Below are 229734 nucleotides of genomic sequence, written 5' to 3' on the forward strand. Positions count from 1 at the left end.
CGGCCGGTCGGCGCAGCTCGCCACGCTCACCCAGCGCGAGCGGGAGGTGCTCGGGGTGATGGCGGAGGGCCGTTCGAACGCGGCGATCGCGTCCCGGCTCGTCATCACCGAGAAGGCGGTCAGCAAGCACATCAACAGCATCCTGACCAAGCTCGACCTGCCGCCGTCGGACGACGACCACCGCCGGGTGCTGGCGGTGCTCGCCTACCTGGGCGCCTGACCGGGCAGCGTGGCAAGGCGCCACGCTCCCGGCCCGTCGCCTCGCTCGGTCAGCCGGTGGGAAACGCCGGGTCGAGCGCCGCCCGTCCAGTGTGGACCTCGCCAGCCCGCGCGTACCCGACCTCGACCTCCTCGCCGCCGTCGTGCTCGCGGGTGAACAGCCACAGGTCGGTGCGGCTGAAGATGGGCGCGTCGCCGAGGCGCACGACGATGTCACCCGGCTCGATGCCCGCGCGGGCGGCGAAGGAGTCGTCCGCCACCGTACGCACAAGCGGGCCGGCCAGCACGTCGTCGGCCTCGAGGCCCAGGTCGGAGCGGAACGTAAAGAACCGGTCCAACCGGACGCCGGTGCGCAGGTACAGGTCGAGCGCGGCGAGCGTCTGCGCCCAGCCGAGGCCGACGCCGTCGATCTTCGCCTGCCAGTCGACGCCCTCGCCGAAGCCGGACTGGGTGATGGTGAGCCGCGTGCCCGCCTCCGCCTCCTCGAACGTGACCGTGACCTCGGTCTCCACCGGCAGGATGCCAGCGCCCTCCCGATAGGTCAGCTTCCGCTCGGGATCGACGTCCACGATGTCCCACACCAGCTGCCCGTACTCGTCGGGTGTCCAGGCGATCTGACCGCCCGGCTCGACATTGGCCTTCTCGACCGTGCCGCTCAACCACACCTCGATCAGCTTCGGGTCGGTGAAGGCCTGCCACGCCTTCTCTACCGGCACCGACAGCGTGAATGTCTTCTCGTACTTCGCGAACTCGCTCATTGCTCCTCTTCAGGCTGTGGGTGAACGGCGAGCACCACGCGGTAGGGATCGCCGTCAGGATTGCCGTACTTCTTGAGCAGCGGGCCGACCGCCGCGACGTACTCACTCAGGAAGGCCGCGCGCTGCGCCTCGCCGGCCAGCCGCACCTCCCCTCCACGGCGGCGCTGGCGATCTGCTCCCCGTCGAACGCGGCCCGGTCGAGCAGCTGCGCGGCCGCCCGCTGGAGCCGCTCGCCGGTCGCGACAAGGCTCTCCAGCGCCACCTGGTCGGCGAGCGCCCCGACGCGCCGCGGATCGGTCCAGGCCACCCTCGGCGACACCACGAACGTCGCGGCGACCGCCTGGTAGAGGCTCTCCATCAGGTTGCCGGCGCGCCGCTCACCGACCCGGCGGACCAGGCCGGCCCGCTCCAGCTCCTTGACGTGGTAGTTGACCTTCTGCCGCGGCTGGTCGATGCCGCGGGCGACCACGGCCGCCGACGCGGGGCTGCGCAACGCCGCGAGGATGCGCAGCCGGATCGGGTGGGCGAGGACCTGGAGTGTCTCCAGGTCGGCAACGGACGCCACGGCTTCCATGGACAAGAGTGTTGTCCGGACAGGAATTCTTGTCAAGGCCGACTCGACGGCCGGCGTCCGCGCTCCCTCAGGTGGTCCGGAGGGCGGGGTACGGATGTTCGCGAGCACCATGCCGCTCCTCGGTCTCGCGGGTACGCGCCGCAGGGAGATGCTCACGTCCTGGTCAGGCATCTCGTAGTCGAGCCGGGCCAGCATCGGGAGCAGGGCTCGCAGCAGCGCGACCGTCAGCGTCTCGCCGGGGCAGCGGTGGCCGGTCCGCGGGTCGCCGCCGCCCTGCGGGATCAGCTCGTAGGGGCCGACCCGGCGCTCCAGGAAGCGGCCCGGCGCGAAACCGTACGGGTCCGGCCACAGCCTCGGGTGGTGGTTCTGGCCGTAGATGTCCAGGAGGACGAGCGAGCCGGCCGGGATCCTGTGCTTGTCCCACTCCAGGTCGCGGCTGGCGCGAGCGGCGACGAAGGGGGCGAACGGGTAGAAGCGACGAACCTCGTGCCCGAATGCCTCGGCGTACTCCGGGTCGTCGTCCCGCAGGCGGTCGCGGTGTTCGGGCCAGCGGTGCAGGGCGTGCGCGGCGAACGTGACGAACCAGCACACCGCGACCGTCGGGCGCAGCACGTTGAGCAGTTCGACGGCGGCCACCCGGGCGTCGAGCGGGTCACCCACCGCGTCGGTGTGCTCGGCGATCGCGGCCAGCGCGCTGCCGGCGGGGGCGGGCGCCGTCGTACGGGCGCGGACGATCACGTCGGTGAGCCACGCTTCGCGGCGGGCCCTCGCGCGGCGGGCCTGCCACTGCCGGCGACCCGCCGCAGCGAATCCGTCCACCATGGACACCAGATCGGCGGCGAACGGGTCCACGTCGACCTCTTCCGGACGGAGGCCGGCCCACGGGCCCACCGCGCGGGTCAGCAGCCGCGCCACCTCGTCGAAGAGCACGACGCGGTCGCGGGTAGCCCAGCTCGCGACGGCGGCGTCCCAGGCCTCGGTCGCGAGCCGCTCCAGCAGGCCCACGCCATCCCCGCTCAGCATCGACATGAACATCGCCTTGCGCAGCCGGTGGTCCACTCCGTCCAGGCTCTGTACGCCGCCGCGCCCGAGCAGCGTGTCCTGGACCGGGCCGGGGATGGCGCCGTGGCGGTGCACGTTGCCCTCGGCGTAGAAGAAGCGCGCCGCGTCCGGGCCGCACAGGGCGGTCACCGGCTGCCCGAGCAGGCGGGTCTTGACCACGCCGTCGGTCGTACGGCGACGGCGGTTGGACAGCCAGCCGTACCCCTCCATCAAGAACCCGATCACGCGAGCCGGATGCCCGCCCCACGAGGGGGCAAACTTCCTACTCGAAGATCGTGTCCAGGTGGGCGTCGAGGGCGGCGAGCGCGACATCCGGGCCGTAGTGGCCGCCGAGCAGGTGCACGCCCAAGCCCTCCATCAGCGCGAGCAGGCCCACCGCCGCCAGGTCCGGGTCGATCCCCTCGCGCGGGCCGCCGGCGCGGATCCGGTCGGCGACGAACGCGCGCATCTCGGCGGTGTCGGCGCGGAGCGGGGCGGCGGCTTCGGGGCGCACCGCCGTGTACGCCAGGAACGCCAGCGCCACCCGCCCGTCCGCTCGGCGCGGCTCGTCGACCGGCAGCACCTCGGCCACGATCGTGCGGAGCAGCCGGCGGGGCGTGGGATCGGGGCCGAGCCCGGCGGCGGCAGCGGTCAGCCGCGCCTCGCTCCGCTCCCGCACCACCTCCAGCGCGAACGCCATCATCTCGTCCTTCGTCCGGAAGTAGTGCTGCACCATCCCGGACGTCACACCCGCCTCGGCGGCGACGTGGCGCAGGCTGACCGCCTCCAGCCCGTGCTCGCCCGCGACCCGCAGCAGCGCCTCGGCGATGCGGGTACGGCGCTCGTTGTGGTCCACGACCTTGGGCATGCCTCACATGCTTTCACATTGCGACCGCAACGGCACCCGTGTTACGTTGCGGATGCAACGTAAAAAGGGAGGGTCGATGAGCAGGCTCCGGAAGGTGACCACATACGAGGCGGCTATGTGGCGTGGTCTGTACCGCTGGATCACCCGGCGCCCCCTCAAGCTGGCGCCTGGCGACGTCGCCTTCGGGCACGCGGGCCCGGTCAAGCCGATCTTCGTGGTCTTCATCGTCCTGTCCGCGCTGGAGATCCCGGTCTTCGACCTGATCATCAGCCATCTCGTGCCGTGGCCGGTGGTCCGCTACGTCGCGCTCGCCGCCGGCGTCTACGGCCTGATCTGGATGTTCGGCCTCCTCGGCGCGCTGCTGACGAACCCGCACGTGGTCGGCGACGCCGGCATCCGGATCCGCAACGGCACGTCGGTCGACCTGACGATCCCCTGGGACGCGATCGCCGCGGTCGGCCACCGCTACCGCCCGCTGCCGTCCAGCAAGGCCGTCCAGGTCGAGCGATCGGGCGACCGCGCGGTCCTCAACCTCGGCACCGGCGGCCAGACCAGCGTCGACGTCACCCTCCGCGAGCCGCTGACGCTGCTCCCGGCGGCCGGCCCCGATCCGGTGCACGAGGTCCGCTTCTACGCCGACGACCCGAAGTCCCTGGTCACCCTCGCCCGAGGCACTAGGGTGACGGACCATGGCTGAGCGCAGGCACGGAGCCGTCCCACCGCCCACCGAGTCGGAGGTACGCCACGAGGACTGGGCGTGCGACGACATCTCCGGGCAGGAGCACGCCCGCGTCGCGTTCCACGACGTCGACCTGACCGAGGTGGTCAACCAGGGCGCCGCGTTCACCGAGTGCGTGTTCAGTGACTGCCGCTTCAACGCCTCCGTCCACACGGACGCCGCGTTCGTCAACTGCTCCTTCACCAACTGCTCGTTCTTCGACGCCACCTTCACCGGCTGCAAGCTTGTCGGCAGCGCGTTCGAGAGGTGCTCGTTCGGCCTGCTGAAGGTGACCGGCGGCGACTGGTCGTTCGTGGGGCTGCCCGGCGCCGACCTGAGCAAGTCGCGCATCACGGGCGTACGCATGCGCGAGGCCGACCTCACCGGCGCCAACTGCGCCGACGCCACGCTCAGCCACGCCGACCTCGCCGGCGCGCTACTGCTCCGCACCAACCTGAGCCGCACCGACCTACGCGGCTCCGACCTGTCCACACTGGACCCGATCGCCGCCAACGTACGCGCCGCCATCATCGACCCCGACCAGGCCGCGACGCTCGCGGAGGCGCTCGGCCTGAGCGTCCGCCCCCACTCCCCCACCCGCGACCTAGAACCGCCGGGGTCAAGGTCGGCGGGCCGAAAAGGGGATCATCAAGCGGCGCCGGGTCTGGGAATATCGGCTGGCCAGCCGCCGAGAGGAGCCCCCATGGCCCGACGTCACCTGGTCCGCGCCGCCGTGGGCGTGGCCGCCGCCGCCACCTCGCTTGTGGTCGCCGCACCCGCCACCGCTACGTCGGGCGCCGGCTCGCCCGGGCTCGGCGACCCGTACTTCCCACTGGCCGGCAACGGCGGCTACGACGTGCGGCACTACTCGCTGGACCTCGACTACGTGCGCGCCACCAACTTCCTCGACGCGTCCACCACCATCACCGCGCGGGCCACGCAGGACCTGCGGCGGTTCAACCTCGACCTGCGCGGGTTCACGGTGAGCCGGGTGACGGTCAACCGGCTGCCCGCCACGTTCACCCGCGATGGCCAGGAGCTCGTCGTCACGCCGAGGGTCCCGCTGCGGCGCGGCAAGACGTTCGTGGTGAAGGTGGAGTACAAGGGCGAGCCGACCGAGGTGATCGACCCGGACGGCAGCAGCGAGGGGTGGGTGCCGACGGCCGACGGCGCGTTCGTGGTCAACGAGCCGCAGGGCTCCCCTGGCTGGTACCCGGCGAACGACAACCCGCGCGACAAGGCCACGTACGACATGGCCATCACCGTGCCGAAGGGCATCACCGCGATCGGCAACGGGCGGCTGCTGTCCAAGCGCGACCGCGGCGGCAAGACCACCTGGCGCTGGTACGAGGACTCGCCGATGGCCCCCTACCTCGCCACCGCCACCAACGGCGTCTTCGAGTTGCGGGTCAGCAAGGCGGGCCGCATCCCGCTGTACCACGCGGTCGACCCCGCCGAGGTGGCCGAGGGCGCCTTCGACCGCCTGGCCGCGGAGGCCGAGATCATCGCGTTCTTCTCCGACCTGTACGGGCCGTACCCGTTCAGCAGCGGCGGCGGCGTGGTCGACCACGCGCCCGAGGTGGGGTACGCGCTGGAGTCGCAGACCAAGTCGCAGTACGACAGCACGCCGAGCGCCGGCACGGTGGTGCACGAGATCTCGCACCAGTGGTTCGGCAACTCGGTGAGCCTCACCGTGTGGCCGGACATCTGGCTCAACGAGGGCTTCGCCAGCTTCTCCGAGTGGATCTACGACGAGCGGCACGGCGGCCCGACCGCCCAGGCTTCGTTCGACCAGGTGTACGCGCGGCCGGCGACAAGCTCGATCTGGACCCGGCCACCGACCAATGTGGGCGGTCCGCAGTTCATGTTCAGCGGTACGGTCTACGACCGCGGCGCCGCGACGCTCCAGGCGCTGCGGGTGAAGGTCGGCGACCGGACGTTCTTCCGGATCCTCCGCGAGTGGTACGCCGACAACCGCAACGGCAACGTGACCACCGCCGACTTCGTCCGCCTGGCCGAGAAGCGCAGCGGCCAGCAGCTCGACGCGTTCTTCGACACCTGGCTGTACCAGCCGGCGAAGCCCACCACCTGGTAGCGCCGCGCCCGACGCGGGCGCCCGCACCGGTGCGGGCGCCCGAGCGCTACGGTTGGCGCCGATGGAAGCCACACGGATAAGCGTCGATTTCGGTACGTCGCACACCGTCGCGATGCTGTGGGTGCCCGGGCGGGAGCCGCGACCGCTGATCTTCGACGGCTCGCCGCTGCTGCCGTCCGCCGTCTATGCCATGCCGGACGGCCGGCTGGTGGTCGGCCGCGACGCGTGGCACGCGGGGTCGAGCAACCCGGCCGGGCTGGAGCCACATCCGAAGCGCCACATCGACGAGGACAACCTGCTCCTCGACGGGCGCGAGGTGCCGATGGAGGCGGTGGTCGCGGCGGTGCTGCGGCACGTCTCACTGGAGGCCGACCACGTCGCCGGCGACCACGTCGACACCGCGGTCCTGACCTGCCCCGCCTCCTGGGCCGGTGCCCGCCGGGACCGGCTGGAGGCTGCGGCCCGCACCGTCTTCGGCACGGTCACCCTGGTCGCCGAGCCGGTCGCCGCCGCCCGGCACCACCTGGCCCACACCCCGGTCGCCGGCGCGGGGCACGTCCTCGTGTACGACCTCGGCGCCGGCACGTTCGACGCCTCGGTTCTGGCCTGCCTCCCCGACGGTCGCGTCGAGCTTGTCGCCTCGACCGGCCTCGACGACGCCGGCGGCCTCGACATCGACGCGGCCGTCGTCGACCACCTCGGCGAGACGCTGGCCGCCCGCGACCCCGAGCGCTGGCGCCGCCTCGCCGAGCCCGCCGACCGGTCCGACCAGCGGTCCCGCCGCCAACTGTGGGACAGCGTGCGTACCGCCAAGGAGGTCCTGTCCCGCACGGCGACGACGATCGTCCACATTCCACTGTTCGACGAGGAGCTTCCGCTCGGCCGCGAGCGCCTGGACGAGCTCGCCCGCCCGGTCCTCGACCGTACCGTGGCGCTGTGCCGCGACCTGTCCGCCGCCGCGCGGAGCGGCCCGCTGCTCGGCATCTTCCTGGTCGGCGGGGCGAGCCGCATGCCGCTGGTCCGCACGCTGCTGCACCAGACCCTCGGCGTACCCCCGAGCGCGGTCGACCAGCCGGAGCTCGCGGTCGCCGAGGGAGCGCTGGCCGAGCCGCTGCCCGTACCGACGGAAGCCTGGCCGCCCGTCGCCGTCACGACCCCGATCCCGCTGGCCCGGCGCGGACGCCGCCGCTTGGTCGCGGCCGGCGCGACGGTCGCGGTGCTCGTGGCGGCGGCCGGTGCGGTCTGGATCGGTACCCGCGAGGACCGGCCACCGCCCGGTGACGCCCAGCGCACGCCGACCCCCGTGGCCTCGGTCGGCGGCGCCAGCCCGACGCCGACACCGTCACCGTCAGCGAGCCCGCTCATCGACCCGTGCCTGGTCGGCGTCTGGATCTCGACGAACTACATGATCACCAACTACATCGACGGCATCCGGACTCAGTTCAACGGCAGCGGCGGCACCGTGAAGACCTTCCGGGCGAACGGCACCTTCGTTCACGACTACAACCGCAGCGCGGCCAATACCGCGCGGGTCAGCGGCGACAACTGGCGCCAGCTGACCCGCGGCACCATCACCGGCCGCTTGCGGAGCGTCGGCGGGAAGCTGATCCCCAGCAACACCAAGGCGAGCGGCGAGAACGCGTGGTTCAAGAACGGCCGGCGCGTCGACACCATCAAGATGGGCGCCGACCCGACGCCGTCCAGCTACTTCTGCGAGGCGGAATCCCTCACCGAGTACACCGACGACTACCACGTCGACTTCAAGCGCCAGAGCGGCTGACCGGAGGCTCAGCCGGCGGTGTCACCGATGGCCTGGTCGAGGATCTCCAGGCCGAGCCCGCGAGGCTCAGGTTTGGTAGGCGGCGGCGCAGCCAGCTGGGCAGCCACCAGTTCGCGGGCCGAGCAGCGTCATCAGGGCCGGCACGAGGATCAGGCGGACGACGGTGGCGTCGAGGAGTACGGCGGTGGCCAGGCCGAGGCCGAGCATCCGGGCGAAGGGTGAGGGGTTGGCGACGAAGGCGAGGAACACGGCGGCCATGATGAGCGCGGCTGACGTGATCACGCGTCCGGTGGCCGCGATGCCGCGGCCAATCGAGTCGACGGTATCGCCACTGCTGTCGTACGCCTCGCGGATGCGGGACAGCAGGAACACCTCGTAGTCCATGGAGAGTCCGAAGAGGACGGCGAAGAAGATGGTGGGCAGCGGTGAGGGGACGACGAGTGTCTCCTCCAGGCCGAAGAGGTCCTTGAGCCACCCCCACTGGAAGACGGCGACGACCACGCCGTACGCGGCGCCGATCGACAGCAGGTTCATCAGGACGGCTTTGAGCGGCACGAGGATCGACCGGAACACCAGCATGAGCAGCAGGAACGACGCGCCCAGGATCGCGGCGACGAAGAAGGGCAGCATGCGCCCGAGATGCCGGCTCAGGTCGTCGGTCATGGCGGTCATGCCGGAGACGGAGACGTTGGCGGGGACCAGGCCGCGTACGCGATCGAGCGTCCGGGACGTCGCGGCGTCACCGGGAGCGGTGGTGGTGACGGCGCGAAAGACGACCGCGTCCCCGGCGGGGGATGTCTGGGGTTCGCCGACCGAGGCGATGCCGGGGTCGGCCGCGACGCGCTGGGACAACGCGGGTATGTCGCCGGCGGCGGCGCCAGGGCCGCGTAGGTCCACGACCAGGAGCAGCGGCCCGTTGACCCCCGGGCCGAAGCCCTCCGCCAGCAGGTCGTAGGCGCGCCGGTGGCTGGTGCTGGTCGCGTCGTCGCCGGCGTCGGGAAAGCCGGTCCGCATCGACAGCGCCGGGGCGCTCAGGGTGAGCAGGAGCGCCACGGCCGCGAGGAGGTAGGGCCACGGCCTCCTGGACACCCGGTGGGCCACGCGCCGCCAGGCGGTACCGGACGCACGCCGCTGGCGCAGTGGGAGCGCACCTCGGTCGATGCGGTCGCCCAGCAGCGCGAGCAGGGCGGGAAGGAGTGTCAGGGCGGCGGTGGCGGCGCCGAGCACGACAAGCGCGGTGCTGAGCCCGATCGAGATGAGAAAGCCCATACCGGTCAGCGCGAGCGCCGCCATCGCCACGACGATGGTCCCGCTGGCGAAGACGATGGCGCTACCGGCCGACGCCATGGCATCGGCCAGCGCGGCGGCGTTGTCGCGGGCCGTAGCGCGGTTCTCGCGGTAGCGGGCGGTGATGAACAGGGCGTAGTCGATGCCGACGCCGAGCCCGATCATCGCGGCGATCGTCGGCGCGGCGGTGGACACGTCCATCGCGTTGGCGAGCAGCGTGACACCGCTGACGCCGGCGGCGACCACGAGCAGCGCGAGCACGATCGGGACCAGCGCGGCCACCACCGTCCCGAACGCGACGAGCAGCACGATCAGCGCGGCCACGACACCGGCCGCTTCCGCGCCGGAGGTCGGCGTCTCGGCGTTGATGAACGCCGCGTCGCCACCGAGCTCCGCCGTCACACCGGCTCCGCGGGCCGGCTCCAGGGCCGCGGCGATCGCGTCGAAAGGCCCCGGGCCGAGGTGCGTCGCCGGCGCGTCGAAGGTGATCTCGGCGTACCCGATCCGCCCGTCGCCCGAGACGGTACCGGCGGCGAACGGATCGGCCACCGCGGTGACGTGCTCGGCGGCCGCGATCCGCTCGACCGCGGCGCCGATCGCCGGCCGGTGGCTGTCCAGGCGCTGGCCGTCCGGGACCGCGAACACGGCCAGGGCGGTACCGCCGGCCGCCTCGGGGAACCGCTCCTCGAGCAGTTCCATCGCCTGCTCGCTCTGGCTGCCGGGAGCGACGAAGTCGTCGGCGAACGCACCGCCGGCGGTGCCGGCCAGCGCGATGATGGCGACCGCCGCTAGCACCCAGGCGGCGATCGTGGTCCAGGGGCGGCGGGCACTGGCCGCGCCGACGCGTCGGGTAAACGAGTTCATGGCCGCCATCGTGGGCGGCGCGGGCGGGCCCGGTCTCCCGGCGCCGGACGGTCCGGTCACTCCCCCGCTGGGCGGGACCGCGGGCGCGTTCCCTCCGCCCAGCGGCGGATGACGGCGCGGCGCGCGCTGCCCTACGGTGAGCGACGATGAGCCCGACGCGCAGGTTCCGTGGTCCGTTCGCCCGCTGGCCGCGGGTGTCGGACGCGGTCCTCGCTGCCGTGCTGCTGCTGACGGCGGTGTTCACGACGGAGGGCCCGAACGACTCGTGGGTGCTCCGGTCGATCACCGAGGTACCCCCGGTCGCCCTCGCGGTCTACGTCGTCGCCGGGGCCGTGTTCTACCTGCGCCGCCGCGAGCCGGTCGCCGTGCTCGGCGTAGCGGTCGCCGGCTGGGCGCTCGCCCTCGCGGCCGCGGACTCCAACCTGGGCCTGGTCACGCTCTTCGCGCTGTACAGCGTCGGCCGCTACGCGGCGAACAACCGGCAGGGTCTGGCCGGTGTGGCCGCGGCGATCGCCGTGCTCGTCGTCGACGGCCTCGTGCTGTCCACCCCATGGTCGGCGACCGGCTTCGGCGTCGTGTTCATGTTCGTCGTGTGGTACATCGGACGGCGCCTGCGGCTGCGCGAGGAGCGGGCCGTCCAGCGGCGCCGGCAGAAGGCGGACGAGGCGCGGCGGATCGTCGCCGAGGAGCGCACCCACATCGCACGCGAGCTGCACGATGTGGTGGCCCACCAGGTGAGCATGATGACGGTGCAGGCCGGGGCGGCGCAGGCCGTCGCCGCCGCGGATCCGGAACGCGCCCGCGAGGCGATGGCCGCGGTCGAGCAGGCCGGTCGCCAGGCGCTCGACGAGCTGCGGCACCTGCTGGGCGTGCTGCGCCCCGAGACCGAGCGGGACGGCCTCGGCCCACAGCCCGGACTCGCCGACCTGCCCCGGCTCGTCGCGCAGCTGCGCGCCGCGGGTCTGGAGATCGAGATCACCGACGGCCTGCGGACGCCGGTGCCCATCCGCTTGCAGTTGTCGGCATACCGCATCATCCAGGAGGCGCTCACCAACGTCCTCAAACACTGTGGACCGGGCACCCGCACCGAGGTACACCTGCGCGAGGAGGGAACGGCGATCACCATCGAGGTACTGGACCACGCCCCGCCCGCACCGGCACGGCCGAGGACACCCGGCCACGGGATCATCGGTATGCGGGAGCGGGCGACCCTGCTCGGTGGCAGCCTCGAAACCGGCCCGCGCCCCGAGGGCGGCTTCCGTGTCCTGGCCCGCCTCCCACTCACCGGTGAGCCGGCATGACGGTCAGCGTCGTCATCGCGGACGACCAGGCGTTGGTACGCGGCGGCTTCGCCATGATCCTCGGGGCACACGCCGACATCGAGGTCCTGGCCGAGGCCGGTACCGGCGTGGAGGCGATCGAAGCGGCGCACCGGCACCGTCCGGACGTCGTCCTCATGGACATCCGCATGCCTGAGCTCGACGGCCTTGAAGCGACCGCCCGGATCCTGCGGGACGCCGACTGGCTGGTCCGGATCCTGATCCTCACCACCTTCGACCCGGACGAGTACGTCTATCAGGCGCTCCGCGCCGGTGCCAGCGGCTTCGTGCTCAAGGACATCCCACCGCACGAGCTCGCCACCGCCGTCCGCACGATCGCCGACGGCGGCGCGCTCATCGCCCCCTCGATCACCCGCCGTCTGATCGGCCGCTTCGCCGAACGCCCGGGCGTCAACACCGCGGTCGCCGACCGCCTGCACCGCCTGACCGAGCGTGAGCGCGACATCGTCATCGGCGTCGCGCGCGGCGCCACCAACACCGAGATCGCCGAACAGCTCTACATCGGACCCGCCACAGTGAAGTCACACGTCTCCAGCATTCTCACCAAGCTGGGCCTGCGCGACCGCACCCAGATCGTCGTCTTCGCGTACGAGAGCGCCCTCGTCGCGCCGGGCAGCCACGACATCGGCCACTGACCCGCGCGGGTCCGGCGACCGGTCGGCGGCTCGCCAGCGCTCGCCGAAACCCCGACCTCCACTGCCCGGCCCGCGGGTCAAGCCCGGCAGCGCAGCGCGGACGCCGTCTGGCAGATCGTGGTATCGAAATGCCCCTCTGGGGGCAGTTTGGTACCACGATCTCTCGTATACACCAACCCGACCCCGCACTTCCGACGGCGGTACCGGGGTTGGGTTGGGCTTGGACCGCGGACCTGGCAGCGCGGGTCGGGGATCTCGGCGAGCGCCAGCGAGCCGCCGACCTGCGCGGTGCCCGCGGGAGCATGCGGTCTGCGACTGACGCGGACCGGGGCAATCCCGCTCTTAAGAAATTGAATGTGACCCCGACCCTGAAAGATCTCTAGAGAACGCTCTCCGCCTCGGAGGTTCCCCGCCGCGACGCGCCGAAACAACCGCGGTGGACGTTTGGGACACGAGATTGCGGCCATCTCGTGCGAGACCGGGCGAACCAAAAGGGACGTGGGTGATGTTGGAGGAATCAGCACGGGCTACCGCCGCGACCGCGGCCGTACCCGATCGAGTCGTGTGCCCGGACAGCCTTACCAGGGTACTCGTGACGGCCGCCGCCCGGGCGCTCCACGGCCGCGACTGCGGTGACCTGGGCCGGCGGCCGATGGTCGCGCGCTATGGAGGTGTCCTGCCGTCCGGTGCCCGCCGCGCGGCCGCGCGCAACGCCAGCCAGGCGGCGATACCCGTGGCGGCCACCACCGGCATCGACACCGACGAGGTGGCGCGGTGGATCGTCGGCCAGTACCCGCGGCGGCAGTACCCGGCCGTCGTCATCGGCTCCCCGCACGGCGCCGCCGTGCACCTCGCCGCGGCGGCCGGCGTGCCGTGGCTGCCCTCCAGCTTCGAGATGGCGGTGCAGTGGCCGGACGGCTCGCCGGACGACCCGTCCGCCGCGCTCACCCACGGCGCCTCGATCGCCGCCCGCCTGCTCGCCGCCAACCCGGCCGTCGCCATCCGCCAGGTGCACGATCCCGTGCTCCGCGGCGTGCTCGCCGGCTCCACCGTCTCGCTGCACGCCCGCTGGCAGCACCTGCCGGACCCGTACCGCGAGTTCCTCTCCGCGTACCTCACCCGGGGTGCCGCCGTGATCGTCGTCCGCGACATGCGGACCTGGCCAGTGCTCGACGTCGGCGCCGGGCACACGTTCCAGCTGGGCAGCCCGGCGAGCGGGCTGGACGCGGGCGAGTTCCGCACCGCCGGCCCGCAGCTCTGCCAGGCGCTGCGCTACCTCGACGCGGACCGGGTGAAATGGCGGCCGCCCACCACGTCCTGCCCGGAGCGGTACACCGAGACAGGTGTCGAGGCCGGCTTTGAGGAGAGCGTGCGCTCGTGGGCCCGGGCCCGCCGGCTGCACCTGCACCGCGTGCTCTACGCGGCACCGGAGGCGTTCAGCGCGGCGGTCGCCGACCTGTACCGCCAGTGGCTGCGCGGCGCCGGCAAGACCGGCAACCGGCTCGTGGTGGAGAGCGGGCGGCTGCTCGACCCCACCCAGGTGCTCCGCGCCGGCCTTGTGCCGTACTGGTGCGAGACGCCGGCCAGCCGCGCGGCGAACGCGCTGTGCTGGTGGTTGGCGGGCAGCACCACGTTCAGCTCGATCGACGTGATGGTGGACGGCTTCGGGGTACCGACGGCGTCGACCGCGAACCCGTCGCAGTGGCACGCCGCCGCCCGCTTCGGCGCCCGGCGCGCGCACGTCGACCCGGCCGCCACCAACCTGGGCATGTTTCCGCTGCCGGTACGGCATGCCACCGGCGTACTGCGCGGTCAGGCGGCGGACCTGCCGCCACCGGCCCCGCTGCGGCCGGAGGCGGCGATGGAGGCGATCGGCGAGTGCGCGGCCACGCCCGCGATCCTCGTCTGCTGAGGGGCCGTGACCTCTGACCAGCGGCCCCGTGCGAGCGTGACGTTCCTCGGCAGCGCCACGACCGTGCTGCGGATCGGCGACTTCACCATGCTGACCGACCCCAACTTCCTGCACGCCGGTCAGCGGGCCCACCTGGGGTCCGGGACCTGGACCCGGCGCCGCCTCGACCCGGCGCTCACCATCCCCGAGCTGCCGTCGCTCGACGGGATCGTGCTGTCGTACCTGTACGGCGGCCACTTCGACCGGGTCTCGCGGCACGGGCTGCCGCGGGACCTGACCGTGCTGACCACGCCGGCGGCGGAGCGGCGGCTGCGGCAGTGGGGGTTCCGGGGCGCGATCGGGCTGGGGACGTGGGAGAGCCATGAGTTCGTCCGCGGCGCCCAGCTGCTGCGGGTCACCGCCACACCGGCCCACCACGGCCCGCGCGGGCTGAACCGCCTGCTGCCGCAGACGATGGGCACGATCGTCGAGCTGGAGCAGGACGGGGAGCCGGTGTTCTGCCTCTACATCACCGGCGACACGCGGTACCGGCCGAGCCTCGCCGAGATACCGCTGCGCTACCCGTACGTCGACGCGATGCTGGTGCACCTCGGCGGCGCCCGGGTGCTGGGTGTGGGGCTGACCATGAACGGGCCGGAGGGCGGCCACCTCACCCGGCTGATCCGGCCGGTGGTGGCCGTGCCGATCCACTACGACGACTACCCCCGTTGCGCTCGACGCTGGACGACTACATGCGCGAGGTCGCCCGCTCCGGCTCGCCGACCCGCGTGCTCCCGGTACGCCGCGGCGACACGGCGGAACTGCCGGTCGGCGCCGGGGTCGGATAAAGGTGCCCGACCTGGGTAGGAGACGGACATGAGCGACGAGTACCCGCACCCGCTCTCCGATCCCGAGGCGCTCGGCATCCCCGACGTCGCCGACGACGACTCCACGGCTCGGGACGACGTGCACACCGGTCGGGAGGCCGACGGGCCGGAGCCGGCCGCGATGCCGCTGGACCGCGAGGACTATCCCGACGGGATGGACGAGTTCGGCAACACGGCCGAGGAGCAGCGCGAAGGCGAGTCGCTGGACGACAAGGTCTCCCGCGAGATGGTCGACCCGGCGATGCAGGACACCGACGTGCGCCGCGACGTGCGGCAGTCCCCGATCCAGGTGGAGGCGTTCGACCCGGACCCGCTGACCGACGACATCGACCGGGTGGACGACGAGACCCCGCTCGACGACGCCGACCCGGTGGACCCGCGTACCGACTCGCCCGTGTCGATGTACGACACGGAGGTCGGTCCACGTTCGGTCGGCCGGCTGGTCGAGCCTGACCAGGGCGTACGCGAGGACACCGACGCGACGTCCATCGCACTGGACGCGGGCGCGGCCGGCGGTGCTCCCACGGCCGAGGAGGCGGCGATCCACGAGGTCGAGGAGCCCTGAGCGGTGAGGTTTATCCCACATCTCGTTTGACCCCACCGGGTGCCGGGCAACCACGCCGGCACATGCGGGGGGTTGATTATGGGATGGGTGATGAACGAAAGTCTGCGCTACCCGGCGGGTGACGCCTACGGGGAGCTCGGACTCGCCATCGACCTGGAGGAACACCACGATGTCTGCGTGGCGATCGCGCGCGGCGTCATCGACTTTTGGAGCGTAGGTCCACTCCAGGAGCGGCTCAACGACGCCCTGCTGGCCAACCCTCGGGTCGTACTGGACCTGCGGGATGTGTCTTTCGTGGACTCAACAGGGCTGGGACTGCTGCTCTCGATGCACGACCGGGCCGCGACCGAGGGCGGCTGGCTCCGCCTCGCCGCGCTCAACCCGCTCGTCAAGCGGCTCCTCCAGACGACCGAACTGGACCGCCGCTTCCACGTCTACCCGACGCTCACGGCCGCGACCGCGTCCCTCGGGTAGCGCGCGGGTCACATCAGCTCTTCGGTCTGCTCGTCCACGCGGACCGGGCCGGGTGGCTCACGGCCCTCGTCCTGCCGCTGGTCGCGCACGGCCTGGCGCCGCTGGTCGGTCTCCCGCGCGGCCTGGCGGCGCTGGTCGGTCTCCCGCTCGCTCGGCGGTGGTCGCAAGGTCTCCGCCTCGGCCGGGCTCATCGGGGCCCCCGCCATGTCCTCCTGGGCGCCCCGTTGGACCTTCTTCGCCATCACTTCGCTCCAGACATCTCGGGCATCCAATCGGGCGCATTCCCAAGGCCCGGATGGCGTAAACACCGCCGCGCCCGAGGTCAGTCGCCTGAGGAGCCCGCGCCCAGGCTAGCTTGCCGCGTTGCCTGCGCGCCGGCTCAGTCGCCTGAGTAGCCCCAGAAGTGGATCGACTCGGGGCGGCCGGCGGCGTCGTGCAGGACGGCGCAGCGGCCGGTCCAGCGCGGGCCCGTCAGGTCGTCGAAAAGCGGCATGTGCGCGGTGGTGAGGCGCTCGGTGCCGGCGCAGCTCAGCGCCTCAGCCGCGGTCACCGGCCGCACGCCACCGAACTCCGACGCCGCGCCCTCGGGCAGGACCCGCTGCATGTCCAGGATCGAGTGGGTCCCCTCCTGCTGGACCAGCTCGTCTTCCCAAAGCTCGTCAACGGTCGCCGGGCGGTCGCCGTGGTCGCTCGCCGGCGTGAAGATCTGGCCGCGCGCCCAGTAGTAGTCGCCGTCGGCGAACACCTTCTCCTGGAGCTCGGCCAGCGCGGCCGCGAAGTCCTCCCGATACGGAACCGTGTAGTCCCACACCGACGCGCCCATCGCGCCCTCCCTCTCCCGAAGACAGCAGGACTGTACCGGCTGACACCGACAAACAGTCTCGACCTCGGAACGCGCCGTAATCCTCACGCACCGGACTCAACGCCGGGCGCGATCCGTCATATGTTGATGGGGCTTCCCCTCGCATCGGCGGTGAATGGATGGGCCAGCAACCCGAGCCGACGGCACAGCCGTGGCCGTACTGGATGCTGCGCTTCATCGCCTCGAATGGGGACGAAGAGGCGTACTCGGACCTGGTCTGGTCGGTGGGTGCCGCGCCGCCCTACGGCGGCGTCGCGGTGGACGAGGCCGACGCGGTGTTCGAGCTGCTCCAGGCCTATGTGGGCGAGGGGTGGCGGGCAGCGCCTGCTACGAGCGGGTCTCCGGGTACCTCGGCGGCCGGCCGTACGACAAGCTGGCGCTCGAGGCGTTCCGCATCCACGACCGGATCGCCAGCGACCCCACCGGCTTCCGCAGCGCCGACGTGGCGGCGGGCCGGGTGATCGCCGCGCAGGCCGGCCACGCTGGCCTGGCCATCTATTTCGAGGTACTGGCGGCGGAGATCGCCCTCCGCGACAACCACGTCACGGTGGCAAAGGACGTGCTGCTCGCCGCGCTGCCCCGGCTGACCGCGCTCGCCGCGGCCGACCGGGTGTACGTGGGACAGGCCCGCGTCGCCGCGCAGAACGCCGCCGCCGTGGCCGGCATGAACGGCGACACCGAGCGCGCCCGGATCGCCACCGCGGTGATGGAGGTGCTCAGCGCCGACCCGGCCCTGGCCGCGGCGTACGCGACCGACCTCACCCGTCCCCCCGGCGCGGCACAGGCGGCACCCACGCGGGTCTTCGACGACCTGGCCCGCGAGGCCTCCGACCTGCTGCGCGCCGGCGACGCGAGGGGCGCCCTCGACCGGTTCGTGCGCGCCGAGGTGGCGGCCCGGGCGGAGCGGCAGGAGCCCGGGCTGTGCGCGGTGCTGGGCGAGAAGGCGTACGCGCTGGAGCAGGTCGGCGACCAGCGCGGCGCGATCGACACGTACGACCGGGCGATCGAGCTCTGCCTGCGGTACGGCGACATGTTCAACCTCAGCCGATGGACGGCCGGCCTTGTCGGCCTCCTCGTCACGCGTGGCGACCTCGACGAGGCCGAGCGGATCCTCGCCACGATGCTCGACGCGGCGGCGCGCACCGGCCGGGTGGACCGGCTGGCCATCGCCGAGATGCGCACGGCCGCGTACCTCACCGCCCGGCAGCGGTACCAGGAGGCGGTCGACCGGCTGGCCCTGGCCGCGCGGCACGCCGGCGACGACAAGGCGCTGGCCGGTGTCGTCCGGCGGGACACGCTGGCCACCCACCTCGCCTGGGCCGAGGCGCTGCGGCGGGACAACAGTCGCGGTCCGGCCGAGGCGGCGCTGCGCACGGTGGTACGGCTCGCCGAGGCCACGAACGCCGAGGAGGTCCGGCTCTCGGTCAGAGCACATCTGCTGCTGGCGCAGCTGCACGAGGTCGTCGCGGCACCGCCCCTGGACGTCACCGCAAAACCGTCCGCGGCCCTCTCCGCTGACCCGTCTGGGGATGTCGCGCCTGAACCGTCCCCAGACGCCTCCGCCGAACCGTCCGCGGACGCCTCCGCTGAACCGCCCGCGGACGTTTCGGCTGAATCTGGCGCGGCCGAGCCCGAGGATGGCCCGGCCTCACCGGATGTAGCCGAGGGCGGCTCGGCTGAACCGGGCTCGGCCTCACCGGATGTAGCCGAGGGTGGCTCGGCTGAACCGGGCTCGGCCTCACCGGATGTGGCCGAGGGTGGCTCGGCCTCATTGGATGTAGCCGAGGGTCGCTCGGCTGAACCGGACGCGGCCGAGCCCGAGGGTGATGAGGTGTCCGAGCTGCTCGCGATGCGTCGCGACGACCTGGACGGCGTGCTCGGCGCCTGGGTGGCAGGCGCCGCGGACGGCACGCCGCCGGCTGAGGCGGCCACACCGTTCCTGACGTGGCTGGACGGTGTCCAGGACCGGCTGGACCGGGGCCGGGCCGCCCCGGCACCGGGCACGTCCGCCGGCGGCGCGGCCGGCCTGCTCCACCTCGGCGAACAGGTCGCGGAGGGGCGGCGGCCGTACGTGGCGGCCCGCGACACGACCACCGCGCTCGGCCTCGACCCGGACGTCGCGACCGCAGTCTGCCTGCACGTCGCCCAGGGCGGTGACGGTGTCGTGGCCGGTACGGTGATCCAGCTGGTCGCCGACACGACCACGGACGACCTGCTCGCCGCCCGCCTGTACCGGCTGCTGCTCGCCTTCGTCGAGTCCGCGGACGACGACCAGCGGTTCCTCGACCTGATCGAGGTCGGGCTGGCCCGGCTCGCCGGTGGTGCGGACGAAGCGCTCCGCGCGGAGCTGCTCAACGAGGGCGCGGTGCACCTCGCCCGGCTCGGCCGCGAGGAGGAGTCGCTGCGGTACGCCCGCGAGGCCCGCGAGCTGGCCGGGGAGCACGGCCACGAAGGGCTCGTGCTGGCGGCGGCCGGCACCGAGAACGCCGCGCTGATCGCCCTCGACCGCGGCGCCGAGGCGCTCCCGGTCATGGAACCGGCGAGCAGCGGCGCCGAAGCGCTCATGGAACCCGACACCCCCAACCCGGAGACCAGCGGCGACCCGCTCGCCGTCCCCAACCCAGGCGCCGCGTCCGAGGCCGGCAGCGACGCGTTCGCGGTCGCGGAACCGGCCGCCGCCGAACCCGAGACCCACAGCCACGTGCTCGCCGTCGCGCGTCCGGCCGCCGCCGAACCCGAGGCCTCCCCCGAGCCGGCGCCCGGCCGGGACGCCTTCGCCCCCGTGGACCCGGCCGCCCGCGAGCCGCAGGCCTTCCCCGAGCCAGAGGCCGACGCCGAGACGGCGCAGCCAGAGGCCCACAGCCAACCAGCGCAGCCAAAAACCGACAGCGAGCCACCCCAGCTAGAAGCCGACAGCGAGCCGGCACAGCCAGAGGCCGGCAGCGAGCCGGCACAGCCGGAAGAAACCGGGCTGAGGCGGCTCGAACGCGCCTGGCTGGAGAGCGCGCACCCACCCGCCGGCCTGGCGCTGGCCCGGGCGTACACCCAGGTAGGCCGCCCGCTGGCCGCCCTGACCGTGCTGAACGCCCTGCGCGGCCGCGTAGAGGCGGGCGCGGACGGCGACCTGCGGATCGAGTTCCTGACGGCGGAAGGGCTCGCCCACCGCGCCGGCAACGACACCTCCTCCGCGCTCGCGAGCCTGGGCCGCGCGCACGACCTCGCCCTCGCCGCCGCCCCTCCCCGACCGGCGTGACCGCCACCCGCGAGTGGGGTGCGGCCCTGACCGGCGCCGGCCGCCTGGAGGAGGCGGTCGCCGTGCTCGAAGCGTGCCTGCCCCGGGCACGGGCGCTGGGCGGGCAGCCGACCACGGAGGCGTACCTCGGCCAGACCCTGGCTCGGGCGCTCGACGCGGCTGGCGACGCCGCCGGGGCCGGACGGGTGCTCGACCGGGCCGCCGAGATCTTCCGCGCCGAGGACGACCTGGGCGGGCTCGGCCGTACGCTGGCGATCCGCGGTGACGTGGCGCTCGCCCTCGACGACCTCGACGCCGCGTGGCGGTACCTCGCCGCCGCGGCCGAACTGGCCGAAGAGGCCGGCGACCACCCGGCGCACGCCGCCGCGCTCGACGCGCTCGGCACCGTCCACATGCGAGCCGGGGACGCCGCGCTGGCCGTGGCGTGCCACGAGCGGGCCGCCGGTGCGTACCGCGAGCTGGGCGCCGCCGAGGACGAGCAGGCCGCCCGGCTCAACCTCGTGGAGTCCCACCTCCAGCTCGGCGACGCCCGCGCGGCGCAGGAGGCGTTCCAGGCCGTACTCGCGCCCGACGCGCCGGTCGTCGTCTCGCTCGCCAGCCGCATGTACTTCCTCACCGCGCTGCTCAGCGCGGAGCGGGGCGACTGGGGCGGGGCACGTCCGGCGCTCCGGCAGTGCCTCGACGCCGTGTCGCGGGACACCGCCTCGGTCTCCTCGCCCGGCGAGCGGTGGCGCCGGATGCGCGCCGGCGACCGGGCGTACGAGCTGGCCGGCGCGGCGGCGGTGCGGGCCGGCGACGCCACGTTCGCGGCCGAGGTCGCCGAGGGCCGGCGGGCCGCGTTCCTGCGGGCGGTCTTCGGCGAAGCCGCCCCGGCCGCCACACTGCCCGCGCTGGAGGATGTCACCGCGGCGCTGCCACCGAACACCGTCGCCGCCTACGTCGACCTCTCCCCCACCCTGACCGTCCTCTGCGCCGCGCCCGGCGGCTGGAGCGCGATCGTCGAGCGCCCCGGGGTCGGCGCGGACGACATCCCGGCGGCCGCCGGCGCTCTCCCGGCCGGGCGGCTGGACGCCGTGGGCCGGCTGCTCGGGCGCGAACTGTGGGCGCCGCTGCTGGAGCGGGTCCCGGCGGGCACGACCGGCGTCGTGCTACTGCCGTCCGCCCGCCTCGCCGGCCTCCCGCTGGACGCGGCCCGGCTCCCGGACGGCGGGCAGGTGGGCGACCGGATCCGGGTCGGCTACGCGCCGAGCCTCGCCCTGCTGCGCCGGAACGTGGACGAGCCGCCCCCGCCCCGCAGCCTGGGCCAGGCCGTCGACCCCACGGGAGAGTTCCCGTTCAGCCGGCGGGCGGCCGCCGCCGTGGCCGAGCCGGCGATCGCGTTCACCGGGGCCGACGCGACGGCGGACGCCGTACTCAAGCTGCTGCGGACCTGCGACGTGGTGCACTTCGCCGGGCCCGGCCGCTTCGACCCGGACGACCCGCCAGGCTCCTACCTCCAATGCGCCGCCGGTGACGGCGGCGACGGCCGGCTCAGCATCGCCCGGCTGCTCACGGAGGGCGGGCCGGTCAGCGCGTCGCTCGTCGTACTCTCCGGCTGCGCTTCCGGCGCCGCCTCTGCCGGACGGTGGCGCGGCGACGCCGTCGGCCTGCCAGGCACGCTCCTCGTGGCGGGTGCGGGGCAGGCGATCGCCACACACTGGGCGGTCGGCGAGCTGGAGGCCGCGCTGCTCGTGGGCGAGTTCTTCCGCCGCTGGCAGCAGGGCGCGGTCTCCGCCGCGACAGCGCTAGCCGAGGCCCAACGCTGCTTCCGCAGCGAAATCTCCAACGCGGACGTCGTAAGCCTCCTACGGCAGTGGGACGCGACCGACGCCACGCTGGTCCGCTGGCGAGCCCGCCCACCCGACGCGCCCGCATTCGCCGGCACCGTCGACTGGGCCGCCTTCCACCTGGTCGGCCTCCCCTAGAGCCTGCCTCCGAGTCGCTAGGTCTGTCCACAATGGCGCCGGCAGACCCATTGCACGACAAAGATGTGAGCTACCGCGACGTCCGCGGTGGTCCGGACCGCTGCTCCCGCGGCCTCACCCTCCGCGCTTCACAATCCAAGCCCCCGCGGCACTGGCCGGCAGGCCGGACCCGATGCGACAACCCCATCGCACCAATCAGGGCGATGGCCGGCGCAGTCGGAAAAGGGGACGCGGCCTAGATCGGTCGATGCTCTGGTCGTCCGTGTCGAGAAATTACCCCTCCAGGGGCAACTTCTCGACACGGACGCGGCCCGGTAGGGCGCTGCTCGCGTCGATCAAGGGAAGTCCGGGGCCATCGGCCACGAACGGCCTCTTTGTGTGAAGGTTCGTCGCCGTCAACGCGGGGTCTGGGGCCGGAGGCCCCAGACCCCGACAGCTTTCCCTTGATCGACGCGTCGGAGCCGGTGCAGGCAAGCGATCGTGGTACTCAGCTGTCGCTACAGCGACAGTGAAATACCACGATCTGCTGGAGGGCGTCGGCTGTAGCGCCGATCAAGGAAACCAGTGGCTGTCGGGGTTCTGCTCGGGCCGCCGGCGGCGGGTCGGTCGTGAAGCGCGGAGGGTGAGGCCGCGGGAGCAGCGGTCCGGACCACCGCGGACGTCGCGGTAGCCCAAATCTTGAAATGGAGTCGTCTAGGGGCGGAGCAGCTTGTCCGGGGTGATGGGGAGGTCGCGGACGCGGATGCCGATGGCGTGGTAGACGGCGTTGGCGATGCTGGCGTGTACGCCGACCGCGACCACCTCGCCCAGCCCCTTCGCGCCCAACGGATGCGCGTTGTAGTCGGGCTCCTCCACAAAGGACACGTCGATGTCGCCGACGTCGGCGTTGACCGGTACGTGGTAGTCGGTCAGGGCGGGCGCGATGAAGCGGCCGGTCACCGGGTCCGTGGCCAGGTCCTCCATCAGGGCACCGCCGAGCGCGTAGATGATGCCGCCCTGGGCCTGGTTTCGCGCGGTCTTCGGGTTGAGTACCCGGCCGACCGCGAAGACGCCGACGTGCCGGGTGACCCGTACCCGCCGCAGGGTGTCGTCGATGCGTACCTCGGTGAAGTGGGCGCCGAACGTGGCGTACGCGAAGCGGGGGTCGGCGCCGGCCGGGTCGTGGAATCCCTGCTCCACTATGGAGCGCCGGCCGTTGCGGCGGAGCAGGTCGCGGTACGTCTCGCCGCGGCGTGGGACGTCCACATCGTACAATCGGCCGCGAGCGGCGCCGACCCGCTCGGCGGGTAGGCCGTGCAGGGGTGAGCGCGGGTCGGCGACCGCGAGCCGGGCCGCGGCCTGCCGTGCCCGGAGCGCCGCCAGGTGCACCGCCGTGCCGGTGCTGCCGGTCGTGCGCGAGCCGGACGTTGGCGCGGACTCCGGCAGCGTGGTGTCGCCGCTGCGGATGTCCACTTGGGACGGTGCGATGCCGGTACCGTCGGCGGCGATCTGGGTGAGTGTGGTGAGGTTGCCGGTGCCGATCTCCGGGGCGGCCGTGCGCACCTCGGCGCTGCCGTCGTCGCGGATCTCGACGGCGGCGCGCGCGGCGGCGTGGTGCTCCAGCCGCTGGGCGGACGACATGCCGAAGCCGACCCAGTCGGCACCGTCGCGCATCATCCGCGGGCGGGGTGCGCGCCGCTCCCACCCGAAGCGCTCGGCGCCCACGTCGTAGCACTCCAGCAGCTGCTTGCCACTCCATGGGCGGCCGAGCAGCGGGTGTACGGCGAGGTGGTTGCGGCGGCGCAGCTCGATCGGGTCCAGCTCCAGCGCGTACGCCATCTCGTCGAGCGCGCTGCCCACCGCGAACATCCCGGGGCCGTCGCCGGGCGTGCGCATCGTGGCCGGGGCCGGCATGTGCATGCCCGCGACCTCGACGCGGACGCCGACCGAGCGGAGGGCGTACACGGTGCCGGTCGGCGAAATCGCGGCCTCGGGGCGGTCGAAGAGGACCGGCGTGCCGTTGACGGTGTGGTGGGTGATGGCCTGGAGCGTGCCGTCGCGGTTGGCGCCGACCCGCAGCCGCTGGATGATGGGCGGCTGGTGGCCGTGGCAGGTGAAGACCTGCTTGCGCGTGACCACGAGCTGGACCGGCCGTCCCACCTGGCGGGCGGCCACGGCGGCGAGGAGGGTGTGCGCCCACACCGCGGTCTTGTTGCCGAACGCGCCACCCACCAAAGTGGACACGACCCGCACCCGGTCCGGCGGCAGGCCGAGCGCGCCGGCGATGACCGGGCGGTCGAGGTGGACCTGCTGGCTCGTCTCGTGCACGGTCAGCGAGCCGCCGTCCCAGTGGGCGAGCGTCGCGTTCGGCTCCATCGGGGCGTGGCTGTTGTAGGGCGTGCGGTACTCCAGGTCGAGGCGCACGTCCGCGGCCGCCAGCCGGGCCTCGGGGTCGCCGAGCGCGAGCAGGGTCGGAAACTCGGGCTCGAAGCGCCACACGGGCTGGTGCGCGTCCGGCAGCGCGGCGTCCAATGTGGGCACGGCTGGGCGGGTCTCGTAGTCGACCGCCACCAGGCCCGCGGCGTGCGCGGCCTGCTCGCGGGTGCCGGCGACGACCACCGCGAGGTACTGGCCGTGGTGGTGGATGTGCTCGTCGGCGAGAGGGAAGCGGGTCTCCACGTACCGCAGGGCGGCCGGCGTGCTGTGCCACTGTGGACGGTTGAGGTGGGTGATGACGGCGAGCACGCCGGGTGCCGCCTCGGCGCGGGCGGTGTCGATGGCGCGCACCCGGCCGGCGGAGACCGCGCTGCTCATCAGCGCCGCGTACACCATGCCGGGCAGGCGGGTGTCGGCGGTGTAGCGGGCCGCGCCGGTCACCTTGTCGCGGGCCTCCACCCGGCTCAGGGGCCTCCCGATTGCCATCACTTCACCAGCAGCTCGGTCAGGGCACGGCGCACGACACCGCGGACAAGCTCCACTTTGTACGCGTTGTCCGGGCGAGGGGCAGCCCCGGCGGTCGCCGCCTCCGCCGCCGCCTCGATGGCCGCCGCGTCCAGGCGCCGGCCGCGCAGCGCGCTCTCCGCCGTGTGCGCCCGCCACGGCTTCGGGGCCACACCGCCGAGGCAGACGCGGGCGTCGCGGACCACGCCGCGTTCACTGTGGACGGCCACGGCGGCGGAGGCGAGCGCGAACGCGTACGAGGCGCGCTCGCGGAACTTGACGTACGTCGAGCGGGCCGCGAACGGACTGGCCGGCACCTCGACCGCCACGACAAGCTCGCCGTCGCGCAGGGCGTGCTCCACGTGCGGGGTGTCGCCGGGCAGGCGGTGCAGGTCGCCGACCGGGATGCGGCGGGTGCCCCGAGCGCCCTCGACCACCACGGTCGCGTCGAGGGCGAGCAGGGCCACCGCGCAGTCCGAGGGATGTACCGCGATGCACGCCGCGCTCGTGCCGAAGATGCCGAGCAGCCGCCCGTCCCCCTCGATGGCGGCGCAGCCGGTGCCGGGCTCGCGCCGACCGCAGGCAAACTCGGGCAGCCGGAAGTACGGGCACCGCACGCCCTGGAGCAGGTTGCCGCCGAAGGTCGCCCGGTTGCGGATCTGCGGTGACGCGCCGGACCGCAGCGCCCGTACGAGCACCGGGTACGCCGCCGCGAGGCGCGGGTCGTCGACCGCGTTGCGGCACAGGGCGCCGATCCGCACGCCGTCGCGGCTCCACCGCAGCCCGTCGAGCGGGAGACCGTTGATGTCGACGAGGCGCGCCGGTGTCCGTACCCGATCGCGGAGGAGGGTGACAAGGTCGGTGCCGCCGGCGATGATCTCGGCGTCCGGGTGGGTGGCGATCAGCCGCAGCGCCTCGCGGACCGTGCCCGGACGCTTGTACTCGAACGTGTCCACTACTCCCCCTCGCGTGACAGGTGCGCGGCGGCCTCGATGGCGTCGCGGATGTTGCTGTACGCGGCGCAGCGGCACAGGTTTCCGCTCATCAGCTCGGGGATCTCGGCCGCCGTCACGCGGGGCCGCTCGGCCAGCAGCCCGACCGCCGACATGATCTGCCCGGACGTGCAGAATCCGCACTGGAACCCGTCGTGGTCGACGAAAGCCCGCTGCACCGGGTGCAGCCGGTCCCCTTCGGCCAGGCCCTCCACAGTGGTCACCTCGCTCCCCTCGTGCATCACCGCGAGGGTGAGGCAGGACAGGACGCGGCGGCCGTCGAGCAGCACCGTGCACGCGCCACAGGCACCCTGGTCGCAGCCCTTCTTGGTACCGGTGAGGCGGAGCCGGTCGCGCAGGGTGTCCAGCAGGCTCGCCCGTACGTCGACCTCCAGCCGCACGCGGTCGCCGTTTACCACCAGCGTGAGGATCTCGGGCTTCGCCCCGCTCGCCTCGGCGCGCACGGGCGGGGCGGCCAGGCCGGCGCCTAGGGAGAGCCCGCCCGCCAGCACCGTCCGGCGACTCGTTCCTTCGGTCATGAGACCCACGATGCCGGGGCGGCGCGGCGATTGACTCCTGCCGCTGGCCGCGGTGCGCGGGCCCGGGGAACGAGGGGGTCCTCCAAGTGGCCGGCCGTCAGATAGACCCCAGGTAGGCCAGGACGGCGCGGACGCGGCGGTGGCCGCCGTCGTCCGGAGCCAGGCCGAGCTTGGTGAAGATGTTGCCGATGTGCTTCTGCACCGCATTGCCGCTGACGTGCAGGCGGGCGGCGATCGTGTCGTTGTCGTGGCCCTCGGCCATCAGCGCCAGCACCTCCCGCTCGCGTGGGGTCAGCGCGGCCACCGGGTCGCCGCGGGTCAGCAGCTGCGCGACCACCTCTGGGTCCAGCGCGGTGCCGCCGCGGGCCACGCGGGTCAGCGCGTCGACGAACTCGTCCACCCGGCTCACCCGGTCCTTCAGCAGGTAGCCCACGCCGCGCGGGGCGGCGGCGAGCAGTCTCGTGGCATACGCCTGCTCGACATACTGCGACAGGACCAGCACCGGCAGGTCGGGGTGGCGGCGGCGTGCCTCGATCGCGGCCCGGATGCCCTCGTCGCGGAAGCCGGGCGGCAGCCGCACGTCGACGATCGTGACGTCGGGGCGGTGCGCGTCGACGGCGGCCAGGAACGCCTCCGCGTCGGTGGCGACCGCGACGACCTCGCAGCCCTTGGTGCCGAGCAGCAGCTCCAGGCCGCTGGAGAGCAGCACGTTGTCTTCGGCGATCACGACCCGCACGGCAACTCCACCCCCACGACCGTGGGCCCGCCGGGCGGGCTGGTGACGGTGAGCCGGCCGTCGAGCGCCTCCGTCCGACGGCGGATGCCGGCCAGGCCGGTGCCCCGTGCTCGCTCGCGCCGCCGGCGCCGTCGTCGCGGACCTCAACAAGCAGGCGGTCGCCGGCCCGGCGGACCCGCACTGTCGCGCGGCTGGCCCGGCTGTGCTTGGCGACATTGGTCAGCGCCTCGGCGACCGCGAAGTAGGCGACCGCCTCGACCGCCGCCGGCACCGCGCCGAGGTCGCCGACGTCGAGGTCGGCCGGGACGCCGCCGCGCGCGGCCACCGCGCGCAGGGCGCCGGCGAGACCCTGGTCGGCCAGGATCGGCGGATACATCGTCCGGACCACCTCGCGCAGCTCGGTCATCGCCTCCTCGGTGCCCTCGTGCGCCTGCCGCAGCAGGTCGGCGACAGCCGGTGGCGCGTCGGGCAGCGCCTGCCGGGCGACGGCCAGCCGCATCGCGATCGCCACCAGCCGGGCCTGGGTGCCGTCGTGCAGGTCGCGCTCGATCCGGCGCAGCTCGGCGCCGTGCGCGTCGAGCACATCCGCGCGGGTGCGGGTCAGCTCGGCCACCCGGTCGGCGAGCCGCTCGGCCGCGGACGGGGCCAGCCCGGCCAGCGTGACGCGCGCGTGCAGGGCGGCCAGCGGTGGGAACAGGACTGCCGCGACCGCCGCGAGGATCGCGAGCTGCGCGGCGCCGAGGACCACCGCGCTCGCCCAGCCGGTCACCGCCACCTCGATCAGCAGGCGCGGCGGGTCGGCCGCCGGGAACAGCCACCACAGCGGCATCACGACGGCGGCGAGCAGCGCATTGCCGAGGCAGTAGAGCGCGAGCAGGCCGGCCGGCACGCCGATGGCCGTGTGCACCGCGAGCCACGGCAGGTAGCGATCGAGCCGCGCGGTCGGTGGTGGCGGCGGGCCGCCGCGCAGGGCCGCCGCCCGGCGCAGGTGCAGCACTGCCCAGCGCCGCCGCGGCACCGGGAGCCACAGCAGCGCGAACGCAAGCACGGACGCCACTGCTGTGGGCAGGATGCCCAGCAGATACACCGTCGCCGTCCACGCTCGCCGCACCCGTAAACGTCTATCAGGGCGGCGACCTGCGGGGCACTACAGCCAGCTCTACCTTTCGACGGGTACCTCGCTGTATCGCTCCGGGCCCTCCGCCCGGCCTAGCGTCAGCGGCCATGCGAACTCTTCTTCTCCTCGCCGCGGTCGCGTCCCTGGGCGTGCCCGCGCCAGACCTCCAGCCAGGCGTCGACGCGATCCACGCGCTGGGCCTGCCCGGCGCGCAGGCCCGCCTGGTCACCGAAGACGGGCGGCACGAGGTCGCCACGAGCGGCTTCGGCGACCTGGCCACCGGGCGTCCGGTGCCGCCGGACGGGCACTTCCGGGTCGCCAGCACCGGCAAGGCGTTCGTCGCCACGGTGGCTCTGCAGCTCGTCGGCGAAGGCCGGCTCCGCCTCGACGACCCGGTGGAGCGGTGGCTACCGGGTGTCGTGCGCGGCAATGGCAACGACGGCCGGCGGATCACCGTGCGGCACCTGTTGCAGCACACGAGCGGCATCCACGACGACTTCCCCGACTACACGACGGAGGCCGACTTCCAGCGCCACCGGTACGACGTGTACACGCCCGCGCAGCTCGTCGCGCGGGCGGTGGCGCACCGGCCGGACTTCAAGCCGGGCCGGGGGTGGGGCTACTCCAGCACCGGCTACCTGCTGGTCGACATGATCATCGAGCGGGTCACCGGGCGGTCCTGGTGGACCGAGGTGGAGCACCGCGTCGTGCGTCCGCTGGGCCTGACCGGTACCTCGTGGCCGGGGCTCTCGCCGCTGGTGCCGCGGCCGCACGCGCGGGGGTACCAGGTGTTCGAGACCGGCCGCCAGGTCGACGTCACCGAGCAGGTGGTCGTGGATCCGGAGGCGGCGATCACGTCCACGACCCGCGACCTCAACACGTTCTTCCGGGCGCTGCTGGGCGGGCGGCTGCTGCGGCCGGCCCAGCTCGCCGCGATGACCCGTACCGTGCCGGTCGACCCGGGCCTGGCGGAGATCCTGCCCGGCGCCCGCTACGGCCTCGGCCTCTTCCAGCGCACGCTGCCCTGCGGCGGCGTCTACTGGGGACACCCGGGCGGCGGCGCCGGTTACGTCACGGACAGCGGGGTGACCGCGGACGGCCGGCGCAGCGTCGTGCTCTCGGTCAACGGTGTGCTCGGCAACGCGCCGGAGGACTTCATCCGGCAGCAACACGCGGCTGACGAGCTGGTCGAGGGCGCGCTGTGCGGGGCGGGCGGCGCAGAAACCACTCGGCCACAGCAAGGTTGATCAGCCAGCCGGCCAGCATCAGCCCGGCGCGGCCGTTCGCGCCGGGCTGTTCGCCGCCGCTCGCGATCAGGTAGGGCGCGTGGGTGAACGCCTGTGTCCCGCGCCGAGGCCGATCGCGTAGGCGCGCACCATCCACGCCCGGTGCGGGCCGAAGTCGCGGCGCAACGCGGCGGCGAGGCCGAGCACGATAAACACCGCCATGGCCGAGCCGAAGACGACCCGCTCTCCGTTGACGATGGCGTTGTCGTGCGCCGGCAGGTCGTAGGCGAACGTCATCCACAGCCCGGAGAGGGCGACCGTCAGTCCACAGGGGACGAGCACCCGCCCGGCCCAGCGGTGCCAGCGCCGGCGGCGCAGGCTCGGTACGAACTGGAAGGCGCCGAGCCACGCGTAGATCACCGCGCCCACGATGTGCAGCACCACCGGCACCGGGTCGCCGACAAACCGGGCGTTGTCCGGGGTGACCTCCGGGCTGCTGCCCAGCTCGGTCACCCGCGCCGCCCCGGCGATCACCGGTACCAGGCCCAGCAGGATCAACGCGGCCGGTAGCCGCCACTCACGCAATGTCATGCCATCGATGGTGGCCGTCAGGCCCGGTGCGCCTCATCGGTACATGGGCCGCGACTCACCTCGCCCATGGTCGGGCTCGGGAGTCGTACTTTCAGCGGTCGCCGGTCACCATCCACTCGTCGCCGACCTTGGCTACCCGCAGCACCGTGATGCCCAGCGGGTTGGCGCCGACCTCGAGCCACCCGGTGTCGCCGGTCGGGGTGAGGCTCGTGTCACGCAGCTCCTCCCGCTGCCGGTCGGAGAGGCCGCCGAGCATCCGGTCCACGCCGTCCGGGCAGCTGCTGACCGCGTACCGGGTGGCGATCTCCTGCCCGAAGGGCCGGGTCACCAGCGTGCAGGCGAACTCCCCGTCGCCGGTCGCGAGCGACCTGAGGTAGTTGCGCGCCGCGCCCTCGGCCGGATCGGTGCGCTGCCAGGCGTACCCGAGGCAACCGGCCACCACGACGGCGACGAAGGCGACCGCGAGCAGGGCGGCGCGGCGGCGGCGCGGCGGGTTACCCCGGGCACGGGTGCGGTTTGTCTCGTACGCCCACATCGCGATCTCGACCCGGTTACGCACGCCGAGCTTCGTCATCAGGCTGGTGATGTGCGACTTGACGGTGCTCAGCGTGATGAACAGCTCGTCGGCGATCTCCTTGTTCGTCCGACCACGGGCGACCGCGACAAGCACCTGCTCCTCGCGGTCGGTGAGCGCCTCGATCGGCTGCTTCGGCGGCGCGGCCGGGACGGTGTCGGCGAACGCCTTCAGCAGCCGGGTCGTCACGCTCGGCGCGATCAGCGCGTCGCCCTTGGCTGCCGCGTGCACGGCCTGCGCGAGCAGCGCGGGGCCGGCCTCCTTGAGCAGGAAGCCGCGGGCGCCGGCACGCAGCGCCGAGTACACGTAGTCGTCCAGGTCGAAGGTGGTGATGACGACGACCGCCAGCGGATCGGCGACCGAAGGGCCGGCGAGCGCCCGGGTCGCCTCGATGCCGTCCATGCCCGGCATCCGGATGTCCAGCAGGCATACGTCGGGCGGAGCCGCTGGGCGAGCTCGACCGCGCGCCGCCCGTCGCTGGCCTCGCCGACCACCTCGATGTCCGGCTGCGCGTTCAGGATCATGGTGAGACCGGTACGGACGATCTCCTGGTCGTCCGCGACAAGCACACGCACACTCACGCTGGCGCCCCGGCGCGGGGCAGGATCGCGGTGACCGTCCAGCCGCGGTCGGCGTTGGGGCCCGCGGCGCAGGTGCCGCCGAGCAGGTCGGCGCGTTCCATCATGCCGATCAGGCCAAACCCGGGCTGGCTCGCCGGGCGGACGGCGCTGGCCTCGCCGTCGTCGCTGACCCGCAGGTGTACCGAGGTGTCGTCGGCCGCGACGCTGACCTCGATGCGGGTGGCGTGGCGGGCGTGGCGGCGGGCGTTGGTCACCGACTCCTGGGCCAGCCGGTACAACGCCGAGCCGACCGCCGGCGGCAGGTCCTCCATGTCGCCGCGGATGTCCACGTCGACGGCGGGCCCGGCGCGGAACCGGCCGGCGAGCCGCCCGATGTCGGCGACCTGCGGGTTTGGCGCCAGGTCGGCGGGCTGGTCGCGGCGGAGCACCCGGACCATCGCGCGCATCTCGGCCAACGCGCGGGACGCCTCCGCCTCGATCACCTGGAGCGCCTCGACCGCGGCGCCGGGCTGGGTGGCCGAGGCGGCGATACCGGCCTGGGCCCGGATCGCCATCGCCGACACATGGTGCGCGACCGTGTCGTGCAGGTCGCGGGCGATCCGCTCGCGCTCCAGCAGCTTGACCCGGTCGAGCTCACGCAGGCGGGCGCTGGCCCGGAAGCGGACCGCGGCGCCCAGCGCGGCGACACCGAACATCACCGCGAAGCCGGCGATCATCTCGCCGACGCCGATCGTGAGGGCGAAGGTGGAGAGGACGAGCTTGGCCGCGATGAAGGCGGAGCCGATCACGGCCTCCCGGCCGGCGCCCCAGCGGAACAGCGCATACGTCAGGATGACCACGAAGCCCGAGGAGTACATGAGGCAGGGGTCGCCGGGCAGCACGAACGGGGCGACCGCGGTCACGCCGTACGTGATCGCCACCATCCCGAGCGGCTGGGTGCGCCGCCACAGCAAGGTGGACAGCAGCGCGAGCGCCATGACCGCGGAGCCCGCCGGCCACGGCAGGTCGGACCGGAGGATCCCCTCCAGCACGATCGCGGGCACGAACAGGGCGAGCAGCACCCAGTCGCGCCAGACCCGGGCCGGGGCGTTGGGCGCCCGCGGCTCATCCCATACGGAACGCAGACGAGGGTGCACGTTCCTATCGTACGAACCAGGTGCGGCTTCCAGATCGGCCCAAAGTACGACCGATTCGTCCCCGGTACCCGACCCGCCTTTAGGCTCCTGCCATGACGCGTAGGCGGTGGCGGGACGGTGGCAGCCCGGCCGGGCGGGTGACGGTGGTCGAGGTCTTCTTCGACGTGGTGTTCGTCTTCACGCTCACCCAGCTCACCCGGATCCTGGAGGCGCATCTCACGCTCGCCACCGTCGGGCAGGTGCTGCTGCTCTTCGGGATCCTGTGGTGGATGTTCGACGGGTACGTGTGGCTCGCCAACCACGTGCCGCCCGGGAGCCGGAGCAGAAGCTGCTGCTCTTCGTCGGCATGGCCGGGTTCCTGATCGCGGCGATCGGCATCCCGCGCGCGTTCGACGGCACGGGTGTGGTCTTCGGGGTCGGTTACCTGGTGACGATCTGCGTACACCTGCTGCTCTTCACCCAGGCCCGGGTCGGTCGGGCGCTGTCGCTGCTCGCGGTGTACAACCTCGGTGCCGCCCTGCTGGTCCTGGCCGGCGGCTTCGCCGACGGCGCGCTGCGGACCGGGCTGTGGGTGGCGGCGCTGGCGCTCCAGATGGTCGTGCCGTACCTGGTGCCGCGGCACTCCTGGATCGGCACGGTGCGCTCGTTCCACCTGGCGCCGGAGCACTTCGTGGAGCGGCACGGCCTGCTGGTGATCATCGCGCTGGGCGAGTCGGTGGTGGCGATCGGCGCGGGCGTCGACGTCGACCACCTCACCGCGAGCACGGTCGCGGTGGTCGTGCTGGCATTGGCCCTGCCCGCCGGTCTGTGGTGGACGTACTTCACCGACACCCACGCCGCCGAGGTGACGATGAGCCGTGCCACCGGCGGCCCGGCCACCCGGCTCGCGCTGTGGCTGGGGCTGACGCACATCCCGCTGCTGCTGGGCATCGTCTTCACCGCGGCCGGCATCCACGCCGCGGTCGCCCACCCCGGCGACCACACGCACTGGCCGGAGGCGCTGGCGCTGGCCGGCGGTGTCGCGGCGTACCTGTGCGGCATCGCGGAGCTCCGCCGCGCGCTGCGCGTGCGCGGGGTGTGGCGCCGGCTGCTGACCGCCGCGGCGGTGCTGGCCACCGTCCCGATCGGCACCGAGGTCAACGCCGGGCTCCAACTTGTGGCAGTGGTCGGGGTGGTCGCGATCCCGCTGGTCCTGGAGCGCGGGCAGCACTCAGCCCCCGCAAAGCCCTCCACTGTGGAACACACCGGCACCAAGACCTGAGTCATCGGGGGCTTGGATTTACCGGAAATCTTTCGTAACCTGAGCTGGATCCGGGCCGAGGCCCGGACAGTCGTGCGGATCGAGCACCTCGGGCCTGGCGGAGTGGCACCCCGGCCGATGTCACCGTCCCCGGCGCGGGCGAACGCGCGCGCGGGGCGGTCCTCCACATGCTCGCGTGGCCCAATGCCACCGCGGCACCCACCCCACGTGCGAAAGAGGCAACGATGACAAAGCAACTCCGGCGCCGGAAGGCGAGGATCGCGGCCATCTGGTCGGGCGTCCTGGCCGGCGTGGCCGCCGCGGCCGCGATGACGACGGTGATGGCGGGCTCCGCCACCGCCGCGACCACCCTCGGCGCGTCCGCCGCCGAGCGGGGCCGCTACTTCGGCACCGCCGTCGCGGCGAACAAGTTGAGCGAGTCGGCGTACACGACGATCCTCAACCGCGAGTTCAACTCGGTCACGCCCGAAAACGAAATGAAGATCGACGCGACCGAGCCGAACCAGAACCAGTTCAACTACGCGAACGCGGACCGGATCGTGCAGCACGCCCGCTCGCAGGGCATGCAGGTGCGCGGCCACACCCTCGCGTGGCACTCGCAGCAGCCGGGCTGGATGCAGAACATGTCCGGTACCGCCCTGCGCAACGCGATGCTCAACCACGTGACCCAGGTGGCCACCCACTTCCGCGGCCAGGTCGTGGCCTGGGACGTGGTGAACGAGGCCTTCGCCGACGGCTCCAGCGGCGCCCGGCGCGACTCCAACCTGCAGCGCACCGGCAACGACTGGATCGAGGCCGCCTTCCGCGCCGCGCGCGCGGCGGACCCGAACGCCAAGCTCTGCTACAACGACTACAACACCGACGACTGGACGCACGCGAAGACCCAGGCCGTGTACCGCATGGTGCAGGACTTCAAACAGCGCGGCGTGCCGATCGACTGCGTCGGCCTCCAGTCGCACATAAACAACCAGTCGCCGTACCCGAGCAACTACCGCACCACGCTGTCCAGCTTCGCGGCGCTCGGCGTGGACGTGCAGATCACCGAGCTGGACATCGAGGGGGCGAACGCCACCTGGTACCGCAACGTGGTCAACGACTGCCTCGCCGTCCCGCGCTGCAACGGCATCACGGTGTGGGGCATCCGTGACTCGGACTCGTGGCGCGCATCGCAGACCCCGCTGCTGTTCACCGGCGCCGGCGCCAAGAAGCCGGCGTACGACGCGGTGCTCCAGGCCCTGAACAACGGCGTCATCCCGACCACGAGCCCGACGACCGGCCAGCCCACGACGCCGCCGCCGGTGACCACTCCCCCGCCGGTGACGACGCCGCCGCCGGGCCCGGGTGGCTGCACCGCGACCGTCTCACTCCAGTCGTGGACCGGCGGCTTCGTCGCCACGGTACGGGTGACCGCCGGCTCGTCCGGCACCAACGGGTGGCGGGTCACGATGACCCTGCCGTCCGGCGCCACCATCACCAACGCGTGGAACACGACGCGCAGCGGCAACACCGGCACGGTCAACTTCACCAACGTGGCCTACAACGGCCGCCTCACCGCCGGACAGACAACGGAGTTCGGCTTCCAGGGCAACGGCGTAGGCACCGGCATGACCCCAACCTGCACCGCCACCTAAAAACGAACACCCCCGGTGCGGAGGCCTCACCCTCCGCACCGGGGCAGCGGCTCTTCCGCGCCCATTCCACTATGGACTTGAGCTACCGCGATGTCCGCGGTGGTCCAGACCGCTGCTCCCGCGGCCTCACCCTCCGCGCTACACAACCCAACCCCGCGCACAAGCTAGTCGGCCCTTGATCTGCGATGGGATCGGAGCACGCAGCGATCGTGGTACGCAACTGCCCCTGAGGGGCCGCTAAATACCATGATCTGCCGGAGGTTGTGAACCGCGGAGGGTGAGGCCGCGGGAGCAGCGGTCTGGACCACCGCGGACATCGCGGTAGCTCAAATTTCTATTCTGGGCCAGATTCGCAGATGAGCCCGACCACGAAGAGTGTCCGGCTATTCGGCCATTCGGGGGCCTGGCTGTGCGGGGACGGGGCCGGCGTTGTGGTCCGCCGGGTGGCCGTTTGTGCTGTCGTGCTCGCCGGCTGGCTCGACCTGGCCGTTGCGGGGGCTCGGCTCGAAGAGGCCGCGCGCGGGCAGTGGCACCGGCACCTCCGGCCGGTGCGCCACCTCGGGCACGTGCGCCGCCTCAGGCATGTGTGCGGCCTCGGGCATGTGTGCCGCCTCGGGCACCTGCACGGGCTCCGCGGCCGGGATCTCCTCGACCGCCGGGGCCTGCCTCTGGCGGGGTGGGGCGACCTGCGGGTACTCGCCCGTCTGCACGTTGCTCGCGGCGGCCGCCATCACCGCGGCGGCGGCCAGGTCGGCGACCCGCTTCGCCTCGCGCTGCACCCGGGCACGTACCTCCTTGGCGTGCCGCTCGGCGGAGTCCGCGGCGGTGCGGGTCTGCTCCAGCCGGTCGAGCTCGCCGGCCAGGTCCTGCCGTACCGCCCCGAGCTGCTGAAGCAGCTCGGCCACCTCGCGCTCGGCGACGTCACCGTCGTGGCGCACCTGGTTCAGCTGCTGCTGGCCGGTGTCCAGCTCGCTCAGCAGCTGGGTCAGGGCCTGCCGGCGCATCTGGATCTCCTGCTGTACAAGCTGGAGCTGCTGCTGGTGGCTGGCCTGCTGCTCGTCCGCCCGGCGCCGGATGTCGGCCGCGTGCTGCTGTGCCTCCGCCAGCAGCGTGGCCGCGCTCTGCTCGGCCTGCGACCGCTCGTCGGCCATCTTGGCCTGTGCCGCGCTCAGCTGCTCGTTGAGGTCACGCTCGGCGGCCGAACGCCGGTCGGCGAGGTCGCGCTCCACAGTGGCCTGCCACTGGGTCAGCTCCTGGTGGGTGTTCGCCCGAGCGGTCTCGGTCTCCTGCTGCGACTGCGTCCGCGCCGCCTCCACCATCGCCTCGGCGTCGGCCCGCGCCTGCTCAGCCCGCTGGGCGGCCTCCTCGTCGACCTGCCTGGCCGCCTCGACGCTGCGGTCGTGGGCGGCCTCGCCGGCGGACCGTACCCGCTCGGCCAGGTCGCGGGCGTCGGCGAGCGCCTTCTCCGCCTGCGACTCGAGGGCCGCGGCCCGCTCGCCGGCAGCGTTGACGAGCAGCTCGCCCTGCTTTTCGGAGAGCTCCAGGATCTGGTCGACCATCGTGCCGAGATCGCGGAACGATGCCTTCTCCAGCTGCCGCGGCCGATCCCGCAGCTCGACGAGCTCGGCGTGCATCTCGGCGAACTCGGCCCGGTGCTGGTGCAGCTGCGTGGCGAGGTCGCGGGCCTGTGCGATGGCCTGGTCGCGCTCCCTGGCCACTTGAGACATCCCGCTCTCGGCCTGGGCCACGAACCGGTCCACCTGGGTCTTGTCGTAACCACGCAGGGTGACCTGGAACCGCTGGGACGCCGCGCCCTCGGGCGCCATAACCGCCTCACCACGCTGGGACATGCGCATCCTCCATAGGGACCGACAGCGAGCCGGGCCGCCGGCTGAGGGGGGTGGCGACCCGCCGCCCGCAAACGCTACCGTCACCGCGCCGCGAGCCATAGTGGGGTGCCATCACGATCCGACCAGCCGGTCGGCTCGCTGGTCAGGCGTTGGCGAGGCGGGTCACCAGGGTGCGGAGCCAGGGCTGGGAGAGGCCCGGCTCCCCGGCGGTGGCGCGGGCCAAGGCCCGCCGACCTTCCGTGCTGCGGCCGTACGCGACGACCGCGACCGCCTCGGCCAGGGCGTTTCGGGTACGTTCGTCGCGGCCCGGACCGTCCGCCTCGGCAAGCCAGTATTCGGGCCGGCAGGTGCGGCGGCCATGAAGACGAGGTCGCCGTCGCCGCTGCGGGCCAGCACCTTGCCGGCGCACGCGCCAGATCGTCCAGAAACCCGAGCTTCGGCGGGGTGGCGCCGGCCAGCGTTGAGCCGAGCTGGTCGGGGGTGACCAGGTCCCAGCGGAACGGTGGGCCCGGCGCCGGATTGTCCGCGCGGTGATTGTGCCGGTGGTGGGATGGTGAGACCGAAACATCAGAGGGAGGAACGATGAGCACACTCGCCGAACGCCTGGTCGACGCGACGACCGGCGCGCTCGAACTCTTCACCATCCACCTCGGCCGCGAGCTCGACCTCTACACCGAGCTGGCCGACGGGCCGCTCACCTACCCGGAGCTGGCCGAGCGGGCCGGGATCGCACCCCGGTACGCCCGCGAGTGGCTGGAGCAGCAGGCCGTGGCCGGGCTGCTGACCGCCAGCTCGGACGAGGCCGCGCAGGCCCGGCGCTACGGGATCCCGGAGGAGCACCGCGCGGTGCTGCTCGACCCCGAGGACCCGTCCCACGTCGCGCCCCTCGCCGACCTCGTCGCGGGCATCGCCGCCGTGCTCGGCGAGCTCCCGGACGCGTACCGGACCGGCGGCGGCATCCCCTTCTCCGCGTACGGTTCCGCGTTGCGCCGAGGGCAGGGCGGCATCAACCGGCCGCTGTTCCGCCACGAGCTGCCCGACTGGCTCGCCGCCATGCCGGACGTCGGCGAGCGGCTGGCCAGCAAGCCGATCGCCCGCATCGCCGACCTCGGCTTCGGCGAGGGGTGGTCGACGATCGCGCTGGCCCGCGCGTACCCGGGCGCGTACGTGGACGGGTACGACACCGACCAGGCCAGCGTGGCCGCCGCCCAGCGGCACGCCGCCGAGGCCGGGGTGGGCGACCGGGTCACGTTCCAGGTCGCGGACGCCAGCGGGCTCGCCGGCCCGTACGACCTCGTGTTCGTCTTCGAGGCGCTGCACGACATGGCCCACCCGGCGCAGGTGCTCACCGCCGTCCGCGCCGCGCTCGCCGAGGGCGGCACGGTGCTCGTGGCGGACGAGCGGGTGGCGGACACGTTCACCGCGCCCGGCGACGGGGTGGAGCGACTCATGTACGGCTGGAGCGTCAACCACTGCCTGCCCGCCTCGATGTCCGAGGTGGACAGTGCCGCGCTCGGCACCGTGCTGCGCCGCGGTACCGTGCACGAGCTGGCCGCCAAGGCCGGCTTCGCCGTGACGGAGCTGGCCCCGCACAACGACTTCTTCCGCTTCTACCGTTTGGACAGTGCACAGTGAACCTGCGTCAGGTCATGCCGCCGCCGACATCCCACCCGCAACAAGAGATCACGGAACCGATGACCAGGCCGCTCAGGCCGGCGATGGTGCCCGCCAACCACGGGGAACGCTGACCCCGGAGGACGTAGGCCAGGACCACCGCGCCGGCGATCAAGCCGGCGAGGACGGCGGGCACCCCGAAGAGCAATGCCAGGATGCCCGTGCCGGTCCGCTCGTCGAAGCAAAATCCGACGCAGTTCTCGTCCACCACGGTGGGCCGCTGCGACACCCAGAGCACCATGGCGAGAGCCGCGATGGCGAACCAGCCGAACAGCACCGCCACACCCGTCAGGACCCGTCCCGTCGACGGCGCCGCATCCACGGTGTCCATGGTGTGGCGTGTGCCGGCCTCCAGGTAGCGGTCGATCGGCCGAGATCCAGACCGCGCGCGATGTGATCGACTAGTCGTTAAGAGCCACTTGACGGACCCGGGTGGGTGTGGCGGTAACCTACACTCGACATCCGGTCCGGGCTAGCCCGGCGAGCAGCGCGCGGGAGGTGGTCGTGGCGTCGTCAGCGGTGCCCCCGATCGGCGCGCGGCTGCGGGCCGAGCGCCGCCGCCGTGGCGTCAGCATCCGCGGGCTGGCCCGCGAGATCGGCGTCTCGGCGAGCCTCATCTCCCAGATCGAGACGGAGAAGAGCAGCCCGTCGGTCAGCACGCTGTACGCGATCTCGACCGCCCTCGGCATCTCGATCGAGGAGCTGTTCGGCCCGGTGACGGCCGACGAGACCGAGGCCGCCCCGGAGACGGAGGACGCCGACGACCCCGCCGAGGGCGACGAGGCGGCCGGCGTGCGGGTCGTGCGGCTGCCCGCCTTCGCGCCGGCCGGTGACGTGGCCGTCGTGCGGGACGGTCCGGCGGCGGCCGCGCTGCTCACCGCCGCCCTGGCCGCGTCCGGCGCCCCGGTGACCGCGACGCCCGTGGAGGTGGCCGGCAAGCGGGTCGGGCCGGTGATCACGCCGGACGAGCGCGAGGTGCTGACCCTCGACTCAGGAGTGACCTGGGAGCTGCTCGGCCGGATGCCGCACAAGCACGTGGAGTTCCTGCTGATCACGTACCAGCCGGGCGGCACCTCGTCGAGCTCGGGCCTGCTCATGCGCCACTCGGGGATCGAGTTCGGCTTCGTGATCAGCGGCGAGCTGACGCTGTCGCTGGGCTTCGAGACGCACAAGCTGACGGCCGGCGACGCGGTCTCGTTCGACTCGTCCAACCCGCATGCGTACCGCAACGAGAGCGCCGATCCCGCCGTGGGCGTGTGGTTCGTGCTCGAGCGCTGGGCCTGAGCCCAAACACCCCCTGCGCCCCACCCGGGCCCCCTGTGCACCAGGGCGTACATCTGCGCGTTCACAAGATCGCAAGTGTGTAAGTGGTATTGCACACGTGTGAACTAGCAGCTTACACTCCGGCCCTAAGACAGCTCGGAAACCAAGCTGACCCCCACTGGTAACACACGCCGAACCCACCCCCATAAAAGCCGCGTCGTGACCCGTGAGAGGACGGTGTCCAGTGACCCAGGCTGACCAGGAAGGCGTTCCCCGAAGAACGATATTTCGCACCGGCGCGGCCGTCGGTGCCGCCGCCACCATCGGCTCGGTGGCGGGCGCCCAGCCGGCCGCCGCGCACGGACGGCCGTCCGATCAGGACCTCATCCTGCACAACGGCTCGATCCACACGATGAACCGCCGGCACGACGTCGTACGCGCCATCGCCATCCGGGACGGGCGGATCGCGTACACCGGCAACAGCCTCGGCGCCGCGCTGCGGGCGGTGCCCGAGCACCCGCGGGTCGTCGACCTGCGCGGGCGCGTGGCGATCCCGGGCATCATCGACAACCACAACCACATCGTGCTGATGGGCAACCGCCCGGGCCGCCACACTCCACTTGAGAACGCGTACTCGGTCGCCGACGTCCAGCAGACGTACCGGGCGCGGGCGAAGGGCGTGCCGGCCGGCGAGTTCGTCACGACGATCGGCGGGTTCCACTTCAACCAGTTCCGCGAGGTGCGCCTGCCCACGCTCGCCGAGCTCGACGCCGCGCTGCCGAAGCACCCCGCGTACGTGTCGGTCGGCTTCAGCGGCCCGTCGGCGACCAACAGCCTCGGCAAGGCGTTCTTCGAGGCGGCCGGCGTGGTCGTGGGCGCGGACGGCGCGATCGCCGGCGGCACCCAGACCGGCCGGGCCACGCTCGCGCTGCGCCAGACGCTCACCCCCGAGCTGCGGCGGCGCGGCGCGCGCGACGCGATGGCGTACGCGCTCAGCGTCGGCGTCACCACCCACCTGGACCAGGGCGCGTTCCAGGCCACGGGTACGCCGAGCGACGGCGCCGCGCACGAGGACAACTACACGATGCACCTGCCGTTCCTGGAGCTGTACGACCAGGGTCTGGCCCCGGTCCGGCTGCGCATCAACTACCTGCACATGGACACCGACGCAGGCCTGCCGACGCTGGAGCAGCGGCTGCGCAACACGTTCCCGTTCTTCGGCGACGACATGGTGCGGACCGGCGGCATCGGCGAGTTCATCGCCGGCGGCCTCGGGCCCAACTGGCTGGAGGCGGCGAAGCGGGTGGCCCGGGCCGGCTGGCGGGCCGAGGTGCACTCGCTCTCCGCCACCGACTTCCGCACCGAGATCGAGGGCTTCGAAGCGGTGAACGCGGAAGTGTCCATCGAGGACCTGCGGTGGGTCGTGGCGCACGTCCCGTTCATCACCGAGGACTATGTGGACCGGCTCAAGGCGATCGGCGGCGGGCTCAGCCTCACCGGCTGGCGCTACCTCGCCGGCACCGGCACGACCGCCGGGCCGCCGTTCCGGATGATCGTGGACAACGGCATCCACGCCGGCATGAGCTCGGACGGCATGCAGATCGCGCCGATGAACCCGTTCATCCACGCGTACTACGCGGTCACCGGCCGCAACGCGCTGGGCGCCGTCGTCAACGACGGCCAGCAGATCACCCGCCGCGAGCTGCTCGACCTCTACACGCGGGACAACACGTGGTTCCTCGGCAAGGCCGACGAGGACCAGCTCGGCGTGCTGGAGGAAGACCGGCTCGGCGACGTCGTGGTGCTCGACCGCGACTACTTCCGCGTACCCGAGGACGAGATCCGCCAGGTGCGGTCCGTGCTGACCGTCGTCGGCGGCGCGATCGTTCACGAGACCGGGAAGGTGCGTTGAGCATGTTCAAGAAAACGATGACCGTGGCCGCGGCGGCCCTGCTGCTCGTCGCCGCCGCGTGCGAATCCAAGTCACCGTCCGAGGACACGGGCGCGGCCGGCCCGTCCGCGGCGAGCGGTGACCCGATCGTGGTCGGCTCCACGCTCTCGCTCAGCGGCGCGTTCGCCGCGACCGGCGCCATCCACAAGATCGCCGGTGAGCTGTTCGTGGAGCGGCTGAACGCCTCCGGCGGCCTGCTCGGCCGCCCGGTGCGGTGGGTCGTCCGGGACGACGAGTCCGACCAGGCCAAGGTGAGCACGCTGTACGAGCAGCTGATCAGCCAGGAGAAGGTGGACCTGATCATCGGCCCGTACGCGACGCCCAACATCCTGAGCGCCATGGCCGTGGCCGCCCGCCACCGGTACACGATGCCGCAGCACACCGCGGTCATCGCGCCGCTGCTGACGTACGAGTGCCAGTTTCCGGCCTGGTCGATCGGGCCGACGCCGAACCAGTTCGTGCCGACGCAGCTCTTCGAGGCGACCGCCAGCCTGCCCACCCCACCGAAGAGGATCGCGGTCCTCACCAACCAGAACGGGTCGACGGACTTCGTGTCGTACGGCTCCGGCGACAACAAGACCGGCGCGGTCTCCATCACCAAGGACAAGGGCCTGGACCTGGTGCTGGAGGTGCGGTACCCGCCGACGACCACCGACTGGGCGCCGATCGCGGCCCGGGTACGGGACGCCAAGCCGGACCTCGTCATCAACAATGGGCTCGGCGTCGACCCGGTCAACCTGCTCCAGGCGATGGCGCAGCTGAGCTACAAGCCGCCGATGATGTTCAGCCTCTTCCCGGCGCCCGGCCCGCCGCTCGGCCTCGGCCCGACCTCGGACGGGCTGCTGTCGGTCAGCATCTTCGAGCCGAACAAGCCCACATTGGACAAGCTCGGCGGTGACGCGACCACCATCGTGAACGACTTCAAGACGCGTGCCACGGCCGCCAAGCTGCCGTACACGGTCTTCGAGACGCAGGCCGCCTCCTCGTGGAACGCCTGGGAGATCCTGGTCGCCGGCGTCAAGGCGGCCAACGGCACCGACCAGGTCAAGATGTGCGAGGGTCTGCACAACAGCGGCGCGGACACGACGTTCAGCGGCCACCTCACGTTCGACCCGGCCCAGCACAACTTCTGGCCGACGACGCAGACCATCAAGCAGATCCAGAACGGTGACTGGGTGACGGTCTGGCCGGCCGACCGCGCCGCCGGCCAGCTGCGCGGCCCCGCCTGACCCCCGCGACTTAGGGCGGATTCGCCACGCGGATCCGCCCTAGGTCAACGAGAAGGAGGACGCATGACCACCATCCAGGCGGCGCTCAGCGGAATACTGCTGGGCGGGCTGTACGCGCTGATGGCCGCCGGGGTCTCGGTGACCTGGGGTGTACTGCGGATCATCAACCTGGCGCACTTCGGCATGATCCTGCTCGGCGCGTACCTGACGTTCGAGCTGGCCACCGCCTGGCGGGTCAACCCGCTCGTCACGCTGGTGGTAAGCGTACCGGCGATGTTCGTGCTCGGCGGTGCGCTCCAGTGGGCCTTCGACTACCTGCGCATCTCCGAGCTCAACTCGCTACTGATCACGTTCGGCGTGCTCATCGTGGTGGTCCAGGCGGTCAGCAACGTGTGGAGCGCCGACTTCCAGCGGATGGCCGCCGAGGTCAACCCGTACGCGACCGAGTCGGTGCGGCTCGGCCGCTTCGTCTTCCCGTTACCGACGCTGCTGGCGTTCGCGATCGCGCTGCTGGTGATCCTCGGCGCGCACCTGGTGCTGCGGCGGACGTTCATCGGGCGGGCGCTGCGCGCGTACGCCGAGGACCGGCCGATCGCCGCCGCGTTCGGGATCGACCACCGGCGGATCGGGGTACTCCTCGCGGCGGTCACCGGCGCCACCGCGGCGGTCGCCGGGATGCTCTTCTCGCTGGGCAACGCGCTCACCCCGGCGACCGCGTTCGAGTGGTTCGGCACCGTGTTCGCGGTGGTCATCCTCGGCGGCATCGGCCACCTCGTCGGCACGCTCGCCGCCGGGGTACTCGTCGGGCTGCTCTCCAGCGTCGTGTCGGTGGTGCTCTCCCCCGCCACGGCGCCGTTCGTGCTCTTCTCCGCGATCGTCCTCGCCCTGATCGTGCGACCGCAGGGCCTCTTCACCATGGCGGGAGCAGCAAGATGACGCGCCGCTTCGCCATCGGCTTCCCGCTCGTCGTGGCGGTGCTCGCCTGCCTGTCCCTGTACCGGGTCACGCTCGGCTTCCCGCTCTTCTACCTCGCGCTGCTCACGCTGATGTTCTTCTGGGTCACGCAGGCGACGAGCTGGAACGTCCTGTCCGGCTACAGTGGATACTTCAGCTTCGGGCAAGCGGCGTACGTGGGCATCGGCGCGTACAGCACGGCTGTCCTCTTCGGACGCCACGGGGTCAATTTCTACGTCACGATCCTCGTGGCGGCCGGGCTGAGCGCGGTGCTGGCGCTCGCGATCGGGGCGGTCGCGTTCCGGCTGCGCTCGCTGCGCGGGGAGATCTTCGCGCTGCTCACGCTCGCCGTGCCGTTCATCCTCGCCGCGCTCGCCCGGATCAACTCGTCGATCGACGGCGGGCAGGGGATCATCGTCGCGGTGCCGCCGTTCCCCGAAGGGCTCGGCCTCTTCCAGGACTTCCTGTACCTGCTCAACCTCGTCGTCGCCGCGCTCGCGGTGCTTGTCGCGTACCTGATGCAGAAGTCCCGCTTCGGCTGGGCGCTGGCCGCGGTACGGGACGCCGAGGACGTCGCCGAAGGGCTGGGCGTGCCCACCTTCCGGTACAAGATGCTGGCGCTGCTGGCGAGCGCGGTCATCGGCGGCGTGGGCGGCAGCCTCTTCGCGCTACAGATCGGCTTCGTGGCCGTGGACAGTATCTTCCACCTCACTGTGCCGCTCTTCGTCATCGTGATGAGCGTCCTCGGTGGACGGACGCACTGGCTCGGCCCGGTCGTCGGCGTGGTGCTCGTCGTACTGCTCCAGGACCGCCTCACCGCCTCCGGGCTCGGCGAGTGGCAGCTCATCGTGCTCGGCGGGATGCTCGTCGTGCTTGTCGTGCTCGCCCCCGACGGCGTGTACGCCCGGCTCCGCGCCCGCCCGCTGGTCGCGCTCGTGACCGCCGCCGTGGTGGCCGCCGCGGTGTGGCTGCCGGGTGAGCCGCTCGACGCCATCCTCGCCGGCCTGCTCGCCGCGACGGTAGTGGCTCTCCTCCCCGTTCGGCGGCCTCCGGCACCCCCGCCGCCGGAGGCCGCACCCGCTGTTCCGGTCACGGTCGCGCCACCGGCCGAGCCCGTGGCGCCCGGCGAGGTCCTGATCGAGTGCCGAAATGTGGCCCGCTACTTCGGCGGCGTACGCGCCCTCGAAGACGTCTCGCTCACCGTGCGGGAAGGCGAGATCGTCGGGCTCGTCGGACCGAACGGCTCCGGCAAGACCACCCTCGTCAGCCTCCTGTCCGGCAACCTCCGACCCACTCGGGCAGCATCCACGTGGCCGGCAACGACCTCGCCAAGCTCCCGCCGCACCGGGTGGCCCACGCCGGAGTCGCCCGCACGTACCAGATCCCCCGACCGTTCACCTCGATGACCGTGCGGGACAACGTCGCGATGGCCATCATGTTCGGCCGCTCGCCGCGGTCGCTGGCCGCCGCCCGGCGGGACGCCGCCGGGCCGCTCGACGTCGTCGGCATCGGGCACCTCGCCGACGCGTACCCGGACAAGCTCAACCTCCACCAGCGGCAGCTGCTGGAGATAGCCCGCGCCCTCGCCGCCGACCCGAAGGTGCTCCTGCTGGACGAAGCCCTCGCCGGCCTCAACCCCGCCGAGATCGACAACGCGGTCGAGGTGATCCGCCGCGTACACCGTTCCGGCGTCTCCATCGTGATCGTCGAGCACCTGCTGCGGGTGGTGAACCAGCTCGCCACCCGCATCGTCGTCCTCGACCGCGGCACCCGCCTCGCCGACGGCGACCCGCACGAGGTGCTCACCGACCCGGCAGTCGTCCGGGCCTACCTGGGGAAGCGTGCTCATGCTTGAGATCCGGGACCTGGACGCCTTCTACGGCGACGCGCAGGCGCTCTGGGGTGTCACCATGGACGTCCACGATGGAGAGACGGTGGCCGTCCTCGGCACCAACGGTGCCGGCAAGTCCACATTGGTCAACGCCGTCGCCGGGCTGCACGCCAAGCGGCGCGGCCGGGTCGCGGTGGGCGGGGTCGACATCGCCCACCTGCCCGCACACAAGGTCTGCGAGTACGGCGTCGCCGTCGTGCCCGAGGGCCGCCGGGTCTTCCCGGCCATGTCCGTCTACGACAACCTCTGCCTCGGTGCGTACCGCCGCACCGCGCGGGCCGAGTACCGGCAAAGCCTCGACCGCGTCTACGGCATCTTCCCCCGGCTGCGGCAGCGCACCGGGCAGCTCGCCGGCAGCCTCAGCGGCGGCGAGCAGCAGATGCTGGCGATCGGGCGGGCGCTCATGGCCAAGCCCACGCTGCTGCTGCTCGACGAGCCGTCGCTGGGGCTGGCCCCGGTGATGACCGACGAGGTGTTCGAGGCCATCGAGGCGGTCAACGCCCAAGGTGTGAGCGTGCTGCTCGTCGAGCAGGACGTCGACCGTGCGCTGGAGGCGGCCGGCCGCGGCTACCTGCTGGCCGAGGGGCGGGTGGCCGGCAGCGGCACCTCGGCCGAGCTGCGCGCCAGCGACACCGTCCAGCGCAGCGTGCTGGGCATCTGACTCACTCTCTTCTTAGGAGTATCCACAATGCACAGAGATGGCGATACAGCCATGCCTGGATTCGGGCGAAGAGACCTGTTGAAGGCGGGAGCCGCGGTCGGTGTGGCGGGTGCCGTGGCGGTGCCCGGGTCCGCCTCGGCACACGGCAACGGCAAGGCGGAGCGCGTCGCGCTCGTCAACGGCCGGATCCACACGATGGACAAGCGGAGCTCGGTGGTCAACGCCGTGCTCGTGGAGGACGGCGTCTTCACCGAGGTCGGCCGCGACGTCCCGCGCGGCGGCCCCGGCCTCAAGGTGATCGATCTGCGCGGCCGTACCGTCGTGCCGGGCATCATCGAGGGTCACGTGCACATCGTCAGCCTGGCCAACCGGCCCGGCTACCACGTCGTCATCGAGAACGCCCGGAACATCGCGGAGATCCAGGAGATGCTCGCCAAGCGGCGGCGCGGCGTACCGCCGGGCGAGTTCGTCACCGCGATGGGCGGCTGGCACCCGAACATGTTCGCCGAGCGCCGCGTGCCGACGCTGGCCGAGCTCGACGCCGCCGTACCCGACCGGCCGGTGCTGCTCTTCCAGAACTTCAGCGGGCCGGCGCGGACGAACAGCCTCGGCAAGGCGTTCCTGGAGAGCGCGTCGATCCCGGTCGTGGTCGCCGAGGACGGCACGATCGCGGCCGGCACCCAGTCCAACGCCGCGCTGTACCACCTGCGGGTGCGGCAGACGTTCGAGGACAAGAAGCGCAGCACCCGGGACGCGATGGCGTACTCGGCGAGCGTCGGCCTCACCGCGTCGCTGGACCAGGTGCTCTTCCCCACGCCGGGCCCGCTCGCGCCGACGCAGAGCCTGTCCAACCTGGACCACTACCGCATGTACGACTCGTGGCTGGCCGTGCACGCCGACGGCGACGCGATCGTCCGGCTACAGACCAACTTCCTGCACAACCAGAACGACATCAACCTGCCCGAGCTGAAGGAGCGGCTGCGCAACGTCTTCCCGCTCTTCGGCGACGACATGCTGATGACCGGCGCGATCGGCGAGTGGGGCGCACCCGGCGACGGGTCGGGCGCGGCCTGGCTGGAGGCGCAGCGGGTCATCGCGCAGGCCGGGTGGCGCAACACCAACCGCGCGCTGAGCCTGGCCCAGTTCCAGAACATCGTGGCGGCGTACGAGGCGGTCGACGCGGAGTTCGGCATCAGAGACCTGCGGTGGACCGTCCACCATGTACCGTTCGTGACCCCGGAACTCCTCGCTCGGCTCGGCGCACTCGGCGGCAGCGTGCAGGTCGGCACGTTCCGCTACCCGAGCGGTACGGCCGGCGCCAGCGGCTCGCCGTTCCGCGCCATCCTGGACAGCGGCATCCCGCACGCCGGCATCCACATGGACGGGGTGCACATCGCGCCGCTCAACCCGTTCTTCGGGCTGTACTTCGCGGTCACCGGCCGCAACGCGCTCGGCGACCTGATCAACGACGGCCAGCAGATCACCCGGGCCGAGGCGCTGCGGATGTTCACCATCAACAACGCCTGGCACCTGAGCATGGCGGACAAGATCGGCTCGATCGAGAAGGGCAAGCTGGCCGACCTGGTGGTCCTCGACCGCGACTACTTCTCGGTGCCGGCCGAGGACATCAAGCGCATCCGCCCGGTACTGACGATGGTCGGCGGGAACGTGGTGTACGAGCGCTGACCGTACGGCGGGCCCGGTCCCCGGACCGGGCCCGCCAGCATGTCAGCCGCCGCGTCAGGGCCGTGTCAGGTCGGTGGCAGGCCGGGCGCCGATCGTGGTTCGCATGACAAGTTCAGCGATCGCGGCCGCAGGGCTGCGGAAGGCGTACAAGGACAAGATCGTTCTTGACGGCATCGACCTGGATGTCGCCGCGGGAACGGTCTTCTCCCTGCTCGGCCCCAACGGAGCGGGCAAGACGACGACGATCAACGTGCTGACCACGTTGACGAAGGCCGACGGCGGAACGGTGCGCGTCGCCGGGCATGACGTCGTGACCGAGACCAAGGCGGTGCGCGCGGCCATCGGGGTCACCGGCCAGTTCGCCGCGGTGGACGAGCTGCTGACGGGCCAGGAAAACCTCCAGCTGATGGCGGACCTCAAACGCCTGGACTCCGGCACGGGTCGGCGGATCGTCGCGGGGTTGCTGGAGCGGTTCGACCTGACGGAGTCGGCGCAGAAGCTGGTGACGACCTACTCCGGCGGCATGCGCCGGAAGCTGGACCTGGCGATGACGCTGGTCGGAAGCCCGCAGATCATCTTCCTGGACGAGCCGACGACGGGACTGGACCCACGCAGCCGGCGCACGATGTGGGAGATCATCCGCCAACTGGTGGCCGACGGGGTGACGATCTTCCTCACCACCCAGTACCTCGACGAAGCCGATCGACTCGCGGACCGGATCGCGGTGCTCGACCAGGGCCGCATCGTCGCCCAGGGCACTCCCGCTGAGCTGAAGCGCCAGATCCCCGGCAGCCATGTCCGGTTCCGGTTCGCCGACGTCGCCGAGTTCGAGGCGGCGACGCTCTTTCTGACCGGCGCCACACGGGACGAGGAGGACCTGACGCTGCGCGTCCCCAGCGACGGCGGGGCGAGATCGGTACGGGCCCTGCTGGACAAGCTTGACGACCATTCGATCGAGGTCGAGGAGTTTTCGGTGCACACCCCGGACCTCGACGACGTTTTCCTTGCCCTGACCGGCCGCACGAGCACGAAGGTGGACGCGTAATGAGCGACTCGACGACCATGCTGGGGCGCAACTTCAAGCACACCATCCGGAACCCGACCGCGGTGTTCAACGCGATCCTGTTCCCCATCATCCTGTTGTTGATGTTTGTCTATGTGATCGGTGGCGCTTTCGACGTCGGCGTCAAGTACATCGACTACGCGACGCCAGGCATGATCATATTGACGATCTGCTACGGGCTGAGCGCGACCGCGATGGCGGTGAACTCGGACATGACGAAGGGGATCATCAACCGGTTCAAGGTGATGGACATTTCCCGCAGTGCCGTACTGAGCGCTCATGTCGTCGCCACCATGCTCCGTACCCTCGTCGCTATCACGGCCGTCATCGGGGTGGCACTCGCGATGGGGTTCCGCCCGGCCGCGAGTTTCGTCGAGTGGCTCGGCGCGATCGGCCTTGTCGTGCTTGTCAGTTTCGCGACCAGCTGGATCACGGTCGCCCTGGGACTGGCCGCCAAGACCCCGGAGTCGGCGGGGATGGTCTCCGTGCCGCTGATCATGCTGCCGTTCCTGAGCAGCGCGATCGTGCCGGCGGACACGATGGCGGTCGGTGTCCGGCAGTTCGCGGAGTACCAGCCCTTCACGCCGATCATCGAGACACTGCGCGGGCTGCTGACCGGTGATCCGTCCGCGGGCAGTGCGATCACCGCCGTGGCCTGGTGCGTCGGGATCGCCCTCGTCGGGTACCTGTGGTCGCTCGCCACGTTCAAGAAGCGAGCGTGACCTCGTTCAAGAAGCGAGCGTGACCTCGTTCAAGAAGCGAGCGTGACCTCGACCAGCTCAGAGCGGCTCATCCCCGCGCCCTCCCGCGTCACCTCGGCGAACCGTGCTTCGCCGAGGTGGCGCCGCGCGGCGCCCGCGATCCGGACGGCGTCCGGGTGGGAGTGATCAGGCAGTCCGAGCGCGTCGACGCTGGCCGCGAGCAGCCGCGCCGCCTGCTCGTACTGGTCACGGCGCAGCGCCAGGTCGGCGAACCCGACGAGCAGCTGGGCGAGCAGGGGCGCGGGTCCCACCTCGGACGCCGCCCGCCAGGCCGCGACGCGGTGGGTACGGGCCTCACCGAGATCGTCGGCGAGGTAGCCGAGCATGTGGTGCAGCGCAGCGCGGATGCCCGGCTGCTCCGCCTCGTCGCCCAGCAGGGCGGTCGCGACGGCGAGCTGGTGGCGGGCCTCTTCGGTGTCGCCGCGCCAACGAGCGAGCTCCGCCTTGGCGAGTGCCAGCTCGACCAGCGCATGAGGCCAGGTGACCCCCTCGGCGCACCGCTCGGCCTCGGCGACGGCGGCCGCGCTGGCGACCTGGTCGCCGTCCCGCCAGTAGAGCAGGGCCTGGCTGGTCCGCAACCGGATGACATCCTCGATGGCGCCGACCTCGGTGATGGCCGTGATCGCCTGCTCGTAGTGCTCGCACGCGCGGGCGAACTCGCCGCGCATCGCCATCAGGTCCGCCAGCTCGGACAGGGCCAACGAGATCCCGAACCGCTCGCCGAGGGTCCGGAACTCGGCGAGCGCCGCCTCCAGGTACGCCTCCGCGTCCTGCCCTTGGCCGATCATGACCCGCATCTTGCCCAGTTGCAGCCGGGCCAGCGCGCGTACCCATGGGTCCTCGGCGTCCAGCAACGGCTCGAATGCCGCCAGGTGGGCGTCCGGTGCCCGCAACAGGTGTTCCAGCGCCGTGACAAGCTCCAGCTGCGGGTAGCGGTGCTGACCGTGCTGGCGGAGCTGGTACGCCTTGTGGATCCACTCCGCGGCCTGGTGCTCGTCGCCCCGCCCGGACGTCACAAAGTGCACCACCAGGGCATACACCCAGGCCCGGACGTCGTCGGTCACCTCGCCGGGGGTGTTGGTGGCCGCGAGGATGATCTCGATGCCTTCGGCCCGGTGCCCGCTGAGCCACCAGTACCAGCCGGCGCCGGCCGCGAGCCGCATCGCTGCCTGCGCCTCACCGGCGGCGATCGCGCCCCGCATCGCGGCCATGATGTTGTCGTGCTCGGGCTCGAGCGTGGCGAGCCATCGCAGCTGCTCGGCGCGGCGCAGCTGCGGGTCGGCGGTCTCGGTCAGCTCGGTGAAGTAGGCGAGATGCGCCTGGCGGGCCAGGTCCGACTCGCCCGCCTCCGCGAGCCGCTGCGCGGCGTACTCCTTGATCGTGCCGAGCATCCGGTAGCGCGGCGCGCCGTCGCCCTCGGCGACCAGCAGCGACTTCTCGGCCAGCGAGGTGAGCAGCTCCAGCACGTCCTCCTGCTCGGCCGCGTCGCCGGCGCAGACCCACTCGGCCGCCTCCAGGCTCGCCCCGCCCGAGAAGACCGAGAGCCGGCGCAGGACCCTCCGCTCGGCCCCGGTGAGCAGCTCCCAGCTCCAGTCGACCATCGCGCGCAGCGTCTTGTGCCGAGGCAACGCGGTGCGGCTTCCACTGGTCAGCAGCCGGAACCGGTCGTCGAGCCGGCTGGCGAGCTGATCGATGGACATGGTGCGCAACCTGGCCGCGGCCAGCTCGATCGCCAGCGGCATCCCGTCCAGCGCCCGGCACACGCGCGCCATCGTCGCCAAGGTGTGCTCGTCGACCCCGAGATCCCTGCGCACCGCGCCCGCCCGGTCCCGCAGCAACCGGACGGCCGGGGACGATTCGACCTCGCCAGCGCTGGCGTCCGCGGGCAAGGTCAGCGGCTCGACCGGCCACAGCGCCTCACCGGTGATGCCGAGCGGCTCCCTGCTCGTGGCCAGGATCCGCAGCAGGCGGCACTCGCCGAGCATACGATCGGCAAACTTCGCCGCCGAATCGATCACGTGCTCGCAGTTGTCCAGGATCAGCAGTGCCTCCCGCTCGCGGATCGCGGCGATGAGCCCCTCCGCCAGATCCGCGGTCGGTGCCGCACCGAGCAGAGCGTCGCGGAGCCCGAGCCCCGTGATCGTCGCCTGCGCCACGTCGCCGTCGACGCCGATGGCCGCGAGCTCCACCAGCCAGACCCCGTCCGGCATCTCGCCGAGCAGCGTGCGCGCGGTTTCCGTGGCGAGCCTTGTCTTTCCCGAACCGCCCGGCCCGGTCAGGGTGGTCAGCCGGTGCTCCGCGACGAGCTCGCGGACCGCGGCCACGTCGGCGTCCCTCCCGACGAAGCTCGTCAGCTCCGCCCGCACGTTGGTCTTCCGGCTTTCCTCCCGCTGTCCCAGCTCACCCCGCAGCAGCGCGACGTGCAGGGCCGACAACTCCGGCGAGGGGTCGGCGCCGAGTGCGTCGGCCAGGGCCTGCCGCGCCCGCTCGTACACGAGCAGGGCCTCGGTCTTGCGACCGGCCGCGACGAGGGCGCGCATCAGCGCGGCGACCAGCCGCTCCCGCACCGGATGCGCGGCCACCAGGTCGGTCAGCTCCGGGACCAGCTCGGCGCCGCCGCTGAGGCCGACCTCCGCGTCGAACCGATCCTCCAGCGCCGCCAGGCGCAGCCGCTCGAGCCGGGTCACCGCCGCGTCGAACGCGGCGCTGTCCTCCAGACCGACGTCCTGCATGGGCGCACCACGCCACAGGGCGAGGGCCTCGCGCAGCAGCCGCACCCGCCGTGCGGCCTCCTCGTCGCGGGCCTGACCGACGAGGTGCTCGAACCGGAGGGCGTCGACAGCGTCCGGCTCCACCGTCAACCGGTAGCCGCCCGTGTGTCCCTCGACCACACCACCGGGCAGGGCTTTCCGCAGTCGCGAGGCCAAGCGTTGCAGCGCGTTCGCCGCGTCGGCGGGCGGGTGCTCACCCCAGATCCAGTCGACGAGCGTGGCCTTCGAGACGACGCGGCCTGGCTCGAGTGCCAGGGCGATCAGGAGTGCGCGCAACCGGGCGCCCGGCACGTCGGCCAAGACGCCGTCCGTGCGGACCTCGAACGATCCAAGCAGCCCGATCTGCACCGACTAATCCTCCCACGGTGACCCGCCCAGGCCAGACAGCGCGATCTCGGCGGCGGGCCTCCAGAAGTCGTGCATGTTCGGGGTCACATTCAATTTCTTGAGGCAGGTATTTGCCCCGGTCCGCGTCAGTGGCGGACCGTATGCTCCCGCGGGCACCGCGCAGGTCGGCGGCTCGCTGGCGCTCGCCGAGATCCCCGACCCGCGCTGCCGGGTCCGCGGTCCAAGCCCAACCCCCACCGGCTCGCGCAGCCGGATCCCGGTGGCCGTGCCGATCCCCGACGTGCCCAGGGTCAGAGTCCCTCATTCCCCGTGCTACCGAGCTAGGCGCGTGGCCGCGCCCAGCCGCAAACCTACGACCACAGCCTTCGCTTGTGCGCGGACCTTGCCGCTAGAGACGGGGGACGCGAGAGATCTTGGTACGGAACTGCCCCTATGGAGCCTGTCGCAAAATCGGGTCGGTGTGGCTGACCTGGTGTTGATTCGCTGTGATCGATAATTGGTGGGTGGCGAAGGGGTTTATGCCGGTATGGCGGGATCAGCCGATGTTGTTGCCGCCGGATTTGCGGGATTGGCTGCCGGTTGATCATCAGGTGTGGTTCGTGTTGGACGCGGTGGCCCGGTTGGACACGGCGGGGTTCGCGGCCCGGGCCAGGTTGGGTGGTGCGGGCCGGGCCGGCTACGACCCGGACATGTTGTTGGCGTTGTTGATCTGGGCGTATGCCGGTGGGGTCACCTCGTCCCGGCAGGTCGAGCGGCGCTGTCGGGAGGATGTGGCGTTCATGGTGATCTCCGGTTTGGCCCGGCCGGACCATGCCACGATCGCCCGGTTCCGGCAGCAGCATGACGAGGCGTTCGTGGACTTGTTCACGAAGGTGTTGGCGTTGTGCGGGCGGGCCGGGATGGGCGGGCTCGGGCATGTCGCGGTGGACGGGACGAAGATCGCGGCGAACGCGTCGATGCAGGCGATGACCGACGAGGACGGACTGCGCCGGATCGCCTGTCGGCTGGTCGAGCAGGCCGCCGCCGACGATGCCGTCGAGGACGAGCTGTTCGGTGACGCGCGCGGGGATGAGCTACCCGAAGCGTTGCAGGACCCGGCCCGGCGGCGGGCGCTGCTGGACGAGTTGATCGAACGGGCCGAAACGGATCCGAACCGCGATCGCGGCGGCAAGCGGCGGCGGGCGGTGGACAAGGCCGACCGGGCTCTGGCCCTTGCCGACGAACTGGCCGCGGTCCGCGACACGACGCGGCGCGCAGCCCGGCAACGGCTCCAGGATGAACTGGACGCGGCGCGTCACTCAGCGGCGCACATCCGCGCGGCCGTGCAGCAAAAAGCTGACGAACGCGCCACCCAGCACGCCGCGGCGGCAGCCGAAGGGCGGCGGTTGCCCGGGCCAAGCCCGTCCCGGTCGACGAACACAGCCACGTACGCCGCGCACAAACCCGCGTCGAGGCCGTCGAGGCCGAACTCGCCGCGTTCGAGGCCACACCCCACACCGGCAAAACCAACAGCGGCAAGAAGAACAACAACCCGGTCCGCTGCCTCACCGACCCCGACTGCCGGCTGATGCCCACCCGAACCGGGTTCATCGCCGGCCTGAACACCCAACTCGCCGTCGCTGCCGACTACCTCATCCTCGCCGTCGAGGTGGTCCAGGACACCGGCGACGTCAACCAGCTAGAACCCATGCACGACAAGATCGACGACGCCGTCCAAACACTCCGCGACGCTACCGCCAACCCCGACCTGGCCGTCGGCACCACCCTGTTCGACGCCGGCTACAACAGTCACGACAACCTCACCGCACCCGGCCCCGACCGGCTCATCGCCCAAGGCAAAACCCACCAACCCACCGGCCCCACCCCACCCACACAACCACCCCACCCGAACGCCACCGCCCGCGAACACATGGCCTGGCGCCTATCCACCCCAGAAGGCAAAACCCTCTACCGCAAACGCGGCGCCACCGTCGAACCCGTCAACGCCCACCTCAAAGACCGCCGCGGACTACGCCGCTTCTCCCGCCGCGGCCTCACCGCCGCCAAAGCCGAAGCCCACCTCGCCGCCGCCGTCACCAACCTGCTCCGCCTCGCCACCACCCACGGACCAACCGCCCTCACCACGGCATAACCGCAGACCAGCACCACCAACCCCGCCCAACCCCCAACACCCACAGCCCCACCCACACACAAAACAATCTGCGACAGGCTCTATGGGGGCAGCTCGATACCACGATCTGCCAGATGGCTTCCATCTGTAGCGCCGATCAAGGGAACCGAGGGGCCCTTTGGGTGAGTTTGTCGCTGCCCGCGTGTCGCCACTTACGGACCGCGACCACAGGCGCGGCCCGCTGGCGCCCTAGGCGTTGGTCTGCTCTACGCCTGACCGGGTCGAGGGCCGACGCGACAGCCCGTTGACCGCGGACCCGGCAGCGAACGCCGCGGTCGGCCGACCACGGCCCCAAGGGGTGAGCTTGCCCAACCGCGGAGGGTGAGGCCGCGGGAGCGACGGTCCGGACCACGACGGGCGCCGCGGTAGCTCAACGTCCTTGGTTTTGGATCTTTATCCACTCGGCCTAGAAAGCTCGCTAGCGGCCGCCGGGACGGTCCTTGACCAGGGAGGCGAAGACGACGACGTTGTCGGCGTACCCGGTGGTGCCGCCTACCCATCGGCCGCCGCAGGTGATGAGCCGCAGCGCCGGGCGGCTGAAGTCCTCGAAGATCTGGTCGGCGGGGAGGTTGTCGCGGTCGAAGCGCTTGACCGCGTTCACCTCGAAGACGGCGACCTTGTGGTCCGCGCGGGTGATCTCGACGCGGTTGCCCGGGCGCAGGTTGGACAGCTTGTGGAAGACCGACGGGCCGGCGCCGCTGTCGACGTGGCCGACGATGACAGCGGGTCCGTACTCGCCGGGGGTGGGGCCCTTGTCGTACCAGCCGGCCTCGTTGATCTCTTCGCCCGTGGGGACGTCGATGGCGCCGTTCTCGGCGTTTCCGACCGGGTTGATCGGGGCGCTGATCTGGACCGACCTGGCCTTGATGCTGACCGGCACGCTTCGGCTGAGCACCGGGAAGTCACGCGGCGCCGGCCAGAAGCGGGCGGCCGGCCCGTCGGGCAACACCTTGATGCCGGTGAGGCGTCCGAACGCGAAGCCGCTGACGGTCAGCAGCATCACCGCGATGATCAGCGACATGGCGAAGTTCACGCCCCAGTAGGTACCGCCGGCGCGCTCCACCGCCCGCCTCAATGGGCCACGCGGACGGATGTCGACATGCGATTCGTCCGATGGGGCGCCAGGCTCGGCGCGGGCGTCCTCAGGGTGCGCGGGTGGCCGGGTATCGGGCTCGGCCTGGTCCCGCTGGCTGTGGTCCTCCAGCAGCGGGGGGCCAGCGCCGATCTCGCTACGCCGCTGGTCGGCCGCCGCGGGCGCCGGCGGGTCGTTCGCGGGCTCGGGGCCGGCGTGCCGGCCCGGGCTTTCAGCGGACGATGCGGCTACCGCCGCTTCCGGCAAGGCATGCCTAGGCTTGGGGCCCGGCCCTTCCTGGTCCGGCGCCTCTCGCCCCCGGTCGGGACGGGCACGTTCGACATCCGGCGCCGCCCGCGTGCTAGCCGCCAGACGGTCCGAGTCGGTGGCCGGGCGTTCCGGCACGGACTCCGCGTCCTCGGCGGCCGGGCCTTCCCGCGAGGACTTCGCGTCCCCGGCGGCCAGACGTTCGGGCGAGGACGCCGCCTCGCCAGCGGCCCTGCGATCTGGCGAGGACTCCGCGTCCCCGGCGGGCGGGCTTTCCCGCGACGACTGCGCGTCGCCCGCGGGCGGGCGTTCCGGCAACTGCTTCGCGTCCCTGGCGGGGCGTTCCGGCTTCGCCTCGCTGGCGGGCGGGCGTTCCGGCCAGGACTCCGCGTCCTCGGCGGTCGTGTCCCGGGACCGGGAGCGGTAGAGCGCCGACCGGGACAGGGCCGTCACCTGGCGCCGGGTCGCGGTCGGCGGCTGCGGATCGGCCCCCGGCTCCGGAACGGCTGGCCGGAGAGCGACGTCGCCGCTGTTTCGTTCCGCGGGCTCCTTCGACGGCGCCGGCGGCTCCCCCCGCAGGAGCGGATTCGGCCGCGCTGGCGGCTCGGCGCGCAGTAGCGGACCGGCCGTCCCTTGCCCCCGGCCGGCGGGTGCCTGGCCATTGTCGGAAAGGGCTTTCAGTGGAACGACCGGCCGCTTATCTGTCTTCTTGTCTTTCTGCTTTTCCGTCGGTTTTCCGGGCGTCGAGGCCATGCCCGCGTGCGAGATCTCGCGGGCGAGGCCGAATACCGCGCCCAGGATGTCCTCGGCGCCCGGCCGACGGCGGCCCTGGCTTCCGGCCATGAGCGGGCCGGCTAGCTGCCGGATCCGGCGCGACGGCTGCGCACGATCAGGGCCAGACCGGCGCCGACCGCCACCGCGGCCAGGCCGCCGGTGAGGACGTACGGGCTGACGCTGCCGCCGGCGGTGCCGCCGCCACCCGTGGCCGGGCCTCGCGTCGCCTTGCTCATGTTGACAACGGTGAGCTGGGTGTTGGCGGTGGCGTTGTTACGGCAGGTAAGGACGACTTCGAAGGTGCCCGGCTGCTTACGCTCGGGGACCGTGGCGGTGCCGGTGAGGATCCCGTTCGACGGGCGCACCGCGACCCGGCCGAACGCGTCGGAGCGCACATCGGCGTCCCGGTCGTTGCCGTCACAACTGGCCTGAATTTCCACCTGCTGTCCGGACTGCACGGTGCTCGGCGTTACCTGGACAAACAACTCGGTACCACGCGCGGCGGCCGAAGGGGTCTCTCCCGACATGGGTGGCGCCGCGGCCGCCTGGAGCGCCGGTAGACCGGTCATCGCCGCGGCGGTTGTGGCTACGAAAAGCGTACGAGCGACTAAGTTGTAGCTCATCTCCAGGTCATTCCCGGGGCCTTGGGCACAAACGGGGCCGCCGCCAATCGAAGCACGTCCCCCCGAAGACCTCCGCCTAGAGGTCGTTTTCGGACGTCGTGTCGCGCCACCAGTCCGGGTCCGCCCACGGGCCGCCGGGGCGTTCCTCGCGCACCCCGTCGATGTCGACGTCGACGCGCTCGTTGAAGAACGCCACCCGATCCTTCGCCAGCGAGGCGTCGTGGCGCGGATCGTGGTACGTCCACGCGAGGTTGACGTGCGGCGTGTCCCCCACCATGAGGGACCAGTACCCGGCCTCGCCCTTGTACGCACACCAGGAGCGGTAGTCGCTCGGCTCCAGCGGGACGCGCACGTCTGACTGGGCGAAATACCACCGTGGCACAAGACTTGTCTCGTAGATGACGACCGGCTTGTCCGACTCCGCGAGCGTCACCCCGTCGAGGCTGACCCGCACGTGGCGGGAGGACGGGAGCGCGTCCACGCGGTGGTACGGGTCACGGATGTGCGCCACCGCCAGCACGTCCTCCTCGTACCACTGGTCCAGCGCCCGCCAGTACAGCGCGATGTGGTCTTTGACGCGCGTGGCCTCGGGAGGCGGCGCCGGGTACGCGATCGCGGCGCGCTCGACGAGGCGGTCACCGACCCGCAGGTCCCACACCTGGCTCTCGCCCAGCGCCGCCGACGGCACCCCCGCCGGACCCGGGACGAGCAGGTCGGTGCGCACGTCCGCCATCGGGAAGAAGCACCTCGGCAGCCGCCCCGGCTCGTGCACGAGCTGGCCGTGCGAGGAGTCGACGATCGTCTCGCCGTCGAGGAGGCCGCGCATGCGCCGCGGGTACGGCTCGATCAGCACCATCCCCGGCACGAACGCACCGGCCGGCGCGTGGCCGAAGGGGCCGCTTCCCATCGTCAATGACACCGGTTCAGCCTGGCACGGCACCGGCAGCCGGCGTTAGTAGTTTCGCCACTCCTGCCGCGCGTACTCCAGTACCCGTGGATGCAGCAGGGTCGAGGCCTCGACCGTGACCCGCCCGCGGTCCGGCGGGAAGACGGTGGCCGCGCGCAGCACGTCGGCGTCGAGGAAGCGCAGCGGCGGGACGTCCGCCGGCATGCTCGGGAGGCCGCCGGCCAGGATGAAACCCCAGTCGCCGAAGGACGGGACGTCGACGTGGTACGGCGCCGTCGCGAAACCGGCCTCGCGGAGCGACGCCTCGATGCACCAGAACGAGCGCGGCGCGAAGTACGGCGACCCGGCCTGCACCACGACCCGCGCGCCGGGCGCGAGCACGTTCTGCAGCAGCGTGTAGAACTCGACCGAGTACAGCTTCGCCGTCGCCGTCTCGTCCGGGTCCGGCAGGTCGACGATCACCGCGTCGAAGCGGGCCGGAGCGCTGCGCAGCCAGGCGAAGGCGTCTTCGTGCACGAGCCGTACCCGCGGGTCGTCGAACGCGCCGCGGTTGAGGTCCCGCAGCGCCGGCCAGCTACGGGCCAGCGCGACCACCGCCGGGTCGAGCTCGACCACCGTCACCGACCGCACGTCCGGGTAGCGCAACGCCTCGCGTACCGCCAGCCCGTCGCCGGCGCCGAGCACGAGCAGGTTGGCGCGTGGGCCGGCGAGCACCGGGTGCACCAGCGCTTCGTGGTACCGGTACTCGTCGACCGAGCTGAACTGGAGGTCGCCGTTCAGGTAGAGGCGCAGGTCGCCCGCGCCGCCGGCGACGACCGAAACCGAGCGAGTGAGCACAATCTCCTGGTAGCGGCTGCGCTCGGCGTGCACGACGGGATCCTGGTACAGCTGCTGGCGCGCGGTCACCTCGAAGTCGTGTGCCACCACGTACGCGTACCCGAGCAGGAGGCCGACCGCGACGGCACCGGCGCCGAGCCCCGCGCGCGAGCGACGGCTCAGGTCGCGCCGGAAGAGCGTGAAGACAAGGGCGGTACCGGCGATCGCGTTGACCGCGCCGACGACGAGCGCGCCGCGGAGCTGGCCGAAGGCCGGCAGCAGCAGGAACGGGAACGCGAGCCCGCCGAGCAGCGCGCCCACGTAGTCGGCGGCGAAGAGGTCGGCGACCGCGCTGCCCGCCGCCTGCTCGCGGATCCGCTGGAGCAGCACCATGAGCAGCGGGATCTCCGCGCCGATGAGCATGCCGAGCACGAACGCGGTGCCGACGAGGGCCGGCGCGTACAGGTCGAGCCAGGCGAACGCGGCGTACAGGCCGAGCACCGAGAGGCCGCCGAGCAGGGCGAGGGCCATCTCGATGACCGCGAACGAGACGGCGGCGCGGCTCTGGAGCGGCTTGGCGGCGAGCGCGCCGATGCCCATCGCGAACACCATCACGCCGAGCACGATCGACGCCTGGCCGGCGGTGTCGCCGATCAGGTAGCTGCCGAGCGTGACGAGCGCCAGCTCGTACACGAGGCCGCACGCCGCGCAGACGAAGACCGCGGCGAGGACCGCGCTGCGGGCGAACCTCACTTCGATGCCGCGGCCGGCGGTGGCGCCGGGTCCGACAGCGGTGGCGGCGCGGCCCTTGGCGGCGGCACGGGCCGCGGTGGCTTCCCGGTGCGCGTCCGGCGGACCCGGGTCCGCTCGTGGCGGCGCTCGAACCAGCCGACGCCGATGATCAGGATGGCCAGGACGACCAGGACGGTGCCCCCGACCACGTACGCCCAGCGGTCCCGCCAGAAGTCGCTGCCGGCGGCCGCCAGCGGCTGGGCGGTGGCGCCCGGCGCCGGAGCGGGCACGGGCGGGACCGCCCCGCGCTCGGCCAGGAGCAGCGGCAACGCCAGGGCGGCCTGGCAGATCGCCCGGTCCGGCTGGTCGATGAACACGCCCTCGGTGAGCCCGAACTGGTTCAGCTGGCTCACCGGCGGTGCGGCCACGCCGGACGAGAGGATCGACACGTCCGCGTTGTCCGACGCCTCGCTGCTGGAGCTGGTCCAGTCGACGTAGACCCGCACCTCGACCCACTTCGCGCACCGGCTCGGGTCGCTGTCGACCGGGACGTCGGCGCCGAGACTGGAGCCCTGGGTGGTTTGGCTGGTCGAGCTGGAGAGGTGCCAGCCGTAGCAGACGCCCTGCGCGGCGGTGGCCTTGGCCAGCCCGGCGACTGTCGCCGCGCGCATCTCGGCATCCGGCGCCGGCACGACGGTACCGCCGTCGTCGAGGGACGGCGGGGCGAAGACGAGCCAGGCGGCCACGCCCGCCCCGGCGATGCCGAGGAAGACCAGCCACTTGAGCCATCTGGCGGTGCGCTTGGCCGGCGTGCTCATCAGGTGATCGCAGCCGCGATGATGCCGCCGGTAGCGAGGTGCACGACGGCGGAGACCCACACCGCCGGGTGCGGCTCGGGATCGACGAGGATCTCGCCGAGCTTGCCCGGCGACGCGAGGTCGAGCAGCAGGAACGCGGCGGCCATGACGAGCAGGCCGAGCACCCCGTACGCGCCCGCGCCGACGATGCCGTCGGCGAAGTCGTCCGCACTGGCCAGGATCGCCGCGATCACGATGATGCCGACCCCGGCGAGGTTGGAGGCGAGCAGCAGCGCGGCGTTGCGGTTGCGCTCGACCCAGATCAGCTCGCGCAGCCGCCCCGGCGTGGCGATGTCGACAAGCACATAGCCGAACGCCATGAGCACCACCCCGACCGCGCCGTACGCGAGCGTGACCAGCAGGTCGGTGACCAGATCCATCGGTGCTGCCTCCTATTTTCCGGCGCCGGGACCGCCGCCGCGGATGGTGTTGCCGCGACCCCATCCCCAGTAGCCGCCGACCGTGCCGTGGTAGCGGGGGTACGCGGTGCTCATCTTCTCCACGAGGATCAGGGAGCCGACCGCGGCGAGCGGCAGGATGACCACCGTGTCGTCGTCGTAGCGCAGGTAGACGCCGCTGCCGTCGACGTACTCGTCGGCCGGCTCCCACACGCCGGTGAGCTCGTCGGACACCTGGCTGGGCATCTTGGACGACGTGTACGCGACCGCGTCACCGCCGATGTCCTGGGCCGCGGCCCTGGTGAAGTTGTCGGACACGTAGCCGCGCGGTGAGAAGCTCCCCGACAGCAGGCCAAAGCCGGCCACGAGCGCGCCGACGAGCGCCAGCCCGATCCCGACCACGAACCATCGCCGGTACGCCATCAGCGGTCTCCCAACCACGTGCGGGTCGTCACGAGTTCGCCGGTCTGCGGGTACGCGTGCCAGGTGCGCCAACCCTGCGGATCGGCGCGGAGGGCGGTCACCGCGTTCGGGTCGCCGGGAAACACCCCGACGAGCGCCTGCGGGTCGGCGGCCAGCTCGGCCCAGAGCGCGGACGCCGCGTCGATCTCTTCCACAGTGGACTCGAACCGGTAGCCCGCACTGTCCAAGGTGGACGGCAGGTGTGGCTCGCGGCCGGGCAGGCAGGCCACGGTCTCCACGCACCGCGCTCCGCCCGCCGCGGTCCACACGACCTGGTGCGAGGCGCCGAGCAGGCGCAGCTCGAGGCCGGGGAGGCGGAGCACGTGCAGCGCGGGCAGCTCGGGCAGGCCCAGCGCGAAGCTCAGGTCACCGGCGGTCGTGTCCGCGTACGGGGTGTCGAGGTGGACGAGCACTGCCCTCAGCCGCCCTGCGGGTAGATGAGCACCTCGGCCCGGTGCAGCTTCTCGCCGCGGCCGACCTCCCACTTGCCGCTGTCCCCGTACGACTCGAAGGACAGCAGCGCACCGTCCGGCGCGGCGTAGTCCTCGTACCGCACGGTGCCGGTGGGGTTGAGCCCGGTCGTGCCGGTGCCGGTGTATCGCGCGCGGCCACCCTCGTCCCGCGTGTACCGCCGACCGTCGAAGTCGACCGTCGGGGCGCCCGGCGTGACGGTGGCACTCGGCACCTCGTGCCACAGCACAAGCTCCAGGTCCGGGTCCTCCTCGACGGACATCCACACCTTCGTACCGTCCGCGTCGTCGAGCAGATGCTCGGCCCAGCCCCAGTCCCCCTCGGTGAAGCGGAGACTCCCCCGCACCGCATACGACCGCGTGCGGATCTCCACGATGTCACCGGGCTTGAGCACACGCGGATCGCCGCGCAACGCGTCAGTGTCGCCGGTCTGGAAGGGGTCGACCGATGCCGCCGCCGGCGCGGGCGCCGCTGCCTCCCGCCGCCGCCGCGACCGGCTGACCGCGACGACCGCGACCACCACGCCCGCGACCACCGCCAGGCAGCCGAGCCCAACCACGAGAAACGCCTCGCCACCCGCCATGCCCTGCCCTCCCCCACGACCCGCTTGGCCGCTGAGGTTAGCAAGCTCGATCAACTTGATCAGGCCCGCGGGGTGGGCACGCGACCTGCGACCCAGACGATCCATCCCGAACATAGAGATTTGGGCTACCGCGACGTCCGCGGTGGTCCGGACCGCTGCTCCCGCGGCCTCACCCTCCGCGTCCCACGACCAAACCCGCGCGGCCCGCGCCCGGCGAGGGCCGGACTCTGCTGCGACAAGCTCTCGACCTGGGCGCACGAACTCGCCCAGCAAACGACCGGTCCCGGTCGCCGCGGCCGTCCCCCGAGCCCCAACCCGGCCGGGCGCAATGCTGCGCCCAGCTCGAGAGCATTCCGCAACCGACGCCCGCCGGATGCCCGCGCCACCCGTCACCCCCGCGATTCACAACCCGTCACCGACCTCGCGGCCGGCGGCACGAGCAGACCCGCAAGAGTTCTGGATCTAGTCGACCTGGGCGGGCCGCCGGCGGCCGCTAGGCCGGCGGTGGGTTGTGAAGCGCGGAGGGTGAGGCCGCGGGAGCAGCGGTCTGGACCACCGCGGACGTCGCGGTAGCTCAGGTCTCTTGGATTGGTCTTCTAGGCGGACTCGCGGAGCACTAGCTCCGTCGGCAGGAGGCGGGACGAGGCGGGCTCGCGGCGGATTAGTCGCAGCAGTACGTCGACCATGTCGGCGGCGACGCGCTCCAGCGGCTGGCGGATCGTGGTCAGCGGGGGGTCGGTCTCGCGGGCGATGCGGGAGTCGTCGAAGCCGCCCACCGCCACGTCGTCCGGCACACGCCGGCCGGCGCGGCGCAGCTCGGCTAGGGCGCCGGCGGCGAGCAGGTCGGAGGCGGCGAAGACGGCGTCGATGTCCGGGCTCACGGACAGTAGCTCGCGCATGGCGGCCGCGCCGGCCGCGAAGCTGTAGTCGGAGGTGTCGACCACCAGCCGCCCGCGCGCCTTGCGGCCGAGCACGTCCCGGTACCCCTGGAGCCGCTCCTGGCCGCCGACCACCTGGGTGCAGGCGATCATGCCGATCCGCTTGCGCCCCTGCGCCACGAGGTGGCGGGTCATCTGGCGGGCGCCCTCGGTGTCCTCGGCCGCCACGTACGGGATGGCCGCCTCCGGGCCGCCGGGCTTGCCGCAGGCCACCGCGGGCACGACGCCGCTGGCGAGGTCGGCGATCAGCGGGTCGCCGGAGTGCGCGGAGATCAGCAGTACCCCGTCGACGTGGCCGCCGCGCACGTACCGCAGGACGCGGTCGCGCTCGGCGTCGCTGGACTCCAGCATCAGGATCAGGCTGATGTCGTGCTCGGCGAGGGCCTGCGTGCAGCAGCGCAGCAGCACGCTGAAGTTGGGGTCCTCGAAGAGCCGCTCCTGGGGCTCAGACAGCACGAACGCGACCGCGTTGGACTGCTTGGTGACAAGGCTCCGGGCGCTCTGGTTGACCGTGTACCCGGTCGTGCGCACCGCCCGCTCGACCGCCTTGAGCGCGGCCGGGCTCACGTACCGCGCGCCGTTGAGCACCCGGGAGACCGTGCCGCGGGATACGCCGGCGAGCTCCGCGACGTCGTCGATCGTCGGGCCGCGCCGCATCGCGCGCCGGGCGGCCCCCCGGGACTTCGGGTGGGGCTGGGCCGCGTCCGCCGTGTCGTTACCGCCTGTCATCTCACTGAGTTTTCCACGCGGGCTCCGGCCCGGGTCGCGGTACCGCGCCGGTGCGCGCCACCTGTCCATACCAATGGGCACTCGCCTTCGGCCGACGGGTCAGGTCGGCCTGGTCGACGCGGACGATGCCGAACCGCTTCGCGTACCCCTCGGCCCACTCGAAGTTGTCCAGCAGCGTCCAGACGAAGTACCCGCGCACGTCGACGCCGGCCTCGATCGCCTCGTGCAGGGCGAGCAGGTGCGAGTGCAGGTACGCCACCCGCGCCGGGTCGTCCACGCTGCCGTCCGGGCCGACCTCGTCGTCGAACGCGGCGCCGTTCTCGGTGATGTGGATGGGCGGCACGTCCGGGTACGCCTCGCGGAGGCCGACGAGCAGGTCGCGCAGGCCGGACGGCACGATCGGCCAGTCCACTGCCGTGACCGGGACCCCGGGAGGCACCACCGCGCGGGGGCCCGCCGTCACGTAGAGGGGCCGGTAGTAGTTGACGCCCAGGTAGTCGATCGGGGCGCTGATGAGGTCGAGGTCGCCGTCCCGCACGAGGTCGGCGCCGAGCCGGGATCGCCCGCGCAGCACCGGTTCCAGGAACATGCCGTGGTTGTCGTAGTCGTGCTCCGCCGCGGCGGCCGCGTCCTCCGGTGAGCCGGTCATCGGCCGCACCGGGCTCAGGTCGAGCGTGATGCCCACCTCGCCGCTGCCGCGCAGCACCGACAGCCCCAGCCCGTGCGCGAGCAGCAGGTGGTGTGCCGCCCGGTCGCGCAGGGCCCGGTCCCGGATGCCGGGCGCGTGGATGCCGTCGCCGTACCCGGCGTGGCTGGCGACCTTCGGCTCGTTGAGCGTGGCCCAGTGGTCGACCACGTCGCCGAGCGCGTCCCGCACGATCGCGGTGTAGTCGGCGAACCTGTACGCGGTGTCCCGCGCCGGCCAGCCGCCCCGGTCCTGGAGCGCCTGCGGCAGGTCCCAGTGGTAGAGCGTCACGTACGGCACGATGCCCCGCTCGCGCAGCCCCTCGACCAGCCGGCGGTAGTGGTCGAGGCCCTTCTGGTTGGCCGGGCCGGCGCCGTCCGGCTGGACCCGGGGCCAGGCGATGGAGAAGCGGTACGCGCCCAGCCCCAGCGACGCCATCAGCGCCACGTCCTCCGGCCAGCGGTGGTAGTTGTCGCAGGCCACGTCGCCGGTGTCGCCGCCGGCGATCGCGTCGGGCACCCGGCAGAAGGTGTCCCATATGGACGGTCCGCGCCCGTCCTCGTCGACCGCACCCTCCACTTGGTACGCGGCCGTGGCCGCACCGAACACGAAGCCGTCCGGAAAACGCGCCACACTCATCCTTTGACTCCCCCGCTGACGAGGTCGAGCCGCCAGTACCGCTGTAGGAACAGGAACAGCGCCACGAGCGGCAGCACGGACAGGAAGACACCCATGACGACCAGGGAGTACAGCGCGGGCTGGCTGGCGCCCTGGTTGAGCATCGTGAACAGACCGACGGTCATCGGGAAGCGCCGGTCGTCGGAGATCATGATGTACGGGAGCAGGAAGTTGTTCCAGATCGCGACGAACTGGAGGAGCAGCAGCGTCACCATGCCCGGGATCATCGGCGGCAGCCCGACCTTCCAGGCCAGCCGGTACTCTCCGGCGCCGTCGATCCGGCCGGCCTCCAGCATGTCGTCGGAGACCACCGAGGCGGCGTAGATCCGGGACAGATAGATGCCGTACGGGCTGATGATGCTCGGCAGCAGCACCGACCAGTACGAGTTGACGAGGTTGAGCTCGGACATCAGCAGGTACTGCGGCACGGCGAGCGTGATCTGCGGGACGAGCACGCCGGCCAGGATCGTCATGAAGATCAGCTCGCGGCCGACGAACTCGTACTTAGCCAGCGCGTACCCGGCGATGGTCGAGACCGCGACCGACAGCACCGCGCCGACGCCCGCGTAGAGCAGGCTGTTGAGCGCCCACCTCAGGAACACGCCGTCCCGGAAGTCGAGCAGGTTGGTGACGTTGTACTGGAACCCGCCATGGAAGCTCGGCCAGAACGAGAACGTGCTGAACAGCTCGCTCGGCCCCTTGGTCGCCGCGATCGCGACCCAGAGCACCGGCGCGAGGCAGTAGAAGGCGCCGAGCAGCAGCAGCGCGGTCGGTACCCAGCGGGTGCGCGAGCCTCTTTCCCTTTTGGTGGACACGGCCTCCGGCACCGTGGGGCGGGCGGTGAGCGTCGTCGTCATCGGTCCCTCCCGAAGGCACGCCGCTGTAGGAGGGTGAGCACCGCGACCGACACCGCGAGCGTGCCGAGCGCGAGCACCACCGAGGCAGCCGCGGCGCTGTAGATGTCGGCGTTGACGAACGCGTCCCGGTAGATCGTCATCAGCGGTACCCAGGTCTGCGAGACGGTGTCGGTGAGCGGCTGGAGCGTGGCCGGCTCGGTGTAGACCTGGAGTGTCGAGATCATCGCGAAGATCCCGGTCATCACGATGGCCGGCATGATCAGCGGTACCTTCACCCGCAGCGCGATCTGCACCTCGTTGGCGCCGTCGATCCGGGCCGCCTCGTACATCTCCGGCGGCAGCCCGCGCAGCGCGGTGAACAGCACGATCATGTTGAACCCGACACCGCCCCACACGCCGATGTTGGCGACCGAGAAGAGCACCGTGCCGGGCGCGAGGAAGTCCGGCGCGGGGAGCCCGAGCCACTCGAACGTGTCGCGGATCGGGCTCACGTCGGGCAGGTAGAGGAAGCCCCACAGCAGGGAAGCGATCACGCCGGGCACCGCGTACGGCAGGAAGATGCCGATCCGGGAGAACGCGCCGAACCGTACCCGGGGCGTGTCCAGCAGCAGCGCGAAGAGCAGCGCGAGGCCGAGCATCGACGGGACCACGATCACGCCGTACAGCAGCATGCGCAGCACCCCGTCGACGTACGCCGAGTCGGTCAGCACGCTCGCGTAGTTCTCCAGGCCGACGAACGTCTCCCTGCGGATGCCCAGCCCGCCGCCGGTGACCCGGTTGGCGCGCAGGCTCAGGTACACCGTGTACCCGATCGGTACCAGCAGGAAGAGCACGAGCAGGACGACGGCCGGGGCCATCAACACGTACGGGGTCGGGCCGCCGCGCCGGCTGGGCCGGCGACGGCGGACCGTGGCAGCCGCTAGCAACTCACGCCTCCTTGACCTCGAAGCCCTGCTTCTTGAGGTCGGCGACGGACGCGGCCTGGACGGCGTCGACCGCCGCGGCGAAGTCGGACTTGTCCTGTATGGCCTTGGCGAAGATGTCGCTGTACTGGCTGTACGTCACGTTGACGTTCGGCGCCCAGTTGAAGCCCCGCGCGGTCTGCGCGATGTCGGCGGCCTCGGCGAAGAACGTGGGCTGGTTGGGCATCATCGCCGGCGCCTTGCTGAGCTGCGAGCTGGACTGGCCCTTGGTGGCCGCCGGGTAGATGCCGCCCTCGGCGATGAGCGCGTCGAGCGCCTCCTGGTCGGTGTTGAGCCACTTGACGAACTTCTCCGCCTGCGCCCGCTGCGACGACTTGCTGGAGATGGCGGTCGCCGAGCCGCCCCAGTAGCCGGTCGCCTGGGTACCGTCCCACTGCGGCATCGGCACCATGCGCCACTTGCCCTTGGTGCTCGGCGCGACGCCCTCCAGCACACCGGCGCCCCAGATCGCGCTCGGCCAGGCCAGCAGAGTGCCGTCGGTCATCGCCTTGTTCCACTCGGGGGTGTACATCGGCTTGCCCGACAGCACGTCGTCGTTGACAAGCCCACCCCAGAAGGAGGCCACCCTCTTGGTCGCCTCGTCGTTGATCCGCACGGTCCAGGTGCCGTTGTCGTTGACCCACCAGTTGGCGCCGGCCTGCTCGGCGAGCCCGGCGAACCAGCCCGGGTCGCCGGAGGAGAACGTCGCGAGGTAGCGCTTGGCGTCCTTCTGCCGCACCTGCCGCGCGACGTCGGCGAACTCGTCCCACGTCGTCGGCACGGTGAGGCCGAGCTGCTGGAAGAGGTCCTCACGGTAGTAGAGCATCATCGGCCCGACGTCCTGCGGTATCCCGTACGTCTTGCCGCCGAACGAGGTCAGCGCCCACGTACCGTCGGTGAACTCGCCCTTGATGCCGTCGGCCAGCGAGGTGAGGTCGGCCGCGACGCCGTTGGTGATGAGCACCGGCAGGGCCTGGTACTCGGCGTGGATCAGGTCGGGCGCGTTGCCGGCGCGGTGTGCGGTGAGCGTTTTGGTGATCAGCTCCTCGCCCTGGGCCTGGTTGCTCACCGTGACCTTCTGGGTGGGGTTCTTGGCGTTCCAGATGTCGACGACCTTCTGGACGTTGGTGGTCCAGGTCCAGAAGGTGAGGTTGGCCGGGGCGTTCGGGTCGCCTGCGGTCTGGGCCGGCTCTTCGTCGTCGCCGCCACACGCGGCGAGGAAAGTGGGCACGGCGGTGGCCGCGCCGAGCGCGGCGATGCCCTTGAGGAAGCCGCGCCGGTGGATCTGCTGAGTCATGGGGTGCCCTCCTGAGTTTCAGTACTCTGTGAGCGTTCACAGAATCGGCGCGACTTCGAACGACTGTCAAGGCCTCGTTGCGGATTTGTTTCCGCTGCGTTCTCACGGGTTGCCAGCCGCCGATGATCAGTGCTGGCGCATCTGTGAGCGGTCACGGTATGGTGCCCGTTTGTGACCACACGTTCGGGCGGGCTACGGCAGGTGCGGCTCGGCTCCCGCGACCTCGACCGATCCGCCGCCTTCTATCGCGACCTGCTCGGCTTCGAGGAGGTGCCCGTGTCCATCCAGGACGCGCGGTGCTTCGCCGCCGGCGAGGTGCGCGTACTGGTCAGCCAGGTCGGGCCGGACGCCGATCTGGGCGGCTGGGTGAACGACGACGTGCAAGGCGGCATCCGCCACTTCGGCATGAAGGTCGCCGACATCGACGCCCGCGTCCGCGACCTGGAAGCGGCCGGCGTCACCGTGCTCTCGCCCCCGGCCGACGTGCTCGGCGACGTGCGGATCGCGTTCTTCCTCGACCCGGACGGCGCACGGCTGGAGTTCGTCCAGGGCAACCTCCGCTACCAGCACGTGTACGCGCCGGACCTCGCCGCCGCCGAGGCCGCGACCCGGGTCGTGCCGGGCGAGCGGCCGCGCTTCGACCACGTGGCGGTCACTGTCGAGGACCTGCCGGCCACGCTCGACGCGTTCGACTATCCGGTGATCGGCGAGATCCGGCACCACGACGACCCGCGCGGGTTCCTGATGACGTACCTCCAGGCCGGGCCGGCGGTGCTCGAAGTGTTCAGCTTCGACGTGCCGGTACGCCCGCGCCCGCTGGAGAACGACGGGGTGCTCGGCTTCCAGCGATTCGAGGTGGAGTAATGGGCAGCATCCTGGTGACCGGGTCGTCCGACGGTATCGGCGCGAAGATCGCCGACGTCCTCGAAGGACTCGGCCACGACGTGGTCCGGCACGCCCGCGACGAGGCGAAGGCGGCGCGGCTGCGGGCGGCCGGCGCGGGTGAGGTGGTGGTCGGCGACCTCGCGTCACTCGCCGCCACCCGGGCGATGGCCGCCGCCGCGAGTGCGCTCGGGCCCTTCGACGTGATCGTGCACAACGCCGGCTGGCTGCCGCCCGAGGGACCGCGCCCGGTGACGGAGGACGGGCTGGAGCGCACCTTCCAGGTGAACGCGCTGTCGGCGTACCTGCTCACCGCCCTGATCCCGCTGCCGTCGCGGCTCGTGTACGTCAGCTCCGACTCGATCGTGCGCGGCCGGATCGACCTGGACGACCTCCAGCACGAGGCGAAGTGGACGCCCGACAGCGCGTACGCGGACTCGAAGCTCGCGATGACCGCGATCGCCTTCGCCTTCGCCCGCCGCCACCCGGACGTCCGCGTCAACGCCGTCCACCCCGGCTGGATCCGCACAAAGATGAGCGGCCACGCCGCCCCCTAGACGTAACGGTTGGCGCCGACACCCCCGTGTGGCTCGCGGTTTCGGACGACCCAGGCACCGGCGACTTCTACCACAACCGCCAGATAGTCCACCTAAACGACCAAGCCTACGACCAGGACCTCCAAGACGCCCTCCTTGAGCGCTGCGCCGCCCTCACCTCGAACGGTTGATCAGGGAGTTGGTGGGCGTGTCGGCCGGCGCGCCGCTCCACCACCAACTCCCTGATCAAACCCCGTCACACCAGCCGGAAGGCTAGGTCCAGGCGGACCGGCGCGGCGGGTAGTAGGTAGGGCGGGAGGACGCCGGGGCCGCAGGAGGCGGAGCCTATGCCGTTGTGGCCGGCGTCCAGCGTTAGCCAGGTGTGGCCGTCCGCTGTGAGGTCGGTTGGGTGGGCGGCCTTGTCTAGGGCTTCGGCGGTCCACGGGCGGGCGGTCAGGCCGAACGGGGTTCGGCCGTCGACCCGCACGCCGCCGCCCTGCCCGCCGGTGACGGTCGCCCACCGCACGTCCGCGCGGCGCCCGTTCTCCTGTGGGAAGAGGTAGGGCGTCTGCATCTCGGCCACGGTCCGGAACCATCGGCCGGTGCGGGTGGCGAGGCCGGTGTCCGGGTACGCCTCGCCGGGCCCGCGCCCGAACCACTCCACCTTGTCCAGCTCGCCCGGCAGCGCGAAGACCACGCCGAGCATCGGCAGCGGCCCGGGAAGATGTCCGGCCACGTCGATGTCCACGACGAGGCGGAGGCCGTCGTCGGCCAGGGCACTCCAGGTGTACGTGGCGAGCAGCCCGCCGTCCGACGCAGCCGGCGCGACCCGGGTGCGCACGACCACGCCGTCCCCGGTGACCGTCACCTCGTCGACCCGGTGCGTGAGCCGGTCGAGGCCGGCCGCCCGCCAGCGCGGTTCGAGGGCCTCGCCGTGCGGCGCGCGGTCGTTGTCGGTGGGGGCCCGCCAGACCTGGAGCCGCGGCCCGTCGACCTCCCACCCGCCGAGGCGCACGAGGCGGCCGGTCCGCTCGTCCAGCAGGCCCGGCCCGACGTGCACCCTGCCCCCGTCGCGGCGGATCGCCATCCGGGCCGGCGGTGGCTCCGGCGGGCGGCGGGCGCCGAGCGGGAGCTGGGTTGCGGCGACCTCGTGGCCGGCCTTGGCCCACGGCTCGTCGGCGGCGAGCACGGCCTGCACGGTCAGGTACGCCTCTGCCCCGGTGGCCGGCAGCACGGGCAGGTCCACCCGCACGCTCTCCCCGGGCGGTACGTCGGTCACCTCCAGCGCGCCCCGGGCCACCACCTCGCCGCCGTCCTCCAGGATCCACCGGAAGTCCAGATGGGACAGTCCACTGTCGACGTGTCCATTGCGGATGGTGAGGCCGCCGTCGCCGGAGGGGGTGATGCGCACGGGCTCGAAGACCTTCTTCAGGTCCAGCAGGCCGGGCGACGGCGTACGGTCCGGGAAGAGCAGGCCGTCCGCGACGAAGTTGCCGTCGTGCAGCACCTCGCCGAAGTCGCCGCCGTACGCGAAGTACTCGCGCCCGTCGGCCGTACGCGCGCGCAGGCCGTGGTCGATCCACTCCCACACGAAGCCACCCTGGAGGCGCGGATAGGTCTCGTACAGCCGCTGGTACTCGGCGAGCCCGCCGGGGCCGTTGCCCATCGCGTGCGCGTACTCGACGTGCACGAACGGCATCGCCCGCCGCCGCGCGTCCAGCGCCGGATCGTCGAGCGGCGCCTCCTCGCCTCGGCCGATCGCCTCGATCTCGGCGTGCGTGAGGTACATCCGGCTGTACACGTCGACGTCGCGGCAGGTCCAGTCCCGCTCGTACAGCAAGGGACGGCTCGGGTCGCGGTGCCGCGCCCAGCGCGCCATCGCGGCGAGGTTGCGACCGCTGCCGCTCTCGTTGCCGAGCGACCAGAGCACGACGCTGGGGTGGTTCTTGTCCCGCTCGACCGTGCGCCGCATGCGGTCGACGAGCGCGTCCGTCCAGCGTGGGTCGTCGGCCGGGTTGTCCCGCCGCTCCACCAGGTCGAAGCCGTGGGTCTCCAGGTCGCACTCGTCCACGACGTAGAGGCCGTACTCGTCACACAGCTCCAGGAAGCGCGGGTGCGGCGGGTAGTGGCTGGTCCGTACCGAGTTGATGTTGTGCTGCTTCATCAGCCGCACGTCTTCGAGCATGTCCTCCTCGGTGACCGCGCGTCCCCGGTCGGGGTGGAACTCGTGCCGGTTGACGCCGCGGAAGAGCACGCGCCGGCCGTTCACGGTCAGGACGCCGCCGTCGATCCGTACGCTCCGGAAGCCGATCCGGAGGGTCACTGTCTCGGCGCCGGTGCTGACGGTCGCGTCGTACAGCCGGGGGCGCTCGGCCGACCATGGCTCGACCCGGGGCAGCCGGACCGTCTCGCCGCACTCGGCGTCGACGCCGAGCTCGGGCACGCGCACCCGGGCCGGGACGTCCGCCGCGACGGTGAGCGTGCCGCCGCCGGTCACGTGGTCGTAGTCGGCGCGGACCTCGACGTCGCCGATCCCGCCGTCCGGTCGGGCGATCAGGTCGACGCCGCGGAAGATGCCGGAAAGCCACCACATGTCCTGGTCTTCCACGTAGCTGCCGGCGCTCCACTGCACGACGCGGACCGCGAGGACGTTGTCGCCGTCCGCGCGCAGCGCCTCGGTGACGTCGAACTCCGTGGTGAGCCGGCTGCCCGTGGTCCACCCGAGCTCGACACCGTTGAGCCACACGCGGGCGGCGGAGTCGGCACCGGCGAAGCGGAGCACCGCGCGCCCGCCCGGCCACCCGTCCGGGAGGCGGAACGCGTGCCGGTAGTCGCCGGTCGGGTTTTCGTTGGGGACGCGGGGCGGGTCGAGGGGAAAGGGGTAGGCGATGTTCGTGTACGCGGGCGCGCCGTATCCGTGCAGCTGCCAGTGCGACGGCACCGGCAGCCGATCCCACCCCGCGTCGTCGAACGCCGGCCCGGTGAAGTCCAGCGGCCCGTCGGCGCGTTCGGCGTACCGAAACCGCCACAACCCGTCGAGCGACAGCCGCGGGGCGTCGCTGTCGAGCCAGGCCCGGGCTGGCTGGGCGGTCGGCGGCGGGGCGAAGGACTCGTACCAGGAGCGCTCACTCATGGGTCGCACATTACTGTGAGCGCTCACAGTAGGCTAGCCTGCACGGCTTCCCCGCCGTTATCGTGAACCATGCGCCGCTGGACCGTCGTCGGGGCGGCCGCGGTCGTGGCGCTCCTGCTACTCGCGGTCGTGCTCGTCCGATGGGGCCCCGGGGGCGGCTCGCCCGCCGCCGCGCCAAGCCCCTCACCCGAGCCGACCGCCACACCACAGCTCACCACCGCCGAGGTGTACGAGGCGGTGGCCCCCTCGATCGTCATCGTCGAGCGGCTCGCCGCCGGCGAGCGGGTCGCCGGCACCGGCACCGGCGTGGTGGCCAGCGACACCGGCGTCATCCTCACCGCGTTGCACGTGGTCAACGGCGGCGAGGTGCGGGTCACGTTCGCCGACGGTACGCGCTCGGCCGCGACCGTCGAGGCGAGCGACCCGGCCAACGACATCGCCGCCCTCGCCGTCGCCAGCCTCCCGCCCGTGCTCGTGCCCGCCACGATCGGCAACTCCGGCCGCCTCGCGGTCGGCGACCCGGTCGTCGCCGTCGGCAACCAGCTCGGTATGACCAGCAGCGCGACCGCGGGCGTGGTCTCCGGGCTGGACAGGGCCGCGGCCGGCGACGACGGCAGCAAGCTGGCCGGCCTGATCCAGTTCGACGCCGCGGTCAACCCGGGCAGCTCGGGCGGCCCGCTGGTCAACACCCGCGGCGAGACGATCGGCATCGTGGTCGCCCTGGCGAACCCGACCCGGGCCGGCACGTTCATCGGCATCGGCTTCGCGGTGCCGATCGGCACTGCGCTGGGCGGTGGCCCCGGCAGCGACGACGGACCACAGCGTTGAGACGACGACGATAGGACGGGTAAGCACATGCAGACACCGGTGGAGCAGGTGCTCTACGAGGTCAAGAAGACGATCGTCGGCCAGGACGCCCTGCTCGAACGGTTACTGGTGGCCCTGCTCGCCCGCGGCCACATCCTCGTCGAGGGCGTGCCCGGCCTCGCCAAGACGCTCGCGGTCAAGGCGCTCGCCCACGCGATCGGCGGCCAGTTTCACCGCATCCAGTTCACGCCGGACCTCGTGCCCGCCGACATCGTCGGTACCCGGGTCTACCACCAGCCGACCGGCGAGTTCCAGGTCTCGCTCGGGCCGGTCTTCACCAACCTGCTGCTCGCCGACGAGATCAACCGGGCGCCGGCCAAGGTACAGAGCGCGCTGCTGGAGGTCATGCAGGAGCAGCAGGTCACGATCGGCCGGGAGACGCACCAGGTGCCGCGCCCCTTCCTGGTCATGGCCACGCAAAACCCGATCGAGTCCGAGGGTACGTATCCGCTGCCCGAGGCGCAGGTCGACCGGTTCATGATGAAGGTCGTGGTCGGGTACCCGAGCCCCACCGAGGAGTTCGTGATCGTCGAGCGGGCCATCGCGGCGCCGCCGGTCACCCAGGCGGTCGCCGACCCGGAAAAGCTCACCGCGATGCAGGCCCAGGTCGACCAGGTGTACGTGGACCCGGCGCTGATCGAGTACTCGGTCCGGCTCGCCAACGCGACCCGCCGCCCCGCCGACGTCGGCCTGGACGAGCTGACCCGGTACGTGAGCTTCGGCGCCAGCCCCCGCGCCTCGATCAACCTCGTGCTGGCCGCCCGTGCCCTCGCGTTCGTCCGCGGCCGCGACTACGCCGTGCCGACCGACCTGACCGACATCGCCCTCGACGTGCTGCGGCACCGGCTCGTGCTGTCGTACGAGGCGCTAGCCGACGACGTCACGCCGGACATCGTGCTGGGCCGGGTGCTGGCCGCGCTGCCTGTGCCGGACGCCCCGCTGAGAGACAAGGCGGCGGTGCGGTGACCACCCCGCCGGACCGCCTGCTGCGCCGCCTGGAGTGGCAGGTCGTACGCCGGCTCGACGGGCGGCTCCAGGGCGCCTACCGCACGGTGTTCCGGGGCACCGGCATCGACTTCGCCGACCTGCGCGCGTACACGGCCGAGGACGACGTGCGGCACATCGACTGGAACGTCACCGCCCGCCTCGACGAGCCGTACGTGCGGCAGTACACCGAGGACCGCGAGGTGACCTCCTGGCTGGTGCTGGACCGGTCGGCGTCCATGCGGTTCGGTGCGGCGACCGGCGACGGCAAGGCCGGGGTCGTGACGGACCTGGCGGTGTGCCTGGCGCGGCTGTTCACGCAGGGCGGCAACCGAGTCGGCGCAATCCTCTACGACAACCAGGTGCACAGGGTGATCCCGGCTCGCAGCGGACGTACCCATGTCCTGCACATAACCCACGAGCTGACCAAGGACGGGCCGGCCCGCGACGACCGCCGCCCCACCGACCTCGCCGCGATGCTGCACCTGGCCGCGGCCACCGCGCGGCGGCGGGGGCTTGTCTTCGTCATCTCCGACTTCATCGGCGACCTCGACTGGGAGCCGGCGCTCACCCGGCTGGCGCTGCGGCACGAGGTGGTGGTGATCCGGATCGTCGACCCGGCCGAGCTGGAGCTGCCCGACCTCGGGCTGGTGCTCGTCGAGGACGCGGAGACAGGTGAGCAGCTGCTGGCCGACACGAGCGACCCGCTCTTCCGGCGGCGGCTGAGAGCCGAGGTGGACGCCCGCGAGTTCGCGGTCACCGGCGCGATCCGGCGCTCCGGCGCGGCCGCCCACCGGCTCGGCACCGACCAGGACCTGGTGGCGGCGCTGGTCGAGATGGCACAGCAGTCGAAACGGAGGCGGGCGTGACGTTTCGGTACCCACTCTTGCTGGCCGTCGCGGTGGCGGTCGGGGTGGGGCTGTTCGTCGCGTACCACCTCTTGCAACGGCGCCGGGCCGCGGCGCTGGCAGCCGCCGGACTGGCGCCCGCCCGTCCCCGGGGTGGGCGCTTACGGCGGCATCTGCCGCCGCTGCTGATGCTCGGCGCGCTCGTCCTGCTCTTCCTCGGCGTCGCGCGTCCACAAGCGACAGTGCCGGTACCGCGCGCCTCGGGCACCGTGATCCTCGCCTTCGACGTCTCCAACAGCATGGGCGCCACGGACGTCACGCCCACCCGCCTGGGCGCCGCCCAGTCCACGGCGGCCACGTTCGTGCGGTCGCAGCCGGACACGGTGGACGTCGGGGTGGTCGCCTTCGGGCAGGGCGCGCTCACCACCCAGCTGCCCAGCAACGACCACGACAGCACGGTCGCCGCGATCAACCGCCTCACGGTGGCCGGTGGTACCTCGCTCGGGCAGGCGATCCTCGCCTCGCTGTCCGCGATCGTCGGCCAGCCGGTGAGCCTGCCCGACGCGGAGGCCGGCGAGCCGCCGCCCGACCTCGGCTACTGGCGTTCGGCGACGATCGTGCTGCTGACGGACGGCGAGGACACCGGCGGGCCGGACGCGCTGGCCGCCGCCGAGCTGGCCGCGACCGCGGGCGTACACATCGAGACCGTCGGCGTGGGCACGGTCGAGGGCGCCACGATCGAGGTCGAGGGGTTCCAGATGGCGACCGCCCTCAACGAGGAGCTGCTCGCCCAGGTCGCGGAGGCCACCGCCGGCTCTTACCATCGAGCCCAGGACGCGCAGTCCCTCGGCGGTGTCTACGACTCGCTCGACCTGCGCATCACCGTCGAGGACAAGCTCGTCGAGCTGACCGGGGCGGCGGTCGGGATCGCGCTGTTCCTGCTCACGATCGGCGGGCTGCTCATGATCACCTGGTTCGGACGGATCCTCTGATGTCGCTGACCTGGCCGTGGGCCCTCGCCGCGCTGCTCGCCTTCCCCCTGCTGCTGGGCTACCGCTGGTGGCTGCGCCGCCGGCGCCGCCGGGAGACCGTGCGGGTCTCCAACATCACGCTGATCCGGGCCGCGCTCCCGGGCCGCTCGCTGTGGCGGCGGCGCATCCCGATCTGGCTCTTCGCCGCCGGCCTCGTCGTGCTCGCCGGCGGCGCCGCGCGTCCACAGGCCTCGGTGCCGGTACCGTCCAACTCCGCCTCGATCCTGCTCGCGATGGACGTCTCCGCCTCGATGTGCTCGACCGACGTCCCGCCCAACCGGCTGAGTGCGGCGCAGGAGGCGGCCCGCACGTTCGTGGAGGAGCTGGACGACGGCACCCGGATCGGCCTCGTCACGTTCTCCGCGATCGCCGGGCTGCTGGTCGAGCCGACCACCGACAAGGACGTGCTGCTCGCCGCGATCGCCGACCTCAAGACCTCCCGAGGTACCGCGATCGGCCAGGCCATCCTCACGTCGGTCGACGCGATCTCCGAGATCAACCCGGACGTGCCACCCACCGGCGTCGAGGCGCCACCGCCCGCGGGCGACTCCGGAGAGTACGAGCCGGAGACGATCGTGGTGCTCACCGACGGCCGCAACACCCAGGGCGTCGACCCGATCACCGCGGCCAGCGAGGCGGCGGCGCGCAAGGTCCGGGTGTACACGATCGGCTTCGGCAGCAGCGAGCCCGCGCCCTCCGTCTGCAGCCGTGAGCAGATCAGTGGCGACGCGGCGTTCCGGGGCGACGGGATGGGTCCGTTCGGCGGCTTCGGGCGCGGCGGGCGCTACCAGCAGATCGACGAGGACACGCTCACCGAGGTCGCCGACATGACCGGCGGCGAGTACTTCCAGGCCGAGAACGCCGACGCCCTCACCGAGGTGCTGCTCGACCTGCCCAGCTCGATCACGTTGCAGCGCGAAAACGTGGAGATCACCGCGTGGTTCGCCCTGGTGGGGGCGCTGCTTGTGCTCGGCGGGCTGGGGCTGGCGCAGTGGTGGCAGCGGCCGGTGGTGGTACCGCCCGCTCTCGCTCCCTCGCCGCCGGCACCTCCGCCTCCGCCGCCTCCTAGTGAGACCCCGCCGGACAACACGGTCTGGAAGCGTGGATAGCGGCGCGCTGGTCCGGCTGAGCCGGCGCCTGTCGTACATCCTGCGCCACGACCCGGGCAGCGTCGGGATCACCCTCGACCCGCAGGGCTGGGTGGCGGTCGACGACCTGCTGGCCGCCCTTGGCACCGGCGTGAGCCGCGCGGACCTGGACGCGGTGGTGGACGGCAACGACAAGCGCCGGTACGCGATCCGCTCCGGGCCCGGCGGCCGCGACGAGATCCGCGCCAGCCAGGGCCACTCGGTGCCGGTCGACCTGGGCCTCGAGGAGGTGCCGCCCCCGCCGGTGCTCTTCCACGGCACCTCCGCCGCTGCCGTGCCGTCGATCCGGGCGCGCGGGCTGGAGCGGGGCGGGCGCCACCACGTACACCTCTCGCCGGACCTCACCACCGCCGAAGTGGTCGGTCGGCGCCGGCGCGGGCCGGTGGCGGTGCTGACCGTCGACGCGGCGGCGATGGCGGCGGCCGGGTACCCGTTCTACCGCAGCGCCAACGGCGTGTGGCTCACCGATCACGTCCCGCCGGAGTACCTGCGACCGTCGCCCTGATCGCCTCCTCGACATGTGTCCACGTTGGAGCGTGCTCGGTCCACGGCGGGGCGGTCGCCGCCTGCGGGCCGAAGAGGTACAGGTGCGGGACCAGGCCGCGCAGCGCCTCGTGTACCTCCAGCGTGTCGTCCACGAAGTAGGTGATGCCCAGCTCGGCGCAGTGGATCGCCTTGTCCCGCCGCGCCCGGCAGAACCGCACGTGGTCGGGCGGGATCCCGGTACGGCCGGCGAAGTCGTGGTGCGCCAGCCACTGACGCGTACGCCGCTCCACCCGCTCGCCGCACTTGGAGACCAGCCAGGCCCGCCCCTCGAAGAGCGTCACGAGGCGGGCGATCGCCTCGAACGAGCCCGGCATGGACGGCGTGCGCAGCAGCCGCGCGGTATCGCCGGTGAAGAACGCGGTGTCGCCACCCTCAGGATGCGCGGGTCCGTTGATGATGACCTTGCCGATGTCGATACCAAGTCTCATGTGGTCAAGGATCGGGCCCCTGGCTCTTGAGCAGAACTATTCCTGTAGCACCCAGCTATAGTCAGAGCCTATGAACGGCGAGGTGTCGAGCGACGCGCTCACCGCCTTCGCCGTCTTCGCCGAGCACCTCAACTTCACCCGCGCCGCCGCCGAGCTGCACATCTCCCAGCCCGCCCTGCACGTCAAGGTGGCCAAGCTGGCACGCACGCTCGACCGCCCGCTCTACCACCGCAGCGGCCGCCGCCTGGTCCTCACGCCCGACGGCGAGGCGGTGGCCCGCTTCGCCCGCGACCACGACGAGCGGCTGACCCGCTTCCTCGGCGAGCTGCGCGCCACTCCCCCACACCAGCCGGTGATCCTCGCCGCCGGCCAGGGTGCGTACCTGTACCTGCTCGGCCCCGTCATCCGCGACTCGCTGCCGGCCCGCCTCCGCCTCGTCAACGGCGACCGGTCACAGACACTCGCCGCCGTCCGCACCGGCCGCGCGCACATCGGCGTCGCCGTGCTCGACACGCTGCCCGACGACCTGACCACCGAGCTGCTCGCCAGCTACCCGCAGACGGCGATCCTGCCGGCCACCCACCCCCTAGCCCGCCGCCGCCGGCTGCGGCTACGCGACCTCGCCGGCGCCGCCCTGGTCGTACCGCCACCGCAGCGTCCACATAGGATCGCCCTGGAACGCGCCCTCCGCGCCGCCGGCGTCGAGTGGTCGGTCGCGGTCGAGGCCGAGGGCTGGCCGCTCACCCTGCACTTCGTGTCGCTGGGCCTGGGCCTCGCGGTAGTGAACGGCTGCGTCACCCCAACCGCCGGCCTGGTCAGCCGCCCACTCGCCGACCTGCCGGACATCCCCTACTACGCCTTCCACCGCCCAGGCGCCCTAGACGACCCCCGCGTGGCCGACCTCCTCACCCGCACCCGCACCCACCTCGCCAGCCCCCGCCGCCATGACCAGGCTGGCTGGCGATGGTTGTGAAGCGCGGAGGGTGAGGCTGCGGGAGCGGCGGTCTGGACCACCGCGGACGTCGCGGTAGCTCAATGTCTAGAAAGGGCCTGGTTGGGCGATGCGGGCGTGTAGGCGGGCGGCCTGGAGGGTCAGGTAGTAGCGCTCCGGGGTGCTGGACGTGCGGGCGGCGGCCGCGCGGTAGTGGTGTTGGGCCGTCTCGGTGTCGCCGGCCATGTCGTGCAGGTGGGCGCGCACCGCGTCCAGGCGGTGGTGGTCTTGCAGGCGTTCGGCGGCCTCCTCCACCGCGGCCAGCCCCGCCGCCGGGCCGTGCACCATCGCGACGGCGACCGCGCGGTTGAGCGTGACGATCGGGTTGGCGGTCATGCGTTCCAGCAGGCCGTAGAGCGCGAGGATCTGCGGCCAGTCGGTCTCCGCCACGCGGGCGGCGCGGGCGTGGAGGGCGGCGATCGCGGCCTGGAGCTGGTACTCGCCGACCGCGCCGCGGACGATGGCGGCGTCCAGCAGTGCCGTGCCCTCCTCGATCAGCGCGCGGTCCCACCGGCCGCGGTCCTGGTCGGCCAGCGGGATCAGCTCGCCGGAGGGGCCCGTGCGCGCGGGGCGGCGGGCGTCGGTGAGCAGCATCAGCGCGAGCAGGCCGGCCACCTCGGTGTCGTCGGGCACCATGCGGTGGGTCAGCCTGGCCAGCCGGATCGCCTCGCGGGACAGTTCGACGCGGTGGACGGCCGGGCCGGCGCTGCTCGTGTACCCCTCGTTGAAGATCAGGTAGAGCACGCGGAGCACGGCCTTCAGGCGATCGGCGCCGGACGGCATCGCGAACGGGGTGCCGGACGCCCTGATCCGCTGCTTGGCCCGGCTGATCCGCTGCCCCATCGTGGTCTCCGGCACCAGGAACGCGCGGGCGATCTCGGCCGTGGTGAGGCCGCCGACCGCACGGAGCGTGAGCGCGATCGCCGACGCGGGTGTCAGGGCCGGGTGGCAGCAGAGAAGCAGGACCGTGAGCGAGTCGTCCTCCTCGGCGCAGGCCGGCGGGGGTGGCTCGCGGAGCGCGGCGGCCACCTCCCGGCGCCGCCGGGCCTGCTCGTTGCGCAGCTGGTCGAGCAGCTTGCGGCTGGCGGTCTGGATCAGCCACCCGCGCGGGTTGTCCGGCACGCCCTCGGCCGGCCAGTGCGTGATGGCCGTGAGCAGCGCCTCCTGAGTGGCGTCCTCGGCCGCGTCGAAGTCGCCGTACCGCCGGGCGAGCACGCCGAGGACCTGCGGCGCGCACTCACGCAGCAGGTCCTCGAACGCGACGGCGTTCAGGCGTCCATCACCCTGCGTACTCCGATCGGCTGCCGCAGCGGGATCCCGCCCGGACCGGGTACGGCCGAGACGCGGGCGGCGATCTCGATGGCCCGCTCCTCCGACTCCACGTCGACGATCTGGAAGCCGGCCAGCATCTCCTTGAACTCCGCGAACGGGCCGTCGGTCACCACCGGCGCGGTCACGCCGTCACCGACCACCACCTTGGCCACCTCCGGGCCGGTCAGCGCCTCCATGCCGACAAGCTCACCGCGCTCGGCCAGCTCCGTGTTGAGCGCTCTGTAGTAGTTGAGATGCGCCGTGACCTCCTCCGGCGCCCATTCGGCCATCGGTGACTCGACGTCGCCACCGTTGTAGTCCACGGTCAGCAGGTATCTGGGCATGCTCCGACTCCCTTCAGGTCACCCCATGGACGAAGCCGGACAGCCGATTTCTACATCAGCGCCGGCGCTCCGCCGGGACCGGCGGATGAAACTCCGACGAGGTGGCCCGCTGCTTTCGCACCAGGTGGGTGAGATACAGCAGAGCGCCGGTGAGCAGCCCCATGTCGTCGAGGTAGATCGGGTCGGGCAGCAGGTCGACCGGGAGGATGGTGTAGAGCAGCGCGCCGTAGAACGCCACCTTGCCGCCGGCGCCCAGCTGGCCGAGGAGCTTGCGGGTGCGCCAGACGCGGACGGCGAGCACGAGCGCGCCGATCAGCGTCGCCACGGCGAGGATCACGCCGAGGACGATCACCACGGTCCAGGCTTCGCGCGACATGCCGTCACGGTAGCTGAGCGGAGCGCCACCCGCCCGTCGAGCGAGCTGGGGCCTACCCCACCCGATTGACGAACGCGAGCACCCGCTCGGTGAGCGCCGCGGCGGCCACCTCGTCGTACGTACCGAGGCTCGCGTCGGCGAACAGGTGGACCTTGCCGGGGTAGAGGAACAGCTCCGCCTCCGGCGTCGCCGCGACGAACGCCCGGGCCGCGTCGAGGTCACCCTCGCCGGCGAAGATCGGGTCCTCATCCATCCCATGCACCTGCGCGGGTACGCCAGCGGGCCAGGCGCCGAACTCGGACGGCGGCACGAACGACTCCAGGAACACCGCGCCCTTGGCACCGGGCCTGGTCTGGGCGAGCCGCTGCGCGGGCAGGACGCCGAGCGAATACCCCACGTACACCACCTCAGCGGGCAGCCCCTCGGCGGCGGCGACACCGTCGTCCAGAAGCGCCTCGAAGCCCAGCGACCGCCCGTGGGCGATACCGGCGTCGAGAGTCTCGAAGACCTTGCCGCCATACAGGTCCGGCGTGTGCACGGTGTGCCCGGCCTTGCGCAGCGTCTCGGCGAAGTCGCGCTGCCCGGACGTCAGCCCGAGCGCGTGGTGCAGGTAGAGGATCACAGCCATGGGCCAGAGCCTATGCCGCACCCCCGACACGAAGGGCTCAGGACCAGGAGGCGTGCCGCTCGTACACGCCGCCGACGGTGAGCTGCTGCTCCTCGGTACCGTCCGGGCGGGCGATCCACACCGACGGCTCCTGCACCCTGCCCCGGGTGAACGCGATCCACTTGCTGTCCGGCGACCAGGTCGGGTCCATGTCCTGGGCCGTACCGCTGGTGACCGGCTGGTTGTCGGTGCCGTCCGGCCGGACCATCCAGATGTCGGACTGCCCGCCCGCCGCACCGTTGCGCGTGTACGCGATCCACTTGCCGTCCGGCGACCAGCACGGGTCGGCGCAGTTCACCTCGTCCTTGGTCAGCCAGCGCGGCGTCGCGTCCGGCTCGTCGAGCTGGACCAGGGCGATCTGCCGGTTGCCCTTCGTGTTGATCCACATCGCGACCACGTCGCCGGACGGCGACCAGGTGGGGTCGTCCTTGTCGTCCTTGCTCCGGGTGACCCGCACGGGCTTCTCGTCGCCCAGGGTGAACGTGAAGAGCTGGCTGCGCCCCTCCCACGTGTCCACATAGGCCAGTTGCTTGTCATCCGGCGACCAGCAGACCCGGGTACCGCGGCCCACCCGGTCGACGACCACGGTCGGGTCGGAGCCGTCCGGGCGCATGGTGACGATCTGCCACCACCTGCCGTCGTTACGGATGTACACGATGGTCTGGCGGTCGTGTGACCACTGCGGCAGCGCGTCGTGTCCGGAGTCGGCGAGCTTCGTCCGGTCCCCGCTGCCCGGCGTGGTGCTGTAGATGGACGAGCTCTCGCCCTCGTCGAGGCGGACGAGCATCGTGTCCGTCGGGTACGGCCCCTCGGCGGCGGTGGGGGTCGTGGACGGAGTCGGTGCCTCGTCGTCCCCGTCGGCGCCGCCCTCGGCTGGCTTGTCGCCACCCAGCACGTACCCGGTGACGGCGCCCGCCGCGGCCAGGCCGGCCAGCAGCGGTACCCCTATGATGATCATCCGCCGGTCCACGACGGACGCCCGTCCTTGCTCACGCGGCTCGGCACCCGGCTCCTGCCCGGGGTTGGCCATCGTCCCTCCCTGGCTTCGACGACGGTGCTGCCGCGGTCAGACCCCCGCCACGGCCAGCCGATAGTTGCATCCCGGGGCAAGCCCGACAAGCAACGGCGTCAAGCCCACACGCCAGGGTTTGACGGCTAGAGTCTCGGGAACATCTCGGCCAGGTCTCGGTAGGGTCACGGCGAACGGAGCGTACGTACATGCGCATCGCGATTCTCTCGGTCGACCATCGGCCAGTGCGCCCCGCGAGCCGGGCCTGGACGGCGGCGCCGGCGGTACACGTCGGCGAGTTGGCCGCCGCCCTCGCCGAGTGCGGGCACGACGTACGCGTCTACACGCGACGGACCAGCCTCTCGCAGCCCGAGGTCAAGGCCGGCACGGACGGCGTGACCACCGTGGCGGTACCCGCCGAGGACGGCGACGAGTTCGGGCAGTGGCTGGACGCGTCGTGGCGGGACGGCTGGGCGCCGGAGGTCGTACACGCGCACGCCCTGCCCTCGGCCGTCGCCGCGATGGTGGCCCGGAAGCTGACCAGCCGGCCCACCGTGGTCACCTTCCACGGTGAGCAGGACGGCGACGCCGCGGCCATCGCCGGTACCGCCGACGCCGTCGTGGCGCTCTCCCGCGCCGAGGCACGCGAGGTACGGCGGCTGGGTGCCGCCCCCGCGAACGTCTCGGTCATCCCACCCGGCGTGGATACCACCCGGTTCACCCCGGAAGGGCGGGCCTGGGTCCGGCGCCGCACCCACCGCGTCCTCGCCGTCGGCCAGCTCGAACCGGCCAGCGGCTTCGCCGCCGCCGTCGACGCGCTCCCCGAGCTGCCGGACACCGAGCTCGTCGTGGTGGGCCGCCCGCGCCCGCCGTCCAACGGGCTCGGCCCGCACGCCGCCGAGCTCCGCGCCCTCGCGGTCAACCACGGCGTGCACGAGCAGCTGCGGCTCACCGGCGCGGCACCCTACGGCGACATGCCCGGCTGGTACCGCTCGGCCGACCTGCTGATCTGCACACCCGAGCACTGGTCGTTCAGCCGCGCGGCGGTCGAGGCGATGGCCTGCGGGATCCCGGTCGTGGCCACGGCGGGCGGGCCGCTGGGCGAGACGCTCACCGACGGCGTGACCGGCCGCCTCGTACCGCCCGGGGATCTCGCCGGCACGATCCGCGACCTGCTCGCCGACCCGGAGCTGCGCAAGGCGTACGGGACCGCGGGCGCGGAGTGGGTCCGTGGCGCGTACGACTGGACGGTGGCCGCACTGCGCACGGTCGAGACCTACGAGCGGACCCGGACCCAGCATTCACTCACCCATGAGGGTGCGAGCGCCCCTGAGCTGGCCGCGTAAGCTTTCGCACGTGATCACACGGGTCCCGTTCGGCGCGACCGGACACTCCTCCAGCCGGGTCATCTTCGGCGGCGCGGCGCTGGCCAACGTCTCCAAGGGCGACGCCGACCGCACGCTGGACGTCCTGCTCGCCCACGGCGTCAACCACATCGACGTCGCGGCCAGCTACGGCGACGCGGAGCTGCGGGTCGCGCCGTGGCTGCGGCGGCACCCCGACACGTTCTTCCTGGCCACCAAGACCGGCGAGCGGTCGTACCGCGCCGCGCGCGAGCAGATCCACCGCTCGCTGGAGCGCCTCGGCGTCGACCAGATCGACCTGATCCAGCTGCACAACCTCGTCGACGTCATCGACTGGGAAAACGCCCTGCGTGACGGCGGCGCGCTCGAGGCGGCCGTCGAGGCGCGCGAGGAGGGGCTGGTCCGCTTCATCGGCGTGACCGGTCACGGCTTGTCCGTGCCCGAGATGCACCGCCGCAGCCTGGAGCGCTTCCCGTTCGACTCGGTGCTGCTGCCATACAACTACCGGCAGATGCGGGACGCCCGCTACGCGGAGAAGTTCGAGGCTGTCGCGGCCGCCAGCGCGGAGCGCGACGTCGCGCTACAGACCATCAAGAGCCTCGCCCTGCGCCCGTGGGACGGCCGCGAGAAGACCGCCACGACGTGGTACGAGCCGCTGCGCGACCAGCCCAGCATCGACCTCGCGGTGCACTGGGTGCTCGGCAACCCGCAGGCGTTCCTGATCACGACCGGCGACGTGACGATCCTGCCGGGCCTGCTCGACGCGGCCGAGCGCTTCCAGGAGCGCCCGTCCGACGAGCAGATGGACGCCCTCGTCGCCGAGCGCGAGCTGTCCCCGCTCTTCTACTAGCGACCGCATGCCCGGCGCGCGACCGGGTACGACGCTGGCATGCGGATCGGTTACTTCCTGTCCAGCGAGGAGTTCGGCCCGGCCGACCTCGTCACGCAGGCGAAAGGCGCCGAGGCGGCCGGCTTCCAGGGGTTGTGGATCTCAGACCACTACCACCCGTGGAACGACGCGCAGGGGCAGAGCCCGTTCGTCTGGTCGACGATCGGGGCGCTCAGCCAGGTGTGCCGGCTGCCAGTCACGACCTCCGTGACCTGCCCGACCACGCGCCTCCACCCGGCGATCGTGGCCCAGGCCGCGGCGACCAGCGCGGTGCTGCACGAGGGGCGGTTCGTGCTCGGGGTGGGCAGCGGGGAGGCGCTCAACGAGCACATCGTCGGCCGGCCTTGGCCCAGCGCGTCGGTACGGCTCGAGATGTTGGAAGAGGCCGTCGACGTGATCCGGCGGCTGTGGCGGGGCGGCTTCGTCGAGCACCGCGGCCGCCACTACACGGTCGACAACGCCCGGATCTACACCCGCCCCGAGCAGCCGCCCGCGATCTACATGTCCGGCTTCGGGCACAAGGCGGTCGACCTGGCAGCCCGGATCGCGGACGGGTACATGCTCACCAAGCCGGACGCCGAACTGATCCGCCGCTTCCGGGACGGCGGCGGCGGTGACCGGCCCTGCCAGGGCTCGTTCAAGGCCGCCTACGCACCGAGCGTCGAGGAGGGCACCCGCCTCGCGTACGAGCGCTGGCCCAACGAGGCGCTGCCCGGCGAGCTGCCCCGCGTGCTCCCGTCGCCGCGCCACTACGAGCAGGCGGCGCAGCTGGTCCGGCCCGAGATGATGGGCGAGCACTTCGCCTGCGGCGCCGACCCCGGGGAGCACCTGCGCCGGATCGACGCGTTCGCGGAGGCCGGGTTCGACGAGATCTACGTCGCCAACACCGGGCCGCACTGCCAAGGATTCTTCGACATGTACGCGGAGAAAGTGCTCCCCCGTTTCGCGTAGGGTGCTCGGGTGACCGAGCCCGCCGACGTCCTCGCCACCCGGACCGCGTACGACACAGTCGCCGCCGACTACGCCGATCTGCTCAAGGACGAGCTCGCCCAGGCGCCGCTGGAGCGGGCACTGCTCGGCACCTTCGCCGAGCTGGTTCTGACCGGCGGGGGTGGGCCGGTCGCCGACGTGGGCTGCGGCCCCGGGCGGATCACCACGTACCTGGACGGCCTCGGCCTCGACGTCAGCGGCATCGACCTGTCGCCGGAGATGGTGGCGGTGGCCAGCCGCGCCTACCCGGAGCTGTACTTCCGGACCGGCACGATGGCGGCCCTGGACTTCGCCGACGGCGCGCTCAGCGGCCTCGTCGCCTGGTACTCGGTCATCCACACCCCGCCGGAGCGGCTGCCGCGGGTCTTCACCGAGTTCGCCCGGGTGCTCAGGCCCGGCGGTCACCTCCTGATGGCATTCCAGGTGGCGACTACCGGCGGGACCGACTTCGAACCGCGGCACATCACGCGCGCGTACGGCCACGACCTCGACCTGGACGCGTACCGGCTGCCGCCGGACCGGGTCACGGACCTGCTGGCGGCAGCCGGTATCGAGGTGACCACGCGCGTCGTACGCGAGCCGGGCGAGCGAGAGAAGTCCCAGCAGGCATACCTGATGGCCCGCCGCTAGAAGGCTTCCGAACTCGGGGACCATCCACGACGGAAATCGAGCTACCGCGATGTCCGCGGTGGTCCAGACCGCCGCTCCCGCAGCCTCACCCTCCGCGCTTCACACCCCACACACCTTGAGCCCGGGACCGCGCCACGCGCGCCCCGGCGCGCGGGCCACTGGTTCAAGATCCCGACAAAATCCCTGATTTTGCTGCTTCCCGCGAAGGTTGAGCCAGCAAAATCAGGGATTTTGCTGCCACCCGGACCCGAGGCCTGTGGGGCGCGGGTTTGCGGTTACCCCATTTCTTGCCTCCGGCGGGGATCTCCGGCCTCCGGGACGGCATCGCGGGTGGGGTGTGCGCGTGGTGTCGCGCGCTGACGGTGGTCTCGGTGGTGATCGTTCGCCCGATACCTACGCGACACGCCGACGGGGCCGCGGATTCTGGGCGAACGATCATCAGAGCTCTCCGCGAGGGTGGCTCGTCGGGCTTTGTGAGGATTGGCCCCCAGCGAGGCCCTCGGGGTGGGGCGCTTTGGTCGCGTGCCGCAGTCTGTGCGGCGACCGTAGTCAGCTTGCCGGCTGTGCCGGCTGGGGTTGGGGTGTGCGGCGCGGAGGGTGAGGCCGCGGGAGCAGCGGTCCGGACAACGGCGGACGCCGCGGTAGCTCAAGTCGTTTTCTGGAACTGAGTCTGTGGCGACCATTGTGGACGGAGCCCGCGACCTCGACTCCATCCGTCGCTAGACGCGGGTGCGGGTTGGGTAGTCGGCCGCGTTGAGCGCGCGGATATCGAGCCGTGAAGCCGAGGTAACCCGATATCGATCTTTACGTGAGGACGCGGAAGGTCATGCCCGCCCTCTCCAGGCGGAGCCGGAGCGCGTCGCCCATCGCGACCGCGGTCGTCAGCTGCCCCGCCAGCTCGGGCAGCTCGTCGTGGGTGAGGCAGAGCGCGGACTCCGCCAGCATCTTCGCCGTCTCGCCGTACCCGGGGTCGCCGCCGCCCACCTCGGTCACCACCCGCTGGCCGCCGCTCTCGGCGACGAGCCGCATCCGGAACCACCCTCGGGCGCGCTGCTCCTCGTTCGGCCCCTTGCCCGGCGGGAGGAGGCGGCCCATCGCCCGCCGCGCCGGGCCGAACTGGGCCAGCCCGAACGCGCCAATCGCGCCGGCCGCCACGCCAGCCGCGGTGAACGGGCTGCGTACGCCGACGAAGTGGCTGTACATGAAGTCCGGGCCGTACCGCGGTAGCGCCCGCGCCGAGTGCACCACGATCCGCGGGTCGATGCTCGACAGCGGCAGGCCGTACAGCCCCAGTGCGGGCTGGCGGTGCGGGCGCCCGGGCACACCGCGCACGCGCCGGCCGGACGGCGGGGCGCCCTCGACCCGGCGGCGCGCGGCGTGGACGGCGGCCGCCGAGCGGTGGCGCCCGAAGTTCAGCAGCACCGTGTTGAACGTGCCGCCGGACGGCCGCCCGCCCGCGCTGATGTAGCCGCGCATGCGGATCGGCTCGCCCTCGGGCAGTTGCTGGACGGCGAAGAGGGCACCGAGGTCGGGCGGGATCGAGTCGAAGCCGCAGGCGTGCACGAGGCGGGCACCGGTACGGGCGGCGGTGGCGTGGTGCTCGACGTACACCCGGTCCAGGAACTCCGGCTCGCCGGTCAGGTCGACGTAGTCGGTCCCCGCCGCGGCACAGGCGGCGACAAGTGGCCCGCCGTACTCGACGAACGGGCCGACCGTGGTCGCGACAAGGCGGGTCGACGCGGCCAGATCGCGGAGCGCGCGCTCGTCGCCGGCGTCGGCGGCGACCACGTCGACGGGCAGCCCGAGCTGGTCACGCAGCGCGCGGAGGCGGTCGGCGCTGCGCCCGGCGAGGGCCCACCGCAGGCCGGCCGGCGCCCGCTCGGCCAGGTACGCGGCGGTCAGGCGTCCGGTGAAGCCGGTGGCCCCGAACAGCACGATGTCGTACGCCCGATCCTCCACTACCGGAGGGTAACCAACGCATGATTCGCCAGCAGTAGGGGTATCAGGGGAGAACAGGTCACGCAGACGGGAGGACCACGATGAAGAGGGCCATCGGCCGGTGGGCTGTGCTGGCTGCCGCCATTCCCCTGGCGGCGATGGGCGCACGGCGGATCGGCCAAGCCGTCGAGGCGCGCCGCGGTTCCAACCGCATGTCGCAGATGATGCACAGGGCCGCCGACGCGATGCACAGCATGGGCCGCGCGCGGAAGCGCAGGGGCCGCTTCGGCTTCCGCTGACACACACCGCCATCCGCGGCGCGGTGCCCGCCCCGATCAGAGGCGGTAAAGCACCGCGCCGTCGATGTCTTCACGGGTGATGCCGAGACCGTCGATCGGGCGGCTGGTCAGGCCGTCCCACGGGGTACCGGGCAGGTGCTCGGGGAGCACCAGCACGTCCTTCACGCCGATCCCCCGCAGGTACGCGATCGAGGTCTGGTCCGGGAACGTGACCGTGACCGCCTTCGTCTGGCCCTGGCTCGTCGGCTCGAAGCCGGCCAGGCCGTTGGCGATGCGCGGGAAGCCGTCGGTGCTCCACAGCATGTAGTGCAGGTCGATGAGCCCGCCGCTGGGCAGCACCAGCAACGGCTCGCGGGCGGCGGCCATCGCGGCCGGCGGCTGCGGCACCGGCGGGTGGCCGGTCTTGTTGATGCTCTCGCCGAACACGAGCAGCAGCGGGATCACCAGCACCGCCCGGGTCACGACGCGGGCCCGAGGGCGCAGCAGGTCCGCGTTGCGCGCCGCCTCGGTGATCGCGCCGGCGGCGAGGATCGCCAGCAGCAGGCTGACCCAGATCATCAGCCGGCCCGGCGTACGCAGCGCGTCCCAGCCGGGCAGGTGCTTGGAAAGCGTGATGTAGCCGGGGTCGCCGTCACCGCCGAGCGTCGCGCCGAGGCCGAGCAGCGCGGTACCGAGCGCGCCGACCGCGAGCAGCACCCGGTGCCGGGCCCGGAAGTTCGAGAAGAACAGGCCCGCGGTCGCCAGGACGATCAGCGTGATGCCGGGCAGTAGCGCCATCTCGGGCGGCCAGGTGAGCTGCTCGCGGGCGGCCGCGTGCCGCTCGCCCCAGAACCACGACTCGCTCGGCGCGGTGAAGTACCCCTCCAGCGGCGGGGAGAACATGATCGTCCACTCCAGACCGCGGACGCCCTGCGGGTTGAGCTCGACGACCTTCAGGTAGACCCAGGCCAGGCTGGCGGTGACGACCGCGAAGACGCCGCCGCCGGCGAGGTTGGCGATCAGCAGCCGCCGGCTGAACGGCGGGCGCGCCTTCTTGCGCCACCACGACCATCCGTAGGTCGCGGCCGCGACGACGCAGGTGCCGATGAGGAAGTACGCGAACGGCAGGCCGATGCCGAAGCCGAGGCTGATCTGCCACGCGGCGACAAGCCACCCCGCGACCGCCCAGCCGGGCTTGACCTTCTCCGGCTGGTACCCCTTGGTCAGCGACCAGCCGTGGCCGCGGGCGAGCATCGCGAGGGAGAGCGCGATCCCGCCGATCGAAAGGATGTTCATGTGGCCGCCGTGCGCCAGCCGCCACGGCGAGAAGGCCCACGCGAGGCCGGCCACGACCGCGCCCAGCCGGCCCGCGCCGAGCTGCCGGACCAGCGCGTACGCCCCGATGAACGCGAGCGCGTAGAGCAGCACGTACAGGATGTTGTAGCGGACGATCGCCGCCTCCACGCCGTGGCCGAAGAAGCCGAACGGCGCGTACCCGAGCAGCGTGTCCGAGTACACATAGGTGTACGTCTCAGGATAGAAGGTGTTGGAGTCCCACAATCCGAACGGATCGGTCAGCAGTGCGTGCCCGCCCCACGCGACCTGCCACGCCTGAAGCGTCGGGTCGCCGATGTCGCCGGGGATCGTGGAGGCCGGATGCCGCAGCGTGGGCCAGGTCAGCACGACCGCCAGGAGCAGGCCGCCGAGCACGGCGAGCGTCCACTCGTGCGTGAGCACGCGCCAGACGCGGGCGCGTCTCGGCCCGGCCTCGGCGTCCTCGCTCGGGGCCTCGGGCTCGTCGATCGTCGGTGCTGCGGCTTCCATAAGGGTCGATGTTAGTCAGGCGGCCAGCCCCGGGCGGTACCCGGTGTGCCGCGCCGGTGGCCAAATTCGACCGAATGCTACCGGTCGCGACCGACCCGCCATCGACCGGTCAGGTACCAATCTCCACTAAGCCTTGAAAGTCTATTGGTTAAGTGGAATATTGCGGTCAGGCGGCGAGGCCCGCCGATGACCGCCCGGCCTCGCGCGCTGTTCGTGCGCGAGTCCGCGCTGAAGGAGGACAGGTTCCCTTGACGAATACACGGTCCTTGACCAGTACACGGGCGAGAGCGACCATCGCTCTCGCGCTTGCCGCCGGCCTGGCTCTTTCCGCTTGCGGTGGTGGCGACGACGACGCCTCCGGGGTGGCGGCGAGTCCACCACCCTCTCCATCGTCGGTTTCGCCGTCCCGGAGGCGGCCAACAAGGCGATCGCCGCCGAGTGGAACAAGACGCCCGAGGGCAAGGGCGTCAAGTTCCAGACGTCGTACGGCGCTTCCGGCGACCAGAGCCGCGCCGTGGTGGCCGGCCTCAAGGCCGACTACGTGCACTTCTCGGTCGCCAGCGACGTCACCCGCCTGGTCACCGAGGGCCTTGTCGACGAGACCTGGGATGACGGCCCGAACAAGGGCGTCGTCTCCTCCTCGGTCGTGGTGCTCGCCGTGCAGAAGGGCAACCCGAAGAACATCCAGGGTTGGGACGACCTGATCAAGCCGGGCATCAAGATCGTCACACCGAACCCGGCCTCCTCCGGCGCCGCCCGGTGGAACGCGCTGGCCGCGTGGGGCCACATCACGGCCAACGGCGGCACCGACGAGCAGGCGACAGAGTACCTGAAGAAGCTCTTCGCGAACGTCGTCTCGCTGCCCAACAGCGGCCGCGACGCCACGACCGGCTTCCTCAACGGCGCCGGTGACGTGCTGCTGGCGTACGAGAACGAGACGATCCTCGCCACCCAGAACGGCGAGGAGCTCGAGTGGATCTACCCGGACACCACGATCAAGATCGAAAACCCGGGTGCGGTACTCAAGAACGCCAGCCCGAAGGCGAAGGACTGGCTCAACTTCGTGCTGAGCGACAAGGGCCAGCGGCAGTTCGCGCTCAAGGGCTTCCGGCCGATCGTCGACGGCGTCGACACCACCGGCATCGAGGGCGCACCGGACCCCAACAACCCGTTCCCGACGCCGAAGAAGCTGCTCACCGTCGAGAAGGACTTCGAGAGCTGGTCCGCCCTGTCGAAGAAGTTCTTCGACGAGAAGGAGGGCATCGTCACGAAGATCATCGCCGAATCCGGTAAGGCTCAGTGAGCGAGCGAGTTGGCGCGGCGGCGTCTGGACGGAGCCGGCCCGCCGACGAAGTCGGGGTTTCGGGCCGGCGGAGGAAGACATGAGCGGGAGTCGTGAGGCTACGGGCCTCAGCCACGACGGCGGACGAGCGCCGAGCGACGGAGCGTGGCAGGCACAGCCTTCAGCGCCGCACGAGCGAGCGAACCAGGAGACGCAGTGACCACCGCGACCCTCGCCCCGGACCGGTCGGCCACGCGCCGATCGGCCCGGGGTGGCCGCCGCCTCGACCGCTACTCCGGGTTGGGTCTCGGGGTCGCGATGCTGTGGTTCAGCCTGCTCGTGCTGATCCCGCTGACGGCCGTCGTGGTCACCGCCTCCGAGGGTGGCTGGGGCGGCTTCTGGGACGCGGTCACCAACGAGCAGACCGCGGCCGCGATCCGGCTGACCGTCGGCACCGCGCTCGGGGTCACGGTCGTCAACGTCGTGATGGGCACGCTGATCGCCTGGGTGCTGGTCCGGGACAGGTTCTTCGGCAAGCGGCTGCTGGAGATCCTGATCGACATCCCGTTCGCGCTGCCCACGATTGTCGCCGGCCTGGTGCTGCTCTCGCTGTACGGCCCGGAGAGCCCGCTCGGCATCGACGTGCACAACACCCGGATCGCGGTGTTCCTGGCGTTCCTCTTCGTCACGCTGCCGTTCATCGTGCGTACCGTGCAGCCGGTCCTGGCCGAGCTCGACCGCGAGGTGGAGGAGGCCGCGGCGTCGCTCGGCGCGAGCAGGTTCACCACGTTCCGCCGGATCATCCTGCCGAGCCTGACCCCGGCGATCGCGGCCGGCGCGGCGCTCTCGTTCGCCCGCGGGGTCAGCGAGTACGGCTCGCTGGTGCTCCTGTCCGGCAACCTGCCGATGCGCACCGAGGTCACCTCGGTCCGCATCCTCAGCAGCATCGAGAACGACAACCTGGACAACGCGTCCGCCGTCGCCGCGGTGCTGCTGGCCATCTCGTTCGCGGTGATCGTGATCCTCGACATCATCCAGCGGAGGGTGATCCGCCGTGGCTGAACGCCGTCCGGGACGATACGTCGCCCGCCTGATCGTCGTCGTCTACCTCTTCCTCCTGGTGGCCTGGCCGCTCTTCCTGGTCGGGCAGAACACGTTCGACGGCGGCCTGGAAAACCTCCGGAGCATCGTCGAGGACCCCGACGTCGTACACGCACTGCGGCTGAGCCTCATGGTCGCGGTCATCGCCGTGGTGATCAACACGGTGTTCGGCGTGGGCATCTCGCTGCTGCTGGTCCGCTACGAGTTCCCCGGAAAGCGGCTGCTCAGCGCGCTGCTCGACGTACCCCTGTCGGTGTCGCCGATCGTCGTCGGCCTCTCCCTCGTGCTCGTGTACGGCGGCCGCAACGGCTGGTTCGGCCCCACGCTGGAGGACGCCGGGATCCAGGTCATCTTCGCCACGCCGGGCATCGTGATGGCCACGGTCTTCGTCGCCCTGCCGCTGGTGATCCGGGAGGTCGTACCGGTCCTGGAGGAGGTCGGCGACGAGCAGGAGCAGGCGGCGCGGAGCCTCGGCGCCAACGGGTTCCAGACGTTCTGGCGGATCACCCTCCCGGCGATCAAGTGGGGCGTCACGTACGGCGTGGTGCTGAGCCTCGCCCGCTCGCTCGGCGAGTTCGGCGCGGTCAAGGTGGTCTCCGGCAACGTGCTCGGCGAGACCCGTACCGCCACGCTCGTGGTCGAGGAGAAGTACCTCAACTTCGACAAGGGTGGCGCCTACGCCACCGCGTTCCTGCTCGCCCTCGTGGCGGTCGCCGCGATCGTCGTCGTCTCCGTCCTCCGCCCGAAGGAAGAAGACCGTTGAGCATCGAGATTTCCAACGTCAGCAAGCGGTTCGGAAGCTTCGTCGCGCTTGACGACGTCTCCGTGAGCATCCCGTCCGGGCAGCTCACCGCGCTGCTCGGCCCGTCCGGTGGCGGCAAGTCCACGCTGCTGCGGATCATCGCCGGCCTGGAGCAGGCGGACAGCGGCAGCGTGCGGATCGAGGGCGTGGACGCCACCGGCCTGCCGCCCCAGAAGCGCAACGTGGGCTTCGTGTTCCAGCACTACGCGGCGTTCAAGCACATGTCGGTACGGCGGAACGTGGCCTTCGGCCTGGAGATCCGGCGGCGCCCGAAGGCGGAGATCCGCGAGCGGGTCGACGAGCTGCTGCGACTCGTCCACCTTGAACAGTTCGGCGACCGGCTACCCGCGCAGCTTTCCGGCGGCCAGCGGCAGCGCATGGCGCTGGCCCGCGCGCTCGCCGTCGAGCCGACCGTGCTGCTGCTGGACGAGCCGTTCGGCGCGCTCGACGCCAAGGTGCGCAAGGAGCTGCGCGACTGGCTGCGCCGGCTGCACGACGAGGTGCACGTGACCACGGTGTTCGTCACGCACGACCAGGAGGAGGCGCTGGAGGTCGCCGACGAGATCGTGGTGATCAACGACGGGCGCATCGAGCAGATCGGCACGCCCGACGAGCTGTACGACGCGCCGGCCAACGACTTCGTGATGCGCTTCCTCGGCCCGGTCACCCAGCTCGGCGACCAGCTCGTCCGCCCGCACGACCTGGTCATCCACACCGGCGACCCGGAGCCCGGCGCGGTGACCGGCCAGGTCAGCCGGATCACCCGGATCGGCTTCGAGATCCGCGTCGAGGTGACCACCGGGGACCAGGTTGTCGTGGTGACCCTGACCCGGACCAGATTCCGCGCACTGGACATCGAGGAGGGGCGACGGTGCGGGTCGGGCTGGCGCCCGAGGCGGTCGCTGACACGCTGCGCATCGGTTGAGGAGGCACGGTGCAGATCTCGGCACGCAGTGACTACGCCCTCCGGGCGCTGATCGCCACCGCCGGCTTCTCCGACGGCGGCCCCGTCTCGGCGTCGAAGCTGGCCGAGGCGCAGGCGATCCCACTCGGCTTTCTGCACGACATCATGTCCGATTTGCGCCGGGCCGGCCTGCTCACCAGCCAGCGCGGCACGGACGGCGGGTACACGCTGGCCCGCCCGCCGAACGAGATCACGGTGGGTGACGTCCTGCGCGCGATCAACGGGTCGCTGAGCACGGTCCGGGGGCTTCCCCCGGACCAGGTCAACTACCACGGGGTGGCGAGCGGCCTGCCGGAGCTGTGGCTGACCCTGCACGAGGCGATCGCGGACGTGGTGGACCGGACGACGCTCGCCGACCTGCTGCCGGGGCAATATCGGACCAGCGCCTGAGCCCCCAACTCGAGAGCTTTGGAGTTGGGGTGGCCTCGGCGTCTTGTCGCGGATAAAGATCCAAAATCAAGGGAAGGCGGGCTACCGCGATGTCCGTGGTGGTCCGGACCGTCGCTCCCGCGGCCTCGCCCTCCGCAGTTGGGCAAGCTCACCCCCAGGTCGTGGTCGGCCGACCGCGACCTTCGCCGCCGGGTCCGCGCTCCGGCCAGCCTTGACCTCGGCGGCTGGGCGGGGGTCCGCCCAGAGGGCGGCACACGCCCAAAGGGCGCCCGGTTTGCCTTGACCGGTGCTACAGCTGGAAGCCGTCCGGCAGATCGTGGTACCGAGCGGCCCCTCTGGAGCCTGTCGCAAAATTGCCCGACTACAGCGTGTGTCGAGAAAAACACGGCTGTGTCCGCCGCTGGCCGCCGAACGGCGGCCGGCGAGGGTCAACGAGACCCTCATTTCAAGCGAATCTGGCGATTCTGCGACAGGCTCCTGGGGGCAGTTGGGTACCACGATCTCTCGCGTACCCCACCGCGCCGATCAAGGAAGCGGGTCTGCGCGGTCGCTGCGGGATCAGCATCAGCCAGGACCACAGGCCCCACCTGGCGGCAAGGTCGCCTTTGGCCGCCGGCGCGGCCACTGTAGGAAGCAGAGCGAATGCGCCCGGCGCACCCACCGCTTTGCTCCTCGTCCAACGGCGGTCCCGGGCCGGGGTTGGGGTTGGGCTTGGAGCGCGGACGTGGCAGTGGAGGTCGGGGATTTCGGCGAGCGCTAGCGAGCCGCCGACCTGCGCGGTGCCCGCGGGAGCATACGGCCGGCGACTGACGCGGACCGGGGCAAAATACCTTGTCTCAAGAAATCGAATGTGACCCCGGCCTTGAAAGATCTCTGGAGGCGCGTCACCCCGGGCGGGTGATGGCCACCCACCCGGCCTCGCCGGACGATGCCGGCATGACGACGACACCCGACGTACGCACCGACGAACAGATCCAGCAGGACGTCCTGGCGGAGCTGCGGTGGGACGCCCGCGTGCAGCCCAACGAGGTGGCCGTCGCGGTACAGGGCGGCATCGTGACGCTCGCCGGCTGGGTGGACAACTACGTCAAACGGTGGGCGGCGGAACGCGCGGCCCAGCGGGTACGCAGCGTGGTCGCGGTCGCCAACGAGGTCGAGATCCGCCCGCCGGCCGCCGGTAACGAGCCCACCGACGCGAACATCGCCGGCGCCACGGTCCAGGTACTGGAGTGGAACGCGCTGGTCCCCTCGGACCAGGTCGAGGTCAGCGTCTCGGCCGGCCGGGTGACGCTGCGCGGCGAGGTCGAGTGGGAGTACGAGCGCCGCGAGGCCGAGCGCGCGGTCCGCGGCCTGGCCGGGGTGCGCGGGGTGACCAACTCGATCGCGGTACGGCCGCGGCGGCGGATCGAGCCCGAGGACCTGGAGCGCCGGATCGAGCAGGCGCTCCTGCGCAGTGCCGAGACCGACGCGGAGCGGATCATGGTGGAGCAGGACGGCGACAAGGTGATCCTGCGCGGCGCGGTGCGGTCCTGGCCGGAGCGGCGGGACGCCGAGCGGGCCGCCTGGTCGGCGCCGGGCGTGCGCTCGGTCGAAAACGACATCCGGATCGCGCCGTAAATCCTACCGCGCGCGCTCGTTGCGATGCGGTGCTGCCCGGTGCAGCGAGCGCGGAATGTACAGCCCGCGGCGGAGCGCGTAGACCGCTGCGAGGGTACGGGTGGGTGCGTCCAGCTTGGCCAGAATGTGCTCCAGATGCGTGGCGACGGTGCGCTCGGTGAGCTGGAACGCGCTGGCGATCCGCCGGTTGGAGCACCCCTCGACGACCAGGCCCAGCACCTCGAGCTCGCGTCGGGTGAGCCGGCCCAGGTCACCGGCGGGCGCGACGACCACCGCCGCGATGACGTGCGCCGGCGGCAGGTCCGGGCAGGCCAGCACCGTTACGCGCAGGTGGCGGTCCTCGCCGTCCGCGTCGTACGGGCAGAGGAAGGCGGCGTGCGCCATCCCGTCGAGCTGGCGCCGGGCAACGTCGAGCAGCCGGGAGCCGCGGGCGAGGATCGCGTGGTCGGACAGTCCGGGCAGCGCCTGCGTCCGCCCGTCGCGGGCCAGCAGCACTCCCGCGCCCGCGTCGCGGACCAGCCGGCCCGCCGCGCTGATCGACCGCAGCGGGTCCAGCGCGTCGGCCATCGTCGTGGAGAGGCTCCCGAGCAGGTGGCGGGCGCCGTCGGTGGGGTGCGCGGCGGTGTCGGTGTAGACGGCCATGATGCCGATGTAGCGGCCGTCCGATGTGGTCAACCGGACGCCGATGCCTTCGCGGAAGCCGGCCGGCGTCAGGTACTCCGCCCAGGAGCGGATCTCTTCCCTCGGCACGGACAGGTCGCGCAGCCGCATGGGCGGGCCGCTCCGGTGCAGGCCAAGCAGCTCGATGTCGTCGAGGTGATGTGGACTGTCCAGGTAGGACCGAACTTTTTCGTCGTAGCCCTCGAAGAAGAGCGAATGCTCGGCCCGGCGCTCCATGTCGAGCAGGTAAACGCGGGCCGCCTCGAATGGCACCACGCGCCGGATCGGGCTCAGCAAGGCCTCCGCCCGCTCCGCGACTCTCGCGGGAGCGGCCGCTACCGAGGCCACCTCGGTGGCGATTTCGAACGCCCCCGAGCGCATAAGGCATCGCCTCCCAGGACAGCCTAGTACGAAAGCGCGTTCCCCAAAGGGTTCGTTTTAAACCGGTACCCCATCGGTAATCCTGCGGATTGGCACATCGCCTGCGACGGTGTCGAATGGTTCGGGTGCTCTCCAGAATTATCGACTACCGTGAACTGGTGGAACAGGCCTGTCGCGCCATCCGCGCCGACCCACGGCTAGGACCGGCGCTCGGGATCGCGCGCGCGACGGCGCGTGATCCGCTCAAGGCGGCACTTACGATGTTGGTCGGCGAAACCCTCGCACGCCGGGCGGAACGCGCCGTGGCCGGATTCGTCGCCTTCGTCGGCCCACACCGCCTCACCTCAGACGAGTACGACCGGCTGGCGCACTATGTGCTTTCCGCCGCACTGGCCCGGCAGGTCGGCCCGGACCGGCTGATCCTCATCGGCACGACCCTCACCTCGGTCCGGGCGGCCGTCCTACCAGGACAGCCCCGCCGCTGAAGCCCCCATCCACCGCGTCCCTCAACGCGGTGTCCACATTGACCTCCGCCAGCTTGATCGCGGCTGGCGACGCGGCGTCTGACCTGGTGTAACCCAACTTCCTGAACCTGCCTGGCGGGCGGGTGAGGGTGGCTCCCCCAACCCTGGTGAAGCGGCTGAACTCACCCGGGCCGGGCGATCACGCCTCACCTGCGCGGTGGCCACGCTCGAAAGCGCAACGGTCATCATCCGTCAGGAAGGACTGAAGGCAATGACCACCGCCGTTGCTGTACGTAGCGACGAGGAAATCCAGCAAGATGTGATGGCGGAGTTCAGCTGGGACGCCCGCCTCCAGCCGAACGAGATCGGCGTCGCGGCGAGGGACGGCATCGTCACCCTCACCGGCTCGGTCGACACCTTCGTCAAGAAGTGGGCCGCCGAGCGTGCCGCCCAGCGGGTGCGCGCTGTGCGCGCGGTGGCGAACGACATCGAAGTGCGTTTGCCCAGTTCCGCCGAGCGCTCGGACGCCGACGTGGCGGCCGCGGTCACCCGTTCCCTGGAGTGGGACGCGCTGGTGCCGGCCGACCGTATCGACGTGACCGTCTCGAAGGGATGGATCACGCTGCGCGGCGAGGTCGAGTGGGAGTACCAGCGCCGGACCGCGGAGCGCGCCGTCCGAGGGCTCTCCGGCGTCCGCGGGGTCACCAACTTCATCGCGGTACGCCCGCGCGTGCAGCCGGTCCCCAGGGAGCTGGAGCGCCGGATACAGGAAGCGCTGGTGCGGAGCGTGGAGACCGACGCCAACAACATCCAGATCAGGATCGACGCCGGCCAGGTCACGGCGACCGGCACCGTGCGGTCCTGGATGGAGAAGCAGGAGGCCGAGCGGGTGGTCTGGTCCGCACCGGGCGTCACCTCGGTGATCAACCGGATCACCATCGAGCCTTGACCAAGCGAGCGAGGGCCCGGGCCGGCGACGGTCCGGGCCTATCGGGAGGGCAGCCGGATGGCCACGAACAAACCACACGGGTACCTCGGTGACACCATCGAGAAGACCGACGTCCTGCTCAAGGACATCGAAAGCGAGCTAGGCCTGCCGAAGGAGCGGCGCGACCTGTCGTACAAGGCGATGCGCGCGGTGCTGCACGCGCTGCGCGACCGGCTCGGCGTCGAAGAGTCCGCGCAGCTCGCCGCCCAGCTGCCGACGCTGGTGCGGGGCGCCTACTACGAGGGCTGGCAGCCGGAGACGGTACCGGTCAAGATGAGCCGCGAGGAGTGGCTCCAGCGCGTGTACGTGGAGTGCCCGCTGGACGTCAAGGGCGGCACCCCGCGACTGGTGCAGGCGGTGCTCGGCTCGCTGAGCCGGCACGTCACGCGCGGCGAGTGGGACGACGTACGCGCCAGCCTGCCCGACGACTACGCGTCGATGATTCCCTGACCCGCGAACGTTAGCCCCCGGGCGCGCGGCCGAGGCGGGCCAGGTGCTCGTGGACGAGGCGGATCGCCAAAGCGCCCTCGCCCACAGCCGAGGCGACGCGCTTGATCGAGCCGCTGCGCACGTCGCCCACCGCGAACACGCCCGGGGCGCTCGTCTCCAGCAGGTCCGGCGGCCGGGTGCCCTCGACGGGGGCACCGACCGCCGGGCCAGTACGCACGTAGCCGTGCTCGTCCAGCGCCACGTGACCGCCCAGCCAGTCCGTACACGGCTGGGCGCCGATGAAGACGAAGAGCAGGCCGGCGTCGAGCGAGCGGCGGGCCCCGGTGGGTAGGTGCTCGACCACCACCGACGCCAGCCGGCCCTCGGTGCCGGCCAGCTCGCACACCTCGCTCTCGCGTAGCACCTCGACGCGCTCGTCCCGCTCGATCTGGTCGACGAGGTACCGGGACATGTCCCTGCCGAGGTCGCCGTGCCGGGTCACGAGCCGTACGGACTGGGCGTGCTGTACCAGGTAGACGACCGCCTGGCCGGCCGAGTTGCCACCACCCACCACGACCACCGGCCGCTTGGCGCAGAACCGAGCCTCCACCACGGTCGCCGCGTAGTAGACGCTGGTCCCCTCGAAGTCGGCCAGCCTCGGCAGGTCCAGCCGGCGGTAGCGGGCCCCGGTGGCGACGACCACGGTACGGGCGCGCACCTCCTCGTCCCGCCCGTCGACCCGCACCACGTGGTACCCCTCCCGCCGCTCCAGCCCCACGACCGCCGCCGGGGCCGCGATCGCCGCCCCGAACTTCTCCGCCTGCATCACGGCCCGGTCGGCGAGCTCGACGCCCGAGATGCCGGCCGGGAAGCCGAGGTAGTTTTCGATCCGGGGCGAGGTGCCGGCCTGCCCGCCGGCGCCGACCGCGTCCAGCACGACGATGTCCAGCCCCTCGGAGGCGCCGTAGACCGCGGCGGCCAGGCCGGCCGGGCCGGCGCCGGCGATGACCACGTCGACCATCGCGCCGGGCAGCTCGTCGACCGCCCCGGGGCCGATCAGCCGGGCCAGCTCGGCGTTGGTGGGGTTGCGCAGCACCTGGCCGTCCCGCCAGATGACGACCGGGGTGTCCTCCGGGCCGACGCTCATCTGCCGCAGCAGCCGCTCGGCGCCCGCGTCCTCTTCCAGGTCGGTCCAGGTGTGCGGGGTGCGGTTCCGGGCGGCGAACTCGCGCAGCCGCCGCGTGCCCGGCGAGAACCGCGACCCGATGATCCGGATGCCGGCGACGCTGCCGAGCAGCTGCTCGCGGCGGCGCAGGAAGGCGCGCAGAATCACGTCGCCCAGGCGCGGGTCGCGGGCCACAAAGTCGAGCAGGGCCGGCACCGGTACGGCGAGCACCTCGCCCGGCTCGCGGACGACCGCGGAGACGAAGGAGGGCTGCCCGGTCAGCAGCCCCATTTCGTCGAGGAACCAGCCCGGACCATGCACCCCGATCTGCCGTTCCTCAGCCGTCCCGTGCCCTTCGACCACCGCGACCGTGCCGCTCACCACCACGAACAGGTCCCGGTGCCGCTGGCCCTCCTGGGTGAGCAGGTCACCGACCTGGGTCCGGCGCCGCTCGCCGTACCCGCGCAGCTCCTCGATCTGCTCCCCGTTCAGCCGGGAGAACCCCGCGCCGCCGTCGGTCGGTTCCACGGTTCTCCTCGGGGTGGTGGCTCACGCGTTGGCGGGAGGGTCGATGGGCGGCCCGTCCCCGGTGGGAAGCGGCCCTGGGACGCCCGGCGCCGGCGGTCCTGCCAGTACCAGAGCGTGACAAGGATGACCGCACCGCCGGCGAGCATCACGATCACGCCGGCCGCTTGCAGGTTGATCCACCAGGGATTTACCTGGATGGCGAACGCCAGGACGGCGCCGAGCGCGATCAGGAAGATTCCCCCGCCGATACCCACTACTCAAATGCCTCCGCCGCGTTGGGGGACGGACCATGCCTCCGCCGCCGCTTTGGGACCGATCCAACCGAACGTATCTCGGTCCTCGAATGCCGCGTCTTCCCTGGTCACCCAGCCTGGGTGGGGTCGCGTCACCCGGTGCCGGCGTTGCGTGGAGACATGGTCAAGGACGTCAACATCGCCGTGATCTACTACTCGGCGACCGGCAACGTGCACCGCCTCGCTGAGGCGGTGGCCGAAGGGGCGGTCAAGGCCGGCGCGCACGTGCGGGTGCACCGGGTGTCCGAGCTGGCGCCGGATACCGCGATCGACGCCAACCCCGACTGGCGCGCGCACGTCGACCAGACCCGGGACGTGGTGCCCGAAGCGAGGCTGGACGACCTGGCCTGGGCGGACGGCTACGCGTTCGGTTCGCCGACTCGCTTCGGCATGGTGGCCGCGCAGCTGAAGCAGTTTCTGGACCAGGCCGGCGGGCTGTGGCTCAACGGTGTGCTCACCGACAAGCCGGCCACCGCGTTCACGTCCAGCATCAACCGGCACGGCGGCCAGGAGACCACGCTCGTGTCGCTGTACAACCTCTTCGCCCACTGGGGCTCGATCATCGTCCCGCCCGGCTACACCGACCCGGTCCTGTACGAGGCGGGCGGCAACCCGTACGGCGTCTCGTGGCCGACCGGCCAGCCGCCCGAGCTGCCGAACGACCAGACCCTGCGGGCGGCGCAGTACCAGGGGCAACGCCTGGCCGACATTACCCGGCGCCTGATGCCGAAGGAGTCAACCCGATGACGTCGACGCTGGTCGACGGTCGACCAACCGTGACCATAGCCTCGTTCCGCGACTACGCGTCCGCCCAGCAGGCGGTGGACCTGCTCTCGGACAACGGATTTCCGGTACAGCGGGTGGCCATCGTGGGCACCGGCCTGCGGATGGTGGAGCAGATCACCGGCCGCATGACAATGGCCCGCGCGGCACTGTCGGGTGCCGCGACCGGCGCCTGGATCGGCCTGCTGATCGGCCTGCTGCTGGGCATCTTCGCCAGCGGCAGCTGGTGGTGGGTGCTGATCACGGCCCTGGTGCTGGGCATCGTCTGGGGTGCGGCCTTCGGCGCGGTCGCGCACGGGCTGAACGGCGGGCGCCGGGACTTCTCGTCCCACAGCGGGCTGCGAGCCACCGCGTACGCCGTGGAGGTCGACTCGGCCCGCGCGGACGAGGCGCTACGCGTGCTGGACCGCGCGCGGCACCAATGACCGCCAGCGTCAGGACGGTCGGGCGGGCTGTCCTGGCGCTGGCCTCACCGCTGCGGAGTCGCGGGCACCCCCGTGCAGCGCGACGTCCCGCCGTTCCACAGTGACCAGACGATGTGGAGGGCCTAGAGTGTCTTGCGCATCTGCTGGGTGACCACACGGTAACCGGACGTGGCGTAGAGGCTCATCGCTACCGGGTTGTGGCCGAAGACGTTCAGCTCCAGCTCGGCCAGGCCCTGTGCGCGGACCGCCTCCTCGGCGGCGGCCAGCAGCGCCCGGCCGTAGCCGGCGCCACGAAACTCCGGCTCCACCTCGATGTCGTAGAGGAACGCGCAGCCGGCGGCGCCGTCCGGATGTCCGAGTCTGATCCACAGCCGCCCGATCGGGGTGCCGTCCGGGCGCACGCCCTTGAGCAGCAGCATCCCCTCGGTGGCGAGGCCGTCGGGCAACAGCGCGTCGTTGGCGGTCAGGGCCCGTTCGAGCGCGGTTTCGGCGGCCCACGATCCGGCCGCGACCTTCGAGTCGGCAAAGCGCCGGGCGATCGCGTACCGCCACTGCGCGAACTCGGCCTGGGTCATGGGCCGTACCGACAGCTCTGGCATGGCAAGATCGTGACACATGCCCCCGCCGACCGCGTCTCCATTACCGCCGGACCCGCACTGCGAGCACCGGCGGGCGCTGCTGTCCGGGATCGCGCGGCGGCTCCGCGCGGCGGGTATCGAGTCGGCGTTCGGGCCACTGGAGTCGTACCGGGACTTCTACGGGGTACTGCCCGCCGGCACGACCGGGCTTGTGTGCGAGCAGCCGCCGACGACCGCGCGACTCCAGGTCACGGCCATCCGGGTACGCCACACGCTGCCGCCCGGGCAGGGTGGCCTCTCCCCCGACCGGCGCTCCTGGGTGCGCGACGCGGACGTGACGTACGACCTCCACGGCGGCGGGGAGCCGGCCTTCGAGGTCACCATGCTGGAGGACCCGGACGACGGGCTGGGGCACAGCCGGGACACCTCCGCGCAACGCACGGTCACCGGCGACGAGCAGGCCGTAATCGATGCCGCTCGACTCTGGTACGGCTACCGGCACACCCTGCGCGGCACCCTGCCCACGGCAGACCCGCGGCGCGAGCGGACCCGGCTGCGGCGGGAGGTGGAGAAGCGGGACGCTGCCGCGTCGGCCCCCGACCTGCGCACCGAGCTGGCCGGCGCGCTCGTGCCGGCCCGGGACGCGCTCGCCGCCGACCTGGCCCGCCTCGACCCCGGCCTGCTCTGCTGGCACTTCCCGCGCGAGCGGAGCGGACGCTACGCGCGCCGGGCGGTGGTGGCGCTGGCCCGGTACGGCCCTGACCCGGGCAAGCGCGGGCCGTGGCTGACCGCCCGGGTACGGGACGGGTCGCTCGCGCTCGGCATCGACCAGCTGATCGGCGTCAACCAGGACCACCGGTGGGACACCGCGCCGTGGCTGTGGAGCACCGCCGGCCGTGGGGCGACCGCCGCCGACCGCTGGCAGGTGGTGAGCCCGGAGGAGGCGCGCCCGCTCACCGACCTCCTCGACGCGTACGACGTGGCCGCCGCGCTGGAGACCGCCGGGGTATGCGTGGACGGTGACGTGGCGGCGCTGCTCGACGGCTTCCCGACCCGGTACCTGCGCGCCGCGCACACCGAGGCCTGGGTCACCGCCCTCTACACCCAGCTCGCCCGCTCGGCGCCGTGGCGGTTCGCGGCCGCGTACGACACGTGGCGGCGCGAGCGGGCCGGGCTGGGGCGGCCGGCCACCGGACCGGTACCCCTCTTCGGCCTGACCGGCCTCAACCAGCAGCGGCGCCCGATGCTCGCCCTGGACCAGCGCGCCGGCGTGCCGATACTGCGCATGGTCTGGACCGGCAGCAACGCCCGGCTGTCCCGGGTCCTGTGGGAGCGCCCGGCCGACCTGGACGCCGCCCTCGCGGGCCTGGCGACGCCGATGCCGACGGCGCGGTGAAGTCGCCCGGCCGGTCGCGCCGGCACGGATTGGTCACGGTCTCGCGCGCGCTCTCGGCGGTGGTGCCGTCGGCCGCCCTGCCCAGCACCCACCAGGTGATCTGCCCGTAGCGCAGGCCGGTGCGGCTGCCTCGGGCGGCGCTGCCCGTGGTCACGGTCATCGCGGCGCTCTCGGTACCGGACTGGGCGCTGCGCCAGACGAGCCGGCTCGCGGTCATCGTGTGGCTGGCGGTCGCGTCGGCCGAGAGCGTGTACGTGACCCGGTCCGAGCCGCACCGCACGCCACCGCTCGCCGCGACGCTGAACGCCGCCTCGACCTCTGGCTCAGGATCTGGGTCCTTTGTGGACGGCGTGGGTGCGACGATGGTGGGTCCGGTCGGCTCGCTGGCGACCGGCACCGGCGATCTGGTGGCCCGTGGCGTGGGCGGTGCGGAGGAGGCCGAGGGTGCGACCGGCGGCGTGGGCGGACCAGGAGCGGCCGACGGTACCGGCGACGCTGATCCGCTCGCCAGCTCGGGCGGCGGGACCGGCTCGCCGGGCCGGGTCAGCACGACCACGACAAGCACCGCCACGACCGCCGCCGCGCCGGCCGCCGCCCACGTGCTCGGCCGCCGGGACGACGGAAACCCGTCCCGGCCGAGCTTGACGTCCGGCGGCCCGGCCGGGCGCCAAGAGGCGGCGGGCAGGACGGTGAACGGGACGGCCACGTACCCGGTCAGCAGCGCCGCCGGGCTCAGCAGCGTGCCCCGGCTGGCCCGGCAGCGGGCACACCCGTCGACGTGCCGGCCGAGCCGCTTGCGCAGCAGCGGGGTGAGCCGCCCGTCCCAGCCGGGATGCAGCTCGCGCAGCGCCGGGCAGGCCGCCGCGCGGGCCACGAGCAGCACGCCGAGCGCGCGTTCGAGCTGGGACCTGGCCCGGGAGAGCCGGGCGTGCGCGTGGTTGGCGGAGACGCCGAGCACCGCGCCGACGTCGACCGCGGACAGCCCGTGCCGCAGCGCCAGCTCGATCACCTCGCGGTCGCCGTCGCCGAGCCCGGCCGCGGCCGCGTGCACCAGCTCGCGTACCTCGGCGGCCCGCACGCCCGCCCCGAGATCGGCGGTGTCCGCGCTGGCGTCCTCGAGCTCGGCCGGCGCCTCCCGCCGCCGGTCCCGGATCTGGCGCAGGCACTCGTGGCGGGCGATCGCGTAGAGCCACGGCAGCAGCCGCTCCGGCTCGCGCAGCTGCCCGGCTCGCCGCCCGGCGATGACGAACGTGTCCTGCACCGCGTCCGCCGCCGCGTCGGCGTCGCGCAGGGTCGCCCGGCAGTACGCGTACAGCCGGGGTGCGTAGCGGCGGTAAGCGCCGTCGAGGCCCCGCGGGTCGCCGGCGACCATCGCCGCCACCAGCGCGCGGTCGTCCATGTCCGGCACGGTAGCTCCCCTTCGCACCCCGGCTGTCCGGTGTCAGATCAGCAGGTCGCCGATGTGCCAGGCGATCGCCGTCGCGTGGTCCTCCGGGTTACTCAGCTCCTCGCGGTTGATGAGCACGGCGATCGAGATGCCGTCGTCCGGGAAGACCAGCAGGTGCGCGTCCGAGCCGAGCTGACCGCCGGACTTGGTCGCGTACCGGTGGCCGCCCTTGGTATCCACGTCCCAGCCGTACGCGTAGTCCCAGCCCTCGGCGGTGCCGTCCCAGATGTGGTCCGTATCGGCGACCACGTTGCCGGCGATCATCGCGTTGCCGAAGCGGGCCATGTCGCGCACGTTCGACTCCAGGCCGCCGCCCAGCGTCTTCCAGCTGATCTGGTCCGGGGTCGCCTCGGTGTTCGACGGGCCCTTGTAGATCTTCGCCCGGCGCACCTCGGTGTCGTCCGGGTCCTCCTGCCGCAGCGTGGTCAGGCCGAGCGGGTCGCTGATCTCCTGCCGCACGAGGTCCTTGACCGGCACGCCGGTCGCCGCTTCGAGCCCGGCCCCGAGCACCGTGTACCCGTGGGTGCTGTACAGCTCCGAGTCACCCGCGGTGCAGTTGGTCGAGACGGCGCCACCGGTCCAGGAGCGCAGCGGGTCGTCGTCGAACTCCGCGACCGCGGTACGCGCGTCCGGGTACTCGGTCGCCGCGAGGTGGCTGTCCGTCGCCAACTCCGCGTCGTACTGCGCCGGGTCCAGCGTCTTCAGCGACGAAGACTTGTTGCCGGCGTAGTGGCGCACGCAGCCGCGGTTGCTGGCCAGCTGCTCCAGCGTGGCGTCGTGCTGGTCGTTCAGCGGCTCGTAGTAGTGCTCCGCGCTCAGGTCACGGTCGACCTGGTCGCCGGGCTTTTCGTGCAGCCGCATCGTGAGCGCGCCGCCGACCGCCTTGGCGACCGACGCCCACCGCATCACGTGATCGGAGTCCATCCACACGTCGCCGGCGATGTCCGCCTTGCCGAAGCCGCGGGTGTAGGTGAACACGCCGTTCTCCATGACCGCCACGGCGACGCCCGGCACGCTGTCCTCACCCATCTCCGCCTGGATGAACTTGTCCACTTCCGGCCGCTCCGGCCAGTTTGGACGGTCGCTGTTCTGCCGCCAGATGGAGGCGTACTTCACGCCGCCCGCGGTCTGGTACCGCCCGACGAAGATCTGCCGGTAGCCCTCGTCGGCGTCGAGGTGCCAGTTGTTCCCGTACTGGTGCGCGCTCATCTCCCGCCGCCCGCGCCAGTCGCGGCCGTTGGCGTTCTCCACGAAGATGCCGCCGAACAGCTGCTGCCCGTCCGCCGCCGAGTCGATCGAGAGGCTCCGGAACCCGCTGCCGGCGTAACCGTTGAAGGTGGCCGCGTACTGCGCCGAGGTGAGGTCGCCGTGCAGGTGCCAGTCCAGCCCTTCCGGGTTGTCGAGGAACACGACGCCGTACCGGATCCCGTCCGAGGTGCGGTACATGTCGAAGTCGATCGGCATCCGCCCGGCCCGCCGCTGCTCGTGCTGGCGCGCGTTCAGCTCGGCGAGCGTGAGCCCGTACCAGGTGGTCCAGCCGAGCCCCTCGACGTTTTCCACCCAGGCAGCGGCGAAGTACCACTCGCCGCCCACGGCGTACATCTCCCGGTCGACCAGGCGCAGGCCGTCCTTTTTCGCGTCGGCCGCGGCGTCCGTGTACTCGGCCTTTGTCATCTTCCCCTCGGCCCGCCAGTCCCGGCCGTCGAGGTTCCGCTGTACGGCGCTGGCGAACCACGGCTTCCCGCTGAACCCGTCCGCCTCGATGTCGACGGGTAAGAAGCCGATCTCCTTCCAGTGCGCCATGTCCTGCTCGAACCCGTCCAGCGTGCGCTCGCGCAGCTCGGCCCAGTTGACCTCGTCCGGGTCGAACACGGCCGACGGCTGTCCGGGGTGGGCGTTGGCCACCGGCCCGCCGGCGACGAGCGCGGCGGCCACACCGGCCAGCGCGACGCCGGCGACCGCGAGGCGGGTGCGGCGGCGCAGCCGCCGGGCCCGCCGCCAGGCCTGCGAAAGGTAGAGCATGTTCCCTCCTGGTGTCGTGGGTTGACACCGGAACGAGCCCTCCGCGCCGCGCTCACCAACAGGTTTCGACTGTCACCTACCCGACACGCGGCGTGGTTGACGTTGTCGAACTTTCCAGGGCGGCGCGACCTGGGGTTCTGTGGCAGACTCGCGCACTTATGAACGCCCAACAGCTGCAAACCCAGCAAACACTCATCGTGCGGCAACGCATCCGCATGATGGTCAACCAGTACGAGGTGCACGCGGCCGGTCCGGACGGGTCCGAGGCCGGGATGCTCGCGTTCGCGCAGCAGAAGCGGATGGCCTTCAAGGAGCAGGTCACCCTCTACACCGACGACACCAAGCAGCAGCCGGTGCTCGGGTTCAAGGCCCGCAAGGTGATGGACCTCGGCTCGGCGTATGACGTGACCGACCCGTCCGGCGCGGCGATCGGTCTGTTCCGCAAGGACTTCAAGCGGTCGCTGCTGCGGTCGACCTGGATCGTGGAGCAGCCCGGCCTGCCGCCCGCGACCGGCCAGGAGCGCAGCCAGCTCGTGGCGATCCTGCGCCGCTTCGCCGAGGGACTGTCGTGGCTGCCGTACCACTTCGACTTCGTCTTCGAGGGCGGCCAGCCGGCGTTCTCGGTCGTGAAGAAGTGGGGCCTGCGCGACAAGTACGTGGTGACCATCCACGAGCCACGCCTCGACCGGCGCATGGTCATCGCGATGGCGGTGGGTCTGGACGCGCTCCAGGGCCGCTGAAACTCCGTTGCCGCAACGGATCGGCGACCCTTACCGTCGGTACCAACAGCTTGTGGCCAGCTGCGGCCGGCGCCCTGTCGCGGGCGCTGGCCCCACGCGGCCGGCGGACACCTCTCTCGCCCGCCGGCCGTCGTGGTTCCTCCACTGTGGAGAGTGTCAGCCTTCCTTCACCGGAAACCACGTGCCCTTGTCGGCGATCGTGGCAAACCGCAAGCCGTCGGCGATCGCCTTGATCTGGTCCGCGGAGAGGGTGCCGGACTGGTCGTACACCTCGGCGTAGTACCGGCCGTCGATCTTCACGTCGCAGAAGTACTTGCCCTCCGGGCAGGGCGGGTTGAACGGGTGCCGGTACGGCCCCTCGGTGTCGACCGGGTTCACCGAGATGCGGATCGCCGGGGCATCCGGGAGGTTCAGCTCGCGCTGGCCAGCCAGCGCGGTGGTGTTCGCCGGGACGTACAGCAGCAGCGCCATCGGCGCGTCGCCGCTCACGAGGCCCCGGGTGCCCGCGCTGGCCAGCTTCCAGCCGTCCGGCACGTGGGTCACCTTGACCGGAAGCTTCACGCTCGCCGGCTCCCGGGTGGCGAACCGCTCGGCGAGCTGCCGCAGCACGTCGGCCGGCACGGTGTGCTGGGCGAGGTAGTCGGCCTCGATGGTGGCCCAGGCGCCGTCCGCGTACTGCCAGGCGATGGCCGGCACGTCGAACGTCTTGGTGACCGGGTCCTTCCGGGACTCAAGGTCCGGCCCGCCCACCTGCACCTTCTGCGGCAGGGTGGTCGCGAAGCCCTCCCGCCCGCCGATGGTCACCGCGGTGCCGGCGCGGAACTTGTCCGGGCTGAAGGCGCCTTGGCGGTACACGGTCAGCGTGCCGGCGTCGAGCGTGACGTCCGGGCCCTCGCCGACGTCCACGTTGGACCGCTGGAGGAGCGTCCGCTCGTAGCTGGGCGTGACCTCGATCGGGTCCACGATGTGGAAGTCGCCGATGGCGTACCCGCTGAAGGTGGTGGTGAACGCCGGAACCACCGCGGCCGCCGCGGAACCGAACGGCCCGGCCTCGACCGAGTCGACGGGGTCGTTCCCCGCCGGCAGCAGGGTCGCTACGCCGAGGACCACCGCGGTCACGCCGCAGGCGACGCCGGCGCCCCGCACGTACCAGCGGTTTCGCACCCGCCGGCGGCCGGCCCGCACGATCTCGTCCACGCTCACGCGTACCGGTGGCGCGTCCGCCTTGGCGTCCTCCAAGAGTTGACGCATGTCGTTCATCGTTCTCCTTGTTCGCTATCCGATGGCCGCGTGAAAGTCGTGGTGGCCAAGTGCGGCCCGCAGCGCCTCCAGGCCCTTGGCTGTCTGGCTCTTGACCGTGCCGGTGCTCCGGCCGAGCACCTGGGCGGTCTCCTCGACGCTCAGCTCCTCGTAGAACCGCAGCACCAGGACCGCCCGCTGCCCGCGCGGCACCCGGAGCAGCGCCTCCCGCACGTGGGCGTGGTCCTCGGGGTCGATCCGGTCCGGCGCGGGCCGGTCGAGCAGGTCGGGGCTGGTGGATCGTTCGCGCCGCCACGGCCGCCGCGTCTCGTCGATCGCGGCGTGTATGACGGTGCGGCGGGCGTACGTGTACGGCGCGCTCACCCGGCTCCACCGGACGTACAGCTTGCTGAGGGCGGTGGATACCGCGTCCTCGGCCGCCTGCCAGTCACCGCAAGTGAGGTACGCCAGCCCGCGCAACGACTCCATCCGGCCGGCGACGAACTCGCGGAACTCGTCCTCGTCGCGCTGGTTCACTCGTGTTGGCTCCTTCCGTCGGGATCCAGACGGAAGTCGCCACGTGCGAGGTTGCCCGGCCGGAGAAAAGTTTTAGCCGACCTGTCCGGTGACCGTGGCGCGACTACCTGTGACAGTCGCGGTGACCGGCGTGAAGGCGTGCGTGCGGAGGGCGCCCGAGACCTGGGCGGCGATCGCCGCGACGGCGGCGTGGGTGGGTCGCTCGGCGAATACGCGCAGGGTGCCCCCGGGGGCGAGGAGGCGGCCGATCTGGCCGAGCAAGCCGGGCGGGGTGGCCAGCCAGAAAAGGCTCACGTTTACCGCGAAGATCGTGTCGAACGAGTGGTCCGGCAGCTCGGCCGCGGCGGCGTCCTCGGCTGCCGTTATGTCGAGGTGCCGGACCTCGACCTTGCCGGTACGGATCTGGGTGGCGTTGCGCTCGCGTGCCTGACGTACCGCGCTCGCCGCCCGGTCGATGGCGAGGATCCGCCCCTCCCGGAGCCGCTCGGCGACGAGCGCGGTGGCCGTACCGGCCCCGCACCCGATCTCCAGGAGGCGGTCGGACGGGCCCACCGCGAGGGCCTCCACCACCCAGCGCTGCCGCTCGACCACGCGGAGCGGTGCCGACGTCACCGCGCCGTCACCCGCCATGGTCGAAGACTACGTCGGCGTGCGCGGCCTCAGCTGGTGTTGAAGTTGTCGTCGACGTCGCCGCACAGGTGGTGCATCGTCTCGTCGAGTACGGTCCGGACGTTCTCCGGGTCCAGGTTGACGCCCTCGGCGTTGACCGCCACGTGCACCCGGCTACCGCCCGCCGGGTCGTCCTCGACGCGCGCGGTGCCTTCCACGTACGGCGGCTTGAGCGTGCGCACCGTCATCCGCTTTTCTTCCACCACCCTGTCGACCTGGCACTCGGTCGAGCCGATCGGGGAGACGAAGCGTACGCGGTCGGGCCCGCGCCACTGCATCCGCACGCCGAACGGCAGCCACCGGTACACGCGGTCGGGGTCGGTGAGGTTGTTGAAGACCACCTCGGACGGCGCGTGGAACCCGTACCTGTCACTGATCTCCATGCCTGTGTCATACCCAGTGCGGGCGCGGTTACCGGGGACCGCCGCGGGTATCCCGAACACATGTCTGACCGCACTCGCAGTGAGAGCACGGAGACACTGACCGAGGAAATCCTGCGCGACGGTGGCCCCACGCGCGGCCACGGCGCCGTTACCACCACGGGTGGCACCGCCGGGCCGGCCAGCGTACGTCGCCGACCGAACCGGAGCACTAGGGACAAAAAGGTCGCGCCGACCACCACCGGCGACGCGACGAGCGGCGGGATGAGCACCCCGGCGAGCGGCGCGACGAGCGACGGTACGACCGGCGGAGCGACCTCGGGCAACTTCACTGACCGTTGAGGCCCGATGTCGTCGGCCGCGCCGATGAGTTTTCCGCGACCCCGGAGTCTGACCCTCGCGAGATACGAGATACGACTTCGAGGAGCGGCACCATGAGTGACACCACCACGACCGGCCGGTACGCCGACGTCAACGGGCTCCACCTCTACTACGAGACCCACGGCACGGGGCGGCCGCTGATCCTGCTGCACGGCGGCCTCGGCGCCGGCGGGATGTTCGGCCCGATCTTGCCCGCGCTCACCGAGCGCCACCAGGTGATCCTGCCCGACCTGCAAGGGCACGGCCGCACGGCCGACATCGACCGGCCGATCGACATCGCGCTGATGGCCGACGACATCGCGGCGCTCATCGACCACCTGGGCCTCGACCGTCCCGACGTGGCCGGTTACTCGCTCGGCGGCGGGGTGGCGCTGCTGACCGCGATCCGGCACCCGGAGAAGGTCGGTCGCCTGGTCAGCGCCTCCGCGCACATCCGCACGGACGCGCTCCCCGCGGAGATGCGCGAGCAGCAGGGCCAGGTCAACGCCGCGGCGGCGGAGTTCCTGAAGGAAACGCCGATGTACCAGACGTACATGGAGCTCGCACCGCGCCCGGAGGACTTCCCGCGGCTGCTCGACAAGATGGGCGAGGCGATGTCGCACGACTTCGACTACACCGAGGAGGTACGCGGCCTCCAGATGCCGACGCTGATCGTGGCCGGCGACGCGGACATGGCCCCGCCGAGCCACTACGTCGAGGTCTTCAAGCTGCTGGACGGCGGCCTGCGGGACGGCGGCTGGATGAGCGAGGGGCGGCCGAAGGGCGGGCACGCGCTGGCGATCCTGCCCGGGCTCACGCACTACAACCTGTTCGCGTCGCCCCTCTTCGCCGCGGTGACGCTCGCCTTCCTGGACCCGGAGGAGACCAGCTGGGTGGGCTAGCTTTCCGGGCGTGAAAGGCCCGTCCGCGGGTACCGGTCAGGTGTGGAAGGACTTGGCGAACCGGTGGCCTACACCGTCCTGCCGGACCGTGCACCCGTGCTCGACAGTGACCGGGTCTTCGTCGGCCTGGTGGAACACGTCCTGGCTGACGAGGGGCAGGACATCTTCCACGGCCTGATCGTGCGTACCCCGGACGGGCCGCGCTTCGCCGACCGCGAGCAGATCGCCGAGATGCACAGCGGCGGAGCGCTGCTGACCGTGCCCGGCACGGACCTGCGCGAGCCGAGCGCCGACCCGGTCGCCGGCGATGCCGAGCGCCCGGTCAGCGAGCGGCTCCAGCGCGCGTGGGAGTGGCTGAAGAAGCCCCAGTAGCCCTCCCCCACGCTGGTTGGTGCGTGACCAGCCCCACTCTTGAACTAGTTCAAATCCAGGGCTACCTTGACTGTGATTTGAACTAGTTCAAATCCAGGGGGTCGTGGGGATGTCCAAGCCGCCCGGTGCGCCGCCGGCGCACGGTGAGCGCACACGCGAGCTGATCGTCCAGACCGCGCTGCGGCTGTTCGCCGAGCGGGGCTACGAGCGCACCACGATGCGCGCCATCGCCGACGCCGCCGGCCTGTCGGTGAGCAACGCGTACTACTACTTCCGCTCCAAGGACCAGCTGGTCCAGGAGTTCTACGCGGAGATCCAGCGCCGGCACCGCGAGGAGGCGGCGGAGGCGTTGGGCCGCGACGGTTTCGTCGACCGCCTGCGCGGGGTGCTGCACGCGGGCGTGACGGTGATGGCGCCGTACCACGACTTCGCCGGCTCCTTCGTCGGTGTCGCGATCAACCCACGGTCCGGGTCGAGCCCGTTCAGCGACGAGTCGACGGCCGCCCGGGAGGCCGCGATCGGCCTGTTCCGCGACGTCGTCGAGGGCGCGAAGCCGGCCGTCGACCGCCAGGTCCGCGCCGACCTGCCCGAGCTGCTGTGGCTGGCCTACCTCGGCGTGACGCTGTACTGGGTGCACGACACGTCGTACGAGCAGGACCGCACCCGGCGGCTGATCGACCTGGCCACCCCGTTCGTGGCGCGACTGATCCGGCTCAGCCGGCTGCCCGGCATGCGCCCGATCACCACCGACCTGCTGTGGCTGGTCCGGAAGGTGCGCTCGTGAGCACGTGGAGCCAGGCCCTGCTCGACCTGCTGATCTGTGTCGGCCTGCTGGTCGTGATGCCGCTCGGCCTGCGGCTACTGCCCGCGTCGGGGCTGGCTGGCGTACGCCGGCTGTGGTTCGCCGCCGCCGCGCCGGCCGCCGTCTCCGTGTGGCTGCCGCGCGGCTGGCTCGCGGCGGTGCTGGCCGCCGCGTACCTGCCGGCGGCCGCGGCGCTGCTGCTGAGCGCGGCCCGCGTGGTCCTCTCGCGACGCCTGCCCCTGCCGCGTACCGTCGCGGTCGCCACCGCGCTGGCCGGGCCGACGGTCGCCGGTTGCGCGCTGGTGGCCGAGCGGGCGGGCGTGCACCTCTTCGGGTTCGACCTCGACGTGCTGGCGCTGACCGTGGCCCACTTCCACTACGCCGGGTTCGCCGCCGCGCTCGTCGCCGGCCTTGTGTGCGGTGTGGACGGTGACGGTCCGGCCGGGCGCCTCGCGGCGGTCTCGGTGCCGGCCGGCATCGCGGTGGTGTTCGCGGGCTTCTTCACCGGCGAGTGGGTCGAGCTGGCCGGCGCCGCCCTGCTCACCGCCGGCATGTGGCTCGTCGGCTGGCTCACCTGGCGCCGGGCCCGCGCCGGCGCGGCGACCCGCGGGCTGCTCGTGACCTCCGCGGTCACGCTCACGGCCACGATGGTCCTGGCCCTCGTGTGGGCGCTCGGGCAGGCCGCCGACCTCCCGCACCTGCCGCTTTCCTGGATGGTCGCGACGCACGGGCTGGCCAACGCGCTCGGCTTCGCACTCTGCGCACTCATCGCCTGGCAACGGATAGGAGCGGGCAGCGAATGGGGAGTATCGGGAGTGAGGACGGAATGACACTGACCACGTACCCGGAAACGGGCGCCACACTGCGCGGACCGCTGCCGGCGGGATACCGCCACCTGAGGCGCCGCATGCGGGTGGGCGCCGGCGCCAAGGCGTACGCGAGTGCGGTGGAGGCGGTGCTGACCTGGCGGATGCACAAGGCGATGGGGGTACGCGTCCAGGCCTCCGCGCCCCGCGCCGCCGCCGGCGTCACCGTGACCACCCGACCCAGCCTCGGCCCGGTCGGTCTCGACGCGCCGTGCGTCGTCGTGTGGGCCGAGCACGGCGAGCGGCAGGGCGGGTTCGGGTACGGCTCGGTCGGCCGCCACCCGTTGCGTGGCGAGGAGGCGTTCGTCGTCACGCGGGACGAGGACGACACCGTGTGGCTGGAGATCGTCGCGTTCAGCCGCCCGGTGCTCTGGTGGCTGCGGCTGGCCGGCCCGCTGCTGCCGGTGTTCCAGCGGTTCTACGCCCAACGCTGCGGTGCCGCCCTGCGGCGGCTGGTGCGGTCGGAGGCGTAGCGAGAGTCACGGGGAGGCGAGGCCCGCGCCCGCGTCCGCGATGGCGTCGTCGACCCGGTGGGCGAGGTCCACGTCGAGCCGGGTGACCGCGTCGACCGATCGGGTAGACACGGTCAGCGTCGCCGTGTCCCCGTCCCGCTCGACGTCCGGCGCCCGCCCCATCTCGCCGCGCAGCCCTTCGACCAGGTCCAGGACCCGGCGCAGGTTGTCCTCGGGCAGCTGGATGGTCCGCCGGAGCGCGCGGTGGCCGCCGGTCCAGTACGGCAGGTTGACCAGGGCCGCGGCCAGCTCGTCGTCGGTCAGCGGCGGGGTCTGGCCGTGCGGCCCGGTGACGCCGCCGCCGGGCGCGGGATCGCTGATCAGGTCGCGGATGTCGCCGGGCAGCTCCAGCTCCCCCACCAGCTCCGGCTCCTGGCGGGACAGGATGTACAGCACCGCCTGCACTCGCTGCCGCGCCTCCTCCGGTGCGGTGCCGGTCAGCCACGACACCTCGGCGACGAAGTCGTCCTCGTCCCAGGCCGGACCCGGCGCGGCGTCGACCTGCTCGGCGAGCAGCGTCGGCACGGCGTCCAGGACCTGCTGGCGCTGTGGCTCGTCCACCGTGCGTACCAGCGCGGCGATCGTCGCCTCGGCCGCCCGCCGCGCCTCGTCCACGGTCACGCCGATGTGGTCGGCCACGGTCGTGACGAAGTCTCGATGCTGCACCATGTCAGAACTTCTCCCTCCGGCCCGCGCGCACGCTTCCCCTGGTTGGACGGCCGTGCGGGCCAAACCCTTCTCATGCGCCCGGGTACCGGGCTCGCCTCGCTGGTCGGAAGCGCCGGGCGTCGCGTCGGCCTCTTCGGGCGGGACGGCTTCTTCGGGCGGGACCGTCTCCTCTTGCTCCTCGGGCGCGCGGAACAGGTCGGGTTCGCCGTCCAGGTCGTCCGGCGCCAGGTCGGGCACGGGTGCGTCGTCGTCCACCGCGGCGGCCGTCTGGTCCGAGTCCTCGACGGGTCGGACGCGCGGCTCTCCCTGCTGTTCGGCGCCCAACTCGCGGGCGGCCTCGCCAAAGTCCTCGTAGTCGCGGCTGCCGGCCTCTGTCACGGGCCCTCCTCACCACGACGCGGTGCCCGACCGGCCGGTCAGGCCGCCGCCGGGACGGACCGCGAGGCACGTGCGACCGGGCCGGCGGCGAGAAAGGGCGGCAGGGTGCGGCGAACCCGCCAGGCGGACACGAGCACGGGCGGTCTGGCGCGCCGGACCGGTCGGGTCGGTCGGCGACGGACCGGGCTGCGGCGGCGGTACCGGAGAGGGATCAGGCGCCGGCCCCGGCGGCGGCTCGGCGGGCGACGGCGGCCGCGGCGGCGGACCCGGATGCGGCGGCGCCGGCGGGGCCGGTGGCTCGGTCGCTGTGCTCATGCCCTTCCGGGTACCCCGGCCACGCGCGCCGAACCGCGTCCCCCGCCGCCCGGCCCCGCGCGTCCGGGCCGGATGTCGAGCGCTGGTTGGCGCGGGCCGGAGCGGGTAGCCCACCGCCATGGACGAGACCGGCTGGAACGACGTACGCGCGGCGCTCAACGACCTCGACTATCCGGCGAACAAGGACCAGGTCGTGGCCCACGCCGAGCAGCGCGACGCCACGGCGCCCGCGATGCGGCTGCTGCGCGGGCTGCCCTGGGAGACGTACCGCAACCTGGGCGAGATCCGGCAGTCAGCGCCGATCGACGCGGCCGCGGACGAGCGGCAGACGCCGGACGAGAAGGCCCGCCAGGCCCGTTCGCCGCACAACCGCCGGATCGCCGAGCACCTGCGCGACCTCTGACCGCCCGCCCTACGTGAGGTCGCGCCACGGGTCGTGGCCGACGGCCATGAGGCTGTGCCGCCACGGCGCCAAGTCCACGTCGTCGGCCGGCCGCTGGGACCGCCGGCGGTTGATCAGATCGGTCACGTCGCGCATCAGCGTGACGTCGGCGTCGTTCAGGTCGACCCGCCGCTTGCCCAGCACTTGGAGGACCCGGTTGCCGAGGTCCATCACGTCCATGCCCGGTTCCGGGTCGTACGTGTCGTTCAGCGCCGTCTCGGCGATCAGCCAGTCCCGCAACTGGGGCGAGGACATGTTGACCGCCTCGTGGAAGTCCTGCCACACCCGCTCCTGCTCCGGATCATCACGACCTGCCATGTGTGGTCACCCCCTCACGCAACCCCTACCCGATCAGCGGCGCGGCAACCGCCCGCCATGCTTACGCGGTGCGTGGCGTGCTGGCCGGCTTCGCGGCGATCTGGGTGGTCACCCTTGTCGGCTACCTGATCGGACGGTTCGAGCTGCTCGGCCCGTCCGGCCCGACGGTGCTCGCCCGCCTGGTGTTCTTCGTCGCCGCGCCGGCCCTGCTCCTGACCACGCTCGTCCGCTCCTCACCGGGAGACATCTTCACCGGCGCGCTCGCCGCGTTCGTGCTGAGTACCGTGCTCAGCGCGGGCGCCTACCTGGCCATCACGCTGCTCGTCTACCGGCATACCAGCAAGGAGCGGCCGGACTCGCCGGCGCTCACCGTCGGCACGCTCGCGGCCTCGTACGTGAACGCCGGCAACCTTGGCATCCCGGTCGCCGCGTACGTGCTCGGCGACGTGTCGTTCATGGCGCCGGTGCTGCTCTTCCAGACCATGCTGGCGGCGCCGATCGGGCTTGCCGTCCTCGACGTCACCACCGGCGGCCGGCGGCCGTCACCTCGGGCGCTCGCGATGCTGCCGTTGCGCAGCCCGCTCACGCTCGCCTCGGCGGTGGGCATCGGGATCGCCGCGACCGGGTGGCGGCCGTCGGACGAGGTGCTGCGCCCGTTCGACCTGGTGGGCTCGGCCGCGGTACCGCTGGCGCTGCTCGCGCTCGGGATGTCGCTGCGCGGCAGCCGGCCGTTCACGGCGGGGCCGGACGGGCGGGACCGGTACACGGCGGTGGCGCTGAAGGTGGTCGGGCAGCCGCTGCTCGCGTACCTGATCGGACGGCACGCCCTCGGCCTGGAAGGGCCGGCGCTGCTCGCCGCGGTCGTGACCGCGGCCCTGCCCACCGCGCAGAACGTCTTCGTCTTCGCCAGCCGCTACGACAGGGCGGTGGCGCTGGCCCGCGACGCGATCGTGCTCTCCACCCTGGCCGCGGCGGCGACGCTGGTCCTGATCGCGGCCTGGCTCGGCTGACTAGAGGATCAATTCCAAGGCAAGAGTTTGGGCTACCGCGATGTTCGTCGTGGTCCGGACCGCTGCTCCCGCGGCCTCACCCCCCGCGGTCCCCGAGGCGCGCTAGCAGCAAAATCCCTGATTTTGCTGCTACAGCCAGCCTTGGAAGCCACAAAATCAGGGATTTTGTCAGGATCTTGGCCGGTGACTCCAGCTCTCTATTTCGGTATAGATCGCCTAGGGCACGACAGTGATCGGCCAGCGGCCCAGGCGGACCAGTCGGGTGGCGACCGAGCCGCCGAACACCCGGTGCGGCTGGGTCGACGCGCCCACCACCACGATGTCCGCCTTCACCTCGCGGGCGACCTCGCGCAGGCAGCCGTACGCGTCGCCGCGCCGGGACACGAAGCACACCGGGATCCGCATCTCCTCGGCCACCTGCCGGATCTCCGCGCGCAGCTCGGCCTCCACCTCCTGATGCGCGGCGAGCATCATGGGCACCGCGCCGGGGACGGCCCACGCCCAGGTGAGCACGGGCGCCGCGTACGCCACGACAAGCCGGCAGTGTTGCCGCCGGGCCAGGCCGCAGGCGTACGCGGCGGCGCGCATCGACGTGTCCGAACCGTCCACGCCGACGAGGATCACGCGGGGTCCGTCGGTGCCGCGCTCGAAAGGCGGTGGGGCCCACCTCGGCCCGTACTCCGCCACCGCCTCCATCGGTGTGCCTACCGCGCGGGCGAGGAAACCGTGTCGGCCGTGGCACCGACCTCGGGAGCGGGATCGGCCGTGGAGTCAACGTCCAGGCTCGTGCGCAACGGCGGCGGCTTGAGCAGCACGGCGGCGATCACGCCGAGGACGCCGACGACGGCCGAGATGAGGAAGATGTGGCCGGTGGCGTCCCCGTACGCGGCCCGCACGATGTGCTGGACCGTGTCCGGCAGCGCGTTGAGGTTGAGCGTGCTGGTGCCGCCGTCGCCGCCCGAGGTGGGCAGCCCGGCCGCGGCCAGGTCGCGGGTGATGCTGTCGGTGACCCGGTTGGCGAGCACCGCGCCGAGCACCGACACGCCGATCGTGCCGCCGAGCGAGCGGAAGAACGTCACCGACGAGCTCGCCGCGCCGACGTCGCGCAGGGGCACGCTGTTCTGTACGGCGAGGATGAGGTTTTGCATCGACATGCCCACGCCCGCGCCGACCAGGAACATCGCCGCGCCCACGATCACCAGCGAGGTCTCGTGGTCGATGGTGGAGAGCAGCGCGAACCCGGCGACGAGCAGGATGGTGCCGGCCAGGATGTACGGCTTGACCCGCCCGGAGACGCTGATCAGGCGGCCGGCGACGATCGAGGTGAGCAGCACGCCGGCCATCATCGGGATGGTCAGCAGGCCGGCCTCGGTGGGGCTGTAGCCGCGGCCGATCTGGAAGTACTGGCCGAGGAAGACCGCGCCGCCGAACATCGCCGTACCGACCGCGAGGCTGGCCACGATCGCGAGGGCGGTGGTCCGCTCGCGGATGATGCCGAGCGGGATGACCGGCTCGGCGGCTCGTGACTCGACCCAGATCGCGGCGGCGAGCACCACGATCGCGCCACCCACCATGGCGATGCTCTGCCAGGAGAACCAGCCGAACGAGTGGTCGACGAACGAGATCCAGATCAGCAGCACGCTCACGCCGGCCGAGATGAGCGTCGCGCCGACGTAGTCGATCTTCACCTTACGCTTGATCGTGGGTACGTGCAGCGTGGCCTGGAGCAGCAGCAGCGCCACGATCGCGACCGGTACGCCGACGAAGAAGCACCAGCGCCAGCCGAGCCACGCGGTGTCCGCGATCAGGCCGCCCAGCAGCGGGCCGCCGACCGTCGCGAGGGCCATCGTGCCGCCCAGGTACCCGTTGTAGCGACCCCGCTCGCGCGGCGGGATGATCGCCGCGATCACGACCTGTACCAGCGCCTGGAGGCCACCGACGCCGATGCCCTGGAACGCGCGGGCGGCGATCAGCTCACCGGCGTTCTGCGCGAAGCCGGCCACCATCGAGCCGACGATGAAGATGCCGATCGCGATCTGCACCAGCAGCTTCTTGTTGAGCAGGTCGGCGAGCTTGCCCCAGATCGGCGTCGAGGCGGTCGCGGTCAGCAGGGTCGCGGTGACCACCCACGTGTACTGGGTCTGGCTGCCGTTGAGGGCACCAATGATCTTGGGCAGCGCGGTCGAGACGACGGTGGAGCTCAGCAGCGCGACGAAGAGCACCAGCAGCAGGCCACTGAGGCTCTCCAGGCGCTGGCGGTGGCTCATGGCATCGGGGCGACAGGTGCGGGCGCGGTCATACGACGCGGCCTCCAGGGAGCGGGACGGATCTGTTCATCTCGAAGCATGCCTCGAAGGTGCGCAGTGCGCAAGTTTTCTCACTGGGAACCGCGCCACCCTGGGCGGTACGCTGCGTGTGATGACCGCTACGACCAATCCGCCCGCTCCCGGGCTCCGGGAGCGGAAGAAGGCCGCGACGCGGCAGGCCCTGCACGAGGCCGCCGTGCGGCTCGCGGCCGAGCACGGCGTGGAGCGGGTCACCGTGGAGGCGATCGCGGACGCGGCGAACGTGTCGCGGCGCACGTTCTCCAACTACTTCAACGGCAAGGAGCAGGCGCTCCTGCACACCGACTACGCCCGCATGGCCCGCCTCGTCGAGCTGGTACGGGACCGTCCGGCGGGCGAGGCGGGATGGACCGCGCTCACCCGCGCCATCGAGGTGTCGGTAGCGGAGAACGCGGACGAGGACCCGAGTGGCGGGTCCGCTACCGCACGCTCCGCCGCGACCCGGCGCTCGCCGGCGAGCTGGTCAGGTCGTACACGGTGGCGGAGCGCGAGCTGTCCGGCGTGATCGCGGGGCGGCTCCCGGCGGCCCCGGACACCCCGCTACGCGCGCGGCTGCTGGCGGCGCACTTCCTCACGGCGGTCCGGGTAGCCAACCAGGTCTGGCTGGAGCGCCCGGAGGAGCCGCTCATCGACCTCGTCCGGCGAGCGCTGGCCACGACGGCCGAGCCGTTCGCATAGCCGGGCGCTGCCCGCGGGCGCGGGCGATGTCGAGGACCAGCAGCGCGAGGTTCGCGGCGAGCACGGCGCCGAGGATCGCGGTGAGCGCGCCGGCCAACCCCTCGACCGCGTGCCCGCCCAGCCACGCTCCGGCCAGGCCCCAGGCCAGCGTCGCGGCGAGCGCGCCGTACCGCAGACCCGGGCCGGCGCCGCGCCGGTACCAGGCCAGGTAGACGCAGAGGCCGACCGCGATCCCGGACGCCACCACCGCGAGGCCGGCGCTCGCGAAGAGCTCCGGCCACACGCTCGCCACGACGAGGATCGCCAGGAACCACCCGCCGAGCCCCACCACGGCCGCCGCGAGACTGCGCAGCAGCACGCTCGCCACCACGCCGAACCCGCCGCGCCGCCACACCCACAGCGCCATCCCGCCGAGCAGTACCAGCGCGAGCAACGCGCCACCGGACAGGACCGCGAGAATCACCCGCGCGATCGTCGGCATCGAAACCCCTCCCCACCATGACTTTGAGTCTGGTGTGGATCCGCCCGCTTCTCGATGGTGCCCACCGCCGTATCGGCGGTAAGGACAACCCCACCCCCCTTAGCAACTTTTGTACAAGGGACTGCAAGAATTCGACCGACAGGTGTATATCCATGAGCGCGAAGATCCGCCAGCATGGGTGGCGTGACGCTGATCGCTGTTCCGTTCGCCGGGGAGGGCGCCGGCGAAGACGAGCTGAGCTGGGGGCAGCAGGACATCTGGGGCAGCATGCGGCGGGACCGGTCGTGGCTGCCGATCGGCTTCGCGCGGCCCCTGCCGCCCGGCACCACGGTCGAGGACGTCGTGGCCGAGCTGCGCTGGTGCGTGAGCCGGTACCCCTCGATGCGCACCACGCTCCGCTTCACCGGCGGCGCCCTCCCCCGGCAGGTGGTGCACGCGAGCGGCGAGATCGCCCTGGAGGTGGTGGACGCCGCACCCGACGCCGACCCGGCCGAGGTGGCGGTGGGCGTGCAGGAGCGGTACCAGGACACGGACCACGACCACGCCACGGAGTGGCCGGTGCGCATGGCGGTGGTACGCCACCTGGGCGTGCCCGCGTACCAGGTGATGGTCGTCTGCCACCTGGTGGTGGACGGCCTGGGCGCCCTGGCCATGCAGGACGAGATGCGGACCCGCCCGACCGGCCCGAGCACCGCCCTCCAGGCGCTGGAGCAGGCGCGGGAGCAGCGCACGCCGGCGGCGGTACGGCGGAGCCAGGCGGCGCTGCGGCACTGGGAGCACCTGCTGCGCACCACGCCCGCCGACCGCTTCGCCGGATCGGCCGACCCGCGCACCCCGCGGTACTGGGAGCTCGTCAGCACCTCGACGGCGCTGCACCTCGCGGTCGGGACGGTCGCCGCGCGGGCCCGGCTGGAGACCTCGACCGTGCTGCTGGCCGCCTTCGCGATGGCGATGTCCGAGGTGACCGGGATCAGCCCGCTGCTGACGCAACTCGTGGTGGGCAACCGCTTCCGGCCGGGCCTCGCCACGACGGTCAGCCCGGTGAGCCAGACCGCGCTGTGCCGGCTCGACCTCGCCGGCTGCGACTTCGGCGAGGCGCTCACCCGCACGTGGCGGGCGTCGCTGGCCGGGTACAAGCACTCGTACTACGACCCGGCGGCGCTCGACGCGCTGGTCGAGCGGGTGGCCGCGGAGCGCCCGGATCCGGCGGTGATGCGCTGCGGCTTCAACGACCGGCGGGCGCTGACCGTCGACGTACCGCCGGTGGACCCCACCGGGGATGTGCGCGCCGCGCTCGCGCGGACGACCACACGGGTGGCGCGCCGGCAGGACAAGCCCTTCGACCCGTGCTACCTGCACGTGTTGCAGGAGCGGGACGCGATCGTGCTGGCGCTGTGCGCGGACACCCACTTCCTCGGCCCGGCCGACCAGGAGGCCGTCCTGCGCCGCCTCGAAGCATCCATTGTGGACGCCGCGTCGCGCTCAGCGGTTACTTGATCGCGGCCAGGTCCAGCACGTACTTCGCGCCGTTGGGCTCCTGCCACTCCACCACCGTCTGCGGCATCCGCACGGCCTTCGGGAGGGACACGCTCACCATCGTCGCCGCCGCGCCAGTCGTACGGTCCCAGACCCACGTCCGCCCGCCGGACTCGGTGAAGGCGCCGATCCCGAACCGCCCCGCGAACGCCGCCTGCTCATACGGCACCCGTCGCTGGCTGTACGGGATCTGGCGGAACCCGCTGCCGTCGAGCTCCTGCACGGTCGCCCCACCGTTGCGGTCGAGGCCGAGGCAGAGGACCGGGTTGCAGTCGACCATCTCCGTACCCTCGTGGGCGGTCCAGGCCCGGCGCGTGCCGGTCACCACGTTGAGCAGGTCGCCTGACCGTTCCGGGCGCACCGGGCCGGCGAAGTCCGCGCCGACCGGCCTGGTCGAACTCACCCACGGGAAGGCCCCGAAGTCCTGGTACCCCTCGGAACCGGGCACCAGCGACGTCACCCGGTCGCCGAGCGACATCTCGTAGATGCCGGGCACCGCCTCCTCGTCCCCGGCGTACCGCCAGTAGACCACCTCGTCCTGGAGGCCGATCGGGTACGCGGGCCCGGCCAGCGGCCACGTCGCGACAAGCCGCGCTGGTGTCCAGCCGTCCAGCGGGGCACTCCACAGCTCGTACGGCCGGGACTGCCGCTGCACCCCCACAGCACCCGGTCACCGGCCACGAACGCGTCGGCGAGTGCCGTCCCGTCCCGGTCGGCGGATGCCGGGCTTATCGGTTGCGCCGTCCCCGCCGCGCTGTCGAAGATCGCCGGCCAGTAGGCAATGCCGTCTGGCGCCGCACCCACCGAAACATCCGACTTCACCAGGTAGCGGCCGCTGCCCAGCACGGCCGACACCGTGTACTGGCTGCCGCCCGGAAGCGTGTCCGGGATCCGGTGCACCGCCTCGGGCCAGACGATTCGCGGCGACGCCAGCTGGCCGAAGTCCGGCACCGTGCCGGACCAGAGCGCCGCGGCGACCGGTATCGACGATGCCTCGCTCATGTGGATGGCGACCGGCACGACCGCGACCGCGAGCCCGACCGCGCACACGGCGGCGACCACCAGCCGGCCGGACCTGCGCCTGCGGGCCCGCCGCGCCCCGTAGACCGGCAGCCTGGCCAGGATCCGCTCGGGTACGGCCCGCGCGGCCTGGCGCTGCTGGGCCTCGCGGATCAGGTCCTCCAAGGACGCGGTCACGAAGGGACCCCCTCGATCACGGACGGCCGCACCGGGAGGGCGGCCCGCAGGGTCGCGAGCGCCCGAAAGATCTGCGTCCGGACCGTGACGGGCCGGCATCCGAGCAGCTCCGCTATCTGGTCGTCGGACATGTCCTCGTAGTAGCGCAGCGCCAGCGCGGCCCGCTGCCTGGGCGGGAGCGTGGCGATCAGGCGCAGCACCAGGTCGCGGTCCTCCGCCGCGGCCGCGCTGTCGGCGACCGGCGGGGCGATCGACTCCAGGGCCTCCGGCGAGATCGTCAGCATCCGGGCCGCCCGGCGCCGCCGCCAGGAGAGGAACTGGTTGAGGATCATGCGTTTCACGTACTGCTCCGGTGCGTCCAACCCGCCGATCCGCCCCCATCGCGTCTGCGCCTTCAGCAGCACCTCCTGGGTGATGTCCTCGGCAAGGTACGGATCCCAGGTCAAGACCGTGGCGTACCGCACAAGCGACCCTAATCGGGCCGTGGCGAACTCCTCGAAGGTCACGCCGCGCCGCCCTCCCCGTGCCGGCACTCTCTCCGACCTCAAGACACCCACCAGGGCTCCGGCGTTGCATGTGGATCAGAAGTTTTTTCGACGCGGGGGCTTTAGAGGCTTGGAGTTGGGGTGGCCTCGGCGGCATGTCGCGGTAAAAGATCCAAAACCAAGAAAGTCGAGCTACCGCGATGTCCGTGGTGGTCCGGACCGTCGCTCCCGCGGCCTCACCCTCCGCGGTTGGCAAGCTCACCCCGGGTTTGTGGTCGGCCGACCGCGACTTCGCCGCCGGGCCCGCGCTCCGGCCCAGCCTTCGACCGGCTTGCCGGTTGGGTGCGGACATCCAAGGCAGGCACGCGCCCGAAGGGCGCTCGGCTGGCTCGATCGACGCTACGACGCACGCCGTCCGGCAGATCGTGGTATCGAACCGCCCCTCCAGGGGCAGTTGCGTACCACGATCTCTTGCGTGCACCAACCCGACCGCGCCGATCGGGGAAGCGGGTCTTACCCCCTCGTCCGACAGCGTTCCCGGGTTGGGGTTGGGCTTGGAGCGCGGACCTGGCAGCGGAGGTCGGAGATTTCGGCGAGCGCCAGCGAGCCGCCGACCGGAGCGGTGCCCGCGGGAGCATACGGTCTGTGACTGGCGCGGACCGGGGCAAATATTGATCTCAAGGAATTGAATGTGACCCTCCGCACCCATATTTATGCGTTTTTGGGGGTACACAGAGGACGATCGTGTGATCCACAATACAGTTTCCGCGTCATTGCCGGGGCGCGGAGGCGACCACAGCGGAGGCGTACGTGAGGGTCGACGTGGACCAGCGGCGTTTCGCGCGCCGTGCAGTCGGCGCCGGCGTGGCGTGGCTGGCACTGTTCGCACTGCTCACCGCCCTGAGCCAGGGCTCCGAAGAGCTGGCCCGGTTCGTCGCCAACGTGGTGTTCGTCGTGCCGATGCTGCTCCTGGTCCCACTCTCCTACCTCGCCGCCCGGCGCTCCCGCGGCCGGCTGCAAACCGCCTGGCGGCTGCTGGCCCTCGCCAACTTCCTGTGGCTGGCGGGCGAGCTGATCTGGACCGGGTACGCCTACCTGCGGCCGGGCGGTGCCCCACCGACGCCCTCGGTCGCCGACGTCGCCTACCTGGGCATGTACGCGGTGGCGCTGCCGGCCATCGTGATCGGCTTCGGCGGCACCTGGGCCGAGCGGCAGGTGCGGTGCATGGTCGACTCCGCGCTTGTCACGCTCGGCATCGGCGCGGTCGGCTGGGCGGTGGTGATCGGGCCGCTGATGCCCGGCACGACGAGGGCCGGCGCGATCGTCACGTTCGCGCAGCCACTGCTCGCGGTCTCGATCGTGACGGCGCTCGTCGTGGTCGGGCTCTGCGGCCACCGCACTGTGCCGCCGTCGTTCCTGCTGGCGGGCGCGGCCTTCACGGTGGCCGGCCTGACCGATGCCGGCTACACATACCTATTCATGATCCACTCGTACGGCGACGCGAGCTGGGTCAACCTCGGCTGGCAGCTCGAGGCCGTGCTGCTCTGCCTGGCCGCGGCCGTCGCGGCCCGCCGCACCGAGCCCGAGCCGGAGGTACGCAGCCTCGACCGCGACCTGGCCGTACTGCCGGCCGCGGTGGCCGTGCTGTCGGTCGTCGGCATCGCCCTCGCCGACCTGCACACCGGCGGCCACCTGACCAACGCCACGCTCGTCGTCGGGCTGCTGCTGGCCAGCGGCCTGCTGCTGCGGCAGGTACTTGTCACCCGCGACCGCACCCGGCTCGCCGCGGCCCTCACCAGCGCGCTGCGCGAGCAGGAGCGGCTGGCCGTCACCGACCCGCTGACCGGCCTGTACAACCGGCGCTTCTTCCAGGAGATGCTCCGCCTGGACGCCGAGCGGGCGGAGCGGGACGGCACGCCTATCAGCCTCGTCATCGTCGACCTCGACAGGTTCAAGAAGATCAACGACACGTACGGCCACCCCGCCGGCGACCGTGTGCTCGTCGAGGCCGCCGACCGGATCCGCCGCGCGGTACGCCCCGCCGACGTGGTCGCGCGGTACGGCGGCGAGGAGTTCGCGTGCCTACTGCCCGGCGCCGGCGAGGAAACCGCGCTGGAGGTGGCCGAGCAGGTACGCCGCGCACTGTCCCGCACTCCCGTCGCGGTGCCCGGCGGCCGTGGTGAGGTACGGCTCACCGCCTCGCTCGGCGTGGCCAGCGCGGGTACCCGTGGCGGGCGGCCGCACGGCGACCTCGAGGGCCTGATCCACGACGCGGACGGCGCGCTGTACCGTGCCAAGGCCCGCGGCCGCGACCAGGTCTCCGCCGCCGGCCGCGTGGCCGACCTGGCGCTGGACACCGACCCGGACCTGCCGCCGGCGCTTGTGTGGCTGGCCGACCAGATCGACGCCAAGCTCGGCGGCCACGAGCACAGCACCGCCGTCTCGCGGTGGGCACTGCTCACCGGCGAACGCCTCGGCCTGCACCAGGCCGTCCTGCGCCGCGCGGCCGCGGCCGCCCGCCTGCACGACATCGGAAAGATCAACGTCGACGACGCGATCCTCACCAAGCCCGGCCCGCTCACCCAGGCCGAGTGGGACGTGCTGCGCCGCCACCCGCAGGAGGGCGCCCGGCTGCTGACCGAGCTCAGCGACCGCGCCGACCTCGCCCCGCTGGTCGGCGCCCATCACGAGCGCTTCGACGGCACCGGCTACCCGGCCCGCCTGCGCGGCGGCGGCATCCCGCTCGAAGCCCGGATCATCGCGGTCTGCGACTCGTGGGCCGCCATGCGCGCCGACCGCGCGTACGCGTCGGCGATGTGCGAGGCCGACGCCCGCCACCAGATCGAACGCGGCCGAGGCACCCAGTTCGACCCCGTGGTGGCGGACGCCTTCCTGGCCCTGGTGGACGAGGGCGCGATCGACGAACTAGCCCCGCTACGCCACGCCCAGGCGACTTTAGCGGGACAGCAGGGCGCGTAGGGCCTTTACCACCTCCGCAGGTGCTTCCTCGGCCATGAAGTGTCCACAGGAGACTGTCTCGTGGTGCAGGTCGGAGGCCCAAGCGCGCCACAGCGCCGCGGCATCGAAGCCGAGCAGCGCGCCCCAGTCCTGCTGGAGCACCGTGACCGGCATGCGCAGCGCGTTGCCGGCGGTGCGGTCGGCGCGGTCGTGCTCGACGTCGATGCCGGCCGACGCGCGGTAGTCGGCCACGATCGACGGCACCGCCGCGCGGGAGGCGGCCAGGTACGCGGCCCGTACGTCGGCTGGGATCGCTTCCGGGTCGCGGGCCCAGATGTCCAGGAAGTGGCCGAAGAACGCGTCCGGGCTGGCGCCGATGAGCTGTTCCGGCAGGCCGGGCGGCTGGGCCATCAGGTACAGGTGGAAACCCACCGCCGCGGTGGTCCCGCGCATCACGTCCCACATGTCGAGGGTGGGGAGCACGTCGAGCGAGGCCAGGTGGGTCACGGTGTCGGGGTGATCGAGGCCGGCGCGGATGGCGACAAGCGCGCCCCGGTCGTGCCCGGCCAGCGCGAACCGCTCATGCCCCAGCGCACGGGCGAGCGCCACGACGTCGGCGGCCATCGTCCGCTTGCTGAACGCGGTGCCGTCCAGGTCGGCGGGCTTGTCGCTGGCGCCGTAGCCGCGCAGGTCGGGCGCGATGACCGTGTGGTCGGCGGCCAGGTCTGCGGCGACGTGCCGCCACATCAGGTGGGTCTGCGGAAAGCCGTGCAGCAGGACGACCGGGCTGCCCGACCCGCCGACGGCCGCGTGGAGGGCGACGCCGCTGGCGACCGGCACCTGGTGGTACTCGAATCCGGTGATCTTCGGTGTCATGCGACCAGCCTGCGCGGCGGCGATCAGCAATCGCTGAGCAGCGGATGAGTAACGGCTACCGTGGGAGCCGTGACCAGGCCCGACGTTGCGTTCAGCGTGCTCGGGCCACTGTCGGCTTCGCGGGGCGTCGCCCCCGACCGGCCGGTGCCGCTCAAGGGCGGCCGGCAGCGCGCCATCCTCGCCCGGCTGCTGATCGCGCGCGGCCGGGTCGTGCCGGTCGACCGGCTCGTTGGCGACCTGTGGCCGGAGCCGCCGGACGGCGCTGTCGCCGCGATCCGTACGTTCGTGGCCGACCTGCGCCGTGCACTGGAGCCCGACCGCCCGCCCCGGCAGCCGGCTGGCCTGCTGGTGACCGCCCCGCCCGGGTACGCGCTGCGGACCGCTCCCGAGACCGTCGACGCTGGGCGGTTCGAGGCGGCGGTGGCCGACTCCGGCCGGCTGCTCGCGGCCGGGGACGGAGCGGGTGCCCTGGCCCGGTCGGACGAGGCGCTGGGGCTGTGGCGCGGACCGGCGTACGGGGAGTTCGCCGCCGAGCCCTGGGCCCGCGCCGAGATCGACCGGCTGGACGAGCTGCGGACGCTGGCCGTCGAGCGCCGGGCCGAGGCGCTGCTCATGCTCGGCCGGGCCGCCGAGGTGGCGTCCGACCTTGGCGCCCACGCGGCCGCCCACCCGCTGCGCGAGGAGGCGGGGCGGCTGCTGGCCACCGCGCTGTACCGGGCCGGCCGCCAGGGTGACGCCCTCGCCGCACTGCGCCGGGTCCGGCAGGCGCTGGTCGGCGAGCTCGGTCTGGACCCAGGGCCGGCGCTGCGCCAGCTCGAAGCCGACATCCTCGCCCAGGCGCCCCACCTGACTCCGACCCGCACGGCGGCGCCCTCGGCGGGCTTCTTCGGGCGTGAGGACGAGCTCGCCCAGCTGCTGGAGGCCGCCGAGCAGGCCACACGGCCGCGTCTCGCGCTCATCTCCGGCGAGGCCGGCGCTGGCAAGACCGCGCTCGCCGAGGAGCTCGGCCGCCGCCTGGCCGGCGCCGGTTGGTCGGTGGCGTGGGGTCGCAGCCCGGAGTACGAGGGCGCGCCGGCCGCCTGGCCCTGGGCACAGGTCACCGGCGTGCCGGTGCCCGACGTCTCGGCCGGCGATCCGGCCGCGGCCCGCTTTCGGCTGCACCGGGAGGTCGTCGGCCGCCTGTCTGGTGCGAAGCCGCTCCTCGTGGTCCTCGACGACCTGCATCAGGCCGACGAGGGCACGCTCGACGTGCTCACCGCCGTACTCGCCGGGCCGGAGCCAGCCACCGGCCCGGTGCTCGTCGCGGGCACGTACCGGACCACCGCCGTCTCCGCCGCCCTCACCGCGACGCTCGCCCGCCTGGCCCGGGTCGAGCCGCTCCGGGTGTACCTCGGTGGCCTCCCCGAGACCGCGACCGGCGAGCTGGCTCGGGCGGCCGCTGGGCGGGACCTTGACGCTCGGCAGGTGCGGCTCATCCATGAGCGCAGCGGCGGCAACCCGTTCTTCGTCCGGGAGCTGGCCCGGCTGCTCGCGACCGAGCCCGGCGCTGTCCCCGCCGGCGTGCGGGACGTGATCCGCCACCGCCTCGCCCAGCTGCCCGAGCCGGCGCGGGCGGTACTGCGGCAGGCCGCGGTGCTGGGCCGCGAAATCGACCCGGAAGTGCTGGCCGCGCTCACCGGCGACGAACTCTCCACACTGGACGCGCTGGACCGCGCGGCGGAGGCCGGCTTCCTCAGCGAAGACGGCCCGGAGCTGCGGTTCACCCACATCCTCGTCCGCGACACGCTCTACGGGGACATCTCCGCGCCCCGCCGGGCCCGCTGGCATGCCGCCGCCGGCGAGGCGATCGAACGCCTGCGTCCCGACGACACCGCAACCCTCGCCCACCACTTCGCCCTCGCCGCGAGCCGGGCCGCCGCGCCGCGCGCCGCCGCGTACGCCGGGGCGGCCGCGCAGGACGCCGAACGCCGCGCCGACCCGCACGCCGCCACCCGGCTGTGGCGTCAGGCGGTGGACGCGCACGACCGGGCCGGCGGCGGCGACCCGCGCGGGCGGCTGGAGGCGGTGATGGGGCTGGGCCGGGCGCTCGCGGTCACCGGCCACCTCGACGAGGCCCGGCGGCTGCGCGCCGTGGCGGTGACCGCGCTGGCCACCGTGGACGATCCGGGACTGGTCTCCGATGTGCTGGCCGCGTACGTCGTACCCGCGATCTGGACTCGCAACGACGACGAGGCGCTCTCCCGGCGGATCGTCGCGGCCGCCGAGCGCGCGCTGCCCACGCAGCAGGGGGCCGGGCGGGCGCGCCTGCTCGGTACCCTCGCCCTCGAACTGCGGGGCACCACGACGGACCGCGGCCTCCGGGCAGCTCGCGAGGCGGAGGCACTAGCCCGCGCGGCGGATGATCCCACGCTGGTGGCTTTCGCACTCAACGCCCGGTTCATGCACGCATTCGGGCGTACCGGGCTGGCCGCCGAGCGGGTCCGCATCGGTGCTGAGCTTGTCGAGGTGGCCGGCGGGCGGGAGCTTGTGACGTTCGAGGTGCTCGGGCACCTGATCGCGATGCAGGCGCACGCCGCGCTGGCCGATCCCGCCGCCGCGGGCGCACACGCGCGGGCCGCCGACGACCTCGCCGCCCGCTACGACCTGCCGCTGGTGGGCGTCTTCACCGCCTGGTACTCCGGGCTGCGTCTGGCTACTGAGGGGCGGCCGGGCGAGGCGGAGGCGGCGTACCGTGCGGCACAGGCGAAGCTCGCCGGCGGCGGGATGCCCGGCATGGCACACGGCCTGCTCCCCCTCGCCCTCCTCGCCTTGCGCGAACCGACCGCGGCGGAGTGGTCGACGTGGGACTGGGGCCCGTACGAGCTGTGGGTCCGCCCCCTCGCGGCGCTCGCGGCCGACCGGCCCGAGGCGGCCGCCGAGGCGCTGCGGGCGCAGCCGGAGTCACCGCACGACCTGCTCCGCGAGGCGCGCCTCTGCCTCACGGCCCGCGCCGCCATCGCGCTCGGCGACGGCGAGACGATGCGACGGGTGTACGACGAGTTGCTCCCGGCCGCCGGTGAGCTGGCCGGGGCGGGCAGCGGGGTACTGACGTTCGGCCCGGTCTCGGAGGTCCTGCGCAAGCTACGCACTTGACGGGTTCGGCTAATGGCATTAGCTTTGCCGCTATGACACGTAGCAACAGGCTTGGTGCCCTCGCGCTCGCCGCCGCGGGCGTCCTGTTCCTCCTGTACCCCGCCGTCCGCCCGTGGCACGACGAGTCCACGGTGGACGGAGCGGTGGCGTCGATGGGTTCGGGTGCCTGGGTCGCCTCGCACGCGTTCGCGATGGTGGGCTTCGTGCTCGCGGCCCTCGGCCTCCTCGCCCTCCGCGACCTGGTCCGCGGCCCCCTCGCCACGGCCGCCGTCGTCACGACCTGGATCGGCGCCGGCCTCGTCCTGCCGTATTACGGCGCCGAGGACTTCGGCCTCCACGCGATCGCCCGGCAGTACTCCGACGGGGGCAGCTTCGACTTCCTGGCCGCGGTCGACGCGGTGCGCTACCAGCCGGTCGCGGTCACGATGTTCGGTGTGGGTCTGCTGGTGCTGGCGCTGGGCGGCGTGCTGGCGGCGGTCACGGTCTGGCGCTCGGGCCTGCTGCCACGGTCGAGCGGGCTTGCCTTCGGGCTCGGCCTGCTGCTGTTCCTGCCGCAGTTCTTCACACCGCCCCCGGTCCGCGTCGCGCACGGCGTGCTGCTCGCCGTGGGCTGCGTGTGGCTGGCGGTCGCGCTGTGGCGCGCGCACCCGCGGGCGGCGCTGGACCTGCCGGCGAGCCCCGGGCCGACCCGAGCCACCGTCCAGCCCGCCGCCTCCTGACCGTGGCGTCCTGATCGTGGCGGACGGGGCGTTGAGGTGGGGGTTTACGAGCCCGACACAGAGCCGTAACGGAAAAGCCGTCCCATAGGACGCATGCGAGGGACAGCGGTCGCCGGCACGACCCCGGCGTCATGACGGGGCAGCCACTGTGGACACTCCAGCTTGACCGGTCCGAAGTAGACGAACTGGCCGCGCGCGCCGATCCGGAGGCGCCACTGGCCGGCGTACGCTTCGCCATCAAGGACAACATCGACCTGGCCGGCCACCCCACGACCGCCGCCTGCCCCGCGCTCGCCGCGAAGCCGGCCGGCTCCTCGGCCACCGCGGTCCGGTTGCTGCTCGAAGCCGGGGCGGTGCCGGTGGGCAAGACGAACCTGGACCAGTTCGCGACCGGGCTGGTGGGCACCCGCAGCCCGTACGGCGCGTGCCACAGCGTCGCCAGCCCCGCACACGTATCCGGCGGCAGCAGCTCGGGCAGCGCGGTCGCGGTGGCGAGCGGGGCGGTACCGCTCGCGCTGGCCACGGACACGGCGGGGTCGGGGCGGGTGCCGGCCGCGTTCAACGGGATCGTCGGTGTCAAGCCCACCCGCGGGCTTGTCTCGACCGCCGGCGTCATGCCCGCGGTGGCCGACCTCGACTGCGTCACCACGTTCACGACCACGGTCGCGGCGGCCCGCCCCGCGATCGCCGCCCTTACCCGGCCCGACCCGGCCGATCCCCGCTCACGCCCGATGCCGCCCCGGCCGCCAGTCGCGGTAGCTGCCCTGATGCGCGTGGTAGCCGTACCAGATGGGGAAATGGAGCTGGACCCACCACACGAGGAGGCCTGGCGCGCGGCGCTGGACCGACTCCGCGGCATCGCCGCGCATGTGGTGCCGGTGGACATCGGACCGTTCCTGGAGGCGGGCCGGATGTTGTACGAAGGCGCGTGGCTGGCCGCGCGGTACGCCGCGATTGGCCACTACCTGGAGCCCGACGGCCCGCACCTCGACCCCACCGTCCGCCGCATCGTCCTGCGCGGCCGCGACATCGCCGGCCCGGACGTCTTCGCCGGCTTCGAACGCCTGGCCGCGCTGCGCGCCCAGACCGGGACAGTGTGGGCGGACGTCGACGCGCTGATGCTGCCCACCACGCCGGGCCACCCCCGCCTGAGCGAGGTGGCGGCCGACCCGATCGGGGTTAACGCGCGGGTGGGCCGGTTCACCACGTTCGCCAACCTGCTGGACCTGTGCGCCGTCGCGGTGCCGGCCGGCGAGCGGGCGGACGGGCTGCCGTTCGGCGTGCAGTTCGTGGCGCCGGCCTTCGCCGACCCGCCGCTGCTCGACCTGGCCGCCGCGTGGTGCGGCGAGCCCGTTGTGTCCGCCCCTGCCGATCCCGGCACGACGCTCCTGGCCGTGGCCGGGGCTCACCTGTCCGGGCTGCAGCTCAACCACGAGCTTGTCTCGGCCGGCGGGCGGCTGGCGTTCCGGGCGAGGACCGCGCCCGGCTACCGGCTGTACCGCCTGAGCGGCCCGGGGGTACCGAGGCCAGGGCTGGTACGCACCGGCGACGGGCCGGTGGACGGGATCGCGGTCGAGGTGTGGCAGGTGCCGCACCAGGCGGTGGGTGCCCTACTGGACACGGTGCCGGAGCCGCTGGGGCTGGGCCGCGTGGGCCTGGACGACGGCACGTCGGTGGCCGGTTTCCTGTCCGCCGAGAACGCGGTCCGCGACGCCACCGACGTAACGGCCGCCGGCGGCTGGCGCGCCGCCCTCGCCACCCCCGGCATCGCGTGACCGATCCGCACGCATCGGCGGGGGGCATGCCGGCCGGGCCGCTGACGGTCCAGCGGGCAAGAGGTAGGCGCGCTAACGGCATCGCTCAACGATCTCCAGCCTTTGTGAACGTTTACCGCTGCCCCAGCAACAGGAAACGTTCACAAAGCCAAGAAGGCGAGGGCCGCGTGCAGCGGACCGCCGTTGCGTCAGGCGTGAGGATCACGCTGGCCTGCCAGGTCGCGACGACCGGGGTTTGGGGTGTGAAGCGCGGAGGGTGAGGCCGCGGGAGCAGCGGTCTGGACCACCGCGGACGTCGCGGTAGCTCAATATCTAGGCGCCGCCGGCGAAGAGGTCGGCCTGTTCGCCCGAGGTCACGGGGCGGTGGTGTGTTCGGGCGCCGGTCGTTCGCGGACCGGCTGCTTCGTGTAGCGGCCGGCGCCGCGCCGGGCCGTCACCTGGCAGGTCACCATGTGGACCGGGGGCTGCGGTGCCGCGAACGGGCCGGTGCCCCACCGCAGCCAGATCGCCACCCGGCCGGCCTCCGCCTCGGCCAGGAGCTTGTCGACGGTCCGCTGCCGGTCGGTCCGGTCGACCTCGACGGCGATCGGCGGGCCCTCGGGCCGCGCGCACCCGAGGTCGATCCAGGAGTGGCGGTGCTCGTAGGGCGGCGGCAGCGGCATGACGCTCGGTGCCCGGCGGTACGCCCGCCAGCCCTGCCCCTCGGCCCACGCCACCACCGCGTCCACGAGCAGGTCGGTGACCTCGTCCGCGCCCAGGTCGGCGAAGGTCACGCCGGCCAGCCACCCCTCCAGTGACGCGGCCACCCGCTCGCCGTCCGGCTCATCCGCCATGCCGGAACGCTAGCGCGGGGCGCCGGACGTGTCATCGCCGCGCCGCCGGGTACTCACCCGGCGTGTTCGAGGGGTTCGAGAACTTCGCGATTCCGACGTCGGGGGCGGCGATCCACGGGGTGCGGGGTGGGTCCGGACCGCCCGTGCTGCTCCTGCACGGCATCCCGAGACCCACCTGATGTGGCACAAGGTGGCGCCGGCGCTGGCCGCGAACTACACCATCGTCGCCACGGACCTGCGGGGATACGGTGCGAGCGCGAAGCCGCCGAGCGATCCCGACCACGCGCCGTACGGCATGCGGGCGCTCGCCAATGACCAGGTCGAGGTGATGGCGTCGCTCGGCTTCAACCGCTTTGCGGTCGTCGGGCACGACCGGGGCGCGCGGTGCGCCTACCGGCTGGCGCTGGACCACCCCGCCGCGGTCAGCCACCTCGCGGTGATGGACATCGTGCCGACCGGCGACGCGTACGCCCGCGCGGACCGCGAGTTCGCCCATTCGTACTGGATGTGGGCGTTCCTGTCCGCCCCCGAGCCGGTGCCGGAGCAGCTGATCTCGGCGGCGCCGCACGTGCTCGTCGACTTCATGCTCGACAACTGGCCGTCCCAGCCGCGATCGTTCCCGGACGAGGTGCGCGCGGCGTACATCGCGGCCTTCCGCGACCCGGAGACGGTGCACGCGATCTGCGAGGAGTACCGGGCGGCCGCCACCGTCGACGTCGCCGCCGACGAGGCCGACCGGGGGCGGCGCCGCATCGAGTGCCCGACGCTCGTGCTGTGGGGTGCCAAGGGCATGGTGGCCCGCATGTACGACCCGCTCGCCATCTGGGGCGCCTGGGCCTCGGACCTGAACGGCGGCCCGGTCGACGCCGGCCACTTCCTGCCCGAGGAGGCGCCGGAGGAGGTCCTGAACCACGTCCAGATGCTGCTCCAGCGCTGACCCGCTCAGGCGCCTACCTCGCTGACCTGGGCGACCGGCTTGCCCTGCCACACGGCGTGGATCACGAAGTAGTGGTTTGGCTCGGTGAACTGGACCGCCAGGTTGCCCGGCTCGTTCTGCACCGCGTCGACCGCGTAGCCGGGGTTCGGGGTCGCGGTGAGGAGCTGTACGCGGCCGGGCGTCATGCGGATCACGGCCTGGCCACCGCCGACCCGGAACGAGCGCGTGTACGTCGTCTCGCCATCCGCCCCGGTCGTCACCGTCCACCCGTCGACGACCGTCGCGGGGCTCGGCGACGGCGACCGCGACGGTGATCGCGTTGCCCGTGGCCGGGACGGGCTTGGCGTGGGAGAAGGAGAAGGGGTTGGCGGTGCCACGGTCGCCGGGGCGGACGGCAGGGGTTCGTCGAGCGAGCGGCTGATCGGTGCCGACGCCGTGTCGGGCGTCGCGGTACGCAGCACCGGCTGGAGCGCCACCGTCGCGACGCCGATGCTGGCGAGGGTGGCCGCGCACCACCCCAGCACCGGGACCAAACCGTGCAGCCGCATGTGGGCCATTGAACCATCGACCCATATGGTGAACCGCATGGCCATGATCCTGCTGGTCGAGGACGACCGCATCGTCGCGGCGGCCCTCACCCGCGCGCTGGTCGACGCCGGTCACGTCGTACGCGGCGCGACGCGGGCCGCCGACGCCCTGCGCATCGTCGCCGACCACCGGCCCGACCTGGTGATCCTCGACCTGGGGCTGCCGGACATCGACGGCGCCGACGCGCTGCGGATGATGCGGAGCGTCTCGGACGTACCGGTGATCGTGGCGACCGCCCGCCGCTCCGAGGTGGACATCATCAACCTGCTGAACGCGGGCGCGGACGACTACGTCACCAAGCCCTTCTCCAGCGGTCACCTGCTGGCCCGGATCTCGGCGGTACAGCGGCGCGGTCGCCCGGTGCCCGCGGAGACAGCGAGCATCACGGTGGGTTCGCTCGTCATCGACCCGCAGCAACGCGAGGTGCGGCTGGACGGTGCGCCGATCAGGCTCACGCGGCGGGAGTTCGACGTGCTCGCGTACCTGGCGGGGCGGGTCGGTCACGTGGTGAGCCGGCGGGAGCTGCTCACCAAGGTGTGGCACCAGGACCGGATCGGCGAGGAGCAGACCATCGACGTACACATCTCGTGGCTGCGCCGCAAGCTCGGCGAGACCGCCGCGCGACCCCGGTTCCTGCACACGGTACGGGGCGTCGGCGTGAAGCTTGTCGAGCCGGAGCCGGAGCCGCGCGCGTGAGGCTCACGCTCACCCGGCTCGCGCTGGCCATCACGTCGATGGTGGCGCTGGCGTTCCTCGTACCGCTGGCGATCCTGACCCGCCAGATCGCACACGACCGGGCGGTCGGCGACGCGCGCCAGCAGGCCACCGCGATCGTGGTGGCGCTGGCCGTCGACACCGACACCGCGCTGCTGGAGCAGGCGGTGGCGAGCACGGCGGCGGGCAGCGACGGGCGGCTCGCCGTACACCTGCCGGGCCTTGAGGCGATCGGGTCGCCGCGCGCCGCGGCCGCCGACATCGACGCGGCCGCGCGCTCCCGGCGTCCCTCCATCGTGGAGTACGAGGGCGGCCTGGCCTACCTGCAACCGAGTGTCCTTGATGGAGGGCGGACCGCGGTCATCGAGGTGTTCGTGCCGGACGAGCAGATCCACCGGGGCGTATGGCCGGCGTGGCTCGCGCTCGCCGGTCTCGCCGTGGTGCTCGTCGGGGGGTCCACATTGGTCGCCGACCGGCTCGGTGCCCGCCTCGTACGGGCCACCCGCGAGCTGGCCGCGGGCGCGCGCCGGCTCGGCGGCGGCGACCTCAGCGTGCGGGTGGAGCCGGCCGGGCCGCCGGAGCTGAGCGACGCGGCGCGCTCGTTCAACACGATGGCGGACAACATGCGGCAGCTCATCGACAACGAACGGGAGCTCGCGGCGGACCTGTCACACCGGCTGCGTACCCCATTGACCGCGCTGCGCCTGGACGCCGAGGCGCTGCCGCGCGGGGCGGTGGCGGACCGGATGGCGCAGGCGTTCGACCTGCTGGACGACGAGCTTGAGGCGATCATCACGGGGGCGCGGCTCAGCTCGGGTACCCGGGCCAGCCACTCCACCGACCTCGTCGAGGTGCTGGCCGACCGGCTCGCGTTCTGGTCGGTGCTCGCCGAGGACCAGGGCCGACCGACCACAGTGGTCGGTGGTGAGGAGCCGGTGCCGGTACGGCTGCCCCGCGGCGAGCTGATCCTGGCGATCGACGCGTTGCTGGGCAACGTGTTCGCGCACACTCCAGAAGGGACGGCGTTCCTCGTCGGCGTCTCGCCCGAGGGACTAGTCGTGGACGACGCCGGCCCAGGCATCGCCGACCCGGCCGCGGCGGTCCGACGCGGGGTAAGCGGCAGCGGCTCGACAGGCCTAGGCCTAGACATAGCCCAACGCATCGCCCAGTCCGCCGGCGGCCACCTAGACATCACCCAGGGCCGCCTAGGCGGAGCCCGCGTCGCCCTGCGACTCCCCCGCCCGCCGGTTGATCAGGGAGTTCGTGGGCGTGGCGCGCGGCGCGTCGCTCCACGAACTCCCTGATCAACAGCGGGAACCCACGGCGGGATTTATTGGACGTTTAAGGTCTGTTTATGGTCACCGTCCGTAGCGTCCCCGGGCATGCGTAAGGTTTTCGTCTATCCCCTGGTGATCGCCGGCACCGCCGCCGCGGGCCTGGTCGCGACCGGCTCCCCCGCTTCCGCCCACGGGTACGTCTCCGCTCCGCCGAGCCGCCAGGCGCTCTGCGCTTCGCGCGCGGTCGCCGACTGTGGACAGATCCAGTTCGAGCCGCAGAGCGTGGAGGGCCCGAAGGGGCTGCGCAGCTGCGATGGCGGTGTGTCCCAGTTCGCCATCCTGAACGACAACAGCCGCGCGTGGCCCGCCCGCACGGTCGGCTCGTCGGTCACGTTCACGTGGGTCTTCACCGCCCGCCACCGCACCTCGAACTGGGAGTACTTCGTCGGGAACACCCGAGTGGCGGTCGTCGACGGCGGCAACCAGCAGCCGGACGCGGTCGTGTCGCACCAGGTCGACCTCTCCCGGTTCCCCGGCCGCCGTACGGTGCTGGCCATCTGGAACATCGGCGACACCGCGAACGCCTTCTACAGCTGCGTCGACCTGAATGTCGGCGGCTCTTCCGCTCCATCGACCCCCGCGCCGCCTCCTGTGAGGCCGACCACTCCCCCACCGTCGTCGGCGCCGCCACCGCCCGCCAACGCGAGTGGCACCTGGGCGACGAACACCGCGTACAAGATTGGGGAAGAGGTCACCTTCCAGGGCAAGCGGTACCGCTGCCGCCAGTCGCACACGTCGCTGTCCGGCTGGGAGCCGTCGATCTTCACGCTCGCGCTCTGGCTGCCGGTCTGACGCCATGCGACGCATCCTCTTCGCGGCCGCCGCCGCGCTGCTGCTCGCCGCGGGCTGCTCGACCGAACCGTCGGCGCCGCCGGCCCCGCCCGCGGACGCCGTGCCCGCGGCCGACGCCCTCCCGGCCGCCGACGCGGAGCACAACGCGGCGGACGTGATGTTCCTCCAGATGATGATCATGCACAACGGTCAGGGACTCGAGCTGACCGGCCTCGCCGCCGACCGCACCGTGAGCGAGGAGGTCCGCCTCCTGGCCGCCGCGATCGACACGACACAGCGCGAGGAAGTCAAGATCATGCAGTCGTGGCTGGGCGGCTGGAAGGAGCCCACCACGGCCAGCAAGGACATGACCACGCACGCCAGCCACGGCGGCCTTCCGGCCACCGGCCCGGAGCAGATCGAGGCCCTGCGGAACACCTCGGACGCCAACTTCGAGGCCACGTTCCTCAACCTGCTGACGGGACACCAGAACAGCGCGGTCGAGCTGACCAACCTGGCCACCGACGGGGTGAACCCGCAGACGGGCGACCTTGCCGAGCGGATCAAGGAGTCCCGCGCCGACCAGGTGGCGCAGATGCTCCGCCTGATCGGAGGCTAGGCGTGTCTGCCTCTGTCCCGCGGGTAGCCGTCGTCACCGGCGGCTCCCGCGGCATCGGGCGGCAGGTCGTGCGCTGGCTCGCCGCCGAGGGCTTCGCCGTCGTCGTGGGCTACGGCGACGACGACGCGCAGGCCGCACTGGCCGTGAAGGAGATCGTCCAGGCCGGCCGCAGGGCCATCGCGGTACGGGCGGACGTCGCCGACGAGACCGCCGTGGCGGCGCTCTTCGACCGGGCCGAACGGGAGTACGGCGGGGTGGACGTGGTGGTGCACGCGGCCGCCCGTACCAGCGTGGGGACGCTCGCGGAGCTGGATCTGTCCGAACTGGACGATCTGCACCGGGTGAACATCCGCGGCACGTTCGTCGTCAACCAGCAGGCCGCGCGGCGCGTACGGCCGGGCGGCGCGATCGTCAACTTCTCCTCCTCCGACGTCGCCCTCGCCCCCGAGGGGCACGCCGCGTACGCGGCGAGCAAGGCGGCGGTCGAGGCGATCACGCTGATCCTCGCCCGCGAGCTGCGCGGCCGGGACGTCACCGTGAACGCGATCGCGCCCGGACCCACCGCCACCGACCTGTTTTTCGACGGCAAGGACGAGGAGACCATCGCGCTGCTCGCCGCCCGCCCGCCGCTGCAACGGCTCGGCACACCCGAGGACATCGCCGAGATCGTCGCGTTTCTCGCCGGCCCAGCCGCCCGCTGGGTCAACGGCCAGGTGCTGCGCGCGAACGGCGGCATCGTCTGAGCCGCGCAGCAGGCCCTAGCCGCACCGCAGACCCGGCCGCCGCCTGATCCGTCAGGCGGCGGCCGTACCACGTTTGGCTAGGGCCTGTTTCAAAAGGATTGTCGAGGCGAGCCGGGATCCAGGCGGCGATCCGGCAAGTCGGGCGCAAGGTCGCATACCGGGCGTGAGCGAGCTTGCGAGCGAACCATCAGGCTCAGTGATGGACACACGACGCTGGCCGCACCAACAGACGGCCGTTGTATGCGGCCTTACGCCCGGCGCCGCCGGTCGTCGTCTGGGCCCGGCGCAGCCCGGCAAGGATTTTGAAACAGGCCCTAGATGTCGAGGGCGGTCTCGCCGGTGCGGCCGCCGGAGATCGCCTCCCGCTCGCCGCCGCCGTGGTCGCGCAGCTGGCTCTCGATGTACGCGGTGAGCCGCCCCCGGTACTGCCGCTCGAACTGCTGCAACTCCTCGATATGCCGCAGCGTGGCGGTGCGCTTGGCGTCCAGGCCACCCATCGCCTCCTGGTGCCGCTGGCGCGCGTCCCGCTCCAGGGTGTCGGCGGAGGCCCTGGCCTCGTTGGTGAGGTCGTCCGCGCGCGTACGCGCGTCGGCGAGCACGCCGTCGGCCTCGCGCCGGGCGTCACCGAGGTGGTCGTCGGCGGTGCGCTGGGCCATCATCAGCACCCGGGCGACCTGCTCGCTGTCCGCGCCGCTGGCCATCGCACCCTGCGAGCGCGCCCGCTCGAGCTCCATCTGCGCCGAACGCGCGGCCTGCTCGGCCGCCGCCCGGTCGCGCTGGGCCCGGTCGAGCTGGTTCCGCACCTCGTCGAGCTCGGCGTCCAGCCAGCGGTCGGGCCCGGGGTCGAGGCGACCGCCGCCGCCCCGCTCCAGCTGAGCGCGCAGCTCGTTGTTTTCCTCGATGAGGCGCACAAGCTCCTGCTCGACCTCGTCCAGGAAGGCGTCGACCTCCTCCTCGTCGAAACCCCGCTGGCCCAGCGGCGGCTTCTTGAAGGCGACGTTGTGTACATCGGCCGGCGTCAGCGGCATCGAAACTCCTCGTGGTCGGTCGCCGCCGTGCAGCGTCCGGGCCAACCGATGTCCACCGAGGGTCAGGGGCCAGCGCCGCGACGGCCAGCTCGCACCGACAGTACCAACCTCCGATGAACGCGCGGGACCGCCTCGGTGCCGAGCGGCCGGGCCCCGCCGGCTGTAAACACCGTTGCGGGCCACTACCAGGCGAGACCAGACTGCCCGGCTATGAGCGGACACGTCGCCATCGTCACAGGCGCCAACCACGGCATCGGCGCGGCGACGGCCAACGCGCTGGCCACTGCCGGTACGGCCGTGCTGTGCGCGTACTGGCGGGTCCGCGACGCCGAGGACCCCGCGGTACCGCAGGCGTACCGCGACAGCCGCCTACGCGGCGCCGACCACGTGGTGGCCGAGATCGAGGCCGCCGGCGGCCGTGCCGTCGCCGTCGGGGCCGACCTCACCGACCCGGCGGCCCCGGCCCGCCTCTTCGACCTCGCCGAGAAACGGCTGGGCCCGGTCGACATCCTCGTCAACAACGCGACCGGCTGGGTCCAGGACACCTTCGCCCAGGCGCCCACCGACCACCACGGCCGCGCGCTGCGGCCGGTGAGCCCGGCGACGTGGTCCGCGCAGTTCGCGGTGGATGCCATGGCCCCAGCACTGCTGATCGGCGAACTTGCCCGCCGGCACACCGCCCGCGGCGCCACCTGGGGCCGCATCGTCGGCCTGACCTCGGGCGGCGAGCTCGGCTTCCCGGAGGAGGTCTCGTACGGCGCGGCCAAGGCCGCCCAGACCAACTACACGATGTCCGCGGCGGTCGAGCTGGCCCCGCTGGGCATCACCGCCAACATGGTCCATCCGCCGGTCACCGATACAGGCTGGGTGACCGACTCGGTACGCGACGTGGTCGCCGCCAGCCCCCGCCTCGTCAACGTGGCCACGGCGGCCGAGGTCGCCGAGGTGATCGCCTACCTGGCCTCCGACGCCGCCCGCCTGATCACCGGCAACACCATCACCCTCCGCTGACCCGGAGACTCAGGCAGCCGCCTCACCCGCGTGCCGCTGAAGAAACTCCTCGATCGCCTGCCGGATCAGCCCCGAGCGTCCCGCCTTGTCGCTCCCGGCGAGCTCGTCGAGGCGCCGCACCGCGGCGGCCGACAGCCGGACCCCGGTAACGATCATCGGAACACTCTCCGGGCTCGGAGCGGGGCCAAGGTCAGGGCCGGGTGAGGCCTCGCGCAGCAATTCGGAGATATCGCCGCCACCATCGAAGTAGGCAATCAGCTCATCGCGGCTCATCGCCCTGGGATCCCGGTAAACCGTCATCGCGTCCCCTCCATCCACTGCTTGACCTCTTCCGGGGTCGCAGGCCGGACCGCCAGGATCGCATAGCTGTTGACCTTGACAATCCGTTCACACAGCACCACGACAACCCGAGCCGTGTCGGCCAGGCCGGCCACCGCCAGCAACAACGTCCCGACCTGGTTCTCTATGCGCTGGGGTGAGTACAGCGCCTCCACCGCTTCGCTCTCGGTTACACCGTGACGTGCGGCACTGGCTTTACCAGCTTCGGTCCACGCGTACTCCCGTGCGGGCACGACGCCAGCGTACAACGCGTAAAACGCGCGGACAGGACAAGACCGGGAGCGGTGAGCGTTCGTCGATCCCGTGGTGTCGGTGTCATGCTGCACTGACGACTACAGGGAGTGTGCGCGTGGCGGTCAGTGAGGCGGTGGAGGTAGCGCCCACCCGGCGGTGGGGGCGGGTCCTCGGGTTCGGTGCGGTCGTGACCGCGATCCTGCTCCTGCTCTTCGGCGTGCCCTGGTGGACCCTCGTCGTCTCGGGTGCCGCCTGGCCCGCCGGCGTGGTCGCCTTCGGTAGCGTGCTCTTCGCCCTGGCGCTCGTCGCGTTCCCGGCGCTCATGGTCCTGGGCCACGGCCCGCGCCGGCTCGACGTGGCGGCTGTGGCGGGTGACACCACGCTCGGTGTGATCTGGGTGCTCTTCGTCTGGGCCATCGCGGGCAACCTCCTCCGTCTGGTGCTCGCCGCCGCCGGCGTCGCGGACCCCACCCGGTCGCGGGTGGTGGTGGTCGCGGTCCTGGCCGTATCGGCCGTGCTGGTGGCGTGGGGCCACGTCGAGGCGATGCGGGTGCCGCGCGTCAAGCGGGTCGACGTGGTCATGCCCCGCCTGGGGGCCGGGCTGGACGGGCTGCGGGTCGCACTGCTGACCGACACCCACTACGGCCCGATCGACCGGGCGCGCTGGTCGGCCCGCGTCATCGACGTCGTCAACGGCCTCGAGGCGGACGTCGTCTGCCACACCGGCGACATCGCCGACGGCAGCGTCGAGCAGCGGCGGGAGCAGGCGGCGCCGCTCGGCACGGTGCGGGCGCGGCTGGCCCGGGCGTACGTGACCGGCAACCACGAGTACTTCGGCGAAGCCGAGGCCTGGCTCGGCCACATGCGGGACCTGGGCTGGGAGGCGCTGCACAACCGGCACCTCGTGGTCGAACGCGGCGGCGACCGCCTCGTCGTGGCCGGCGTCGACGACCGGACCGCGGGCGGGTCCGGGCTGGCCGGCCACCGGCCCGACCACGCGGCGGCGCTCGCCGGGGCCGACCCCGAGCTGCCGGTACTGCTGCTGGCACACCAGCCCAAGCAGGTCAACGCCGCGGTCGCCCACGGCGTCGACCTCCAACTCTCCGGGCACACCCACGGCGGCCAGATCTGGCCCTTCCGCTACCTCGTGCGCCTGGACCAGCCGGTGGTCAGCGGCCTGAGCCGCCACGGCGAACGCACCCAGCTCTACACGAGCAACGGCACCGGCTTCTGGGGCCCGCCCCTGCGAGTCTTCGCCCGCAGCGAGATCACGCTGCTCACCCTCCGCGCGGCCTAGAAGATCTTTTAGACACAGATCTGAGCTACCGCGACGTCCGCGGTGGTCCGGACCGCTGCTCCCGCAGCCTCACCCTCCGCGATTCACAACCCATCGCCGGCCTCGCGGTCGCCGGCACGGGCAGACCCGGAAGAACTCGGGATCTAGTCGGCGCTGCGGTCGGACACGATCCGGCAGATCGTGGTACGCAACTGCCCCTCTGCGGGCAGTTGCGTACCACGATCGCTGGCGGGCTCCCAACCCCTCGCGCCGATCAAGGGACAAGACCCTCGTGGGTTGTGGGGCGCGGAGGGTGAGGCCGCGGGAGCAGCGGTCTGGACCACCGCGGGCGTCGCGGTAGCTCAAGTCTTAAATGGACGGTCGCCCCGCCCCGCTGGTAGCGGGACGGGGCGACCACAGGTAGGAGCGGGTTAGAGCTCGCGTACCCGGACGTTGCGGATGTCCATCAGGTCGTTCGTGCCGTGGTTCTGGAGCCCGATGAAGCCGCTGAGGAACTGGCGCATGTCGGTCGGCGGGTCGCCCGCGCGGGACGACTGCTTTCCGGGCGTGTTGTCGAACTCGTTGATTACCACGCCGTTCCGGATGATCGTGTAGTGCTGGCCCTCTACCTTGATCTCGTAGTCGTTCCAGACGTTCTTCTGGCTGGCGCCGGACTGGGCCAGGTTGTTCGGGTCGAAGTTGTACACCGACCCGGTCTTCTGGGGCTCACCCGTGTCCCCGTCGTACAGCTGGATCTCGTGGCCGCAGAAGATCGCGACCCAGGCGGGTGAGGTGCGGGCCGAGCCCACCGTGCCGCAGCTGCCCGGCGGCCGCTGGTCGAGCGGCGTCCGCGGGTCCGGGAAGCGGACGAAGACGCCGCTGTTGGCGCGCGTGCCCTCCGGCGACACGTCCCGGAACTGCAACTTGATCGAGTAGTCGGCGAACTGCTGGTCGGCGTACCAGAGCATGCCTAGGCCGCCCTGTGTGCGCATCGTGCCGTCCGGCCGCACCTGGAACGACCCGCTCGGTGCCTGGCGCCAGCCGGACAGCGAGTACGCGGTGCCGTCGAAGATCGTCCGGTAACCGGGGATCGAGCCGATCGCCGACTGTGCCCCGGTCCGCCGCAGCAGGCCCGCCTCGCGGTTGTCGATCACGTGCGAGGAGGTCAGCTCGGCCAGCACCTCGTCGAGGTGGTTGACGAACTCGTTGTGGTTCGGCCAGTTGCCCTCGTCGTCGATCAGGTCGTTGATCGTGCAGCCACCGCCGGCGACCCGGTTGGGGACACCGGTCTCGATCTCGAGGAGCTGGACGGTCGACCGGGAGTCGGGCGCGGTGCACCCGGCGGTGACCGGGATCTTCGAGGTGACGACCTGGCCGTCGGCGTACGTGACCTTCAGGGTCGCCTCGAAGTTGCCGTACCGCTTGTAGGTGTGGGTCGGGTGGGGCGCCGTCGACTTGTTCGTGCCGTCGCCGAAGTCCCACTCCCACGCCACGCCGCCAGCCTTGTTGGCCGAGAACGACACCGTCCGCGGCTGGGCCTGCGCGACCGAACGCGCGGTGGCCAGGCTCGGGTGCGGGGTCGCCGGACCGCCCTGGTACGCCACGCGGATCAGCTTCTGGTTGTTGTGCAAGCTGAAGAAGCCGCCCGCGTAGTCGAGCAGGTACAGCGCGCCGTCCGGCCCGAACTTGGCGTCCATCCAGGACTGGAGCTGGGTGCTGCCGTTGCCCGGCTGGATGAACGGCTTCAGGTCCTCGGCGAACGCCGGCGCGCCCGCCTGGGGCACCGTGTCCGGGTTGACGGTGATGGCCACGCGGTTCTGGCCGTTGGACTCGTCACCGATGAACCACTTGTTCTCCCAGTACTCCGGCCACGCCACGCCGCTGCTGGTGTCCACATTGGCGCGGTGGTAGGTCGGACCGTCCATGATGGCCTGTCCGCCACCACTCAGGTACGGCTGGGTGTAGGTGGTCTCCGACTGCACGTACGTCGGGAGGCCGCTGCCGTCGGTGCGCTTCGGGAAGACCGGGCCACCACCCTGCGGCGAGTACCAGATCATGTTGTCCCGGACCGGCGGCAGGTTGACCAGACCGGTGTTGCGCGGCGACTCGTTCTTCGGGTTGTCACAGTCGTACCAGCCGGTCAGCACATTGGCGTCGGTGTTGGACCGGTCGCGGTACGGCTGCCGGTTGCCCATGCAGTACGGCCAACCGTGGTTACCCGCGGAGGTGATGATCGTCGCGGTCTCGTACTTCGCCGGGCCCAGCTCCGGGCTCGGCGCGCCCGCGTCCGGGCCGACCCACGCGGCGGTCAGCCAGTCGTTCACCGGGTCCCAGGCGATCCGGGCGATGTTGCGCACGCCCATCACGTAGATCTCCGGGCGGGTCTTGCCGCCGCCCTGCTCCAGGCCGGTGAAGAGGTTGCCGTTGGGGATCGTGTACGTCCCGTCGGCCTCCGGGTGGATCCGGATGATCTTGCCGTTGAGGTCGTTCGTGTTGCCGGCGGTACGGCGGGCGTCCTGGAACGAGGTGCCCGCGAACTCCTGCGTCCAGTTGTTGCCGGAGTAGCCGTTCGAGCCGCCGGAGGAGTTGCTGTCACCGCTACCGATGTAGAGGTTGCCGGACTCGTCGAACGTCATACCGCCACCCGAGTGGCAGCAGCTGTGGATCTGCGTGTCCCACGACAGCAGGTCCTTGCGGGTGCTCTGGTCGATCGTCTGCGCGGTCGCGTCGTACGTGAACCGCGAGACGGTCCGCTTGCCGATCCGCTTCTCCCGGTCGATCGAGGCGTGCGGCATCCAGTAGGCGTAGATCCAGCCGTTCTCGGAGAACTTCGGGTCGAGCGTGATGCCGACCAGGCCCTCCTCGTTCTTGACCAGTTCGTCGCCGCTGCCCCGGTTACCCATGACCTCGAGCGTGGTCAGCAGCTTGACCTGCTTGGTCTGCGGGTCCCACTGGTGGATGGTGCCGCAGCCCTTGCCCACGTTCGGGTTGTTCCAGTCGGCGATCGGCCCGGTGGCGCAGGCGGCCTTGCCGATGTAGAAGACCCGCCCGTTGTTCGGGGCGATGGTCAGACCGTGCGGCTCACCGATCTGGTCGAGCTGCCCGGAGGTGTTGGTGGTGGTCAGCCGCTCGGTGCGGTAGTTGGCGGCGATGGTCGCCTGGCAGTCGCCACGGACCAGGCCGGCCGTCCACTGGATCGCACCGAGCAGGTGCCCCTGGAACTGGGCGTCGGTGGTGTAGCTCGCCTCGGTGCGGCCCATGCCGGTGTAGAAGGAGCGGCCGCCCTCGTAGTCACGACACCACGAGACGGGGTGGAACGCGCCGTTGCGGCTCAGCCCCGGGTTGTACGTGTGCTCCTGCACCTGGGCGATCGTGTGCACGCGGCCGACCGGGCTCGGGTTCCAGTTGATCCACTGGTCGGCACGCTTGATCGTCAGCGGCAGGCCCTTGTTGGCCGGGTGCTGGCGGTCGGTGATGCTGAGCGTCGCCTGCTGCACCGTCGCCTCCGGCGGCGGGCCGGCGTCCGGGCCGATCAGCCACAGCTCGGCGAGCTGGGTCAGCGGCTCGCCACGGTTCGCGGTGATGTTCAGCCGGTAGTACTGGTAGGCCGTGGTGTTGTTGAACGTGTACTGCTTGGTCTCGAACCGGCCCACGAAGGTCTCGTTGCTACGAGTGTCCAATGTGGTCCAGGCCTGGCCGTCGTTCGAGCCCTGGAACTGCCAGTCCCGCGGGTCGCGGCCGTCGGTGTCGTTCGCCGACGTGAGCGCATAGCGGGAGACCACGACCGGTGCGGCGAGCTTGCCCTGGATCCAGCCGTTCGGGGTACGGACCAGCCACTTGGTGCCGACCGCGCCGTCGAAGGCCTGCGCGACCGTCTCGTTCGGCGGGTTGTTGCCGCTCGCCAGGGACTCCACGACCTTCTCGGCGTTCGGCAGGCCCGCGGCCGGCCGGGTACCGATCAGGCCGGTGAACCACTCCGAGGCCGGCTGCGCGCGGGCCGCGTCGTGCACGCCCACGAAGCCGCCGCCGCCCTTGATGTACGCCTGGAACGCCGCCTCTTGCGAGTCGTTGAGCGTCACACCGTTGACGGAGAGGAAGACGACGCTGCGGTACTTGGCGAGGTTCGCCGGGGTGAAGACCGCGGGGTCGGTGGAGTCGTGCACGAAGAAGCCGTTGTCCCGGCCCAGCTTGCGGATCGAGGTGACGGCCCGGGTTACGGGGTCGTCCTGCTCTGCCACGGGTCCGTGGAACACCAGCACGTTGACGGCGGCCTTGCCCCAGGTGGGAGGCAGGACGACCGGCGCGGGCGCGGCGGACGCGGGTGACGTGGGTACGGACAGCACGCCGAGTGCCAGCGTTGCCGCCGAGGCGAGCGCTGCCGCGCGCCTCCAGATGGGTCTCATCTCGTCTCCTCCGGGATCAACCGTGGTTACCGTGGGCGGCCGGTGCCTGGCCGCCGCCTGCCGGTGCGGCCTGGACCGGGTTCGCCGGCGCGTGCCCGGCGTGCGCGGTCATCGCACCGTTCTGGTCCAGGACGTGGAAGGTCGTGGACATGCCGAGGTCGGAGTGGAACTGCATGTGGCAGTGGAGCATCCAGTGGCCGGGTCCGACCGACTCGCCGGCGATCACCCGAGCGCCGAAGGTGTCACCGGGGCCGACCGTCTTGTTGTCGATGATCGGCACCGAGTTGACGATCGCCGCGCTGCCGTCGATCACGCCCGTGCGGGTGTCCGCCCAGGAGTGACCGTGCACGTGGAACGTGTGCATGTCGTTGCCGATGCCGATGACGAGGAACTCCACCTTCTCGCCGACCTTCGCCACCACGCAGGTCGGGCCGGGCACCGGGTTCTCGTCGTCGCACGTGTCGGCCTCGCTGCTGCGCCGCAGGTTGACGGTCTGCCGGTCGCCGAAGGCCAGCACGTACGTGCGGTCCGGCCGGGGGTCGCCCTGCCGGCGCACGACGACCCCGCCGAACAGGCCGGAGCCGATGCCCACCGTGCCGTGCGGCCCGCCGACCACGTGGTCGTGGTACCACCAGTAGCCGGCCGTGCCCTGGGCGCCGGTGGCCGCGTTGCGCGGCTGGGCGTACCAGAAGTACGTACGCGACCCGCCCGGCGGCACGAACGAGTTGCTGTGCACCGTGCCGTCGGACATCTGGGTGTACTTGACCCCGTGCGTGTGCAGCGACACGCCGAGCGGGTGGTTGGGGTCGGTGCGCAGCGCCTCCAGCGTCGCCGCCGGCACCTGGTTGTAGAGCGTGATCGCGAAGCACTGCCCCTCGATCATCTCGATCAGCGGCCCCGGGTAGGAGGCCGACTCCGGCGTGAGGCCGTAGCCGAGCCGTACCTGGTTGGTGATCGGGTCCTTCGGCAGCTCCACCGCGTACAGGTTGATGCGGCGGTCGATCGCCGTGCAGCCACCGGGTCGCTCGGCGCCGGGGGCGGCGGCGGCCGCGTTGACGGCCGCCACCCCTCCCGCTTCCGTACCGGCCGCGTCGGCCGTGACCGGGCTCCCGCCGGCGCGGGCGATCCCGCCCGCGACGCCGATCGTCACGAGCAGCACCGCGACGACCAGTCCCCTTCTCGTCTTCACAGTCGCTTCCAATCTCACGGTGTCAGCGGAGCGATCCGGATGTTGCGGAAGCTCACGATGTCGTTGGCACCGTGGTTCTGCAGTCCGATGTAGCCACTCGCGTGCTGGCGGCCGTCGGTGCCCGGGTCGTCCGAACGCGGCGGGTTGAAGACCGCGCCAGGCGCGTTCACGAACTCGTTGATGAGCACGCCGTTGCGGAACAGCGAGTAGTGCTGGCCCACCACCCGGATCTCGTAGTCGTTCCAGGTGCCCTTCGGCGTGACGCCGGCACCGGCCAGGTCGACCTGGTCGAAGCCGTACACCGAACCGCTCTTGTACATGTCGCCGTCGGCCCGATCGAAGATCTGCAACTCGTGGCCGTACTTGATGGCGACCCACTCGGGGCGGGGCTCCTGCGGGTGCTGGTGCACCTGCGGGAAGCGGACGAAGACGCCGCTGTTGACCCGGCCGTCACCCGGCGCGTCGTCCCGCCACTGGAGCTTGAGCGAGAAGTCGCCGTACTCCCGGACCGGGAACCACAGCATGCCGAGCCCGTCGACCGCCTGGCTGGTGATCGACCCGTCGGCGTTGCGGCGGAAGCTGCCGGCGCCCACGTGCTCCCAGAGGTTGAACGAGGCCGGCGTGCGGTCCAGCAGCGGCTGGTAGCCCTGCTTGTCGTCCGGCTTGCCGACGCCCGACTCCCGGGCAGTGCGGATCAGCGTGTTGCGCTGCGCGTTGGTGATGACGCCGCGGTGGTGCAGGTGCTCGGCGACCTCCTGGACGTGGGCGATGAAGTCGGCGGCCGTGGCCCACGGCTTCTCGTCCTCGATCAGGTTGTTGATCCAGCAGCCGGACGAGACGAGGCGGTTGGGTACACCGCTGTTCTTCGTACCGATCCAGACGGTCGCGCGGGTGTCGGCCACCCGGCAGCCGGGCTGCTGGGACTCACTCTCGACGATGTTGAACGTGGTCGACCCGGTACCGGAGACGTTGCCGGCCCGGTCCGTGGCGCGGTAGCTGAACGTGTGCTGACCCGGAGTGTTCACAGTGACCGGTCCGGTGTAGACGATGTAGCCGTGCCCGTCGAGGGCGTACTCCACCCGGAGCAGCCCGGACCCGCCGGTGTCGGCCGCGGTGAGCGTGACGGTGGCACTGCCCACATAGGACCAGCTGCCGTCCAGCTGCCCGGAGATCGCGGCGTTCACGGTCGGCGGCGTGGTGTCGCCGGGCGCGGTGACCACGGTGAACGAGGCCGACTGCGCGGTCGACGTGTTGCCCGCCTTGTCGGTGGCCCGGTAGCTGACCGTGTGCTGGCCCGGCTGGTTCACCGTCACCGGCGCGGTGTACGCGGCGTACGGCGCACCGTCCAGCGAGTACTCCACCCGGTCGACGCCCGAGCCGGCGTCCGTCGCGTTCACCGTGACGGTGGCGGCGCCGACGTACGCGCCGTTGCCGTCCCGCTGCCCGGCGACCGTGGCGGTCGCGGTCGGCGGGGTCGTGTCCTGCGGCGGCGTCACGACCGTGAACGACACCGACTGCGCCGCCGAGGTGTTGCCGGCGTTGTCGGTCGCGCGGTAGCTGACCGTGTGCTGGCCAGCGGTGTTGACCGTCACCGGGGCGGTGTAGGCCGTGTACGCCCCACCGTCCACCGAGTACTCGACACTGTCCACACCCGACTCGGAGTCGGCGGCGGTCAGCGTGACGGTGGCGGCGCCGACGTACGCGCCGGTGCCGTCCTGCTGGCCGGTGAGCCCGGCGGTGACGGTCGGCGGGGTCGTGTCCGGCTCCGACGCGTCGACGACCGTGAACGACACCGACTGCGGCGCCGAGGTGTTGCCGGCGTTGTCGGTGGCGCGGAAGCTCAGCGAGTGCTGGCCGGGCTGGTTGACCACGACCGGCGCGGTGTACGCCGCGTAGGGCGCGCCGTCCAGCGAGTACTGGACACTGTCCACACCGGAGTCGGCGTCGGTGGCGGTCAGGACGACGCTCGCCGTGCCGATGTAGTTGCCTTCACCGTCCGGCTCGCCGTTGATCTGGGCGGTGACGGTCGGCGGCGTGGTGTCCGGGTTGGGTTCGTCCACGACGGTGAACGCCACCGACTGCGGCGCCGAGGTGTTGCCCGCGACGTCCGTGGCCCGGTAGTTGACGGTGTGCTGCCCGGGTGCGGTGACGCTGAGCGGTGCGGTGTACTGCGCGTACGGCTGACCGTCCAATGAGTACTCCACCTTGGACACACCCGACTCGGTGTCCGTGGCGGAGAGCGTCACGGTCGCCGTGCCGACGTACGCGCCGTTCCCGTCGCGGTTTCCGGTCACCGACGCGGTAACCGTCGGCGCCGTGGTGTCCGGGTCCGGCTCGTCCACCACCGTGAACGCCACCGACTGCGGCGTCGAGGTGTTGCCGGCGACGTCGGTCGCGCGGTAGCTGACCGTGTGGTTGCCGGGCGAGTTGACGGTCACCGGGCCGGAGTACGTGCCGTACGCCCCGCCGTCGATCGCGTACTCCACCTTGGACACACCGGAGCCGGTGTCGGTGGCGTTGAGCGTGACGGTCGCAGCGCCGACGTAGGCACCGTCGCCGTTGCGCTCACCGGTTACCTGCGCGGTCACGCTCGGCGGCGTGGTGTCCTCGTTGCCGCCGGTGACGACGAGCAGGCCGGTCATCGTGCCGTGGCCGGGGATCACGCAGAAGTAGCGGTACGTGCCCGGCGTGAGCACGACGTCCACTGTGTGCCGACCCTGGTTGGCGTCGAACGGGTCGGCCAGAATGTTGACGTTCACGTCGCGGTTGTACGCCGGGTTGCCGGTGTCGAACGTCAGCGTGTGCTGCATACCGGTGGTGTTGCCGGTAGCCCGGCTGTTCTCGAAGACGATCGTCGTCGGTCCCGCGACGGCGGTCGTGGGGACGGAGGCGTAGGCCTGGGTGCTGTCGCCGGCCGTCCAGGTGAGCGTCTGGGCCAGGAGCTGCTGCGGTGCCGCAGCGGGCGCGGTGTCCACCGGTCGGGCGCTCACCGGCGCGGCGGCCAGTACGGAGCTCACCAGCAGGACGGCGACCGCCGCGACCACCGTGAGCGGCCGACTCGGCCCTCTTGGTGCTCTCTGGCGACCGCGCCGAGCAGGAATCAGTGGCATGTCCGACACAACCTTTCGCGAGTCTTCTGCCGGCAGACGCCCACGGTCGACGGTTGGCGTTACGCGGGCAGCGTCAGCCGGCCCACGGTGCCAGGCCAGGCGGTGTCGCCCGCCGGCCCGCACGCGGGCAGGGGTGTCTTTGGATCGTGGGGTGGAGCTTGTCGGCGTTTGAGGCCAGCCCGGATGACTACCGGAGAGAGCCGCCCCGGGTCGGGCTGACATGTTGCGGCTAGGGCGCGCACCGTCGCGCCTACATCGACAGCAGGCTATGCCATCGTCAAGGAGGTGCCACTCCCCCGGCTAGGACACAACCCTCGGACGCCGAGGCCACCGCGCCGCCGGCCGCCTCGATCAAACTAACGTTGTCAGACCCTAACGGACTTGGCATTCAAATGTCTACATCTTCCGTTAGGAGTGAACGCACTTTTGTTTCTTACGGCGAAAGACCAGGCTGGCGACGTCCGTTCCGACGTGGACACCCGATGAGGACGGACGCCGCCAGGCAACCGGGCGCTACTGGCACGGGAAGTGGGCGAGCTCGTCGACCGCGGTCTCCAGCGACGCGTCGACGCCCTCCTCGACCATCATCACGTACGCCGGGTCGCCGGCCGCCGCGTTCCGGCGGATGCCGATCGCCGAGTCGCTGGCCCGCCGGCGGACGATCTCGATGAACGGGCCGAGCGGGCCGGTCCACCCGTACGCGTCGAGCATCACCCGCAGGCGGGCCGGGCGCTGCGCGAAGGCGGTGAAGCCCTCCACCCCCACCACGCGGCGGACGTGCAGCGGCACCCAGGCGAAGGCCGTGAACGCCAGGTCGTACTCCCGGCTCACGGGCGAGGCGAAGTCCCAGTCGAAGAAGCCGGCCAGCCGCCCGTCCTCCCAGGCCGCGTTGTACGGCGCCGCGTCGTTGTGCCCGACGATCATGCCCGGCCGCCAGGTGCCACCCTCGCGCCAGACGGCGTCGGCGGGCGGGACGAAGCCGGCCACGGCGTCGTGGTACTCGCGCAGCCACCCGGCCACCTCGCGGAGCGCGTCTTCGGCGTACACCCATCTCGGCCACGGCCGCCGGTCGCCGACCACGTCGCCGGGCAGGTACGAGAGCACCTCCCGGCCCTGCTCGTCGAAGCCGAGCGCACGCGGCGCCCGGTCGAAGCCGACGGACTCAAGGTGGCGCAGCAGGGCGTGCACGGCCGGCGTCCATCGCCCGGCCGCCCGCCGCACGGTGTCACCGACCCGCACGGCGCCGCCGGTGCTGCCACCCGCCAGGCGCTCCTCCACGACCACGTCGCCTCCCCCTGGGCTCGGCAGCCTCGCTCGCGCAAGCTCCTGAGCCCGATTGCTCGCCACTCTGTGTGTGCGGCCCGTACCACTCCGTCCGCATCCCACCAGATATTGCCCGCCACGCGCCTCCGCCGCGAGTCCCGTCCGTACGGCCGTGCATCCATCTCCGCACGCCGGGGCAGCGACACGCCGGCGCGGGCCACCGTCACGTCGAGTCGCTCTCAAGGGATCCTCGACGGCGTACCGTTGACCCCTGACGTGGACGTGAGGGTTCGATGGGTACGGGGTGTGCGTGAGGATCGGCGAGCTGTCCCAGGAGACCGGCGTGAGCGTGCGCGCGCTGCGCTACTACGAAGAGGAAGGTTTGATCCGGCCGGCCCGGAGTGCAAACGGCTACCGCGAGTTCGGCGACGGCGCGGTCGAGGCGGTGCGCCAGATCCGCGGCATGATCGAGAGTGGCCTGCCGACCCGGATCATCCGGGAGATCCTGCCCTACCTCGACGGCCCGGCCGCGCTGATGCCCGAGGTGCCGTGCGCGTACATGCTCGGCGAGGTGGCGCGCCAGCGGGACCTGCTCGACCAGCGCATCCGGTCCCTCACCGGCAACCGCGACGCGCTCGACGTGTACCTGCGGGCGGCCCGCTCGGCGGCGGTGACGGCGGACACGGCGGCTTGACCCTCACGCAAGCGAGAGGGTTCTAGCGTCCGCGCATGACCATCCCCACCACGATGCGCGCGCTGCGGCAACCCACCTGGAACGGCCCGGCGGACATGCACCTCGCCACCGGCGTACCGGTCCCCGAGCCCGGCCCGGACGAGGTGCTGATCCGGGTCGGCGCGGCGGGCGTCAACTTCGCCGACGTCATGCGCGCCCGCGGCACGTACCACAATGGACCCCGCCCGCCGTACCTCGCCGGCTTCGAGGCGGCGGGCGAGATCGTCGCCGTGGGCGAGGCCGTGGCCGACCGGACTCTCGGCGCCCGCGTCATCGGCACCGGGTACGGCGCGTTCGCCGAGTACATGACCATGCCCGCTGCCGGACTCGCGCCGGTGCCACCCGGCTGGGCCGACGAGCAGGCGCTCGGCCTGGTGCTCAACTGGGCCACGGCGCTGGCCGCGCTGCGACCGCTCGGCCGCCTCACCGCCGGCGAGACCGTGCTTGTGCACGCGGCCGCGGGCGGGGTCGGCCAGGCGGCGGTACGGATGGCCCGGCACTACGGCGCCACGGTGATCGGCACCGCCTCGGCGGGCAAGCACGAGGTGGTACGCGCACTCGGCGCCGACCACGTCGTCGACTCCCGAGCGGCCGACGTCACCGCCGAGGTGCTGCGCCTGACCGGCGGCGCAGGGGCCGACCTGGTGCTGGAGTCGGTCGGCGGCGCCACGTTCCGGGCCAGCCTCGCCGCCGCCCGCCGGGTCACCGGCCGCGTGGTGGTGTACGGCGTGGCCGGCGGCGAGGCGTCCCTCACCAACCGGGAGCTCAACTTCACCCACCCCGTCCACGTGATCGGGCTGCACATCGGCATCCTGGCCGAACGGGCCCCCGAGGTGTTCGCCGAGCTGATGGCCGAGCTGGCCAGCCTCCGCGCCGCTGGCGTCCACACGCCCGGTCGCCCCACCGTGTACGACCTCACCCGCGGCCCCGGGGCGCTGGCGGAGCTGGCCGCCGGTACCACGGTCGGCAAGCTCGCCCTCCGGCCCTGAGGTTTTCCGCAGCCGACCGGGTGGTCGGCCTCATGGTTCGCGGGGGTTGGCGTTCATAGCGTCGAAGGCATGATCCCGACGTACACCGACGTCCTTGCCCAGCAGTCCGATCCGCCGGAGGGCGGCCTTGTCGGGCTGGTCACCGACCTCGTGGAACGGCTCGGCGGCCCCGGCGCCGGCCTGGCCGTGGCGCTGGAAAACCTCTTCCCGCCGATCCCCAGCGAGGTCATCCTGCCGCTGGCCGGGTTCACCGCGAGCCAGGGCGAGATGAGCCTGTTCGGCGCGATCGCGTGGACCACGCTGGGCTCGGTCGTCGGGGCGCTCGCGCTTTACTACATCGGCGTCGCGCTGGGGCGGGACCGGATCCGGGCGATCGCGGCGAAGCTGCCACTGGTCAAGGTCAGCGACATCGACCGCACCGAGGCCTGGTTCGCCCGGCACGGTGGCAAGGCCGTCTTCTTCGGACGGATGATCCCCATCTTCCGCAGCCTGATCTCGATACCGGCCGGCGTCGAGCGGATGGCGGTCGGGCGGTTCCTGCTGTACACCACGGCCGGCAGCCTGATCTGGAACACGGTGTTCGTGATGGCCGGCTACCTGCTCGGCGAAAACTGGCAGTCCGTCGAGTCGTACGCCGGCGTGTTCCAGAAAATCGTGATCGTCGCCTGCGCGCTGGCCGCGGCCTGGTTCGTCATCACCCGCCTGAAGCGGCGCCGGCATGCGCGCGCCGGCGCCGCGAACGGGTCAGAGGAGTAGGCCGCCGGTGGCGCGGATGTTCTGGCCGGTGATCCAGCCGCCGTCGGGGCCGACCAGCAAAGCGACCACCGCGGCGATGTCGTCCGGCGTGCCCAGCCGGCCGAGTGCGGTCAGCAGTGGCGCCTGCACAAGGCCCTCCGGCGAGTTGACGGCGCGCAGCAGGTCGGTGTCGGTGGCGCCGGGCGAGATCGTGTTCACCGTGATGCCGCGGCCGCCCAGCTCGCGGGCGGCCACCATCGTGAACTGCTCGAGCACCGCCTTGCTCGCCGCGTAGAGCGCGTGTCCCGTCGACGGCAGCGCCGTGTTGAGCGTGGAGATGTTGACGATGCGGCCGCCGTCGCGCATCACGGCGGCCGCCTCCCGCATCGCCAGCACCGGAAACTTCGCGTTGACCGTCATCACGTGGTCGAAGTCCTCGGCGGTGATCTCGGCGAGCGGCCGGCGCGGGTTGACGGCGGCGTTGTTGACAAGGATGTCCAGGCCACTGTCGCGCACCGGCGCGAACATCTCCTCCACCGCCCCGATCTCGGCCTGGTCCGCGCGCACGGCCACCGCGTCCGGCAGCTCGCCGGCAAGCTCCTCGGCGGCCGCCTTGCTGTCGCGGTACGTGAAGACCACGCGCGCGCCGTCGCGGGCCAGCCGCCGCACGATCGCCCGGCCGATCCCCCGCGTACCGCCGGTCACCAGCGCCGTCTTTCCGGAAAGGCTCATGCGCGGACGTTAACGGGGCGCGAGCTCCCGGTATTGAAGGAATGCGCACAGCCGCGTGGGCGTCAGCCCGGTCATCGCGCGCACCTCGCGGTTGAAGTGCGGCTGGTCCGCGTAGCCGCTGTCCACGGCCGTCGCGGGAAGGTCGCGGCCGCGGACGAGCATCGACACCGCCCGCTGAAACCGGGCCACCCGCGCGACCGTCGCCGGCGCGAGCCCCACCTGCCGCCGGAACCGCATCTCCAGGCCGCGCCGGCTCACGCCGAGATCCTCGGCGAGCGCGCCCACCCTGGGTGCGCCGGGCTCGTGGAGCCGGGCCCAGGCCCGCAGCGCCAGCCGGTCCGCGCCGGCGTCGCCGCCGTCGAGCCGCGCGGTCAGCAGGTCGTCGAGTACCGCGAACCGCGCCGGCCAGTCCGCCGCCGCGTGGAGCCGCTCGGCGAGGATTTCGCCGTCGCGCCCGAGCAGGTCGGCCAGGGGCACGGCCGCGCCGGCAAGCTCCCGCACGGGTACGCGGAGCAGCGCGCTCACCCCGAGCGGCGTGAGCCCGACGGAGACCCCGTGACCCCACTGGGTCCGCTCGAACACGGCCGGGTCACTACGCGGCCCGGTCACCACCCGCCCGCCGGCCTCGTAGTCGACGATCATCGTGGTCGAGCTGACCGGCAGGATGCGGTGGGCCAGGGCCTCGCCGTCCCCGGAGCGGAAGCCCGCGTAGCCGAGCACGTACGGCCGCAGCCGTCGATGTGCCCGCCCGCTGAACGTCTCGCACGGCCGGGCCTGTACTCGCGCCGGCACCGAGTGCAGCTGAGCCACGCCACCCATCATGCCCCGTACCCGCGCGAACGGCGGAAATCGGCTTCCCGTTCGTGCGAGGCTGGGCGCATGGACAGCCAGCTGACCCGCGACGTGCTGAAAGACCCGCTGGTGTCGCAGGAGGTGCCGTACGCGGTCCTCACCCCGCCAAGCTGGAGCCGGGACGAGCGGCTGCCGCTGGTCCTGCTGCTGCACGGCGCCAGCTCCTCGGCCGAGGTGCTCAACGTGTTCCAGCCGGTCGTGGAGAGGCTGTGGATCGAGGGTGCGCTGCCCCGCTCGGTGGTCGCCAGCGCCTCCACCCCGACGGCCGGCGGCTTCTACATCGATCACGGACCGGGCCACCAGTGGGAAAGCCTTGTCGCGAACGCGTTCCCGCAGTTGCTCGCCACCTCGTACGGCGTCGATCCCGAGCGTGTCTCGCTGCTCGGCGCGTCGATGGGCGGGTACGGCGCGCTGAAGATCGCGTTCGCCGATCCGGGGCGCTGGGAGGCGGTGGCCGCGGTGGCGCCGGCGCTGCTGCCCGCCGAGCCCGGCGCCCGCAACACGCTTGGCGTGCTCGGCGAGTTGGCCGCCGCGATGGCCGGCGCGCCGGGCAACGACGCGCTGGAGCGGCTGCGGGCCAACGCCGAGGCGGTACGGGCCAGCAGCCTGCCCATCTTCCTGCGCTGCGGCGACCGCGACGTGTTCGCGATGCACGACGGCACCGAGCGGCTGCACCGGGCGCTGTGGGACCTGGACATCGGGCACGACTACCACCTCGTGTACGGCGCGGACCACATCGGACCCGAGGGGTGGCCGCGCAGCGCGCCGCCCTGTCGTTCATCGGCGCCGCCCAGCGGGCCCGTACCGGCGACGACCTGACCGCCGCCGACCGCGAGCACGTGGCGGCCTGGGAGGCCTGGGCGGAGGCGGGCCGGCAGGGACCACCGCCGACGCTCGACACCTTCGGCCGGTCCGGACCCGCCGCCATGCGGGTGCTGCTGGCACCGCAGATCGCCGAGGCGGTACGCCAGGACCCGGCGGCACAGCGGCGGTACGGGGTACTGCCGGCCGACTGACCGTTGGCGGCGCTCCACTGTGGGCGGACCGGCCCGGGCGGTAGGGTCGTCGGATGGCTGACGCGGTGGTCATTCCCGGCATGATGTTCGGGCCTGCGGCACCCCTGCTCATGTACACGGGCGACGTCGCCGCCCGGCGCGGCGCCCGGCTGCACCGCCACTACTGGTCGGCGGAGCCGCCGCACCCGTCCCAGCCGCCGATCGAGCAGTGGGTCCGCGACGAGGTGAGGCCGCTGCTCGACTCGGTCGAGGGCCGGCCGTTGCTGATCGCCAAGTCCCTAGGAACCAACGCCGCCGCCCTCGCCGCCGAGCGGTCCCTGCCCGCGGTGTGGCTGACACCGCTGCTGACCATGCCGTGGGTGGCCGCCGCGCTCGGCCGGGCCACCGCGCCGTTTCTGCTGGTGGGTGGCACGGCAGACGAGCTCTGGGACGGCGACCTGGCCCGGCGCCTCACCCCGCACGTCATGGAGGTGGAGGGCGCCGACCACGGCATGTACGTGCCGGGCCCGCTCACCGACTCCATCGCGGTACTGAGCCGCGTGGTGGTCGCGGTCGACGAGTTCCTCACCGCGACCCCCTGGCCCAGCGCCGACTGAGGATCTTTCGGGGTCAGGGCGGCGGCCTCGGCCCCATGTCGCGCACAAAGGCCCAACCCCAAAGACGCTGAGCTACCGCGATGCCCGCCGTGGTCCAGACCGTCGCTCCCGCGGCCTCACCCTCCGCGGTCGGCAAGCTCACCCCTGCCGCGGTCAGCCGACCCCGACCTTAGCTGCCGGGTCCGTGCTTCGGCCCAACCTTCACCCAGCCCGGCGGTTGGGCGCAGGCCCATCCAAGACAGACAGGCGGCCCGAAGGGCCGTCCGGTTTGCTTTGATCGACGCTACAAGCGGACGCCTTCTGGCAGATCGTGGTATCGAGCTGCCCCTGGAGAGCCTGGCGCGTAATTGGGCACAGGCTCGATGTCAATCCCGCCGCGAGCGGCTGGAATTCGCCTGGCATCGACGCGCAGGCACCATCGGTTGCCGGGTTTGCCCCATATATTCTTTTGCGAATGTAGATCTAGAACGTCTTGTGTGCTATATCGACCCTAAACGTTCTAGATCTACTTCGATCCGACCGCAACGACCAAGCTGGCGGACTTGACGAACAGCGCACCGCCAATTACGCGCCAGGCTCTGGAGGGGCAGCTCGGTACCACGATCTGCCGCGTACACCAACCGCGACCGCGTCGATCAAGGAGACGCGGTCTGCGGGCGGCCGCGGGACCAGCATCGCCCAGGTCCAGGGGCCCACCTGGCGGCAGGTTCGCCGCTGATCAGCGGCGCGGCCACTCCAGGGAAGCAGAGCAAATGCACCTGCGCGCCCACCCCTTGCCCTCGTCCGACAGCGATCCGGGTCGACGCGCCCGTTCGACAGGTCGCGGGACCCCCGGGGGTTGGGCTTGGACCGCGGACCTGGCAGCGCGGGTCGGGGATCTCGGCGAGCGCCAGCGAGCCGCCGACCTGCGCGGTGCCCGCGGGAGCATACGGTCCGTGACTGACGCGGACCGGGGCAATGCGCGTCTCAAGAAATTGAATGTGACCCCGACCCTGAATGGTCTCTAGAGCTGGGGAAACTGGCGCGTGGGGCGCTCGTCGTTCTCGAAGATCTCCACCGCGTTGCCGACAAGCTGCGGGTCCGGCTCTCCGACGAGTCCGACGTCCTTGTTGTCGTACGGGAACAGGCTCAGCAGGTACCGCATCGCGTTTACCCGGGCGCGCTTCTTGTCGTTGCTCTTGACCACCGTCCACGGCGCGTCGGCGGTGTCCGTGTAGAAGAACATCGCCTCCTTGGCCTCCGTGTACTCGTCCCAACGGTCGAGCGAGGCCAGGTCCGTCGGCGAGAGCTTCCACTGGCGGACGGGGTCGACCTGCCGGATGATGAACCGGGTCTGCTGCTCGCGCCGGGAGACCGAAAACCAGAACTTCACCAGGTGGATGCCGGACCGCACCAGCATCTGCTCCAGCTCCGGCGCCTGCCGCATGAACTCCAGGTACTCGGTGCGCGAGCAGTATCCCATCACGCGCTCCACCCCGGCCCGGTTGTACCAGGACCGGTCGAAGAGCACGATCTCACCGGCGGCCGGCAGGTGGGCGACGTACCGCTGGAAGTACCACTGGCTGGACTCCCGCTCGCTGGGCTTCTCCAGCGCCACCACACGGGCCCCGCGGGGGTTGAGGTGCTCCATGAACCGCTTGATGGTGCCGCCCTTGCCGGCCGCGTCCCGCCCCTCGAAGAGGACGACGAGCCGCGCGCCGGTGGCCTTCACCCAGTTTTGCAGCTTGAGCAGCTCGATCTGGAGCAGCCGCTTCTCCCGGTCGTACTCGGCGCGGCTCATCCGCCCCTCGTACGGGTACCCCTCCCGCCACGTGTCGACAGGCTCGCCTTCGTGGTTGACGAGGATCGGGTCGTCATCGTCGTCGTCGACAACCCGGTAGTCCCCGAAGCGCTCCAGCAGCGAGTCGTTCGTGTCGACCATGCGATCACGCTACGGCCTCCGCCGCGATCTCGCCGAGAGTCCGTGGAGCATATTCACCTCACGGCCACCCTCCGGATGACCGCGCCGAGCGCGGCCCGGCGGGGGTGCCGGGCCGCGCGGACTACGGCGCGAAGGGGTGCCCGCCGCCCCCCGTCGGCGCGGCGGGAGGCCCCTTCACACCCCCGGGCGCAGCGCGCCTGATCAACGATCGGGATCACGGCCGGGCCGTACAAGGCGGCGCGGTCGATCTATTGCAGGTACCTGCAACGACCTGGTCACGGCCCCTTCCGCACGGCCCAAGCGGATGGTGTGCTTGGCAGCGTCGATGTGGTTCGGCCGCTTCCCAGGGCGGCAGGGCGGCGGAGGGGGTCGCGTTGACTGTCCGTTCCGCGCCCATTCCCCGGCTCACCCGGTGGGGCGTCTCCGCCGACGCCGACCTCATCTACCGGGCGCTCTGCATGGGCGGCGCCCGGAGCGGCACTCAGATCGGACGCGAGCTGGGTATCGCTCAGGAACGGGTCCGGCGGGCGCTGGACGAGCTCGCCGCAGTGGGCGCGGCGGTACCGGCGGCGGCGACGACCCGCCCATCCCGCCCCGAACGGGTGTGGGCGCCCCGCCCGCCGGACTCCGTACTCGAGCGGCTGCGCCAGCGCCGCGCGCCCCAGCCGGCGCGGGAGCGGTGGCACCGCCAGGTCGCCGCGCTCAGCGGCGCCGGCCTGCACGCCGTCGAGCACCTCGAGGTGCGCCGGTGGCCCACCCGCCAGCTGGCCCGGCGCCGGCTCGCCCACCTCGTCGCCGCCGAGCGCCACGAGCACCTGGTCATCAACACCGAGGAGGTGTTCGACGCCGAGTCGACGGCCGCGGCGCTGCCTGTCGACCGCGCGATACTGCGCCGCGGCATCCGGCTGCGGGTGCTGGGCCTGCCGCCGGTCGACGGAGACCGCTCCAGCGCGTACGCGGAGGCGCTCGGCGGGGCCGGCGGGATGTACCGGGAGCTGTCCACGCTGCCGATGAAACTGCTCGTCTTCGACCGGCGGGTCGCGCTCTTCCCGGCCGATCCGCTCGACTTCGAGGCCGGGTACATCGAGGTCGCCGACGACGCGGTCGTAGAGGCCCTGGCCAGCACGTTCCACCGGCTGTGGTCGGAGGCGCGGGATCCGACCCGTGAGGGGGTTACACCGATCATTCTTACTCCCCGCGAACAGGCGCTGGTCGCGCTGCTGGCCGCCGGGCACTCCGACGAATCCGCCGCCGCCGAGCTGCGGGTCAGCGTGCGCACCATCGCGTACACGATGCGCGCCCTCATGGACCGGGTCGGCGTGGACAACCGGTTCCAGCTCGCGCTGGTCCTCGGCTCCACCGGCGCCGCCCCGATGCCGCCGCGCACAAGCCCCGGGCCGAACGGCCCCGACGACGCCCGCTGAAGGACGACATGCCCCGCTCTCGCCTGCTGATCGCGTTCCTCGCCGCCCTCGTGTCCATCGGGATCTTCCCGGCCCTCGCCGGCGCGACGACGCCGGGCGATCTCACCGTCCACCCGACTGTCGGGGTCACTCCGGCCCCCACCGGTGGGACGGCCCCGGCCGAGGCGGAGTGGATTCCGGCGACCTGCGCGACCGGCGAGCTGACCACCGTCGAGACCGACGCGGCGCTCAACACGACGGTCTCCGGCGCGGTCTCGATCTGCGGTACCTACAAGCCGAAGGCGGCGTTCACCGCCGTGCTCTTCCGCCCGGACCGCGACTACGCGATCGCGGCGGCCACGAGCCTGCGGTCGTACGATCCGGCCGGTCCCAAGCCGGTCACGTTGGCGCTGGTCACCGCGCCGAGCACGGGTACCGCCGGGCTCTGCCTGATGCGTAGCCCGACAGCCCGGATCGCCTGCGTCCGCCTCGACTTCACGCTCGGGCAGCCGGCCGTCATGCACGCGATCTCCACCGACGACCCGCTGGTCGCCAAGCCCGTCATCTTCGTCGACGACACGCTGGCACCCCACCCGCCGGCCGGCTTCTGCGGCTCCTGCCTCGCGGTGCCTTGACCTTGCCCTTCGGGCAGCCCCCAGCCTGAGTCGTACCGGTCGCGGTGACCGGTACGAGGAGGATGGCCGAGTGGGGCTGCTGACGATCGGGGCGTTCGCCCGCGCGTCCGGACTGACGCCGAAGGCGCTGCGCCTCTACGACGAGACGGGACTGCTGCCACCGGCCGCGGTCGATCCCGAGTCCGGCTACCGGCTGTACGAGCCGGCGCAGCTGGACCGGGCTCGGCTGATCGCCCGGTTGCGCCGCATCGGCATGCCGCTGGCCGAGATCCGGGACGTGTACCGCCTGGAGCCGGCCGCCGCGGCCGAGGCGATCGGCGCGTACTGGCGGCGGGTCACCGTGGACACCGCCGCGCGCGGCCGCCTCGCCACCCTCCTCGTCGACGACCTCTCCGGAAGGGGCTCGACAATGTCCAACCTCGCCATCCGCCACGCCGTACGCTGCGAGACCGGCACCGCGCGGGACACGAACGAGGACGCCGCCTATGCCGGCGGCAGCCTGCTCGCCGTCGCCGACGGGATGCGTGGCCCGGGCGGCGCGGCCGCCAGCACGGCCGCCATCGACGCGCTCCGGCCGCTGGAGCTGGCCGGCGCGCCCGCCACGGAACTGCTCACGATGCTGGCCGACGCGGTGGCCGAGGCCGACCGCACGGTACGCGAGGGGGCGACCGCCGACCACCAACCGGTGACCACGCTGACGGCGATCCTGCGGGCGGGCTCCCGGCTGGCACTCGTACACGTCGGCGACACCCGGGCGTACCTGCTGCGCGGCGGCGAACTCGTCCAGCTGACCCAGGACCACACGTACGTGCGGTCGCTCGTCGACCAGGGCCGGCTCGGGCTGGACGAGGTCGCCGCGCATCCGCAGCGCACGCTGCTGGTCCGCGCGCTGGGCGCCGGCGAGCACGTCGAGGCCGACCTGGCGCTGCGTACCGGCCTGGCCGGCGACCGCTACCTGCTCTGCTCGGACGGCCTGTCGGCGTACGTCGAGCGCGCGGCCCTGGCGTCCGCGCTCGCCGAGCCGGGCGCCGACCCCGAGCAGGCAGCCGGGCGGCTCGTCGACCTGGCGTACGCGGCCGGCGCCCCCGACAACATCGCCTGCGTCGTCGCCGACCTGGTTCCGGCGTCGTAGAACTCGATTGCCGCGCCCATTCTGGACATTTAGTCCACCAGGTTCCGAAGGCCTTTCGGTGGTACGCTCCGTCCACACTCGCTGGACAGGCGGTCCGTTATGACGACACGCGTGATCAATAGTCAGCGTTTGGCCTGGGATGCGGCTCAGGTCGTGGTGCGTGTGCTCGGCTCCCATCAAGTGGGCCAGTGGCTGCACGCGCAGATGGCCGCCCGCCTCGGCCCCGAGCCGGCGGCCGCGCTGGTCGATTCCTGGATGCGCATCTGGGCCAGCACCCGGTTGGACGCACCCCAGGTCGAGGCCGGCATCTGGCGGGCCAAGCTGACCGAGCTCATGATGACGGATCCCGCCCTGGCGACACCGTTGCGCGACCTGATGGCCGAGGCCGTCGAGCGCCTCGCGGTCGCCACGGACATCCGGATCCCCGGCGAGCCCGTGCCCGAGCCACCCGGCCCCCGCGTCATCGACCTGGACCGCTACCGCGACTGACCCACCGGATACGGTCTGCGGGTGACGACACCCGGGGAGCTGCTGCTGGTCGCCATCGTCGAGATGGCCGAGGGGAAGGTCGAGGTCGGCCAGCGGTATGAGGACGAGGTGCTGGCCTTCCTGCCCAAGCACGGCGGCTCGCTGGAGAAGCGCATGCGCGCGACCGACGCCCCGACCGAGGTACACGTGATCCGCTTCGCGTCCCGCGCCGGCTACGAGTCCTTCATGGTCGACCCCGACCGCCTAAGCCTCCGCAACGAGATCGGCGACGCCGCCCCACCACCCGCGTCATCGAGGTCCGCGACCTCTAGGGATCTCTTGACATTGAGCTACCGCGACGTCCGCGGTGGTCCAGACCGCTGCTCCCGCGGCCTCACCCTCCGCGTTTCACAACCCAAAGCCGCCCGTCATCCGGCAGATCGTGTGCCCGACCTCATCGGGCGGGCGTCAGGCGGATCGCGCTCCACGAGACCGGCGGCAGCACCACCCGTAGCGTGCGGCCGTCGAGCGACAGCAGCCGCGTGGGTTGCGGCACGACGCGCTCGGGCTCGTCATGCGTGTTGGTGGCGCGGATGTCGTCGTCGGCGAGCGTCCAGGCCTCGGCGACGCGCAGGTCGCCGTCGAAGAGGCGCAGATCCACGGCCAGCTCCACGGGATCGCTCTGACCGCGGTTGACCGCGAAGACGGCCACGTCGCCACCGTGGCCGTCGTGGGTCGCGACCGCGTCCACAAGGGACACTTCGCCGTGCCGGGCGGTCTCGTACGTCGGCGTGTCGAGCCCGGTGCGCAGCACACTCCCCCGGGCCAGCGCGGCGGTCTTCGCGAACGGGTGGAAGATGGTCTGCCGCCACGCCGGCCCGCCGGGCTCGGTGCGGATCGGGGCGATGACGTTGACGAGCTGCGCCTGGCAGGCGGCGGTGACCCGGTCGCTGTGCCGCAGCAGCGAGATGAGCAGGCCGCCGACCACGACCGCGTCCGCCACGTTGTACTCGTCCTCGATCAGCCGCGGTGCGACAGGCCACTCGCTGTCCGGCTCCCGGGCCATGAAGCGGGACATGTACCAGACGTTCCACTCGTCGAACGAGATGTTGATCTTCTTCTTGCTGCGTAGCCGCGCGCCCACGCTGTCCGCGGTGGCGACGACGCTGTCCACGAAGTGGTCCATGTCGACCGCGCTGGCCAGGAACGAGCCCAGGTCGCCGCCCAGCTCCTCGTAGTACGCGTGGCAGGAGACGTAGTCCACCGCGTCGTAGGCGTGCTCCAGCACCGTGGCCTCCCACGCGCCGAACGTGGGCATCGCCGAGCTGGAGCTGCCGCAGGCCACCAGCTCCAGGCCCGGCTCGGCCGAGCGCAGCGCCCGCGCGGTCGCGGCGGCGAGCAGTCCGTACTCCTGGGCGGTCTTGTGCCCCGTCTGCCACGGGCCGTCGAGCTCGTTGCCGAGGCACCACAGCCTGATCCCGTACGGCTCCGCCGCGCCGTTCGCCCGGCGCAGCTCGGAGAGCGCCGTACCCGCCGGGTGGTTGACATACTCGTGGACGTCGAGCGCCTCCTGCACGCCGCGGGTGCCGAGGTTCACCGCGTACATGATCTCGACCTCGGCCTTGCCCGCCCACCGCGCGAACTCGTCGATACCCATCTCGTTCGTCTCGATGGAGTGCCAGGCCAGGTCGCGGCGGCGGGGTCGCCCTTCGCGCGGGCCGATGCCGTCCTCCCACCGGTACCCGGAGACGAAGTTGCCGCCCGGGTAGCGCACCACCGTCACGCCCAACTCGCGGGTCAGCGCGAGCACGTCGGTGCGAAACCCGTCCTCGTCGGCAAGCGGGTGCCCGGGTTCGTACAGTCCGGTGTAGACACACCGCCCCATGTGCTCCACAAAGGAGCCGAAGGTGCGGCGGCGGACCGGGGCGACCACCGCGGTCGGGTCGAGGACGCAGGAAGCCGTGAGCATGTCAGCCAGTCCACCACGTCCGTGGTCGATAAGGCAGCATGATCGCATGAGGAATGTACTCGTCACCGGCGGCAGTCGAGGGATCGGCGCGGCCATCGTGCGCGCGTTCGCCGACAACGGGGATCGCATCGCCATCCATCACCGCGCGTCGCCCGACCTGGCCGAGGAGCTCCGGGCCGACCTGCCCGCCGCGGGCCACATCGTCGTAGACGGGGACGTTTCCGACCCGGCCGCGGTCAGCCGGTTCGTCTCGCGGGCGGCGAAGGAGTTCGGCGGGCTGGACGTCGTGGTCAACAACGCCGCGGTGTTCCCGCCGCACCCGATCGTCGCCACCTCGTACGAAGAGTGGCAGCAAGCGTGGCAGCACACCCTCGCCGTAAACCTGGTCGGCCCGGCCAACGTCTGCTGGTGCGCGGTGCGGCACATGCGCTCCGGTGGACGCATCGTGAACGTCTCGTCACGCGGCGCGTTTCGTGGTGAGCCCGACCAGCCCGCGTACGGAGCGAGCAAGGCCGGCCTCAACGCGCTCACCCAGTCCCTGGCGCTCGCACTGGGCCCGCAGGGCATCGCGGTGACCGCGGTGGCGCCGGGCTACGTCGAGACCGACATGACCAACGAGCACCTCAAGTCGCCGCGCGGGGAGGGGATCCGGGCGCAGAGCCCCTTCAACCGGGTGGCCCAGCCCGCGGAGATCGCCGCCGCCGTGTACTACCTCGCCTCGCCTGAGGCCGAGTGGGCCAGCGGCGCCGTCCTCGACCTCAACGGCGCCTCGTATCTGCGCTGAACCCGCCGCTCAGCGGGTGGACGACACCGGCGGGTTGTCGTTCATCCAGTTGTCGTCGGTACCGAGCATCCGGTGGGCGGCCTCGAGCCCGGTCAGCGCCGTACCGTAGGCGGCCACTTCCCGACGGACCACCCCGAGGCTCGGGAGGGGTCAGAACTCGACCGCGGCCTCGATCCGGCGAAGCTGGTGGCGGGCGAGGCCGAGGTTGGCCCGGGTCTTGCTCAGGGCGAGGTAGAGGAACAGCCCGTCCGTATTCCGCGTGCGCAGCGGGCGGATCAGGTGGTACTGCGTGTCCAGGGTGATCAGGATGTCCTCGATGCTGTCGTCGATCTGCAGCAGCTCCATCGCCCGCATCTCGGCCCGCACGACATCGGTGTTTCCGGCCGCGGCCACCGCCATGTCGAGCTCCGGCGAGCCGCCCGCGACGCCAAGGGTCATCCCGCTCGAGTAGTCGACGAGGGCGACACCCACGGCTCCCTCGATGCTCATCGCGTCCTTGATGGTGGTCTCTATCGAAGCCATTGCACGCCTACCCCAACTCTGCCTTGGCGCCCCCGGCAGCAGCGCCCGATCGGCTGGCAGCGTGGCACGGCGCGGCGCCCCAGCGCAGCAAAAGGTCCGACTTCTACCTGTCCGGACCGGCGGCCGCATCCGAAGGCGCATACCAGGCTACCCGTCTAACCAATTGCGAAAGTTGGCAAGTCATGAGATAAGAAAGTGCGATGCCATACCGCGCGGTGTCACCGGCCGAGGAGCGGACCCGTAGCGTGTCCCCTGGAGGGGTGGTCTCGTGAGCGCGCCGCTGTACCAGGTCAAGGCCGAGTTCTTCAAAACGCTGGGGCATCCGGCCCGGATCCGGGTGCTCGAGCTGCTGGCGATCCGGGAGCACGCGGTCTCCGAGCTGCTGCCCGAGGTGGGCATCGAGGCGGCGCACCTGTCGCAGCAGCTGGCGGTGCTGCGCCGGGCCAACCTGGTGGTCCCCCGGCGGGACGGTTCGGCGGTGTACTACTCGCTCGTCAGCCCCCAGGTGGCGGAGCTGCTCGCGGTTGCGCGGCGGATCCTCACCGAGGTCCTGACCAGCCAGGCCGAGCTGCTGGGCGACCTGCGGGCCGGGGCCGAGCCGAGCTAGCCAGACGCGAGGACGCCGCCGCCCGAAGGCGACGGCGTCCGTAGAGCGCGGCAGCTCAGCTGCCGTATACCTCGAACGTGAACAGTGAGTACCCCACCCTGTACCGCGGGCCGTGCCGTTGATCCGCACGTACCGACCCGAGGCAGCGAGCGCGGTGTTGTCGTCCTCACCACCGTTACCACCGGTCACCGACCGAACGGTGGTCCACGTCGTACCATTCGGCGACGTCTGGATCTGATACGCCGAACCGTACGCCGCCTCCCACACCAACCGGACCCGGTCGATGTTGTAGGTCTGGCCCAGGTCCACCTGAATCCACTGTGGATCTGAGAACGCGCTTGCCCACCGCGTCGTCGCCGAGCCATCCACCGCCAGCGACGCCGGGAACTCCGGTGCCTCCACACTGGACGCCGTCGCCGGCTTGTTCAGGGCGACGTTGGTGGCCACCGGCGGTTGGGGTTGGCCACCGCCGCCGAACACCTCGAACGTGAAGAGCGAGTAGCCCCATGCGGTGCCGCGGGCCGTGCCGTTGATCCGCACGTACCGACCCGAGGCGCCCAGCCCGGTGTTGTCGTCCTCACCACCGTTACCACCGGTCACCGACCGAACGGTGGTCCACGTCGTACCATTCGGCGACGTCTGGATCTGATACGCCGAACCGTACGCCGCCTCCCACACCAACCGCACACGATCGATGTTGTACGTCTGACCCAGATCCACCTGAATCCACTGTGGATCCGCAAACGCACTCGACCACCGCGTCGTCGCGGAGGCGTCCACCGCGTTCGACGCGGGGAACTCCGCCGTCTGGACGCTGGAGGCCGTCGCCGGCTTGTTCAGCGCGAGGTTGCCCGACTGGGGCGGCGTGGTGCCGCTGCCGATGGTGAACGAGTCGATGTCGAACAGGGACCCGGTAGCAGCGCCGGTGAACACCAGGAACAGGTTTTGCGTCCCGGCCGGCGGGGTGATCGTACCGGTGACGTCGGCCCAGGTCTCCCAGCCGCCGGTCGAGCCGACGGTCGCCGTACCGACCACCGGTCCGGTGGCCGAGCCGGTACGCAGCGAGATGGTGCCGCCGACGCCGGCCGACGCGACCCGCGCGGTGAACGACGTGGCCCCGCTCAGGTTGTACGGCGTGAACGAGATCCAGTCGCCGTTCTCGATGAATCCGACCGCGTTGCCACCCTGGGCCGACGGCTTCGCCACGGTGGTGGTGCCCTGCTGAGCGCTGAAGTGCTCGGCCTGGCGGGCCCGTGGCTGCATGACCGTCTGCGGCGAGGCCACCGGCGTGGTCGAGCCGACCGGCGTGTACTCGGCGACCATGACACCGAAGATGTTGGCGTTGGCGTCGTGCTCGCCGTCCACAGTGGTCTGGATCGTGCCCGAGCATCCGGTGGCGTTGCTCATCCCGTGACCGTGGCTGTCGTGGCCGAGGATGTAGTTGACCCGCACCCGGCTACAGTCGATGGTCGGTGCGTTCGGGTCGGTGACCGTCACCTGGAATGGGATGGCGTCACCGAAGTTGAACAGCCGACCGTTGAGTGGCTGGTTGAGCGTGACCGACGGCCGGCCGACCCCGATCACCACACTCGATGTGGCGCTGCGGCCGGTACTGTCCCGTACCGTCAGCGTGGCCGTGAACTCGCCGTTGCTGGTGTACGTGAACGCCGGGTTGGCCGCTGTCGAGTCGGTGCTGCCGTTGGTGGTGAAGTCCCACGCGTACGTGATCGGGTCGCCGTCCGGGTCACTGGAGCCGGCCGAGCTGAACTGCACGGTCAGCGGCGCGTTTCCGCTGATCGGGGTGGCGGACGCCAACGCGATCGGAGCGCGGCCGCCGCCCGTGTTGTACTCGATGCGGTACACGCCGGAGTTGGCGTCGCCGCCGAACCAGCCGGTGCCGTAGTCAAGCACGTACAGCGCGCCGTCCGGACCGAACTCCATGTCCATGACCTGCGTGCCGGTGTAGGCCGGGAAGGCGTCGATCGCACCGACGCCGCCGGTTGGGGTGACGGTGGCCGCCTTGATCCAGCGCCGGCCGAACTCGCCGAGGAACACCTTGCCGTCCATCGACGCCGGGAACTTCACGTCGGAGGCCAGCGAGGGGTTGTAGTTGTAGACCGGGCCGCCCATCGGCGAGAGGCTGCCGCAGCACAGCTCCGGCCGGTCCGTCCCGCCGCCGTACGGCAGCCACGCCGCCTGGGACGGCGGCAGCTGGGTGATGCCAGTGTTGTTGGGCGAGTTGTTCACCGGTCCGCCGGCGCAGTTGAACGCGGCACCGGAGGGACCGGACGGGAACGTGAAGTCGACGTACGGGGCGTTGCGGTTCGAGCAGTACGGCCAGCCGTAGAAGCCGGGCTGGGTGATGCGCTCGAACGAGACCGTGCCCGACGGCCCGCGGGTGGGGCTGGCGGTGCCGGCGTCCGGCCCGTAGTCGCCGAGGTAGACCGTGCCGGTCGCCTTGTCGACGCTCATCCGGAACGGGTTGCGGAAGCCCATCGCGTAGATCTCGGGGCGGGTGTTGGCGGTGCCGGGCGCGAACATGTTGCCCGCCGGGATGCTGTAGCCGCCGGTGGCGCCCGGCCTGATCCGCAGCACCTTGCCGCGCAGGTCGTTGCTGTTGCCGGAGGTGCGCTGCGCGTCGAACGCGGGGTTGCGGTCGGCCCGCTCGTCGATCGGCGTGTACCCACTGGAGTCGAACGGGTTGGTGTCGTCCCCTGTGGACAGGTAGAGGTTGCCGGCCGCGTCGAAGTCGATGTCACCGCCGACGTGGCAGCACATGCCGCGGCTGGCCGGCACGTCGAGGACCGTGACCGCCGACGCCGGGTCCAATGTGAAGTCGGCGTTGACCGTGTACCGGGCCAGCTTGGTGAAGCCGTTGAACGGGGCGAACTGTGCCGGGGTACCGGTCGCTGGCGCACCGCCGCCAGGCGTGGAAAGCGGCGGGGAGTAGTACACGTAGACCCAGCGGTTGCTCGCGAAGTTGGGGTCTGCCTTGATGCTCTGGAGCCCCTCCTCGTCCGAGGTGTAGACGGGGATGGTCAGCGCGATCTTGGTGTTGCCGGCCACGTCCGTGTACCGGATCGTGCCGTCGCGCGACGTGTGCAGCACGCCCCGGTTCGGCAGGACGGTCAGGCCCATCGGCTCACCGGTCTCGGCGACGCCCTTGGCCAGCGTCACCTGGTTGTAGCCGGCCTGAGGGGGCTGGCCGGTCGAGCAGTTGCCGGTGCCCTGCGCCGCGTACCGGATGCCGCCGAGCAGGTGGGTGCGGAAGTTGGCCTCGGCGTAGCTCTCGGTGGTGTGGCCCATGCCGGTGTACCAGGAGCGGCCGCCGTCGTAGCCGCGGCACCAGGCGATCGGGTGGTCGCCACCCATCGAGCCGCCCGTGTACGTGCTCTCGTCCAAAGTGGCCAGGACGTGCACCTGCGAGCGCGGGTTGGTGCGGTAGTTGTACCACTCGTCGAGCCGGTTCCAGGCCACGGGCAGGCCGGCGGTCGACGGGTGGGTGGTGTCCTCGATCCGCACGGTGGCGTTCTGGTTCGCCGGGTGGCTGGCGAAGTACGCGCCGACCAGGTTGCCGTACCAGGGCCAGTCGTACTCGGTGTCGGACGCGGCGTGGATACCCGCGTACCCACCGCCACCCCGGATGTAGTTCTCGAACGCCGTCTGCTGGGCGGCGTTGAGCACGTCCGCCGTGGTGGAGAGCCAGATGACCGCCTGGAAGCGGGCCAGGTTGGTGGCGTTGAACTGGGCGGCGTCCTCAGTGGCCTCGACGGTGAAGTTGTTCTGGGCGCCGAGCTGCTGGATCGCCGCGATGCCGGTGGGGATCGAGTCGTGCCGGAAGCCGGCCGTCTTACTGAAGATCAGGACGTTGAAGTCCGCTGCGGCCTGTGCCGGGACCGCGTTGAAGCCGACTGCGGCCATGACCATGGCGACGCAGAGGGCCAATCTTCGGAACATGATCGGGTCTCGCTTCCTGTCGTACGACTTGCAGACAGGCGTGCGCCGATCACGCCACGACACCGACGAGCCCTCCCCGCCGCCCCGTTGGCGGCGCCCAGAGAGCGCTTTCGCGACATCGTGCCGAAATATTGCACCGACATCGATGTCTTCGTCAATAGTCAGGCGGCCGGCTGCCGTAACTTTTGTTAGTGCCGACAAAAGGCCCAGCGTCACCCACAGTGGGCATGGGCGCCTTGAACCCCTCCGGCAGGGTCTGGCCGCGTTCGCGCGGACTGCGTGTCCGCGCACTATCCATAGAGGACGATGGCTCTGGTCGACGTGCATGGAAAGTCGTCTGGAGCCCGAAAAAAGTTCACGTGACGGCTATCGGCGACTGGTCTGCTGGCCTGCGGATGTCGAAGATCGACATCGTTTAGGAGGACGTACCGTCATGAGATCCGTACGTATCCGACTCGGCCGCGCCAGCGCGGTCCTGGCCGCTGCGGCAATCGCCGCGGCGGTGTTCCCCGGCGCTGTCGCGCAGGCCGCGGACACCGAGTACCTCGTAAACCCGAGCTTTGAGCAGCCTGGCAGCAACGCGGCCCAGCCGACCGGTTGGCAGGCCGCGCTGCTGGATGGCGAGACCAGCCCGTTCCGGCTCGTGACCCAGACGTTCAACGCCGCTGGGCAGTTCCCGCCGCCGGCGCCGGTGCCGGATGGACAGTTCGCGCTGGAGGTGTTCTGGCAGGTTGGTTCCAACCTGGGCCAGCTGGGCGTGGGCACCCGCCAGACGGTGAACGTGCCGGCCTCGAACGACCTGACCTTCAGCTACGACGCCGTGCAGACGTTCTACGCCGACTCCCGCGCCGTTTCCTGGGGCGGCGCGGTGGCCGAGGTGGAGTTCACCGCGGGCGGCCAGACCAACAAGCTGCGGTACTTCAACATGAACTCGCGGCCCGACTACAGCGGTCTGCCCACGGACTCGGCGACGACCAAGTACATCATCGGCGAGCAGTTCAGCGGCAGCGGCGTGTGGCTGTCCAACTCCCGTGACCTGGACGCGGACATCGCCACCAAGTTCGGCGTGTCCAACTTCACCATCACCGCGGTGACCGTTGGCAACCTCCAGAACCGCATCGCCACCTCGCCGTTCTCCAACATGACCAGCTACTTCGACAACGTGCACCTGACCAAGGCCGAGGTCGAGGCGCCGGAGGTTCCGGTGTCGGTGTCGGCGCAGTCGCGTTGTATCGCGGGTAAGGCTTACGTGGCCGTGTCGGCGCGTAACGACCACAACGCGCCGGTGTCGTTCGAGGTGGAGTCGGCGTTCGGCGCGAAGTCGTTCACGGATGTGGCGGCTGGTGCTAGCGGCTACCAGTCGTTTGCTACCCGGCAGGTGTCGGTGGGCGCGGGTTCGGTGACGGTTACCGCTACTGGCACGGTGGGCGGTCAGGCGGCGACCACGGTCGTCACGGCTGACTACCCGGCTATCAACTGCGCCTGATCCCCCCTTTTTGTTGGTTACGAATCAGAGTTCGGAGATTTGTATGAACGTTCGTAAGAACAGGTGGCTGGCCGCGGCTGGTGCCGCCGGCGCCGTCCTGGCCCTCGCCACCCCCGCAGTCGCCGCGCCTGGTGACAGCGACGATGTGCGGGTCACGGTCGACATCGAGGAGATCCGCGAGCCCGGCGTCCTGGCGATGTCGATCGCGGCTGACTCGGTCGCTCTGGCCGAGAACGGCTCGACCCTGCTGGTCCGCCAGTTCACCGGCACCCTCCCCGCCGTCACCGTCACCGACACCCGCACCGCCGAAGAAGTACCCGACGGCGCCGCCTGGGCCGTACTGGGCAGCGCCACCGACTTCACCGGCGACAACGGCCAGGCCCCGATCAGCGCCGGCCACCTCGGCTGGACCCCGAACCTGATCGACGGCGGCGAAACCGGCCTCGTCTCCGAAGGCGAAGAAGTCGTCACCGTCCTAGACGAACCCACCCAGCCCGGCAACAACGTCGGCCTCGTCGACCAGGAACTGCTCGTCTCCACCTTCGACTCCGAAACCGTCACCGGAGACTCCTACACCGTCAACGCCAACCTGTTCCTGCGCGCCCCGGTAGAGGTCGCCGCCGGCGCCTACACCTCGACGCTCACCCTCTCCCTGTTCGAATAACCAAACCGGTCGGGGGCCGCTCCGGCGGCCCCACCACCCATGCGGTTAAGGTGTGGGCATGAAGCCCTCGACCGTCGTCCTCTCGTTGCCCGTCACGGAGCTCGACAGGTCGCTGCTCTTCTATCGCGATGGGCTGGGCTTGGCCACATCCGGCATCGACGAGGGCATCATCGCGTTCGAGCTGCCAAACCTGTCGCTATTCCTTGTCGACCACCGTGAGTACGCGAAGTACACGACTCGCGCGGGCGTCCCGTCGGCCAGCACTCCCGCAGCGGGCGCGTGCATCATCTCGTGCGCGATCGGCAGCAAGCAGGAAGTCGACGACACCCTCGCGCGCGCCACAGCGGCAGGCGGATCAGTCTCCACACCGGCCGGCGACCACGACGGCTCATACATGGGCTACTTCAGCGATCCCGATGGCCACCTGTGGGAGCTCGTCTCCAACACCCGCACCGAAGCAGCCGCAGCGCAAGAGTGAGCCTGCGGTCATTGGGGTCTGCCGCAATCTCCTCTACGGATCTATCCACGTTGGAGATTTGAGCTACCGCGACGTCCGCGGTGGTCCGGACCGCTGCTCCCGCGGCCTCACCCTCCGCGCTTCACAACCACCCAACCCGCCACCGGCGTGCCGGCATTCGGGGGCGGCCCGCTGACGGTCCAGGGCAAGAGGTAAGCGCGCCAACCGCATTTGCTCTGCTTCCCAGTAGGAACCACTTCGCCTCCCACGACCGAGCGGCGACGCTTCCTCCAGGGAAGCAGAGCAAGCGCGACAAGAGGCCGATCACGGCCGATGGCCCGCACTTTCCTTGATCGACGCAAGCAGCGCCATACTGCGCCTCGATCGTGGCGAAAAATTGCCCCTCCAGGGGCAGAGAATCGCCACGGACGACCAGAGCACCTACCGATCAAGGCCACGCCCGCTCCGACAGGGCCGACCATAGCCCTGATCTGCGCGATGGGATCGAAGCACGCAGCGATCGTGGTATTTAGCTGCTGCTATAGGCACAGCCAAATACCACGATCTGCTGGATGGCGTCGGTCCACTGCCGATCGAGGGAACAAGCGGTCATTGCCGGCGGCCTGCCGGTGCCGCTACGCGCCAGGGATCGCGACCGGCGTCCTTCACGTGCTCGCCGCTTTAGGCCTGCCTCCTGGATCTTGCCGGCCACGGCGGCCTACCCCGGGGGTTTGGTTGTGTAGCGCGGAGGGTGAGGCCGCGGGAGCAGCGGTCTGGACCACCGCGGACGTCGCGGTAGCTCAAATCTCGACCTGGCAATGAATCCGCAGCCACTATGGACGGACTCGCTGACACCCGATGGACTCGCGGCGGCCGCGTAATGAACCCGCAACCACCATTGTGGACGGACTGGCTGGCACCCGATGGGCTTGCGGCGACCGTGCTACGAAGCCTCTTGGGGGGTTCCGGCGTTCGCGGACTCTCGGGCCTCGGCCCGGCCTTCCTCGCGGGCTTGGGCGAGCAGGTCGGTGAGCCGGCGCTTGCGGCGGCGGATGATGGTCCGGGCGGCGAAGACCAGGGCGACGAGGATGGCGACGAGGGCCAGTTGCGGCCAAGGGACCGTCCACAGTGTCACGGTGGCCGAGGCGGGCCGGATCTCGGCGCCGGTCGGGCCGCCGTCGACGACGGCGGGGGTCAGGTCGACGGTCGTGCGGAGGCGGCCCAGTGTCCGGACGCCGCCGATGCTGATGTCGAACTTCCGGTTGCCGCCGGGAAGTATCTGCTGCGCCACGTCGGCCTGCGCATCGTGGCCGGTCAGGCCGAACAGCTCGCCCGTCGCCACCCGGCCGGTGCCGGTCACGGCGACGTTGCCGGCGTTCGTGGTGGTGTATGTGACCCTGACCGTGCCGGCCGCGAAGGGGTTCCACGACCCGTGATACGTGGCGGCGAGGTCCTTGACAGCCAGCGCGGCCGTGACCGTGCCGCTGACGCGCATCATGACGCGGAAGCCGACGCGGCTCTCCACCGCGACCGTCCCCGAGGCGCTGTTGACCGTCGCCGCGATGCCGGCGGGGTGGTCGCCCGGCGTGGCGTCGCGGGGCACCGTGATGGTGAAAGGTACGACCGTCGTACCCTTAGCCGCGACCGACACCTTCTCCTGGATTTTGACCCAGGTCCCGCCGTCCACCGACTTGCGGCTGGACGGGAGCATGTTGAAGCGGCCCTTGTCGGTGAGGTATCCGTCGGCCGCTTTGAGCGAGAAGACAGCCGGGCGGTCGCTGAAGTTGCGGACCGCCAGGCGTTCGGTGACCACCTGGCCCGGGTCGAGCGTGTGCTCCACCCACCGGCGCCCGTCCGGGCCCTGCTGGTTGGCGGGCTGGACCGCCCAGGTGAGTGTCGGACTTGTCGGCTCCGCTCTGGCACCGGCGGGCGCGATCGGCACGGTGACGAGCACCGCGGCGAGCACGGCGAGCAGCCGCGGCAAGGTTCGGATCATGGCAAGTCCTCCGGGCAGGGTGGTGGGGGGCCGCCGGAGCGGCCCCCACCGGTTTGGCTTATTCGAACAGGGAGAGGGTCAGCGTCGAGGTGTAGGCGCCGGCGGCGACCTCTACCGGGGCGCGCAGGAACAGGTTGGCGTTGACCGTGTAGGAGTCACCTGTCACGGCCTCGGAATCGAACGTCGACACGAGCAGTTCTTGGTCGACGAGGCCGACGTTGTTGCCGGGCTGGGTGGGTTCGTCTAGGACGGTGACGACTTCTTCGCCTTCGGAGACGAGGCCGGTTTCGCCGCCGTCGATCAGGTTCGGGGTCCAGCCGAGGTGGCCGGCGCTGATCGGGGCCTGGCCGTTGTCGCCGGTGAAGTCGGTGGCGCTGCCCAGTACGGCCCAGGCGGCGCCGTCGGGTACTTCTTCGGCGGTGCGGGTGTCGGTGACGGTGACGGCGGGGAGGGTGCCGGTGAACTGGCGCACGAGCAGGGTCGAGCCGTTCTCGGCCAGGGCGACCGAGTCAGCCGCGATCGACATGGCCAGGACGCCCGGCTCGCGGATCTCCTCGATGTCCACGGTGACGCGGACGTCGTCGCTGTCACCCGGCGCCGCCACCGCCACGGACGGGGTGGTGAGGGCCAGGACGGCGCCGGCGGCACCGGCGGCGGCCAGCCACCTGTTCTTACGAACGTTCATACAAATCTCCGAACTCTGATTCGTAACCAACAAAAAAAGGGGGGATCAGGCGCAGTTGATAGCCGGGTAGTCAGCCGTGACGACCGTGGTCGCCGCCTGACCGCCCACCGTGCCAGTAGCGGTAACCGTCACCGAACCCGCGGCCACGGACACCTGCCGGGTGGCGAACGACTGGTAGCCGCTGGCACCAGCCGCCACATCCGTGAACGACTTGGCACCGAACACCGACTCCACCTCAAAGCCCACCGGGCCGGTGTGGTCGTTACGCGCGGAGACGGCTACGTAGGCCTTACCCGCGATACAACGCGACTGCGCCGACACCGTCACCGGAACCTCCGGCTGGGCGGCACCGAACGAGAGGGTGAGGACGGCCGGGTTGTGGTCGGCCACCTTGTGCCCGTCGTTGGTCAGGTAACGGTCGGCGTAGTCGGTGCTGATCGGCGCGTACCGGAAGTCGGCAACCGCGTCGTCCAGCCCGTCCGTGACCAGCACGTGGTCGAGCGTCTGAAGCGCGCCCTGGTAGTGCGAGCTGTAGCGGAACTCCGCCGGCGCGCTGCCCCACAGGTTGGTCAGGCTGCTGCCGGTCTGGAGCGCGGCCAGCGGCGGCTCGAACTCGAACTGGTTGAGGTCACCGAGCACGATCACCTCGCGGCCGGCCGTCTCCAGCGCCGCCACCTGGTCCCGCAGGCGGTTCGCCTGCTGAAGCTGGCAGGCGCCCGACGCGCCGGAGCCACCCTTGGACTTGAAGTGGTTGTTGACGATGGTGAACTGCTCGCCGGCCACCGTCACGTCGATCGCCAGCGGCGGGCGGTCGTAAGCCCGGCCGGAGTCGTCGCAGCCGGCCGTGGTCCGGTCGAACTGGCGCACGTTGGCCACCGAGACCCCGTCCTTGACGAGGTAACCGACGTCGATGCTGCGGGAGTCGTTACCCTCCTGGAGGTACGCGGTGTACCCACCGAGGGTCGCGGCCAGGTCCTGGAGCACCGCCAGGTTGTAGACCTCCTGCACGGCCACGATGTCGGGCCGCTTGAGCAGGTCGTCGATCGCGTCCGCCAGGCGGGCCTTCTTCTCGTTGTACTCGGCCTGGCTGACCGGGGACAGGTCGAGCTCGACGCCAACCGGGAAGTAGTTGAGCACGTTGAACGAGACCACCCGGAACTGGCCGGCGGTGGTCGCCGCGAGGCCGTTGTACGGGTAGGCGATCGGGCCCTTCACCACGGTCGGCATCGCACCGGGCTGGGGCATGAGCTTGTAGTGACCGAACGAGAAGGCCAGCGGTCCGGTCGCGTTGCGCACCTCGTCGAACAGGTCCGCGGTCACGTAGGTGCTGGACTTCGGCGCCTTGTGCGGGTTGACCGGGTTGCCGGCGCCAGCGTCGGCGTCCAGCGCGAGCAGCGAGGCCGGCAGCGGCTCACCCTCGAGGATCCGGTCACGGGTGGTGCCCGGCGTAACGAAGGTCTCGCCGAACTTGTTGGTGCCGCCCGAGTTGAGGGTGGACACCGGCAGAGTCACCAGCATGTTCTCCAGCGACTCGTAGTACGCCTTGTCCGCACCCTGGGTCTCGGCCCGAGTCTGGTCGATGACGACCGGCGCGGGCACGGCGGCGGTACCGGTCTTGGTCGGCTCCTGGCCGATCTGCTCGGCGATCTCGGTCAGGCCGAACTTCTCCTTGACCTGGCCGGTCACCCGCACCACGTCACCGGGCTGGTACGCCGTCGGGTTATCGACGAACCCGACGAAGATGCCCTCGGAGGTGGCCGGGTTGCTGTCGGCGTCAGCCGGCAGCGACTGGATGTAGATGCCCCGGTCCTCCGGGTACGTCCGGTCGTAGTCCGCGCCGACCTCGTTGTCGATGCCGGTGACGACACCCTGCACGGTGACCGTCTGGTTGAGGCACCGCGAGGAGAAGCCGCTGCCCTGGATACCGCTGATCTTCGCGCAGTCCGCCGGGGCTCCGGGTCGGTCGGGGTCTCGTTCACCCCGCCCTTGGTCAGCTCGACGTCGTCGAAGTAGCTGGTCATGTTGGAGAACGGCGACGTGGCGATACGGTTCTGGAGGTTGCCGACCGTCACCGAGGTGATGGTGAAGTTGGACACGCCGAACTTGGCGGCGATGTCCGCGTCCAGATCCCGCGAGCTCGACACCCAAATGCCGTTGTCGGCGAACTGCTGACCGATGATGTACTTCGTCGTCGCCGAGTCCGTCGGGACACCGCTGTAGTCAGGCCGCGAGCCCTTGTTGAAGTACCGCAGCTTGTTGGTCTGACCACCCGAGGTGAACTCGACCTCGGCCACCGCGCCGCCCCACGACACGGCACGAGAGTCGGCGTAGAACGTCTGCACCGCGTCGTAGCTGAAGAACAGGTCGTTCGCCGACGGCACGTTCACCGTCTGCTTCACACCCGTGCCCAGCACGCCCATCGCGGAACCGACCTGCCAGAACACCTCCAGCCCGAACTGCCCATCCGGAACCGGCGCCGGCGGCGGGAACTGACCGGCGGCGTTGAAGGTCTGGGTCACCAGCCGGAACGGGCTGGTCTCACCCTCCAGCAGCGCCGTCTGCCAACCGGTCGGCTGCGCCGCGTTGCTGCCAGGCAGCTCGAAGCTCGGGTTCTGCAGGAACTCGGTCCCCGCGGCCTGTGCGACAGCGCCCGGCAGCATGGCGGCGGCCACAGCGGCGGCGGCGGTCACGGTAGCGACCCGCCGGCCGGCCCGACCCAAGCCGAGTCTCTTGTAGAGGGATCTCATAACCAAGCGTTCCTCCTCATTAGAGATCCGGACAACGCGATCCGGATCTTGCCCAGCCAATCGACTCGGGGTAGCCATAAAACAAAATCTCGCCGGACGCCAACCGACGATCCGGCACTTTGCGGCCTCCGTGGGCAATTATTTGGTGCCTTAGGCACTTTGCCCGCTTCGGAATCGTTGGTCCGAGACACCCCCGGACACGCCCGCGTCGCGGTCGACGTTTAGCCGGACGAGATCGGGGAACCCCGCACCGCCGTAGCACAGGCGGACCACGGGGGTGGATACGTGACGAGGATCGAGCCGCGGCCGAGCCCGCTGGCGGGCCGGCCATGGCCGGTGCGGGAGGAGATTCGAGGCTCGTTCCTGGGCCATACGCTCCGCTCCACCGACGCCAAGCAGATCGGCATCATGTACGGCGTCACCGCGTTCGCGTTCTTCATGATCGGCGGACTGATGGCGATGCTCATGCGCGGCGAACTGGCCCGGCCGGGGCTCCAGTTTCTGTCGCCGGAGCAGTACAACCAGCTGTTCACCATCCACGGCACGATCATGTTGCTGCTATTCGCGACACCGATCGTGTTCGCCTTCGCGAACTTCGTCGTGCCGATCCAGATCGGCGCGCCGGACGTGGCCTTTCCCCGGCTCAACGCGCTCGCCTTTTGGCTGTTCGCGTTCGGCGGCGCGCTCGTCGTCGCGGGCTTCCTCACGCCGGGTGGCGCCGCCGACTTCGGCTGGACGGGCTATACGCCGCTGTCGACCGCCAGGCACTCGCCCGGCGTGGGCGGCAACATGTGGATTGTCGGCCTCGTGATATCCGGCTTCGGCACGATCATCGGCGCGGTCAACATCATCACGACGATCGTGATCCTGCGGGCCCCGGGCATGACCTTCTTCCGGATGCCGATCTTCACCTGGAACATCCTGCTCACGGCCATCATGGTGATCATGGTGTTTCCGCTGCTGGCCGCCGCCCTGCTGGCGCTGCTCGCGGACCGGGTGATCGGCGCGCACGTCTACGACGCGACGAGCGGCGGGTCACTGCTGTGGCAGCATCTCTTCTGGTTCTTCGGCCATCCAGAGGTATACATAATAGCGTTACCGTTCTTCGGCATCATCAGCGAGGTCATCCCGGTCTTCGCCCGCAAGCCGATCTTCGGGTACAAGGGACTCATCGCCGCCACCATCGCGATCACGCTGCTGTCGATGAGCGTGTGGGCGCACCACATGTTCGCCACCGGCCAGGTGCTGCTGCCGTTCTTCAGCTTCCTGAGCTTCCTGATCGCGGTACCGACCGGCATCAAGTTCTTCAACTGGATCGGGACCCTGTGGCGGGGGCAGATCACGTTCGAGACCGCGATGCTCTTCGCCCTCGGGTTCCTGGTCACCTTCCTGCTCGGGGGCTTGTCCGGGGTGTTGCTCGCGTCACCGCCGGTCGACTTCCACGTCACCGACTCGTATTTCGTGGTCGCCCATTTCCACTACGTCCTGTTCGGCACCATCGTTTTCGCGGTCTACGCGGGGATCTATTTCTGGTTTCCCAAGGCGACCGGCCGGATGATGGACGAACGGCTCGGGCGGGTGCATTTCTGGCTTACGCTTATCGGCTTCCACGCCACCTTCCTGGTACAGCACTGGCTGGGTGCCGAGGGCATGCCGCGCCGCTACGCGGACTACCACCAGAGCGACGGGTTCACCACGCTCAACACGATCTCCACGATCGGCTCGTTCGTGCTCGGCGCCTCCACGCTGCCGTTCCTGTACAACGTGTGGAAGTCCTACCGGTACGGCGCGGTCGTGACCGTCAACGACCCGTGGGGCCACGGCAACTCCCTCGAATGGGCCACCACCTGCCCGCCGCCGCTGCGCAACTTCGACCGGATGCCCAGGATCCGCTCGGAACGACCCGCGTTCGACATGAAGTTTCCCGAGCTGGCGTCCTATGACCACGAGCCCATCCGACCGGCCGAGGACGGCGCGGATCCGGTGGCCGGCGAGACCGAAGGTGAGGTGTACGGGGAGGAGGACCACCCCGAGGAGCAGCACCGCTGACCCAGCGCCCAACGTTGTCCCGCGGTCGTACTGTGGCTTCGCTACCGGTACGGAAGGGGCGGGCCATGAGTCTGTTCGATCGGTTCAAGCGGATCCCCGATCCGGTCGAGGGGACCGCCCAGGTGGTATCGGCCACGGGAGCGCCCGACGGCCACGGCTCGGCGGCCTGCGGGATGCACCTGGTGCTGACGATCCCGGGCGTGCCCGCGTTCGCCGTGCAGGGCACGTACCTGGTGAAGATGGCCAAGTGGCCGGCGCCCGGCATGGTGCTGCCGATCGTGGCGTCCCGCGCGGACCCGCGACGGTTCAAGATCCGCTGGGATCAGGTGCCGACCGGCCGGCAGTCCGGCGCGGCGCAGGCCGCCCGGCTCGCCGAGACGTTGAACGCACAGGGCGGCACGTGGCAGCAGCCACCGTCCAATGTGTCCCTCGACGGCGCGGTGTACGTGAACGGCCGCCCAGCCTCACCCGCCGAGGCTGAGCAGATCGCCGGCATGCTCGGCGTAACGCTCCCCGGCACCGGCACGCCCGCCTCACCCGGCGGTGCGGGGCAGGACCGGCTCGCCCGGCTGGAGCGGCTCGCCGCGCTGTACCAGTCCGGCGCGCTCTCCGCCGCCGAGTACGAGCGGCTCAAGGCCGAGATCCTCAACGGCTGAGCCGGCGGGACCAATGGCCCTGTCCGTGGTGGCACCTCTCGATCAGGCTGATTGCGGCCCTGGCGACCCCAACCTGCGAGAGGCTTGCATCCATGGAGACGACCCTGGAGACGGCGGCGCCGCTGAGCGAGGCGGAGCTGGCGCGACTGGACGCGTACTGGCGAGCGGCGAACTACCTCACCGTCGGCCAGATCTACCTGCTCGACAACCCGCTGCTGCGCGAGCCGCTGCGCCCGGAGCACATCAAGCCCCGGCTGCTGGGGCACTGGGGCACCAGCCCCGGCCTCAGCCTGATCTACGCGCACCTCAACCGCACGATCGTCGCCCGCGACCTGAACGCGATCTACATCGCCGGCCCCGGTCACGGCGGCCCGGCGATCGTGGCGAACACCTGGCTGGAGGGCACCTACAGCGAGCTCTACCCGTCGGTGTCCCAGGACGAGCCCGGCATGGCGCTGCTGTTCCGGCAGTTCTCGTTCCCCGGCGGCATTCCGAGCCACGTGGCGCCGGAGGTGCCCGGCTCGATCCACGAGGGCGGCGAGCTGGGGTACTCGTTGATGCACGCGTACGGCGCCGCGTTCGACAACCCGGACCTGCTGGTCGCCTGCGTGGTCGGCGACGGCGAGGCTGAGACAGGCCCGCTCGCCACGAGCTGGCTCTCCAATGTCTTCCTCAACCCGGCCCGGGACGGCGCGGTACTGCCGATCCTGCACCTGAACGGGTACAAGATCGCCAACCCGACGGTGCTCGACCGGATCCCGCAGGACGACCTGCTCGCGCTGATGCGGGGCAACGGCTACGAGCCGTACGTGGTGGCAGGGGACGAGCCCGCCGCTGTGCACCAGCTGCTGGCCGCCACGCTCGACCGGGCCCTGGACGAGATCGCCGCGATCCAGCGGCACGCCCGCACCACCGGCGACACCACCCGCCCCCGCTGGCCGATGATCGTCCTGCGTACCCCCAAGGGCTGGACCGGACCAGCCACAGTGGACGGTAAGCAGGTCGAGGGGACGTACCGGGCCCACCAGGTGCCCCTCTCGGCGGTACGCAGCAACCCCGCCCACCTCGCCGAGTTGGAGGCGTGGCTGCGCTCGTACCGTCCGGAGGAGCTCTTCGACGCCACGGGTGCCCCGGTCGCCGAGCTGACCGCGCTGCCGCCGACCGGTGACCGCCGGATGAGCGCCAACCCGCACGCGAACGGCGGGGTGATCCTGCGCGACCTCGTCCTGCCGGACTTCCGCGAGTACGCGGTCGAGGTCGTCCAGGCGGGCGACTCCACGTCCGAGGCGACCCGGGTGCTCGGCGACTGGGTACGCGACGTGATCCGGGCGAACCCTGACCGGTTCCGGCTCTTCGGCCCGGACGAGGTCGCCTCCAACCGGCTCGGCGCCGCGTTCGAGGTGACCGACCGGACGTTCCTCGGCGAGCTGCGCGACGGCGACGACCACCTCGCCACCGACGGCCGCGTGATGGAGGTGCTCTCCGAGCACCTGTGCCAGGGCTGGCTCGAGGGCTACCTGCTCACCGGCCGACACGGCATCTTCACCAGCTACGAGGCGTTCATCCACATCATCGACGCGATGTTCAACCAGCACGCCAAGTGGCTCAAGGTGACCCGGGACATCCCGTGGCGGCGGCCGGTCGCCTCGCTGAACTATCTGCTCTCCTCGCACGTGTGGCGGCAGGACCACAACGGCTTCTCGCACCAGGACCCCGGCTTCATCGACCACGTCGTCAACAAGAAGGCCGAGGTCGTCCGGGTCTACCTCCCGCCGGACGCCAACACGTTACTGTCCACTATGGATCACTGCCTGCGCAGCCGCCACTACGTCAACGTCGTGGTCGCCGGCAAGCAGAAGGCGCCGAACTGGCTGTCGATGGAAGACGCCATCCTGCACGCCACCCGCGGCCTGGGCATCTGGGACTGGGCCAGCAGCGACTACGGCCAGGTGCCCGACGTGGTGCTGGCGTGCGCCGGTGATGTACCCACCCTGGAGACCGTCGCCGCCGCCGACCTGCTGCGCCGGCACCTGCCCGACCTCAAGGTCCGCGTCGTGAACGTGATCGACCTGATGCGGCTCCAGCCGGAAAGCGAACACCCGCACGGGCTGTCGGACCGCCAGTTCGACACCGTCTTCACCACCGACCGGCCGATCATCTTCGCCTACCACGGCTACCCGTGGCTCATCCACCGCCTGACCTACCGGCGCACCAACCACGAAAACCTGCATGTGCGCGGGTACAAGGAGGAAGGCACCACGACGACGCCGTTCGACATGGTGATGCTCAACGACCTCGACCGCTTCCACCTTGTCATCGACGTCATCGACCGCGTACCCGGCCTGGCCGCCCGGGCCGCCCACACCCGGCAGGCGATGGTCGACGCCCGGCAGCGCTGCCGCGACTACACGCGCCGCTACGGCGAGGACGCCCCGGAGATCACCGAGTGGCGCTGGACCCACCCGGAGTCCGAAACCAACCCCTGACCCGCGGGGCGGGAGCTAAGACGCCTCCGAAACGGACGCCGGGTCGGCGATGGACCGCCTGGTCGAGGAGGGCCGGATCAGCCTCGTGTACCACCGGTCGCGATCCTCGACCACTGCTCGACAAACCGCTACTCGTCGCGATCGGGCTGTGGCAGCAAGACGGGCATGAGCCATTTGGCATCGCGAGGGCTGCCAGGCTCAGGTATTCTTCCTGGGCTGGTAGATGCTACCGAGGTGGAGAGGCGCTGCGACGGACCACGGTTCGCCACGCTCTACCCCGGCTCTCGATCAAGAAGGGCGCCTTCTCGTAGAGGAGGCGCCTCGTGATTGACGGCGTGGTGGTGGGACGGGTGGCAGCGGTGCTGCGCTACCCGGTCAAGTCGATGGCCGCTGAGCCTGTCGAGCAGGTTGACGTGTCGTGGCACGGCCTGTCCGGAGATCGACGGTGGGCGTTCGTGCGCCCCGACATGCACAGCAACGGATTTCCCTGGTTGACGTTGAGGCACCGCAACGACCTGAACGACTACCACCCATGTTGGGTGGAGCCGGAGAGCCCGGATAGGTCCTCACTCGTGGTCCATACACCGACCGGCGACCAATTCGACGTCACCGCGCCGGCCCTCGCGGCCGAGCTCGGCGCCGGCGTCCGGGTGATGAAGCTGGACCGCGGAGCGTTCGACACCTTACCGCTCTCGCTGATCACCACACGCACCGTCAAGAGCCTCGAAACGCTGCTCGGGACCGAGTTGAACGTACGGCGGTTCCGGCCGAACCTGGTGATCGAGGCCTTCAGTGCCGCCCCATTTCCCGAGGACGAGTGGGTCGGACGGGCCTTGACGGTCGGGACGGCGGGGATGCGTATCGATGGTCGCGACAAGCGGTGCGTTGTCGTCAACATCGATCCGGTCACCGGCCGCCGTAGTCCAGCGGTGCTGCGCACTATTGCCGCTCACCGGGACACACGTCTGGGCGTGTACGCGTCGACGACCCGTCCCGGGCACGTGGCGGTCGGGGATCCCGTTGTTCTACACCCAGGACCCCCGGCAAAGTCGATAGGTGATGCCGAGCAGTGCCAGTGGGCGGGTGCCGTCGCGGGCGTGGTGCCGGTTGGCGGCGGCGATGTTGGTGATGCCGGCGACGCATAGCGCGCTGACGGTGGCGTTGCGTAGAGCGGCCATGACCTCGGGTCCGGTGCCGGTGCGTATCTGGCTGCGTAACACTCACCGTTCTGCCTTCCCACGTCGAGATCCGTCAGCGACGGCATGGATTCGCGGCGGCGAGCTGGTGCGGCGTCTTCGCTACTGTCGGCCGCGAAGGTTCCCTATCCGGCTGACCGAGATCGATTAGCCTGCCAGGGTGACCTTTTCGATCGTCGCCCGGTCCGCCGACGGCCAGCTGTACGGCGTCGCTGTGGCAAGCAAGTTCCTCGCGGTCGGCGCCGTCGCGCCGGCCGCCGAGCCCGAGGTCGGCGCGCTCGCCACGCAGGCGCACGCCAACCTCGCGTACCGCCCGCAGGGCCTTGCCCTGCTCCGCACCGGGGTGGCCGCCGCGGACGTGGTCGCCGGGCTCGTCGCCGCGGATCCGGGGCGGGCGCAGCGGCAGCTCGGGGTGGTCGGCGCGGCAGGTGACGGCGCGACGTTCACCGGCGGCGACTGCCCCGCTTGGGCGGGCGGTGCCGCCGGGCCCGGCTGGGCGGCACAGGGCAACATCCTCGCCGGCCCGCAGGTGATCGACGCGATGCGGGACGCCTGGCTCGACGAGGCCACCGGCGAGCCGTTCGCCGCCCGGCTCCTCGCCGCGCTCCACGCCGGGGACCAGGCCGGCGGTGACCGGCGCGGGCGGCAGAGTGCGGCGCTGCTCGTGGTCGCCGCGGGTGCGGGGTACGGCGGCGGCAGCGACGTCCTCGTCGACCTGCGCGTGGACGACCACCCGCAGCCGATCGCAGAGCTGGCCCGGCTGTTGGACATCCACACCATGCTCTTCGGGCGGTCGGCTCCCGAAGACCTGCTCGACCTCGACGGTGTGATCGGCGAGGAGGTCGCCGCGCTACTGACCGCCACCGGCTACCCGCCCGGTGACCGTGGCCTGGAGGCCGCGCTCGCCGCCTGGGCCGGCGTGGAAAACCTGGAGGAACGCTTGGTGCCTGGCCAGATCGACCCGGTCGTCCTCGCCCATTTGCGTGGCCAGACGGGTTAGCCGATCTGGGTATCGCGGATGCTCTGTCGGGGCGCACACCTCCCGTGAATGATCCCACCGGGACGTTTCGGGAGAGGAGAACGCGATGCGTCATCCGAAGTTGCACGGCCGCGTGGGCCGGTTACGCCGTACGGTGGGATCGGCTCTGGCCATAGGCCTTGTCACGGCTCTGGTGGTGACACCGGCCGCCGCGCAGGCGGAGCAGAGCAAGCCGAGCCGGGAGGCGAGACCGGGCAAGGCGGCCGTACCGGTGACCGCCGATCTGGAGATCACGAAGACCACAGTGGACGCCGCTGGGCAGCGGCACACTACCCGGGAGATGCAACGGTACGCGCGTGACAGCCGCGGGCGTACCCGGACCGAGGCGGGCACCCGGGTCACGCTCAACGACCCGGCCAGCCGCACCACGGCGACCCTCGACCTGGCCGCACGCACCGTCCACAAGGTGACGAGCGGCGCGAAGGCCGCGGCGGCGGACGGGCGGGCCGGGGCGACCCAGAGCAAGCTCGCGTCGGCGCCACGGCCGCTGGGCACCAGGACCGTGCAGGGGGTACCGGCACAGGGCAGCACCTACACCGTCGCGCCTCCGCCCGGTGATCCCGCGGCCGGTGGCTCGGAGGTCACCGTGTGGCAGTCCACCGAGGTCCAGCTGCCGGTGTCACTCACGGTCGTCAAGCCCTCGGGCAAGGAGTACACCCAGACCTACACCAACATCCGGGCAGGCGTCGAGCCGGACGCCAAGCTCTTTGAGGTGCCGGCCGGCTTCGCCAGCGCCGCACCCAGCCCCGCCGCCGCACCCACCCGCGAGACGGCGGCCGCGGCCGCCTCGGCCGGAGATTGCCCGTACGCGGCGAATAGCCCGCTCGTCATCAGCAGCAGCGGCCCCTTTCTAGGCGGCGGCGTTCTCGAGGCCTACACGGGGTCCGCGATCTTGTATCCCAACCCGTTCAGCCCGACCCCCACCCCTTGCTGGTTCATCGCCGACAGCGCCGTCTTCGAGTCCCCGATGGACGGGCACCCCCTCTTCCCCCTCCAGTTGCCGTTCGACCTGTGGGACGTCTACGACACCGGCGGCTGGGTGCCGACCCTGCCCTACGTGGCGTTCGGCTACATCACGTTCCAGGTACGACCGATATTGCCGTTCCCGCCGGCCCGGACCAGCCAGTTCACCACCGAGATCATCCTCATCGTCACCTGACAGCAGGAGGGACCAGTCATGAAGATCACCGTCCACAAGCGAGACACAGTAGCGGGGCCGCGCGCGTCGTCCGACGGACCGGGTGAGGGGCTCTGTGCGGTGCCGGTGCCTATCGGTGGCGGCTGCGGTTCCGGTTCCGGCAGCAGCGTCGGTCTCCACCTGACCGCGCCCGGCGGGGAGACCAAGGCGCCGGCCGCACCGCTGTCGGGTCGCTGACCGTCCGATGCCGTCGGGGTACTACGCGCTCAGTGCCGTGGTCATCCGGGACACCGGGGCGCTCAGGATCGTCTCGGCCGGGACCGAGGTCCTTGTCGAGGACGATGCCGAGTCGCTCGATCGGGCGGCCGCGACGCTGGCCGCGCTGGACGGTTCGGTGAGCCTGCGGCAGGTGCTGGACGCGCACGGACTGCCACCCGACGGCATCGGCGACCTGATGACGGAGCTGCTGCGGGCCGGCGCGCTGCGTGACCTGCGGCACGCCGGGGACGAGTTCTACCGCCTGTCCAGCAACCCGCAGCCGGTACCGCCGGCGATGACACCGGAACAGGCGTACGCGCTGCCCCGCTGGGTCCCGCCCAACGGGGCAGCGTGCGGCCCGCTGCCAGTACCCACACCGTCCCCGGTCGCCGACGCGGCTCGGCTCCGCCGGTCCGCCGCGCTAGCTCCGGCGTCCGATGTAGACGGAGCGACGAGCCTGCGGCACGCGACGTCGCTCGCGGCTGACGCGTACCGGCCGCACGAGGACGGTCACCGACCGGTGGCTTCCGGTGGCGCGATGTGGCCGTTGCAGCTCTGGGTGGTGGGCGGCGCAAGCGACGAGCTCGACGTGCTGGCGCTAGACCACGACCGCGGCGCACTCGTCAGGACCGGCCGCATCACACGGTCGCGGTGGTGTGAGGCGTTCCTGCCCGACCCCGACCTGCGGCAGGTACTCGCCGGCGGTGCCGCCACCATCGTCGTCACCGCGGCCCTGGCACGGACGACCGGCAAGTACGGCAACCGGGGCTGGCGCTACGCGTGGCTGGAGGCGGGTGCCGTGTCCCACCACATCGGACTGCTCGCGGCTGAACGGGAGGTGGCGGTGCGCAACATCGGCGGCTACCGCGACGAGGCTGTCGGGCGGGTGCTCGGCGGCGACGTGCTGCCCCTGGTGACGGTGATCGTGTTGGGCGGGCGCGGTCGTGCTGCCGGCTGACGTACTCGTGGTGGCCCGCGCGGACACGTTCATCGTCCACCGTGCTCACGCGACGGTCCGGGTGGACCTCGACCGCGGAGCCGACCCACGGACGATCGCCGACGCGGTCCGGTGCGGACCCGCCGCGCTGGCCGAGCGTGGCCTCGTCAGCGCCACCGAGGCGGCCGAGCTGGAGCTGGCCCTGGCGGAGCAAGGTATCCATACGGACCTCGGCCGGCCGGCCGAGCTGCCGTTCGGGGTGGCGCCGCTCGCCGCCGTCGTCACCGCCTTCGCCGAGTCCCGCGCCCTCTCGGAGGGAGTTTTGGCGGTGACCGCGACGGAGGCGCTCTGGCTGCCGCCCGATGCCAAGCCCGCCACCCGCGAGCGCGCGCTGCGCCTCTTCGTGTCCCGCCTGCCGGACCAGGTCCGGCTCGGCACGTACGGGTGGCTCGCCGCCGGCCATCCCGGCCTGTCGAGCGCAGGCGATCTCCCCGATACGGAGTGGGCGCAGGCGGTCCGGGCCGCGGTAACCGGCACCGCGGAGGTCACGACCTGGTCGTGGGCCACCGGCGAGCTGGAGCTGACCGGTCGGTTCGTGGAGGGCATACCGGCGGGCCGGCTTTCGGTCACGCAGGTCGCGGGCCTCGACGAGTGGCCGCTCGACGACGGTACGGTGATCCACTACGCCAGGGGCTCGTACGCCTCGCCGCACCTGTCCACACTGGACCCGTTTGCCCCGGTCGTCGCCGCCAACCACTGCGCGGGCGCCGACGTCGACCCGGCGCAGGCCCGGACGAAGTGCGTCGCCGAGGGGCTGGAACGCTTCGCGCTGGGCGACATACCGGAGCGGGCGCTGTACCGCGCCCCGGCCGAGCGGCTCCCGGACCCGTGGCTCGACCCGAGCACCGTCATCTCGTACGACGCCGCGCATCGCGAGCGGCTCGGCCTGGACGTATTCGACCCCGCGCGCCTCGAGTGGTGGACCGCCGGCCAGCGGCCCGACGGTACGCCGATCTGGCTCCCCGCCGCGCTTGTCTTCATGCAATTTCCCGATCTGCCGCCCTGGCTGCACCATGGCTACCTCTCCACCAATGCCGCGGCCGCGCACCCGGATCCCGAGCAGGCGGTGCTGCGCGCCTGGCTTGAAGCGGTCGAACGGGACGCGTTCCAGCGAGCCCGGGCCGCCGAGCGGGCCACCACCGCGATCGCCCTCCCATCGCTGCCGGCGTCGCTCGGGCCGCTGGTCCGGTACGTACGTGCGCGGGTGGACCTGCGGCTCGCAGTCCTGCCAGCGGTGGCCGGGATCCCGGTCGTCGCCGCGGCTGGGGTCGGCGACAACGGCCTGGTGCTCGGCATGAGCGCCGCGGCCACCCCAGAAGCCGCTGCCCGGAAGGCACTCCTGGAGGCTTGCGCCGAGCTGCGGTACCCGTTCACCGACGACCCGGATCCCGAGTCGGTGCGCACCCCGTTCGAACACGGCGCGCTGTACCGGAAGCCGGCCCGCCTGTCCCGCCTCGCCTGGCTGCTCGACGGCCCGATCGTGGACTGGCGGCACGTGAAGACGCCGGGACCGCCGCGAATCCCCGATCGCGCCGCCATCTACCGCTTTCCGTCGCGCCTGCTCGACGGGCTCACGGTAGCCAAGGTGCTCGACCCGGACCTTGTCCCCATCACCTTCGGGTACGACTCCGACCCGACCGGCCACCCGGCCTTCGCGGAAGGCTATCGCCGGCGGGGCGTCGCGTTCACCGAACCACTGTTTCCTCACCCGTTCGCCTGACAGTGAGGTTTGACCCGCCGTCCCGGTGGTAATAGCCGGCTCTCACCCAGCTTTCCGGCACCGGGGCGAGAGGGGGTCCGATGCGGGGAAACGAGGTCCGGAGCCTGCTGCACCCGTTCCTGTTGCTGCTGATCCTGGAACGGCCGGCGCACGGGTACGACCTGATCGAGCGCCTCGCCGTGCTGGGCGTGCCGGACATCGATCCGGGCCACGTGTACCGCACGCTGCGCAGCCTGGAGAAGGCTCGGCTGGTGGCCTCGGTGTGGCAGACCGAGGGTGGCGGGCCGGCGCGGCGGGCGTACCAGCTCACCGCCGCCGGGCACGCGGACCTTCGCGGGTGGACGGCCCGGATGGCGCAGCTCGACCGGGTGATCGACGGCTGGCTGCACCGGTGGTCCGCGGCCGCGGGCGCCGCCGGCTCGGGCTTGGGTTCGCCGCGATGACGGCCGCGGCGACGCATCCGGCCGTGCGTGCGGCGTTCGCCCGGCGCGACGCCCCCGGCCTGGCCCTCGCCCGCGACGCCGAGCGGGTCGCGACCACCTGCCGGGCCATGGCCGGGCGGTTCGAGCGCGGCGGGAAGCTCGTCGTCTTCGGCAACGGCGGGCCGGCCACCGACGCGCAGCACATCGCGGTCGAGTTCGTCCATCCGGTACTCGTCGGCAAGCGGGCGCTCCCCGCGATCTCGCTGGCCAACGACGCCGCCACGGTCACCGGTATCGCGCGGGCCGACGGGTTCGACGAGGTCTTCGCGGCGCAGCTGCGGCTGCTGGGCTCGTCGCGCGACATCGCGCTCGGCCTCTCCGCCGACGGGTGGTGCGCGAACGTACGCCGCGGGCTCGCCGTCGCCCGCGAGCGGGACATGCTGACGGTCGCGCTCGTCGGCTCCGACGGCGGCGCCATCGCGGCCGGCGACGAGGCCGAGCACGTACTCGTCGCGCGGTCGACCGACCCGGTGGTGGTCAAGGAAGTACACGTCACCGCGTACCACGTGCTGTGGGAGCTGGTGCACGTCTTCCTGAAGCGTCCGCCGGCCGAACGTCCAGAGGTGACCGGATGACGCAGCCACAACCACCGGACTGCTACGAGGACGTCTGCATCACCTGCTCGGATCAGGCGGTACAGGTCACGGTGCTGCGGATGCTCGAAGAGGGTCTCGCCATCGTGCACACCGAGGGCGGACCGGAGCAGGTCAGTGTCGCGCTCGTCGACGCCGGCCCGGGTGACGTCCTGCTCGTACACGCGAAGGAGGCGATCGCCGTGGTGGAGCGTGCGTCGTGACCACCGCCGGGGTCGAGTCGCTGTATCCGTTCCTGTACTCCGCGCCGGACGAGCCGGACGCGCTGCTCGCCGAGGTCGCCCGCTCCACCGCGGAGAAGGCGCGCGAGATCGTGGACCTACGGCAGGCCCTCGCCGTCGAGTACGGCGACCGGCTCGTCGAGTGCGCGCGGCGCCTCGCGGCCGCTTTTGCGGCGGGCGGCACGCTGTACGCCTTCGGCAACGGCGGGAGCAGCACCGACGCCGAGGACCTGAGCCACCTGTTGCTGCACCCCCGCCCGGAAACCACCCGCTGCCCGCCATCTCGCTGACCCAGGACGTCGCCGTGCTCACCGCGCTCAGCAACGACGTCGGGTACGACGTTGTTTTCGCCCGCCAGCTCGCCGCCTTCGCCCGCGCCGGGGACATCGCCGTCGGACTGTCCACAAGTGGCGGCTCCACGAACGTCCTGCGCGCCTTCGAGGAGGCGTCCCGGCGCGGCGTACTCACCGTCGGTCTGGCCGGCGGAGGCGGCGGCCGGATGGCGGAGTCGGACGCCGTCGACTTCCTCTTCGCCGTACCGTCCGCGTCCGTCCACCGGGTGCAGGAAGGCCAGACCACGCTGTACCACGTGCTGTGGGAGCTGACGCAATGGGCCCTCGACGATCGGCTGTGACCGCACCGGTCCGGCTCCGGGTGCGCGTCGACGGCATCGTGCAGGGCGTCGGCTTCCGACCGTTCGTCTACACCGTCGCCACCGAGCGGGGCATCTCGGGCTTCGTCGGCAACGACGCGGCCGGTGTCTTCCTGGAGATCGAGGGCGGGACCGAGGCGCTCGCCGGCTTCCTGGCCGACCTGCGGGGGCGGGCGCCGGTACTGGCGCAGGTGGACCGGATCGACACCGAACGGCTGGCGCCGACGGGCGAGGCCGGCTTCCGGATCGTCGCCAGCACGCACGGTACCGGCCGCGCCGCCCTTATCAGCCCGGACACCACCACCTGCGCGGAGTGCCTGGCCGAGCTGCGAAACCCGTGGGACCGGCGCTTCGGGTACCCGTTCGTGAACTGCGTCAACTGCGGGCCGAGGTTCACGATCGTGACCGACGTGCCGTACGACCGGGCCGCGACGACCATGGCCGCGTTCGAGATGTGCCTGGACTGCGCCGCCGAGTACGCCGACCCGACCGACCGCCGCTTCCACGCCGAGCCCGTGTGCTGCCCGTCGTGCGGGCCCACCGTGTCGTACGCCGAGCGGGACGGGCGGCCGGAGCCCGGCGACCCGATCGGGAGGGCGGTGCGCCGGCTGCGCGAGGGCGCGGTGCTCGCGGTCAAGGGCCTTGGCGGGTACCACCTCGCGGTGGTGGCCGACTGCGAGCCGGCGGTGGCCACGCTGCGCCGCCGCAAGCAGCGGGAGGAGAAGCCGTTCGCGGTGCTTGTCGCCGACCTCGCCGCGGCCCGGGGGCTCGTGGAGGTGCCGGCGGCGGCCGTACCGGTGCTGGCCGGAACCGCCCGGCCGGTCGTGCTGCTCCCCCGCCGGACCGGTGCCTTGATCGCCGAATCCGTCGCCCCCGGCAACCGCGACCTGGGCGTCATGCTGCCCTACACCCCGCTGCATCACCTGCTCGCCGCCCGGCTCGGCCGGCCCTTGGTGCTGACCAGCGGAAACGTATCCGACGAGCCGATCGCGTTCGACGACGCGGACGCCACCGCGCGGCTACCCGGCATCGCCGACGGCTTCCTGCGGCACGATCGCCGCATCCACGTCCGGACCGACGACTCGGTGGTACGCGTCTTCCGCGGGCGGCCGATGCCGATACGTCGGTCGCGCGGCTACGTTCCGGCGCCGGTGTCGGTGGGCTGGGAGTTCGACCGTCCGGTGCTGGCCTGCGGGGCGGAGCTGAAGAACACCTTCTGCCTCGGCAAGGGCCGCCGCGCGTTCGTCTCGCACCACATCGGCGACCTGGAAAACGTGGAGACCTTCCAGGCGTACCGCGACGGGATCGAGCACTTCTGCCGGCTCTTCGACGTGCGGCCGAGGGTTGTCGCGTACGACCTGCACCCGGACTACCTGTCCACCCGGTACGCGCTGGACCGCGGCGACGTCGAGCTCGTCGGCGTGCAGCACCACCACGCCCACGTCGCATCCTGCCTCGTCGACAACGGCCACACCGGTCCGGCGATCGGCGTGGCGTTCGACGGCACCGGCTTCGGCACCGACGGCACGCTGTGGGGCGGGGAGCTGTTCGTCGCGGATCTCGCCGGGTACGAGCGGATCGGCCACCTGGCCCCGGTACCGCTGCCCGGCGGTTCGGCCGCGATACGCCAGCCGTGGCGCATGGCCGCCGCCTACCTGGACATCGTGTACGGGGGCGACCTCCCCGACCTCGCGGTGCGGCGCCGGCACGAGCGCGACTGGGACAGCGTCGTGGCGCTAGGCCGCCGGGGCGTCAACGCACCGCGCACCTCCAGCGCCGGGCGCCTCTTCGACGCCGTCTCCGCCATCCTGGGCCTGCGCGACACCGTCACGTACGAAGGCCAGGCGGCGATCGCACTGGAACAGGCGGTCGACCCGACCGAGCAAGGCGGCTACCCGGTGCCGCAGGACCCCGGCGAGCCGCTCCGATCGACGGGGTTCGACCTGGTCCGGTCGGTCGTGGAGGACGTGCGGGCCGGCGTGGACACCGGCCGCGTCGCCGCCCGCTTCCACCACGGCCTCGCCGACGCGGTCGTGGGGGCCGCGGCGGGCGTCAGCGAACGCACCGGCCTGACCGACGTGGCGCTGTCCGGCGGGGTGTTCCAGAACGTCGTCCTGCTCGACGCCGTGGTAACCGGCCTGGAACGCGAGGGCCTGCGCCCGCTCGTGCACTCGCGGGTCCCACCGAACGACGGCGGCATCAGCCTCGGTCAGGCCGCCGTCGCCGCCCACGCCGAACCGGTCTAAGAAAAGACCTTCGGATTTTCCCCGGTCCGCGTCAGTAGCGGACCGTATGCTCCCGCGGGCACCGCGCAGGTCGGCGGCTCGCTGGCGCTCGCCGAGATCCCCGACCTCCGCTGCCACCTCCGCGGTTGTGAATCGCGGAGGGTGAGGCCGCGGGAGCGACGGTCTGGACCACGGCGGGCGTCGCGGTAGCTCGGTTTCCTTGGTTTTGGATCTTTGTCTGCGACGTGGCGCGCTTTGGTCAGCAGATGCGCGGGAGTGGGTCGCCGACGAGGGTGTCGACGATGCGGGTGCCGCCGAAGGCGGTCTTCAGCAGCACCAGGCCGGGCGGGTCGGCGCCGATGCGGCCGATGAGCGCGGCGCCCTCGCCGAGCGGGTGCCCGCGCAGTGCGGCCAGCGCTGCCTCCGCTTCGTCGCCGTCCACGACCGCGACGAACCTTCCCTCGCAGGCCACGTAGAGCGGGTCGATGCCGAGCATCTCGCACGCGCCGTTGACGGCGGGGCGCACGGGTACCGCGGCGTCGTCGACCACGACGGCCACGCCGGCGGCACGGGCCACCTCGTTGAGGATCGTGGCCACCCCGCCGCGCGTCGCGTCCCGCATGAGCCGGACGCCGGGTGCCGTGTCGAGGAGCGTGGCCACCAGCTCGTGCAGGGGCGCGGTGTCCGAGGCGACGTCGGCCTCGATGTCCAGCTCGCCCCGGGCCAGCATGATCGTGACGCCGTGTTCGCCGATAGGCCCGGAGACAAGCACGGCGTCACCGGGGCGTACGGCCGTTGCGGTATACGTATGCGGGCGATCGAGGAGGCCCACGCCGGCCGTGTTGATGTAGCAGCCGTCGGCCTTTCCGCGCTGGACGACCTTGGTGTCGCCGGTGACGACCTCGACGCCGGCGCGCCGGGCCGCGGCCGCCATCGAGGCGACGATGCGGGCGAGGTCCGGGACCGGGAAGCCCTCCTCGAGGATGAAGCCCGCCGACAGGTACCTCGGCCGCGCGCCGCTGACCGCGAGGTCGTTGACCGTACCGTTGACGGCCAGGTCGCCGATGTCGCCGCCGGGGAAGAAGAGCGGGGAGACCACGTACGAGTCGGTGGTCAGCACAAGCCGGTCCCCCGTGGCCGGCAGGATGGCGCCGTCGTCGAGCGGTGCCAGCCGAGGGTTGCGGAACGCCTCGACGAACAGCCCCTCGACGAGCGTCTGGGTGGCCTTCCCGCCGGCGCCGTGCGCGAGCGTGATCCGCTCCTCCCGGACCACCGCCTTGCGCCGCCGGGCCCGCTCGATCCGATCCAGCACCTGCTGCTCGCGGGTGGGCGCCGGCGCCGCGATCCGTTCGGCCGTCATACCCGGGTCGCCTCCTTGACCCGCGACCGGCTGAACCGGCCGAAGTTGTAGTAGGCCGCGCAGGCCCCTTCCGACGACACCATGCAGGTGCCGATCGGGGTCTCCGGTGTACAGGCGGTGCCGAAGACCTTGCACTCCCAGGGCTTGAGCACGCCCTTGAGCACCTCGCCGCACTGGCACGACTTGGGATCGGCCACCCGTACGCCGGGAATCGCGAAGATCCGTTCCGCGTCGAATGTGGCGTACTCGTCGCGCATCTGGAGCGCGGAGTCGTTGATGAAGCCGAGCCCGCGCCACTCGAAGTACGGCCGCAGCCGCATGACCCGGCCGATCGCGTCGAGAGCGCGGAGGTTGCCGTCCCACGGCACCACCCGGGTGTACTGGTTTTCGACCTCGCACCGGCCGTCGGCGAGCTGCTTGAGGAGCAGGTAGACGGACTGGAGGATGTCCAGCGGCTCGAACCCGGCGCAGACCAGCGGCTTGCCGTAGTCGCGGGCGATGAACTCGTACGGCCGGCAGCCGATCACGGTCGAGACGTGCCCCGGCCCGAGGAACCCGTCGAGCCGCAGGTCGGGAGAGTCGAGGATCGCCTTGATCGCCGGGATGATCGTCACGTGGTTGCAGAAGACGGAGAAGTTGCCGAGCCCCTCCGCCGCGGCCCTCAGCACCGTCATCGCGGTCGACGGCGCGGTCGTCTCGAACCCGATACCCATGAAGACCACGCGTCTGTCCGGGTTCTGCCGGGCGATCTTCAGGGCGTCCAGCGGGGAGTACACCATGCGGATGTCCGCGCCGGCCGCCTTCGCGTCGAAGAACGAGCCGTTGCCGCCGGGTACGCGCATCATGTCGCCGAACGTCGTCATGATGACGTCGGGCCGCTGGGCGATCGCGATCGCGTCGTCGACCCGGCCCATCGGGATCACGCAGACCGGGCAGCCGGGACCGTGTACGAGCTGCACGCTCTCCGGCAGGTAGTCCTCGAGGCCGTGCTTGTAGATCGTGTGCGTGTGCCCGCCGCACACCTCCATGAACTTGTACTGGCGGCCCGGTTCGCAGAGCGCGGCGATCTGCGTCGCGAGGGCCTGGGCCTTCTCGGCGTCGCGGTACTCGTCGACGAAACGCATGCGGTCGCCCCTTTCACGTGATGTCGGATTCGGCGAGCGCGGCGAGCTCGTCGGTGTACGCCTGACCCAGGCCGCTCAGCAGCTCCAGCGTGGCCGCCGCCTCCGCCTCGTCGATCTTCGACATGGCGAACCCGACGTGCACCAGCACCCAGTCGCCCTTGGCCAGTGCCTCGCGGCCGATCAGGCCGATGTTGATGACCCGCCGGACGCCGACGACGTCCACTGTGGCCAGTTGGCTGTCGTCGTCACGGATCTCGACGATCTCGCCCGGGATACCCAGACACATCTGCCCGACTGCCCTTCAGGTTTACATGCTGCGGAGCTTCATGTAGCGCCGCAGCGCCGGGTATTCCTTCCACACAACAGCGGCCAGCATGGCCACGACGGCCAGCATTCCGAGCGGTCGCCGCATCATTCGCTCACTCCCTTTCGTGACATCGACCCGGATCAGCCGGGCGGCAGGTTCGGCATGGCGGGCACGATCGGCTCGTGCCGCTTCGGCCGGATACCTGTGGAACGCCGCGCGGTCACCGTGCCGTCGCCGCGGTGCCCCGCCTGGCGCCGCTTCGAGTTGCCCTGCACAACGCCGCGCGTGTGTGCCGAGATGTCGGGCGCCACGTCGGGCTTACCGACCCGTATTCCCATCACTCCCCCTCACTCGCTGCTTTCTTCGTTGGGTGGCGTGCCGGATCGCCGTCCAGTCCGGCGAAGAACGTGGCGACCTCGCGCCAGACGGCCGCGCCGCCGGACATGCCCGCCCAGTGCCGCCGGATGACCGCGACCAGCCGGTAGCAGTCGTCGATCGGCAGGAGCCAGGCCTCTTCGCGGTCGGCGCGGGCGTTCGCCCGGACGAGGAACGCCTCGACAAGCGGCGCCATCGCGGCCAGCTGCGGTGCCTTGCCTTCCATGCTGGCCCAATCCTCGGCGTCCACTGTCGACTCGGTGATGCCCAGCGGGCTCGGATAGTGGGCGGTCACCGCACCGCCGTCGTCCCGGACGAAGAACGCCAGGCCGACCGGCACGTCGAGGCCGCCGGCCGCGATCCCGGTCAGGCGGGAACGCCCGGTCGGGATCAGCCGGAAGTGGCCGCCGCCCGCCCCATCCCGGTCGAACAGCAACGTGCACGCCTGGCAGGCGCACATCGCGGACCGGTCCCGTTCGTCCAGCACGTGCCGGTGCCCGTCGCCGACCGGGCCGGCGCAGAGCCCGCACCGGTCCGCCGCGGCCAGCCGGCGGGACGCCGCCCGGCCGATCGTCCGGGCCAGAGCGCTGGCCGTCACGCGGGCCGTCCGCCGGGCGGGGCCGCGCCGCGCAGGAGCGACGGGTCGGCGGTACGGGTACGGACGGTGCTGAGCGGTATCAGCGGCGCCTGCTTCTCGGCCGCGACGAACGCCACCCCGGCCAGCTCGGGCGCCGCGGCCAGCAGCTCGTCGCGCACCACGTCCTCGACGGCGGTATCGGTGCCGCAGCTGCCGCATCCACCAGCGGACAGGCGGACCTCGGCGACGCCACCGTTCACCCCGACCAGCATCACGCCGTCCCCACTCGCGCCGAGCTGGGCGCGGGCGTCCGCGATCGCCCGCTCCAGCCGCATGCCTATCGGGTCGGGGTGCAGCCCGTGCAACAGCAGCAGGTGCCGCAGCAGCTCGTCGCCGGTGAGGACCTCTCGGACGTCGGCACCACTCGTGGCCGCGTCGACAGCCCGGCCGAGCGCCTCGCCGTACACCTCGGTGAGGGTCTCGACGGCCTCCCGCGCGACGTCGGCGGTGCGGCCGGGGACCTGCTCCAGCTGGCCGAGCAGCTCCTCGAGGCGGTGCAGTCGCTGCTCCAGCGCGGGGTCGTCCAGCCCCGGGGCGGCCGGGGCGGGCTGCTCAGCCATGGGTGGCACCGAACATCGGCGAGTGGATCTTCTTCACCGTACGGCCGCCGCCCACATACATGTGCACGCCGCACGGCAGGCACGGGTCGAAGCTGCGTACGGCCCGCATGATGTCGACGCCCTTGAAGTTGTCTGGCCCGTTCTCCTCGAAGATCGGCATCCCCTGGACGGCGTCCTCGTACGGGCCCGGGGTGCCGTAGCTGTCCCTCGGACTGCCGTTCCACGGAGTCGGCGGGTACGGGTGGTAGTTGGCGATCTTGCCGTCGCGGATGACCATGTGATGGGAGAGCACCCCGCGGACCGCCTCGTGGAAGCCGCACCCGATCGCCTCGTCCGGCACCTCGAACGGAGTGAACGTCTGCATGTCGCCGGTGCGGACCCGGGCCAGACCCTGCTCCAGGAACATGAGCGACATCGCCGCCGAGTACGCGATGTAGTAGGCGCGGGCACGGTCCCGCTCGATCGCGTTGGACCACTGGGGGATATTCCACTCGAGGGTCATCTCCGGCAGCTTGTGGCCCTTGGGGAGGGAGATCTGCACGCTGCGGCCGGTGGACTTGACGTACGGCGTGTCGACAAGGCCGGCAAGAGCGGTGGTGTAGAGCCGGGCGAAGGGACCGCCGCCGGTGTCCAGCGCCAGGTGCTGGCCGCTCTTCTTGTCGTACCAGCGCGGGCTCATCACCCAGCTGTACTTGTCGTCGAAGTCGCGCTTCTGCGGCGCCGGCAGCGTGGTCTGGTTCCACGGGTGCCGCATGTCGACGGGGTTGCCGAGCGGGTCGTGCGTGACGAACGGCTGCTCGCCCGTCCAGTCCTCGTAGTACGAGCTGCCGAGCAGGATGCGGATGCCGAGGTTGATGTCGACCAGGTCCGTGGTCAGCAGCTTGCCGTCGACCACGATGCCGGGCGTGACGTACATGGCCCGGCCCCACTCGGACATCGTCTCGTACCGGTAGTCCACAATGGATGGATTTTGGAAGGCACCCCAGCAGCCGAGCATCACCCGCCGGCGGCCGACCTCCTCGTACCCGGGCAACGCCTCGTACCAGAAGTCGAAGACGTCGTCGTTCATCGCCACGGCCTGCTTGACGAAGTCGACGATCTCGATCAGCCGGCTCTGGTAGTCGGTGAACAGCGTCGGTTCGGGCATCGTGCCGACGCCGCCCGGATAGACCGTCGAGGGGTGGACGTGCCGCCCCTCCATGAGGCAGAACATCTCCCTCGTTGTACGCGAGACGCGCAGTGCCTCCTTGTACACCTCGCCTTCGAACGGGTTGTACGCGCGCAGGATGTCGGCGATGGTCTTGTAGCCGTGTACGTTTCGCCGGGGCGCCTGGGTTTTCTCGGCGCGGGCCAGGACGCTGGGGTTCGTCTGTTTGACCATCGCCTCGCAGAAGTCGACGAAGACGAGGTTGTCCTGGAAGAGCGTGTGGTCGAACATGTACTCGGCCGCTTCGCCGAGGTTGAGGATGAGTTCGGCCAGCGGCGGGTTCTTGATGCCGTACGCCATGTTCTGCGCGTACACCGAGCAGGTCGTGTGGTTGTCGCCGCAGATGCCGCAGATGCGGCTGGTGATGAAGCCGGCGTCGCGCGGGTCCTTGCCTTTCATGAAGACCGAGTAACCACGGAACAGCGAGGACGTGCTGTGGCACTCCACCACTTCGCGGTTGTCGAAGTCGATTTTCGTGTACACGCCCAGGTTGCCGATGATCCGGGTGATCGGGTCCCAGGCCATCTCGGTGAGCTGGCCCCGCGTCTTGCCGCCCGCCGCGCGTTCCTCGGTCGCTGTCACGCTCTGGTTCCCTTCGTCGATACGGCGTGGTGGTTCCCCGGGCGCCAACGCGGGTCGAACCCGCTGGTCAGCTCCGGGCCGTTGTGGCGCCACCGCGGCTCCCTGTTGACCGTGGCGTTGGTGAGGCCGCGCAGTCGCCGGATGAACGCGCCGTATGGCTTGACCAGCATCGAGGAGAGGCTGCCCCCGGCGGCATGTCCATGAACGGCATGAACATGTCGGGGAACCCGGGCATGGTGCAGCCGATGCAGATGCCGCCCACGTTCGGGCAGCCGCCGACACCGTTCATCCAGCCCCGCTTGGGCACGTTGCAGTTGACCACCGGCCCCCAGCACCCGATGGGTACCTGGCACTTGGGCGAGTTGTAGTCCTTGGCGAAGTCGGCCTGCTCGTAGTACGCGGCCCGGTCGCACCCCTCGTGGACGGTCTTTCCGAATATCCATTGTGGACGCAGCAGCTCGTCCAGCGGCGGTGGCGGCGCCGACCCGGCAGCGTGGTACAGCACCCAGGTCAATGTCTCCATGAAGTTCTCCGGCTGTACCGGGCAGCCGGGGACGTTGACGATCGGCAGCCCGGCTTTGGAGCGGAAGTCCCAGCCGAGGTAGTCGGCCAAACCCATGCACCCGGTCGGGTTGCCGGCCATGGCATGGATGCCGCCGTACGTGGCGCAGGTGCCGATCGCCACCACGGCCCAGGCCTTGGGCGCCAGCGCGTCGACCCACCAGTTGAGCGTCAGCGGTTCGCCGGTCATCGGGTCGTTGCCGAAGGACGTCCAGTAGCCGGCGCCGTTGATGTTCTCGTTCGGGATCGAGCCCTCGATGACCAGGATGAACGGCTGGTCGAGCTCGCCGCGCGCGGCGGCTCGGTACGGCGCCAGGAAGTCCTCGCCGCCGACCGTGGGCGACAGGACCTTGTTGTTCAGGTTGACCTTCGGCAGCCCAGGCACGAGGCCGAGGACGATATCCTCGATGGCAGGCTGGGAGGACGCGGTGATGGAGACGGTATCGCCGTCGCAGCTCATCCCCTCGGAGATCCAGAGGATCGTGACCTCGTCGACCCCGGCCTGCTCTATGGTGTCGGTCATTCGCGCGTCCTTCCCTCCGCCTGGGATTGCTTCGTTTGGGGTCGCTTCGCCTCCGGCTGTGGCCGCTTTGCCTCCGCTGCGACGGTGATCGACTCCAGGACGACGTCGTCGCTGCCGGTGACCTCGACGTCGACGGCGCCGCAGCGCCGGCACGCGACTACGGCCAGATGGTCGGTGACCGGTCCGCCGTGCCCGCAGCCGGCGCAATGCACGGTCATCGGCTCCAGGACGAGGTCGACCTCCACCCCCTCGGCGACCGTGCCGACCGCCGCTATCTGGATGTTCTGCGTCACTACGAGCGGATCTACCGGGTGGCCGCCGACCCGCACCCGGACGCCGGTCACCTTGCGGCCGGCTCCCCGGCGGAGCGCCGCCCGCACGATCGCGTCGGCAAGGCCGGTCTCATGCATCCGCGCTCACCTCATCCGGCCGCGCCCTACCCGCCGCCGCGTCGGGCTCCGGGTGGGTGGGCGGAGCGCCGGCGTCTAGCCGGGCCGCCTCTTGTGCCGCGAGCCGGCACACCGTCCGGACCGCCTCGTCCAGCGCGGCGGCCACCGGCGCCGAAAGCTCCATGCGCTCGTCGAGCACCGCGGGACGGCAGCCGACCACCAGCACCTTGGCCACCCGGCCGCCGAGGCCGCGCAGCAGCCGCAGCATCGCCACCGGGTCCATGCCGTGCCCGTCCGCGGCGGGCGCGTCGAGCACCTCGGCTGGCGTGAGCGTCCACTCTGGATGGTCGGGGTCCACGTCCAGGACGGCGACCGTGCCCGGCGGTTCGTCCAGCGGGAGCGCGTCGACGAGGACGAGCACGTCGTAGGCGCCACCGGACAGCTCGTACGCCAGGTGCACGCCACGGATCCCGTAGTCGGCGACGTCCACGCGGGGCGGCAGCTCGATCCCGGCGAGCCGCCGCACGACCTCGACACCGAACCCGTCATCGCCCAGGAACACGTTTCCGACGCCGGCGACGAGGACGCGGCCGCCGCCCGTCATGCCGATCCCGCCGTCCCGGCCGCCAGCGGCTCCACCTCGTCGGGCCGGAAGTGCCGCAGCCGCCCGTACCAGTGGTGCAGCTCGGCACCCGGGTCGTCGTCGACGGTCACGGCGAGGAAGCGCGATCCGTCGACGTCGAGCAGCACCTGCTCGACCCGCGCGCTGCGACCGGCCAGAAACATGTCGTGCGGGTCCGCGCCACCAAGTCGCGGGCGGAGCCGGACCCGGCTTCCCACGGCCACCCGCACGCCGGCCACGACGACGCTGTCCGTGGCCGGTGACACCTTGTCGTCCGCACCCGGCTCCCACCACCGCTCGGGCGGCTCCGCCTGCTCTTGCGCCGCCGGCCTGTCCGGCACCGGCTTCTCCGGGGCCGGCCTTCCCGGCGCTGGCCTTCCGGGAGCCGGCTTTTCCGGCACTGGCCGACCCACAGCCGGCCTTGCTCGAGCCGGCCTTCGCGGCACCGGCTTCTCCGCCGCCGGCGTTCCCAGCGCTGGCGCGGGCGGCGCCGGCTTTGACGGGGCTGGCCCTGGCGCGGCTGGGCGCAGCGAGCGGATCGCGCCGTGCAGGCGGTCCAAGACCTCGGGCGGCATAGCGTCGACCCGGTCGACGATGGCGGCGGCGCGGGGGTCGGTCGCTCGCGCCTCCCGCTTCTCGGCGTCGGTCAGGGTGAGCGTCCGGAGCGACAGGATCTCGTCGATCTCGGTGGCGTCGTGCAGGTCGCCGGGGCTCTCCGGCGCGACCCGCGGGTGGTCGTACAGGATGATCGGCGAGGACAGCAGCGCGTCCGCCGTGCCCTCCGGCCCGGCCAGCACCGGAAACGTGCGCACGTTTCGGCAGCCGCGGGCCGCGGCCGCCGCCCAGTCCGGCGGGTCGAGCAGCGAGTGGAAGCGGCCGGCGTCGACGCTGACCAGCGTGTGGGTGGCCAGCAGGCAGCGGGTCAGCGCCTCGTTCCGGGGCTCGTCGGAGCCGGTCGAGCGGTCGGTGTTCTCGACCCGGACGCGCAGGCGCAGGACCGGCTGCGCGGCCGGGCACTCCTCGATCGATACGGTCATCGTGGCGGCCAGCGGTCGGCGCCGGCGCACCAGGTGGACGGTCGTACCCGCATCGCCCAGCGCCGGCTCGACGATCTCGCCGCCCGGTATCGCTATGTCCTGCCGGCGCGGTCCGCTCCGCAGCTCGGCCAGCGTGGCCGTGAGGTCGACGGCGCATGGCACGGCCTCGTCGAACACGCCCCCGCCGCCGGCCGGGTCCACCAGGGACCGGCGCTGCACGTGCAGAAACCGCAGCACCACCGTGACGCTGGCCTCGTCGCCCGCTTCGACCAGGCACTCCGTCTGCTGCCACCAGGACTCGGCCGAACCGGCCACGCCGTCGTCCGGCGGCCCTTGCGCGCGCACCCAGGCCGGCGGCGCCAGCACCCCGAACTGCCAGCGAACCTGGTTCTTGCCGGACGACAGCCGGTACGGATAGAGCAGATATCCCTCGTACAGCACGGCGTCCGCGACCGCCCGCGCAGCCTCGACGCTACCGGTGAAGATGCCAGGCGTACCGATGACCGAACCCCCCGAAGCCGCGGGCGGAGACGCCGCACCGCCGATATCCGCTGGTGGCTGTATATCGCGGCCGAAGCACGACCCGTAAGTGCAGCGTCACCATAGGTGATGGAAGCACTTATGGCTGAGCGGCGCGGATACATTCCTCAACGCTGATACGCTGCGCCGGTGCGAAAGATCCTTCTCGTTTTATTTGCCGCCCTGGCCGGCGCGATGGCATGTTCCACCGCACGCGGCGAGGAATTCGACACGAAGGAGAAGCCGAGGATCACGGTGTTTCTCGATTCCGACTCGACGCGGGAGCAACGCGACGCCGTCGAGGCCGCGATCCGGGCGCAGGTCGGATTTGACACAGTCGAATATGAGTCACCGGAAGAGGCCTACGCGCAATACAAGTCGCTCATGGAGGACGATCCCGCCTTCGATGCGTCGGTCCGCCCGGAGAAGATGCCGCATTCGTTCCGTTTCACCACGACGGACCTGGAGGCAATGCCGTTCAGATAAGGCCGTCTGGGCAGGCCAGTAACGGTGTCGGTGGGCCGGGGTGACGAGTGATTCGGTCGGTGGGACGTTTGACTCGGTAGGAGTTGTGTCGGGCGCGTTTGATGACGCGGGGCAGGTCCGGTTGCGGCGGGGCGGGTTGGGCTGGCTGCGGATTTCGGTGAGCGCGTCGGTCAGGGCGTCGGAAAGGTGTTCAGGGGGTGATGGCCGCCTGGTCGGTGACCTGGCGGCGCACAACGCGTAGACCTTTGACGAATGACATCCGGTCCGGGTCGTAGCCGGCGGGGTCGGCGGCATCCAGGAGCAGCGCGCGGATGGCGTAGTGCGCCAGCAGCAGGCCCCACATTTGTTGTTCGGCCAGGTCCGGGGTCTTCGAGCGGAGGACCTCACCGCGACCGCGTAGGTCGGTCTTCAGTTCGTCCAGCGCGGATTCTTCCTCCCAGCGCTGGTGATACGCCTCGGCCAGTTCCACGGCGGGCACCTCGTGCGGGTCGGTGATGGTGGTGACCACGACGATCAGGTCGCCGTCGGGGTTGCGGTCCGGGACGGTGTACTCGACCACCCGGACCAGCCGGGCCAGGTCGCCGGGAACATCGTGGCCGGCTCTGGCCTGCTCGACCAGCCGGGCCCGCCGGGCGGCGCTCAGACCGGGAGCGTAGATCAGCGCCTGGTAGGAGCCGTCGGCCAGCCAGCGCAGGTGCCCGACGGACACCGACGCGCCGATCCGCCAGGCCAGATCGGCACCAGTAGCGGCGAACGCCTGGAACAGTTCGTAGGAGTACAGGCCGGCGTCGGCCATGACCAGCATGCCAGGACCGACCGCTGCGGCAAGGTCGGCGGCCAGGGTGCGTTCCCCTGTCCGGCAGCCGCCCAACACCGCGCCGACGATGGCGTGACTGCCGCACTCCGCGAGCGCGGCGACGTGCAGCTTCGGATACGCCGACGCTTTCGGCCCGGACCCCATCCGACCGAACCGTTCCACATTCTCCGCGGTGTCGGCCACGTCGAAGCTGGTCGCGTCGATCGCCATCAACCGGCGCCGGCCAAGCCAGGCGCCTTTCGTGCCGGCCATGGCCAGCGGCACCGCGGCCCGCTCGAACAACGCTTTCACCGGCTCTGGCCCGAGTCGCTGCCGGGCCTGCGTGATCGCCGACTTCGTCGGGACCTGCCAGCCGTCGTCCCAGGAACCGAGTTTGCGCAGATTACCGACCAGCCGACGCATCACCTCGTCATACGACTCCGCGAAAAACAACCCCATCGCGATCACGTAGCGGATCATCACGTGCGCCGGCAGCCGCCGCGACCGCTGCTCCCGCCGAGACGTGCGATTGAGAACCTCCTCAAGCAGGTCACGGCTGAACCGGGCCGACACCACACCCAGTCCGACATGATCGGTCAACCGACCCCACGCCTGCGTTTGCCCCACCGATGACGTCACGGCCAGCCACCGTACCGGCCTCCACAATCGACCCCAGCTCAGCACCCTCACCTCGACTGAAGCCCTATCTGAACGGCATTGGACCTGGAGGCGTACAACAAGATCCGCAATGGCTCAGTCCCGGACGATCTGAAGAAGATGCCAGGCGTGGCCGACGTCGTGATCCAATGCGCCACGATCGAGGAATGCGAAAAGACGCTCACCCCACCACCGACCAGCCGTTAGTCCGCTTCGCGAAGCCCTTCGGGATCCCGGCGCCTTGACATACGCCGTCACCGGAATCACGTTTCAAGTGATGGGCGTCGATGGACGGGCGCACACCCGCAACGTGCTGCTGGACGGTGGCTGAGACTACCTAGAAGTCGCGGGGTTGGGAGCCGTAGCCGCGGGTATCGGCGTGTGGGAGGGAACGGCGGACGCCGGAACGGGAGGCCATGGCAGCCGGCGTGATCACGATTATCGTCATCGCCATCATCCTGCTCATCGTGCTGGCGCTGAGCGTACGCATGGTGCAGCAGTACGAGCGGGGAAACGTGTTCCGCTTCGGACGCGTACTCGAAGGGGTGCGCGATCCGGGGCTCAGGTTCATCGTCCCGGTCGCCGATCGGATGGTGAAAGTCAGCATGCAGACCACGGTGATCGCCGTCCCGCCACAGGGGGCGATCACGCGGGACAACGTCACGCTGACGGTCGACGCGGTCGTGTACTACCGGGTGGTCAATCCGGTGAAGGTGCTGGTGAACGTCCGCGACTACCCCGCCGCGGTACTCCAGGTCGCGCAGACGTCCATGCGGTCGGTCATCGGCCGTACCGACCTCGACACGCTGCTCAGCGACCGCGAGCGGGTGAACGCCGAGCTCAAGAGCGTGATCGACACGCCCACCGAGCAGCCGTGGGGGCTGCTCGTGGAGCGGGTGGAGGTCAAGGACGTCGCCCTGCCCGACGCGATGAAACGGTCGATGTCGCGGCAGGCCGAGGCGGAGCGGGAGCGTCGCGCGCGGGTCATCTCGGCAGACGCCGAGTACCAGGCGTCCCGGCGGCTCGCCGACGCGTCCCGGACCATGTCCGCCACACCCGGCTCGTTCCAGCTGCGGCTGCTACAGACCGTGGTCGAGGTCGCCGCCGAGAAGGACAGCACGCTGGTGATGCCGTTCCCGGTGGAGCTGCTGCGCTTCTTCGACCAGTTCACCCAGGGCAAGCCCAAGCTCGAGCCCGTGTCCGGCGACGGCCACCGACCGCAGACCGCCGAAGCACAGCCCAGCGGGCAAAACCCACAGACCCCGCCGGGTCAACAAGGCTGAGCGGCCCTAGAGAGAGGGAGTGGAAAACCGGTGGCGGAGAAATGGATAGCACCCGAGTTCGGCGGGCCGGAGGTCCTCACGATGGTCGAGACCGACGTACCGTCACCGGCCGCGGGCGAGGTGACGATAGACGTGCGGGCGATCGGTGTGAACCCGACCGACTACAAGGAGCTCGCCAGCGGCCCCGAGCAGGCGCTGCCGAAGAGTGTCGGCTACGAGGTGGCCGGCGTGATCAGCGCGATCGGACCGGACACCGCGATCGCCTCCGGGGGCGGCGTGATCGGTGACCCGGTCGTCGCGTTCCGGATCGACGGCGGCTATGCCTCGCAGGTCACCGTGCCGGCCAAGTCCGTCTTCGCCAAGCCCGACACGATCGACTTTCCGGCCGCGGCCAACCTGATGCTCGCCGGGGGTGCCGCCGCCGAGGCGCTGCATGTGACAAGGGTGGGGCAGGGGGACACCCTCCTGGTGCACGGGGCGTCGGGCGCGGTCGGCGTCAGCGTCCTCCAGCAGGCGCGGAACCTCGGTGCCACGGTGATCGGGACCGCGAGCGAGCACAACTTCCCGCTGCTGCGCCACTTCGGTGCCATACCGGTCATGTACGGGCCAGGGCTCACCGAACGGGTGCGCGAGGCATCGCCGGGCGGCATCAGCGCGGCCATCGACGCGGTCGGTACCGACGAGGCCGTCGACACCACCCGCGAGCTGCTGACCGACCTGAGCCGCGCCGTGACGATCGTCCCCTCGGACCGGTCGCAGCGGGCCAGCATCCCCTCGATCGGCGCCACCGCGCCGGCGAGCGCGGCGTACCGGGACGCGGCCCGCCCGCAGCTCCTGGAAATGGCGGCGGACGGCGAGCTGGAGGTCCCGATCGCCCGGACCTTCCCGCTCAGCCAGGCCCGCGAGGCGCTCGATCTGCTGCGCGGCGGACACGCGGGCGGAAAGCTCGCACTCATTCCCTGACCAGCGCCGCCGAACCCCTCAGCGGGCCTCCGCCGCGTCGAAGTCGCCGGCATTTCCCCGCAGCTCGGTCAGGATCCGGATGAGGTCGTGCACCGACGAGTCGGAGATGCCGGGCTTGCTGAACACCTGCGTGTTCAGATCGCTTGTCGCGGCCTCGGCGACCGCGCGTCCCTCGTCGGAGATCTCGATGATCGTGGCGCGGCGGTCGCCGGGGTGGCGGATGCGGCGCACCAGGCCAGCGACCTCCAGCCGGTCGACGGCGTTGGTGACGCTGGTGGGGTGGACCTGGAGGCGCTCGCCGATGAGCGCCATGGGCAGGGTGCCCTTGCGGCTGAAGTAGAGCAGCATCAGCACCTCGTACCGCGCGAAGGTCACGCCGTGCGGCTTGAGCACGGCCTCCACCCGGGCGATGGCGATCTGGTGGGCCCGCATGAGCGAGGTGACCGCGGCCATGCCGTCGGCGGCCTCCGCCCATCCTTGCTCGGCCCACCGGCGGCGGGCGTCGGCGATCGGATCCAGCGGCAGCACGAAGGTCATCGTATCGGCTTCGACACTTTAATGGATGTCCAATAGTTGGATGTCCTAGTATCCAGTCATGCCTCTTCACGTGCCAACCCATCCGGTGCGTTTCGTCACGGCGGCGAGCCTCTTCGACGGGCACGACGCCGCGATCAACGTCATGCGGCGGCTGCTCCAAGCGCAGGGGCGGAGGTGGTGCACCTCGGCCACGATCGCAGCGTCGAGGAGGTCGCCGTCGCCGCGATCCAGGAGGACGCGCAGGGCGTGGCCGTCTCGTCGTACCAGGGTGGGCACGTCGAGTACTTCAGCTATCTCGTCGAGCGCCTGGCCCAGCTCGGCGCCGGCCACATCAAGGTGTATGGCGGCGGGGGCGGCACGATCGTCCCCGAGGAGATCACTCTGCTCGCCGAGCGCGGGGTGCGGATCTTCAGCCCGCAGGACGGCCAGCGGCTCGGCCTGCCCGGGATGATCAACGAGCTGATCCAGGAGTGCGACGTCGACGTCGCCCACACCCATGTCGACATCGAGGCGCTGCTCGCCGGTGACGAGACCGCGCTGGCCCGGGCGATCACCGTGCTCCAGGCCGGCGCGGACTCCTCGCTGGCCGCCGCCATACAGGCCACCGCGAATGCGCGGGCCGTGCCGGTGCTGGGCATCACCGGCACGGGCGGCTCCGGCAAGTCCTCGCTCACCGACGAGCTGGTCCGCCGGCTGCGCCGGGACAGCGAGGACAAGCTGCGGGTCGCGGTGGTCGCCATCGACCCGACCCGGCGGCGCAGCGGCGGCGCGCTGCTCGGCGACCGCATCCGTATGAATTCGATCGCGCCCGGCGTCGTGTACTTCCGCTCGCTGGCCACGCGCCGGCAGGACGGTACCGTCCCCGTGCACCTCGCCGGCGTCGTCGCCGCCTGCAAGGCCGCCGGCCACGACCTGGTGATCGTGGAGACGCCGGGGTCGGGCAGGGCGACGCGGCCATCGCGGAGTACGCGGACGTGTCGCTGTACGTGATGACGCCCGACTTCGGCGCGGCCAGCCAGCTCGAAAAGATCGACATGCTCGACCTGGCCGATGTGGTGGCGATCAACAAGTTCGAGCGGCGCGGCGGCGAGGACGCCCGGCGTGACGTGGCCCGGCAGCTCGTGCGAAACCGCGAGCAGTTCGGCACGCCGTGGCAGGAGATGCCGGTCTTCGGCACGAGCGCGGCCCGGTTCAACGACGACGGCGTCACCGCCCTCTACCAGCACCTCAAGGAGCTGCTCTTCGGGCGCGGGCTGGCCAGCTTCCCCGGCGTGTTGCCGCAGGTCACCGGCCGCGCGTCGACCGGGCTGACGTCGGTACTGCCGAAGGGGCGCGAGCGCTACCTGTCCGAGATCGCCGAGAGCGTGCGCGGGTACCACGCGACAACCGCCGAGCAGGTCGGGATCGCCCGTCGCCGCCAACATCTGTCCACTGTGCACACACTGCTCCCGGCGGAGGCGGCGGTGGCCGAGCTGCTGGACAAGACCGAGGGCGAGCTGGCCGGCGACGTGCGGGACCTGCTCGACAGCTGGCCGGCCACCCGCGACGCGTATCGCGGGGACGAGCTCGTCTACCACGTGCGCGACAAGGAGATCCGCACACCGCTGACCCGCGAGACGCTCTCCGGCAGCCGCGTGCCGCGAGTGGCGCTGCCCCGCGACGGCGACGACGGGGAGCTGGTCCGCTTCCTGCGGTCGGAAAACCTGCCAGGCGCGTTCCCGTACACCGCCGGGGTCTTTCCCCTGAAGCGGACGGGTGAGGCGCCGGCGCGGATGTTCGCCGGCGAAGGTGACGCGTTCCGCACCAACCGCCGCTTCCACCTGCTCAGCACCGGGCAGCCGGCGACCCGGCTCTCCACCGCGTTCGACTCGGTGACCCTCTACGGCCGCGACCCGGACCAGCGGCCGGACATCTACGGCAAGGTCGGCACCTCGGGCGTGTCCATCGCGACCCTCGACGACATGCGCGAGCTCTACGCCGGCTTCGACCTCTGCGCGCCGAACACGTCGGTGTCGATGACCATCAACGGTCCCGCGCCGACGATCCTCGCCATGTTCCTCAACACCGCCATCGACCAGCAGGTCGACGCGCTCGGCCGGACCCCGACCGACGAGGAGTACACGCAGATCCGGGCCCGCACGCTCTCGACCGTGCGCGGCACGGTGCAGGCGGACATCCTCAAGGAGGACCAGGGCCAGAACACCTGCATCTTCTCCACCGACTTCGCGCTGCGCTGCATGGCCGACATCCAGGAATGGTTCATCGACCAGCGGGTGCGCAACTTCTACTCGGTGAGCATCAGCGGCTACCACATCGCCGAGGCCGGGGCCAACCCGATCAGCCAGCTCGCCTTCACGCTGGCCAACGGTTTCACCTACGTCGAGGCGTACCTGGCCCGGGCATGGACGTAAACGACTTCGCGCCCAACCTGTCGTTCTTCTTCTCGAACGGGATGGACGCCGAATACACCGTCATCGGCCGGGTCGCCCGCCGGATCTGGGCCGTCGCCATGCGCGACAGGTATGGCGCCGACGAGCGCGCCCAGAAGCTGAAGTACCACATCCAGACGTCGGGGCGGTCGCTGCACGCGCAGGAGATGGACTTCAACGACATCCGCACCACCCTCCAGGCGCTCTGCGCGATCTACGACAACGCGAACAGCTTGCACACCAACGCGTACGACGAGGCGGTCACCACGCCCACGGCGCAGTCGGTACGACGCGCGCTCGCCATCCAGATGATCATCGACAACGAGTGGGGCCTGGCCGGCAACGAGAACGTGCTCCAGGGCTCGCACATCGTCGACCAGCTCACCGACCTCGTCGAGGAGGCCGTGCTCGCCGAGTTCGACCGCATCTCCGAGCGGGGTGGGGTGCTCGGCGCGATGGAGACCGGCTACCAGCGCGGCCGCATCCAGGACGAGTCGATGCTCTACGAGCAGCGCAAACACGACGGCTCGCTGCCCATCGTCGGCGTCAACACGTTCCTCGCCCCGCCCACCGACCGCGCCGAGGCGCCGCACCGACTCGAGCTCGCCCGCGCCACCGAGGACGAGAAGCGCTCGCAGATCGACCGGCTCGCCGACTTCCAGGCCCGGCACGCCGCGGACGCACCCGCCGCGCTAGCCCGCCTCAAGGCCGCCGCCGGCGACGGCGGCAACGTCTTCGACGCGCTCATGGAGGCGGTACGGCACTGCACGCTCGGCCAGATCAGCGACGCGTTCTTCGAGGTCGGCGGCCAATACCGCCGCAACGTCTAAAGATCTTCCGGGCTAAGGGTCATCGGATCTGTCCACAGTGGTGGTCACAAAACTTCTGAAAACCGGAGATCCGAGCTACCGCGACGTCCGCGGTGGTCCAGACCGCTGCTCCCGCAGCCTCACCCTCCGCGGTTCACGATCCAACCCCGGCCGGCGGGGCTGCCCGCCCTCGCGCGATGAGCAGCGCTGGCCGATCTTGGGCAACACCAAGGCGATCGTCAATGCTTTCTCATGATCCCCTCATGTAGTCCTTTTGAAGCTCCTCGACTCTGTGGGCCATGAAGACACGACTCCTCGTCGCCGCTGTCGTCGCGACGGCCGGTGTGGTCTGGGTGGCGCCCGCGCCCGCCATGGCCGCGCCCGCCTGTGGCGCGACAGTCACCGTCAACACCACCGTCACCGCCGATCTCGTCAACTGTCCGGGCGACGGCCTCGTCATCGGGGCGCACAACATCACGCTCAACCTCAACGGCCGTACCGTCGACGGCGTCGGCCTCGGTGTGGGCATCCGCAACAACGGCTTCGACAACGTGACCATCCGCAACGGCGCGGTGGCCGAGTTCGACTACGGTGTCGCGCTGAACCCCGGCACGCTGGGCAACCTCGTTACCGCGCTGACCGTCCGCCACAACGAGGTGGCCGGCGTGCAACTGTCCAATGCGGACTCCAACAACCGGGTCACCGGCAACGTCGTCGAGTGGCAGTCACAGCGCGGCATCGCGCTCCTCAACGACTCCACCAGCAACACGGTCGGCGGCAACACCGTACGCAACAACGCCGACGGCATCTACATCGAGGCGTCACACAGCAACAGCGTCACGACCAACGGGCTGACCACGAACAGCGACAAGAGCATCCAGCTGGTGAACGCGCGCAGCAACACCCTGCGGCAGAACACCGTGACGAGTGGCGGTGACACGGCGATCGAGCTGACCGGCTCGACCCTCAACGTCGTCGACAACAACACCGTCAACGGCACCGGTGACGCCGGTATCGCGCTCACCTCGTCGCCGAGCAACCAGGTGATCAACAACCGGGTGTCGGGCAGCAGCGACGCCGGCATCTTCCTCGACCTGTCCAACAGCAACACCGTCCGGTCGAACAACCTCAACGTCACCGGGCCGAACGCCGGCGGCATCGAGGTCATCTCGGCCAACGGCAACACGATCCAGTCGAACACCGTCAACGCGCAGCTCGGACACGGCATCGAGCTCCAGAACTCGGCCTCGAACCGGCTGCTCAGCAACACCGCGACGAGCAACAACGGCTCGGGCATCTACGTCACCGGGTCCGCCGGCGTGGCGGCCAACCTGGTCGAGGCCAACACCGCGAGCAGCAACAACGGCGACGGCATCAACATCTCCAACGCCGGCAACACGGTACGGCGCAACATCGCCCGCAACAACGGCGGCTGGGGCATCTACGCGACGACCGGTACGACCGACGGCGGCGGCAACCGGGCCAGCGGCAACAGCCAGGTCGCCCAGTGCTTCGGCGTGGTCTGCACCCCCTGACCCCGAGGTCCGGCACTGAAGCCGAGCGCGTGCCCCAGGACGCCGCGATCGTGTACGTCCTGGGGCACGCCCTCGGGTAGCGCGCCCGTTGCCTAGCCTGATGGGGTGGGCATTGATCTGGTACTGCTCAGCGGAGTCTCCTACCGAGGGCAGGAGGTAGCCGGGCACCGGATGCGCGGCCTGCTGGCCCTGCTCGCCGGCGAGCTGCGGACCGGGTGCGGTACGAGCCGGCTGGTGGACGGGCTCTGGCCGGACGAGCCGCCCGCAAACCCGGTCAAGGCCGTGCAGGTGCTCGTGTCCCGGGCGCGGGCGCAGCTCGGTGCCGGCGTGATCGCCAGCACCGCCACCGGATACCGGCTGGCCCTCGACGAGGACCAGGTGGACAGCAGCGCGGTACTCGTACGGGCGGCGGCCGGCACCCGGCAGCTGCGAGCCGGTGACCAGTCGGCCGCGCTCGCGCACGCGGAGGCGGGCCTCGCCCTCTGGGACGGTGCCGTGAGCGACGGCGCCGGCGGGTACGACCCGGTGGCCGACCTGCGGAGCGAGCGGACGGCGGCGCACCGGTCGCTGGTACGCATCCGCGCGCTCGCCCTGGCTCGGCTCGGCCGGCACGGCGAGGCCGTCGACCCGCTGACCGCGCTCGCCGCCGAGCTGCCTCGGGACGAGGAGGTGCTGCTGGAGCTGCTGCGCTCCGAGGCGGCCACGGCCGGGGCGTCGGCGGCGCTGGCCCGCTACGAGACGTACCGCCGGGCGCTGCGCGACGAGCTCGGCATCGACCCGGGCGCCGCGCTCCAGGCCGCGTACAAGCTGCTGCTGGACGGTGACACGCCGGCCGTCCGGCACGGGGTCGCCGCCGAGCCGAACCAGCTGCTGGGCCGCGACGAAGACCTGGCCGCGGTGGCCGCCATGGCCCGCCGGTCCCGGGTCACGTCGATCGTCGGCCCCGGCGGTCTGGGCAAGACCCGGCTCGCGAACGCGGTCGGCCGTAACGCCGAGCAGCGCGTGGTGTACGTGGTCCCGCTGGCCGGCGTCGCCACCGACGAGGAGGTCGTCCGGCAGGTGGCGTCCGTCCTCGGCGCCGGAGAGCTGCGGCTGGCCCACCTGCCGGTGCCGCCGGACCCGCTCACCGGCATCGGTGCCGCGCTGGGCCCCGGCCCCGCCCTGCTGATCCTGGACAACTGCGAGCACGTGATCGGTGGTGTCGCAGAGCTTGTACAAGCCCTTGTGTCGACCCTCCCCAGCTGCACGTACTGACCACGAGCCGCACCCCGCTCGCCCTGTCGTCCGAGTCGGTGTACGCGTTGCCGCAGCTCAGCCTGCCGGCCATGGTGGAGCTGTTCACCCAGCGGGCCAGAGCCGCCCGCCCGGGCGTCGAGCTGCCCGCCGACACGGTCGCCGACCTTTGCCGCCACCTGGACGGGCTGCCGCTCGCGGTGGAGCTGGCAGCGGCCCGGGTCCGGGTGATGACGGTGGCCGAGATCGCCGGTCACCTGACCGACAGGTTCGGCCTGCTGCGCGGCGGCCCCCGGGACGCGCCGACGCGGCACCGGACGCTGCACGCGGTCGTCGACTGGAGCTGGAACCTGCTCGACCCGGCCGGGCAGGTGGCGCTGCGCACGCTGTCGGTCTTTCCGGGCGGGTTCACCGCGGACGCCGCCCGGCACCTGCTGCGCGGCGAGGTACTGGGCACGCTCGAGGACCTTGTCGACCAGTCGCTGCTCAAGGTGGCCGACACCCGGTCCGGCGCACGGTTCACCATGCTGGAGACGGTGCGCGAGTTCTGCGCCGCCCAGCTGGCCGCGACCGGCGAGGACGACAAGGTCGCGGCCGGTTTTCTGGCCTGGGCGCGGGACTTCGGGCTGGCGCACCACGAGGCGGCGTTCGGGCCCGACCCACTCGCCACAGTGGACTCGATCAGAGCCGAGCGGGACAACCTGATGCAGGCACTGCACCAGGCCACCGCGCGGGCCGACGGCGCCACCGTGGCGGCGATGACCGCCGCTCTGGCCAGCCTCTGGCTCATCGAGTCGGACTACGCCCGGATGATGGCGCTGACCACCGAGACCGGCTGGGTGCTGTCCCACTACCGGCCCGAACCGGACTTCGTGGAGGTGACCCGCACGGCCGCCGCACTCTGTACGGCGTTCGTCTTCAGCGCCGGGCAGCCGCCGGCGGTACGTTCGCTGGCCACGCTCGGCCGGCTCCCGACCGCGCCACCGGACACCCTGATCCGCGCCCTGGCGGCCGTGCTCCGGGCGCTGCCGGAGCTGCTGGCGGCCGGCGCCGCGCGGCTGCACGAGCTGTGCGAGAGCGACCAGCCGCTGCTGGCCGGGGTCGCCAATGCCGCCGCCACATACGTATGGGAGTACCAGGGCGAGCCCGAGCGCGCCCTGGCCGCCGCCGAACGCATGCTCGCGTCGTTCCAGGACCAGCCGACGCCCTGGGCGCGGCTGCTCGCCCACGGCCGGATCGCCGACCTACACCTGCAAGCCGGGCGGGGCGGGATGGCCCTGCCCCACCTCGAGGCCGCGATGCGGGTGCTGGACTCGGTCGGCATCCGCAACGAGACGCTCGGCGTCCGGCTCGGCATGGTGCTGGCCAACCTCCAGGTCGGCGACGTCGACGCGGCCGAGCGGCAGCTGGCTCTCGTGGAGCCGGACCAGCCCGACGACGCGGTGGAGGTCCGCACCTTCAACTCCGCCGTACGCGCCGAGATCCTGCTCGTCCGCGGCCGGGTCGAGGCCGGCCTGCGGATGTGGCGGCGGGTCGCCGGGCTGCTGCGCGAGACGGTGGACCGCGGCGGCGTGCCCGGCCTGGACGGCTGGACCTTGGAGGTCGAGGCGGCGACCGTGATCTCCCACGCGCACCACGGCCGGCTCGACCTCGTCGCCCCGCTCACCGCCGCGCTACCGGACCGGCTGTCCACAATGCTGACCACCCTCACCGCGAACCGCACGTACCTGATGGGTTTTCCGATCGGCGGCGCGCTGCTGCTCGCACTGGCCACAGTGGAGCTGGACCGGGGCGCGGTGGCCTCCGGCGTACGGCTGACCGCGCTGGCCGAGCGCTTCCACTTCATCCGGGGCTTCCGGCCGACCATGTCCCCGACCACGCCCGGCAGACCGCCGAGCAGGCCGACAAGGCGGCGTACGCGGAAGCCGTCTCCGCGTACGCCGCCCTGACCGCCGACGAGCTGACCCTGGCCGCACTCGACCTGCTGCGGGAGCGTGCTCAGGCCTGACGGTTGTACAGCCGCTTCGCCCACAGGTAGCTGACCAGCGCGATGCCGGCCGACCAGGCGACCGCCGCGATCCAGCTGTTGCCGATCCCGGTACCCAGCAGCAGCCCGCGGAGCGTCTCGATGATCGGGGTGAACGGCTGGTACTCGGCGAACCAGCGCAGCCCCACGGGCATCGAGTCGGTGGGTACGAAGCCGCTGCCCAGGAACGGCAGGAACACAAGCGGCTGCGGCAGGTTGCTGGCGCTCTCCACGGTCTTGGCCACCAGGCCCGTCGCCACCGTGAGCCAGGTGAGGGCGAAGGCGAGCATCCCCAGGACACCGGCGGCCGCGACCCACTCCACCACGCTGGCGTTGGGCCGGAACCCGATGGCCAGCGCCACCCCCAGCACCACCGCCACCGCCAGGTAGGTCTGGAGCATGGCGCCGATGACGTGGCCGGTCAGCACCGACATCCGGGCGATCGCCATGGTCCGGAACCGGGCCACGATGCCCTCGGTCATGTCCATCGACACCGATATCGCGGTACCCATCGACACGGCCGCCACCGCCATCAGCAGGATGCCCGGCGTCACGTAGTCGAGGTACTCGCCTCGGCCGCCCGGCCCCGCGCCCAACCCGTTGCCGAGCGTACCGCCGAACACGTAGACGAACAGCAGCAGGAACACCACCGGCAGGCCCACCAGCTGGAGGGTCATCGACGGGTACCGCCGCATGTGCTTGATCTGCCGGCGCACCATCGTCGCCGAGTCCGCCAGCGCGTAGGAAAGGGTGCTCATCGGACGGCCTCCATCTTCTCGTTCGCCTGCTTCTTGTCGGTCAGTGCCAGGAACACGTCGTCCAGGTCCGGGGTGTGTACCGTCAGCGTCTCCACCTCGATCGACGCGTCGTCCAGCCGGGCCAGCAGCGCCCGCAGGGAATGCACGCCGCCGTCGTGCGGCACCTGGAGCACGAGCGTCTCCTCGTCACCGCCGGTCAGCCCGAGCGTCCGGGCGGCCAGGTCGAGCTCCGTCGGGTCGGTGAACCGCAGGCTGACGTGCCCGCCCGGGATGCGGCGCTTCAGCTCGTCCGGCGTGCCCTCGGCGACCAGCCGCCCCTGGTCCAGCAGCGCGATCCGGTCGGCGAGCTGGTCCGCCTCCTCCAGGTACTGGGTGGTCAGGAAGATCGTGACCCCACCGGCGACAAGCTCCCGGATGATCTGCCAGAGGCCGCGGCGGCTCCGCGGGTCCAGGCCCGTCGTGGGCTCGTCGAGGAAGATCACCCGCGGCTCGCCCACCAGCGTCATCGCCAGGTCGAGCCGGCGCTGCATACCGCCGGAGTAGGTGGTGGCCGCCTTCCGGCCCGCCTCCACGAGATCGAGCCGCTCCAGCAGCTCCGCCGCCCGCCGGCGACCCTCGCGCCGCCCCAGGTGGTGCAGGTCCGCCATCAGCAGCAGGTTTTCCTCACCGGTCAGCAGCTTGTCGACCGCGGAAAACTGCCCGGTCACCCCGATCGCGGCGCGTACCGCGTCCGGCTCGGCGCGCACGTCCCGCCCGGCCACCCGCATGTCGCCCTCGTCGGCGCGGATCAGCGTGGACAGGATCTGCACCATGGTGGTCTTGCCGGCGCCGTTCGGGCCCAGCAGCGCGAGGGTCGTGCCCTCGGCGACGGTCAGGTCCACACCGTCGAGCACGACCTTCTCGCCGTACGACTTGCGGAGCCCACGCACCGCGACCGCCGTGCCGTCCATGTTTGCTGTCATGCCCCGAACCATCCCCGGGCCCGGTTTCACCACGGCAATACCGTGGCAACACCACCTCGGGTCCCGCGATACCGCGGGCGCCGCCGTCAGTCGGTCGAGGTGCGGTGGATCTGGTACCGGGGCACGGCGGCATGGTAGCCGCGCGACGCAACGCCGTACCGGGGGCGGACACGCCGACCGGGGGCCGCGCTAGGCGCGACCCCCGGCTCGGGGAGGGGTGTCAGAGACCGGCCGCGTGCGCGGCGGCGGTGCCGCCGACCACGGGGAGCACGATGTTGCTGGTCTTGAGCGCGAACTGGAGGTTGGCGCGGGACTGGTCGGCCTGGCTGGAGTACTGCGAGTAGCTACCCACGATGATCACACCGATCCGGTGACCCGGCTGGAACACGTAGTCCTCCGGGAGCAGCGGGAAGCTGTAGTTGTACGCCTGGCCGGGCACGAGCGGCACGGCGGTGCGGATCGACTGGCGGTTCGCGGCGTCCATGATGCCCTTGGTCACCAGCTCCACATCGGACGTTGCCACCCGCTTCTGGGTCTGCCGGTAGCAGCCGTCGTCGGTCGGGCTTGTCTCGCCCCAGCAGTCCTGGGTGTCGAGGGTGATGATGCCCTCGCCCGAGGCGCGGTGGTTGACCCGCTCGGCCGAGCCGTAGTCGACAAGGATCGCACCGAGGTTGGTGTCGGTCTTGTCGGCCGTGACGCGCAGCTGCACCACGGGCGTACCCGAGATGTGCAGCGGTGCGGTCAGTGGCGCGGAGAGGTAGGCGAGCCGGTTCGGCTGTACCACGTCCGGGTTGAGGATCATCGTGTTCTGGCTCTGCGTCGGGTTGTCCAAAAGGGACTCGGTCTTCGGCTGCGCGACCGGGACCACCTTGAGCCCGCCGGCGCCGCCGGCGCCCGGCTGGAGGAAGATCTCGGTGTCGGCCTTGCCCGGCACCGGCCAGTCGGCGTAGGTCTCCCACACGTCGGCGGAGCGCTCGATGTCCACCCGCGGCTCGTCCATGATGCCGTTGGCGACGCCGTGCAGCCAGAAGTCGAACCACCGGTGCAATGTGGACACCCAGACCGAGCGGCGCGAGTCGAACGGGTCGACGTGCCCCTCCTGGGAGAGCCACAGCTTGCGCGGGATGTTGTTCTCGGCGAGCGCGTACCAGTACTTGCTGAAGTGGTCCGGGCGCACGTTGTCGTCGTTGAGGCCGTGGTACAGCAGCACGCTGGCGGTTTGGTTCGGCACCTTCTTGACGTAGCTGCGCTCGTTCCAGAAGGCGGTGTAGTCACCGTGCTCGTCGCCATCCTCGGCGGCGATCCGGTCCCGGGTTGGCTTGCAGTAGTCGCGCCGCGCGGGGTTGGTGACGGTGTTGGACAGCGACGCCACGTAGCTGTTGCCCCGGGTGATGACCCCGTTGCTGCGGACGTAGTCGTAGTACTCGGTCGGGCCGCTGATCGGCACCACCGTGGTCAGGCCCTTCACGCCGGTCACGGCCGTCGCCATGGCCAGCGAGCCGTCGTACGACTTGCCGATCATCGCGCTCTTGCCGTTGTGCCAGTCGGCCTTGACGATCTCGCCGGCGGCGTTGCGGGCGACGGCCCGGCCGTTGAGCCAGTTGATCGCCTGCTTGGCGCTGAGGTTGTCCTCGTTGGCGTTCGTGGTCGGGCAGCCGGTGGAGTTGTTGGTGCCGACCATGTCCAGCAGGATCACGGCGTAGCCGCGCGGGACGAAGTAGTTGTCGTAGAAAAGTGGCCACTTCTCGAGCAGCCCGTCGCCGTCCAAGTCGGCCTTGCACTCCGACTCGTTGCCACGACAGAGCGTCGAGTAGTACGGGCTCGCGTCCATGATGACCGGGACCTTGAGGCCGTCGAGCGTGGCCTTCGGGCGCATCACGTCGAACGCGATGATGTCCCGCAACCCGTCCCGGTCACTGTCGAATGTGGAATCGATGAACAGCCGCTCGCGGATCGCGTCCGCATAGCCGAAGACCGGCTGGGTGACGCCGTCGGAGACGACGATCGCCGGTGCGTCGGCCGCGAACGCGGGGGCCGGCCCGCCCACGACCGCGACCGCCGCGATCGGTAGCAGAGCGGCGGCCGCGCGGAGCAGCCTGCCGATACGACTCATGCACCCTCCAAAAAGACCTTGAGGAGGGGTACGTTATGGCGCCCGGCCCACTTCACGCCATACGCGGACGCCGAAATTTACGAGACTCAGTCAAGTGTCGGAAGCGGCTCCATGATCTACCGGCAGATGTACAGTGACGCGCTACGATCCGTGGCCATACATTCACGATCACCTCAGTGGCGGTTCGCGCCGATCTCCCGCTGGAAGGGCGACGTAATGCACGTTCAGAGATCCCGGCGAACGGCATGGCGAGCCGCACTGGCCGCCACGTTCGCGACCCTACTCGTAGCCTCCGGGACCGCCGGCCAAGCGATGGCGGCACCCGGAAACCCCGCCGGGGGCACCGGCCCGTTCGACGTTCTCGACCCGCAAACCTGGCAAAACCCGGACACGATGACCTGGGACAACTTCAAGCCGGTCCCGGGCAAGAACTGGGCGGACCCGTCCGTGACGGGGTCCGTACGTAACTTCAAAATCGCGCTGGTCACGCTCGACTACCCGGACCAGCCCTTCGTGGTCACCCAGCGGGCCCGCTCCTCGGTCTTCGGCAACCCGCAGGCGACCGCGCAGAACATCCCCCGCGCCCAGGTGGCCACGTTCTACAAGGACTTCCTCAACACGCCGAACACGCTGAACAAGGGGCACACCCTGCACGAGTACTGGATGCAGGACTCCAACGGCCGGTACGGCGTCGACCTGGCCGGGTTCGGCCCGTACGAGATGCCGGCGAAGTCCTACCAGTACGGCATCGACAACGGGTTCAACCCCGGTGCGTGCCCGACCGGCGAGCAGTGCGCCCGCAACATCCGTACCGACGGGCTCGCCGCCTGGCGCGCGGCCGTCGGCGAGGAGGTGGCCAGCCAGTACGAGCTGATCTTCATCCTCTCCTCGGGCCAGGACGAGTCGTCGACCTGGCAGGAGTTCGGCCAGATGATGTTCCAGACGAAGGAGGACGTGCCGGACGCCTGGGGCCCGCCGGACCCGAGCCTGCCGAACTACGCGCGCACCCGGTACGTCGAGTGGACCTCGTGGAAGGCCGCCGCGACCATCTGGCCGAACGCGGGTGGCGGCTCGTCCACCCAGGCGGAGAGCTCCGGCATGGGCGTGTACGCGCACGAGCTGAGCCACCTGCTGAGCATCGGCGACAACTACAACAACCCGTACGGCACCCCGCTGCGCCGGGCGTACACCGGCATCTGGAGCATGATGTCGCGCGGGTCGTTCAACGGACCGGGCGGCCCGCACACCCGCTGGCAGATCCCACCGGTGAACGGCGGCTCGATGGGCTCGCTGCACACCGTGCGGGACAAGGCGAAGATCGGGCTGCTCGGCGAGGAGCACATCCTGCGGCTCTCCCGCGAGGCGCTCGCGTCGTCCGGCCTGGTGGTCGCCGAGGTCACCGCGCGTGCTGTCGACGCCGGGCCGAAGGGCCTGACCGGCATCAACATCGCGATGAACCGGGACAACTCGCCGGCCTGCACGGTCAGCGAGGACCCGCTCTGTGACGGCGGCAACTACAACAACTACACGGTCGAGGTCGTGGACCGGATGGGCGCCGACTCGTTCACGCCCGACAACGGCGTGCTGATCAGCAAGACGAAGAACGCGGACAACGCGCCGTTCGTGTGGGTGATCGACGCCAACCCGCAGGACATCGACATGATCGACTTCTACCAGCCGAACGGCACCCCGCAGAAGATCACGATGGGCGACTACCGGCAGCTGTCGGACGCGCTCTTCCACGCGGGTACCCGGTCGGGCAGCGAGTACGAGTACATCGACCAGGCCAACCGCCTGCACTTCTACATCCTCGACCTCAAGCGGGACGCGAACGGCATCCTGTCGTACAAGGTCGCGGTGCAGTCGCTGGACGGCACCGGCGGCCCGAGCACGCACGGCCTGGCACTGAGTGACGGCAACCCCACGACGGCCACCAAGCCGACCAACCGGGGCGTCAACTGCAACTTCGAGCTGACCAACACCGGCACCTGGTCGGCCGGCGGCCAGCAGCACCCGGAGAGCGCCAACCAGTACCTCAAGTCGGACGTCTACCGCCTCACCGCTGAGGTCAACGGTGAGCTGCCCGGTTCGGGCTGGCGGGTCGAGGTGCCGAACGCGCTGGTGGCGGTCCCCTTCGGCAAGGAGAGCACGGTGAAGGTCTCGGTCGGCGCGACCGCCGACGCCACAGAGACCGGCTACGTGAAGCTGACCGCTACGTCGGTCAGCGACCCGACCAAGACGATCACCCGCCCCTGTCACGTCCGCAAGGGCTGACGTTGGCGCGATCCTTCGCCGGTTACGCCGCGGCGGTGCTCCTCGCCGTCGCGGCGTCCGGCTGCGGGGCCGAGTCCTCGTCGACGACCACCACCGTGCGGATCCTGGTGCGCGACATCAACATCCGCGAGGAGGGTGTCGACTGCGCCGGCACGGGACCGTACACGTACTTCCACAACCGGGCGCCGTTCCGTCTCCTCGACGGCGACGGCGAGACGCTGGCCGACGGCAAGCTCCCGCCTGGCAAGGCAGTCCGCACGTTCGAGGAGGACCTCGAAGTGGACCGGATCCCCACCTACTGCGAGTTCGCCGTGCCGGTCTCGGTGCCGCGGCGGGACGGCTACCAGCTCGTCGTGGACGACCAGCCGGCGATCCCGCTCACCTCGAACGAGGGCTTCCTCGTGGCGGTGGTGCCGTCGTGAGGATCGCCGCGGTGCTGCTCGCCGTCGTGATCGCCCTCGGGGCATGCAGCGACCCCGAGCCGCCGGCGCCGGCCGGTGGGGCGACCGCGCTGCCGGGACCGGTGCCGACCGGCCTCGCCCTACGCCCGGTCCCACCGGACACGCCGGGCGCACCTGTCTTCACCGGCGCTCTCACCGACGGGACAAACCTGGCGGTCGCCGACCTGTGGGCGGAGCGTCCGGTCGTACTGCTCTTCTTCAGCTCCTGGTGCACGACCTGCGCCGAGCGGCAGGAC

Annotated in this window: 209 protein-coding genes and 7 pseudogenes (2 of these 216 cut by a window edge); 118 read left to right on the forward strand and 98 right to left on the reverse strand. The window is 71.6% G+C overall.

Features of this window, described 5'->3' with window-relative positions:
• Positions 1–220: the final stretch of a LuxR C-terminal-related transcriptional regulator gene (locus Pflav_RS18645; protein ID WP_173037282.1), read on the forward strand. The gene continues 422 nt to the left of window position 1, outside the view; the window shows 220 of its 642 coding nt (coding positions 423–642); its start codon lies off the left edge, out of view; its stop codon occupies positions 218–220.
• A gap of 49 nt (positions 221–269) precedes the next feature.
• On the opposite strand, the gene Pflav_RS18650 is transcribed toward Pflav_RS18645, so the two are convergent.
• Genes Pflav_RS18650 through Pflav_RS18665 form a run of 4 tightly spaced genes read right to left on the reverse strand, consistent with a single transcriptional unit; the run spans position 270 to position 3460 of the window.
• On the reverse strand, positions 270–977 hold the full coding sequence (locus Pflav_RS18650) for an SRPBCC domain-containing protein (protein WP_173037283.1): 708 nt from the start codon (positions 975–977) through the stop codon (positions 270–272).
• A complete protein-coding gene (locus tag Pflav_RS18655) occupies positions 974–1123 on the reverse strand; it encodes a hypothetical protein (RefSeq protein ID WP_173037284.1) in 150 nt (49 codons plus the stop codon). Before Pflav_RS18655 ends, Pflav_RS18650 begins: the two co-directional genes overlap by 4 nt.
• Positions 1084–2838 carry a cytochrome P450 gene (locus Pflav_RS18660; RefSeq protein WP_197938630.1) on the reverse strand — a complete coding sequence of 585 codons (1755 nt, stop codon included), beginning with the start codon at positions 2836–2838 and terminating at the stop codon, positions 1084–1086. The genes Pflav_RS18655 and Pflav_RS18660 overlap by 40 nt, the downstream gene beginning before the upstream one ends.
• A 37-nt stretch (positions 2839–2875) precedes the next feature.
• Positions 2876–3460 (reverse strand): TetR/AcrR family transcriptional regulator, encoded by a 585-nt coding sequence (locus Pflav_RS18665; protein WP_173037286.1) that lies wholly within the window; start codon positions 3458–3460, stop codon positions 2876–2878.
• 76 nt (positions 3461–3536) lie between these two features.
• On the opposite strand from Pflav_RS18665, the gene Pflav_RS18670 reads away from it, so the two are divergent.
• From Pflav_RS18670 to Pflav_RS18685, 4 genes and pseudogenes are all read left to right on the forward strand, one after another.
• The gene (locus tag Pflav_RS18670; protein WP_173037287.1) at positions 3537–4157 is read left to right on the forward strand and encodes a hypothetical protein; all 621 of its coding nucleotides are present in this window, start codon (positions 3537–3539) and stop codon (positions 4155–4157) included.
• Positions 4150–4758, forward strand: a pseudogene (locus tag Pflav_RS49320) (pentapeptide repeat-containing protein); the annotation flags it as partial. The gene Pflav_RS18670 and the pseudogene Pflav_RS49320, both read left to right, overlap by 8 nt.
• 294 nt (positions 4759–5052) lie before the next feature.
• Positions 5053–6273, forward strand: a pseudogene (locus tag Pflav_RS49325) (M1 family metallopeptidase); the annotation flags it as partial.
• Positions 6274–6334: 61 nt separating this feature from the next.
• Entirely contained in the window at positions 6335–8053 is a 1719-nt protein-coding gene (locus tag Pflav_RS18685; protein WP_173037288.1) for an Hsp70 family protein, read from the forward strand.
• A gap of 66 nt (positions 8054–8119) precedes the next feature.
• Here the strand turns inward: Pflav_RS18685 and Pflav_RS18690 are convergent, their stop codons facing one another.
• Positions 8120–10204, reverse strand: a complete 2085-nt coding sequence (locus Pflav_RS18690; RefSeq protein WP_197938631.1) for an MMPL family transporter — start codon at positions 10202–10204, stop codon at positions 8120–8122.
• Positions 10205–10350: 146 nt separating this feature from the next.
• Here Pflav_RS18690 and Pflav_RS18695 point away from each other — a divergent pair, with 146 nt between their 5' ends.
• From Pflav_RS18695 to Pflav_RS18720, 6 genes are all read left to right on the forward strand, one after another.
• Positions 10351–11505 (forward strand): sensor histidine kinase, encoded by a 1155-nt coding sequence (locus tag Pflav_RS18695; RefSeq protein ID WP_173037289.1) that lies wholly within the window; start codon positions 10351–10353, stop codon positions 11503–11505.
• Positions 11502–12179, forward strand: a complete 678-nt coding sequence (locus Pflav_RS18700; protein ID WP_173037290.1) for a response regulator transcription factor — start codon at positions 11502–11504, stop codon at positions 12177–12179. The genes Pflav_RS18695 and Pflav_RS18700 overlap by 4 nt, the downstream gene beginning before the upstream one ends.
• Positions 12180–12771: 592 nt before the next feature.
• On the forward strand, positions 12772–14091 hold the full coding sequence (locus tag Pflav_RS18705) for a hypothetical protein (protein WP_232071606.1): 1320 nt from the start codon (positions 12772–12774) through the stop codon (positions 14089–14091).
• Between the two features lie 6 nt (positions 14092–14097).
• On the forward strand, positions 14098–14937 hold the full coding sequence (locus Pflav_RS18710; RefSeq protein ID WP_232071608.1) for an MBL fold metallo-hydrolase: 840 nt from the start codon (positions 14098–14100) through the stop codon (positions 14935–14937).
• A gap of 9 nt (positions 14938–14946) precedes the next feature.
• Positions 14947–15522, forward strand: coding sequence for a DUF5709 domain-containing protein (locus tag Pflav_RS18715; RefSeq protein WP_173037292.1), 576 nt, complete (start codon positions 14947–14949; stop codon positions 15520–15522).
• A 90-nt stretch (positions 15523–15612) separates the two neighbouring features.
• Positions 15613–15996, forward strand: a complete 384-nt coding sequence (locus tag Pflav_RS18720) for an STAS domain-containing protein (protein WP_173037293.1) — start codon at positions 15613–15615, stop codon at positions 15994–15996.
• A gap of 8 nt (positions 15997–16004) precedes the next feature.
• Here the strand turns inward: Pflav_RS18720 and Pflav_RS18725 are convergent, their stop codons facing one another.
• Complete coding sequence (locus Pflav_RS18725; RefSeq protein WP_173037294.1) at positions 16005–16238, reverse strand: hypothetical protein; 234 nt, start codon at positions 16236–16238, stop codon at positions 16005–16007.
• A 137-nt stretch (positions 16239–16375) separates the two neighbouring features.
• Positions 16376–16819 (reverse strand): hypothetical protein, encoded by a 444-nt coding sequence (locus tag Pflav_RS18730; protein WP_173037295.1) that lies wholly within the window; start codon positions 16817–16819, stop codon positions 16376–16378.
• A gap of 349 nt (positions 16820–17168) precedes the next feature.
• Here Pflav_RS18730 and Pflav_RS18735 point away from each other — a divergent pair, with 349 nt between their 5' ends.
• A complete protein-coding gene (locus tag Pflav_RS18735; protein WP_173037296.1) occupies positions 17169–20111 on the forward strand; it encodes a hypothetical protein in 2943 nt (980 codons plus the stop codon).
• The gene (locus Pflav_RS18740) at positions 20108–22075 is read left to right on the forward strand and encodes a CHAT domain-containing protein (RefSeq protein WP_173037297.1); all 1968 of its coding nucleotides are present in this window, start codon (positions 20108–20110) and stop codon (positions 22073–22075) included. The genes Pflav_RS18735 and Pflav_RS18740 overlap by 4 nt, the downstream gene beginning before the upstream one ends.
• Positions 22076–22768: 693 nt before the next feature.
• On the opposite strand, the gene Pflav_RS18745 is transcribed toward Pflav_RS18740, so the two are convergent.
• The 5 genes and pseudogenes from Pflav_RS18745 to Pflav_RS45850 all read right to left on the reverse strand — a co-directional run.
• A complete protein-coding gene (locus tag Pflav_RS18745; protein ID WP_173037298.1) occupies positions 22769–24976 on the reverse strand; it encodes a xanthine dehydrogenase family protein molybdopterin-binding subunit in 2208 nt (735 codons plus the stop codon).
• Positions 24976–25950: an FAD binding domain-containing protein gene (locus tag Pflav_RS18750; RefSeq protein WP_173037299.1), complete on the reverse strand. Its 975-nt coding sequence runs from the start codon at positions 25948–25950 to the stop codon at positions 24976–24978. The genes Pflav_RS18745 and Pflav_RS18750 overlap by 1 nt, the downstream gene beginning before the upstream one ends.
• Complete coding sequence (locus tag Pflav_RS18755) at positions 25950–26525, reverse strand: (2Fe-2S)-binding protein (RefSeq protein WP_173037300.1); 576 nt, start codon at positions 26523–26525, stop codon at positions 25950–25952. Before Pflav_RS18755 ends, Pflav_RS18750 begins: the two co-directional genes overlap by 1 nt.
• Positions 26526–26622: 97 nt before the next feature.
• Complete coding sequence (locus Pflav_RS18760) at positions 26623–27261, reverse strand: response regulator (protein WP_173037301.1); 639 nt, start codon at positions 27259–27261, stop codon at positions 26623–26625.
• Positions 27262–27685: 424 nt separating this feature from the next.
• Positions 27686–28090, reverse strand: a pseudogene (locus tag Pflav_RS45850) (histidine kinase); the annotation flags it as partial.
• A gap of 395 nt (positions 28091–28485) precedes the next feature.
• Here Pflav_RS45850 and Pflav_RS18770 point away from each other — a divergent pair.
• A complete protein-coding gene (locus Pflav_RS18770) occupies positions 28486–29625 on the forward strand; it encodes a serine hydrolase domain-containing protein (protein ID WP_173037302.1) in 1140 nt (379 codons plus the stop codon).
• A gap of 66 nt (positions 29626–29691) precedes the next feature.
• Here the strand turns inward: Pflav_RS18770 and Pflav_RS18775 are convergent, their stop codons facing one another.
• From Pflav_RS18775 to Pflav_RS18785, 3 genes and pseudogenes are all read right to left on the reverse strand, one after another.
• Positions 29692–30195, reverse strand: a complete 504-nt coding sequence (locus Pflav_RS18775) for a DUF2306 domain-containing protein (RefSeq protein WP_197938632.1) — start codon at positions 30193–30195, stop codon at positions 29692–29694.
• Positions 30196–30706: 511 nt separating this feature from the next.
• Positions 30707–31350: pseudogene (locus tag Pflav_RS45855) on the reverse strand (response regulator); the annotation flags it as partial.
• Positions 31347–32486, reverse strand: coding sequence for a sensor histidine kinase (locus Pflav_RS18785; RefSeq protein ID WP_173037303.1), 1140 nt, complete (start codon positions 32484–32486; stop codon positions 31347–31349). The pseudogene Pflav_RS45855 and the gene Pflav_RS18785, both read right to left, overlap by 4 nt.
• Before the next feature lie 92 nt (positions 32487–32578).
• On the opposite strand from Pflav_RS18785, the gene Pflav_RS18790 reads away from it, so the two are divergent.
• The 3 genes from Pflav_RS18790 to Pflav_RS18800 all read left to right on the forward strand — a co-directional run bounded on the left by Pflav_RS18790 (position 32579) and on the right by Pflav_RS18800 (position 35378).
• On the forward strand, positions 32579–32848 hold the full coding sequence (locus tag Pflav_RS18790) for a low temperature requirement protein A (protein WP_173037304.1): 270 nt from the start codon (positions 32579–32581) through the stop codon (positions 32846–32848).
• The gene (locus tag Pflav_RS18795) at positions 32773–33747 is read left to right on the forward strand and encodes a low temperature requirement protein A (protein ID WP_173037305.1); all 975 of its coding nucleotides are present in this window, start codon (positions 32773–32775) and stop codon (positions 33745–33747) included. The genes Pflav_RS18790 and Pflav_RS18795 overlap by 76 nt, the downstream gene beginning before the upstream one ends.
• 224 nt (positions 33748–33971) lie before the next feature.
• Positions 33972–35378 (forward strand): endo-1,4-beta-xylanase, encoded by a 1407-nt coding sequence (locus Pflav_RS18800; RefSeq protein ID WP_232071611.1) that lies wholly within the window; start codon positions 33972–33974, stop codon positions 35376–35378.
• Positions 35379–35761: 383 nt separating this feature from the next.
• Here the strand turns inward: Pflav_RS18800 and Pflav_RS18805 are convergent, their stop codons facing one another.
• Positions 35762–37228, reverse strand: a complete 1467-nt coding sequence (locus tag Pflav_RS18805; protein ID WP_173037306.1) for a DivIVA domain-containing protein — start codon at positions 37226–37228, stop codon at positions 35762–35764.
• Positions 37229–37370: 142 nt separating this feature from the next.
• Entirely contained in the window at positions 37371–37637 is a 267-nt protein-coding gene (locus Pflav_RS18810) for a hypothetical protein (RefSeq protein ID WP_173037307.1), read from the reverse strand.
• Positions 37638–37810: 173 nt separating this feature from the next.
• On the opposite strand from Pflav_RS18810, the gene Pflav_RS18815 reads away from it, so the two are divergent.
• On the forward strand, positions 37811–38863 hold the full coding sequence (locus tag Pflav_RS18815) for a class I SAM-dependent methyltransferase (protein WP_173037308.1): 1053 nt from the start codon (positions 37811–37813) through the stop codon (positions 38861–38863).
• Positions 38864–38870: 7 nt separating this feature from the next.
• Here the strand turns inward: Pflav_RS18815 and Pflav_RS18820 are convergent, their stop codons facing one another.
• Positions 38871–39233, reverse strand: coding sequence for a hypothetical protein (locus Pflav_RS18820; protein WP_173037309.1), 363 nt, complete (start codon positions 39231–39233; stop codon positions 38871–38873).
• A gap of 173 nt (positions 39234–39406) precedes the next feature.
• Here Pflav_RS18820 and Pflav_RS18825 point away from each other — a divergent pair, with 173 nt between their 5' ends.
• The 10 genes and pseudogenes from Pflav_RS18825 (at position 39407) to Pflav_RS18870 (ending at position 50322) form a co-directional block, all read left to right on the forward strand.
• A complete protein-coding gene (locus tag Pflav_RS18825; RefSeq protein ID WP_173037310.1) occupies positions 39407–40186 on the forward strand; it encodes a helix-turn-helix domain-containing protein in 780 nt (259 codons plus the stop codon).
• Positions 40187–40496: 310 nt separating this feature from the next.
• Positions 40497–42077 (forward strand): amidohydrolase, encoded by a 1581-nt coding sequence (locus Pflav_RS18830; RefSeq protein ID WP_232071613.1) that lies wholly within the window; start codon positions 40497–40499, stop codon positions 42075–42077.
• A 2-nt stretch (positions 42078–42079) separates the two neighbouring features.
• Positions 42080–43345 (forward strand): amino acid ABC transporter substrate-binding protein, encoded by a 1266-nt coding sequence (locus tag Pflav_RS18835; RefSeq protein ID WP_173037312.1) that lies wholly within the window; start codon positions 42080–42082, stop codon positions 43343–43345.
• A gap of 63 nt (positions 43346–43408) precedes the next feature.
• Complete coding sequence (locus Pflav_RS18840; RefSeq protein ID WP_173037313.1) at positions 43409–44281, forward strand: branched-chain amino acid ABC transporter permease; 873 nt, start codon at positions 43409–43411, stop codon at positions 44279–44281.
• Positions 44278–45863 (forward strand): annotated as a pseudogene (locus Pflav_RS18845) (ABC transporter permease subunit); the annotation flags it as partial. The gene Pflav_RS18840 and the pseudogene Pflav_RS18845, both read left to right, overlap by 4 nt.
• A gap of 162 nt (positions 45864–46025) precedes the next feature.
• Entirely contained in the window at positions 46026–46154 is a 129-nt protein-coding gene (locus tag Pflav_RS47495; RefSeq protein ID WP_269474631.1) for an ABC transporter ATP-binding protein C-terminal domain-containing protein, read from the forward strand.
• Complete coding sequence (locus tag Pflav_RS18855; protein WP_173037316.1) at positions 46147–46851, forward strand: ABC transporter ATP-binding protein; 705 nt, start codon at positions 46147–46149, stop codon at positions 46849–46851. Before Pflav_RS47495 ends, Pflav_RS18855 begins: the two co-directional genes overlap by 8 nt.
• A gap of 78 nt (positions 46852–46929) precedes the next feature.
• A complete protein-coding gene (locus Pflav_RS18860; protein ID WP_173037317.1) occupies positions 46930–48537 on the forward strand; it encodes an amidohydrolase in 1608 nt (535 codons plus the stop codon).
• A 103-nt stretch (positions 48538–48640) separates the two neighbouring features.
• Positions 48641–49582 (forward strand): ATP-binding cassette domain-containing protein, encoded by a 942-nt coding sequence (locus Pflav_RS18865; protein ID WP_173037318.1) that lies wholly within the window; start codon positions 48641–48643, stop codon positions 49580–49582.
• The gene (locus Pflav_RS18870) at positions 49582–50322 is read left to right on the forward strand and encodes an ABC transporter permease (protein WP_173037319.1); all 741 of its coding nucleotides are present in this window, start codon (positions 49582–49584) and stop codon (positions 50320–50322) included. The genes Pflav_RS18865 and Pflav_RS18870 overlap by 1 nt, the downstream gene beginning before the upstream one ends.
• Positions 50323–50351: 29 nt before the next feature.
• On the opposite strand, the gene Pflav_RS18875 is transcribed toward Pflav_RS18870, so the two are convergent.
• Positions 50352–53480 (reverse strand): BTAD domain-containing putative transcriptional regulator, encoded by a 3129-nt coding sequence (locus Pflav_RS18875; protein WP_173037320.1) that lies wholly within the window; start codon positions 53478–53480, stop codon positions 50352–50354.
• A 599-nt stretch (positions 53481–54079) separates the two neighbouring features.
• On the opposite strand from Pflav_RS18875, the gene Pflav_RS18880 reads away from it, so the two are divergent.
• Both Pflav_RS18880 and Pflav_RS18885 read left to right on the forward strand, forming a co-directional pair.
• Entirely contained in the window at positions 54080–55048 is a 969-nt protein-coding gene (locus tag Pflav_RS18880; RefSeq protein WP_173037321.1) for a transposase, read from the forward strand.
• Positions 55048–55611 (forward strand): transposase, encoded by a 564-nt coding sequence (locus Pflav_RS18885; RefSeq protein WP_173037322.1) that lies wholly within the window; start codon positions 55048–55050, stop codon positions 55609–55611. The genes Pflav_RS18880 and Pflav_RS18885 overlap by 1 nt, the downstream gene beginning before the upstream one ends.
• Positions 55612–56068: 457 nt before the next feature.
• Here Pflav_RS18885 and Pflav_RS18890 read toward each other — a convergent pair whose 3' ends face one another.
• From Pflav_RS18890 to Pflav_RS18955, 14 genes are all read right to left on the reverse strand, one after another.
• Complete coding sequence (locus Pflav_RS18890; RefSeq protein ID WP_173037323.1) at positions 56069–57442, reverse strand: class F sortase; 1374 nt, start codon at positions 57440–57442, stop codon at positions 56069–56071.
• A 401-nt stretch (positions 57443–57843) separates the two neighbouring features.
• The gene (locus Pflav_RS18895) at positions 57844–58332 is read right to left on the reverse strand and encodes a hypothetical protein (protein ID WP_232071615.1); all 489 of its coding nucleotides are present in this window, start codon (positions 58330–58332) and stop codon (positions 57844–57846) included.
• A gap of 130 nt (positions 58333–58462) precedes the next feature.
• On the reverse strand, positions 58463–59305 hold the full coding sequence (locus Pflav_RS18900; protein WP_232071617.1) for a DUF427 domain-containing protein: 843 nt from the start codon (positions 59303–59305) through the stop codon (positions 58463–58465).
• Between the two features lie 33 nt (positions 59306–59338).
• Positions 59339–60862 (reverse strand): polyamine aminopropyltransferase, encoded by a 1524-nt coding sequence (locus tag Pflav_RS18905; protein WP_232071619.1) that lies wholly within the window; start codon positions 60860–60862, stop codon positions 59339–59341.
• Positions 60859–61659 (reverse strand): hypothetical protein, encoded by an 801-nt coding sequence (locus Pflav_RS18910; RefSeq protein ID WP_173037325.1) that lies wholly within the window; start codon positions 61657–61659, stop codon positions 60859–60861. Before Pflav_RS18910 ends, Pflav_RS18905 begins: the two co-directional genes overlap by 4 nt.
• On the reverse strand, positions 61659–62078 hold the full coding sequence (locus Pflav_RS18915) for a DUF350 domain-containing protein (protein WP_173037326.1): 420 nt from the start codon (positions 62076–62078) through the stop codon (positions 61659–61661). Before Pflav_RS18915 ends, Pflav_RS18910 begins: the two co-directional genes overlap by 1 nt.
• 12 nt (positions 62079–62090) lie before the next feature.
• The gene (locus tag Pflav_RS18920) at positions 62091–62519 is read right to left on the reverse strand and encodes a DUF4247 domain-containing protein (RefSeq protein WP_173037327.1); all 429 of its coding nucleotides are present in this window, start codon (positions 62517–62519) and stop codon (positions 62091–62093) included.
• Positions 62519–62971 carry a DUF2617 family protein gene (locus Pflav_RS18925; RefSeq protein ID WP_173037328.1) on the reverse strand — a complete coding sequence of 151 codons (453 nt, stop codon included), beginning with the start codon at positions 62969–62971 and terminating at the stop codon, positions 62519–62521. Before Pflav_RS18925 ends, Pflav_RS18920 begins: the two co-directional genes overlap by 1 nt.
• 5 nt (positions 62972–62976) lie before the next feature.
• Positions 62977–63612, reverse strand: coding sequence for a DUF4178 domain-containing protein (locus Pflav_RS18930; RefSeq protein ID WP_173037329.1), 636 nt, complete (start codon positions 63610–63612; stop codon positions 62977–62979).
• Positions 63613–64208: 596 nt separating this feature from the next.
• Positions 64209–65279 carry a LacI family DNA-binding transcriptional regulator gene (locus tag Pflav_RS18935; RefSeq protein ID WP_232071621.1) on the reverse strand — a complete coding sequence of 357 codons (1071 nt, stop codon included), beginning with the start codon at positions 65277–65279 and terminating at the stop codon, positions 64209–64211.
• Position 65280: 1 nt separating this feature from the next.
• On the reverse strand, positions 65281–66603 hold the full coding sequence (locus tag Pflav_RS18940; RefSeq protein ID WP_173037330.1) for a GH1 family beta-glucosidase: 1323 nt from the start codon (positions 66601–66603) through the stop codon (positions 65281–65283).
• Positions 66600–67499, reverse strand: a complete 900-nt coding sequence (locus tag Pflav_RS18945) for a carbohydrate ABC transporter permease (RefSeq protein WP_173037331.1) — start codon at positions 67497–67499, stop codon at positions 66600–66602. Before Pflav_RS18945 ends, Pflav_RS18940 begins: the two co-directional genes overlap by 4 nt.
• Positions 67496–68425 carry a carbohydrate ABC transporter permease gene (locus Pflav_RS18950; RefSeq protein WP_232071623.1) on the reverse strand — a complete coding sequence of 310 codons (930 nt, stop codon included), beginning with the start codon at positions 68423–68425 and terminating at the stop codon, positions 67496–67498. Before Pflav_RS18950 ends, Pflav_RS18945 begins: the two co-directional genes overlap by 4 nt.
• A gap of 1 nt (position 68426) precedes the next feature.
• Positions 68427–69758, reverse strand: coding sequence for an ABC transporter substrate-binding protein (locus Pflav_RS18955; protein WP_173037332.1), 1332 nt, complete (start codon positions 69756–69758; stop codon positions 68427–68429).
• Positions 69759–69929: 171 nt separating this feature from the next.
• On the opposite strand from Pflav_RS18955, the gene Pflav_RS18960 reads away from it, so the two are divergent.
• Both Pflav_RS18960 and Pflav_RS18965 read left to right on the forward strand, forming a co-directional pair.
• Positions 69930–70622: a VOC family protein gene (locus Pflav_RS18960; protein WP_173037333.1), complete on the forward strand. Its 693-nt coding sequence runs from the start codon at positions 69930–69932 to the stop codon at positions 70620–70622.
• Entirely contained in the window at positions 70622–71197 is a 576-nt protein-coding gene (locus Pflav_RS18965) for an SDR family oxidoreductase (protein WP_173037334.1), read from the forward strand. Before Pflav_RS18960 ends, Pflav_RS18965 begins: the two co-directional genes overlap by 1 nt.
• Positions 71198–71432: 235 nt before the next feature.
• Here the strand turns inward: Pflav_RS18965 and Pflav_RS18970 are convergent, their stop codons facing one another.
• Complete coding sequence (locus Pflav_RS18970) at positions 71433–74309, reverse strand: glycoside hydrolase family 2 TIM barrel-domain containing protein (protein WP_173037335.1); 2877 nt, start codon at positions 74307–74309, stop codon at positions 71433–71435.
• Between the two features lie 69 nt (positions 74310–74378).
• On the opposite strand from Pflav_RS18970, the gene Pflav_RS18975 reads away from it, so the two are divergent.
• The 6 genes from Pflav_RS18975 to Pflav_RS19000 are packed head-to-tail and all read left to right on the forward strand — an operon-like array spanning position 74379 to position 79692.
• Positions 74379–75137, forward strand: coding sequence for a S1C family serine protease (locus Pflav_RS18975; RefSeq protein ID WP_173037336.1), 759 nt, complete (start codon positions 74379–74381; stop codon positions 75135–75137).
• 27 nt (positions 75138–75164) lie between these two features.
• On the forward strand, positions 75165–76142 hold the full coding sequence (locus Pflav_RS18980) for an AAA family ATPase (protein WP_173037337.1): 978 nt from the start codon (positions 75165–75167) through the stop codon (positions 76140–76142).
• A complete protein-coding gene (locus tag Pflav_RS18985) occupies positions 76139–77029 on the forward strand; it encodes a DUF58 domain-containing protein (protein ID WP_173037338.1) in 891 nt (296 codons plus the stop codon). Before Pflav_RS18980 ends, Pflav_RS18985 begins: the two co-directional genes overlap by 4 nt.
• Positions 77026–78000 carry a VWA domain-containing protein gene (locus tag Pflav_RS18990; RefSeq protein WP_173037339.1) on the forward strand — a complete coding sequence of 325 codons (975 nt, stop codon included), beginning with the start codon at positions 77026–77028 and terminating at the stop codon, positions 77998–78000. Before Pflav_RS18985 ends, Pflav_RS18990 begins: the two co-directional genes overlap by 4 nt.
• Positions 78000–79148, forward strand: coding sequence for a VWA domain-containing protein (locus Pflav_RS18995; protein WP_173037340.1), 1149 nt, complete (start codon positions 78000–78002; stop codon positions 79146–79148). Before Pflav_RS18990 ends, Pflav_RS18995 begins: the two co-directional genes overlap by 1 nt.
• Positions 79141–79692 (forward strand): RNA 2'-phosphotransferase, encoded by a 552-nt coding sequence (locus Pflav_RS19000; protein ID WP_173037341.1) that lies wholly within the window; start codon positions 79141–79143, stop codon positions 79690–79692. The genes Pflav_RS18995 and Pflav_RS19000 overlap by 8 nt, the downstream gene beginning before the upstream one ends.
• Here the strand turns inward: Pflav_RS19000 and Pflav_RS19005 are convergent.
• On the reverse strand, positions 79649–80161 hold the full coding sequence (locus Pflav_RS19005; protein ID WP_173037342.1) for a hypothetical protein: 513 nt from the start codon (positions 80159–80161) through the stop codon (positions 79649–79651). The genes Pflav_RS19000 and Pflav_RS19005 overlap by 44 nt on opposite strands.
• A gap of 70 nt (positions 80162–80231) precedes the next feature.
• On the opposite strand from Pflav_RS19005, the gene Pflav_RS19010 reads away from it, so the two are divergent.
• Positions 80232–81134 carry a LysR family transcriptional regulator gene (locus Pflav_RS19010; RefSeq protein ID WP_173037343.1) on the forward strand — a complete coding sequence of 301 codons (903 nt, stop codon included), beginning with the start codon at positions 80232–80234 and terminating at the stop codon, positions 81132–81134.
• A 66-nt stretch (positions 81135–81200) separates the two neighbouring features.
• Here the strand turns inward: Pflav_RS19010 and Pflav_RS19015 are convergent, their stop codons facing one another.
• The 5 genes from Pflav_RS19015 to Pflav_RS19035 are packed head-to-tail and all read right to left on the reverse strand — an operon-like array spanning position 81201 to position 84880.
• Positions 81201–82424 (reverse strand): RNA polymerase sigma factor, encoded by a 1224-nt coding sequence (locus Pflav_RS19015; protein ID WP_173042522.1) that lies wholly within the window; start codon positions 82422–82424, stop codon positions 81201–81203.
• Positions 82421–82807 carry a YciI family protein gene (locus Pflav_RS19020; RefSeq protein ID WP_173037344.1) on the reverse strand — a complete coding sequence of 129 codons (387 nt, stop codon included), beginning with the start codon at positions 82805–82807 and terminating at the stop codon, positions 82421–82423. Before Pflav_RS19020 ends, Pflav_RS19015 begins: the two co-directional genes overlap by 4 nt.
• Before the next feature lie 55 nt (positions 82808–82862).
• Positions 82863–83183 (reverse strand): YkvA family protein, encoded by a 321-nt coding sequence (locus Pflav_RS19025; RefSeq protein WP_173037345.1) that lies wholly within the window; start codon positions 83181–83183, stop codon positions 82863–82865.
• A 52-nt stretch (positions 83184–83235) separates the two neighbouring features.
• Complete coding sequence (locus tag Pflav_RS19030; protein ID WP_173037346.1) at positions 83236–83811, reverse strand: dienelactone hydrolase family protein; 576 nt, start codon at positions 83809–83811, stop codon at positions 83236–83238.
• Between the two features lie 37 nt (positions 83812–83848).
• Positions 83849–84880: a TolB family protein gene (locus Pflav_RS19035; RefSeq protein WP_173037347.1), complete on the reverse strand. Its 1032-nt coding sequence runs from the start codon at positions 84878–84880 to the stop codon at positions 83849–83851.
• A gap of 188 nt (positions 84881–85068) precedes the next feature.
• Between Pflav_RS19035 and Pflav_RS19040 the strand changes: the two genes are divergently transcribed.
• From Pflav_RS19040 to Pflav_RS19055, 4 genes are read left to right on the forward strand one after another with little or no spacing between them, the layout of a single operon-like run.
• Complete coding sequence (locus Pflav_RS19040; RefSeq protein ID WP_173037348.1) at positions 85069–86205, forward strand: glycosyltransferase; 1137 nt, start codon at positions 85069–85071, stop codon at positions 86203–86205.
• Between the two features lie 10 nt (positions 86206–86215).
• Positions 86216–87073, forward strand: a complete 858-nt coding sequence (locus Pflav_RS19045) for an aldo/keto reductase (RefSeq protein ID WP_173037349.1) — start codon at positions 86216–86218, stop codon at positions 87071–87073.
• A gap of 39 nt (positions 87074–87112) precedes the next feature.
• Positions 87113–88063, forward strand: a complete 951-nt coding sequence (locus Pflav_RS19050; protein WP_173037350.1) for a TIGR03557 family F420-dependent LLM class oxidoreductase — start codon at positions 87113–87115, stop codon at positions 88061–88063.
• Positions 88064–88072: 9 nt separating this feature from the next.
• Entirely contained in the window at positions 88073–88732 is a 660-nt protein-coding gene (locus Pflav_RS19055; protein ID WP_173037351.1) for a class I SAM-dependent methyltransferase, read from the forward strand.
• An 804-nt stretch (positions 88733–89536) separates the two neighbouring features.
• On the opposite strand, the gene Pflav_RS19060 is transcribed toward Pflav_RS19055, so the two are convergent.
• Positions 89537–90691, reverse strand: coding sequence for a saccharopine dehydrogenase family protein (locus tag Pflav_RS19060; protein WP_232071625.1), 1155 nt, complete (start codon positions 90689–90691; stop codon positions 89537–89539).
• 80 nt (positions 90692–90771) lie between these two features.
• Between Pflav_RS19060 and Pflav_RS19065 the strand changes: the two genes are divergently transcribed.
• Entirely contained in the window at positions 90772–90969 is a 198-nt protein-coding gene (locus Pflav_RS19065; protein WP_173037352.1) for a hypothetical protein, read from the forward strand.
• Positions 90970–91005: 36 nt separating this feature from the next.
• On the opposite strand, the gene Pflav_RS19070 is transcribed toward Pflav_RS19065, so the two are convergent.
• Complete coding sequence (locus Pflav_RS19070; protein WP_232071627.1) at positions 91006–92772, reverse strand: hypothetical protein; 1767 nt, start codon at positions 92770–92772, stop codon at positions 91006–91008.
• 331 nt (positions 92773–93103) lie between these two features.
• Between Pflav_RS19070 and Pflav_RS19075 the strand changes: the two genes are divergently transcribed.
• The 6 genes from Pflav_RS19075 to Pflav_RS19100 all read left to right on the forward strand — a co-directional run bounded on the left by Pflav_RS19075 (position 93104) and on the right by Pflav_RS19100 (position 98928).
• Complete coding sequence (locus tag Pflav_RS19075; protein WP_232071629.1) at positions 93104–94075, forward strand: sulfate ABC transporter substrate-binding protein; 972 nt, start codon at positions 93104–93106, stop codon at positions 94073–94075.
• 195 nt (positions 94076–94270) lie between these two features.
• Positions 94271–95116, forward strand: coding sequence for a sulfate ABC transporter permease subunit CysT (gene cysT, locus Pflav_RS19080; protein ID WP_173037353.1), 846 nt, complete (start codon positions 94271–94273; stop codon positions 95114–95116).
• Positions 95109–95918 carry a sulfate ABC transporter permease gene (locus tag Pflav_RS19085; protein ID WP_173037354.1) on the forward strand — a complete coding sequence of 270 codons (810 nt, stop codon included), beginning with the start codon at positions 95109–95111 and terminating at the stop codon, positions 95916–95918. Before cysT ends, Pflav_RS19085 begins: the two co-directional genes overlap by 8 nt.
• On the forward strand, positions 95915–96934 hold the full coding sequence (locus Pflav_RS19090) for a sulfate/molybdate ABC transporter ATP-binding protein (protein ID WP_173037355.1): 1020 nt from the start codon (positions 95915–95917) through the stop codon (positions 96932–96934). The genes Pflav_RS19085 and Pflav_RS19090 overlap by 4 nt, the downstream gene beginning before the upstream one ends.
• On the forward strand, positions 96892–97311 hold the full coding sequence (locus Pflav_RS19095; RefSeq protein ID WP_173037356.1) for an RrF2 family transcriptional regulator: 420 nt from the start codon (positions 96892–96894) through the stop codon (positions 97309–97311). The genes Pflav_RS19090 and Pflav_RS19095 overlap by 43 nt, the downstream gene beginning before the upstream one ends.
• Positions 97312–98247: 936 nt before the next feature.
• Positions 98248–98928 carry a BON domain-containing protein gene (locus Pflav_RS19100; RefSeq protein ID WP_173037357.1) on the forward strand — a complete coding sequence of 227 codons (681 nt, stop codon included), beginning with the start codon at positions 98248–98250 and terminating at the stop codon, positions 98926–98928.
• A 3-nt stretch (positions 98929–98931) separates the two neighbouring features.
• On the opposite strand, the gene Pflav_RS19105 is transcribed toward Pflav_RS19100, so the two are convergent.
• Positions 98932–99969 (reverse strand): helix-turn-helix transcriptional regulator, encoded by a 1038-nt coding sequence (locus Pflav_RS19105; RefSeq protein ID WP_173037358.1) that lies wholly within the window; start codon positions 99967–99969, stop codon positions 98932–98934.
• Positions 99970–100127: 158 nt separating this feature from the next.
• Between Pflav_RS19105 and Pflav_RS19110 the strand changes: the two genes are divergently transcribed.
• From Pflav_RS19110 to Pflav_RS19120, 3 genes are all read left to right on the forward strand, one after another.
• Positions 100128–100454: a hypothetical protein gene (locus tag Pflav_RS19110; protein WP_173037359.1), complete on the forward strand. Its 327-nt coding sequence runs from the start codon at positions 100128–100130 to the stop codon at positions 100452–100454.
• Between the two features lie 250 nt (positions 100455–100704).
• Complete coding sequence (locus tag Pflav_RS19115; protein ID WP_173037360.1) at positions 100705–101382, forward strand: BON domain-containing protein; 678 nt, start codon at positions 100705–100707, stop codon at positions 101380–101382.
• Between the two features lie 57 nt (positions 101383–101439).
• Positions 101440–101871: a DUF2267 domain-containing protein gene (locus tag Pflav_RS19120; RefSeq protein WP_173037361.1), complete on the forward strand. Its 432-nt coding sequence runs from the start codon at positions 101440–101442 to the stop codon at positions 101869–101871.
• 10 nt (positions 101872–101881) lie between these two features.
• Here Pflav_RS19120 and Pflav_RS19125 read toward each other — a convergent pair whose 3' ends face one another.
• Together Pflav_RS19125 and Pflav_RS19130 are read right to left on the reverse strand one after the other, a co-directional pair.
• The gene (locus Pflav_RS19125) at positions 101882–103543 is read right to left on the reverse strand and encodes an FAD-dependent oxidoreductase (protein WP_197938633.1); all 1662 of its coding nucleotides are present in this window, start codon (positions 103541–103543) and stop codon (positions 101882–101884) included.
• A complete protein-coding gene (locus Pflav_RS19130; RefSeq protein WP_173037362.1) occupies positions 103504–103797 on the reverse strand; it encodes a DUF6458 family protein in 294 nt (97 codons plus the stop codon). The genes Pflav_RS19125 and Pflav_RS19130 overlap by 40 nt, the downstream gene beginning before the upstream one ends.
• Positions 103798–103956: 159 nt before the next feature.
• Between Pflav_RS19130 and wrbA the strand changes: the two genes are divergently transcribed.
• Both wrbA and Pflav_RS19140 read left to right on the forward strand, forming a co-directional pair.
• Positions 103957–104583: an NAD(P)H:quinone oxidoreductase gene (wrbA, locus tag Pflav_RS19135; RefSeq protein WP_173042525.1), complete on the forward strand. Its 627-nt coding sequence runs from the start codon at positions 103957–103959 to the stop codon at positions 104581–104583.
• Complete coding sequence (locus tag Pflav_RS19140) at positions 104580–105044, forward strand: YflT domain-containing protein (RefSeq protein ID WP_173037363.1); 465 nt, start codon at positions 104580–104582, stop codon at positions 105042–105044. Before wrbA ends, Pflav_RS19140 begins: the two co-directional genes overlap by 4 nt.
• A gap of 122 nt (positions 105045–105166) precedes the next feature.
• On the opposite strand, the gene Pflav_RS19145 is transcribed toward Pflav_RS19140, so the two are convergent.
• The 3 genes from Pflav_RS19145 to Pflav_RS19155 form a co-directional block, all read right to left on the reverse strand.
• Positions 105167–105643, reverse strand: a complete 477-nt coding sequence (locus tag Pflav_RS19145; protein ID WP_173037364.1) for a GNAT family N-acetyltransferase — start codon at positions 105641–105643, stop codon at positions 105167–105169.
• Positions 105644–106845: 1202 nt separating this feature from the next.
• Positions 106846–108417, reverse strand: coding sequence for a sigma-70 family RNA polymerase sigma factor (locus tag Pflav_RS19150; RefSeq protein ID WP_173037365.1), 1572 nt, complete (start codon positions 108415–108417; stop codon positions 106846–106848).
• Between the two features lie 42 nt (positions 108418–108459).
• Entirely contained in the window at positions 108460–110487 is a 2028-nt protein-coding gene (locus Pflav_RS19155) for a serine hydrolase (protein ID WP_173037366.1), read from the reverse strand.
• A 158-nt stretch (positions 110488–110645) separates the two neighbouring features.
• Between Pflav_RS19155 and Pflav_RS19160 the strand changes: the two genes are divergently transcribed.
• Entirely contained in the window at positions 110646–111227 is a 582-nt protein-coding gene (locus Pflav_RS19160; protein WP_173037367.1) for an LURP-one-related/scramblase family protein, read from the forward strand.
• 156 nt (positions 111228–111383) lie between these two features.
• On the opposite strand, the gene Pflav_RS19165 is transcribed toward Pflav_RS19160, so the two are convergent.
• The 4 genes from Pflav_RS19165 to Pflav_RS19180 all read right to left on the reverse strand — a co-directional run bounded on the left by Pflav_RS19165 (position 111384) and on the right by Pflav_RS19180 (position 114055).
• Positions 111384–112487 carry a hypothetical protein gene (locus Pflav_RS19165; protein WP_173037368.1) on the reverse strand — a complete coding sequence of 368 codons (1104 nt, stop codon included), beginning with the start codon at positions 112485–112487 and terminating at the stop codon, positions 111384–111386.
• A gap of 15 nt (positions 112488–112502) precedes the next feature.
• On the reverse strand, positions 112503–113003 hold the full coding sequence (locus tag Pflav_RS19170) for a SigE family RNA polymerase sigma factor (RefSeq protein ID WP_173037369.1): 501 nt from the start codon (positions 113001–113003) through the stop codon (positions 112503–112505).
• 72 nt (positions 113004–113075) lie between these two features.
• Positions 113076–113633 (reverse strand): class I SAM-dependent methyltransferase, encoded by a 558-nt coding sequence (locus Pflav_RS19175; protein ID WP_173037370.1) that lies wholly within the window; start codon positions 113631–113633, stop codon positions 113076–113078.
• A gap of 29 nt (positions 113634–113662) precedes the next feature.
• The gene (locus Pflav_RS19180) at positions 113663–114055 is read right to left on the reverse strand and encodes an SRPBCC family protein (RefSeq protein WP_173037371.1); all 393 of its coding nucleotides are present in this window, start codon (positions 114053–114055) and stop codon (positions 113663–113665) included.
• A gap of 105 nt (positions 114056–114160) precedes the next feature.
• Between Pflav_RS19180 and Pflav_RS19185 the strand changes: the two are divergent.
• From Pflav_RS19185 to Pflav_RS19210, 6 genes and pseudogenes are all read left to right on the forward strand, one after another.
• Positions 114161–114394, forward strand: a pseudogene (locus tag Pflav_RS19185) (hypothetical protein); the annotation flags it as partial.
• Positions 114395–114486: 92 nt separating this feature from the next.
• A complete protein-coding gene (locus Pflav_RS19190; RefSeq protein WP_173037372.1) occupies positions 114487–115314 on the forward strand; it encodes an alpha/beta fold hydrolase in 828 nt (275 codons plus the stop codon).
• 63 nt (positions 115315–115377) lie between these two features.
• Positions 115378–115686, forward strand: a complete 309-nt coding sequence (locus tag Pflav_RS19195) for a hypothetical protein (RefSeq protein ID WP_232071630.1) — start codon at positions 115378–115380, stop codon at positions 115684–115686.
• A gap of 109 nt (positions 115687–115795) precedes the next feature.
• Positions 115796–116470 (forward strand): TetR/AcrR family transcriptional regulator, encoded by a 675-nt coding sequence (locus Pflav_RS19200; protein ID WP_173037374.1) that lies wholly within the window; start codon positions 115796–115798, stop codon positions 116468–116470.
• Positions 116467–117318 carry a YndJ family protein gene (locus Pflav_RS19205; protein WP_197938634.1) on the forward strand — a complete coding sequence of 284 codons (852 nt, stop codon included), beginning with the start codon at positions 116467–116469 and terminating at the stop codon, positions 117316–117318. Before Pflav_RS19200 ends, Pflav_RS19205 begins: the two co-directional genes overlap by 4 nt.
• Positions 117315–117827 (forward strand): DUF1990 family protein, encoded by a 513-nt coding sequence (locus Pflav_RS19210; RefSeq protein ID WP_173037375.1) that lies wholly within the window; start codon positions 117315–117317, stop codon positions 117825–117827. Before Pflav_RS19205 ends, Pflav_RS19210 begins: the two co-directional genes overlap by 4 nt.
• Positions 117828–117833: 6 nt before the next feature.
• On the opposite strand, the gene Pflav_RS19215 is transcribed toward Pflav_RS19210, so the two are convergent.
• Entirely contained in the window at positions 117834–118913 is a 1080-nt protein-coding gene (locus tag Pflav_RS19215; protein ID WP_173037376.1) for a DUF2267 domain-containing protein, read from the reverse strand.
• A gap of 433 nt (positions 118914–119346) precedes the next feature.
• Between Pflav_RS19215 and Pflav_RS19220 the strand changes: the two genes are divergently transcribed.
• A complete protein-coding gene (locus Pflav_RS19220; RefSeq protein ID WP_173037377.1) occupies positions 119347–119631 on the forward strand; it encodes a DUF2795 domain-containing protein in 285 nt (94 codons plus the stop codon).
• A gap of 9 nt (positions 119632–119640) precedes the next feature.
• Here Pflav_RS19220 and Pflav_RS19225 read toward each other — a convergent pair whose 3' ends face one another.
• A complete protein-coding gene (locus Pflav_RS19225) occupies positions 119641–119988 on the reverse strand; it encodes a DUF3140 domain-containing protein (RefSeq protein WP_173037378.1) in 348 nt (115 codons plus the stop codon).
• A 68-nt stretch (positions 119989–120056) separates the two neighbouring features.
• Here Pflav_RS19225 and Pflav_RS19230 point away from each other — a divergent pair, with 68 nt between their 5' ends.
• On the forward strand, positions 120057–120998 hold the full coding sequence (locus Pflav_RS19230; RefSeq protein WP_173037379.1) for an AEC family transporter: 942 nt from the start codon (positions 120057–120059) through the stop codon (positions 120996–120998).
• A gap of 216 nt (positions 120999–121214) precedes the next feature.
• Here the strand turns inward: Pflav_RS19230 and Pflav_RS19235 are convergent, their stop codons facing one another.
• Positions 121215–121694 (reverse strand): universal stress protein, encoded by a 480-nt coding sequence (locus tag Pflav_RS19235; RefSeq protein WP_173037380.1) that lies wholly within the window; start codon positions 121692–121694, stop codon positions 121215–121217.
• 8 nt (positions 121695–121702) lie between these two features.
• Positions 121703–123265: an MDR family MFS transporter gene (locus Pflav_RS19240; protein WP_173037381.1), complete on the reverse strand. Its 1563-nt coding sequence runs from the start codon at positions 123263–123265 to the stop codon at positions 121703–121705.
• A gap of 151 nt (positions 123266–123416) precedes the next feature.
• On the opposite strand from Pflav_RS19240, the gene Pflav_RS19245 reads away from it, so the two are divergent.
• Together Pflav_RS19245 and Pflav_RS45865 are read left to right on the forward strand one after the other, a co-directional pair.
• Positions 123417–123848 (forward strand): TetR/AcrR family transcriptional regulator, encoded by a 432-nt coding sequence (locus Pflav_RS19245; protein WP_232071632.1) that lies wholly within the window; start codon positions 123417–123419, stop codon positions 123846–123848.
• Entirely contained in the window at positions 123803–124021 is a 219-nt protein-coding gene (locus Pflav_RS45865) for an acyl-CoA-like ligand-binding transcription factor (RefSeq protein ID WP_232072704.1), read from the forward strand. Before Pflav_RS19245 ends, Pflav_RS45865 begins: the two co-directional genes overlap by 46 nt.
• On the opposite strand, the gene Pflav_RS19250 is transcribed toward Pflav_RS45865, so the two are convergent.
• The gene (locus Pflav_RS19250; RefSeq protein WP_173037382.1) at positions 123969–124502 is read right to left on the reverse strand and encodes a hypothetical protein; all 534 of its coding nucleotides are present in this window, start codon (positions 124500–124502) and stop codon (positions 123969–123971) included. The genes Pflav_RS45865 and Pflav_RS19250 overlap by 53 nt on opposite strands.
• Before the next feature lie 183 nt (positions 124503–124685).
• Between Pflav_RS19250 and Pflav_RS19255 the strand changes: the two genes are divergently transcribed.
• Complete coding sequence (locus Pflav_RS19255) at positions 124686–125999, forward strand: condensation domain-containing protein (RefSeq protein ID WP_173037383.1); 1314 nt, start codon at positions 124686–124688, stop codon at positions 125997–125999.
• Here Pflav_RS19255 and Pflav_RS19260 read toward each other — a convergent pair.
• From Pflav_RS19260 to Pflav_RS19270, 3 genes are read right to left on the reverse strand one after another with little or no spacing between them, the layout of a single operon-like run.
• Positions 125992–126534: a hypothetical protein gene (locus Pflav_RS19260; RefSeq protein ID WP_173037384.1), complete on the reverse strand. Its 543-nt coding sequence runs from the start codon at positions 126532–126534 to the stop codon at positions 125992–125994. The two genes, Pflav_RS19255 and Pflav_RS19260, sit on opposite strands and share 8 nt — an antisense overlap.
• On the reverse strand, positions 126495–127235 hold the full coding sequence (locus tag Pflav_RS19265) for a hypothetical protein (RefSeq protein WP_173037385.1): 741 nt from the start codon (positions 127233–127235) through the stop codon (positions 126495–126497). Before Pflav_RS19265 ends, Pflav_RS19260 begins: the two co-directional genes overlap by 40 nt.
• Entirely contained in the window at positions 127232–127741 is a 510-nt protein-coding gene (locus Pflav_RS19270; protein WP_173037386.1) for a SigE family RNA polymerase sigma factor, read from the reverse strand. The genes Pflav_RS19265 and Pflav_RS19270 overlap by 4 nt, the downstream gene beginning before the upstream one ends.
• 789 nt (positions 127742–128530) lie before the next feature.
• Here Pflav_RS19270 and Pflav_RS19275 point away from each other — a divergent pair.
• A complete protein-coding gene (locus Pflav_RS19275; RefSeq protein WP_173037387.1) occupies positions 128531–130699 on the forward strand; it encodes a bifunctional diguanylate cyclase/phosphohydrolase in 2169 nt (722 codons plus the stop codon).
• On the opposite strand, the gene Pflav_RS19280 is transcribed toward Pflav_RS19275, so the two are convergent.
• Positions 130676–131554 (reverse strand): alpha/beta fold hydrolase, encoded by an 879-nt coding sequence (locus tag Pflav_RS19280; protein WP_173037388.1) that lies wholly within the window; start codon positions 131552–131554, stop codon positions 130676–130678. The genes Pflav_RS19275 and Pflav_RS19280 overlap by 24 nt on opposite strands.
• 69 nt (positions 131555–131623) lie before the next feature.
• On the opposite strand from Pflav_RS19280, the gene Pflav_RS19285 reads away from it, so the two are divergent.
• The 3 genes from Pflav_RS19285 to atzF all read left to right on the forward strand — a co-directional run bounded on the left by Pflav_RS19285 (position 131624) and on the right by atzF (position 137180).
• Complete coding sequence (locus tag Pflav_RS19285) at positions 131624–134686, forward strand: BTAD domain-containing putative transcriptional regulator (RefSeq protein ID WP_173037389.1); 3063 nt, start codon at positions 131624–131626, stop codon at positions 134684–134686.
• Positions 134687–134718: 32 nt separating this feature from the next.
• Complete coding sequence (locus Pflav_RS19290; protein ID WP_173037390.1) at positions 134719–135405, forward strand: hypothetical protein; 687 nt, start codon at positions 134719–134721, stop codon at positions 135403–135405.
• Positions 135406–135536: 131 nt separating this feature from the next.
• Complete coding sequence (gene atzF, locus Pflav_RS19295; RefSeq protein WP_173037391.1) at positions 135537–137180, forward strand: allophanate hydrolase; 1644 nt, start codon at positions 135537–135539, stop codon at positions 137178–137180.
• A 353-nt stretch (positions 137181–137533) separates the two neighbouring features.
• Here atzF and Pflav_RS19300 read toward each other — a convergent pair whose 3' ends face one another.
• Positions 137534–138013, reverse strand: a complete 480-nt coding sequence (locus tag Pflav_RS19300) for a hypothetical protein (protein WP_173037392.1) — start codon at positions 138011–138013, stop codon at positions 137534–137536.
• 178 nt (positions 138014–138191) lie between these two features.
• Here Pflav_RS19300 and Pflav_RS19305 point away from each other — a divergent pair, with 178 nt between their 5' ends.
• On the forward strand, positions 138192–138950 hold the full coding sequence (locus Pflav_RS19305; protein ID WP_232071634.1) for an alpha/beta fold hydrolase: 759 nt from the start codon (positions 138192–138194) through the stop codon (positions 138948–138950).
• Between the two features lie 5 nt (positions 138951–138955).
• Here Pflav_RS19305 and Pflav_RS19310 read toward each other — a convergent pair whose 3' ends face one another.
• Positions 138956–139498 (reverse strand): DNA mismatch repair protein MutL, encoded by a 543-nt coding sequence (locus tag Pflav_RS19310; RefSeq protein ID WP_173037393.1) that lies wholly within the window; start codon positions 139496–139498, stop codon positions 138956–138958.
• A 37-nt stretch (positions 139499–139535) separates the two neighbouring features.
• Between Pflav_RS19310 and Pflav_RS19315 the strand changes: the two genes are divergently transcribed.
• The 5 genes from Pflav_RS19315 (at position 139536) to Pflav_RS19335 (ending at position 143722) form a co-directional block, all read left to right on the forward strand.
• Positions 139536–140234, forward strand: a complete 699-nt coding sequence (locus Pflav_RS19315) for a response regulator transcription factor (RefSeq protein WP_173037394.1) — start codon at positions 139536–139538, stop codon at positions 140232–140234.
• Positions 140231–141556, forward strand: a complete 1326-nt coding sequence (locus Pflav_RS19320) for a sensor histidine kinase (protein WP_173037395.1) — start codon at positions 140231–140233, stop codon at positions 141554–141556. The genes Pflav_RS19315 and Pflav_RS19320 overlap by 4 nt, the downstream gene beginning before the upstream one ends.
• 78 nt (positions 141557–141634) lie before the next feature.
• Positions 141635–142381, forward strand: coding sequence for a lytic polysaccharide monooxygenase (locus tag Pflav_RS19325; RefSeq protein WP_173037396.1), 747 nt, complete (start codon positions 141635–141637; stop codon positions 142379–142381).
• Between the two features lie 4 nt (positions 142382–142385).
• The gene (locus tag Pflav_RS19330; RefSeq protein ID WP_173037397.1) at positions 142386–142979 is read left to right on the forward strand and encodes a DUF305 domain-containing protein; all 594 of its coding nucleotides are present in this window, start codon (positions 142386–142388) and stop codon (positions 142977–142979) included.
• A 2-nt stretch (positions 142980–142981) separates the two neighbouring features.
• On the forward strand, positions 142982–143722 hold the full coding sequence (locus Pflav_RS19335) for an SDR family oxidoreductase (RefSeq protein ID WP_173037398.1): 741 nt from the start codon (positions 142982–142984) through the stop codon (positions 143720–143722).
• A 314-nt stretch (positions 143723–144036) separates the two neighbouring features.
• Here the strand turns inward: Pflav_RS19335 and Pflav_RS19340 are convergent, their stop codons facing one another.
• On the reverse strand, positions 144037–144750 hold the full coding sequence (locus tag Pflav_RS19340) for a DivIVA domain-containing protein (protein WP_173037399.1): 714 nt from the start codon (positions 144748–144750) through the stop codon (positions 144037–144039).
• A 210-nt stretch (positions 144751–144960) separates the two neighbouring features.
• On the opposite strand from Pflav_RS19340, the gene Pflav_RS19345 reads away from it, so the two are divergent.
• Positions 144961–145761, forward strand: coding sequence for an SDR family NAD(P)-dependent oxidoreductase (locus Pflav_RS19345; protein ID WP_173037400.1), 801 nt, complete (start codon positions 144961–144963; stop codon positions 145759–145761).
• Positions 145762–145770: 9 nt separating this feature from the next.
• Here Pflav_RS19345 and Pflav_RS19350 read toward each other — a convergent pair whose 3' ends face one another.
• Together Pflav_RS19350 and Pflav_RS19355 are read right to left on the reverse strand one after the other, a co-directional pair.
• A complete protein-coding gene (locus tag Pflav_RS19350; protein ID WP_173037401.1) occupies positions 145771–146061 on the reverse strand; it encodes a ribbon-helix-helix domain-containing protein in 291 nt (96 codons plus the stop codon).
• A complete protein-coding gene (locus Pflav_RS19355) occupies positions 146058–146333 on the reverse strand; it encodes a hypothetical protein (protein WP_173037402.1) in 276 nt (91 codons plus the stop codon). The genes Pflav_RS19350 and Pflav_RS19355 overlap by 4 nt, the downstream gene beginning before the upstream one ends.
• Positions 146334–146449: 116 nt before the next feature.
• On the opposite strand from Pflav_RS19355, the gene Pflav_RS19360 reads away from it, so the two are divergent.
• Positions 146450–147631 (forward strand): metallophosphoesterase, encoded by a 1182-nt coding sequence (locus Pflav_RS19360; protein WP_173037403.1) that lies wholly within the window; start codon positions 146450–146452, stop codon positions 147629–147631.
• Positions 147632–148041: 410 nt separating this feature from the next.
• Here the strand turns inward: Pflav_RS19360 and Pflav_RS19365 are convergent, their stop codons facing one another.
• The 4 genes from Pflav_RS19365 to Pflav_RS19380 all read right to left on the reverse strand — a co-directional run bounded on the left by Pflav_RS19365 (position 148042) and on the right by Pflav_RS19380 (position 157596).
• Positions 148042–152013 (reverse strand): ThuA domain-containing protein, encoded by a 3972-nt coding sequence (locus Pflav_RS19365; protein ID WP_173037404.1) that lies wholly within the window; start codon positions 152011–152013, stop codon positions 148042–148044.
• 16 nt (positions 152014–152029) lie between these two features.
• A complete protein-coding gene (locus Pflav_RS19370; RefSeq protein WP_232071636.1) occupies positions 152030–153220 on the reverse strand; it encodes a multicopper oxidase domain-containing protein in 1191 nt (396 codons plus the stop codon).
• The gene (locus tag Pflav_RS19375) at positions 153217–156312 is read right to left on the reverse strand and encodes an OmpL47-type beta-barrel domain-containing protein (protein ID WP_415624325.1); all 3096 of its coding nucleotides are present in this window, start codon (positions 156310–156312) and stop codon (positions 153217–153219) included. Before Pflav_RS19375 ends, Pflav_RS19370 begins: the two co-directional genes overlap by 4 nt.
• Positions 156313–156825: 513 nt before the next feature.
• Positions 156826–157596 carry a phosphotransferase gene (locus tag Pflav_RS19380; protein WP_173037407.1) on the reverse strand — a complete coding sequence of 257 codons (771 nt, stop codon included), beginning with the start codon at positions 157594–157596 and terminating at the stop codon, positions 156826–156828.
• A gap of 289 nt (positions 157597–157885) precedes the next feature.
• Here Pflav_RS19380 and Pflav_RS19385 point away from each other — a divergent pair, with 289 nt between their 5' ends.
• The 3 genes from Pflav_RS19385 (at position 157886) to Pflav_RS19395 (ending at position 160053) form a co-directional block, all read left to right on the forward strand.
• Positions 157886–158269 (forward strand): MerR family transcriptional regulator, encoded by a 384-nt coding sequence (locus tag Pflav_RS19385; protein ID WP_173037408.1) that lies wholly within the window; start codon positions 157886–157888, stop codon positions 158267–158269.
• A gap of 35 nt (positions 158270–158304) precedes the next feature.
• The gene (locus Pflav_RS19390) at positions 158305–159297 is read left to right on the forward strand and encodes an NADPH:quinone oxidoreductase family protein (protein ID WP_173037409.1); all 993 of its coding nucleotides are present in this window, start codon (positions 158305–158307) and stop codon (positions 159295–159297) included.
• 69 nt (positions 159298–159366) lie between these two features.
• Complete coding sequence (locus Pflav_RS19395; RefSeq protein WP_173037410.1) at positions 159367–160053, forward strand: DedA family protein; 687 nt, start codon at positions 159367–159369, stop codon at positions 160051–160053.
• Here Pflav_RS19395 and Pflav_RS19400 read toward each other — a convergent pair.
• Positions 160042–160764 carry an SDR family oxidoreductase gene (locus Pflav_RS19400; protein WP_173037411.1) on the reverse strand — a complete coding sequence of 241 codons (723 nt, stop codon included), beginning with the start codon at positions 160762–160764 and terminating at the stop codon, positions 160042–160044. The genes Pflav_RS19395 and Pflav_RS19400 overlap by 12 nt on opposite strands.
• A 9-nt stretch (positions 160765–160773) precedes the next feature.
• Positions 160774–161574, reverse strand: a complete 801-nt coding sequence (locus Pflav_RS19405; protein ID WP_197938635.1) for an AraC family transcriptional regulator — start codon at positions 161572–161574, stop codon at positions 160774–160776.
• A 69-nt stretch (positions 161575–161643) separates the two neighbouring features.
• Here Pflav_RS19405 and Pflav_RS19410 point away from each other — a divergent pair, with 69 nt between their 5' ends.
• Genes Pflav_RS19410 through Pflav_RS19420 form a run of 3 tightly spaced genes read left to right on the forward strand, consistent with a single transcriptional unit; the run spans position 161644 to position 163228 of the window.
• The gene (locus tag Pflav_RS19410) at positions 161644–162435 is read left to right on the forward strand and encodes an alpha/beta hydrolase-fold protein (RefSeq protein WP_173037412.1); all 792 of its coding nucleotides are present in this window, start codon (positions 161644–161646) and stop codon (positions 162433–162435) included.
• Positions 162366–162632 carry a hypothetical protein gene (locus tag Pflav_RS19415; protein WP_173037413.1) on the forward strand — a complete coding sequence of 89 codons (267 nt, stop codon included), beginning with the start codon at positions 162366–162368 and terminating at the stop codon, positions 162630–162632. Before Pflav_RS19410 ends, Pflav_RS19415 begins: the two co-directional genes overlap by 70 nt.
• 53 nt (positions 162633–162685) lie before the next feature.
• Positions 162686–163228 (forward strand): RBBP9/YdeN family alpha/beta hydrolase, encoded by a 543-nt coding sequence (locus Pflav_RS19420; RefSeq protein WP_173037414.1) that lies wholly within the window; start codon positions 162686–162688, stop codon positions 163226–163228.
• A gap of 1003 nt (positions 163229–164231) precedes the next feature.
• Here the strand turns inward: Pflav_RS19420 and ppk2 are convergent.
• On the reverse strand, positions 164232–165149 hold the full coding sequence (ppk2, locus tag Pflav_RS19425) for a polyphosphate kinase 2 (protein ID WP_173037415.1): 918 nt from the start codon (positions 165147–165149) through the stop codon (positions 164232–164234).
• 374 nt (positions 165150–165523) lie between these two features.
• On the opposite strand from ppk2, the gene Pflav_RS45870 reads away from it, so the two are divergent.
• From Pflav_RS45870 to Pflav_RS19445, 4 genes are all read left to right on the forward strand, one after another.
• Entirely contained in the window at positions 165524–166573 is a 1050-nt protein-coding gene (locus Pflav_RS45870; protein ID WP_173037416.1) for a helix-turn-helix transcriptional regulator, read from the forward strand.
• A gap of 8 nt (positions 166574–166581) precedes the next feature.
• On the forward strand, positions 166582–167187 hold the full coding sequence (locus Pflav_RS19435) for a hypothetical protein (protein ID WP_173037417.1): 606 nt from the start codon (positions 166582–166584) through the stop codon (positions 167185–167187).
• 70 nt (positions 167188–167257) lie between these two features.
• The gene (locus tag Pflav_RS19440) at positions 167258–168319 is read left to right on the forward strand and encodes a MerR family transcriptional regulator (RefSeq protein WP_173037418.1); all 1062 of its coding nucleotides are present in this window, start codon (positions 167258–167260) and stop codon (positions 168317–168319) included.
• 111 nt (positions 168320–168430) lie between these two features.
• Positions 168431–168808 (forward strand): hypothetical protein, encoded by a 378-nt coding sequence (locus Pflav_RS19445; protein WP_173037419.1) that lies wholly within the window; start codon positions 168431–168433, stop codon positions 168806–168808.
• Positions 168809–169241: 433 nt separating this feature from the next.
• Here the strand turns inward: Pflav_RS19445 and arfA are convergent, their stop codons facing one another.
• Positions 169242–170756 carry an arabinosylfuranosidase ArfA gene (gene arfA / locus Pflav_RS19450; protein WP_173037420.1) on the reverse strand — a complete coding sequence of 505 codons (1515 nt, stop codon included), beginning with the start codon at positions 170754–170756 and terminating at the stop codon, positions 169242–169244.
• Between the two features lie 46 nt (positions 170757–170802).
• On the opposite strand from arfA, the gene Pflav_RS19455 reads away from it, so the two are divergent.
• A complete protein-coding gene (locus Pflav_RS19455; protein ID WP_173037421.1) occupies positions 170803–171540 on the forward strand; it encodes an SDR family NAD(P)-dependent oxidoreductase in 738 nt (245 codons plus the stop codon).
• A 9-nt stretch (positions 171541–171549) separates the two neighbouring features.
• On the opposite strand, the gene Pflav_RS47500 is transcribed toward Pflav_RS19455, so the two are convergent.
• From Pflav_RS47500 to Pflav_RS19470, 3 genes are all read right to left on the reverse strand, one after another.
• A complete protein-coding gene (locus Pflav_RS47500; RefSeq protein WP_269474517.1) occupies positions 171550–171672 on the reverse strand; it encodes a hypothetical protein in 123 nt (40 codons plus the stop codon).
• 18 nt (positions 171673–171690) lie between these two features.
• Entirely contained in the window at positions 171691–172062 is a 372-nt protein-coding gene (locus tag Pflav_RS19460) for a hypothetical protein (protein ID WP_173037422.1), read from the reverse strand.
• 103 nt (positions 172063–172165) lie between these two features.
• The gene (locus Pflav_RS19470) at positions 172166–176626 is read right to left on the reverse strand and encodes a ThuA domain-containing protein (protein WP_462933158.1); all 4461 of its coding nucleotides are present in this window, start codon (positions 176624–176626) and stop codon (positions 172166–172168) included.
• Positions 176627–177059: 433 nt separating this feature from the next.
• Between Pflav_RS19470 and Pflav_RS19475 the strand changes: the two genes are divergently transcribed.
• The 3 genes from Pflav_RS19475 to Pflav_RS19485 are packed head-to-tail and all read left to right on the forward strand — an operon-like array spanning position 177060 to position 179254.
• On the forward strand, positions 177060–178112 hold the full coding sequence (locus Pflav_RS19475; RefSeq protein WP_173037424.1) for a hypothetical protein: 1053 nt from the start codon (positions 177060–177062) through the stop codon (positions 178110–178112).
• Positions 178113–178155: 43 nt separating this feature from the next.
• The gene (locus Pflav_RS19480) at positions 178156–178776 is read left to right on the forward strand and encodes a hypothetical protein (RefSeq protein WP_173037425.1); all 621 of its coding nucleotides are present in this window, start codon (positions 178156–178158) and stop codon (positions 178774–178776) included.
• Positions 178777–178834: 58 nt separating this feature from the next.
• Positions 178835–179254, forward strand: a complete 420-nt coding sequence (locus Pflav_RS19485) for a VOC family protein (RefSeq protein WP_173037426.1) — start codon at positions 178835–178837, stop codon at positions 179252–179254.
• A 922-nt stretch (positions 179255–180176) separates the two neighbouring features.
• On the opposite strand, the gene Pflav_RS19490 is transcribed toward Pflav_RS19485, so the two are convergent.
• The 4 genes from Pflav_RS19490 to Pflav_RS45880 form a co-directional block, all read right to left on the reverse strand.
• Positions 180177–181229 carry a DUF916 domain-containing protein gene (locus Pflav_RS19490; RefSeq protein ID WP_173037427.1) on the reverse strand — a complete coding sequence of 351 codons (1053 nt, stop codon included), beginning with the start codon at positions 181227–181229 and terminating at the stop codon, positions 180177–180179.
• Between the two features lie 58 nt (positions 181230–181287).
• Positions 181288–181914, reverse strand: coding sequence for a hypothetical protein (locus Pflav_RS19495; protein ID WP_173037428.1), 627 nt, complete (start codon positions 181912–181914; stop codon positions 181288–181290).
• 45 nt (positions 181915–181959) lie between these two features.
• Positions 181960–183432 (reverse strand): endonuclease/exonuclease/phosphatase family protein, encoded by a 1473-nt coding sequence (locus Pflav_RS45875; protein ID WP_332107877.1) that lies wholly within the window; start codon positions 183430–183432, stop codon positions 181960–181962.
• Positions 183433–183596: 164 nt separating this feature from the next.
• Positions 183597–184661 carry a hypothetical protein gene (locus Pflav_RS45880; protein WP_232071638.1) on the reverse strand — a complete coding sequence of 355 codons (1065 nt, stop codon included), beginning with the start codon at positions 184659–184661 and terminating at the stop codon, positions 183597–183599.
• A gap of 294 nt (positions 184662–184955) precedes the next feature.
• Here Pflav_RS45880 and ctaD point away from each other — a divergent pair, with 294 nt between their 5' ends.
• The 15 genes from ctaD (at position 184956) to hypF (ending at position 200394) form a co-directional block, all read left to right on the forward strand.
• A complete protein-coding gene (ctaD, locus tag Pflav_RS19505; RefSeq protein ID WP_377310616.1) occupies positions 184956–186710 on the forward strand; it encodes an aa3-type cytochrome oxidase subunit I in 1755 nt (584 codons plus the stop codon).
• Between the two features lie 65 nt (positions 186711–186775).
• Positions 186776–187366 carry an SHOCT domain-containing protein gene (locus tag Pflav_RS19510; protein ID WP_173037431.1) on the forward strand — a complete coding sequence of 197 codons (591 nt, stop codon included), beginning with the start codon at positions 186776–186778 and terminating at the stop codon, positions 187364–187366.
• Between the two features lie 92 nt (positions 187367–187458).
• Entirely contained in the window at positions 187459–189852 is a 2394-nt protein-coding gene (locus Pflav_RS19515) for a phosphoketolase family protein (RefSeq protein WP_173037432.1), read from the forward strand.
• Between the two features lie 323 nt (positions 189853–190175).
• On the forward strand, positions 190176–190997 hold the full coding sequence (locus Pflav_RS19520; protein ID WP_197938636.1) for an MOSC domain-containing protein: 822 nt from the start codon (positions 190176–190178) through the stop codon (positions 190995–190997).
• Positions 190998–191208: 211 nt separating this feature from the next.
• On the forward strand, positions 191209–192048 hold the full coding sequence (locus Pflav_RS19525; protein ID WP_173037433.1) for a DUF1028 domain-containing protein: 840 nt from the start codon (positions 191209–191211) through the stop codon (positions 192046–192048).
• Positions 192049–192133: 85 nt separating this feature from the next.
• Positions 192134–193246: a hypothetical protein gene (locus Pflav_RS19530; protein ID WP_173037434.1), complete on the forward strand. Its 1113-nt coding sequence runs from the start codon at positions 192134–192136 to the stop codon at positions 193244–193246.
• Positions 193247–193264: 18 nt separating this feature from the next.
• Complete coding sequence (locus tag Pflav_RS19535; protein ID WP_173037435.1) at positions 193265–193462, forward strand: hypothetical protein; 198 nt, start codon at positions 193265–193267, stop codon at positions 193460–193462.
• A 7-nt stretch (positions 193463–193469) separates the two neighbouring features.
• On the forward strand, positions 193470–194441 hold the full coding sequence (locus Pflav_RS19540) for a nitroreductase family protein (protein ID WP_173037436.1): 972 nt from the start codon (positions 193470–193472) through the stop codon (positions 194439–194441).
• Complete coding sequence (locus Pflav_RS19545; protein ID WP_173037437.1) at positions 194428–196200, forward strand: YcaO-like family protein; 1773 nt, start codon at positions 194428–194430, stop codon at positions 196198–196200. Before Pflav_RS19540 ends, Pflav_RS19545 begins: the two co-directional genes overlap by 14 nt.
• Before the next feature lie 80 nt (positions 196201–196280).
• Positions 196281–196643 (forward strand): helix-turn-helix transcriptional regulator, encoded by a 363-nt coding sequence (locus Pflav_RS19550; RefSeq protein ID WP_173037438.1) that lies wholly within the window; start codon positions 196281–196283, stop codon positions 196641–196643.
• On the forward strand, positions 196640–197257 hold the full coding sequence (locus Pflav_RS19555) for a D-sedoheptulose-7-phosphate isomerase (protein WP_173037439.1): 618 nt from the start codon (positions 196640–196642) through the stop codon (positions 197255–197257). The genes Pflav_RS19550 and Pflav_RS19555 overlap by 4 nt, the downstream gene beginning before the upstream one ends.
• A complete protein-coding gene (locus Pflav_RS19560; protein ID WP_173037440.1) occupies positions 197254–197478 on the forward strand; it encodes a HypC/HybG/HupF family hydrogenase formation chaperone in 225 nt (74 codons plus the stop codon). Before Pflav_RS19555 ends, Pflav_RS19560 begins: the two co-directional genes overlap by 4 nt.
• Positions 197475–197786 carry a phosphoheptose isomerase family protein gene (locus tag Pflav_RS43735; RefSeq protein WP_197938637.1) on the forward strand — a complete coding sequence of 104 codons (312 nt, stop codon included), beginning with the start codon at positions 197475–197477 and terminating at the stop codon, positions 197784–197786. Before Pflav_RS19560 ends, Pflav_RS43735 begins: the two co-directional genes overlap by 4 nt.
• A gap of 14 nt (positions 197787–197800) precedes the next feature.
• The gene (locus Pflav_RS43740) at positions 197801–198130 is read left to right on the forward strand and encodes a D-sedoheptulose-7-phosphate isomerase (RefSeq protein ID WP_197938638.1); all 330 of its coding nucleotides are present in this window, start codon (positions 197801–197803) and stop codon (positions 198128–198130) included.
• Positions 198127–200394 (forward strand): carbamoyltransferase HypF, encoded by a 2268-nt coding sequence (gene hypF / locus Pflav_RS19570; RefSeq protein WP_197938639.1) that lies wholly within the window; start codon positions 198127–198129, stop codon positions 200392–200394. Before Pflav_RS43740 ends, hypF begins: the two co-directional genes overlap by 4 nt.
• Before the next feature lie 238 nt (positions 200395–200632).
• Here hypF and hypE read toward each other — a convergent pair whose 3' ends face one another.
• The 12 genes from hypE to Pflav_RS47505 all read right to left on the reverse strand — a co-directional run bounded on the left by hypE (position 200633) and on the right by Pflav_RS47505 (position 210098).
• Positions 200633–201733, reverse strand: coding sequence for a hydrogenase expression/formation protein HypE (hypE, locus tag Pflav_RS19575; RefSeq protein WP_173037442.1), 1101 nt, complete (start codon positions 201731–201733; stop codon positions 200633–200635).
• Positions 201730–202857: a hydrogenase formation protein HypD gene (hypD, locus tag Pflav_RS19580; protein WP_173037443.1), complete on the reverse strand. Its 1128-nt coding sequence runs from the start codon at positions 202855–202857 to the stop codon at positions 201730–201732. Before hypD ends, hypE begins: the two co-directional genes overlap by 4 nt.
• Before the next feature lie 13 nt (positions 202858–202870).
• Complete coding sequence (locus tag Pflav_RS19585; protein ID WP_173037444.1) at positions 202871–203143, reverse strand: HypC/HybG/HupF family hydrogenase formation chaperone; 273 nt, start codon at positions 203141–203143, stop codon at positions 202871–202873.
• 21 nt (positions 203144–203164) lie between these two features.
• Positions 203165–203272 carry a DUF6893 family small protein gene (locus Pflav_RS48810; protein ID WP_415624326.1) on the reverse strand — a complete coding sequence of 36 codons (108 nt, stop codon included), beginning with the start codon at positions 203270–203272 and terminating at the stop codon, positions 203165–203167.
• Positions 203273–203304: 32 nt separating this feature from the next.
• Positions 203305–203502 (reverse strand): hypothetical protein, encoded by a 198-nt coding sequence (locus Pflav_RS19590; protein WP_173037445.1) that lies wholly within the window; start codon positions 203500–203502, stop codon positions 203305–203307.
• Complete coding sequence (locus Pflav_RS19595) at positions 203502–204137, reverse strand: DUF5947 family protein (protein WP_173037446.1); 636 nt, start codon at positions 204135–204137, stop codon at positions 203502–203504. The genes Pflav_RS19590 and Pflav_RS19595 overlap by 1 nt, the downstream gene beginning before the upstream one ends.
• A complete protein-coding gene (locus Pflav_RS19600; protein ID WP_173037447.1) occupies positions 204134–204736 on the reverse strand; it encodes a NifU family protein in 603 nt (200 codons plus the stop codon). Before Pflav_RS19600 ends, Pflav_RS19595 begins: the two co-directional genes overlap by 4 nt.
• On the reverse strand, positions 204729–206525 hold the full coding sequence (locus tag Pflav_RS19605; RefSeq protein WP_232071639.1) for a nickel-dependent hydrogenase large subunit: 1797 nt from the start codon (positions 206523–206525) through the stop codon (positions 204729–204731). The genes Pflav_RS19600 and Pflav_RS19605 overlap by 8 nt, the downstream gene beginning before the upstream one ends.
• A gap of 67 nt (positions 206526–206592) precedes the next feature.
• Positions 206593–207609, reverse strand: a complete 1017-nt coding sequence (locus Pflav_RS19610; protein WP_197938640.1) for an NADH-quinone oxidoreductase subunit B family protein — start codon at positions 207607–207609, stop codon at positions 206593–206595.
• Entirely contained in the window at positions 207606–208019 is a 414-nt protein-coding gene (locus Pflav_RS19615) for a hydrogenase maturation nickel metallochaperone HypA/HybF (protein WP_173037448.1), read from the reverse strand. The genes Pflav_RS19610 and Pflav_RS19615 overlap by 4 nt, the downstream gene beginning before the upstream one ends.
• Positions 208012–208602: a hydrogenase maturation protease gene (locus tag Pflav_RS19620; protein WP_173037449.1), complete on the reverse strand. Its 591-nt coding sequence runs from the start codon at positions 208600–208602 to the stop codon at positions 208012–208014. Before Pflav_RS19620 ends, Pflav_RS19615 begins: the two co-directional genes overlap by 8 nt.
• Complete coding sequence (locus Pflav_RS47505) at positions 208599–210098, reverse strand: hypothetical protein (RefSeq protein WP_197938641.1); 1500 nt, start codon at positions 210096–210098, stop codon at positions 208599–208601. The genes Pflav_RS19620 and Pflav_RS47505 overlap by 4 nt, the downstream gene beginning before the upstream one ends.
• 228 nt (positions 210099–210326) lie before the next feature.
• Here Pflav_RS47505 and Pflav_RS19630 point away from each other — a divergent pair, with 228 nt between their 5' ends.
• On the forward strand, positions 210327–210662 hold the full coding sequence (locus Pflav_RS19630; protein WP_173037450.1) for a permease-like cell division protein FtsX: 336 nt from the start codon (positions 210327–210329) through the stop codon (positions 210660–210662).
• A gap of 190 nt (positions 210663–210852) precedes the next feature.
• Here the strand turns inward: Pflav_RS19630 and Pflav_RS19635 are convergent, their stop codons facing one another.
• On the reverse strand, positions 210853–212103 hold the full coding sequence (locus Pflav_RS19635; protein WP_173042531.1) for an IS4 family transposase: 1251 nt from the start codon (positions 212101–212103) through the stop codon (positions 210853–210855).
• Positions 212104–212531: 428 nt separating this feature from the next.
• Between Pflav_RS19635 and Pflav_RS19640 the strand changes: the two genes are divergently transcribed.
• The gene (locus Pflav_RS19640) at positions 212532–213398 is read left to right on the forward strand and encodes an SPFH domain-containing protein (RefSeq protein ID WP_173037451.1); all 867 of its coding nucleotides are present in this window, start codon (positions 212532–212534) and stop codon (positions 213396–213398) included.
• 30 nt (positions 213399–213428) lie between these two features.
• On the forward strand, positions 213429–214361 hold the full coding sequence (locus Pflav_RS19645) for an NADP-dependent oxidoreductase (RefSeq protein ID WP_197938642.1): 933 nt from the start codon (positions 213429–213431) through the stop codon (positions 214359–214361).
• An 18-nt stretch (positions 214362–214379) separates the two neighbouring features.
• On the opposite strand, the gene Pflav_RS19650 is transcribed toward Pflav_RS19645, so the two are convergent.
• Positions 214380–214889 (reverse strand): MarR family winged helix-turn-helix transcriptional regulator, encoded by a 510-nt coding sequence (locus Pflav_RS19650; RefSeq protein ID WP_232071641.1) that lies wholly within the window; start codon positions 214887–214889, stop codon positions 214380–214382.
• 89 nt (positions 214890–214978) lie between these two features.
• Here Pflav_RS19650 and Pflav_RS19655 point away from each other — a divergent pair.
• The 4 genes and pseudogenes from Pflav_RS19655 to Pflav_RS43750 all read left to right on the forward strand — a co-directional run bounded on the left by Pflav_RS19655 (position 214979) and on the right by Pflav_RS43750 (position 222853).
• Positions 214979–218157: pseudogene (locus Pflav_RS19655) on the forward strand (methylmalonyl-CoA mutase family protein).
• A 278-nt stretch (positions 218158–218435) separates the two neighbouring features.
• Positions 218436–219671, forward strand: coding sequence for a right-handed parallel beta-helix repeat-containing protein (locus Pflav_RS19660; RefSeq protein WP_173037453.1), 1236 nt, complete (start codon positions 218436–218438; stop codon positions 219669–219671).
• Positions 219672–219776: 105 nt separating this feature from the next.
• On the forward strand, positions 219777–220925 hold the full coding sequence (locus Pflav_RS43745; RefSeq protein WP_197938643.1) for a BTAD domain-containing putative transcriptional regulator: 1149 nt from the start codon (positions 219777–219779) through the stop codon (positions 220923–220925).
• A 38-nt stretch (positions 220926–220963) separates the two neighbouring features.
• Complete coding sequence (locus Pflav_RS43750) at positions 220964–222853, forward strand: ATP-binding protein (RefSeq protein WP_197938644.1); 1890 nt, start codon at positions 220964–220966, stop codon at positions 222851–222853.
• A 49-nt stretch (positions 222854–222902) separates the two neighbouring features.
• On the opposite strand, the gene Pflav_RS19670 is transcribed toward Pflav_RS43750, so the two are convergent.
• The 3 genes from Pflav_RS19670 to Pflav_RS19680 form a co-directional block, all read right to left on the reverse strand.
• Complete coding sequence (locus Pflav_RS19670; RefSeq protein ID WP_173037454.1) at positions 222903–223688, reverse strand: ABC transporter permease; 786 nt, start codon at positions 223686–223688, stop codon at positions 222903–222905.
• Positions 223685–224650: an ATP-binding cassette domain-containing protein gene (locus tag Pflav_RS19675; RefSeq protein ID WP_377308484.1), complete on the reverse strand. Its 966-nt coding sequence runs from the start codon at positions 224648–224650 to the stop codon at positions 223685–223687. The genes Pflav_RS19670 and Pflav_RS19675 overlap by 4 nt, the downstream gene beginning before the upstream one ends.
• 220 nt (positions 224651–224870) lie before the next feature.
• The gene (locus Pflav_RS19680) at positions 224871–226763 is read right to left on the reverse strand and encodes a CocE/NonD family hydrolase (RefSeq protein ID WP_173037455.1); all 1893 of its coding nucleotides are present in this window, start codon (positions 226761–226763) and stop codon (positions 224871–224873) included.
• 312 nt (positions 226764–227075) lie between these two features.
• Here Pflav_RS19680 and Pflav_RS19685 point away from each other — a divergent pair, with 312 nt between their 5' ends.
• The 3 genes in view from Pflav_RS19685 to Pflav_RS19695 are tightly spaced (at most 2 nt apart) and all read left to right on the forward strand, a layout consistent with a single transcriptional unit that may run on beyond the window.
• A complete protein-coding gene (locus Pflav_RS19685) occupies positions 227076–229037 on the forward strand; it encodes a M6 family metalloprotease domain-containing protein (protein ID WP_232071643.1) in 1962 nt (653 codons plus the stop codon).
• A gap of 2 nt (positions 229038–229039) precedes the next feature.
• Positions 229040–229459 (forward strand): hypothetical protein, encoded by a 420-nt coding sequence (locus tag Pflav_RS19690; RefSeq protein WP_173037457.1) that lies wholly within the window; start codon positions 229040–229042, stop codon positions 229457–229459.
• Positions 229456–229734 carry the 5' end (the start) of a TlpA family protein disulfide reductase gene (locus tag Pflav_RS19695; protein WP_173037458.1) on the forward strand. It continues 279 nt past the right edge of the window, so the window shows 279 of its 558 coding nt (coding positions 1–279); the start codon lies at positions 229456–229458; the stop codon falls past the right edge of the window. The genes Pflav_RS19690 and Pflav_RS19695 overlap by 4 nt, the downstream gene beginning before the upstream one ends.

This window comes from Phytohabitans flavus, assembly GCF_011764545.1.
Taxonomy (GTDB): Bacteria; Actinomycetota; Actinomycetes; order Mycobacteriales; family Micromonosporaceae; genus Phytohabitans; species Phytohabitans flavus.

Bases quoted from the DNA above. Each gene is read 5' to 3' on its own strand.
- Pflav_RS19530 (WP_173037434.1), top strand. From the start codon at position 192,134: ATGCGTCATCCGAAGTTGCACGGCCGCGTGGGCCGGTTACGCCGTACG.
- Pflav_RS19010 (WP_173037343.1), top strand. From the start codon at position 80,232: ATGAACGGCGAGGTGTCGAGCGACGCGCTCACCGCCTTCGCCGTCTTC.
- Pflav_RS19025 (WP_173037345.1), bottom strand. From the start codon at position 83,183: ATGTCGCGCGAAGCCTGGACCGTGGTGATCGTCCTCGGCGTGATCCTC.
- Pflav_RS18670 (WP_173037287.1), top strand. From the start codon at position 3,537: ATGAGCAGGCTCCGGAAGGTGACCACATACGAGGCGGCTATGTGGCGT.
- Pflav_RS19460 (WP_173037422.1), bottom strand. From the start codon at position 172,062: ATGGCTTCGATAGAGACCACCATCAAGGACGCGATGAGCATCGAGGGA.
- Pflav_RS18775 (WP_197938632.1), bottom strand. From the start codon at position 30,195: ATGACATTGCGTGAGTGGCGGCTACCGGCCGCGTTGATCCTGCTGGGC.
- Pflav_RS18980 (WP_173037337.1), top strand. From the start codon at position 75,165: ATGCAGACACCGGTGGAGCAGGTGCTCTACGAGGTCAAGAAGACGATC.
- Pflav_RS19615 (WP_173037448.1), bottom strand. From the start codon at position 208,019: ATGCATGAGACCGGCCTTGCCGACGCGATCGTGCGGGCGGCGCTCCGC.
- Pflav_RS19305 (WP_232071634.1), top strand. From the start codon at position 138,192: ATGTGGCACAAGGTGGCGCCGGCGCTGGCCGCGAACTACACCATCGTC.
- Pflav_RS19190 (WP_173037372.1), top strand. From the start codon at position 114,487: ATGAGTGACACCACCACGACCGGCCGGTACGCCGACGTCAACGGGCTC.
- Pflav_RS19340 (WP_173037399.1), bottom strand. From the start codon at position 144,750: ATGCCGCTGACGCCGGCCGATGTACACAACGTCGCCTTCAAGAAGCCG.
- wrbA (WP_173042525.1), top strand. From the start codon at position 103,957: ATGGTCAAGGACGTCAACATCGCCGTGATCTACTACTCGGCGACCGGC.
- Pflav_RS19235 (WP_173037380.1), bottom strand. From the start codon at position 121,694: ATGGAGGCGGTGGCGGAGTACGGGCCGAGGTGGGCCCCACCGCCTTTC.
- Pflav_RS19495 (WP_173037428.1), bottom strand. From the start codon at position 181,914: ATGAACGTTCGTAAGAACAGGTGGCTGGCCGCCGCCGGTGCCGCCGGC.
- Pflav_RS19005 (WP_173037342.1), bottom strand. From the start codon at position 80,161: ATGAGACTTGGTATCGACATCGGCAAGGTCATCATCAACGGACCCGCG.
- Pflav_RS19550 (WP_173037438.1), top strand. From the start codon at position 196,281: ATGCGGGGAAACGAGGTCCGGAGCCTGCTGCACCCGTTCCTGTTGCTG.
- Pflav_RS18720 (WP_173037293.1), top strand. From the start codon at position 15,613: ATGAACGAAAGTCTGCGCTACCCGGCGGGTGACGCCTACGGGGAGCTC.
- Pflav_RS19560 (WP_173037440.1), top strand. From the start codon at position 197,254: ATGACGCAGCCACAACCACCGGACTGCTACGAGGACGTCTGCATCACC.
- Pflav_RS19115 (WP_173037360.1), top strand. From the start codon at position 100,705: ATGACCACCGCCGTTGCTGTACGTAGCGACGAGGAAATCCAGCAAGAT.
- Pflav_RS18855 (WP_173037316.1), top strand. From the start codon at position 46,147: ATGCTTGAGATCCGGGACCTGGACGCCTTCTACGGCGACGCGCAGGCG.
- Pflav_RS18800 (WP_232071611.1), top strand. From the start codon at position 33,972: ATGACAAAGCAACTCCGGCGCCGGAAGGCGAGGATCGCGGCCATCTGG.
- arfA (WP_173037420.1), bottom strand. From the start codon at position 170,756: ATGCTCACGGCTTCCTGCGTCCTCGACCCGACCGCGGTGGTCGCCCCG.
- Pflav_RS19685 (WP_232071643.1), top strand. From the start codon at position 227,076: ATGGCGGCACCCGGAAACCCCGCCGGGGGCACCGGCCCGTTCGACGTT.
- Pflav_RS19515 (WP_173037432.1), top strand. From the start codon at position 187,459: ATGGAGACGACCCTGGAGACGGCGGCGCCGCTGAGCGAGGCGGAGCTG.
- Pflav_RS19100 (WP_173037357.1), top strand. From the start codon at position 98,248: ATGACGACGACACCCGACGTACGCACCGACGAACAGATCCAGCAGGAC.
- Pflav_RS19180 (WP_173037371.1), bottom strand. From the start codon at position 114,055: ATGGAGATCAGTGACAGGTACGGGTTCCACGCGCCGTCCGAGGTGGTC.
- Pflav_RS18695 (WP_173037289.1), top strand. From the start codon at position 10,351: ATGAGCCCGACGCGCAGGTTCCGTGGTCCGTTCGCCCGCTGGCCGCGG.
- Pflav_RS18805 (WP_173037306.1), bottom strand. From the start codon at position 37,228: ATGTCCCAGCGTGGTGAGGCGGTTATGGCGCCCGAGGGCGCGGCGTCC.
- Pflav_RS19395 (WP_173037410.1), top strand. From the start codon at position 159,367: ATGATCCCGACGTACACCGACGTCCTTGCCCAGCAGTCCGATCCGCCG.
- Pflav_RS19410 (WP_173037412.1), top strand. From the start codon at position 161,644: ATGGACAGCCAGCTGACCCGCGACGTGCTGAAAGACCCGCTGGTGTCG.
- Pflav_RS19155 (WP_173037366.1), bottom strand. From the start codon at position 110,487: ATGCTCTACCTTTCGCAGGCCTGGCGGCGGGCCCGGCGGCTGCGCCGC.
- Pflav_RS18690 (WP_197938631.1), bottom strand. From the start codon at position 10,204: ATGAACTCGTTTACCCGACGCGTCGGCGCGGCCAGTGCCCGCCGCCCC.
- Pflav_RS19555 (WP_173037439.1), top strand. From the start codon at position 196,640: ATGACGGCCGCGGCGACGCATCCGGCCGTGCGTGCGGCGTTCGCCCGG.
- Pflav_RS18945 (WP_173037331.1), bottom strand. From the start codon at position 67,499: ATGACGACGACGCTCACCGCCCGCCCCACGGTGCCGGAGGCCGTGTCC.
- Pflav_RS19680 (WP_173037455.1), bottom strand. From the start codon at position 226,763: ATGAGTCGTATCGGCAGGCTGCTCCGCGCGGCCGCCGCTCTGCTACCG.
- Pflav_RS18910 (WP_173037325.1), bottom strand. From the start codon at position 61,659: ATGAGCACGCCGGCCAAGCGCACCGCCAGATGGCTCAAGTGGCTGGTC.
- Pflav_RS19140 (WP_173037363.1), top strand. From the start codon at position 104,580: ATGACGTCGACGCTGGTCGACGGTCGACCAACCGTGACCATAGCCTCG.
- Pflav_RS18820 (WP_173037309.1), bottom strand. From the start codon at position 39,233: ATGGACACCGTGGATGCGGCGCCGTCGACGGGACGGGTCCTGACGGGT.
- hypD (WP_173037443.1), bottom strand. From the start codon at position 202,857: ATGCGTTTCGTCGACGAGTACCGCGACGCCGAGAAGGCCCAGGCCCTC.
- Pflav_RS18935 (WP_232071621.1), bottom strand. From the start codon at position 65,279: ATGACAGGCGGTAACGACACGGCGGACGCGGCCCAGCCCCACCCGAAG.
- Pflav_RS19475 (WP_173037424.1), top strand. From the start codon at position 177,060: ATGAGATCCGTACGTATCCGACTCGGCCGCGCCAGCGCGGTCCTGGCC.
- Pflav_RS18840 (WP_173037313.1), top strand. From the start codon at position 43,409: ATGACCACCATCCAGGCGGCGCTCAGCGGAATACTGCTGGGCGGGCTG.
- Pflav_RS18745 (WP_173037298.1), bottom strand. From the start codon at position 24,976: ATGGCAATCGGGAGGCCCCTGAGCCGGGTGGAGGCCCGCGACAAGGTG.
- Pflav_RS18995 (WP_173037340.1), top strand. From the start codon at position 78,000: ATGTCGCTGACCTGGCCGTGGGCCCTCGCCGCGCTGCTCGCCTTCCCC.
- hypE (WP_173037442.1), bottom strand. From the start codon at position 201,733: ATGACGGCCGAACGGATCGCGGCGCCGGCGCCCACCCGCGAGCAGCAG.
- Pflav_RS19210 (WP_173037375.1), top strand. From the start codon at position 117,315: ATGACACTGACCACGTACCCGGAAACGGGCGCCACACTGCGCGGACCG.
- Pflav_RS19585 (WP_173037444.1), bottom strand. From the start codon at position 203,143: ATGTGTCTGGGTATCCCGGGCGAGATCGTCGAGATCCGTGACGACGAC.
- Pflav_RS19310 (WP_173037393.1), bottom strand. From the start codon at position 139,498: ATGCGGCTGCACGGTTTGGTCCCGGTGCTGGGGTGGTGCGCGGCCACC.
- Pflav_RS19345 (WP_173037400.1), top strand. From the start codon at position 144,961: ATGAGCGGACACGTCGCCATCGTCACAGGCGCCAACCACGGCATCGGC.
- Pflav_RS18730 (WP_173037295.1), bottom strand. From the start codon at position 16,819: ATGGGCGCGTCGGTGTGGGACTACACGGTTCCGTATCGGGAGGACTTC.
- Pflav_RS19640 (WP_173037451.1), top strand. From the start codon at position 212,532: ATGGCAGCCGGCGTGATCACGATTATCGTCATCGCCATCATCCTGCTC.
- Pflav_RS19035 (WP_173037347.1), bottom strand. From the start codon at position 84,880: ATGGCCAACCCCGGGCAGGAGCCGGGTGCCGAGCCGCGTGAGCAAGGA.
- Pflav_RS18915 (WP_173037326.1), bottom strand. From the start codon at position 62,078: ATGGATCTGGTCACCGACCTGCTGGTCACGCTCGCGTACGGCGCGGTC.
- Pflav_RS19330 (WP_173037397.1), top strand. From the start codon at position 142,386: ATGCGACGCATCCTCTTCGCGGCCGCCGCCGCGCTGCTGCTCGCCGCG.
- Pflav_RS19485 (WP_173037426.1), top strand. From the start codon at position 178,835: ATGAAGCCCTCGACCGTCGTCCTCTCGTTGCCCGTCACGGAGCTCGAC.
- Pflav_RS18940 (WP_173037330.1), bottom strand. From the start codon at position 66,603: ATGAGTGTGGCGCGTTTTCCGGACGGCTTCGTGTTCGGTGCGGCCACG.
- Pflav_RS18685 (WP_173037288.1), top strand. From the start codon at position 6,335: ATGGAAGCCACACGGATAAGCGTCGATTTCGGTACGTCGCACACCGTC.
- Pflav_RS19175 (WP_173037370.1), bottom strand. From the start codon at position 113,633: ATGGCGGGTGACGGCGCGGTGACGTCGGCACCGCTCCGCGTGGTCGAG.
- Pflav_RS19670 (WP_173037454.1), bottom strand. From the start codon at position 223,688: ATGAGCACCCTTTCCTACGCGCTGGCGGACTCGGCGACGATGGTGCGC.
- Pflav_RS45880 (WP_232071638.1), bottom strand. From the start codon at position 184,661: ATGAGATCCCTCTACAAGAGACTCGGCTTGGGTCGGGCCGGCCGGCGG.
- Pflav_RS19350 (WP_173037401.1), bottom strand. From the start codon at position 146,061: ATGACGGTTTACCGGGATCCCAGGGCGATGAGCCGCGATGAGCTGATT.
- Pflav_RS19455 (WP_173037421.1), top strand. From the start codon at position 170,803: ATGAGGAATGTACTCGTCACCGGCGGCAGTCGAGGGATCGGCGCGGCC.
- Pflav_RS18755 (WP_173037300.1), bottom strand. From the start codon at position 26,525: ATGACCGAAGGAACGAGTCGCCGGACGGTGCTGGCGGGCGGGCTCTCC.
- Pflav_RS19590 (WP_173037445.1), bottom strand. From the start codon at position 203,502: ATGGGAATACGGGTCGGTAAGCCCGACGTGGCGCCCGACATCTCGGCA.
- Pflav_RS19365 (WP_173037404.1), bottom strand. From the start codon at position 152,013: ATGAGACCCATCTGGAGGCGCGCGGCAGCGCTCGCCTCGGCGGCAACG.
- Pflav_RS19200 (WP_173037374.1), top strand. From the start codon at position 115,796: ATGTCCAAGCCGCCCGGTGCGCCGCCGGCGCACGGTGAGCGCACACGC.
- Pflav_RS19510 (WP_173037431.1), top strand. From the start codon at position 186,776: ATGAGTCTGTTCGATCGGTTCAAGCGGATCCCCGATCCGGTCGAGGGG.
- Pflav_RS18885 (WP_173037322.1), top strand. From the start codon at position 55,048: ATGCCCACCCGAACCGGGTTCATCGCCGGCCTGAACACCCAACTCGCC.
- Pflav_RS19600 (WP_173037447.1), bottom strand. From the start codon at position 204,736: ATGGCTGAGCAGCCCGCCCCGGCCGCCCCGGGGCTGGACGACCCCGCG.
- Pflav_RS45875 (WP_332107877.1), bottom strand. From the start codon at position 183,432: ATGCTGGTGACTCTGCCGGTGTCCACCCTCAACTCGGGCGGCACCAAC.
- Pflav_RS18770 (WP_173037302.1), top strand. From the start codon at position 28,486: ATGCGAACTCTTCTTCTCCTCGCCGCGGTCGCGTCCCTGGGCGTGCCC.
- Pflav_RS18920 (WP_173037327.1), bottom strand. From the start codon at position 62,519: ATGGCGTACCGGCGATGGTTCGTGGTCGGGATCGGGCTGGCGCTCGTC.
- Pflav_RS18865 (WP_173037318.1), top strand. From the start codon at position 48,641: ATGACAAGTTCAGCGATCGCGGCCGCAGGGCTGCGGAAGGCGTACAAG.
- Pflav_RS19610 (WP_197938640.1), bottom strand. From the start codon at position 207,609: ATGACCGACACCATAGAGCAGGCCGGGGTCGACGAGGTCACGATCCTC.
- Pflav_RS19145 (WP_173037364.1), bottom strand. From the start codon at position 105,643: ATGCCAGAGCTGTCGGTACGGCCCATGACCCAGGCCGAGTTCGCGCAG.
- Pflav_RS19030 (WP_173037346.1), bottom strand. From the start codon at position 83,811: ATGGCTGTGATCCTCTACCTGCACCACGCGCTCGGGCTGACGTCCGGG.
- Pflav_RS19675 (WP_377308484.1), bottom strand. From the start codon at position 224,650: ATGACAGCAAACATGGACGGCACGGCGGTCGCGGTGCGTGGGCTCCGC.
- Pflav_RS19490 (WP_173037427.1), bottom strand. From the start codon at position 181,229: ATGATCCGAACCTTGCCGCGGCTGCTCGCCGTGCTCGCCGCGGTGCTC.
- Pflav_RS19220 (WP_173037377.1), top strand. From the start codon at position 119,347: ATGGACGAGACCGGCTGGAACGACGTACGCGCGGCGCTCAACGACCTC.
- Pflav_RS19400 (WP_173037411.1), bottom strand. From the start codon at position 160,764: ATGAGCCTTTCCGGAAAGACGGCGCTGGTGACCGGCGGTACGCGGGGG.
- atzF (WP_173037391.1), top strand. From the start codon at position 135,537: ATGACGGGGCAGCCACTGTGGACACTCCAGCTTGACCGGTCCGAAGTA.
- Pflav_RS48810 (WP_415624326.1), bottom strand. From the start codon at position 203,272: ATGATGCGGCGACCGCTCGGAATGCTGGCCGTCGTGGCCATGCTGGCC.
- Pflav_RS19105 (WP_173037358.1), bottom strand. From the start codon at position 99,969: ATGCGCTCGGGGGCGTTCGAAATCGCCACCGAGGTGGCCTCGGTAGCG.
- Pflav_RS19245 (WP_232071632.1), top strand. From the start codon at position 123,417: ATGACCGCTACGACCAATCCGCCCGCTCCCGGGCTCCGGGAGCGGAAG.
- Pflav_RS18790 (WP_173037304.1), top strand. From the start codon at position 32,579: ATGACGCGTAGGCGGTGGCGGGACGGTGGCAGCCCGGCCGGGCGGGTG.
- Pflav_RS19290 (WP_173037390.1), top strand. From the start codon at position 134,719: ATGACACGTAGCAACAGGCTTGGTGCCCTCGCGCTCGCCGCCGCGGGC.
- Pflav_RS18700 (WP_173037290.1), top strand. From the start codon at position 11,502: ATGACGGTCAGCGTCGTCATCGCGGACGACCAGGCGTTGGTACGCGGC.
- Pflav_RS19120 (WP_173037361.1), top strand. From the start codon at position 101,440: ATGGCCACGAACAAACCACACGGGTACCTCGGTGACACCATCGAGAAG.
- Pflav_RS18650 (WP_173037283.1), bottom strand. From the start codon at position 977: ATGAGCGAGTTCGCGAAGTACGAGAAGACATTCACGCTGTCGGTGCCG.
- Pflav_RS19150 (WP_173037365.1), bottom strand. From the start codon at position 108,417: ATGGACGACCGCGCGCTGGTGGCGGCGATGGTCGCCGGCGACCCGCGG.
- Pflav_RS19535 (WP_173037435.1), top strand. From the start codon at position 193,265: ATGAAGATCACCGTCCACAAGCGAGACACAGTAGCGGGGCCGCGCGCG.
- Pflav_RS18965 (WP_173037334.1), top strand. From the start codon at position 70,622: ATGGGCAGCATCCTGGTGACCGGGTCGTCCGACGGTATCGGCGCGAAG.
- Pflav_RS18870 (WP_173037319.1), top strand. From the start codon at position 49,582: ATGAGCGACTCGACGACCATGCTGGGGCGCAACTTCAAGCACACCATC.
- Pflav_RS19240 (WP_173037381.1), bottom strand. From the start codon at position 123,265: ATGAGCCACCGCCAGCGCCTGGAGAGCCTCAGTGGCCTGCTGCTGGTG.
- Pflav_RS19160 (WP_173037367.1), top strand. From the start codon at position 110,646: ATGAACGCCCAACAGCTGCAAACCCAGCAAACACTCATCGTGCGGCAA.
- Pflav_RS19280 (WP_173037388.1), bottom strand. From the start codon at position 131,554: ATGACACCGAAGATCACCGGATTCGAGTACCACCAGGTGCCGGTCGCC.
- Pflav_RS19660 (WP_173037453.1), top strand. From the start codon at position 218,436: ATGAAGACACGACTCCTCGTCGCCGCTGTCGTCGCGACGGCCGGTGTG.
- Pflav_RS19540 (WP_173037436.1), top strand. From the start codon at position 193,470: ATGCCGTCGGGGTACTACGCGCTCAGTGCCGTGGTCATCCGGGACACC.
- Pflav_RS19050 (WP_173037350.1), top strand. From the start codon at position 87,113: ATGCGGATCGGTTACTTCCTGTCCAGCGAGGAGTTCGGCCCGGCCGAC.
- Pflav_RS18835 (WP_173037312.1), top strand. From the start codon at position 42,080: ATGTTCAAGAAAACGATGACCGTGGCCGCGGCGGCCCTGCTGCTCGTC.
- Pflav_RS18955 (WP_173037332.1), bottom strand. From the start codon at position 69,758: ATGACTCAGCAGATCCACCGGCGCGGCTTCCTCAAGGGCATCGCCGCG.
- Pflav_RS18715 (WP_173037292.1), top strand. From the start codon at position 14,947: ATGAGCGACGAGTACCCGCACCCGCTCTCCGATCCCGAGGCGCTCGGC.
- Pflav_RS18725 (WP_173037294.1), bottom strand. From the start codon at position 16,238: ATGGCGAAGAAGGTCCAACGGGGCGCCCAGGAGGACATGGCGGGGGCC.
- Pflav_RS19070 (WP_232071627.1), bottom strand. From the start codon at position 92,772: ATGGAAGCCGCAGCACCGACGATCGACGAGCCCGAGGCCCCGAGCGAG.
- Pflav_RS19225 (WP_173037378.1), bottom strand. From the start codon at position 119,988: ATGGCAGGTCGTGATGATCCGGAGCAGGAGCGGGTGTGGCAGGACTTC.
- Pflav_RS18975 (WP_173037336.1), top strand. From the start codon at position 74,379: ATGCGCCGCTGGACCGTCGTCGGGGCGGCCGCGGTCGTGGCGCTCCTG.
- Pflav_RS19435 (WP_173037417.1), top strand. From the start codon at position 166,582: ATGCCCCGCTCTCGCCTGCTGATCGCGTTCCTCGCCGCCCTCGTGTCC.
- Pflav_RS19065 (WP_173037352.1), top strand. From the start codon at position 90,772: ATGAAGAGGGCCATCGGCCGGTGGGCTGTGCTGGCTGCCGCCATTCCC.
- Pflav_RS19250 (WP_173037382.1), bottom strand. From the start codon at position 124,502: ATGCCGACGATCGCGCGGGTGATTCTCGCGGTCCTGTCCGGTGGCGCG.
- Pflav_RS19040 (WP_173037348.1), top strand. From the start codon at position 85,069: ATGCGCATCGCGATTCTCTCGGTCGACCATCGGCCAGTGCGCCCCGCG.
- Pflav_RS19390 (WP_173037409.1), top strand. From the start codon at position 158,305: ATGACCATCCCCACCACGATGCGCGCGCTGCGGCAACCCACCTGGAAC.
- Pflav_RS19480 (WP_173037425.1), top strand. From the start codon at position 178,156: ATGAACGTTCGTAAGAACAGGTGGCTGGCCGCGGCTGGTGCCGCCGGC.
- Pflav_RS18970 (WP_173037335.1), bottom strand. From the start codon at position 74,309: ATGAGTGAGCGCTCCTGGTACGAGTCCTTCGCCCCGCCGCCGACCGCC.
- Pflav_RS19620 (WP_173037449.1), bottom strand. From the start codon at position 208,602: ATGACGGGCGGCGGCCGCGTCCTCGTCGCCGGCGTCGGAAACGTGTTC.
- Pflav_RS18665 (WP_173037286.1), bottom strand. From the start codon at position 3,460: ATGCCCAAGGTCGTGGACCACAACGAGCGCCGTACCCGCATCGCCGAG.
- Pflav_RS19165 (WP_173037368.1), bottom strand. From the start codon at position 112,487: ATGAACGACATGCGTCAACTCTTGGAGGACGCCAAGGCGGACGCGCCA.
- Pflav_RS19375 (WP_415624325.1), bottom strand. From the start codon at position 156,312: ATGCCACTGATTCCTGCTCGGCGCGGTCGCCAGAGAGCACCAAGAGGG.
- Pflav_RS18930 (WP_173037329.1), bottom strand. From the start codon at position 63,612: ATGGCGGGTGGCGAGGCGTTTCTCGTGGTTGGGCTCGGCTGCCTGGCG.
- Pflav_RS19325 (WP_173037396.1), top strand. From the start codon at position 141,635: ATGCGTAAGGTTTTCGTCTATCCCCTGGTGATCGCCGGCACCGCCGCC.
- Pflav_RS19020 (WP_173037344.1), bottom strand. From the start codon at position 82,807: ATGCCCAGATACCTGCTGACCGTGGACTACAACGGTGGCGACGTCGAG.
- Pflav_RS19420 (WP_173037414.1), top strand. From the start codon at position 162,686: ATGGCTGACGCGGTGGTCATTCCCGGCATGATGTTCGGGCCTGCGGCA.
- Pflav_RS19315 (WP_173037394.1), top strand. From the start codon at position 139,536: ATGGCCATGATCCTGCTGGTCGAGGACGACCGCATCGTCGCGGCGGCC.
- Pflav_RS18815 (WP_173037308.1), top strand. From the start codon at position 37,811: ATGAGCACACTCGCCGAACGCCTGGTCGACGCGACGACCGGCGCGCTC.
- Pflav_RS19470 (WP_462933158.1), bottom strand. From the start codon at position 176,626: ATGTTCCGAAGATTGGCCCTCTGCGTCGCCATGGTCATGGCCGCAGTC.
- ppk2 (WP_173037415.1), bottom strand. From the start codon at position 165,149: ATGGTCGACACGAACGACTCGCTGCTGGAGCGCTTCGGGGACTACCGG.
- Pflav_RS19300 (WP_173037392.1), bottom strand. From the start codon at position 138,013: ATGGCGGATGAGCCGGACGGCGAGCGGGTGGCCGCGTCACTGGAGGGG.
- Pflav_RS18895 (WP_232071615.1), bottom strand. From the start codon at position 58,332: ATGACCGGTCTACCGGCGCTCCAGGCGGCCGCGGCGCCACCCATGTCG.